Source organism: Holophagales bacterium (assembly GCA_016719485.1).
Taxonomy (GTDB): Bacteria; Acidobacteriota; Thermoanaerobaculia; order UBA5066; family UBA5066; genus UBA5066.
Map to the genome: position 1 here is coordinate 114265 of JADJZB010000008.1, position 171890 is coordinate 286154.

Below are 171890 nucleotides of genomic sequence, written 5' to 3' on the forward strand. Positions count from 1 at the left end.
GCGCCGCTTGTCGGCGAGGCGTCCGTCGAGGTCGAAGGCGTCGGCGAGGGAGTGGGCCGCGTCGACCGACATGACGAGCGTCCTCAGGCCGCGGGCCGCCAGGGTCAGGCCCGTGGCGGCGGCGACGGTCGTCTTGCCGACCCCGCCCTTGCCCGTGTAGAGGAGGATTCGCATCAGTGGAAGAGCGCCATCTTAGCGTGCGCCAACGCGGACCCCGGGGGAAGGACGCGGAACGCGACCTCCCCGCCTCGGGGGCGCCCAGCGCCTGTACGTCTCAGTAGCCGCGCAGGCGGCCCCGGTCTTCCCGCTCCCGCCGCGAGAGCTTTCCGGCGCTGGCGTCCCGCTTCGGCGCCAGGAGGCGCTCCAGCCGGCGGGCCTCGGCCTGATCGGGTGTCAGCTCGGGCGTCGTCTCCTCGTAGAGCGTCCGGGCCTGGGCCTTCGGGACGTGGTGCTCCGCGACCGCCTTGATGACGAGGGTCCGCCGCCGGCCCGGAACGGTGACCTGGAGCGTGTCGCCCGGCTTCACCGTCCGGTGGGGCTTTGCCGCCGAGCCGTTCAGGTCGACCTTGCCTCCCTCGCACGCCTCCTTGGCCTGCGAGCGCGTCGGGTAGATGCAGGCGACGTCGAGAAACACATCGAGGCGGACGCCCCCGGCGTCCGCCTCCTCCTCGCGCTTCTTCTCGCGCGCCATCCTCAGAAGACCCCTCGGAGAAGGGGAGAGAGGAGGCTTCCCCGCCCCGGCGCCATTTCAGAAGACGGGCTTCTGGACGGTCTTGTCGAACGCGTAGGTGTACTGGTAGCCGAGGACCGAGACCTTCTGGATGTACTTCGCCTCGACGATGACGTCGTTCCCGTGCCGGCGGATCTTGATGTCCTGGAGAAGGAGTGGCGTCCCCGCCTCCTGCGCGGTGACGAAGATCTCGTACTGGATCTTGTCGGGCTGCTTCACGCCGGCAAAGTTCGCCTGCTCGCTCATCACGTCGAGAACCGTGTTCCCGGCGATGTGCAGCGGGACGATCTTGAAGAGCGCGATTCCCACGAGAATGACGACGGCGATCCCGACGATCGTGCCGAAAGCCCCTTCGCCGCGAACCCGGTTCCGGACGGACATGTTCTGCCTCCTGTTTCCTTCACCCCGTCGGGTCTACCGGACGACGTGCATCGTCCGCTCCCAGCGGGTCCTCGAGAAAAAGTGTATCGCGCCGTCGAGCACCCGGCGTACGGCGGCTCCCCGGCCGGCGAACGGCTCCGGCGGGGGCCGCACCGACCAGTAGACCAGGAGCGCCCGTCCCTTGACGAGGTGCCGCGAAACGGGCCCCCAGGACCGGGAATCCCTCGATTCGTCCCGGTTGTCGCCGAGAGCGAAGAACGTTCCGGCGGGGAGGGTCCGGGGGGCCAGCTCGTCGCGCCCCCGAAGGGACGCAGGGACGACGCGGCCGGTCAGGAGCGCCGGGTCCCGGTGGACGACGTAGGGCTCGTCCCTCTCGACCCCGTTCACCCGGAGCCGCTTGGCACGGATCTCGACCGACTCCCCGCCGAAGGCGACCGCTCTCTTGACGAAATCGCGGTCCGGGTCCTCGGGACCACGGAACACGACGACGTCGCCGCGGAGGATCTCCCGGCGCGGCAGGATCGGCCCCCAGGGCAGCCCGCGGGGCGCCCAGACGAGCTTGTCGACGACGACGTGGTCGCCGACGAGGAGGTTCTGCTCCATCGAGCCGCTGGGGATCTGGTACGCCTCGAAGAGGAACGCCTTGACGAAGAGCGCGAAGATGACCGCGACGAGGACCGCCTCGACGTACTCGCGGAGCAGGACGAGGCCGCGCGACCGCCGGACTGCCGGACGCAACCCGCCGACGCCGTCTTCGGGAGTCACGTCCTGCGGCTCCTCAGTCGACCTTCAGGACCGCCAGGAAGGCCTCCTGCGGGAGGTCGACGCGCCCGACCTTCTTCATCCGCTTCTTCCCTTCCTTCTGCTTCTCGAGGAGCTTGCGCTTGCGGGTGATGTCGCCGCCGTAGCACTTGGCCAGGACGTTCTTGCGCAGCGCCCTCACCGTCGACCGGGCCAGGATCTTCGCCCCGATCGCCGCCTGGATGATCACCTCGAACATCTGGGGAGGGATCATCTCCTTCATCTTCTCGACGAGGGAGCGCGCCTTGGGCGCCGACTTGTCGCGGTGGACGATGAAGGCGAGCGCGTCGACGGGCTCCCCGTTGATGAGGACGTCGAGCTTCACGAGGTCGGCCGCGGCGTAGCCGGTCAGGTGGTAGTCGAACGAGGCGTAGCCTCGGGAGACCGACTTGAGCTTGTCGTAGAAGTCGAGGATGACCTCGTTCAGCGGGAGGTCGTACTTCAGGACGGCGCGCTGCGTGCCGGCGTACTCGAGCGAGACCTGCCGGCCGCGGCGCTCCTCGCAGAGCGCGAGGATTCCCCCGAGGTACTCGTCCTTCGTGATGATCGTCGCCAGGATCCGCGGCTCCTCGATCACCTCGATGAGCTGCGTCTCGGGGAGCTTCACGGGGTTCGAGATCTCGACGACCTCGCCGCGTGTCGTCGTGATCCGGTAGGGGACCGACGGGGCGGTCGTGATGAGCGACAGGTCGAACTCGCGCTCCAGCCGCTCCTGGATGATCTCGAGGTGGAGGAGCCCGAGGTAGCCGCAGCGGAAGCCGAAGCCCAGGGCGGTCGACGACTCCGGCTCGAACGTGAAGGAGGCGTCGTTCAGCCGGAGCTTCTCCATCGCGTCGCGCAGGTCCTCGTAGTCGTCCGACTCGGTCGGGAAGACCGACGCGAAGACCATCGGCTTGACGTCGAGGAAGCCGGGGAGCGCCTGCGTCGCGGGGCGCTCGGACTCCGTCATCGTGTCGCCGATCTTCGTGGAGTGGAGGTCCTTGATGCCGGCGATGACGTAGCCGACCATGCCGACCGTCAGCTCGGGGACGACCTGCTGTTTCGGCGTGAAGATGCCGACCTCCTGGACCTCCGAGACGAGGTCCATACCGAGCATCTTCACCTTCATCCCCGCCCGGATCGCCCCGTCCTTGACGCGCACGAGGCAGGTGACGCCGCGGTAGACGTCGAACCAGGAGTCGAAGAGGAGCGCGCGCAGCGGCCCCTCGGGGCTGCCCTCCGGTGCCGGGATGTCGTGGACGATCTGCTCGAGGAGCTCGCGGACGCCGGTGCCGGCCTTTCCGGACGTGAGGACGGCGTGCTGCGCCGGGATCCCGATGACCTCCTCGATCTGCTCGCGGGCCATCTCGGGGACCGCGCTCGGGAGGTCGACCTTGTTGATGCAGGGGATGATCGTCAGGTTGCCGTGGATCGCGAGGTAGGCGTTTGCGAGGGTCTGCGCCTCGACTCCCTGCGTCGCGTCGACGACGAGGACCGCCCCCTCGCACGCCGCCAGCGACCGGGAGACCTCGTAGGTGAAGTCGACGTGGCCGGGCGTGTCGATCAGGTTGAGGACCCAGGCCTGCCCGTCCTCGCTCTTGTAGTTGAGCGAGACCGCGCGGGCCTTGATCGTGATGCCGCGCTCCTTCTCGATCGGGTTGTCGTCGAGGACCTGCTCGCGCATTTCCCGCGCGGTCAGCGCGCCGGTGATCTCGAGGATCCGGTCGGAGAGGGTCGTCTTCCCATGGTCGATGTGGGCGACGATCGAGAAGTTGCGGATGCGGGAGGGGTCGGGCATGGCGTTTGCGGGCAGGGGCGCCCGAACCCTTGATTCTAGAGGCCCGGGGGGGGGGGGGCCCCCCCGGGGGGGGGGGGGGGGGGGGGGGGGGGCCGGGCGGCGAGCCTAGTCGATCGGGCGCGGCGCCCCGGGGAGCGCCCACGGCAGGCTCTCCAGCGGCCAGCGCGAGCGTGCGGGACCGGAAGACCCCTCGTGCGGCACGCCCGCCCGGTGACGCAGGAGACCGGCGAAGGCGACCATCGCGGCGTTGTCTCCGGTGAGGGCGCGCGGGGCGAGGAGGACCTCGACGCCGCGCCGCGGACCCCAGGCGGCGAGCCGCTCGCGCAGGAGCTCGTTCGCCGCGACGCCACCGGACACGGTCAGGAGCGCGAAGGGCGCCGCCGCGAGGAGGCGGTCGAGGCGGTCCTCGAGCTGGGCGACGACGACCTCCTGGAATGCGGCGAGGAGGTCCCGGAGGGCCGGCGGTGCGTCCTCCTCGGCGAGGGCCGGGCCCCTGAGGGCGACGCCCGTGTTCGGGGCGTAGCCGAGCGCGGCGAGGCGGTCCCGAACGGCCGTCTTCAGGCCCGAGAAGGAGAGGTCGACGGAGCCCCCCTTGAACCGCGGCACGGCGAACGGCTCGACGACCCGGCCGGTCCTCGCGAGCCGGTCGACCACGGGCCCGCCGGGGTAGCCGAGCCCCGCCATCTTCGCCACCTTGTCGTAGGCCTCGCCCGCGGCGTCGTCCCGCGTCCGGGCGAGAAGGGAGATTCCCTCGGGGGCGAACGAGAAGACGTGGGAGTGCCCTCCCGAGACGACGAGCGCCGCGAAGCGGGACGGGATCGCCCTCGCCGGGGCCCCTCCGCGGTCCAGGAACGGGGAGAGCGCGTGCCCTTCGATGTGGTGGCCCGGGACGAACGGGACGCCGAGACCGAGCGCGATTCCCCTCCCCTCGGCGAGCCCGACGAGGAGTGCGCCGACGAGGCCGGGGCCGGCCGTCGCGACGACGAGGCCGACGTCCTCGAGCCGGGCGCCGGCCCGTTCGAACGCCTCGTCCAGGAGCAGCGGGAGGTTCGTCAGGTGGGCCCGGGCCGCGATCTCCGGAACGACGCCGCCGTAGCGGTGGTGCATGTCGATCTGGGAGGAGACGACGGACGCGGCGATCGCCCCGTCCTCCCCGAGGAGAGCGACGGAGGTCTCGTCGCAGGAGGTCTCGAGGCCGAGGACGAGGCTCACGGCAGGGCCAGGAGGCGGGCGAGCTCCTCGGCGTGCGGCGGTACGGACACCCCGGCTTCCGTCACGATGGCGTCGACGAGAGACGCCGGGGTGACGTCGAAGGCGGGGTAGAGGGCCGGTACGCCCGCCGGGGCGACCGAGAACGGGCTGTCTCCGGTGGGATCGAGGAGGAGGACCTCGGTCCCGTCCCGCCATTCGATCGGGATCTTCGCGCCCGACGGACATCCGGGGTCCAGCGTCGTCCGGGGCGCGACGACGACGAACGGGACGCCGTGCGCGCGGCAGGCGAGGGCGACGCCGTAGGTCCCGACCTTGTTCGCGACGTCCCCGTTCGCGGCGATCCGGTCGGCGCCGACGATCGCGGCCGAGATGCGCCCGGAAGCGATCATCGACGCGGCCGCGACGTCGGGCAGGATCGTGACGGCGATTCCGTCCTGCGCCAGCTCCCAGGCCGTGAGCCGCGCCCCCTGCCAGAAGGGGCGGGTCTCGTCGGCGAAGACGGCCACGGGCCGCTCGGCGGCAAGGGCCCGGACGACGCCGAGCGCCGTCCCGACGCCCGTCGTGGCGAGAGCGCCGGCATTGCAATGGGTGAGAAGCGTCAGGGGTGCGCCCGGCTCTCCACCGAGGCGCTGCGCGAGCCAGTCGGCGCCGTGCCGGGCCATCGCCTCGCAGGCGGCGCGGTCCTCGGCCTCGAAGCGTTCCGCCTCGGCTTCGAGGAGTGCGACGCGGGCTGCGGGGGGGGCTCCTGCAGAGGCCCGGAAGGCCATCCGCATCCGGCCGACGGCGGCCGCCAGGTTCACCGCCGTCGGCCGGGCCGCGGCGAGGCGCTCGGCGGCCTCCTCCCACGCGGCCTCGAACCCGGCGCTGCGCGCGAGCCGGCGCACCTCGAGCGCCAGGCCCCAGGCCGCCGCCACGCCGATGAGGGGTGCCCCCCGTACGGCGAGGCTCCGGATCGCCCCGGCGGCGTCGTCGGCCGAGCGGCAGTCGATCCACGACTCCTCGCGGGGGAGGCGGCGCTGGTCCAGGAGGCGGAGGCGGCCGGGCCCGGCGGAGATGGGGACGACCCGGGTCCCGAGCGGAGAGTTCTTCACTCCCCGACTATAGAATCGATCCTCGCCACGAGGTGCCGGTCCGTCCCGGTTCGATTCTCATGCGACGGACCCGAGGAGTCTTCCGATGGCCGTTCTTCCCCGCAGCATCCGCGATCTGACGCTCTCCGGCCGCCGCGTCTTCCTCCGCGTCGACTTCAACGTCCCGATCAAGGACGGCGTCGTGAAGGACGACACGCGGATCACGGAGGCCCTCCCGACGATTCGGCTCGCCCGCGAGAAGGGGGCGCGCCTCGTCCTCGCGTCGCATCTCGGGAAGGCGAAGGGGTCGCCCGACCCGAAGTACTCGCTCGCCCCCGTTGCCAGGAAGCTCGAAGAGCTCCTCGGCGCGCCCGTCGCCTTCGCCGCGGACTGCGTCGGAGAGATCGCGGAGACGGCGGCGAAGTCGCTCGCCGACGGCGGCGTCCTCCTCCTCGAGAACACCCGCTTCCACGCCGGCGAGGAGGCGAACGACCCCGCCTTCGCCAGGAGCCTCGCCGCGCTCGCCGAGGTCTACGTGAACGACGCTTTCGGCACGGCGCACCGCGCGCACGCCTCGACGGCCGGGATGGCGGTCCACTTCGCCCCCGACGCCCGCGGCGTCGGCCTCCTGATGGAGAAGGAGCTGACGGCGCTCGACAAGGTCGTCGATGCGATCGACCGCCCCTTCGTCGGGATCCTCGGCGGCGCCAAGATCCTCGGCAAGATCGCAGCGCTGGAGGCGCTCGTGGAGCGGGCGGACACGCTCCTCGTCGGCGGCGGCATGGCGAACCACTTCGTCGTCGCCCTCGGGCTCGGCATCGGCAAGTCGCTGCTGGAACCCGAAGGCGTTCCGATCGCCCGGAAGGTGATGGACCGGTGCAAGGAGCGGGGCGTGAACCTCGTCCTCCCGTCCGACTTCCTCGTCGCCCCTTCTCTGGCGGACGCCGCGAAGGCCCGCGTCGTCGCCATGAACGAGATCCCGGCCGACCAGGCGGCCTTCGACATCGGACCGAAGACGCTCGAGATGTTCGCCCGGATGACGAAGGGAGCGAAGACGATCTTCTGGAACGGCCCGATGGGCGTCTTCGAGACGAAGCCGTTCGACGCCGGGACGCGCGGGGTCGCGCAGCTCATGGCCGATTCCGGCGCCTTCACCGTCGTCGGCGGCGGCGAGAGCGTCGAGGCGATCAACGAGGCCGGGCTCGGCCCGAAGATCTCCCACGTCTCCACCGGCGGGGGCGCCTCCCTCGACCTCATCAGCGGCAAGAAGCTGCCGGGCGTCGAGGTCCTCCTCTAGGCGTTCTCCCCGCCGCTCGCAACCGCCCGGGCCGGCACTCGCCGGCCCCTCGCCACGGAGGCCTTCGATGACATCCATCCGCACGCCCCTCGTCGTCGCGAACTGGAAGATGAACAAGACCCCGGCCGAGGCCGCCGCGTTCTGCGACGACTTCCTCTCGCGGCTCGGCGGCCTGCCGGAGTCGGTCGACCTCGCGATCGCGCCCGCCTTCCCGGCGCTCGAGCGGGTCGGGCGTCACCTCGCCCCGACGCGCGTGAAGCTGGCCGCACAGGACGTCCATGTCGAGCCGAAGGGGGCGTTCACCGGCGAGGTCTCCGTCGGGATGCTCGCCGACCTCGGCGTGGCGATGGCGCTCGTCGGGCACAGCGAGCGCCGGCGCGACCGGAGGGAGACCGAGGCGGACTTCTCCCGCAAGATGAAGCGCCTCGCCGACGCCGGCCTCGTGGCGGTCTACTGCGTCGGCGAAACCCTCGAGGAGAGGGACGGCGGGCAGACGGAAGTCGTTCTGGCCGCGCAGATGAAGGCGCTCGACCTCTTTGGCGACAGCCTGCCGCCCGGGTTCGTCCTCGCCTACGAGCCGGTCTGGGCGATCGGAACCGGCCGCGCCGCAACCCCCGACATGGCCGTCGCGGCGCACGCCTTCCTCAGGGCCCGGCTCGCGGACCGGTTCGGCCCGGCGGCGGCGGGCGTGCGGATCCTCTACGGCGGCTCGGTGACGCCGGCGAATGCCCGGGAGCTCTTCTCGCGCGACGAGATCGACGGCGGGCTCGTCGGCGGCGCCTCCCTCGTTCCCGCCGACTTCGCCGCCCTCGCGGTTGCCGCGGGAGGCTGACGCTCCTCTTTCCCCCCGGTCTTGGGCTTTTCAGGCCGGTGGGGTATTCTCGTCGGCCCGTTTCGCCTCCGGGCGGCGGGCCGGAGCTCGTGCATGATTTACGTCCTCGTCCCGATCTACATCATCGTCTGCGTGTTCCTCATCCTGGTGGTCCTCCTCCAGCAGGGGAAGGGAGCAGACGTCGCGAGCGCCTTCGGCGCCTCCTCGTCGCAGACGACGTTCGGCGCGCGCGGTGCGACGACGGTCCTCGAGAAGGTGACGACGTGGTCGTTCGTCGCGTTCTCCGTCCTGGCCGTCGCGATCTCGCTGCTGCAGGCGCGACCGAAGTCTTCGGTCCTCCAGCAGCTCGGCACCCAGCCGCCGGCCAAGAGCGCCCCGGCCGTCCCGGCCGCTCCGGCCCCGGCGAACGCGGTCCCCGTGGCTCCGGCTGCCGAGACCGGCGCTCCGGCCGCGGCCCCCGCGACCGACGCTGCAGCCCCCGCGACCGCCGCCCCGGCTCCCGCAGGTCCGGCACAGAAGTAGTTACGTTCCGATCCGCATCGAGGCTTGATTCCTCGCGGCGGATCGGTATCATCTCCCTCCCTCACCACCGTGCCCTGGTGGCGGAATTGGTAGACGCGCACGTTTGAGGGGCGTGTGGAGCAATCCGTGCCAGTTCGAGTCTGGCCCAGGGCACCACTCATCAGATCCGAGAAGGCCCGCCGAAAGGCGGGCCTTCGATCGTTCCGGGGGCCGGGCGACTTCAGATCTTCTCGGCCAGCTCCGAGATCCCCGGGATGACGAACCGCTTCCCGCTCGTCGCGTTCGTGATGCAGAGGATCATCACGACGAGATAGCCGAGCCAGAGCGGGATCTGGAGCATCCCGAGAATGCCGATGACGAAGCTCGCCACGAAGAGCCCGACCGTCAGGATCAGGTAGGCGACGAGCAGGACGAGGCCGTGCCGGGCGTGCCACTGCACCTCGCGATCGTTCTTCTCCGTGAGGAGGGGGATCAGGGCCAGGATCCCGAGGTACGACAGGACGAGCATCACGGTGCGGTTCGAGCTCACCTGTGCCGGAGGCGGAGGAGGCGGCGGAGGGGGGGGCAGCGGTGGAACGGGAGCTCCGAGATCATCCGGCATCGCGTTCTCCTTTCGGTGCGAACCGGAGTCTACGGGGAGAATGCCGCTTCAGCGCCCGGCGGCCTCGATCGCCACGATCCGGACCTCGCCGTTGACGGTTTCGACCGCCAGGCGGCCCTTGCCGTCCGCGATCGCCCCGCGCGCTTCCTTCGGGCCCCACTTTCCCTCGACCGACACCTCGGAGAAGTCGGACCGGATCTTTCCGTTGACCGTCTGCAGGTCGAATCGGAAGGACGCGTCGCGGGCGCAGGCCACCGTCACCGAGCCGTTCACGGTTTCGAGGTCGGCCGCCTGGAGGGGCCCGGCGAAGGCGACCTCGACGGACCCGTTCACGGTGTTCACCTGGAGGGGGCCGTCGTGCGACTCGACCCGGACGGAGCCGTTCACGGTGTTGAGGGTCAGCGAGCCGAGCCGCCCTTCGGCCGACACCCGGCCGTTGACGGTCTCGACGTCGACCGTCAGGCCGGCGGGAAGCGAGAGCTCGTAGGCGACCTCGGCCCCGGCCTGGTTCCCCCAGCTGAAGATTCCCCAGCTCCGGGTGGGCTTGGGCAGGATCGTCTCGACATCCAGCGTCGAGCCCTGCTTCGTCACCCGGATCTGCGTCTCCTGGAGGGCTTCCTCGGCGCGCGAGCCCTTGGCCCGCTTCACGGCCGACACCCGGATGTGGGCCTTCTCCCACGTGCCGACCCGGACGGGGCCGTTCACGTTCTGGAGCCTCAGGCTGTCGATTCCCGTGCCGTCGTAGGTCTTCTCGAACTTTTCCTCGAGGGCCTGACCGGCCAGGGCGGCGCCCGAGAGGGCCGCCGCGAGGAGCGAAAGAGCGGCGAGGGGCGCGAAGAGACGGGGAAGACGGCGGGATCGGTCCATGGGCGGCCTCCACCAGCAGAAACGAACGAGGAGCTCCGAAAGTTTCGCCACGGTCACGATTCGCCCACCGTCGTCCCGGCCAGGCGGTCTCCCAGCCTCCTGGAGTCGGGCCTCCGGGCGACCGCGACCGCCTCGAGGAGATTCAGACCCGGCACGAGGAGGGGAAGGTTCCGGAGCACCGAATCGAGCGGTCTCACGGGGCCCCCGTTCGCCCGGGCGACGGAGAGCCCGAGGAGGACCTTGCCGGGGCTCGCCCCCCGCGCGTCCCGCAGGAGAAAGAGCACCACGAAAAGGACCTGGGCCGCCCGGAAGACCCGCGGCAGGCCCGCGGGAGGCTCTGCCGCGAGAAGGACGACGAGAAAGACCACGACCGTGGCGACGAGAAGGGGCCCCCCGGCGAGACAGATCAGGTCGAGGCCCAGTGCCGCGGCGCGCAGCCAGAGGCGCTCGGAGGGAACGGCGGTGAAGACCTCCCGCCTCGGCGTCCCGTAGGATGGGCCGGCGTGAACGTCGTCGAGGCCCTCCGGGCCCTCCGCCTCCGGCCGAAGGCCGAGCTCCACCTCCACCTCGAGGGGTCCGTCCGGCCCGCCACGCTCGTCCGGCTCGCGCACCGCGCCGGCTCGCCCCTCTTCCCCGGCCTGGCGTCCGTCCGCGCCCGGCAGCCGTTCGACGGCCTGCCCGGCTTCCTCGCCCTCTACCGCGACGTCTGCCGCCTGCTGCGGGGACCCGAAGACTTCGCCCTCGTCGCCGGGGACCTGACGGCCCGGCTCCGCCGGGAGCAGATCACCTACGCCGAGGTCTACGTCTCTCCCGCCATCGTCGACCGGCTCGGGTTCGACTGGCCGTCCGTGCGGGACGCGGTCGAGACCGTCTTCGCCGGGCACGAGCGCCGGGGACATGGACGGATCCGGGTCCTGCTCGACGCCGTCCGCCACTTCGGCCCCGACGCGGCGCACCGCGTCCTCGACCTGCACGCCCGGCATCCCTGGCCCCGGGCCGTCGGCTTCGGCCTCGGCGGAGACGAGCTGTCCCTTCCCGCGCGCGACTTCTCCACGGTCTATCGCCGGCTGCAGGGGCTCGGCCTGGGGTCCGTCGTGCACGCCGGGGAGGTGGGGGGCCCCGAGTCGGTCGCCGAGGCGTTGCGCTGGCTGAAGCCCCGGCGGATCGCCCACGGCATCGGCGCCGCCGGCGACCCGGCCCTCGTCCGGCGGCTGGCCCGCTCGGGTGTCGCGCTCGACGTCTGCCTCACGTCGAACGACGCCACCGGCGCCGTCCCGCTCGCGCGGCACCCGGTCCTCGCGCTGCTGCGCGCCGGGGTGACCGTCACCCTGTCGACCGACGACCCCGGCCTCTTCGGGACGACCCTCCTCGGCGAGTACCGGAAGCTGGCCCGTCTCGGGGCGACTCCCCGGGAGCTCGCCGCCGTGGCCGGCGCCGGGTTTCGGGCGGCGCTTGCGCCCCCCGGCCGCCATCAGCCCCCCGCGCCCGCCGCCGGTTCCGCCAGGACCCGCTCGTAGATCGCGAGGTAGCGGCCGACGATGGCGTCGGCGGCGAAGCGGGAAACGGCGCGTTCCCGCGCGGCGCGAGAGGCCGCGGCCCAGGCCTCGTCGTCCCTCAGGAGGCCGACGCCGTCGGCCGCGAGGCCGTCGATGTCTCCGACCTCCCTGAGGTACCCGGTCGTCCCGCTCTCGATGACCTCGGGAAGCCCGCCAGCGCGGTACCCGAGGACGGGAACACCGCACGCCTGCGCCTCGAGGGCCGAGAGGCCGAACGATTCCATGTCGGTCGTCAGGACGTAGAGGTCGGCCGCCGGCATCACTTCCTGTACGGCGGGCGTGTTTCCGAGGAAATGGACGAGCCCCGCGATCCCCTTCTCCCGGCAGAGCGCCTCGGCCGCGGGCCGGTCCGGCCCGTCGCCGATCATCAGGAGGCGGCTCGGGACCTCCCGCCGGACGCGGTCGAAGACCTCGACGACGTCGAGGACCCGCTTGACGGGCCGGAAGTTCGAAACGTGGAGGAGGAGCCGCTCGCCGCCCCGCGCGAAGCAGGTCGTCCCCCGCTGGCCGCCGTCGGGCTTCCACCTCTCGGGGTCGACGAAGTTCGGGACGACGTCGAGCTCCTTGGCGGGGTCGAAGACCTCGCGCGTCACGCGCGCGAGGTATTCGGAGACGGCGGTGACGGCGTCGGACCGCTCGATGCCGAAGCGGGTGATCGGCAGGTAGGAGCGGTCCTGCCCGACGATCGTCACGTCGGTCCCGTGGAGCGTCGTGACGACGGCGAGGCGCCGCGGCAGGAGCATCTCCTGCGCGAGGTGGGCCGAGATCGCGTGCGGGAGGGCGTAGTGCGCGTGGATGATGTCGAGCCCCTCGTGGAGGGCGACGTCGACGATGCGCGTGGCGAGGGCGAGGTCGTAGGGCGGGTAGTTGAAGAGCGGGTAGGTCGGGACCGTGACCTCGTGGTAGGAAACCCTCTCGGCGAAGAGGTTCAGGCGCGACGGGAGGGCGTAGCTGATGAAGTGGACGTCGTGCCCGCGGACGGCGAGCTCGTGCCCGAGCTCTGTGGCGACGACGCCCGAGCCCCCGAACGTCGGGTAGCAGGCGATGCCGATCTTCATCGGCTCAGTACCCCGTCTCGAAGCCGTCGAAGGCGGCGAGCGGGTCGGCGAGGAGCGGGGGCCTCGGTGACACGAACCCCTCCGCCGCGCCCGCGTTGGCGAGGCGCCCGAAGGCGCGCGCCCGGGCGGTGACGCCCTCCAGGAACTCGGGCGAGGAGATGAAGGTCGCGGGCTCCATCGACGCGGGGTCGAAGAACTGGCTCTTGAAGGCGCGGATGGCGGCGAGCTTGACCTGGAGGACTTCCGTCACGTCGACGAGGAAGGTCGGCTCGGCGAGGAACGTGGAGGGGTAGTAGACGACCTGCTGGGGCCGGTGCGGCGCGCGGCCCGTCTCGAGGGTGCGAAGGCCCGCGTAGAAGGCGGCGTCCGTGACGAGGCGGGACGCGCGCACGTGGTCGGGGTGCCGGTCGACGGCGAGCGGGGCGAAGACGAGGCGCGGGCGCCGGCGGCGGATGACGTCGATGACCTCCAGCTCGGCGCACCGGTCCGTGCGGAGATTGCCGTCGCCGAGGTCGAGGCCGTCGCGGAAGAGCGCCCCGAGGATGCGGGCCGACTCGGCCGCCTCGGCGGCGCGGGTCTGAGGGGTTCCCCGGGTTCCCGCCTCGCCGCGCGTCAGGTCGAGGATGCCGACGCTCCGGCCGCGGCGGGAAAGGAGGGCGAGCGTGCCGCCGCAGCCCAGCTCGACGTCGTCGGGGTGCGCCCCGACGGCCAGGATCTCGACCGTTTCCCGCTCGTTCACAGCACGATCTCCTGCAGGCCCGCCACGTCCCAGCGGAGCTGCTCCCTCAGGGGCCCGACGAGGCCCGCGCGTCCGTACCTCAGGAGCCACGGGAGCGGGCCGTAGACGCGTTCGGCGGGACGGCCGCCCGGGGCGAGCGCGGAGGCGAGGCGGCGAAGCTGCCGGGCCTCGGTCTCGTTCGCGCGGCCCGCCGCCGCGCGGGTCCGCTCGAGGAGCTTGTCGAGGCTGAAGCGGAGGTTCTCGCGCGTCGTCTCGAGCGGCTTGCCCAGCCCGGGTTCCACGGCCGCGAGGCGCGGAGCCAGGTCCGCGAGGGCTGCGAGCGCGGCGTCACGGACTCCCGCGAGGTCCGCGAGGAGGGCTCCCTCGCGGGCGGCGCCCCGCGCCGCGAGGAGGGCGTCGGTCCCGGCGAAGAGGTCCCCGAGCCCGAGGCCGAGCTTCTCGAGGGATCGACGCTCGGAGGCGGTCACGAGCGCGGCCATCGGCCGCGCCACGAGCACCGGCGGGACGATCCCGGCCCATTCGAAGAGGGGAAGCATCTGCGCCCAGTACGCGAGCTCGGCCGGGCCGAGGACCGTGGCCGCCACGGGATAGAGCGTCGAGGCCGCCAGCGGCCTCGTGAGCGCCGAGAACGACGGGAGCCACTCTCCCGACTCGAATCGCGCGACGACGTCCTCCGCGTCGAACCGCTCTCCGTCGCGCCCCTTGAGCTCCAGCCGGCCGTCCCTCTCGCGCAGGAGGAGGCGCTCGCCGTCGACGAGGGCGAAGAGCGGGAGGGACTCCGACTCCGAGACGACCTGCGGCGCGTGACCAGCCGCCGCGAGCTGGGCGGCGCGCCCGGCGAGGAGCCGGCGCACTTCGGCTCTTTCACGGACGAGGCGGACGGCGAGCGGCACGAGGATGGGCTTCTCTTCCGGCCGCGCTGCGTCGGCGAAGAGGAGCGAGGGCTCGTCGAGGAGCCAGGAGAGGGAGGCGACGAAGGCTTCGCGGTAGGACGCCCCCTCGTGCGCTGCCCGCAGCGCAGCGAGGCTCTCCTCGTCGGCAAGGGCGCCCGTTCCGGAGCGCGCCCGCTCGAGGAGGGCCGCGACGTCGACCTCGATCGGGAGCGCCCCGACCGGCCGCCTGTTCCTCGAGAGGGGCTCCGGATCGGGCCCCTCTTCCTGGGCGCCGTCGGGTCCCGGAAGTGGGACCCGCGTCACCTCGACGAGGTCGTGGTCCTCCGTGGCGCACCAGAAGACGGGCGAGAGGTCCGTTCCCAGCGGCGTCAGGGCTTCGGCGATCTTCACCGCCGCGAGGGCCTTGACCGTCGTCAGGAGCGGCCCCGTCAGGAGGCCGGCCTGCTGACCCGTGAAGACCCCGGCACGGCGGCCGGCGGCGAGCTCCGCGAGGGCCGGGTCGGCGCCGCCGCGGGGAGAGAACGCTTCGAGGACGGCCGCGGCGCGCGCCGCGATCGCGGGCGCCGTGGCCCTCTCGCCGAGGAACCGCGTCACGTCGGGCTCGCCGGTGGCGTGGCCGAGCGCGAGGCGCGGGATTCCAGGGAGACGCTCGAGCGCGACCGTCACCGCGCAGCTCCGGACACGGCGAGGAGGATGAGCCGGGGCGACCGGCGCGCGTCGAAGGGAGAGCCGTCGAAGTCGCCGAAGGCGGCCGTGACGCGCAGCCCCGCCTCCCCGTGGAGCGCCTCGAGCTCGTCGCGCATGTAGACGCGCACCCTCTCGCGGAACGTGCGCGCCTGCGGGCCGGTTCCCATCGTGATCTCCTTCTCGATCCTCCGCGTCGCCGCGTCGTACCGGCGCCGGATGGAGACGCGCTCCCCCGCGACCGTCTTCTCCTCGCGCGAGACGAGTGTCGAGAGGACGCGCGAGGCGTTGAAGACGTCGGAGAGGAACGCGCCGCCGGGCGCGAGGACCCGGCCGATCTCGCCGACGACGCGGAGGTCGTCGGCCGCGTCGTCGAAGTAGCCGAACGAGGTGAAGAAGTTGACGACCGCCCCGAAGGAGCGGCGCACGAACGGGAGCCGCAGCATGTTGGCGCGGACGAATCCGGGGGCGGGATCGGCCCGGCGGGCCTTCGCTCTCGCCAGGAGCGTCGCCGAGAGGTCGACGCCGGTCACCAGCGTCCCGTGCCGGGAGAGGACCACGGCGTGCCGGCCCGTACCGCAGGCGAGGTCGAGGATCCCGCCGCGCCCCTTCGCCGCGTAGGGGCCGAGGAGGCCGTATACGAACTGGGCCTGCCGCTCGGCCTCGAGGTCGTCGCGGTCCGGGTAGAGGGCGAGGTATTCCTCTCCGAACCAGCTCGCGTACCAGGGGTCTCGGTCCGTCTCGGTGCTCAAGCCAGAGGATGATACGAGGTCGGCCCCGGGCCGGCCCCCGCGCGGCTCAGAAGCCCCAGAGCGCCAGCTCGTCGATGATCGTCGCGAGGCTCGGGTGCTTCACGAGCTCCTCGTGGAGCCAGCCGTGGCGTTCCTTGACGGACGCCATCTCCTCGCGCGCGCGGGCGGCGTCGCCGCCCGCCGCGGCGTCGCGGAGGCGCTCGACGGCGGCCTGCTCCTCGACGTCGAGGCGGCCGTCCAGATCGCGGCGGACCGCGTCGAACGCCTCGTGGACCCGCGCGCCGTCCCTCGCGTCTTCCCGATCGTCCGCCATGGCCTCAGCCTCCCTGCACGACGGCGATCTTCGCCTCGGCGAAGGCGACGTCGGCGTTGACGGCGTCGAGCTCTTCCTGCCCGACCACGCCGAGCCGCCGGACCTCCCCTTCGCTCTGCGCCTCGCGCGCCGCGGTGGCGTCGATGCCGTCCTTCTCGGCGGCGAGATCCGCAAGGACGCGGACGGCGTCCCCCGCCACCTCGACGAACCCGCCGCGGACGGCGACGGCCGTCTTCTTCCCGCCGTCGGTCCAGGTGACGCGCCCCACGCCGAGAAGCGCGACGAGCGGCGTGTGACCCGGGAGGATCCCGAGCTCGCCGAGCTCGCCCGGCAGCGACACGGAGTCGCACGCGACACGCTCCACGACGGAGCGCTCCGGCGTGACGACCGTCAGCGTGAGGTGGCCGGGCTCCGCCACGGCCTCAGGCCTCGCCCGCCTTCTTCATCCTCTCGTAGCGCTCGAGGACGTCCTCGATCGTCCCCTGCAGGAGGAACGCCTGCTCGGGCACCTCGTCGTGCTTGCCCTCGACGATCTCCTTGAACGAGCGGATGGTGTCGGCGATCTTGACGTACTTGCCGGGCAGGCCGGTGAACTGCTCGGCGACGTGGAAGGGCTGCGAGAGGAACCGCTGGATCTTCCGGGCCCGCGCGACGACGAGCTTGTCGTCCTCCGAGAGCTCGTCGATGCCGAGGATCGCGATGATGTCCTGCAGGTCCTTGTACTTCTGGAGGATCTGCTGGACCTGCCGGGCCACGGCGTAGTGCTCCTCGCCGACGGTCATCGGCGAGAGGATCTTCGACGTCGAGGCGAGCGGGTCGACGGCCGGGTAGATGCCGAGCTCGGCGATCTGCCGCGAGAGGACCGTCGTCGCGTCGAGGTGGGCGAACGCGGTGGCCGGGGCCGGGTCGGTCAGGTCGTCGGCCGGGACGTAGATCGCCTGGACCGACGTGATCGAGCCCTTCTTCGTCGAGGTGATCCGCTCCTGCAGCTCGCCCATCTCGGTCGCGAGGTTCGGCTGGTAGCCGACGGCGGAGGGCATGCGCCCGAGGAGGGCCGAGACCTCCGAGCCCGCCTGCGTGAAGCGGAAGATGTTGTCGATGAAGAGGAGGACGTCCTTCCCCTCGGTGTCGCGAAACCACTCGGCGACGGTGAGGCCCGTCAGGCCGACGCGCAGGCGCGCCCCCGGCGGCTCGGTCATCTGCCCGTAGATGAGCGAGCACTTGGACTTCTTCCAGTCGTGCGGGTCGATGACGCCCGACTCGGTCATCTCGAGCCAGAGGTCGTTGCCCTCGCGGGTCCGCTCGCCGACGCCGGCGAAGACGGAGTAGCCGCCCGCCGCCTTGGCGACGTTGTTGATCAGCTCCTGGATGAGGACGGTCTTGCCGACGCCCGCGCCGCCGAAGAGGCCCGTCTTGCCCCCCTTCGTGTACGGCTCGAGGAGGTCGATGACCTTGATGCCCGTCTCGAACATCTCGACGGAGGTCTTCTGCTCGTCGTAGGCGGGCGCGTGGCGGTGGATCGGCCAGCGCTCCTTCGTGTTCACGGGCCCGAGCCCGTCGACCGGCTCGCCGATGACGTTCAGGATCCGCCCGAGCGTCTCGGGTCCGACCGGGACCGTGATCGGCTGCCCGAGGTCGAGGGCCCTCATCCCGCGGACGAGGCCGTCCGCCGGCTTCATCGAGATGCAGCGGACCCGGTTCTCGCCGAGGTGCTGGGCGACCTCGGTCATCAGGTCGATCGGGATCGTGGAGAGGCCGTCCGGGTCGGTGATGTGGACGGCGTTCAGGATGGACGGCAGGTGCCCGCCCGGGAACTCCACGTCGACGGTGGCGCCGATGACCTGGACGACTTTGCCTTCGATGGCCATGTTCTACCTCTGCGGCCGGCGGGGCCGGGAGCACTCGTGGGACGGGAACGTGGAGCGAGATCTCATTTCAGCGCTTCTGCCCCGGAGACGATCTCGATGAGCTCCTTCGTGATCTTCGCCTGGCGCGCCCGGTTGTAGGTGAGGGTGAGCGAGTCGATCATCTCGCCCGCGTTCTTCGTCGCCGACTCCATCGCCGTCATCCGCGCGGCGTTCTCGGCCGCGTTCGACTCGAGCAGGACCCGGAACAGCTGGAACTCGACGTGCCGCGGGAGGAGCCGCCCGAGGATGACGTCCGGCCCCGGCTCGAAGATGTAGTCGGTTCCGCCTTCGTTCGCCCCGAGCTCGCCGAGCTCGATCGGGAGGAGGCGCTTCACGCCGACGATCTGCGAGATGACGCTCTTGAACTCGTTGAAGACGACGTAGACCGCGTCGACCTCGCCCTGGGTGAAGCGGGCGGCGAGGGAGCGGGCGACCTCGGCGGCCGTGTCGTAGCCGAACCGCTGGAAGAGGCCGGGTCGGGCTTCGAGGATGGGCACCGTCCTGCGCTTCCAGAAGTCGGTCCCCTTGCGGCCCAGCGTCACGAGAGAGACCTCGACACCGGCCTTCTTCTTCTCGCGGACGAAGGCTCCGGCCGCCCTGTTCACGTTCGTGTTGAATGCGCCGCAGAGCCCCTTGTCGCCCGTGACGACGACGAGGACGACCTTCTTCTCCTCGCGCTGGGCCAGGAGCGGATGGGCCGGGGCGCCGTCCTCGCGGGGCGGGATGCGCCCCGTCACGGAGGCGAGGGTCGCTCCGAGCGTCGCGGCGTAGGGGCGCGCGGCGATGACCCGCTCCTGGGACCGGCGGAGCTTCGACGCGGCGACCATCTTCATCGCCTTCGTGATCTGCTGCGTCGACTTGACGCTGCGGATCCGCCGCCGGATGTCGATCAGGTTCGGCATGGCGTTTCCGGCGTCAGGCCTTCGCGCTCGGGTTGTCGGCGAGGAAGAGCTTCTTGGCCTCCGAGACGGCGGCCGCCAGCCCTTCCTCGAGCTCCTTCGTCATCTTCTTGGCGACGCGGACCTCGTCGAGGAGGGCGGTGCGCTCGGAGGTGAGGTACCGGTGGAGGACCTTCTCGAAGGGGAGGACCGCCTCGACGCGCAGGTCGTCGAGGAAGCCCTTCGTTCCGGCGAAGACCGAGGCGACCTGGAGCGCGACGTCCATCGGGACGAAGACGTTCTGCTTGAGGATCTCGGTGAGGCGCTTGCCGCGGTTCAGCTGGCTCTGGGTCGCCTTGTCGAGGTCGGAGCCGAACTGCGCGAAGGCGGCGAGCTCGCGGTACTGGGCGAGGTCGAGGCGGAGCGTGCCGGAGACCGTCCGCATCGCGCGGACCTGCGCCGAGCCGCCGACGCGGGAGACCGAGATGCCGACGTTGATGGCCGGCCGCTGGCCCGCGTAGAAGAGGTCCGACTCGAGGAAGATCTGGCCGTCGGTGATCGAGATGACGTTCGTCGGGATGTAGGCCGAGACGTCGTTCGCCTGCGTCTCGATGATCGGGAGCGCCGTCAGCGACCCGCCGCCGAGCTCGTCGTTCAGCTTCGAGGCGCGCTCGAGCAGGCGGCTGTGGAGGTAGAAGACGTCGCCGGGATACGCCTCGCGGCCCGGCGGGCGGCGCAGGAGGAGCGAAATCTCGCGGTACGAGGCCGCCTGCTTGGAGAGGTCGTCGTAGATCACGAGGACGTGTCCGCCGGGGTTGTCCTTGCTGGCGGGCTTGCCGTCCTTGCCGGTGAACTGGAAGTACTCGCCCATCGCGCAGCCGGCGTAGGGGGCGATGTACTGGAGCGGGGCCGGGTCGGAGGCGCTCGCGGCGACGATGATCGTGTGCTCCATCGCGCCGTTGGCCTCGAGCGTCTGGACGACCTGCGCGACGGTCGAGCTCTTCTGCCCGATCGCGACGTAGATGCAGACGACGCCCTTGCCCTTCTGGTTGATGATCGCGTCGAGCGCGACGGAGGTCTTGCCCGTCTGGCGGTCGCCGATGATCAGCTCGCGCTGGCCGCGGCCGATCGGGATCATCGCGTCGATCGCCTTGAGCCCCGTCTGCATCGGCTCCTTGACGGGCTGCCGGTCGACGACGCCCGGTGCGATCCGCTCGTTCGGGTAGTACGCCGCCGCCTCGATCGGCCCCTTGCCGTCGAGCGGCTGGCCGAGCGGGTCGACGACGCGGCCGATGACCGCCGGGCCGACCGGGACGGAGATGATCCGCTTCGTCCGGCGGACCTCGTGCCCCTCGCGGATCTTCGACGTGTCGCCCATGAGGACGCAGCCGACGTCTTCCTCCTCGAGGTTCAGGGCGAGACCGAAGACGTCGTTGGGAAACTCCAGGAGCTCGCCCGCCATGACCTTGTCGAGGCCGTAGACGCGGGCGATGCCGTCGCCGACGGAGAGGACGGTCCCGACCTCGGCGGTGTCGATGCCGCGGTCGAGCCCGGCGAGCTGCGCCTTGATGAGCTGCGTGATTTCGCGTGCGCTGATGTCGGTCATTGCGGCGTCTCTTTCCTCGTCCTGTGGTGGATCACGCGGCCCCGGAGGCGCCCTCCAGGGCCTTTCGCGCCCGCGTGAGCCGGTGCGAAAGGGAGGCGTCGAAGACCTCGCTCCCGAGACGGACGACGAAGCCCGACAGGAGCGAGGGGTCGAGTTCGGTGCGGAGCCTCACGCGCGTCCCTGTGCGCGCCTCGAGGGCCTCGCGGATCCCCTTCTCGGCATCCTCGCCGAGCGGTGCGACGGACCGGACCGTCGCCTGGACGACGCCCCGCTCCACGTCGAGCTGCTCGCGGATCGCCTCGAGGACGTTCGCGAGCTTCAGGATGCGCCCACGATCCAGGAGCGCTCGCAGAAGGCGCCCCGCGACCTCGGGCGCCTTTGCGGTTTCCGCGAGGGCCGCGACGAGGCCCCGCTTCTGGGTCCGGCCGTACCCGGGATTCGCGAGGAAGTCGCGGAGCTCCTCGGAGCCCTGGAGCGCCCGGGCGACCGTGTCGAGGGACGGGAGGAGCGCTTCGACGGCGTCGGGCGACCCGGCGACCGCGAAGAGGGCGTCGACGTAGGGCCTCGCGAAGGCGGAACCGGCGGCCTTCATCGGGCGTCTCCGGCGAGGTTCTTGACGCCTTCGGCGACGAGTCTCGTCTGGTCGTCGGGCGTCACGTTCTTCACGACGAGCTCCCGGGCGAGCTCGACGGCGAGGTCCGCAGCGTAGGCCGTGAGCTCGTTTCGCGCCGACCGCACCCTGGCGTCGAGCTCTGCGCGCGTGCGCGCGACGACCCGCTCGCTCTCCTCGACGGCCCGGGCGGCGATCTCCTTCTCCTCCGCCACGGCCTGCTCCCGCGCGTGGAGCCTGAGCGCCTCGATCTCGGCTTCGATCTTCACGAGGCGCTCGCCGACCTCCCGGGCCAGAGTCTGGGCCCGGTCGCGGTCTTCTTCCGCCTTGCGCAGCGTTTCGGCGACGTCGAGGCGCCGCTTCTCGAAGAACTGCCCCAGCGGCTTGCGGAGGAGCCAGACGAGGAGCGCGATGAACGCGAGGAAGTTCAGCGTCTGCCAGAAGGGGTAGGGAAGGCCGAGGAAGGTGGCCGGGCCCTCCGCTCCGCCGGCAAGGAGACGCGCGAGCAGCGAGGCCGGCATCAGGCCACCTTTCGTCCGAGGGCGTAGCTCGCGATCTCGCCGGCGATCGCCTTCGTCTCCGCGCCGAGCTGCTGGCGCGCGGCGAGCACCTCGCGTTCGAGATTCGCCTGCGCCTCTCGCGCCACGACCCGCGACTTCTCCCGGGCCTCTTCGAGGAGCGCCTGTCGGCGTTCACCGGCGGCCGCCCGGGCGGCCTCCCGGTGCGCGAGCGCCTCGCGCCTGGCCTCCGTGAGGCGGCGGTCGAGGTCGACGGCGACCTCTCGCTGCCTCTCGAGGGCCGCTTCCGAGGCCGCGCGCGCGGCATCGACGCGTTGCTCCCGCGCGGCCAGGACGGCGCCGAGCGGCGACAACAGGAATTTCCTCAGGACCAGGTAGGTGGCCCAGAAGATGATGACGACGAGAAAAAGGGAGAGGTCGGGCAGTTGCATCGCTCGTTCCGCTCTCAGGGGCCGCTGCGGGGTCCGCCCCCGGGCGCACCGCGATCCGGAACTCCGCACGGGGGCCGTGTTTATGCCACAGGGAGGCCGTGCCGGTCAACGCAAGGGCCCCGGGGCGGAGCTACCATGCGCCGCTGGAGCGGCCGGCGGATGGCGAACCAAGAACAGATCGATCGATTGAAAAAGGCGTTTCGGGTCGCCAGCGCGGCCTGGGACCGGGCGGCGGAACGGACGGTCCCAGGCGAGATCGCCTGTCGCGCGGGCTGCTTCGGGTGTTGCGTCGGTCTCTTCGACATCTCCCTTTCTGAAGCGGTGCTCGTGCGAGAGGGCGTCGCCCGGCTCACCGTCGGAGACCGGGAGGACGTCATCGGCCGGGCTCGGCGCATCGTCGAGGAGTCCGCGACGGCCTTTCCCGGGGACCCGCGCACCGGTTTGCTCGACCCCGATCGCAGCGAGGACGCCGACGACGACTACTTCGCCGTCGTGGCCGATCGCGCCTGCCCGATGCTGGAGCTTCCTTCGGGACGCTGCCGCATCTACGAAGAGCGGCCGATCACCTGCCGCACCTACGGGTTCGCCTGGTCGCGGGACGGCGCCGTCTTTCACCCGCCGTGCGGCCTGAACCTCCCCGGAGCCTCCGGGGAGCGCCAGCTGGAGACGTCTGTCGACATCGACGTCCTCGACCAGGCCGAGGACGTCGCCGCTGAGCTCGCCACCGGGCTTGGGATCGAGCCGGGTTGCGAGACGACGATTCCGCACGCCGTCCTCGGGACCGCGTTCGGGCCGGCGCCCGGCTGATCAGCTTTTCTTCGGCGCGGGGGAGACCGAGATCGCGGGGATGGCCGGGTCCGAAGCGGTACCGGGCGCCCGGCCGACCTGCGGTCCGGTCTCGACCGGCCCCTGGATCACGGCACCGTCCTCGACGAGGAGCGAGGGCGTGTGAATCTCGGCCTGGAGGCGCGCCCCCGCGTGGACCTCGACCCGCTCGCGGGCGTAGATCACGCCGCGGACGTTTCCGGAGACCGAGAGGCGACCGACGTGGATCTCGGCGTCGATCGCGGCGCCGTCCCCGATGATCAGTTCGTTCTTCGTGACGACCTTCCCTTTCAGGACGCCGTCGATCCGGAACGTGTCTTCGAACGTGAGGGTCCCCTCGAAGCGGGCTCCCCTGTCGAGAAAGCCGTTGAGGGTGCCGCCCCCCTTCCGCCCGCCGATCACCCGCCCCCTCCGACGAGTCGCTCGAAGAGGCCGATGAGCTGCTCCTCGGAGTAGAAGGAGAGGCGGACCTCGCCCCCCTTCTTCCGGCGCCGGATTTCGACCTTGGTCCCGAGGGACCGCTGGAGCCTCTGCTCGGCATCCCGGGTGTCGGGGTCGTTGTCGGGACCGCTCGCCTTCTTCTTCGGCGCACCCTCGAGGACCTCCTGGACCCGCGCTTCGGCCGCCCGGACCGAAAGACCCCTGCGAATGAACTCCCTCGCGAGGGTTTCCTGGTCGGCGGCCGACGGGAGCGAGAGGAGAGTGCGGGCATGACCGGCCGACAGGAGCCCGTCCTCGACCTGGGCGCGGACCTCCGCCGGGAGCTTGAGAAGCCGCATGGCGTTCGAGACCGTGGTCCGGTCCTTCCCCACCCGCTCGGCGATCTCGTCCTGGGTCATCCCGAACTTGTCCTTCAGGTGCCAGTACGACTCCGCCTCTTCCATCGCGGTCAGGTCGCGGCGCTGGATGTTCTCGATGAGCGCGACGAGGAGATGGTCTCGATCCTCGAGCCCCTCCTTGACGAGGACCGGGACGCGGGTGAGGCCCGCGAGGCGGGCGGCCCGGACCCGGCGCTCTCCTGCCAGGATCCGGAAGCGGTCGGCATCGCGGGTGACGAGGATCGGCTGGAGGATCCCGGTCTCCTTGATCGAGCGGGCCAGCTCCTCGAGACCGTCGTCGTCGAACCTCCGGCGCGGCTGCTGGCGATTCGCCTCGAGGTGATCGAGGTCGACCATCTGGACCGAGACACCTGGCCGGGATTCGGGGGTGCCGGGTCTCGCCGCCGGGATGAGGGCGGAGAGTCCTTTTCCGAGGGCGGGTCTCTTCGTCACGGCTTCCCTCCGTTCCCCCCGGCGAGGTCGCGCCGCAGGAGCTCTCGCGCGATGGCGAGATACGCCTCCGCCCCGCGGGATCGGATGTCGTAGAGAAAGATCGGCTTTCCGAACGACGGGGCCTCCCCGAGGCGCACGTTCCGGGGCACCGCGGGTTCGAGGAAGGCGGCGCCGAAGTACCGGCGGATCTCGTCCAGGACCTGGCGGGACAGGTTCAACCGCTCGTCCCACATGGTCGCGACGACCCCGGCGATTCCGAGGCGGGGATTCAGGTTCTCGCGAACCCTCTCGATCGTCGCGACGAGCTCTGAGACCCCCTCGAGCGCGTAGTACTCGCACTGGATCGGAACGATGACCCCGTCGACGGCCGTGAGGGCGTTCAGGGTCAGGAGCCCGAGGGACGGGGGACAGTCGACTATGACGTAGTCGAAGTCGTCCTCGAGGGCGTCGAGCCTCCCGGCGAGGAGGTACTCCCGGTTCTCGACGTTCACGAGCTCGATCTCGGCCCCGACGAGCTCGCGGGAGGCGGGAACGAGGGTCAGAAGCGGGAGCGCCGTCGTCCGCGCGACCTCGCTCCAGGACGCGTTGCCGAGAATCCAGTCGTAGACGGTCCTCTCGAGCTCCCCTTTGTCGATCCCGAGGCCGCCCGTCGTGTTCCCTTGCGGGTCGAAGTCGACCAGGAGGACCCGTTTCTCGAGGATCGCGAGGGCGGCGGCGAGACTGATCGCCGTCGTCGTCTTGCCCACCCCCCCCTTCTGGTTCGCCACCGCAAGACGTTTCACGTGAAACACTCCACCCGCGCGATGCCGCGTCGGTCCGCCCCCGGACTCTTCATAAAGCGGACGATCGCCCCGGGCAGCGCCCGCCGGACATCCTCGAGGAGGGGTTCGCTCGTCCAGAGAAGGGCAACGGCCCCTCGCGCGAGGGCCGGTCGGGCCGCGCGGACGATCTCCCCGGCGCTGGCGACGGCGCGACTCGTCAGGAGATGGCAGGGCGGGACGTGTCTCATCAACGCAAGCGCGGGACCGGGGAATCTAGCGTTCACCACCCGGGCCGTCAATCCAAGGGCCCCGACGGCCTCTTCCAGGAATCGCGCCTTCTTGCCGACCGACTCGACGAGAACCCCCTTCAGGTCCCGCCGGGCCAGGAGAAGCGGAATCGCCGGGAACCCCCCACCCGAACCGATGTCCAGGAGCACCAGCCCTGCGCTGGCAGCAGAGGGGAGAAGCGGGAGAGCCTCGAGTGCGTCGAGCAGGTGGCGCTCGACGAGCGTCTCGGGGCACGCCTCCTTTCTGGAGACGAGATTCATCTCTGCATTCACCCGGAGGAGGAGGGCAAGATACGCCGCGAACACGTCCGTCGCGGGGAGCGCGATCTCCAGCCCCCGCCGGATCAGCCCATCCCGGACCATCCCGTCCAGCTCCTTCACGGCCCCGCCCTTCGCTGGGCGGCTGCGAGCCGCGCCAAGAGGAGCGTCACCGCCGCCGGTGTCACGCCCGGAATCCGGCCGGCCTGGCCCAGCGTCCGGGGCCGGTGTCGCTCGAGCTTCTCGGCCGCCTCGGCCGACAACCCGGGGACCCCCGCGTACCGGAACCCGGGCGGAACGGTTCGTTCTCCGGAACGCCGCACCCTCTCGATCACTTCGACCTCCCGCTTCAGGAACCCCTCGTAGCGCACTTCGTTCACGAGCCGTTCCCATTCCTCGCCGTCCAGACCGCCGAGCGGCTCCGGGAGCCGTTCCTCGAGCCACGCCCGGATCGTCGCCGGCGCGTCCGGCCGCCGGAGGAGACCGGCGGCGGTCGTCTCTTCCGAGATTCCGATCCCGTGTACCTCGAGCTCGGCTTGCGTCCCGCGGTCCGGGAGAACTCTCGACTGGGCCAGCGCCGCCCGCGCCCGTCCCTGCCGCGCTTCCCGCTCCAGCACCGGCGCAGCCTCCTCCTCGGAGAGGAGTCCGCAGGCGACACCCTTCGCCGTGAGCCGGGCATACGCGGTGTCTCCACCCAGGAGGAGCCGGTGCTCGGCTCGCGAGGTCATCAGTCGGTAGGGCTCTTCGGCTCCGAGCGTCACGAGGTCGTCGATCATCACCCCGATGTAGGCCTCGTGCCGGCCGAGCGTGAACGGACCCCGCTCCCGCCGGCCGGCCTCGAGCCCCGCGTTCACGCCCGCCACGAGTCCCTGCCCGGCGGCCTCCTCGTAGCCGGACGTGCCGTTCACCTGTCCGGCCAGGAAGAGCCCCGGCAGGGCCCGCACCGCCAGTGTGTCCTCGAGCTGCTCCGGAAAGACGACGTCGTACTCGACGGCGTAGGCCGGCCGGAGGATCTCCGCGCGCTCCAGCCCCGGGATGCTCCGGACCACGGCCTCCTGTACGTCCGCGGGGAGCGACATGGAGAGTCCGCTCAGGTAGGTCCATTCCGTATCGAGCCCCTCGGGCTCGATGAAGATCTGGTGCCGGTCGCGTTCCGCAAATCGGATGACCTTGTCCTCGATTGACGGACAGTATCGGGGGCCCCTCCCGCGGATGACCCCGGAGTAGAGAGGGGACCGGCCCAGATTCGTCCGGATCAGGTCGTGGGTCCGCTCCGTCGTGTGTGTCAGGAAACAGTCGACCTGGCGAAGTCGCGGAAAGTGCTCCGCCCGGCTGCGGAACGAGAATGCCCGGGGAACGGCGTCACCACGCGACCGAACCGTTTTTGTGCGATCGATTGATTCCGCGGCAACGCGGGGCGGCGTCCCGGTCTTCATCCTGCCGAGCCGTAGACCGAGGTCCCGAAGAGCGTCCGAGAGCCCGGCGCACGGCGCCTCCCCCCACCGCCCCGCGTCCTGCCGCTCGGCCCCGACGTGAATCAGCCCTCGAAGAAACGTCCCGCTCGTCACGACCGCGGCGCGGCAGGAGATCTCCTCTCCGTCCTCGAGCCGCAGGCCCGCGAGACGCCCGCCCGCGACGAGAAATCCCGCGGCCGCACCTTCCCTCAGCTCCAGGTTCGGCTGCGTCGCGAGCCGGCCCGCCACCTCCCGCGAATAGGCGGCCTTGTCCGACTGGCAGCGCAGGCCCTGCACGGCCGGGCCGCGCGAGGCGTTCAGCACCTTGAACTGGATTCCCGTCCTGTCCGCGGCCCAGCCCATGAGCCCCCCGAGGGCGTCGACCTCCCGCACCGTCTGGCCCTTCGCGAGGCCGCCAACGGCCGGGTTACAGCTCATCCGCGCGATCGCCGACAGGTCCCGCGTCAGGAGGAGCGTCCGGCAGCCCAGCCGCGCAGCGGCCCACGCCGCTTCGGTCCCGGCGTGCCCCCCTCCGACCACGACGACCTCGTAGCGCGCTCTCATTTGCCGACGCAGAACGTGGAGAAGATCCGGTCGAGCAGCTCTTCGGTCGCCGTTTCGCCCGTGATCTCCCCCAGCGCGTGAAGCCCCGCCCGCACCGCCGCCGCCACCATCTCGGCCGGATCGGAAGGCGACACCCCCGCCAGCGCTCCGGCCGCCCGGAGCAGCGCTTCGCGCTGGCGCGGCAGCGCGCCGTGAACGCCCGTTTCGTCTCCGCGGCCGAGCCGGAGCCCGATCTCGCGCCGGAGCGCGGGCAATCCCTCGCCCGTCCTCGCGCTGACGCGCAGCTCACCGTCCCGAACGGACCCCGACAGGTCCGCCTTCGTCCCCAGGACGAGGACCGGCACTCCGTCCGGGAGCCCGTCCGGGCCGGGTCCCGCGTCTCCCGCCTCCCGGGCCAGGAGAAGAAGATCCGCGCCCGCGGCGGCCCTCACGGTCGCCTCGACCCCGAGCCGCTCGAGCCGCTCCACCGTCTCTCGGAGGCCCGCCGTGTCGACCAGCCGCACGCGCTCGCCGGCGATCTCGACGACCTCGGCAACCGCGTCCCGCGTCGTTCCCGCCACCTCCGTCACGAGGACCCGGTCCTCGCCGAGCAGCGCGTTGAAGAGCGTCGACTTCCCCGCGTTCGGGGCGCCCACGATCACGACCGTCGGAAGAGCCTCCCCGGGCCTGCCCACGCCGACCTCCGACGCCAGCACGAGCAGCGCCGCCCGCACCGCATCGACCCGCGAGAGCGCGGCCGCCTCGCCGTCGGGCTCGACGTCCTCGGCAAAATCCAGCCGGGCCTCGATCTCCACCAGGGCGGCCAGCAGCTCCTCCCGAAGGGAATCCACCCGCCTCGAAAGGTCGCCTCGAACCAGCCCGAGCGCGCGGCGCGCTTCTCCCCGGCTCGACGCGGCCGCGAGCTGCCCGACCCCTTCGGCTCTCGCCAGATCGAGCTTGCCGTTGACGACGGCGCGCCGCGTGAACTCGCCCGGCCGCGCCCGGCGCGCGCCCTGCCGCACGGCGGCGCACACGAGCGCCTCGACGATTGCAGGGGAGCCGTGCGCCTGGAGCTCGACGACCTCTTCGCCGGTCGCCGAAGCGGGCGCCTCGAACCAGATCACGAGCCCCTCGTCGACGACGCTCCCCTCCTCGTCCACGAACGGGGAGAGACAGGCCCGCCGAGATACCGGCTGCAGGGCAAGCCGCGGCGCCACCCGCCTCGCGATCGCCAGGGTGGGGCCGGGCGGGCCGCTCAGCCGGACGATCGCGAGCGCGCCCACCCCCGGGGGCGTCGCCCGGGCGACGAGGACGTCGCTCTCGCCTGCGGCATCTGCGACGAGCGGAGGCACCGTCTTGGACCCTCCGCCCGCGCGCCCCGCCGCTTCGTCACGCCTTCGTCGCCTTCGGCCTCATCCCGAGGTCCGTGTAGCGCTCGAGGAGGAGCTGCTGGGCGATGGAGAGGACGTTCTGGACGAGCCAGTAGAGAACGAGCCCCGACGGCATGTCCTTGAACATGAAGCCCATGACGAGCGGGAGGAAGCCCATGACCCGCTTCGTCATCGCGTCGCCCGTGGCCGGCATCATCTGCTGCTGCAGCCACATGGTCAGCGTCATCAGGATCGGCGTGACGTAGTAGGGGTCCTTCGCGGAAAGGTCCTGGATCCAGAGCGCGAACGGCGCGTGACGCAGGTCGATCGCGTGGCTGAGGAGGTTGTAGAACGCGATGAGGATCGGCATCTGCAGGAGGAGAGGGAGACACCCGCCCGCCGGGTTCACCTTCTCCGTCTTGTAGAGGGCCATCGTCTCCTCGTTCATCTTCACGCGCGCCTGCGGGTCCGACTTGAGCTTCGGCGTCCACTTCAGGCGGATCGCCTCGATCTTCGGCTGCAGAGAGCTCATCTTCTTCATCGAGACGAGCTGCTTCCACGTCAGCGGGAAGAGCAGGATCTTGATGACGATCGTCGCCAGGATGATCGCGACGCCCCAGTTCGGAATCGCGGCGTGGAACTGCTTCAGGAGCCAGAGCAGCGGCGCGACGACGACCGCGAACCACCCGTAGTCGATCAGCTTTTCCATCCCGGGCCGCACGTCGCGCAGGATGTCGATGTCCTTGGGTCCGAAATAGAGGCCGGCTTCGACCGTTCCGGCTCCGGAAAGCACGACCTCGGTCTCGGCCAGCGGCTCCACCGCGGCGCCCGGCACGCCCCCGGCCGCAGCGGCGGCCGCCACGACGAGCCCGACCGGGCGCAGCGTCACGCTCTCCGAGGCGCCGGGCAGGAACGCGGCGACGAAGTAGTTGTCCTCGAGCCCCGCCGCGATGAGACCGGAACCGACCGGGACGGGCTCTTTCAGCCCGTCCTTCGCCTTCCTCGTGACGGAGCGGCTCGCGGAGAGGGTGACGCTCGAGCCCGGCTTCGTGTACCGGTTCTCGAGCTCGGCCTGCGACGGGTTTCCGATGCCAGGACCGAGGACGACGCCCACGGGCCGCCCGGAACCGCCTTCCCTCTCGACCTTGAGCCCGAGGAGGTATCCGGTGCCGAAGGTGTAGGTCCGGGTCACGCCCTGTCCGTCCGCCTCGCGGTACCGGAAGCGGACGACGGTTCCCTTCGCCCCTTCCTCGACGGTCGTCTCGTGGAGAGCGGCCGCCGCGCGCGCGAGGAACGGATCGCTCGGGTCGTACACGACGGTCCGGCCCGCGAACGGCGCGTCCTTGCGGACCAGCTCCAGCGTTCCCTTCTCGTCCGCTCCGCGGAACCGCGACAGCTGGGCCGACACGACCTCCCCGCCGCGGTTCGAGAGCCGCAGCGCGAGGACCTCGTTCTTCAGCGTCACTTCCCGCGGCTCCGCCGCCACGACCGGCGCGACGGCGACCAGCGGCGCGGGCTCCGTGGCCGCGGCGACTCCCGCGGCCACGGGCGCCGCCGCCGGCACGCTCGTCGTCGCCACGGTGGGCCGCGGCGGCACCGCCGCCCGGGGCGCCGGCTTCGGCGCAGGGAAGACCAGGGTCCAGAGAATCAGGATTGCGGCGGAGAGGCCGAAAGCCACGGCGAGACGTTTCGAATCCAATGGAAGCTCCTCGAAGGCGGGTCAGGGAACCGGGTCGAACCCGCCCGGGTGGAACGGGTGGCAACGGGCAAGGCGCAGGACCGAGAGCCACGCCCCCTTCAGGAGGCCGTGGCGGAGGATCGACTCCCGAGCGTACTCCGAACAGGTCGGCTGGAACCGGCAGGCCGGAGGGAGAAGGGGCGAGATGAATCTCTTGTAGAGAGACAGGAGCGCAACAGCGCAACGCGCGGCGACGCCGGCCTGTGCGACACCGGGGTGCACGTCCGCGTCGCCGGTCACGGCGCTCCTCCCGCCCCCGCGCGGGCGACAAGCTTGTCGAAGTCCCGCGAGAGGTCCGGGAAGGAGATCTTCTCCGCTCCGGCCCGGACGTTCACGACCACGTCGGCCGCGCCGCTCAGGCCGGAGTGCCTCCGAAACAGCTCGCGGAGCCTCCGCCGAAGGCGGTTCCTCACGACGGCGGACCCGGTCTTCTTCGTGATCGTCACGCCGAGCCGCGCGCAGGGTCCGGCGGCGGGACGGACGAAAAAGACCAGCCACCGGCCGACGAAACGTCGGCCGGTGGCGTAAGTTTCCAGATAGTCCGCCCTGCGAAGCACGCGGCGGCCCCTCCCGAACGACTCGGAGCCCCGTGTCGCAAGGGCGTCGCGACCGGGCCCGCTGGGTTCGGAAAGCATGGGACGGGAAGGCCCGCCGGAAGCGGCGGAGTCCTCGGGCGCCTCAGACGGCGAGGCGCTTCCGACCCTTGGCCCGGCGCCGGGCGAGCACGGCCCGGCCGTTCTTCGTCCTCATCCGGACGAGGAAGCCGTGCGTCTTGTGACGGCGGCGGTTGTTGGGCTGAAAGGTTCTCTTCATGACACCACCTCTCCCGCTGCGGGGAGCGCAGGCGGCGGATTCTCCGGGACTCGCCGGCCGCTGTCAACCGCAGAGCCCGGCCGGCGCCCCCCGGCCCCCGGTTCCTCACCGCAGTACGGCCGGCCGACCAGGGGCGCGTGCTAGCATCCCCCCCCGCTCCGCCGAGCGGTTCTCCTTTCTCACATCGGTGGAGATGCCGTGGACAAATCGACCTCCTGGGAGAAAATTCTCGAGCACCTGAAGTCCCGGGTGGACGAGCGCGACTTCGACACCTGGTTCCGCGGAACCCGGCAGAAGCTCGAGACGACAGACGCCGTCTACGTCCTCATCGGCAGCCCCCTCTTCATCGACTACATCCCGCGTGAGTACGGGGACCAGATCGGTGACGCGGCCCGCCTCGCGGGGATCGGGAACCGCGAGATCCGCTTCGTTCTCGAGGGCCAGGACGACTATCGGGCCGCGGTCTCTCCCGTCCGTCCCCAGGCGGCGCCGAGGTCCAAGGTCGGGGACCTGAATCCCCTCTACACCTTCGAGCACTTCGTCATCGGCGCCTCCAACCAGCTCGCCCACGCCGCCGCCCTTCACGTCGCAGATCAGACCTCCCACCGGTACAACCCCCTCTTCATCTGCGGCCCGACGGGCCTGGGCAAGACCCACCTGATGCAGGCCATCGGCCACCGTCGCCTTTCCCGGCGGCCCGGAGAGCGGGTTCTCTACGTCTACTCGGAGACCTTCGTGAAGGAGGTCGTCACCGGCATCCGGTTCAACAGGATGGATCAGGTCCGGCAGCGCCTCCTGAACGCGGACGTCCTCCTCTTCGACGACGTCCAGTTCCTCGCCGGGAAGGCCACCACGGAAGACGAACTCTTCCAGACCTTCAACGCGCTCTATTCCGTCGGTAGCCAGATCGCCTTCACATCGGACGTCCTTCCCCGGGACATCCCCGGCCTCACCGACCGGATGAAGAGCCGGTTCGAGGGCGGCCTGGTCGTCGACATCCAGCCCCCGGACTTCGAGACGAAAGTCGCCATCCTCCGCCACAAGGCCGAGGTCGCCCAGGTCGAGCTCGACGACGACACCGCCTACTTCCTCGCCGCCAAGATCAAGACCCACGTCCGGGAGCTGGAGAGCTACTTCAACCGTGTCGTCCTCGTCTCCTCGATGCGGGGAGAGCCGATCACCCGGGATCTCGCCCATGAGGCGCTTCGCGGCATCCTCCCCGACGAGTCCCAGAAGACCGGTCCCGCCGAGATCCTCAAGGCCGTCGCCGGCCACTACGGCCTGAAGCCCGCCGAACTGAGGGCCCGGACGAAGCGTGAGGCGATCGTCTTCCCCCGGCAGGTCGCCATGTACGTCCTGAAGGAGTCGATCGGCCTCTCCCTGCCCGAGATCGGCCGGCTCTTCGGCGACAAGCACCACACGACGGCCCTGCACTCGATCCGGAAGATCACCGCCCGGAGGGAAGAGGACCCCGACTTCGATCGCGAAGTCGCGGCCCTCGTCGCGCAATTCCGGTGATCCGGGAGGTGTAACTCCTGTGCGATCCGTATCCCGGCCTTCCCGCTCTTCCGGACCCTGCCGCGATCTGCACAGCCCGGGGCTCGGATCTCCACACCTTCGACCAGCGGCCAAACCCTGTTCGAACGAGCCTTTCCGGGACCTTCCCACAGGTCAGGAGTCCCCCTTCTACTACTTCTGTAACTCTTACAGTGCTAGAATTTAAGAGAATGTTGGAGGGGATGTGGAGCTGACACTTCCGGCGGCCACGCTGTCCCGAGAGATGAGCCTCATGCAGGGTGTGGTGGAGCGGCGAACGCCCCATCAGATTCTCTCGAATGTTCTCCTCGAGGCACGTGACCAGACGCTGACCCTGACCGCGACGGACCTCGACACCACGTTCGTGTCGGAGATAGAGTCGCTCTCGCTCAAGACCGGTGGTGCCGTCACGGTGCCTGCGCGACGGCTCTTCGACGTCGTCCGAGACCTTCCGGCGACCGCTGAAGTGCGTCTGCGCGTTCTCGAGAACCACCACGTCCAGATCGACTGCAAGGAACCGAAGCTGAGGATTCGCCTCAACGGGCTCCCGGCGACCGATTTTCCGACGCGGCCCGAAGCGGCCGGCGGGCCGACGCTCTCCCTCAAGTTCGGCGCCCTCCGTCGCATGGTCGAGAAGGTCCGTTTCGCCGTCTCCACCGAGGAGATCCGCCTGCAGCTGCAGGGAGCCCTCCTCAAGCCCAAGGACGGCGGTCTCGAGATGGCCGCCACCGACGGCCACCGCCTCGCGCTCATCGAGGTCGAGGACGCCACGGCCGAGACCGGCTTCGAGGCGATCCTCGTCTCCAAGAAGGTCCTCGACGAGCTCTCCCGGCTCGACGCCGACGACGAGACCCCCGTCACGATCGTCCGCGGAACGAACCACATCGGCTTCACCGTCGGGCGCCGGCGCATCTACTCCAAGCTCGACGACCGCAGGTTCCCCGACTACGAAAAGGTCATCAGCAAGGACAACACGAAAAGAGCGACCGTCGTCCGCGAGGAGCTTCTCGGCGCGGTGCGGAGGATCTCGCTCCTCTCCGGAGATCGCCTGAAGGCGGTCAGCCTCACGTTCAAGGAAGGGGCGCTCGTCGTCTCCTCCGAGAGCCAGGACGTCGGCGACGGGGACCAGGAGATCGCCGCCGAATACGAGGCCGACACGATCACGCTCCGTCTGAACTCGCGGTACCTCGAGCAGTTCCTCGAGGCCTGCGAGACGGAGAAGGTCCACCTCTTCGTGAAGGACGAGGGCTCCCAGTGCCAGGGACGTCCGGCGGAGCCGGTCCCGGGTCTGAAGAGCTACCTCTACGTCGTGATGCCGATGCGCGTCTGAGGGGGTGCGCGGCGACACGTGGAGATCGAAGCCCTCACGGTCGAGGCCTTTCGTAACCTCACCCCGTCCCGTCACGGCTTTCACCCGCGCATGAATCTCCTCGTGGGCGCCAACGGACAGGGAAAGACCAACGTGCTCGAGAGTCTGGCTCTCGTTTCCGGACGCCCGTCCTTCCGTACGGCGGATCTGGCCGACGTCGTGCGCGCCGGCGAAGAGACGGCTGCCGTCTCCGTGCGCCTTTCGGGCGAGGCGGACGGCGCGCTCGGCGCGCTTCTCTCGCGGGGCCGCCGCGAGCACGCCTGGAACGGGAAGAAGGTCTCGCGCCTCGAAGCCAGCCGGAAGCTGCCGATCGTCTTCCTCACCGCCGCGGATCTCGGTCGCCTCGGGGGACCGCCCTCCGAGCGGCGGCGCGCGCTCGACCGGGTCGCCGTCGCGCTGGAGCCAGGACTCGCCGCCGCGTTTCGCCGGTACGAGAAGGCGCGCGCCGAAAGGGTCGCGCTCCTCGCCGCCCCGGGGAGACCCGACCGCGACGCCCTTTCCTCGTTCGAGGAGATCCTCTCCGACACGGGCGCCGCCATCGCGGCGGCCCGCCGCCGGCGCATCGGACCTCTCGGCAGGCGCCTCGCCGAAACCGCGCGACTCCTCGGCTCGCCGTGGAGCGACGTCTCCCTCCGCCTCGTCTCCGATCTTCCCGCCGAGGGGAGCCTCGAGGAGCTCGCCGACGCGCTCCGCCGCGGCCTGAGACAGCGCGAGGAAACGGACCGGCGCGCGGGACGGGCTCTCTTCGGACCTCACCGGGACGACGTACGCGTCGAGTCCGGGCCGACGCCCCTCTCGACGAGGGCGTCCTCCGGGGAGACCCGGACGCTCGTCCTGGCCTGGGCGCTGGCGGAGCGGGCGCTCCTCGCCGAGGCCTCCGGAGCGCTTCCGGTCTTCGCCTTCGACGATTTCGATTCCGAGTGGGACCCGGCTGTCCTGACGCGCTTCGCCGAAGCGCTTCCGGACGACGGCCAGGTCTTCCTCACCTCGGCGCGCGCCTCCGTCGCCCGCGCCCTGCCCCTCCCGGCGGGCGCCGTCTGGGCCGTGGACGCGGGAGACCTTTCCCCGTCAGGCCCGCTGGCCGGCCGTTCCCGCCTCGTCTCCCCCGCCGCCGCGGGGCCACAGGAAAGGTCCGAAGATGTCCTCGATTCCTGATCCGGACGCTCCTCCCGCCGAGGAGCGCGACACGAGCTACGGCACCGAGTCGATCAAGCTCCTCAAGGGGCTCGAGGCGGTGCGCAAGCGGCCCGGGATGTACATCGGCAACACCGACGACATCACGGGCCTCCACCACATGGTCACCGAGCTCGTCGACAACGCCATCGACGAGGCGCAGGCGGGCTACTGCGACCGGGTGACGGTGACCGTCCACCCCGACGAGACCGTGACCGTCGAGGACAACGGCCGCGGCATCCCGGTCGGGCTCCACCCGGTCCACAACCGCGAGACGCTCGAGATCATCCTCACGGACCTCCACTCCGGCGGGAAGTTCGACGACAACGCCTACAAGGTCTCCGGCGGTCTCCACGGCGTCGGCCTCTCCGTCGTGAACGCCCTCTCCTCCTCCCTCCTGGTCGAGGTCCGCCGGGAGGGGCGCGTCTGGCAGCAGCCCTACGCGAAGGGAAAGCCGCTGCAGCCGATCCGGGAAGTGGGCCGCACGAACAAGACGGGAACGAAGCTCACGTTCCAGGCGGACCCGGAGATCTTCTCGGTCCGCTCCTACAGCTTCGACGCCCTGTCCCAGCGCCTGCGCGAGCTCGCCTTCCTCAACCCCGGCGTCACGATCGAGGTCGTCGACGAGCGGGACGAGAAGGGAGAGCGCAAGCACCTCTTCCGCTACGAGGGAGGCATCTCCTCCTTCGTCGACCACCTGAACAAGAACCGCGAGAAGCTCCACGAGAGCGTCATCTTCTTCACGGACGTGAAGGACGCCACGGGGGACCCGAAGGTCGACGCCAAGGGCGAGCGTCTCGACGTGGCCCTCCAGTGGAACGACGGCTACCAGGAGCAGATCTTCTGCTTCACGAACACGATCTCGAACAAGGACGGCGGCACGCATCTCGAGGGGCTGAAGACGGCCCTGACCCGCGCGATCCAGAAGTACGCGGAAGCCAACAACCTCACGAAGAACCTCAAGGAGACGACGCTCTCCGGCGACGACTGCCGCGAGGGGCTCACGGCGGTCGTCTCCCTGAAGATCCGCGACCCGAAGTTCTCCTCCCAGACGAAGGAGAAGCTCGTCTCGCAGGAAGCCAAGACGTGGGTGCAGACCGTCACCTACGAGCGCCTCTCGACCTTCTTCGAGGAGAACCCGAAGGTCGCCCGCCGGATCGTCGACAAGATCATCGAGGCCGCCCGCGCCCGCGAGGCCGCCCGCCGCGCCCGCGAGCTCGTGCGGCGCAAGGGGGCCCTCGACGGCGCCGGGCTCCCGGGCAAGCTCGCCGACTGCCAGGAAGCGGACCCGGCCCTCTCCGAGATCTTCATCGTCGAGGGCGACTCGGCCGGCGGCTCGGCCAAGCAGGGGCGCGACCGGAAGACGCAGGCGATCCTGCCCCTCAAGGGGAAGATCCTGAACGTCGAGAAGGCGCGCTTCGACAAGATGCTCGCCTTCGCCGAGATCCGCACGCTCATCCTCGCCCTCGGGGCGGGCATCGGCGAGGAGTTCGACGTCGAGAAGATCCGCTACCACAAGATCGTCCTGATGACGGACGCCGACGTCGACGGCTCGCACATCCGGACGCTCCTCCTGACGTTCTTCTTCCGGCAGATGCGCGCCGCGATCGAGCGCGGATACCTCTACATCGCGCAGCCGCCGCTCTACAAGATCGTCGACGGCAAGCGCGAGTCGTTCCTCAAGGACGACAAGGAGTACGCCCGCTTCCTCCTCGCGCGGATCGGCGACGACCGCTCGCTCGTCACCGAGCCGACCGGGACCGCGGTGTCCGGCGCCGGTCTCGTGCGCCTCTTCTCCGACGCCCAGGAGTGGCTCTCCCTCGTGAAGCGACTCTCCCTGCGGGGGATCCCCGAGGAGCTTCTGCGTGCGCTCGTGAAGGCGGGTGCCGGCCCCGAGGCGGCGCGCGACCGCGCGGCCCTCGAGGCGATCGCGGCAGGCCTTCCGGCCGACCTGAAGACCGAGGTCGTCCCCGAGGAGGAGCACGGGGGCTTCGCCCTCCACGTCTCGCGCGAGACGAACGGCGTCACGCGCAAGGCCGTCGTCGACGCCACCTTCCTCGGGGGCTTCGACGTCCGCCGGGCCGGAGAGCTCGCCGCGCTCCTCGACGGCTTCCTCGACGGACCGTACGTGCTCCGCCGCAAGGACGACGAGAAACGCGTCGGGACCCTTGCCGAGGCGGCCGAAGCGATCCTCGACAGCGCCAAGAAGGGGCTCACGGCGAGCCGCTACAAGGGCCTCGGCGAGATGAACCCCGAGACCCTCTGGGAGACGACGATGAACCCCGCCTCGCGGCGCTTCCTGCAGGTCCGGGTCGAGGACGCCGTCGAGGCCGACGAGCTCTTCACCATCCTGATGGGGGACGCCGTCGAGCCCCGCCGCGCCTTCATCGAAGCCAACGCGCTCGCGGCGACGAACCTGGACATCTGACATGACCGACGATCCCGAAAAGCCCCCCGTCCCCGCCGAGCAGCGGTTCCCCGTCTCCATCGAGGAGGAGATCCGCCGCAGCTACCTCGACTACGCGATGTCGGTCATCGTGGGCCGGGCTCTCCCCGACGTCCGCGACGGCCTGAAGCCGGTCCACCGCCGCGTCCTCTACGGCATGTGGGAGCAGGGCAACCGGCACAACCGCGCCTACAAGAAATCGGCCCGCATCGTCGGCGACGTCATGGGCAAGTACCACCCGCACGGCGACGCGTCGATCTACGACACCGCCGTCCGGATGGCGCAGGACTTCTCGATGAGCGAGCCGCTCGTCGACGGGCAGGGCAACTTCGGCTCCGTCGACGGCGACAGCGCCGCCGCGATGCGCTACACGGAGATCCGCCTCACGGCGCTCGCCGAGGAGCTCGTCGGGGACGACATCGACAAGGAGACGGTCGACTGGACGCTGAACTACGACGGCTCGCTCCAGGAGCCGACCGTCCTGCCGGCGAAGTTCCCGAACCTCCTCGTGAACGGCGCCGAGGGCATCGCCGTCGGGATGGCGACGAAGATCCCCCCGCACAACCTCCGCGAGGCGTGCGACGCGGCGATCCTCCTCCTCGACAACCCCGAGGCGGGGCTCGACGAGCTCCTCCGCGTCCTGCCGGGCCCGGACTTCCCGACGGGCGGCATCCTCCTCGGGCGCCGCGGCGTCGTCGAGGCCTACCGCAACGGCCGCGGGATCATCCAGGTCCGCGGCCGCGCGGAGATCGAAGCCTCGACACGGGCGGACCGCGAGTCGATCGTCGTCACCGAGCTCCCCTTCCAGGTCAACAAGGCGCGGCTCATCGAGCTGATCGCCGACCTCGTGAACGAGAAGCGGCTCGAAGGGATCTCGGCGATCCGGGACGAGAGCGACCGGGACGGGATGCGCATCGCCATCGACCTGAAGAAGGGCGAGAACGCGAACGTCCTCCTGAACCGCCTCTACCAGCTCACGCCGCTCCAGAGCTCGTTCGGCATCATCTTCCTCGCGATCGTCGAGGGGCAGCCCCGCGTCCTCCCGCTGAAGGAGATGCTCCGGCACTTCCTCGACCACCGCCGTCAGGTCGTGGTGCGGCGGACGCGCTTCGACCTCGCGAAGGCCGAAGGCAGGGCCCACATCCTCCTCGGGCTCGCGATCGCGCTCTCGGGCCTCGACCGCGTCATCGCGATCATCCGCGCCTCGAAGGACCCCGAGGAGGCGAAGGCCCGTCTCACGACGGAGATCGAGGTCGACCTCGCCGCCCTGACCGCGTTCCTCGACCTGCCCGTGCTCGACCTTTCGCCCCGCGCGCGGCGCGAGGGGAATCTCGTCCGCCTCGACGAGGTCCAGGCGCAGGCGATCCTGGAGATGCGCCTGCAGCGGCTCACCGGCCTCGAGCGCGACAAGATCGTCGCCGAGTACAAGGACGTCCTCGCCCTCATCGCGGACCTGAAGGACATCCTCGCCCGCCCCGAGAGGGTCGCGGCGATCATCCGGGCCGAGCTCGCCGACATCCGGACGCGCTTCGGCTGCGACCGGCGGACGGAGATCTCGACCCTCGAGAAGGACCTCAACGACGAGGACCTCATCAAGGACGAGGTCGTCGTCCTCACGGTCACGCGGGGCGGCTACGCCAAGAGCACGCCGCTCTCCGTCTACCGCGAGCAGAAGCGGGGGGGCAAGGGGCGCACGGGCGCCGCCGCGACCGAGGAGGACGTCGTCGAGCACCTCTTCGTCGCCTCGACGCACGACTCCCTCCTCGTCTTCACGGACCACGGGCGGGTCCACTGCGTCCGCGTCTGGGACGTCCCGTCGGCCGGGCCGGCGGCGCGCGGCAAGGCCCTCGTGAACCTCATCCAGGTCGAGCCGGGAGACAAGGTCGCCGCGATGACGACGACCCGCGGATTCCCGGAGGACCGCTTCCTCCTCTTCTCGACGAAGAGGGGGCTCGTGAAGAAGACGGTCCTGTCGGCCTACGGCAACGTCCGCGCGGCGGGGATCATCGCGATCAACCTCGAGGACGAGGACGAGCTCCTCTCCGTCCAGGTCACGGACGGCAGCCGCCAGGTCTTCCTCGGGACGCGCAACGGCATGGGGATCAAGTTCACGGAGACCGACGTGCGGCCCATCGGCCGCGACACGACGGGCGTCAAGGGGATCGAGCTGCGGGAAGGGGACGAGGTCGTCGAGATGGACCTCGTCGACGAGGCCGCGACCCTCCTCGCCGTGACCGAGCTCGGCTACGGAAAGCGGACCGACGTCTCCGAGTACCGCCACCAGACACGCGGCGGCTCGGGGGTCATCAACGTCCGCGTGACCGAAAAGAACGGGCCCGTCGTCGGGATCAAGTCCGTCGGCGAGGGCGACCAGCTCCTCCTCATCACGAGGATGGGGATGATGATCCGATTCGCGGCCGCCGGCGTGCGCGAGACGGGGCGCGCGGCGCAGGGGGTCAAGGTGATCGACCTCGACGAGGGGGATGCCGTCGTCGCCGTGGCCAAGCTTCCTTCGCTCGGCGAACGGGACGAAGTGCCCGACGAGCCCGAGGACCCCGACGCCCCGCCCACGGCCGTCCCGGCCGGGGACGAAACGGAAAGCGAGTAGAGTTAAAGAATGAGGTTCTTCCTCGACACCCTCGACGCCGACGAAGCCCGCCGCGTGAAGGAGTGGGGGCTTCTGGACGGCGCCGTCGTCCGCCCCGAGGCCGTCCTCGCCGCGGGGCGCGACTACCGGAAGGTCGTCTCGGAGCTCTCCCAGGTCAGCGACGGCCCCGTCTTCGCCGCGGTCGCCGCGGGCGAGCCGAAGGCGATGTACAAGGAAGCGCGGGAGCTGGCCAAGCTCGGCAAGGCGATCGTCGTCCGGCTGCCGATGACGCGCGAGGGTCTCCGGGTCGTGCGCCTCCTCAACGACGAGCAGATCGCCGCCGACGTCCACCTCGTCTTCACGCCGCTCCAGGCGCTCCTGGCGGCCCGGGCCGGGGCGGCCTACGCCTCGACGCCGGTCGGGAGCCTCGACGCCGCGGGGCAGGTCGGGATGGACGTCGTCGACGCCGTCGTCCGGGTCTACGACAACTACGGCCTGCAGACCCAGATCGTCGTCGACGCCGTCCAGAACCCCGTCCACGCGCTCGACGCGGCCGCGATGGGAGCGGACGCGGCCGCGATTCCCTTCGCCGTCCTCGACCGCCTCTTCGACCACCCGCTCACGGCGCAGGGCGTCGCGGCGATCCGGACGCACGCGGGCGAAGGCCCCCGGCGAGTACATTAGTGTCCCTCTCCCACGAGCGGGCCATCGACCTCTCCCGCCGGATCCTCGACGGGCTCCGGAAGGCCCCGGGCGTCGAGCTCACGGCGGAGGCGGAGTACGTGACGAAGGGGATCTCCTCGGCCCTCCAGGGCTGGGAGAAGGAGAACGAGGCCCTCGCCGCCGAGGCGCGCAAGAGGGTCCTCGCGCGGGGGCGGCGGGTCGCCGAGGGGTCCCGCGAGTTCGACCAGCTCTTCTCCGAGGAGCTGCGCCGGCTCTGGGACGAGAGGTCCACCCGGGGGGAGTGACCGGACGGGCCGTCGGGCCCGGATGGTTGGCCCCGTGGCCGGGAAAGCTTGCGGTTGGTCTAGGCCAAGGATCATCCTTGCGTCGGTGACGACGCCCGTTCTCCCCGACCCGAACCCGGAAGAGGCGGGCGGCCGCGTGCCGCTCTACCGGACGATCGCGGACGGAGTCATCCGCGACATCCGGAGGGGCCGCTTCCAGGAAGGGTCCCGGCTCCCCGCGTCGCGGGCCCTGGCCAGGACTCACGAGGTGAACCGGGCCACCGTCCACCAGGCGCTGCAGGTGCTGAAGCGCGAGGGGTGGATCGAGACGAACAAGGGAGGCGGGACGCGCATCGCCCGAAGGTCGCTCGCCGGCCCGATGGTCGGCCCCGCCCCGTCGTGGGACCGGATCTCCTCGGCCCTCCTCGGCCGGATCCTCGCCGAAACGGGCGCGCAGGACGGGACTCCCGCCCTGGCGCAGGACCTCGCCCGCCTCGCCCCGGACGAGCGGGAGTTCCCGGCCGAGGCCTTCGCGAAGGTCCTGGCAGAAGTGGCGCGCGACGGGGCCCTCCTGGCCTACGGCTCCCCGTTCGGCTACAGGCCCCTGCGCGAAACGCTCGCCTCCCGCCTCCAGCGGCGCGGCATCCCGGCCGATGCCGACGCGCTCCTGATCGTCAACGGTGCCCAGCAGGGGCTGGACCTCATCACGCGCGCCCTCGTGGACGCGGGGGACGCCGTCGCCGTCGAGAACCCGAGCTACTCGGGAGCGCTCTCCCTGCTGCGGGCCCACGGAGCCCGGCTTCTGGGCGTCCCGCTCGACGCCGAGGGACCGGAGCCAGAAGCGCTCGCCGCCGCGCTGGCCGAACGCCCGAAGTTCCTCTACACGATCCCCGATTTCCAGAACCCGACCGGGCTCCTGGCCAGCGCGGGCCGCCGTCGCGGGCTCGTCGCCGCGGCCGCGGCGGCGGGCGTCCTCGTCGTCGAGGACGCTTTCGACGCCGACCTCTCGGTCGAGGGCGAGCTCCCGCCCCCGCTCGCCGCCCTCGCGCCGGGCCACGTCGTCCACCTCGGGACGATCTCCAAGGCGCTCTTCCCGGGCGTGCGCGTCGGGTGGATCTCGGGCCCGCGCGAGTTCGTCCACCGCCTCGCGGCGCTGAAGCGGATCGGCGAGCTCACCTCCCCGCCGGTGCTCCAGGCGGCGCTGAACGTCTTTCTCTCGCGCGGCGACTACGACCGGCATCTCCTGCGCGTGAAGGCGCGCCTCCGCACGCGGCTCGCCCTCGCGCACAAGACCGTCCTCAGGAGCTTCCCCGTCGGCACCCGCTGCGACCGGCCGCTCGGCGGCTGGGTCCTCTGGGTCGAGCTTCCGGCCGGGGTCTCCGGGCGGGAGCTGGTCGAGGCGGCGCGCGCCGAGGGGGTCCTCGTCTCCCCGGGCGGCGACTACGCGCCCGACCGTGCCGACACGTCCGCCCTCCGCATCTCCGTCTCCCGCAGCTCGGGCGCCGACCTCGAGAAAGCCCTCGAGAGCGTCGGCGTACTGGCCCGGGCCGCCGTCCGAAAGGCTCAGCGAAGAGCCCCCCGCGCCGAGGAGCGGCGCGAGGAAGCCCTCATCCAGATCTGAAAAGGAAAAGAGCCATGAGCAGCAGCCCCGTCTTCTCCTCCCCGTTCACGTCCGATGCGTTCCGCGTCAAGGTCGGTCTCGCCGAGATGCTCAAGGGGGGCGTCATCATGGACGTCGTCAACGCCGAGCAGGCGAAGGTCGCCGAGGACGCCGGCGCCTGCGCGGTCATGGCGCTCGAACGCGTCCCGTCCGACATCCGCCGCGACGGCGGCGTGGCGCGGATGTCCCCCGTCGCCAAGATCCGCGAGATCCAGGAGGCGGTCTCGATCCCGGTCATGGCGAAGTGCCGCATCGGCCACCTCGCCGAGGCGCGGGTGCTCGAGTCGCTCGAGGTCGACTTCATCGACGAGAGCGAGGTCCTGACGCCTGCGGACGAAGAGAACCACGTCTACAAGCACGACTACAAGGTCCCGTTCGTCTGCGGCTGCCGGAACCTCGGCGAAGCGCTCCGGCGGATCGGCGAAGGCGCCGCGATGATCCGGACGAAGGGCGAGGCGGGAACCGGCGACATCGTGCACGCCGTGAAGCACCTGCGCGAGGTGACACGGCAGATGAAGTCGCTGACGCTCCTCTCCCGCGACGAGTGGATGGCCGCGGCCAAGCAGCTCGGGGCGCCGTTCGAGCTCGTCGTCTGGGTCGCCGCCAACGGCCGCCTCCCGGTCCCGAACTTCGCCGCAGGCGGCATCGCGACGCCGGCCGACGCGGCCCTCTGCCGGATCCTCGGTGCGGAGGCGGTCTTCGTCGGGTCCGGCATCTTCAAGTCGGACGACCCGGCCCTGCGCGCGCGCGCCATCGTCGAGGCGACGACCCACTGGGACGATCCGGCCCGCGTCGCCAAGGCGTCCGAGAACCTCGGCGAGGGGATGAAGGGGATCGAGGCGGCCAAGCTCGTCGAGGCGGAGCTCCTGCAGACGCGGGGCTGGTGACGATGATCGTCGGCGTCCTCGCCCTTCAGGGCGACTTCGAGGCGCACGCGGCGGCGCTCGCGCGCCTCGGCGTGCCGGCCCGCCCGGTCCGGACGGCGGACGAGGTCCGGGGCAGCGCGGGCCTCGTCCTGCCGGGGGGCGAGTCGACGACGATGTGGAAGCTGATGGAGGGGACGGGCGTCGCAGCGGCGATCGTCGAGGTCGCGCAGCGGGGCGATCCTGTCTTCGCCACCTGCGCCGGAGTGATCCTCGCGGCGCGCCGGATCGAAGGTCCGGCCCGCGACGGGCTCGGCCTCCTCGACGCGACGGCCGTGCGGAATGCCTACGGGCGACAGCTCGACTCGGCCGTCGTGACGCTCACCGACCTGGACCGGGAGGCGTTCGGCACCGAACCGCTGGAGGCCGTCTTCATCCGCGCGCCGAGGCTCGCCGACCTCGGGCCGCACGTCGAGGTTCTCGCGCGCCGCGGCGGCGACCCGGTTCTCGTCCGGCAGGGGAACGTCGTCGCGGCGACCTTTCACCCCGAGCTCGGGGCCGACCCGCGCGTCCACCGCCTGGCTTTCGCCTCCACTTTCGCCTCCACTCTCGCGACGGCGCTGCCCCCCCGCGCCGCCTGAGAGCGCCGACGTGAGCGCCGTCGAGGATGCGCTGGAAGCGCTCGGCCACCCGCACGGCACGCTCCCCGAGCCGCGTCTCCTCGCAGACCTCTTCGTGAGGTTCCAGGCCCAGGTCCCGCTGCGCCGGGCGCAGCCGGACCTGGGGCCCGCCGGAATCCTCACCTCGTGGCTCGAGGACGGGGCGGGCTGCTGCGGCGGGTCCCGCGTTCGGGTCTTCGCGGCCCTCGCCTCGGCGGCGGGCTTCTCCGTCGAGGAGGCTCTGGCTCGCGGTCCGGCGGGCGAGCGCCACACGGTTCTCCTCGCGCACGCCCGCCGGGTCCTCCTCGATCCGGCGTTTCCCCTCCCGGCACCGCTTTCTCTCGATTCGCGCGACGAGCCCGTGTCGACCGGCTACGGGGCCCTCTCTGTACGGGCCGGCGGCAACGAGCGCCTGGAGGTGTCGCTCGAGACGCGCGGGGACGAACGGAGCCTCTACCAGATCGAGCCGGGCGAGGGGCCGGCCAGCGGCGACCGCGGCCGGGAGCCGGTCCGAGAGGCCGGGCCCGGACAGCTCTTCCGCCTGCTGGAGGATCGCCTGCTCCGCTGGCGGAGCGGTGCACTGGAGGTCTCCGACGCCTGGAGCCGGCTCCGGATACCGTTTCCCGCTTCGGCCGGCGAGGGCCTCGAGGCGCTCTTCGGTCCTCCGATTCCGGAGCTCGCGCGGTCAGGCCCGGCGGAACCGTCGGTCCCCGAGCCGACGCTTTCGGTCTACCACGCGTCGACGGCGGCGCTGCCGCGCCTGCAGACCCTGCTCGCCGATCCCGCGATCCACGCGGCCCTCCTTCCGGAGGGCTGGACCGTGACGGACCTTTCGGTTCGGAGGGACGGCTTCGACCGGACGCTCGTCGAAGGGGGGACGCTCCTGCGCAGGGAGCGGATCACGCTCCTCCCGGAAGGAGTCGCCGTCGAGGCCGAAGGGCCTCTCGCACTCTTCCGGTTGCGAAGGTGGAGGCTGGAGCCGCGTCCCTCCGGAACGCGCCTGCGGATCCAGGCCACCCTGCGCGACCCGGTCCCGCCGCACGGCCTCTCCGAAGGGACCCGCCGCCGCCTCGTCTTCGAGCTCGCGAGCGAGCTCCTCGCGCTGGACGGTCGCGCCACCCAAGGCTGAGCCGGCCACAGGCCCGCAGGGCCAGTGAGGTGGAGACCGAAAAGGGAGAGCCGGCGCGGAGGGGGTTCGGGGGGACCGGCCGCTGGCCCGCAGGGCGAATCAGGTGGAGACCGAAAAAGGAGAACCGGCGCGGAGGGGGTTCGGGGGGACCGGCCGCTGGCCCGCAGGGCCGCGGTCCCCCCGATCCATTACGCCGTCAGAACTCCAGCTCGTCCCCGTCGTCCAGCAGCCGGATGCGCGGGTCCGAGAGCGCCGCCACGTCGGCCCGCAGCTGCGGGAGCGTCGGCGGCTTCATGTGGTAGAGGTGCACCGGGACCCCCGCGGGGAACTTCCGCATTTCCTGGTGGAGCGTGGCAGGGGTCAGGTGCTTGGCGACCTCGGCGATCTCGGACATCGAGTCGGGGAAGGAGCACTCGACGAAGATCGCCTTCAGGTCCGCCCGGCGGCGCACCTCGGCCCAGATGGCCTCGGTGGGGCCGGTGTCGCTCGAGAAGACGACGCAGGCGTGGTCGTCCCAGAGGAGGTAGCCGTAGGTCGGAACGACGTGCGACACGGGGACGGCGAGCGCCTGGAGACCGTTCACGCGGAACGGCACCCCGGCCTCGATGACCCGGAACGTCACGGCGGGGAGGAAGTGCGTCGGAATCCGTGTGAAGTCGGGCCAGATGGCGTCGTTGAAGAGGTGGTCCTGGAGGAGCGCGGTGACGTCTTTCGGGCCGATCACCTCGATCGGCCCCGCGGTCCGCCCGAAGACGTTCTCGACGAGGAACGGAAGCGAGGCGATGTGGTCGAGGTGCGAGTGCGTCACGATGATGGACCGCACCCGCGACTGCTCCTCGAGCGTCAGCGACTGCGTCAGGGCGCCCGCATCGAGAGACACCGTCCCGTCGAGGAGGAACGAGGTCTGCCGATGCCACGGCGTGGAGCCGCCGTACGCTCCGAGAACGCGGACTCTCACGCTGGGATTCTAGGCCGCGGCGGGCCGGTCCGGGGTGACTTCCGTCACCCCTTTTCCGGCCGCAGCGCTCAGAAGGAAGCGGGTCCGATGTAGAAGGTCGTCTGCCAGCCCGAGAGCGACTTCTTCAGGTCCGTCGGGCGGGCGAAGTCGACGTTCCAGGGGATCCCGAGGAAGTAGGTCGTGAATCCGGCTCCGTAGGAGGCCCGCGCATCCACGAGGCGCCCGCTCTCGGCCCACGTGAAGTCCTGGCCCTCGAGCCAGGCGCCGCCGATGTCGAAGAAGAGCCGCCCCCGCACGCCGCCGAAGTTGAGGCCGAAGCCGGTCATCAGGACGTCGATGAGCGGGAAGCGGAACTCGGTGTTGAGATAGGCGATGCGATTGCCGATGAGCGTCCGGTAGTCGTACCCACGCAGCGTGTCGAGGCCGCCGAACGCGTAGACCGTGGGAACCGCGCCGGTGGACCTGGCGCCGAAGAAGCGGAACGCGAAGTTCGTCCGGCGTGAGATCGGGACGTAGGCCCTCGCCGTGACGGCGAGGTCCGACGTGAGCGTTCCCCCGTCCTGGAAGTCCGGCAGGTACCGGTAGTCGGCCGAGAGCGCCTGTCCGCCGTGCGGGCCGAACGACTTGAAACGGGTGCCGTCGTAGCCGAAGCCGACGCCGGCCTGGATCGTGTTGTCCTCGCGGGGCAGGAAGACCTGTCCCTGCGTGCCGTCGTCGTTCGTGATGATGTAGGCCGCGTCGATCGAGCGCGAGATGAAGCCGAACGTCCCCTCGACGCGGGCGTAGCGCGAGAAGGGGTAGACGCCCAGGACGCTGGCGCCGGTCTCCCGGCTGAACCGGCGGTCCGACACGACCTCGCCGGCCGAGTTCAGGCCGAGGAAGTAGGTCCGCTGGTCGTAGAGCTGGACGCCCCACTGGTGGCGCCGTTTGAGGTTGAAGTAGAGGGCGTTGATGTTCGAGTAGCCGGCCAGCGTGTCCCAGATGAGGACGGCGCGCCGGTCACCGAGGTAATCGGAGAAGCTGAACCGGGCGGAGGAGACGAAGGTTCCGTCGGTGTTGATCCCGGCGTAGGCGCCGACGTCGTCGATGAAGAGCTTGAACTTGCTCTTCTCGATCTTCTCGGGGTCGATCGAGACCTCGATGGCCGGGATGAACTCGGCCGCCGCGTCCCTCACGATCGGCGCGGGCGGGAGGGCCTTCTCCTCGAGCCGCCGGAACGGCTTCTTCGCGTCGGCCACGTAGAGCTGGAACCGGCCGGCCTGGTAGCCGGAGAAGATGACCTTCTCCTGCCCGTCGGGCCCCGTGTAGGCGGCCGGCCCGAGGGCCGCTCCGATGACGTCCGTGTACTGGACGAGGTCGCCGGTGGCGAGGTCCTGGCCGTAGACGTTGAAGACGCCGCCACGGGACGAGGCGAAGTAGAGGCGCGAGCCGTCGGGCGAGAAGGCCGCGTCGTCGTCGTTCCCTTCGCCCCACGTGATCTGCTCGATCCGCGAGGGGTCCTCCAGCGGGAAGCGGACGATCTTGTGGAGGCCGGCGACGACCTTCGTGTGGTAGATGAACTTGCCGTCGGGAGAGAAGACGGGCGCGGTGTCGTACCCATCGTCGGCCGTCAGGTTGCGCGCTTCCTTCGACGCGAGGTCGAGGAGGAAGATGTCGCGCGAGGTCCCGGAGATGCCCGTGAAGACGACCGAACGGCCGTCGGGCGAGAAGGCCGGCGACAGGGGCATGTCGGGCGCCACGGGGATCCTCTCGATGATGCCGCCGCCGCGGGCCGAGAAGATGAAGAGCTGGCGGCCTCGCTCGCGCCGGGCGAAGACGGCGATCCTGTCGCCGTCGGGGGCGAAGGAGAGGTCGCGACCGCCCTCGGGCCCCTGCGTCAGGAACTGGGCCGAGATGTACTCGTACTTCGTCGTCCGCCCGGGAGAGAGGTTCTTCCAGAGCTTGCGGGTCTTCGTCGAGAGGAGGGCGATGTCGACGTCCTCCTTGTAGGTCGTGAGTGTCGCGACGAAGTCGCCCGACGGGGAGGGCGCGGCCCCGACCTCGTAGGAGGGGCGCTCCCAGGCCCCGACGCGGAACCGCTCGCCGTACTCGGAGGCCTCTCCCTTCACGGCCAGCAGAGGGAGGTACTTGCGCCGCAGGTAGCGCCGGAACTTGAGGTCGAAGTCGTCGGGATCGATCTCGAAGGTCCTCTTCAGGGCCACGGCGATGTCCTTCCCGAGGAAGGAGCGGAACTCGAAGACGAGCTCGCGGACGGCGTCCTTGCCCCACTCGGCCTCGATGAAGTCGAAGAAGGCGTGGCCGAAGCGGTAGGCGGGGTAGCCGTTGATGTTGACGCGCGTGATCGGTGGGATCTGGTCGGAGTTCACCGCGTCGCGGATGAACATCCGGTCCTTCTCGTCCTCGTCGTCCGCGAAGTAGGAGGCCATCCCCTCCATGAACCACGTCGGGATGTTCGACGTGATCGCCCGGGAGAGCCGCCCTCCGAACAGGATCTCGTACTGGAAGATGTGCGTCAGCTCGTGGGCGATGAGGTTCTGGAGCTTCTCGTCGGGGAGGTCGATCGGCAGCACCATCCGGTTGCGCGCCGGCTCGGCGAACGCGCCGACGCCTTCCGGGATGAAGTTCATGATGATGTTGTTCTGCTCGAACTCGGCGTGCGTGACGTAGAAGAGAAGGGGAATCGGCTTCGGGACCTGGTAGTTGAGGCGGCGCGACAGGTCGTCGTAGGCCGACTCGGCCATCGAGGTGACCTTCTGCAGGGAGGCCTCGCCCCGGCCGTAGTGGTAGATCCGGAAGTGGGTCGAGGAGTAGATCTTCCAGTCGAACTTGTCGTAGACGACCTTGTTCTGCCCCTGGGCGCGGAGCGGCGCCGGGACGAGGGACAGGGCCGCGAGGGCGGCGGGAAGAGCGAGCCGGAAGGCGCGCCGCCTAATCGAAGACATAGCGGTTGGCCTCCCTTTCCCTGACGACGAAGAGGCCGAGCAGCTGGTTCTCGAGCGAGAAGAGGTTCTCGAAGAGACCCACCATCTCGTCTGCGGCGCGCCGCGACTTCTCCTTCTGGTCCTTGAACGTCTCCTGGTAGAGCTTCGCCCCGGTCCGCCCGTCGAAGGCCAGGACGGTCACCTCGAAGGTGAAGCCGGTCGACTCGACGAAGACCTGCCGGTAGTAGGTCCTCCCGTCGAGGTTGCTCGTGTACTCCTCGGACTTGTAGCCCGACTTGTCCTCCACCCGGAAGTCGACGATCCCCGAGAGGAGGACCTCGGCGCCGACACGCGAGCCGAGCTCCCGCCAGAACTCCGTCGCCTCGCCGAGGGCTTTCAGCTCGGTCGAGGGGAGCTTCACGTCGGCGGGCATCGTGACGACGGCCATCTTCGTCCGCCGGCCGATCTGCTTGCCGAGGTAGCGGCGGAACTCGGCGTCGAGGTCGAGGTCCTTGACCCGCGTCGACTCCTTGCGCTCCGAGAGCTTCGAGGCGACGAGGAAGGGAGCGAGCGAGATCCGCTCGCGCCCCGTCACGGCGAGCTTCGGGCGCAGGGGCAGCTTCAGCTTCACTTCTTCGCCGCCGGCCAGGAGCGGGCGGCCGGGGGCCGAGAGGAGGACGAGGGCGGCGAGGAAAGCGGCGGGGCGTCTCACTTCGGTGTCGTCGTGGGGCCGGAGGCCCGCTGCAGGGAGGTGTAGTACTCGGCGAAGCGCGCGTAATTGCGCTTGATGCGGGAGTCGTCGGGACGGAGCTCGAGAGCCTTCTTGTAGGCGGCGAGCGCCCGGGCCGTCTCGCCCGTCGCCTCGCAGGCGACCGCGAGGTTGTTCAGGATCTCGGGGTCGTCCGGCGCGAGCCGGGCCGCCCGTTCGAACCGGAAGAGGGCCTCCCTCCAGAAGCCTCGCTGCGCCATCCTGGCGCCGTAGGTCTTCTGGTCGGCGGCCTGGGTGGTGGCCTCCGGGCTGGAGGCGCAGCCGGAAAACGACACGGCGATCGAGAGGACGAAGCCCAGGGCGGGGGCGCGGCGACGGTGTCTCACGGAGGGCGGCATTATAGTCAGCGCTCCCTACGCAAGATGCGATCCCAGCGGATGCCCTCCGACATCGTCCTCTCGTGGAGCCTCCGCGTCCGCGGAGCGCAGGCCCGCGTCCTCTCGAGGCTCCTCGTCGCCGCGGGCTCGCCGGAATCGGCGCTCGAGCGTCCTCCCGGGGAGGCGGCCGCGCTCGCGGGGGCCGACGTCGTGGAGGTCGTGCCGCTCCTCGACCGCTCGCCGGCTCCGGGGCTCGACGCGCACCGCGGGCGCCTCGAGAGATGCGGCGCGCGCGTCGTCACGATCTGCGATCCCGAGTACCCGGCTCTTCTCAGGGAGGCGCCCGATCCGCCTCCGTTCCTCTTCGCGCGAGGCCGGCCGCTCGGCGACCGGCCCGCAGTCGGCCTCGTCGGGTCCCGGCGCGCGACCCGCAACGGGCTCGAGGCGGCCCGGCTCGTCGCTGCGGGCCTGGCGCGGGCCGGGGTCACGGTCGTATCGGGATTCGCCCACGGGATCGACGCGGCCGCCCACGCCGCGGCGCTCGACGAAGGTGGGGAGACGTGGGGCGTTCTCGGCTGCGGGGTCGACGTTTCCTACCCCGCCGCCCACGACAGGCTCCGGGCGCGGATGCTCGAGGGGGGAGCCCTGCTCTCGGAGCTGCCCCCCGGAACGCCCCCCGAGGCGTGGCACTTCCCGGTCCGCAACCGGATCATCGCCGGCTGCGTCCGGATCGTCGTCGTCGTCGAAGCGGCGCTCAAGAGCGGCTCGCTCATCACGGCGCGGTGCGCAGCCGAGGCGGGCCGCGACGTCGCGGCGGTTCCGGGGCCCGTGATCGGGGACCACGCCTCCGGGTCGAACGCCCTCCTGAAAGACGGAGCGATCCTCGTCCGCGACGCGGACGACGTCCTCCGGGAGCTCCCCGACGAGGACCTCCTCCGCCTCCGCCCGGGCGGGCCGTCCCAGGACGGGGTCGGCCTCGGGACGCCCGACGACCCCGACGCGGCGCGCGTCCTTCTCGCCCTCGACGCGGCCGAGCCGCGCGACGCCGACGCGCTCTCCGCGGCGACCGGCCTCTCCGCCGCGCGCCTCTCGGCCGCCCTCGTCCTTCTCGAGCTGGAGGGGCTCGCCGAGGCGCTCCCGGGCGCCCATTTCGCCAGGAGGGGGGCCCGGACTTGACAACCGTGGCATCGTAACCGGCCGCATGTCGAAGTCTCTCGTCATCGTCGAATCCCCGGCGAAAGCCGCCACCCTCGGGAAGTTCCTCGGGAAGGACTTCTCCGTCCTCGCCTGCTACGGGCACGTCCGCGACCTCCCGCGCAAGGGAATCTCGGTCGACCGGGAAGCCGGCTACGAGCCGACGTACGAGGTCCTTCCCGGCAAGCAGAAGACGATCGCCGACCTGAAGAGGCACGCGAAGGCCGCCGACGACATCTACCTCGCGGGCGACCCCGACCGCGAGGGAGAGGCGATCTGCTGGCACCTCGAGGAGCTCCTGCGCCCCTCGGCGCCCGCGGCGAGATTCCACCGCGCCGAGTTCCACGAGATCACGAAGACCGCGATCCAGAAGGCGATCGCGAGCCCGGGGACGATCGACACGAACCGGGTCGCCGCGCAGCAGGCGCGCCGGATCATCGACCGGCTCGTCGGCTACGAGGTCTCCGACCTCCTCTGGAAGAAGGTCTGGCGGGGCCTCTCGGCGGGGCGCGTCCAGACGGTGGCGCTGCGGATCGTCGTGGAGCGCGAGGCGGAGCGGGAGCGCTTCCGCCCCGTGCCGTACTTCTCCGTGCCGGTGCAGCTCGCGAAGGGAGACGCCCTCTTCCCTGCCCGCACCGTCACCTGGCGCGGCGAGAAGCTGAAGTTCGACGGCACCGATCCGCGCCTTGCGACCCACGCGGCGGCCGAGGAGGTCCTCGAGCACCTGCGGGCCTCCGCGCTGACGGTCGTCTCCGTCGAGGCGCGCGAGAAGCGGACGAACCCGGTCCCGCCCTTCACGACCTCCAAGCTCCAGCAGGGGGCGGCGCGTTCGCTCGGCTACACGGTCCGCCGGACGATGCAGGTGGCCCAGCGGCTCTACGAGGGCAAGACGATCTCGGGGCGCGGCTCGGTCGGTCTCATCACCTACATGAGGACCGACTCGACGCGGGTCTCCGAGGAGGCGCTCGGCGCGGTGCGCTCCTACATCGGCGCGACCTTCGGGGCCGAGGCCCTCCCCGCAGAGCCCCGCCGCTTCAAGCAGAAGAAGGACGCCCAGGACGCCCACGAGGCGATCCGCCCGACGATGATGGACCTGCCGCCCGAGGCGGTCGCAGGCGACGTCTCGGCCGACGAGCTGAAGCTCTACCGGCTCATCTGGAACCGCTTCGTCGCCTCCCAGATGGCGCCGTCCGTCTCCGACGTGACGACCGTCGAGATCGAGGCCGTCCGCGACGGGCGCGCCGACGTCGCCGGCCTGCGCGCCAGCGGCTCCGTCCTGAAGGACGCGGGCTGGCTCCGCGTCTACGGCCAGGTCTCCGAGACCGAGGACGCCGAAGGGACGGCAACGGAAACGGCGACGCCGACGAAGGGAAGGTCCGCCTCCCGCAGCTCGCGGAGGGGAACGTCCTGCGGCTCGCCGAGGCCGCGGTCGAGGACCACGAGACGCAGCCCCCGCCGCGGTTCAACGAAGCGTCGCTCGTGAAGTTCCTCGAGGAGAACGGCATCGGCCGCCCGTCCACCTACGCCGAGATCATCCGGAAGATCGAGGACCGCGAGTACGTGAGGAAGAAGGACCGCCGCTTCCTCCCCACGCTCCTCGGGCGCCTCGTCGTCGACCTGATGAAGGAGGGCTTCGACGACTTCTTCCAGACCGAGTACACGGCCCGGATGGAGGAGGAGCTCGACGAGGTCGAGGAAGGAAAGCTCGACTGGCGCAAGGCGGTCTCGGAGTTCGACACCCGCTTCCGGAAGGACCGCGACCTGGCGCTGAAGAAGATGGTGTCGGTGAAGGCCGGCCTTCCGTTCGCCGACGTGAAGAAGCACCTGCCCGACGTCCCGCTCCCGGAGGGACTCGGGGAGACGTGTCCGAAGAGCGGCCACGAGCTGCGCCTGCGGATGGGCAAGAACGGCCTCTTCGTGGCCTGCGCCGGCTATCCCGAGTGCGACTTCACCGTCGACATGCCGGAGCCCGAGGAGGACGCGGTCGACGCCACCGAGCTGGAAGGGCAGACGTGCGAGGAGTGCGGGAGCCCGATGAAGCTGCGGTCGGGGCGCGACGGATCGTCCTTCCTCGGCTGCACGGCCTACCCGAACTGCCGCAGCACGGTCGCCGTCAAGGTGGCGAACGGGAAGGCCGAGGCGCGCCCCGACCGCCCGACCGGCGAGAAGTGCCCGCTCTGCGACCACGACCTCGCCACGAAGCACGGCCGCTTCGGCGACTACGTCGGCTGCACGAACTACCCCGCCTGCCGCTACCGGCCGGCCAAGCCGGTCATCTCCACGACCGTCGCCTGCCCGGAGTGCCGGACCGGGGAGATCCTCGTTCGCAAGGGACGGTTCGGGCCGTTCTACGGCTGCTCGAACTACCCTTCCTGCCCGAAGAACTTCCGCGCGCGCCCGGTGCCGAAGGCCTGCCCGCTGTGCGCGGCTCCCTACCTCCTCGTGCGGGACCGGAAGGCGGGAGCCTTCTACGTCTGCGAGAAGGAGGGGTGCGAATTCGACGCGCCGGCCGCCGACCTCGACGCGTACGCCTTCGTTTCGAAGGTGCCGGACGCCGCAGCGGCTGCGGCGACGGCGGCCACGGAGAAGAAGAAGCCCGCCGCGAAGCGGGCCCGGAAGAGCTGACAGAGGGGGGCCCGGTCGGGCCCCCTTCTCCTCCCGTGGCCGGATCAGGCCGGGCGAAGGGCGCGCAGGACGGTCCGGAAGCGGCAGAACCCGGCCTGCGGAAAGCGCCGGTCGACGGCGCCGAGGAACGGGTAAGGGCTCGCGGAGAAGAAGAGATCCTCGACGGCGAAGCCCGCCCCCGAGACGAGCCGGACGACTTCGGCGGACGGGCGGACCGCGATGTGGTCCTCCTGCTGCAGGCCGGGGACGGCGGCCTTGATCCGTTCGGCCCAGTGGTCGCGGTTCGGGGTGTAGATGCCGAGGGCGCCCCCGGGACGAAGGACGCGCCACGCCTCGGCGAGGCAGGGGCGGAGGACCTCGTCGGTGACGTGCTCGACGAAGTCGGCGAGGAGGACGGCGTCGAACGACCGGTCGCCGAACGGGGAGAGGTCCCGGGCGTCGGCCGCCTCGAAGCGGACGTTCGCGAGTCCCCGGGCTTCGGCGGCGGCCCGCGCGACCGCGACGGCGGTCCCGGCCGCGTCGATGCCGACGACCTCGGCGACGAGGGGCGCGAAGAAGAACGCCGTGTCGCCGCGGGCCGATCCGACCTCGAGGAGGCGCAGGCCGGCGTGGGGCCGCACGGCCCGCAGGAGCGCCGCGTCGCGCTCGCGGTACTTGCGGGCGTTGCGCAGGAGCCAGTGCGGCCGGTACATGGCGGTGTAGTAGGCCTCGTCGTAGACCTCGGCATTCGGGGCGAAATCGGGACGGGGCGGCATCGGCGGCATGGTACGTCCCGGGCGTGGGGTGCGACTCAGGAGGGCTCCCCGCGGCGGACGGCCCGGATCAGGATCCGGTAGCGGAACGTCGGCCCGACGAGCGGCAGGGGCGAGAGCGCCTTCTCGATCCAGCGCACGACCGGAAAGGGCGAGACGCTCCAGGTCTCGAGGTCGACGGCGAAGCCGGCCTCGGCGAGGAAACGGCGGTACGCGGCGACGCGCCGGACGGCGATGTGCTGCGGAAACTGCTTCAGGACGAAGTCGTGCGCCTTCATCCGCTCCACGTAGTGGGCCCGGTCGGGGGTGTAGATCCCGAGGCGCCCGCCCGGCCGCAGGACCCGCCGGCACTCGCACAGCATCGCCGCGAGCGTCGGGTCGTCGATGTGCTCGACGAGATCGATCGCGGCCACCGCGTCGACGCTCCCGTCGGCGACCGGTGCCAGGTCGGCGACGTCGGCTTCGAGCCAGCGCACGTTCGCGATCCCGAGCCGCGCGCGCGCCGCCTCGGCCATCGCGATCGCCTCGGGGGCGGCGTCGACGCCGACGACCTCCCGTGCGTGCCGGGCGAGAAGGAACGTGACGTCGCCGCGGGCCGACCCGAGCTCGAGGACGAGGTCCGCCGGGAGGGGCGCGACGACGCGCAGGACGTCCCGGTCGCGCTCGGCGTACTTGCGCGGCGGGTTCTTGAACCAGTGGTGCGGGTGAAGGCCCTTCCAGTACTCGGCGTCGTAGAGATCCCGCTCGAACGTCACGGGGCGAGTCTACCGGCCGCAGGGAAGGCGCCCGGCCGGTGCCCGGCGTCACGGACGCGCGGGAGGGGGTGTTCCCTACAATCAGCGTCCCATGACGGCTCCGAGGGTGACGGTGATCGGAGGCGGCTTCGCCGGCGTCGAGTGCGCGAACGCCCTCGCGCGCCGGGGGCACCGCGTCCGCCTCGTCGAGATGCGGCCCGCGAGGACGACCGACGCCCACGAGACGGACCGGCTCGCCGAGATGGTCTGCTCGAACTCCTTCCGGTCGGACAACCCCGGGAACGCCGTCGGCCTCCTCAAGCGCGAGATGGAGCTCCTCGGGTCGCTCGTCATGGAGGAGGCGCGGCGCACCGCCGTCCCGGCCGGCGACGCCCTCGCGGTGGACCGCGAGCTCTTCGCCCGCGCCGTCACCGCGCGGATCTCCGCAGAGCCGCTCGTCGAGCTGGTCCGCGAGGAGGTCGAGACGTTGCCCGACCCGGGAGACGGCTACACCGTCGTCGCGACCGGCCCGCTCACGTCGCCCGCCCTGTCGGCGTCGCTCCTCGCGGCCCTCGGCGGCAGCCAGCTCTACTTCTACGACGCGGTCGCCCCGATCGTGGAGGCCTCCTCGGTCGACATGTCGGTCCTCTACGCGGCGAGCCGCTGGGGAAAGGGGGGCGGGGCCGACTACCTGAACGTCCCCCTCACGCGCGAGGAGTACGAGGCGTTCGTGCGGGAGCTGCTCGCGGGAGAGAAAGTCCCGTTCCACGATTTCGAGAAGGCCGTCTTCTTCGAGGGGTGCCTCCCCATCGAGGCGATGGCCGAGCGGGGCATCGAGACTCTCCGGCACGGGCCGATGAAGCCGTTCGGCCTGCCCGACCCGCGCACCGGGCGGGACCCGTACGCCGCGGTCCAGCTGCGCCAGGACAACCTCGCGCGGAGCCACTTCAACCTCGTGGGCTTCCAGACGAAGCTGAAGGTGGGGGAGCAGAGAAGGATGTTCCGGATGCTCCCGGGCCTCGGCAGCGCCGAGTTCGTCCGCTACGGGATGCTCCACCGCAACACCTTCCTCAACGGCCCGGCACACCTCGACCGGTTCTTCCGGTGGAAGAAGGACCCGCGCGTCTTCTTCGCCGGGCAGATCACGGGCGTCGAGGGATACCTCGAGTCGGCCGCCACGGGGCTCATGGTGGGCGCGACGCTCGCGCAGCTCCTCGAGGGGCGCGAGCCGCAGCCCCTGGCCTTCTCGACGGCGCTGGGCGCGCTGTCCCGCCACGTCTCCCAGAGCGACGAGGCGCACTACGCCCCGATGAACGTCACGTTCGGCCTGATCGACGACGCGGACGTCCCTCCGATCCGGGACAGGTCCAAACGCCGGGAGGAGATCGTCCGTCGTGCCGTCGCGTCGGTGACGGCCTGGCGCGAGGAGGCGCTCGGCGTCGCGGAGCCGGAAAGCGCGGGAAAGAGGTAGCAGCATGGGCGACTCCGAAGACGAAAAGCAGCAGCCCCCGACCATTCCCGAGCCGAGCCCGTGGATCTCGCGGGAAGGCGACGTCGTCCACCCGGACGCACCCGCCGGAAGCGGAGGTCTCGGGAGGTTCCGGACGGCCGGCAGCCTGGGGAGCGAGGGAAGCGAGCCGGGGTCCGCCCGGCACCCGAAATCGCCGTCCATCCGGTTCGAGCCCCTCTCGGAGGACGAGAAGGCCGAGGTCCTGGACGGTGGCGTGAAGGTCACCGAGCCCGTGCGAAACCCGCCGCCGGTGACGGTGCCCGAGGAGCTCGCGCTGAAGGCCTCGACGAAGGCCAGGATCAAGATCAACGCCAAGGCGAGGGTCGACGCCGACGGAAAGAAGCCGAACCCGGCGGGTGATGCCGGGGCCCGGACCTTCCTCGACCCGTCGAACGTGACGGCGGAGATGCCCCGGTTCGCGCTCCCGGCGAACGCGCCGGAGCCCCCGCCCGACTCGCAGGCCATCACCGGGGTCGTCGGAGACATCGTCGTGACGGGGACGGCCACGATCCAGGTGCAGTACGGCGACGACGCGAAGCCGTCGGCTCCGGCGGCGTGGGGTCGCGGCACGACGGTCGACGACGTGACGAAAAAGGACACGACGGTGGGGTTCCACGAGTCGTGCCACCTCGCCGACTACAAGAGCTACCTCGTCACGACGCCGATCCCGATCCCGGACGACATCTTCAAGGCGAAGACGGTCGGGCAGTGGAAGGCGGCCGCCGCCGCGATCGACGCCGCCATCGAGAGTCACTTCGAGGCCTGCGAGGCCGCGTCCCGGGCGAAGACCGACGAGATCGGCACCAAGATGTCCGACTACGTGAGCACGCACGCCGGGGTCTCCGGCCATTGACGAGACCAGGAAAGGCCGCATGAAAAGACTCCTCCTCGCCGCCGCCCTCTTCACCGTTCCCGTCGCCGCCCAGGAGCCCCCGAAGCGCTCCGCCGCCTGGGATGCCAACTGCACCGTCTGCCATGGAGACGACGGCCGGGGCCAGACGGAGGAAGGGAAGAGGAAGAAGGCCCGGAACCTCGCCGACCCGAAGTGGCTCGCGAGCGTCTCCGACGGCCGGCTCGCCTCCTCGATCAAGCGAGGGCACGACAGGATGCCGGCCTTCGGCCGCAAGCTCTCCGACGAGCAGGTGAAGGCGCTCGTGGCGGAGATCCGGGCCCTTCCGAAGCAGGGTTCCTGACGGCGCGGGCGGGGGCGTGAGCCTCGCGGGAGGTCTCGCGGAGTTCGAGCGGCACCTGGCCGACGAGCGGGCGGTCTCGCCCCACACGCGGAAGGCCTATCTCGACGACGTCGGCCGGTTCCTCGCGTTCCTCGGGCGCTTCTCGGGGACGGACGCCGCCGGAATCGAGGCCTCGGACGTCGACGCCCTCGCCGTCCGCTCGTGGCTCGCGTCCCTGCGGGCGGACGGCCTGGCCCGCAGCTCGATCGTGCGGCGCCTCTCGGCGCTGCGCAGCTTCTTCACGTTCCTCGAGCGGGAAGGGCTCGTCGAAGGCAACCCGGCGCGGGGCGTGGCCACCCCGAGGACCGACAAGCCCCTCCCGGTCACGCTCTCCGTCGCCGAGGCGGCGGCCGTCGTGGAGGCTCCGTCGGCGGCGACCGATCTCGGCCTCAGGGACCGGGCGCTCCTCGAGCTCCTCTACGCCACGGGCCTGCGCGTCTCCGAGCTCGTCGGCCTCTCCATGACGGACGTCGATCTGCCGGCGCGGCAGGTGCGGACGATCGGCAAGGGGCGCAAGGAGCGGATCGTCCCGTTCGGCGAGAAGGCGGCGGAGGCGCTCTCGGCCTGGCTCCCGGCGCGGCTCGCCCTCCTCGCGGGGCGGCGCGTGAGGGGCGAGCCGCTCTTCCTGAACGCCCGCGGCGGACGGCTCACCGACCGGAGCGTGCGGCGGATCCTCCTCTCGGCCCTCGCGGCCGCAGAGGTCTCGCGCCACGCCTCGCCCCACGCCCTCCGGCACTCCTTCGCCACGCACCTCCTCGGCGCCGGAGCCGACCTGAGGACGATCCAGGAGCTCCTCGGGCACGCCTCTCTCGCGACGACCCAGAAGTACACGCACCTCGACGTCGAGAGGCTGATGGAGGTTTACCGGAAAGCCCACCCGAAGGCGGAGGAGAAGGGCTGAGGGCGATGGGATGGGCGGCGGCGCGAGCGCGACGGGCCCCGCGCCGGCAGCCTCACGGCGGCGAGAGGCTGATCCTCCAGAGGTGCTCTTTCCCCTGGGAACTCAACCGGGTTTCGAAGCTGCCCTCCACCGGGATCTGGGGGGCGAAGCCCGCCCCGGACGGCGCGAGGCCCACGATGAAATCGCGGATCCCGAAGCGCAGCCCGACCGGGTCGAAGGTGACCGTTCCCCGGTAGTTCACGTCCTGAAACCCGGGAGCGAGCGACGGGAGGGTGAACTGAAAGGGCTGGCCGAGCAGAACGTCCCGCTCGCCCGAGGAAACGACTCCGGCCGGGGAGCGGACCTCGATCCGCAGCCGCAGCCTTCCCGGGAAGCGCCCGGTCGGGTCGCTGCCGAGCCACTGGCCCAGCAGGAGCTTCACACCGAGCGGGGTCTCCCGTGCGTTCTCCCAGGCGCGCATCGCCCGCGGGCCGAGGTGCGCCCGAAAGGCGGCCAGCATCTGATCGGCCGCACCCGGGATGGAATCCCAGTACGAAGAGGCCCGTGGCGCGGCGGGGCCGTACAGGCCTTGCACCGAGCCGAAGCCATAGCGGTGCCCGGCCGCCTCGGTGAGCAGGCGGCCGAGCTGGACCAGCTGTCGTTCCTGGTCGAGCCGCAGGAAGAGGTTCTGGACCAGGCAGGCCCTCCTCGACGGGGTGGTGTCGAAGACGTGCAGCCAGAACGGGACGTCCAGGGCGGCGTCCGGTTTCTGACCGGAGAGGGTCACGGAACAGAGTTGCCCGAAGGCCTTCCCGGCCGGGATGCGCCCGTCCTGAACCAGCCGGATCAGCGCGTCGTATCTCCACGCGCTCCGCCCGTTCTCGCCGGACCCCTGCTCGAGCAGGTGGAGCAGGAACTCCGGGTCGGACTCGCGGGCGAGCAGGGTCTCGAGGCTCTTCTGAAACGCGCCGGGAGAACAGTTGCGCCTGCAGACGCCGAGAGCGGCGGCGCGGACCCGAAAGACCGGATCGGAGAGCGCTCGATCCAGGACGGCGTTCGGACACAGCGGCGGGTCGACGCGCAGCGCGAGATTCAGGACGGTCTCCTTCTTCGCGGCGTCCAGCTCGCCGAAGCCGTCCAGAAGCGCCTGCAGGGCGGGCACCCCGAAGGCGGCGACGAAATCCTCCACGTCCGGCAAGGTCAGTCCGTCGCGGCACCCGCGCGGGCCGCAGGAGAGCAGGAGCGACTTCAGGCGCCCGGGAACCCGGGAGGCCTCCTCCTGCGAAACGACCCCGAGGAAGGCGCGCCACGCGCTCTGGCGCCGCGTCGCCTCTTCGAGGACGTTCCGCCGGAGAGCCTCCGGGTCGATGGCCCAGGGCCCCGGACCCGGGGTCGGAAGCTCTCCTCCCTTCCCCGGAAAAGCACGCAGCTCGTCGATGCGCTTCTGGTCGTCCCGTATGCCGGCCTGAAGCTTTTCGACGAGCCGTGTCTTGCCCGTATGCAGCGCCCCTGACCCGGGATTCGCCTGAGCGGGACCGGAAACCGCGAGCGCGAAGAAGGCGATCGGCACCCCAAGCACGGGGCACATCGTCTCACTTCCCGGTGGCGCCCGAGGCCGGTCGAGGGCGCGGGTAGACTTCCCGCCGTGAGCGAAACGCCCGTATTCCGGCACACGACCGTCCTCGCCGTCCGCAGGGACGGCGCCGTCGCCCTCGGCAGCGACGGCCAGGTGACGCTCGGGACGACGATCCTCAAGCAGGGGGCCTCGAAGATCCGCCGGCTGGCCGGCGGGACGGTCCTCGCCGGCTTCGCCGGGTCGACGGCCGACGCCTTCACCCTCTTCACCCGCTTCGAGCGCAAGCTCGAGGAGTTCAGCGGGCAGCTGGAGCGCGCCGCCATCGAGCTCGCCACCGACTGGCGGACCGAGAAGATGCTCCGGACCCTCGAGGCGCTCCTCGTCGTCGCCGATCGCGAGAAGACGCTCCTCCTGTCGGGGACGGGCGACGTCATCGCTCCCGACGAGGGGATCCTCGCCGTAGGCTCGGGCGGCCCCTACGCCACCGCCGCGGCGCGGGCCCTCTACCGGAACACGTCGATGCCCGCCGCCGAGATCGTCCGGGCCGCGCTGAAGATCGCCTCCGAGATCGACATCTACACCAACGACGCGATCGTGGTGGAGACCCTCCCGTGAGCCGGCCCGCCTCCCCGCGCGACGCGCACCTCAGGGACCTCTCCCCGCGGCGGATCGTCGCCGAGCTCGACCGGCACGTCGTCGGCCAGGGGAAGGCCAAGAAGGCCGTCGCCGTCGCCCTGCGCGACCGGTGGCGGCGGCAGCAGCTCCCGCCGGAGGTCGCGCGCGAGATCACGCCCAAGAACATCCTGATGGTCGGACCGACGGGGGTCGGCAAGACCGAGATCGCGCGACGGATGGCCCGGCTCGTCGACGCGCCGTTCGTGAAGGTGGAGGCGTCGAAGTTCACCGAGGTCGGCTACGTGGGACGGGACGTCGAGTCGATCGCCCGCGACCTCGTCGAGGCGGCGATCCGCCTCGTGAAGGACGAGCGGCGCGAGCGCGTGCGGGACCGGGCGCAGGCCGCGGCCGAGGAGAAGCTCGTCGACCTCCTCGCGACCCAGGTCGACCCGGCGGGGTTCGTCCCCGGGCCCGACGGAAAGGAGCGCCTCCGCCGCGAGCTGCGCGAGGGAAAGCACGAGGGGCGGGAGGTGGAGGTCGAGGTCGTCGACGAGAGGACGCCCCAGATCTCCGTCATGACGCCGCAGGGGGTCGAGGAGATGGGGATCGACCTCCCCGGGATGCTCCCGAACCTCTTCGGCGGCCCGAAGAAGAAGAAGGCGCGGCTCCCGGTCTCCGAGGCGCGGGCGATCCTCGTCGACCGCGAGGCCGACCTCCTCTCCGACGAGGCGTCGGTCCCGCAGGAGGCGATCCGGCGCGCGGAGGAGACGGGGATCGTCTTCCTCGACGAGATCGACAAGATCGCGGGGCGCGAGGGAAAGACGGGTGGCCCCGACGTCTCGCGCGAGGGGGTCCAGCGCGACCTCCTCCCGCTCGTGGAGGGGACGACCGTCAAGACGAAGCACGGGAACGTCCGGACCGACCACGTCCTCTTCGTGGCGGCGGGGGCATTCCACGTCGCCCGGCCCTCGGACCTCATCCCCGAGCTGCAGGGGCGCTTCCCGATCCGCGTCGAGCTGGACGCGCTCACCGAGGCCGACTTCCTCCGGATCCTCACCGAGCCGGAGTACTCCCTCCCGAAACAGGCGCAGGCGCTCCTTTCGACGGAGGGGATCGAGCTCGTCTTCGCCGAGGACGGCCTCGCCGACATCGCGAAGGCGGCGGCCGAGACGAACCGGAGCCTGGAGAACATCGGCGCGCGCCGCCTCCACACGATCCTCGAGAGGGTCCTCTCGGAGGTCAGCTTCGCCGGCCCCGACGCCGCCGGCGCGCGGATCGTCGTCGACCACACGGCGGTGACGCGCGCCATGGCCGACCTCGTCGCGAGCCGCGACCTCTCTCGCTTCGTCCTCTGAGCCCTTGAGAGCCCGCCGCGCCGCCCCGCTCGTCCTGGCCGCCGTCCTTGCCGCGGGGTGCGGGAGGAAGATCGCCCCCGAGGCGCCCCTCCTCGTGATCCCCGCGCGCCCGGAACCGCTGCGGGTGTCGCAGGAGGGGGGCGACGTCGTCCTGCGCTTCCCCTTTCCGACGAAGACCGTCCAGGGCGCGCCGCTGACGAACCTGACGCGGGTCACGGTCCTCCGGGAGATCGTTCCGGCGCCGGCCGGGGCGCGAGCCCCGGAGCCTGCGAAGGAGACGGCCGACCGTGAGCGGGAGGAGAAGCTCTTCCGGCAACGCGCCGAGGTCGTCCGCGAGCTCGACCGCGCCGGCCTCGACGGTGTGACCGTCGGGAGCGAGATCGTCGTCCGGGACGCGATGCTGCCCCTGTTTCTCGAGAAGAGGATCGGGCGGGTGTTCCTCCGCTACGGCGTCACCGCGACGCGCGACCGAAAGCGGGAGTCGCCCCTCTCTCCCCTCGTCGCGATCGTTCCGCGCGTCCCGCCGGCGGAGCCGCTCGCCCTCGCGGCGACGGTGGAGGAGGGACGGGTCTGCCTCGAGTGGCTCCCGCCCGTAGCGATGCTCGACGGCACGAGCCCTCCGGGCGTCGCGGCCTACGCGATCTACCGCCGCGACGAGGCGGAGGAGGCCTACGACGCGTGGATCGGTGTCTCCGCGGTCTCCCCCTACGTGGACGAGTCGGTCGTGGCCGGGAAGAGGTACGTCTACACGGTCCGCGGTGCGCCGACGGCGGACCTGCCGCCGGTTCTCGGGCCCGCGGGCGACGAAGTCGTCGCCGACACGCGCGACGTCTTTCCCCCGGCCGCGCCGGACGGGCTGATCGTCCTCGCGGAAGAGGCCGGCAACCGCCTCGTCTGGAATCCGGTCGTTTCGGGCGACCTGACGGGATACCGGGTCTGGGCGCGGGACGCAGAGGGGGCCTGGAGGCGGCTCACCGACGGCCTGGCGGACCCGTCGTACTACGACGCGGGCGCGCCGCGCGGGCGGCGGTATGGCGTGACGGCGGTCGACGCCGCGGGAAACGAGAGTCCGAGGGAGGAGAAGTGACGATGGCCACGATCGGGGGACTCTCGAGGTCGTTCTGGAAGATGGCGGGTGCCGGAAACGACTTCCTCGTCTTCGCCGGACCCGCCACGGTCGGGGGACGGGAGGCCGAGACGATCCGGCGGCTCTGCCGCCGAGGGACCGGGGTCGGAGCCGACGGGGTCCTCTTCGTTTCCGAGAAGGAGACCCCGACCGGGGCGCGGCCCGAGGTCCGGGTCGAATACTTCAACGCGGACGGCGGCCCGGCCCGGTTCTGCGCGAACGGGACACGGTGCGCAGCCCGATTCGCGGTCCTGACGGGCCTCGCCGAACAGGAGCTCGTGGCGCACACGGGCTGGGGGGCGATCGGTGCGACGGTGCGGCCGGACGGGAACGTGACCCTCCGCCTGCCGGAGCCGATCGCTCTCGGCGCGTCCGTTCCGACCTTCGACCCCGGGGGGCGGGAGGTCGAGCCCCGCGCGGCGCGCCTCGCGGTCGGCGTGCCGCACCTCGTCGTCTTCTGCGCGGGGGGCGTGGAGGTCGAGACGCTCGACGTGGCGACCCTCGGGCCGCCGCTCCGCCGCCACCCCGACCTGCCCGAAGGGGCGAACGTCAACTTCGTTTCCGTGCGGGGCGGTTCGCGCCTCTCCGTGAGGAGCTACGAGCGGGGCGTCGAGGCCGAGACGCTTTCGTGCGGCTCGGGCGTCGTGGCGTCCGCCGTCGTCGCCGGCGCCGAGCGCGGCCAGCTCCCGCCCGTCTCCGTCGCGACGCGCTCCGGGAGCGCCCTCGTCGTCGGGTTCCGCCTCGAGGGAAGCCTCGCGCACGACGTCACCCTGACCGGCGACGCCCGCGTCGTCTTCGAGGGCCTGCTGAAAGAGGAGGCGCTGTGAGGTTTCTGCGCTTCGACGACGAGGGCCTTCCCCGCTTCGGGCGGCTCGAAGCGGGCATGGTCACCCCGCTCGACGACGCCCCGTGGGCGGGCGGCGAGGACGCGGGCAGGCCGCGGCCGTTCGAGACGGTCACCCTCCTCCCGCCCGTCCCGCCGGGGGGAAAGATCCTCTGCATCGGGAGAAACTACTTCGCTCACGCGAAGGAGCTGGGCAACGAGGTCCCCGCGGAGCCGCTCGTCTTCCTGAAACCGGCGACCTCCCTCCTCCCCCACGGCGGGACCGTCCTCCTGCCGCCCGAGTCGGAGCGGGTCGACTTCGAGGGGGAGCTCGCCCTCGTGATCGGCCGGCGCGCCCGCCGGGTGGGGCCGGAGGCGTACGGGGACGTCGTCTTCGGAGTCACCCCGGCGCTCGACATCACGGCGCGGGACCTCCAGAAGAAGGACGGCCAGTGGTGGCGGGCGAAGGGCTTCGACACGTTCTGCCCCTGCGGCCCCGTCGTCGAGAGCGGCCTGGACGCCTCGGACCTCTCGCTCAGGACGATTCTGGACGGCGAGGTGAAGCAGGACGGCCGGACGTCGCGGATGATCTTCGACCTCCCGGCGCTCGTCTCGTGGGTCTCGCAGGCGATGACGCTCGAGCCGGGCGACCTCCTCCTGACCGGGACGCCCGAGGGGGTGGGGCCCCTCGCCGACGGACAGCTCCTGGAAGTCGAGATCGAAGGGCTCCCGCGCCTCTCGGTGCGTGTCGCGCGGGAATCCTAGGCCGACGCCGACTCGCGGGTCGAGAGCTCCTGAACGAGCCGTCCGCAGAGGCCGCCGAACGCGCCCGACGACATGACGATGACGACGTCGCCCTCCGCGAGGCGCGGCAGCAGGGCCTCGGCGAGAGCGGCCGGGTCGGGAGCCGAAAAGGCCTCGCGGCCTTCGGCCGCGAGGCGGTCGACGAGCACCGGGACGTCGAGGGCGCCGGGGGCGCCGGGGCGCGAGAGACGCGCCGCGTGGTATGGCGCCGCGATCGCGACGGCGTCCGCCTCGCCCAGCGCGGCGAAGTAAGGCTCGAGGAAGTCGGCCCGGCCCGCCGTCAGGGAGCGGGGCTCGAAGACGCCCCAGATACGCCGTCCCGGCCAGCGCTTGCGCGCCCCCGCAAGCGTGGTGGCGACGGCGGTCGGGTGGTGGGCGAAGTCGTCGACGACGGTGACGCCCGCCGCGGTGGCCCGCACCTCGAGGCGGCGCTTCACGCCGAGGAAGCTCGGAAGGCCTGTGGCGAGCCGCTCCGCCGAGAGGCCGAGGCTCTCCCCGGCCGCGAGCGCCGCGAGGGTGTTGGCGACGTTGTGCCGTCCCGCGAGCGGCGACAGGACCGGGAACGGGGCGCGCCCGCGCGGGTGGACGGTGAAGCGCGTTCCCTCCGGCCCCTCCTCGATCCCGTCGGCGAAGAAGTCCAGGTCGCCACCGGCCCCGAGGCCGTAGAGGACGACGCGCGCGCGCGCCGGCGAGAGGACGTCCCTCACGTTCGGGTCGTCGCCGCAGGCGACGACCCGTCCACCCGGCGGGACGAGGGCGACGCCGGCGCGGAAGGCCGCCTTCACCGCGTCGAGATCGGCATAGAGGTCGGCGTGATCGAACTCGACCGACGTCACGACGAACGTCTCGGGGGCGTAGTGGAGGAACTTCGGTCCCTTGTCCTCCCAGGAGGTTGAATACTCGTCCCCTTCGATGACGAACGCCGGCCCGGAGCCGCCGGCCGAGGGGGACGGGAAGTTCCGCGGCTCGCCGGCGACGAGGTATCCGGGGGCCTGGCCGGCCGCAGCCAGGAGCCAGGCCGTCAGGGCGGTCGTCGTCGTCTTGCCGTGGGTCCCGGCGATGACGACCGGGTGCCTCCCCGCGAGGAACTCCGTCCGAAGGGTCTGGGGCATCGAGGCGACCGGAAGCCCGAGCGAGAGGGCCGCGAGGAGCTCGGGGTTGTCTTTCCCGGCGAGGTTTCCGACGACGACCCGGTCGACACCGCCAGGGAGATTCCGGGCGTCGAACCCGGGAAGGACCTCGATCCCGAGAGCGGCCAGGCGATCGGACATCGGGGGATAGAGTGGGAGGTCCGAGCCGAGAACCCGGTCTCCCTTCTCGACCAGGAGCGCGGCCAGGGGGGTCATGGCGGTCCCGCCGATGGCGATCAGGTAGAAGGTTCGCGACATCGGCGCGGAGTTTGCTTCTGGGCTCCTGCCAGCGTCAACCGCGCCGGGATGGCTTCGGCAGCGGTAGCTATAATCAGAGGTTCGTGTGGCGGCGCTTCGCCGCCACGACAGGAGGTCCTTTCGATGACGTTCCCCGCGTTCCAGGCCCGGCTCGGCCGGACGGGCGCCGCTCTCGCGGCGGCCCTCCTCGTGATCGCCCCTTCCGTCGCCCTCGCCCAGGCCCCGAAGGCGGCTTCGTCGGCGCCTGCTCCCAAGCTCGTCCTCGTGGACGAGAAGAAGGACGCCGGAACGGTCCCGAAGGGGGAGGTCGTCCACGCGACGTTCATCCTCAGGAACGAAGGGAAGGCCGACCTCCACATCACGGACGTGAAGCCCTCCTGCGGCTGCACCGCCCCCGAGTACGACAAGACCATCAAGCCGGGCGCAGAGGGCAAGATCGTCCTCAACGTCGACACGAAGACCTTCCAGGGCCCGATCTCCAAGTCCGCGCTCATCCTGACGGACGACCCCGAGAAGCCCCAGGTCACGGTTTTCGTCCTGGCGAACGTGAAGCCGTACGTCGAGACCCATCCGGTCGGCTTCTTCCGCCTCCAGGCGCTCACCGGCGAGATCGCGACGTCGGAGATCATCCTGTCGTCCGGCGAGGCCGACTTCAAGCCGACGAAGGTGGAGCCGCCGAACAGCTACATCAAGGCGACTCTCGCCCCCGCCACCGAAGCCGAGAAGGTCGCCGGCAAGGGCGCCAACCAGTGGAAGGTCACGGTCACGACGACCCCCGATGCCCCGGAGGGTCTCCTCGGCGGGTACGTGAAGGTGACGACCGGCGCCGCCAAGCAGCCCGATCTCAGCCTCGCGGTCTCCGGCTACGTCAAGCCCACCCTCTCGATCACTCCCCTCTCGGTCAACTTCGGCAACTTCGAGCCGAAGGCCGATCCCGTCAAGCGGACGGTCACGATCATCAACAACAACCTCAAGAACGAGGCCTTCCAGGTGACGAAGGCCGAGTCGAGCGTCCCGGGAGTGAAGGCCGAGGTCGTCATGGCCGACAAGAGCCGCGCGCAGGTCATCATCTCGGTCGACGACAAGGTGAAGAAGGGGGTCTTCGACGGGTTCGTCACGGTGTCGACGACCGACCCCGCGAAGAAGGAGATCAGGATCCCGCTCAAGGGCGTCATCCTCTAGCCCGCTTTCAGGAGCAGACCTCGCGGGCCGGGCGGACGAGAGTCCCCCGGCCCGCTTCCGGGGGGCGCGTTTCCTTGCGCCCCCCGGACCCCCCGGTGCCCGCGTCGCATACCGGCGGGGGTCTCCGGGCGGTCCGCTACGGTTGCTTCGACACCTCGCCGCCCAGCGGGAGGATCTCGACCCAGTCGAACGCGGCGGCGAGCGTCCTGGTATCGGCGGCGTCGGGGATGCGGTCCTTCGGGGCCTCGGCCCAGGCGAACTCGAACCGCAGGACGTTCACGCCGCTCTTCCACGCCGGTCCGGGCGAGGCCGTCTCGTAGACCCGCGGGCCCGCCAGGACGGTCAGAGTCTCGAGGCGCACGTCGTTCACCCAGACCGTCACCGACTGCCCGGGCGCCCCCGCCCACCCGAACGGCCATGCGCGAAAACGGATGAGGCGGTCGGCCGGGCCGTCGGCCGTGACGGCCAGCGCCGCCTCGCGGGCCTGTGCCCAGACGAACGTGTCCCCGGAGGCGGTCTTCTCATAGCCGGACCAGCCGGAGGTCAGGGCGCGGGACGAGCTTTCGGCGTCGAAGTTGAGGAAGAGGGTCCGGGGTTCCGGGCGGCTGCAGGCCGCGGCGGCGAGCGCCAGGGCGAGTACGGTCGCAGAGCACAGGGGCGGCAAAGTCCTCAAGGCGTCCCTCCGAAATCGAAGGCCTTCCTGCCGGCGAATGCGTAGGACCGCGTCACGGAGGAACAGCGGGCCGAGGCGAGGGTCGTGAAGGTCACCGACCCGTAGACGGTGCCGTCCACCCAGGGGAGGACCGTTCCCGCCCAGGCCCCGGATTCAGGGGCGCTCCCCTCGAAGCCCCAGCCTCCCCCGGCCAGCGGCGTGAACGCCGTGTTCGGCGTGACCCCGGAATCGGCCCCGTAGGCGAGGACGGTGAAGATGAACGAGCCGGCCTGGCAGTCGACGACCAGCAGGCCGCTCAGGAAGTTCGGGACGCCGTCGAAGACGTCGAGCCGCCCGGCCGAGGCCAGGGCCGCGTCTCCCTGCGTGACGACCCATCCGTAGGCGCCGTCGTCGGGCGCGTCGACCTTCGCGGACGGGACGTAAGCGATGGAGGAGATCGCGTTGTCGATGAGCGAGGCGCCGACCAGGAGCGGACCGCCGCGCTTCACCGTGACGACGACCCGGAGGTTGCTCTCGGGCCCCGTGACGCCGAACGATGCGCCGAGGTCGGTCTGCTGGGCCGCCGAGGCGCGGCCGAGCGTGTAATCGCGGGTGGCGGCGGCCGGCGTTCCGTCGCCCCGCAGGAGCGCGACGCTCGCGACCGTCGTCGCCGTCCCGGCGTTGAGAAGCATGAGGTTCGTCCGGAAACCGCTCGAGGCGGACGGCGCGGACGAGGCGTAGGTCAGCCACGCCGTCTCGCCGGCCGAGACCGTCTGCCCCGTCCCCTGCGCGGGAATCGAGAAACCGAAGGTCCCGGGGACCCCGCTGGCGCTTCGGGCGTTCGCGACGAACGTGCGGGACACGACCGAGACGGGGTGGTCGGAGTCGATCCGGATGCCGCCGGCCGGGACGCCGAAAGGAGAGGCCTGCCCGGCGAACGTCGTACCGAGGACGTCCTCGATCGCGAGCGTTTCCCCCGGGCCCACCGTCACGCGCACCTTCGGGGCGGCGCCGTTGTCGCCGGTTGCCGAGAACGTCTCGTCGATCGGGCTCTGTGCGAGGTAGGTGAGGTCGACGTGCGCCGCCTCGGCGAGGGGATTCGCGATCCGGAGAGAGCTGACGAATTCCTCTCCGCCGCGTCCCGTGGCCTTCGCCGTGGCGAGGATCCACTGCGTCGTGGCTGGCGGGTCTGCAGGGGCCGGACCTCGCAGGAGGAGGAGGGCGAGGCCGGCCAGGTGAACGCGTCTCATCTCGGGGCTCCTTTCCGGGGGGAGCGGGAATATTAGCTCCCGGAAAGGAAGAGCCTGGAACCTGGAATCCGAATGCCGATACGCTGCGGAAAGCGAACGATGGAAAAGAAGGGCGTCGGTCGGCCACGAGACGGTAACCCCGAGGAGACCCGGCAGGAGATCCTGCGGGCGGCTGCAGAGGCGTTCGCCGCGTGCGGCTTCGTCGGCGCCACGACCCGGGCCGTGGCCGCCCGGGCGAGCGTGAACGTCGCGACCCTCCACTATCACTTCGGCAGCAAGGAAGGGCTCTACCGGGCCGTCATCGGGAACGCGTGCCGGGGAACGCTTCCCGACATTCCCTCCGGAACGGGGGCCGAGACGGTCGCGGGCCTCGTCGGGGGGCTCTTCGAGTTCGGCGCCCAGCGCCCGACCCTCGCGCGCCTCGCGCTTCTCGACAGGCTCGCCGGGCCCGCAGGAGGGGGAGAGCCCGACGAAAGGGTCCGCTGGTTCGCCTCGACCCTGCGTCCACTGCTGACGCCGTCCAATGGGAGGCCGGCGCCGGACGCGGGGGAGGTCGCGCAGTCGGTCGTCGCCCTCGTCGACGCGACCTTCGTCGCCGCTCCCCGGCCGGTGCAGGGGCTTCCGGACGAGGCGGCCCGCGCCGCCGTCGTCGCGGCGGCGCTGCGCCTCAGCGGTCTCGTCTGAGCGCGGGCGCCCGGCCCGGGCCCCAGGCGAGACCGGCGAGGAGGACCAGTGCGTTCACGGCGGTTCCCGTGAGGACCGGGTCCGGGCCCCAGCCCGAGACCCTGGCGGCCACTGCGGCGCCCCCCCCGAGGAGCATCGACGCCCCGGCGACACCGGACCGCACGGAGAGACGGGGGACGAAGGCGAGAAGCGTGGGGAGGATGAGTCCCGACGCGAAGATGGTGTAGCCGAGGCGGAACGTCTCCAGGACGTCGCGCATCGCCAGCGCGACGGCGAGTCCGAGCACCCCGTAGGCGACGACGAGGAGCCGGGCCGTGCGGGGAGGGGCTCCGCCGAGCAGGTCGTGAGAGGTCGCCGCCGCGGCAGAGAGGAGAACCGAGTCGGCGGACGACTGCATCGTCGCCACGAGCGCGACGAGGAGAAGCGGCGAGAGGAGCGGCCCCGCCAGCTCGCGGACCGTGGCCGGGAAGAGGGCCTGGGGCTCACCGCCGACCCCGAGTGCGACGCCGGCGAGCGCCACGACCGTCACGGCGGCCCCGAATCCGAGCTTGCCCGCCGCAGCACCGAAGGCGGCGCGGCGAGCCGTCGCCGCGTCCCGGGCCGACAGGAGCTTGGCCCACACGTCGCTCCCGACCGCGTGGGGCAGGCCGACGAGGACGAGGAGCGCGCCCGCGTCGGACCAGCCGAAGCGGGGGCCGACGGGGAAGACGAGGAGTTCCTGCGGCCAGCCTGTCCGCGCCAGCGATGAGAGCGCGAGAGGAAGAGCGACGCCGACGATGCCGACGAGCATCAGGCCGAGCTGCAGGATGTCGGTCCTCACGACGGCCCGCTGCCCCCCGAGGCTCGTGTAGGCGACGAAGAGCGCGGCGGTGGCGACGAGGACCGTGGTGGCGTTCCAGTCGGTCAGGGCGGTGACGACCGTCTCGGTCGCCTGGGCGAGGAGGGCGAACCAGACGATCTCGGCGAGCACGACGAGGAGCGCGGCGATCTTCCGCACCCTCTCGCCGTAGAACCTTCCGACGACGGCGGCGAGCGTCACCTCTCCCGTCTCGCGGATCTTGCGGGCGAGGAAGAGGCCGAGGGCCAGGAGCCCGAGCGCCCCGGAGAGGTCGAGCCAGAGGCCGGGAAGGCCGCGAGCGGCAACGAGGGCTGCCAGGACCAGGGTGGTCGAGCCGCCGATCGTCGTGGAGGTGAGGGCGGCCCAGGTCGCGAGGAGGCCGAACGAACGATCTCCGAGGAGAAACGCCTCGGACGAGCGGGAGGCGCGGCGCGCGGCGAAGAGCCCCACCAGGAATACGGCGGCGCCGTAAGCCAGGAGCGCCGGGATCAACGCGCCCACCTCCGGGTTACGATCCTGGAGTGAAGAGGACGTTCACGTTCGAGGAGGCCCGCAAGCTCCTTCCCGCGGTAAGGGAGAGAACGCGGCGCGCCCTCTCGAAGATCGAAGGCCTCGCCGGGGGCGGAGCGGAGGCGGACGGGCCCGAGGCGCGGGAGGTCCTGGTGGCGTGGGCACGCGAGATGAACGAGCTCGGGATCGAGGTCAAGGGGCCGTGGCTCGTCGATTTCGACTCCGGCGACGGATACTGGTGCTGGCGGTGGCCCGAGGAGGCGCTCGACTACTACCACGGGTACGACGAGGGGTTCTCGGGGCGCGTCAGGATCCAGTAGGAGGGTGGCCAAGGCGCGGGAAGCTCTTGGGCGGAGCCGCCTGGAACGCCTCGATCCGCGACCGCAGGTCCGCCGACAGCGGGGACTTCTTTCCCGCGGCCCAGTCCCAGGTCACCTGGATCGTACGACCCGAAGCGACGATGCGGACCTCGCCGTCGACCGCGCCCCCGGCCGCGACGATCCGGTAGTCGAACGCGAACGAGGAGGTCCCGAAATCACCGGCGCGGCACCCGACGAGGAGCCGCTCCCCGAGACGCACCGGCGAGACGTAATCGCACTCGGCCCTGGCCAGGACGAAGCCGATCCGCGCCGGGTCGATCGCTTCGTCCGGAACGCCGCCGGGGTGGATCGCCCGCCAGAACGCGAGGCGGGCCTGCTCGAAGTACGTCAGGTAGACCGCGTTGTTCACGTGACCCATCGCGTCGAGGTCCCGGAAGCGGACCTCCACCCCGACGACGCACGGGAACTCGGGAAGACGGACATCACGCATCCGGATCGACTCTAGCACTGCAGTTCGGGTGAGAATACGGTCGCGGTGGCACGCACCCCGAATCTCGACGACGACCTCGACTCCCTCCTCGACCGTGCGTTGCGCGGCGAGGGGGACGTGACCGACGAAAAGCTGCGCGCACGGCTCTCCCAGGCTTTTCCGGCGCTGCGCCCGCCCGCCGGCTCCCCCGTCAGCCGGCCCGCGTCGCCCGCCGCCACGACGCCCGGCTCGCCCACCCGGCCGATCGCGGGCGCCCCGCCCGCGGAGTCGACGGGACCGATCGAGGCGCCGACGCCCCTCCCGCCTGGAGTCTCGGGACCGAGCCTGGCCGAGGCTCTCCCGCTCGGCATCGTCCTCTCCGACGCCTCCGGACTCGTCAGGAGCGCGAACGCCATGGCGAGGAGGCTCTTCGGGGCCGAAGGGAAGGCCCTCGAGGGACGCCGGGTCATCGAGCTCTTCGAGGCGGTCGAGCGGGGCCAGCTCGCGGGCCTCCTGGAGGATGCGTTCCGGGCACGGCCGAGCCGGGAAGTCGCCCTCAACGCCGCGAACCCGGCTGGCGCCGTGGCGGTCCGTGTGTCGGCCGCGGGCCGGTTCGGTCCGGACAGGAAGCTGGTGCAGGTCGTCTGGACGGTCCGCGAGGCGGGGGTGAACCCGGCAGCCCTCGAGGTCCAGGTCCACAGCGGCAAGCAGGAGGCGATCGCCGAGCTCGGGGTCGAGCTCGGGCGCGAGGTGAGCCCGCTCCTGGTCCGTCTCACGGAGGCGCTCGTCGCCGTGCAGAGGGTCCTCTCTTCCGGTGGCGAGGAGACCCCGGCGGAGCGGGATGCGATCCGGATCAAGATCGCCGACGCCCTGTCGGGACTCCTGCGCCTCTCCGAGGTCGTCGCCGAGCTGGAGCGCTTCGCAGCGTCCGCGCCTCTCAAGCTCGAGCCCGTCGACCCCTCCGAGGTCCTCGAGCGGTCGCAGAAGCTCCTCGGAAGGGTGCTGAAGGGGGCGAAGGTCAGGGTCCGGAACGACATGGACGAGCCCGCGCCCCGGGTGGTCGCCGACGCGCCACGGATGACCGAGATCTTCGTGAACCTGCTGCGGAACGCGCGCAAGGCGATCGTCCGCCGGTTCGAAGAGGGCGACCCCGACGCGAGCGTGGGAACGAAGCGCCTCGTCGTCGTCGAGGCCTTCGTGAAGGACCCCTACGTCGCCCTCGTCTTCACGAACAACGGGCTGCCGGTTCCCGCTGCCGACCAGGAGAAGATCTTCCTTCCGTCGTTCCAGGCGCGAGACCCGGAAAAGAACGGCCTCGGGCTGCCGGAGACCGCAGCGCTCCTGAAGCAGATGGGTGGCGCGATCCGCTGCGAGTCGCTCGGCGACAAGGGAACGCGCTTCATCCTGACGCTCCCGAAAGCGCCCTGAGGAGGGGTTACATCCCCAGGACGCGGCGTCCCTCGGGCGTCGCCATGTCCGCGCTCCAGGGCGGATCCCAGACGAGCACGACGTCCGCCGATGCGACCCCGGGCACGGCGAGGACCCGTCCGCGAGCGTCGGCCGCGATCGCCGGGCCCATGCCGCAGCCGGGAGCCGTGAGCGTCATCTTCACGCTGACGTGGACCGGTTCAGGCTGCGCAGGCGACCCGCCCCGCGACCCGCCCCGCAGGGGAGACCCGCCCCGCAGGGGAGACCCGCCCCGCAGGGGAGACAAAGTCAGGTCGTAGACGAGGCCCAGGTCGACGATGTTCACGGGGATCTCCGGGTCGTAACACTGCTTCAAGGCCCGCCAGACGTCCTCCTCGCTCGCGGGCCCCTTCGCAGCGGCCCTGGGCGCGGCGGGAAGTGCGGGAGCGTCGAGGCCGAGGGCGTCGGCGTCGTCGGCGGCGATCCGGAAGAGGCCGCCTACGGTCGGAGCCTGCACCGTGAACGAGCCGCCGAGGGACTGGACGAGGTAGACGGGGATTCCCTCGGGGAGCACGGTGCTCTCTCCGCTCGGGACCCTCACCGCGGGACTGTCGCGGTGGAGGAGGATCGCAGGGGTTCGCGTCACGACGCGTTCCGCGCCGGCGAGGCCACGGCGCGCAGGCCGACGAGGACGACGACGACGGCCGCGACCTCGAGGAGCGCGCCGGTCCCATACGGGCCCGCGGCGCCCCACTTGAACCAGACGTGCTCGCCCCAGAACGGTCCGATGATCCGCCCGAGCGAGGAGAGGGACTGGGCGGCGCCGAGGACCTCCCCCTGCTCGGCGGCGTCCGTCGAGCGGGAGAGAAGCCCGGCGAGGGCGGGGTTCGTCAGGCCGCTCCCGGCCGCCGTCATCACCACGAGGGCGATCAGCGCGCCGTTCCCCGGAACGAGGACGAGCCCGGCGAAGGAAAGAGCGAGGAGCGACGTCCCGATGCCGATGAGCCGCGCCTCGCCGAGGAGCGGAACGAGGCGCCGGATGAGCCCCCCCTGGACGATGGCCGCGGTCACGCCGATCAGGACGAAGAGCCAGGAGACCGTCGACGGGTCGTGCCCGAAGCGGCTCCGTGCGAACTGCGCGAACGTCGCCTCGAAGTTCGAGAACGCCGTCGTGTTCAGGAGCGTGACGATGAGGAGCGCTCCGACGACCGGGCGGCGCAGGCCGGCGAGCGCGGCGCGCAGGGGGAAGTAGCGCCGGGTCTGCCGGGCAGCGGCACTCGCGGGGCGCGTCTCGGGCAGGCCGAAGAAGGCCCACACGAAGGCGACGAGCGAGAGTCCCGCGGCGACGAGGCCGGGAAGAGCGGGGCTCACCTTCACGGCGAAACCGCCGATGGCCGGGCCGAAGACGAAGCCGAGGCCGAAGGCCATGCCGACGAGGCCCATGCCGCGCGCGCGGTCGCCCTGCGGCGTCACGTCGGCGATGACCGCCTGCGCCGTGCCGATGTTGGCGCCCATGATGCCGGCCAGCGTGCGCGACGCGAGGAGCCCGGCGAAGGAACCCGAGAACGCGAAGAGGAGGTAGCTGAGGAAGCTCCCGAAGAGGGAGAAGAGGAGGACGGGGCGCCGCCCGATCCGGTCCGAGAGCCTTCCGAGGAGCGGGGCGAAGAGGAACTGCATCGCCGAGAAGCTCGCCATCAGCACCCCGAAGGCGAGCGGCGACGGGTCGTAGGCCTCGGCGTAGAGCGGGACGAGCGGGATGACGATGCCGAAGCCGACGAGGTCGATGAAGACCGTCAGGAAGACGACGGCGAGGGGGGAGAGGCGCCGGCTCACTCTGTGGGTTTCGCTGGGGCCCCGGAGACGGAGACGGCCCCCGGACGGGGGCCGTCGTCCTCTCGCGGGGCGATCCGGCTCAGGCGAAGCTCTTGCCGCAGCCGCAGCCGCCGCCGGCGTTCGGGTTCTCCACGGAGAAGCCCGCGCCGCGGAAGTCCTCGATCCAGTCGACGGTGGAGCCGTTGAGCTTCATCGCGCTCGTCTTGTCGACGAGGACCTGGATCCCGCTGACGGCCAGGACGTGGTCCGTCTCCTTCGCGTCGTCGAAGGTGAACCCGTACTGGAAGCCGGAGCAGCCGCCGGCCTGGACGAAGACCCGGAGCGCCTTGCCGCCCGCGTCGGGCATCTTGGCGGCGAAGTCCTTGACCTTGTCGACGGCACGGTCCGTGAGGCTGAGAGCGAACGTCTCCTGGACGGAGACGGTGGCGGTGTTGAGTGTCGTGGACGCCATCGGTTCCTCCTCGCGGCCCCGCCAGGCGGACGGCATGGAGCCACGAACCTTTCATTGTCGCTCCGAGTCGCGATCGGCGTCAACGCGCCTGTCAAACCCCGGACAGCAAGATCCGGACCAGATCTTCGGCGTCCGCACAAAATCTAGTGGTCCTTACTACAACACCCACGACATGTTGCGTTCGCTCCCCCCGTTCTCATAGAATTCCTCATCCCACATAACGGAATTCCACAAGGGAGTCTGCCGTGACCGCTTCTGCCGATCGCTCCGCCGCCCAGACCGCCACCCACACCGGATCGGAGCCCGCCGCCGCCCGTTCCGGGCTGCGCGGCCTCACGTTCCGCCGCCTCTTCAGCGACGGCGTCACGCACCCCTTCGACGCCATCGACTGGGAGCTGCGGACCGCCGCGATCACGAACGACAAGGGCGAGGTCTTCTTCGAGCAGAAGGACGTGGAGGTTCCGAAGTTCTGGTCGATGACCGCGACGAACATCGTCACGCAGAAGTACTTTCACGGCAGGGCCGGGACGCCCGAGCGGGAGCGCTCCGTGCGGCAGCTCATCGGGCGGGTCGTCGAGACCATCACGGGCTACGGCTCGAAAGGGGGCTACTTCCGGACCGCGGCGGACCGGGACGCCTTCCGCGACGAGCTGACGGCGATCCTCGTGAACCAGGCGGCGAGCTTCAACTCCCCCGTCTGGTTCAACGTCGGCGTCGAGGTCAAGCCCCAGGCTTCCGCGTGCTTCATCAACGCCGTCGGCGACTCGATGGGCTCGATCCTCGACCTCGCCAAGACGGAGGGGATGCTCTTCAAGTTCGGCTCCGGCACCGGCTCGAACCTCTCCTCCCTGCGCTCTTCGACCGAGTGCCTCTCCTCGGGCGGCATTGCCTCCGGCCCCGTCTCGTTCATGAAGGGCTTCGACAGCTTCGCGGGGGCCATCAAGTCGGGCGGCAAGACGCGCCGCGCCGCGAAGATGGTCATCCTGAACGTCGACCACCCCGACGTCCTCGAGTTCATCGACTGCAAGGCGAAGGAGGAGCGCAAGGCGTGGGACCTCATCGAGGCGGGCTGGGACGGCTCCTTCGGCGGCGAGGTCTACAACAACGTCCTGTTCCAGAACGCGAACCACACCGTCCGGGTGACGGACGAGTTCATGCAGGCCGTGGAGGCGGGGCGGGAGTACGCGTGCCACGCCGTGACGACCGGTGAGCCGCTCACCACCCACGAGGCCCGCGCGGTCCTGCGCCGCATGGCCGAAGCCGCCTGGATCTGCGGCGACCCGGGGATCCAGTACGACACGACGATCAACCGCTGGAACCCCTGCAAGGCCACGCACCGGATCAACGCGTCGAACCCCTGCTCGGAGTACATGTTCGTCGACGACTCCGCGTGCAACCTCGCGTCCCTGAACCTGATGAAGTTCGCGAAGGAGGACGGGGGCTTCGACGTGGAGAGGTTCCGCCACGCCGTCGACGTCGTCTTCGCCGCGCAGGAGATGCTCGTCGACGAGGCCTCCTACCCGACGCCCGCCATCGAGAAGAACTCGCACGACTTCCGGCCGATCGGGCTCGGCTACGCCAACCTCGGCGCGCTTCTCATGTACAACGGTCTCCCGTACGACGGCGACGCGGGCCGCGCGTGGGCGGCGGCCGTCACGAGCCTCATGCACGGGCAGGCCTGCCTCACGTCCTCGCGCATCGCGTCGGAGGTCGGGACGTTCCGGGTGTACGAGCCGAACCGCGACGCCTACCTCGCCGTGATGGGGATGCACCGCGACGCAGCGGCCCGGATCTCCCGCGCGGGCGTCCCGAAGGAGCTCTACGAGGCGCAGCTCGGCGTGTGGGACCTGACGCTCGAGTCGGGCCGGCAGCACGGCTTCCGCAACGCGCAGGCGACCGTCCTCGCCCCGACCGGGACCATCGGCTTCATGATGGACTGCGACACGACGGGCGTGGAGCCCGACCTCGCGCTCGTCAAGTACAAGAAGCTCGTCGGCGGCGGGACGATCAAGATCGTCAACAACACCGTCCCGCACGCGCTCCAGCGCCTCGGGTACACGGACGCGCAGGTGCACGCGATCGTGGCCTGGGTCGACGAGAAGGGGACGATCGAGGGGGCGCCGGACCTCGAGCCGGACCACCTCCCCGTCTTCGACTGCGCCTTCAAGGCCGTCGGCGGCACGCGCTCCATCGGCGCGATGGGGCACGTGCGGATGATGGCGGCCGTCCAGCCGTTCCTCTCCGGGGCGATCTCCAAGACGGTGAACCTCCCGCCCGACGCGACCGTCGAGGACATCACGAACGTCTACCTCGAGGGCTGGAAGCTCGGCCTCAAGGCGATCGCCGTCTACCGGGACGGCTGCAAGAAGACCCAGCCGCTCAACACGGCGGCGAGCAAGAGCGACGACGCGGTGAAGGGGACGAGGGGCGTGGCCTCGACGACGGCCGTCCCGGTCGCGGCCCCCGCGCAGGGGCCCCGCCGCAAGAAGCTGCCCGACGAGCGCCGCGCCCTGACCCACAAGTTCTCCGTCGGCGGCCACGAGGGGTACATCACCGTCGGCCTCTACGAGGACGGCAACCCGGGCGAGATCTTCCTGACGATGGCGAAGGAGGGATCGACGATCTCGGGCCTCATGGACGCCTTCGCCACGGCCATCTCGCTGACGCTCCAGTACGGCGTGCCGCTCGAGGCCCTCGTGGAGAAGTTCAGCCACATGCGCTTCGAGCCGGCGGGCTACACGAAGAACCCCGAGATCCCGATCGCCAAGAGCCTCGTCGACTACATCTTCCGCTACCTCGCGTCCCGGTTCCTGACCGCGGACCTGAGGGCGAAGGCGGGGGTCATCGCGCGCGAGGAGAACGGCAACGGCAACGGCGGGCCGTGGGCCCAGATCCAGGTCGCGCCGCCGCAGCGCCCCGCGGGGACGGGGGCCCAGGTGCAGACCTTCGAGAACAGCGCCGACGCCCCGAGCTGTCACCAGTGCGGGCACCTCATGGTGCGCAACGGGGCCTGCTACAAGTGCCTGAACTGCGGCGAGACGAGCGGCTGCAGCTGAAATGATCCCGGGGGACCCGTTTCCACGCGGGTCCCCCGGACCCCTCCGCCGCGGTGAGGAGGCGGCCTGCGGCCGCTACAGCTGTTGTCGGGATGGGCGGCAGCTCGCGGCCGCTGCGCGCAGCGCCCGCGCAGCCGCTACGGTTTCTTGCCGAAGAGCTGGTCGAAGGCGGAGCGGGCCTGGTCCGGCGTGTCGGTCGCCTTCCGGCCCGTGAGGTCGAGCGTGACGGCGGGCTCGTAGAACGTGCACGCGTTCGCGCGCGACTTCGCGGAGATGGGGGCCGGGATCGGCTGCCGGCACTGGAACTGGGCTCCGCCGTCGAAATGCCGGCACTGCGCGCAGGCGTGGAGAGGCGTCCCGCACTTGGCACAGACGGCCGCCGGGGCCACCGCCGGGTCGTTCTTCTCGCCGCAGCCCCGGCAGCGGAAGACCTCCACGCTCGGGCGCCCCGCGCTCCTGCCGCGCGGAGCCCCCTCGAGGCGCGCCGGGCGATCGTCGGAAGGACCCTGCGGACCGCGGGGCTCGGAAGGGCCTTTGTCCTGGTAGCCGCGCTGGCGGTATCTGCGGTCCATGGGCGTCTCCTCGCCCGGGAGCGTGCCGCAGCGGGGCGCGGCGAGTCAACGCGGCGTTACGCCGCGGCGCGGGGTATCGTTGCCGGCCTGTAAGGAGACCGCGCCGATGAAGCTGGTCCTGCGCATCCTCATCAACGCCGTCGCCCTCGGGGCCGCGGCCTACATCGTTCCCGGGATCCACGCCGGAAGCGTCACGTCGCTGCTCCTCACGGCGCTCGTCTTCGGCGTCCTGAACGCGCTCGTGAGGCCGTTCCTCAAGCTCCTCTCCTGCCCGCTCCTCGTCCTGACGCTCGGCCTCTTCACCTTCGTCCTGAACGCCGTCATGCTCCTGCTGACCGCGCGGCTCGGGCAGCTCTTCGGAATCGACTTCAGCGTCGCCGACTTCTGGACGGCGTTCCTCGGCGCCCTCGTCGTGTCGGTCGTCTCGGTCCTCCTCTCGTGGGTCCTCATCGACGACGGGAAGCGCGACCGGCCTTGACAGCCGGGTTATCGTTCCCTTCGTCGTGACCGTGCCGGCGTCCTTCCCCTCGTTTACGGCTTTCGGCGGCGTCTATACGCCGTCCGGCGGAGGGGTGGGCGTGTAGCTCACGGCGGACGAACCGGACCATCCGGAAGCCCCCCTCCCCGAGACGGTGGAGGGGGGCTTTTGGTTTTCGACGAGATCCCGAGGAGGACCCGATGACGAACCGGAACGAGACGAACGAACCCCTGGAACGATGCGAACGGCGCGTCCTGTGCGCCGGCTACCAGGGCCGGGAGGGCTCCTTCGGGGCCCGGGCGGCGGCGATGAGCGGCCGACCGGTGGCGCTGCCGACGTTCCCGGCCCTCCTTTCGGCCCTCGTCTCCGGAGAGGTCGACGAGGCGCTCCTCCCCGCGATCGACCGGGTCATCGGCCCGGTCGTCGAGGCCCTCTTCCCGCTCGGCCAGACCGTCGACGCCGGGGCCCGCCTCGTCGTCCTGGGCGAGGTGGAGATCCCCATGCGCCTCGTCCTGGCCGTGCCCCGCGGCCTCGACCTCGAGGCCGTCACGGAGGTTCACTCGCAGCCTCCGGTCCTCAGGCAGTGCACGGCCCTCCTGGCGCGCCTGGGAGCGCGTGCCGTGGAGGAGGCCGACACCGCCGACGCGGCCGTGCGCGTGGCGCGCCTCGGGGGACCGCGCGCCGCCGTCTGCTCGGAGGAGGCGGCGCTCGCGGCGGAGCTCGTCCCGCTCCTCGAGGACGTCTCGGACCTGCGGCCCAACGGCACGGTGTTCTGGCGGCTGGCGAGGGAGAACGCGTCCGGCGGCGAGACGGCCCCGTTGCGCGTCCTTCGCGTCACGACGGAGCGCCTCGCGGCGCACCTGCGGCAGGCGGGGCTCGAGGTCGTCTCCTCCGGCCCGGGAGCCGGCTTCGCGGTCGTCCCGGAGTCGTTTCTGCCGGCGGTGGCCGCCGCCCTCGGCGAGTCGAAGGCCAGGGGCGCGGTCTGGCTCGGGCCCTCGCCCGAGGTCGCGCGCCGGCCGCGGATCGAGAGCCTCCCGCGCGCGACCGACCTCCTCCCGCCGACGGTCGTCTCCGTCGGCGGGTTCCGTGTCGGCGGAGGGGCCCGCGCGGTGATCGCCGGGCCGTGCGCCGTGGAGTCGGAAGAGCAGGTGCAGAGGCTCGCGCGGGCCGTGGCGCGGGCGGGGGCGACGGCCCTGCGGGGGGGCGTCTTCAAGCCGAGGACCTCCCCGTACGCGTTCCAGGGCCACGGCCTGCAGGCGCTGCACTGGCTGAAGGCGGCGGGCGAAAGCGTCGGGCTTCCCGTCGTCACCGAGGTGATGGCCCCCGCGCAGGTCGGACCGGTCGCCGAGCTCGCGGACGTCCTCCAGATCGGGGCGCGCAACTGCCAGAACTACGACCTCCTGAAGGAGGCCGGCGGGGCGGGACGCCCGGTCCTCCTCAAGCGCGGATTCGGGACGACCGTCGCCGAGTGGCTCTCGTCGGCCGAGTACCTCCTCGACGCGGGGTGCGAGGGCGTGATGCTGTGCGAGCGGGGAATCCGGACGTTCGAGAGCTCGACGCGCGGGACGCTCGACCTCGGGGGGCTCCTCGCGGCCCGCCACCTGACGCACCTGCCGCTGCTGGCCGACCCGTCCCACGCGTCCGGCCGCAAGGAGCTCGTGCCGGGCCTGGCCCGCGCCGCCTGGGGCGCGGGGGTCGACGGCCTGATCATCGAGGTCCACGACGCCCCCGAGTCGGCGTGGTGCGACGGCCCCCAGGCTCTCCTGCCGGAGGAGCTCGAGCGGCTCTGCGACGACTTCGGCCTCCTGCCGGGAGCGACACCGTCCATCGAGAGGGTGAGAACGGCGATCGATGCGGTCGACCGGGAGATCGGCCGCCTCGTCGTCCGGCGTCTCGAGCTCTGCCGGAGGGTCGCCGGTGCCAAGCGCGCCGCCGGCGTGCCGCTTCGCGACGCGGTGCGCGAGGAGAGCGTCACGGCGCGCTACCTCGAGACGCCGGGGATGGACGAGACCTCGGCCCGGCGCCTCGCGGATTCGCTCATCGCGATGGGGCTCACGGCGGAAGGGTGGACGCCGGACGTCGCCGCCCCCCAGCCGCTCACTCCCCGATGATCTTGATGAGGACCCTCTTGGACCGCCGCCCGTCCCACTCGCCGTAGAAGACCTGCTCCCAGGGCCCGAGGTCGAGCCGCCCCGCGGTGATCGCGAGGACGGCCTCGCGCCCCATGAGCTGTCTCTTCACGTGGGCGTCGGCGTTCTCCTCGCCGGTGTCGTTGTGCCGCCACGAACGGACGGGCTCGTGCGGCACGAGCGCCTCGAAGAAGCGCTCGAAGTCGGCGAGGAGGCCCCTCTCGTCGTCGTTGACGAAGACCGAGGCGGTGATGTGCATCGGGTTGACGAGGCAGAGACCCTCGGCGACGCCGCTCTCGCGGATGGCGGCCTCGACCTCGGGGGTCACGTTCACGAAACCGATCCGCTTCGGAACGTGGAAGGTGAGCTCTTTGCGGTACGACTTCACGGTCCCCGCCCTCCCGGTCGGGGCCGGGTTGCGATATCGTCTCCGTCATGACGGAAACCGTCGAGGAACGCCGACTTTTCGCCGATTTCCTGAGGCGACGCGGGCTCAAGACCACCCGCGAGAGGACCGCCCTCTTCGAGGAGATCTTCGCCACCCACCACCACTTCGACGCCGACGACCTCGTCGTGCGGCTGCGGGGAAAGGGAAAGAAGGTCAGCCGGGCGACGGTCTACCGGACGCTCGACCTCCTCTACGACTGCGGCCTCGTCTCGCGCGTTCGTCTGAACGACGAGAAGTACCGCTACGAGAGGCTCCTCGTCGGCGAGCACCACGACCACCTCGTCTGCACCTCCTGCGGCGGCGTCATCGAGTTCGTCGATTCGCGCATCGAGGAGCTGCAGGATGCGGTCTGCCGGAAGTACGGCTTCGCGGCGACGACGCACTCGCACCAGATCCGCGGGGTCTGCGCCGAATGCCAGGTGCGCGATGGGAAGTCCCGCGGGTCCACGCCCGCGTAAAGGGGGCGGATGGCCCCCGCGATCGTCTGGTTCCGGAGGAACCTGCGCCTCGACGACAACCTCCCGCTCGACGCGGCCATTCGGGCGCACGACGGGCTGGTTCCGGTCTTCGTTCTCGACGACCACTACCTGACCGAGGACTATTCCCCTCCCCGGCTCCGGTTCCTCGCCCAGAGCCTCCGCGAGCTGGAATCGGACCTCGCGGCGAGGGGTTCCCGGCTTCTCTTCCGGAGAGGGCCCACGGGCGAGGCTCTCGCGGCCCTCGCCCGAGAGACGGGCGCCGATGCCGTCTACTCGCACCTCGACCACGAGCCGCACGGGACCGCGCTCACGAGCGAGGTCCGGACGGCCCTCTCCGCTCAGGGAACGAAGCTGAGCCTTCTCCCCGACCTCCACCTCGTCCCGCCCGGGTCGCTGCGGACCGAGGCGGGGAAGCCGTTCGCCGTCTACACCCCGTTCTCGCGCCGCTGGCGCGAGGCGGACAAGACGGCCCCCGTTCCCGCGCCGTCGCGGGTGGCCACGCCGCCCGCCGTTCTCGATCCCCGCTTCCCGTCGATCCCGATGTCTCGACCCCGCGGCTTTCGCGCCGAGGGTGCGCCCGCGAACCCGGCCGGCGGCTCCCGCGAGGGCAGGAGGCTCTGGGACGCGTTCCGCGCGAGCGCGCTGTTGTGTTACGCCGGGGCGCGGGACCTCCCCGGCGTCGAGGGCACGTCCCGGCTCTCGCCGCACCTGCGCTTCGGGACGGTCGGCATCCGCCGCCTCCTCGCCGAGGCGCGGGCCGGGTGGAAGGACGCCGGCGCGGCCGGCCGCGGGTCGATCGACGTCTTCGTCGGCGAGCTGGCGTGGCGCGAGTTCTACGCGTCGATCCTCGCGGCGTTTCCGAGGCTTCTGACCGAGAGCTTCCGGAGGGAGTTCGAGGCCTTTCCCTGGGTCACGGGAGACGAAGAGGAGGAACGTTTCGCGGCGTGGTGCGGCGGGCGCACCGGCTACCCGATCGTCGACGCGGGAATGCGGCAGCTCGCGCACGAGGGGTGGATGCACAACCGCGTCCGGATGGTCGTGGCCTCCTTCCTGACGAAGCACCTCCTCGTCGACTGGCGGCGCGGCGAGGCGCTCTTCCGGGCGCGCCTCGCCGACGGCGACCCCGCCTCCAACAACGGCGGCTGGCAGTGGTCCGCCGGCTGCGGCACCGACGCGCAGCCCTTCTTCCGGATCTTCAACCCCGTCCTGCAGGGAGAGCGGTTCGACCCGGACGGGACGTACGTGAAGCGCTGGGTCCCCGAGCTCGCCGACTGGAAGCGCGCGGGGAAGGACCTCCACGCGCCGTGGCGGTCCTCTTCCCCACCTCCGGGCTACCCCGCCCCCATCGTCGACCACGCCCAGGCCCGGGCGAAGGCGCTCGCGGCCTTCGCGACGATCAGGGCCGTGCGCTGACCGCGTTCCCGGCGAGCGGGAGCGCATCCACGGGGACGCCGTGGAGGACGGCGTATGCCGCCTCGAAGAAGAGAACCCGTTTCACGTAGTCGCGGGGCTCGAAGAGCGGCATCGCTTCGAGGAACTCGTCGGCGGCGAGGCCGGGGGCCTGCCTGCGCCAGCGCTTCGGCCGCCCGGGTCCGGCGTTGTAGCCGGCGAGCGCCGCGATCCGGTCGCCGTCGAAATCGCGCAGCATCATCGCGAGGTAGCGCGCCCCGAGCTTCACGTTCACCTCGGGGTCCTTCAGGTCGGGCCGGCCGCGCCTTTTCTCCTGGCGAAGGAGGTAGCGCCCCGTGCCCGGCATCACCTGCATCAGGCCGGTGGCGCCCGCGCCGGACCGGGCCGCGGTCTGGAAGAGGCTCTCCTGGCGGATGACGCCGTAGACGAGCGCGGGCGGCAGGCCGTTCGCCGCGGCCTCCCGGACGATCAGCGCCTCCTGCCGGAAGGGGTAGTAGGCGCGGCGGACCGCGAGAGGCACGGCTCCTTCGTCCGGTGTCCCGAGCTCGGGCCAGCGGGACTTCAGGAACGCCGTCGCCCGACGGAATTCGTCCCGCTCGGCCGCGCAGGCGGCGAGGAAGAACGGGTCGGACGAGCCCTCCGACTCGGCGGCGTCCTCGGCCAGGGAGGCGAGCCCCAGGCCGAGGAGCTCCCGCGACGGCAGCGACGGAGCGTCGGGGCGGAGGAGGTGGAGGGAGGCCGGCCGCGAGGTCTCGACGAGGAGCGCGGCGGAGACGGGAACGCCGATGCGCGCTCCCGCCCAGCGGGCGTAGAGGTCGGGAACGGCGGTCGTGACGAGGGAGGCGTAGAGGGATCGCGCGGGGACTTCCCGCCCGGCCGCTTCGAGGGAGCGGGCCGCCCAGTAGGTCGCCCGCCGGCGGACCGCGACGTCGCGGTAGAGGGCCGCCTGCCGCTGGAACGCAGCGGCTGAAGACCGGAGCGCCGCCGGGGCGCGCGAGAGGGTGGGAAGGAAGGCCGAGCGGAAGAGGTCCTCGGCACCGAGCGTCGTCGTCGGGTCGATCGCGAGCAGCGCCGGCAGGTGGCGGAGAACCTCGTCGTAAGAGCCGAAACGGGCGGCAGCGCGAATCACCTCCGTCAGGACCCGGCGACGGTCCTGGAGCTCGAGGGAGCGGGCGAGCAGGCCGTCAGCCCGTGCCGCGAGGGCGCGATAGGCCGTGACGGTTTCCGCCGGAGGCCCGGCGCGCGGGGTCCCTGGAGCGGGAGGCGGGCGCGCCGGGGCCTTCTTGCCCTTCGCGCGTCGAGAGGAGGGCCGCGGAGACGGCTCGCCGAGAAGCCGAAGTTCGGCCGCCAGGAGGATCGACTCGATCCGAAGCCGCTCGGCGTCGCTGCGTCCGGAGACCGCTGGCGGCTTTACGAGCGCGTCCCGCGCCGCCTTCGCGCGCCCCCCGGCCAGGAGCAGCGCTGCGGCGTCGAGACGGAAACCCGGGGTATTCGCGAGCGGGAGTGCCAGCTCCGCGGCAGCGGAAGGGAGACGGGTCGCGAGAGCTCCGGCCCGGAGGAGCCTCAGCTCAGGTCCTCCGCGCGTGACGGTCTCCCAGAGGAGCGTGCGATCCGCCGGCTCGAAGAGGTCGGGGGCCGACTCGGCGGCACCCGGAAGGTCGCGGACGAGAGCCGCCATCCGCGCCGTCGCCTCCGCGCGCGTCGCGGCCGCGCGGCTCCGGCCGAGCGCGGAGGCGATCCGCGCCCTCTCGGTTCCTGGGGAACGGTCTGCCCAGGCGTCCCAGGCGGTGCGGACGGCCTGCTTCTCGGCGGGCGTCCGGGCGATGCGGGAGGCGGAGAGCAGGGCGGCGCGGGCGAAGGTCTCGGAGCGGGCGTCCCGCGCGAAAGCCAGAAGGCGGGTCACGAGCCCGACGGCGGCGGCGCCGGGCCGCGTGCGCCGCGCCTCCACGTCGAGCCCGAGCCAGTGGCCCAGGTCGGGGAGGCCGAGAGGACCGGCGTCGAGGCCGGCGGAAGGTGGCGGAGCCTTCGAATCTTCCGCGGCGACGACCTCCCGGGCCAGGGAAGCGCGGAGGGTGAAGAGACCCGCGCCTGCGAAAGTGGCGAAGGGGTCGGCCATCCCCTCGCGCGCACCCCGCCGGGCCGCCGCGAGGGCCTCTTCCCGGGACGGCGCGACTCCCCCCGCAGCGCCGGCCAGAAAGGCCGCCGCGAGCAGGAGCGGGGCGTACCGAAAGGACGTCAGGAGGGGACCGGGCCGAGCGCTTCCGGCTTGCCCTCGGCGAGGATCCGGACGAGCTCCTCGTGGAAGAAGTCCGCCGTGGCGCGAACGTGCTCCGGGGTCCTCTCGGCGTAGACCTGCCGGCTCCGTTCGATGTCGTCCTTCAGCCGGACGTAGAGGTCGCCCGCCGCGCGTCCCTCGGCCACCTTGCGCTCGTTGTAGAGCTTGATCTCGGAGACGAGGAGGCGGGCGATGCGACGCGCGTCGTCGACGGCCCGCTGCGGGTCGTCGGTACCCCGCAGCGAGCGGGCCCGCGGAACGAAACCGGGCGGGGGCGCGACGGGCGCGGAGGGGGACGCCGCCCCGTCGAGGACGGAGGCGGTGGCCGGCGGCGCCACCGGGGCGGCCGGGGCGACGACCGGAGGAGGCGCCGGCGGCGGTACCGGCACGGCGGTCTTGATCTGGTCGAAGGCCATCGTCAGGTCGCCGCGGTTCGGGGGCGGCTCGGGCGACGGCTCGGGAGTCGGCTCGGGAAGGGGCGTCGGAACGATGCGGGAAACCGGGACGGGCGTCGGCGGTGCCGTGGCCGGCCGCGGGATCGCCTGGAGGCCGAGGGCCGCCGCGCTGCGGGCGCCGGAGGCCGTGAGAAGGTCGATCCCGGAAAAGCCCGACGGCTCCTTCTTCTTCGCGGTGGCCGATTCCTCGAGAGCGCGCAGCGCTTCGCCGGCGTCGGTGATCCGCCGGGTCCTTCTCGCGCCGCTCGGGTCGGTCTGCTCGAACAGCGAACGGCCGACCGGCTCGGGAGGAGCCTGGAGCGACGCCGAAAGGGGCGGGCGGTCCGGAGGCGGAACGGTCGGGGCGACGGCAACCGCCGGCGGGGGCATGGGCGGGACGGGAGGCATTGGCGGAGCCGAGGGCGCCGCGAACGGTTTGTCGTCGAGGGCGAACTCGGCCGGCGCGGCCGCGGGCTCGGGGGTGCGGAAGACGGCGATCTCCTCCCCGCGTGGCGTCAGCGCCGGGGAAGGGATCTTCTTGCGGGCCGCCAGGAGGTCGACCGAGAGGCCGGTGACGAACGTCAGGACCTCGAGCGCGGCCGCGTTCAGCCGCCCCTCCTCGCCGGGCAGCTCGTCGGCGCACAGGACGCCGGCGATCCGGTCGCGAATCACCATCGGGACGAGGAGGGTCCGGGCCGGTGGATGCCCGCCGAGGCCGCTGCGCAGCGGCGTCCCTTCGGGCGGCGGCACCGCGAGGATCGGCTTCTCGGCCTTCAGGCAGGCTTCCACGAACGGGTCGTCGCCCACGCCGAAGTCGAGCGACTTGACGGCGTCGTCGCGGCCGCCGGACGCGTCGAACCCGAGCGCCTTCCAGCCGCTCAGCTTCTCGTTCCTGAGGACGAGGAGGGCCGCGCGGGAGGAGTGGACCTGCGCCTCGGTCAGGAACCGCGTGAGGACATCGACCTGAGTTCGCGCCCCTTCGATCGACGAGATCGACCCCTTCACGAGCCCCCAGTCGGGCGCTGCGGCCGGGCCGGGAACCGTGACGGTCACCGTCTCGATGACCTTTTCGACGACCTTCTCGACGATGCGCTCCGCCGGGGGCGCCGGCGGAACGGCGTCCTCGAGGAGGGCCGCGACGAGGTCTTCCGGGAAGAGGTGCTTCGCCTGCGCGGGGATGCTCTCCGACGCCTTCGAGATCAGCTCGTTGATCTCGTTGCGGGTGTCGGCCAGCTGGGATTTCCAGCTTGCGAGGTGATCCTCGAGCAGGGTCGAGAGGGATTCGATGAACCGGCGGTTGGCGACGGGGTCGACAGGCATGACACGCCTCTCCTGGAAGCCTTACGGGGTCGCGAGCGGGCATTATAGTCGCCCTGCCCGCCCGGTGGACCGCATCTCCTGCCGGAGTTGACGGGGGGCGACATGGTCCGTAAACTCACAGGTCCGCCTCGGTCCGGCCCTCCCGGCCGGTCCACTCCGGGCCCGAAAGGGGTGATTCTCAGGTGCCGTTGATCCACGTCAAGGAGGACGAGTCCTTCGAGAACGCGCTGCGCCGCTTCAAGCGCAAGTGCGAGAAGTCGGGGATCCTGTCGGAGCTCAAGAAGCGCCAGCACTACGAGAAGCCGTCCACCAAGCGGAAACGGAAGGCAATCGCCGCACGCAAGAAAATGCTGCGGAAGCTGGCCGAGGAGCGCCGTACGGGAGTCTGATCCCGGGGTGTCCTTTCGATGATTCATACGGAAGTCGACTGGCCCGGCGTGCTACGGCTCGCCGGGCGTTTCTGTTCTTCGGAGCGGGGCCGCGAGCGGCTCCTGGCTGCGGCGCCGTCCGGGAATCCCGAAGAGGTACGCCGACGCGCCGGAGTCACCCGCGACCTCGTGGCACGCGCGGGGCTTCAGCCCCCCGTTCGCATCTTCAGCCTCGACGAGGCCGCTCCGCTCGTGTTCCGGCTCGGCGCCGCGGGCCAGGCCCTTCCTCCGGACGAGCTCCTCGATCTCTTCGGTCTCGTCGAGCGCTCCGAGGAGGCGCGCCACGCCGTTCCCGTCGAAGGGCTCGACCTTCCCGACCTGGCTGCCCTCCTCGGTCCGCTCGGCGACCTCGAGAGTCTCCTCGGCGAACGCGACGTCGTGTTCGAGCCCGACGGCCGGATCCGCGACACCGCCTCCGCCCGCCTCTCCTCGATCAGGGCCTCGATCGTCCGCCTGCGCCGTGAGGTCGTCAGAAGGCTCGAGGAGCTCGTCCGCGCGCGTCCCGACGTCCTCGCCGACGAGTACGTCACGGAGAAGGGGGGCCGCTACTGCCTCCCGGTCCGCTCCGACCGGCGCGAGAGCGTCGCCGGGATCGTCCACGAGAAGTCGGGCTCGGGACAGACCCTCTTCGTCGAGCCGCTCGCCGTCGTCGAGGCGAACAACGCCCTCTCCGAGGCCTTCGAGGAGGAGCGCGAGGAGATCCACCGGATTCTCGTCGCGCTCACCGCGCGCTTCTCGGCGAGAAAGACCGAGCTCCACGCCGCCGTGGAGATCCTCACCGAGCTCGACGGCTACCAGGCCCGCGCCGAGCTGGCCCGCCGCTCGGCGGGCGTCTTCCCCGACACGAGCGGCCCGCTCGTCCTGAAGAAGGCCCGGCACCCGCTCCTCGACCGGCGCCTCGCGCCGCTGCGCGAGGAGGTCTTCGGCGAACGGGCCGAGGAGCGCGGTTCCGACGCCGTGCCGCTCGACCTCGAGCTCGACGTGGGGCAGCGCCTCGTTCTGCTTTCCGGACCGAACGCCGGCGGCAAGACGGTCGCGATGAAGACGGTCGGCCTCTTCGCGCTCCTGGCGCAGTCGGGCTTCGCCGTCCCCGCCGACCCGGGAACGTCGCTCCCCGTCTTCGACCGCCTCCTCGTCGTCGCGGGAGACGCGCAGGACCTCCTCGGAGACCTCTCCTCCTTTGCGGGCGCGATGACCCGCACGGCCGCGGCGTTCGCCGCCGCGACGCCGCGGAGCCTCGTCCTTCTCGACGAGCTCGGAAGCGGCACCGACCCCGACGAGGGGGGGGCGATCGCCACGGCGGTTCTCGAGGAAGACCTGCGCCGGGGAGGGCTCACCATCGCCACGACGCACCTGGCCTCCGTGAAGGAGTGGGCGCACGGCCGCGCCGACGTCCTCTCGGCCGCGATGGAGTTCGACGAGAGCGTCGGGCGCCCGACGTTCCGCGTTCGCCCCGGCGCCACCGGGCGCTCGCGAGCCCTCGCGGTCGCCGAGCGCTCCGGCATTCCGCGCCGCGTCCTCGACGCGGCCCGTGCCCGGCTCGGCTCGGGCTGGGCCGCAGCCGACGCGGCGCTCGAGCGGCTGGAGACCGAGACCCGGAAGGCGCGGGAGGAATCGGAGAAGCTCCGGGCCGAGTCTGCCGCCCTGGCTTCCTCGCGCGACGCGCTCGAGAGAGAAGCGTCGGCGCTCGCCGTCGAGAAGCAGCGCCTCCGCGAGCGGGCGAAGACGGAGATCGACCGCGCCCTCGTGGCGCTGCGCGAGCGGACCCGCCGCGAGCTCGACCGGATCCGCGAGGAGGCACGCGCCGGGCGCGCCGTCTCCCGCGGCGCGCTCATGACCGTCGTCGGCGAGGCGCGCAAGGACGCCGAGGCGCTCTTCGAGATGGCGGCACCGCCCGAGCCCGCCGGGCCCGTCGTCGTCGGCGAACGGGTCAAGGTCATACCGTTCGGGACGACCGGAAAGCTCCTCGTCCTCGACGAGGCGAAGGGGCAGGCGGAGGTCGAGGTCGGAGGCAAGCGGATGAAGGTGGCCGCGGCAGACCTCCGCCCCGTGACCGGAGTCGCGGCGACGACGCCCGCGTCGAAGTGGGCCCCGTCCCCCCGCGCGAAGGACCCCGAGCCGACCGCAGCGAAGAGCACACCACCCACGAAGGACATGGCGCCGCGGGGAGAGATCGTCCTCGTCGGCCTGCGCGTCGACGCGGCTCTTCCCGAGGTCGAGCGGGCGATCAACGACGCGCTCCTCTCCGGAAAGGGGAGCCTGCGCGTCGTCCACGGCTTCGGGTCCGGCCGCCTCGCCGCCGCCGTCCGGGAGTTCCTCGGCGAGCATCCCGGCGTCGCGAGCCACCGACCCGGCGACGCGCAGGAAGGTGGCGACGCGGCCACCATCGCCGTTCTGGCGGACTAGCGGAATGAACGCCGCCCCGGTCTCGTTCCGAAGCTGAGAGCCACTTGGACGCCTCCTACGAGATCACCGACGACCTCAAGCACGACGTCCTCGCGGCGACCGACCTCGTCGCGCTCGTCGGCGCCGTCACCGGCCTGAAGAAGGCGGGCAACTCCTGGAAGGGGCTCTGCCCGTTCCACGGCGAGAAGACCCCCTCCTTCCACGTCCACCCCGACAAGGGCTTCTACTACTGCTTCGGCTGCGGGGCCAAGGGCGACGCGATCACGTTCGTCCGCGAGACCGAGAAGCTCGAGTTCCCCGAGGCGGTCGCCTACCTCGCCCGCCGTGCGGGGATCCCGCTCCCGACGCGTCGCTCCGGCTCCCGTGCCGACCGGGCGAAGGAGACGCGCGCCGCCGAGGCGCTCCTGGCCGCGGCGAGGTTCTTCCGGGAGGAGCTGCCCCGCAACGCCGCGGCGAAGGCGGTTCTCGAGGGACGCGGCGTTCCGCGCGAGGAGTGGGAGCCACTCGGCTTCGGGGCGGCCCCCGACGCGTGGGACGGCCTCCTGCGCGCCCTTTCGGGCACCTTCACCGAGGACGTCCTCGTCGAGGCCGGCCTCCTCCAGAAGAACCAGGACACGGGGCGCGTCTACGACCGCTTCCGCAACCGCCTGATCCTCGAGATCCGCGACGCGCGGGGCGAAGTCCTCGCGTTCGGCGGCCGGGCCCTCGGAGACGACCCGGCCAAGTACATCAACAGCCCCGAGACCGCGCGGTTCACGAAGGGGAAGGTCCTCTACGGCCTCGACCGCGCCCGCGAGGGGGCGAGGAAGAGCGAGAAGCTCGTCCTGTGCGAGGGGTATTTCGACCGGATCGCGTTCGAGAGGGCCGGCGTGCCGTGGGCCGTCGCGTCGATGGGGACGGCGCTGACGACGACGCAGGCCGACCTCCTCGCCCGCCAGGCCCCCGCCGTCGTCGTCGCCTACGACGGCGACCCGCCGGGTCTGGCGGCGGCCTGGAAGGCCTTCCCGCTCCTCGTCGAGCGGGGCGTGAAGGTCTTTCACGTCGCCTTCCCCGGGGGGCACGACCCCGATTCCTACCTTCGCGAGCACGGCGCCGAGGCCCTTCGCGAGACGGTCGAGAAGGCGCGTCCGCTTCTCGACGTCCTCGCCGCGGCGGTCCCGCCGGCTTCGAGCGACGCGTCGGAGCGGGCGGCGAGAATCAACGAGGCGAAGGGGATCCTGTCCGTCGCGCCCGACCGGGTCTACAGGCACGAGCTCCTCGCGGCGTTCTCCCGGGTCAGCGGGGTTCCGCTGGAGCTCCTTCACGACGGGAGCCGGAGAAAGCCGGTCCGCAGGCCCGAGGGCGAGACGTCGGACCGGCCACCGGTCGCCCGGGCCGTCCCGGAAGCCGAGGAGAGGGTCCTCGCCTTCCTTCTGGCCACCTGGCCAGCGGGGGTCGAGATCGCGACGAAGCTGCCGCCGGATCTCCTCTCCCACCCCGACGCCCGGGAGCTGGTTTCGTACCTCAAGTCATTGGGTTCGAAACCGGATGCCCTTGATTTTTCCGAACTTCAATCCCATCTTGGGGGCGGCGCGGGGGTGCTGGCGGCCCGGCTCCTCCTGTCGGATCCGCCTCAACTGGACCAGAAACCCGCTGCTCCCTACCTGGAGAAGCTACGCAAGCCACTCCTCCAGCTGAAGATAAGACGACTCGAGGAGCGCGGGGTCGAATTGCAGCCCATGATTGCCGCCGCCGAAGCCCGGGATGACCGGGACGGGCGGACTGCCCTTCTCGCCGAGAAGCAGAAGCTTTCCGAGGAGGTGCGTCGTATGAAGCAGGAGCTACGCCGCCCGGACGAAGGCCCGGGCTGACAGGGGTGAACGTGACGGTCGAAGAAAAGCATCCGGAGCTGCGCGGGCTGATCGCCCTGGGGAAAGAGCGGGGATACCTGCTCTACGACGAGATCTTCCACGCCCTGCCCGAGGACGTCGCCAACACTCCCGACGAGCTGGACGACGTCTACATCCGGCTGGGCGACTTCGGGATCGAGATCGTCGACGTCCCCGAGAAGGCGACGCCCAAGAAGGACGGGGCCGCCACCTCCGGGACGGCCCTTCCCGACCTGACGGCCGTCGAGAAGACGAACGACCCGGTCCGGATGTACCTGCGCGAGATGGGGACCGTGAAGCTCCTCGACCGCGAAGGCGAGGTCGAGATCGCCCGGCGGATCGAGAGGGGAGAGGCCCGGATCTACCAGGCCCTCTCCACGAACCGGATCGTCCTCGAGGAGATCCTCCGGATCGTCGAGGCCGCCAAGAAGGACAAGAACGTCGCGCGCGGGTTCCTCGAGTTCGCCGCGGCGGCCCTCGAGGACTCCGAGGAGGTCGACCCCCGGACCGCCAAGCGGATCGAGGAGGTCCTCTCCCACTTCAAGAAGATCGCCAAGCTGGACGGCGAGCTCCGCAAGCTCCAGGAGAAGAAGAGGGCGGCCAAGGCGGCCAAGAAGCCCGCGAAGGCCTCGGCGAAGAAGGCCGCGGCCAAGCCGCAGCCCGCCGTCGACCCGACGGTCGACCGGCGGATCTCCGAGATCGCGCGGCTCATCCACGCCATCGACTTCACCCCGGCGACGTTGCAGAGGATGATCAACATCCTCAAGGACATCGACCGGCAGTTCGCCATGCCGGAAGCCCAGATCCGTCAGGACCTCGCCAACCTCAAGAAGGAGAAGAACGAGGTCCGGATCGACTTCTACAAGCGCCGCGTCGCCAAGTACCGCGTGCTGCTGAAGGAGCACGAGGAGAAGTACGGCGTCGCGCACGACGAGATCCGCAAGACCCTCCGGCAGATCCGGGACGGGGAGGAGGAGGCCGACCGGGCCAAGCAGGAGCTCATCGTCGCGAACCTGCGCCTCGTCGTCTCCATCGCCAAGAAGTACACGAACCGCGGCCTCCAGTTCCTCGACCTGATCCAGGAGGGGAACATCGGCCTGATGAAGGCGGTCGAGAAGTTCGAGTACCGCCGCGGCTACAAGTTCTCGACGTACGCGACCTGGTGGATCCGCCAGGCGATCACCCGCGCCATCGCGGACCAGGCCCGGACGATCCGGATCCCGGTCCACATGATCGAGACGATCAACAAGCTCACGCGGACCCAGCGCTCGCTCGTCCAGGAGCTCGGGCGCGAGCCGACCGCCGAAGAGATCGCCAAGCGGATGGACATGCCGGCGTCGAAGGTCCGCAAGATCATGAAGATCGCCCAGGAGCCGATCTCCCTCGAGACCCCGATCGGGGAAGAGGAAGACAGCCACCTCGGCGACTTCATCGAGGACCGCAACGTCGTCTCGCCGATCGACGCGGTCATCGTCGCGAACCTGCGCGACCAGACGCGCCGGACGCTCAAGACCCTCACGCCGCGCGAGGAGCAGGTCCTGCGGATGCGCTTCGGCGTCGGAGACGGGGCCGAGCACACGCTCGAAGAGGTTGGCAAGAGCTTCAACGTGACGCGCGAGCGGATCCGGCAGATCGAGTCGAAGGCGCTCCGCAAGCTCCGCCACCCGTCGCGGGCCAAGAAGCTGCGGCCGTTCATCGACGTCAACGTCTGAGTCTTTGGACAGGGGAAACCCGGACCGCCGGGTTTCCCCCGTACCCCCTTCCGCGCGGTAGGGCTGCTCGCTTCGCTCGCACGGAATGGTTGGGACCGCCGAGCGGCACGGCCGCGAGGTGAAGTCGAAGCCAACCTGGACCGCCGGGTCCCCCCGGACTCAGCGGTCCCGCCGCGCGTGATATCCTGCGGATGCAAGTGGGTCCGTAGCTCAGCGGTTAGAGCCACCGGCTCATAACCGGCGGGTCCTCGGTTCGAATCCGAGCGGACCCACCGGTTCGGGAGATTCAAACGGGCGTGCCACGAGACTTTGAACCGTCCTCCGGCGCTTTGATTCGCCGGGGGTCTATCCGAATGACGAAACGGGCGCCGGTGGGCGCCCGTTCACTTTTTTGGGGGATCGTTCTTTGACCGACAAATCGCCGTCCGGCGCGCTCGAGCGCCTCTTCCGCCTTCAGGAGCTCCTCCTCGAAGCCCACACCAAGGCCGAGAGGCGAAACAGGACGCCCGAGCACCTCGTCCACGTCGAGGCGGCCTGGCAGGACTTCCGGCGGAAGCGGCAGGAGGTCGGGTCGCGGCGCGAGCAGGCCGAGCATCGCAAGAACGAGCTCGACGAGCAGGTCGCCGGCTACGCAGAGCAGCTCAAGAAGTCCGAGGCCAAGCGCAAGGCCGTGAAGGGGCAGCACGAGTACACGGCCCTTCTCACAGAGGTCGACCACGCCCAGCGCGAGATCCGGACGCGGGAGGACGAGCTCCTCCAGGTCGAGGAGACCCTCTCCCTGGCCCGTGCCGACGAAGCGGCCCTTGCCGCCACCTCCGGGGAGGAGGAGGCGGGATACGAGGCGCAGATGGCCGAGTGGCGCGCCGAGCAGGCGAAGCTCTCCGCCGAGATCGCGGTCGCCGAGAAGGCGGCCGCCGAGATCCGCGTCACGATCGACAAGCGCCTGATGGGGGTCTTCGACCGGATCGCGAAGATGCGCGCGGGCGTCGCCGTCGCGCGCGTGGCGATGGTCGCCAACCAGACGGCCGCGTGCTCCTCGTGCAACGTCCGGCTCCGGCCGCAGCTCCTCTCCGATCTCCGCCTCTCGCGCGAGATCCTCCAGTGCGAGAGCTGCAAGAGAATCCTCTTCTGGGACGGCAGCGGCCTGCCGTGACGGCGGGTCGCCTCGACGGAGCGAGAGGCTGAGCCGGGCCGGGGAGATCGCCGCGAACCTCGCGGCGGTGACGGCCCGCATCGAGGCTGCGGCGCGGCGCGCGGGGCGCGACCCGGCCGCGGTGATCCTCGTCGCCGTCACGAAGACCCGTCCGCTCGAAGACCTGCTCGCCGCCTACGCGGCAGGCGTACGGCACTTCGGCGAGAACCGCGTCCAGGAAGCCGAGGAGAAGTTCCCGCAGCTGCCTCGAGACGCCGTGAAACACCTCGTCGGCCCGATTCAGTCGAACAAGACGAACAGGGCGGCCCGGCTCGCGGATGTCCTCCACGCGGTCGACGCGGCGGACGTCGCCCGCCGCCTGGCCCGCGCCGCGGCGAACGAGGGGCGGCGCCTGGCGGTCTACGTCGAGGTGAACACGGGCGACGAGGAGACGAAGGCGGGCGTCTCCCCCGCCGGCGCGCCGGCGCTCGTCGAGGCGGTGCGCGGCCTGCCGGAGCTCGACCTCCTCGGCCTGATGGCGATTCCGCCCCCGGGCGACACCCGCCCCCATTTCGTGGCCCTCAGGAGCCTCGCGGCGAGCCTCGGCCTCTCGGGGCTGTCGATGGGTATGAGCGACGACTTCGAGGCCGCCATCGAGGAAGGGGCCACCGTCGTCCGGGTGGGGACGGCCCTCTTCGGCAGCCGCTCCTGACCCTCCTGACCCTGCTACCCTCCCCCCGATGAGCTGGAACACGCCCGAGCGGCGCGTCGTTTTCGCGGGTCCGCCCGGCTGGTCGCACCTGCCGAACGTCACGCGGGCCCTCCTCGTGCTGACGGCCGCGGGCTATCTCGCCGGCCTCTTCGCCCCCTCCCGGATGCGCCTCCTGGCCGTCTTTCCGGAGCTGGTCTGGCCGGCGCTCGAGCTCTGGCGCCTCGTGACCTATCCGATGGCGGTCATCGGCATCTTCAACGTCCTGTTCGGTCTTCTCATCCTCTGGATGTTCGGGTGGGAGCTCGAGAGCGTCTTCGGCTCGCGGCGGTTCGGCCTCTTCGTCCTGTCGTCGGTCGTCGCCTCGGCGGTTCTCGGCTGCGGCGTGGCGCTCCTCTTCCCGCGTGCGGGCGCCATGGCCGGTGCGGGGCTGTCCGGTCTCCTGACGGCGATGATCGTCGCGTGGGCGCTCCTCGGCCCGGGCCTGCCCGCGAACCTCTTCGGGATCCTCCCGATGACGCGGAAGGGCTTCGCCCTTCTCGCCCTCGTCCTCGTCGTCTTCGGCGAGCTGGAGTCGTCCCGCTCGCTCGCCCAGCTCGTCTTCCTTCTCGGCGGCCTCCCGGTCGCGTGGTTCTTCGCGAGGGCCCCGCGGCGCGGAGGCGGAGGAGGCGTCCGCCCCTTCCGCCGCCGCTGGAATCCCTTCCGACGACGCCGATTCACGGTGGTGGAAGATCGAAGCGGGCGGGTCCACTAGGCCGGAGCGGGTTCGTCGCGGACCGGAAAGCGTCTAGAATGAACGTGATGAGACCCAGCATCTCGCCCCTGGACATCCGCAAGCGGACGTTCCCCGTCCGGTTCCGCGGGCTCGACCGGAACGAGGTGACGCAGTACCTCGACGTCGTCGCCGACGACCTCGAGGAGCTGATGCGGACCCTCGACGAGCTCGAGCGCGAGAACGGCCACCTGAAGGACGAGGTGGCGCGTCACCGCGAGTCCGAGAACTCGCTGCGGGAGACGCTGATGATGGCGCAGCGCAACGCCGAGCTGCTGCGCACCGACTCCGAGCGCGAGGCCGACCGGATACTGGCCGAGGCCAACCGCCAGGGAGAGCGGCTCGTCCAGCAGTCCCTCGAGAAGGCGGCCGAGAAGGAGAAGCGGATCCGCGAGCTCCGGGTGGAGCGGAAGAACTTCCACCTCAAGCTCCAGGGGATGCTCGACATGTTCCAGCAGGTCCTCAACTTCGACAAGGAAGAGGAGGACCTCGACCACTCCGTCTCGGTCATGCGCCCGAAGCGAAAGGACGGGGAGGCGGTCTGAGCCGCCTCGTCGTCCGCCACCTCTCCCAGCTCGCCACACCCCTCGGAAGCGTCGCGCGGACGGGCGCCGACCAGGGGAGGATCCGCCGGATACAGGACGCCGCGCTGGTCGTGGAAGGCGAGGACGTCGCCTGGGTCGGCACGGACGAGGAGTACGTCCGGCTTCATGGGGAGGCGCCGCGACAGGGCGACGTCGTTCTCGACGGGCGCGGAAAGACGGCGCTCCCGGGATTCGTCGACCCGCACACGCACATCCCCTGGGCGGGCTACCGCGAGAGCGAGTTCAACGAGAGGCTGAAGGGGAAGAGCTACGCCGAGATCGCCGCCGCCGGAGGCGGGATCGTCTCGACCGTCGACGCGACGCGGCGCGCCGGGCTCGAGGAGCTGACGTGCCTCACGCGCGCGCGCCTCGACCGGATGCTCCTCCACGGCACGACCTTCTGCGAAGCGAAGACGGGATACGGTCTCGACCTCCCGACCGAGCGAAAGCAGCTCGCCGCGCTGAAAGCCGCCGCCGACGGGCACCCGGTCGGCGTCGTGGCGACGGCGTTGCCGGGGCACGAGGTGCCGCTCGAGCGGCGCGGCTCGGAGGCGCTGAAGGCGCGCTACGTCGCGGAGTGCTGCGACGAGATCCTCCCCGCCCTCGCGGCCGACGGGGCGCGCTTCGTCGACGTCTTCTGCGAGCACGGGGTCTTCGGCCTCGAGGAGTCGCGCCGGATCCTCGAGGCGGGCAAGGCCTGCGGCCTTCTCCCGCGTCTTCACGCCGACGAGCTGACGCCCCTCGGCGGGGCGCGCCTCGCGGCCGAGGTCGGCGCCCTTTCCGCCGACCACCTCCTCTTCGCCCAGCCCGACGGGATCCACGCCATGGCGAAGGCGGGCGTCGTCGCGACGCTCCTCCCCGGGACGTCGGTCTTCCTGCGGATGAACCGGTACGCTCCGGCGCGGGAGATGGTCGCCGCCGGCGTCGCGATCGCCCTCGGCACGGACTGCAATCCCGGCTCCTCGTACACCGAATCCCTCCCCGCCGTCGCGTTCTTCGCGACGATCGGGATGGGGCTGACGATCGAGGAGACGCTCACGGCGATGACGCTCAACGCCGCGGCCTCGGTCGGCGAGGCGGCCCGGCGCGGGTCGCTCGAGCCGGGGAAGGCCGCCGACGTCGTCCTCGTCGACGGACGCAGCCTCGAGCACCTCGTCTACCACTACGGCGTCAACCCGGTGACCGACGTCGTCGCCGGGGGCCGCCTCGTCGTCTCGGGCGCGCGCCCCGTGATCGCCTGAACCTTCCGCGCCGGCCCGGCGCCCCGGGGCCACACGCCCCGCCAAACGCAGCAGGAGGACTCCCGTGACCGATCTCGTCTCTCTCGCCGTCCGCGACTTCAGCGCCGCCCTCGCCTCCGACGCCCCCGCCCCCGGTGGAGGCTCCGCCTCGGCCGCGGCCGGTGCGATGGGGGCCGCACTCCTCGGGATGGTCTGCCGCCTCACGATCGGCAAGGAGAAGTACAAGGACGCGTGGGAGGAGCTCGAGCGGATCGCCTCCGCCATGGACGCGGGCCGCGACACGCTCCTCGGACTCGTCGACGAGGACACCCGCGCCTACGACGCGATCGTGGCGGCACGCAAGCTCCCGAAGGAGACGCCCGAGGAGAAGGCGGCGCGAAAGCGGGCGATCGACGACGCGACGATCCTCGCGACCACCGTCCCGATGCAGACGGCCTTCTTCTCGATGGAAGCGATCGTCAAGGCCCCCGTCGTCCTCGAGAAGGGAAACCCGAACTGCGCCTCCGACGCCTTCGTCGCGGCGCTTCTCCTCTCCTCGGCCGTCGAGGGGGCCCTCGCGAACGTGAGGATCAACCTGCCCGGCATCCCGGACGCCGGCCTCGCCGAGGGTTTCCGCTCCGACACGGCCCTGGCCGCGGCGAAGGCCGCCGAGGCGATGACGAAGGTGCGGGCGCTGGCGAAGGCGAAGGCGCTGACGGCCTAGGTCGGGAAACGACCCGGGGCGCGGGGCGCACTCCCGGGGCAGGGTGCCCGGGACGTGCGCCCCACTCCGGATGCGCCCCGGTCAGTCGGGAATGCGGAGCTTCTGCCCGGGCTTGATCTTGTCGGGGTCCGTCAGGATGTCCTTGTTGGCCTCGAAGATCTTCATGTAGGCGCCGGCCTTGCCGTAGTACTTCTTGGCGATCGCGCCGAGCGTGTCGCCCTTCTCCACGACGTGGACCTTGGCGGCTGCTGCCGCCGCGGACTGCGCGGGGGCGCCCCCGGTCAACACGGCGCCCGCGGCCGGCGTCGGCGCGACCGCGACCGGCGCCTTCGCGACGGCGATCTTGTTGATCGTGTTCTCGGTCTCGACGAGCTTGTTGAACTCGCCCATGGCCTTGCCCTTGGCTTCGATGCTGTCGGCCTCGCCCGTCAGCGTGACGGTCTTCCCCTCGACGACGGCGTCGAGGCTCTTCAGGCCCTTGATGGAGCCGCGCAGGCTCTTCACCGCCTCGGCGGTCTTCTCTTCGAGAGACTTACCGAAAAGACCCATTTCTTCCTCCTTGGTCGCGGATGCGAGGGGACGACGATATCAGCCCGCGCCAGGCGTGCGGACGAATCAGCCCAGGCGCCTCTCCTCGAGCCATTCCTCGAACCGGTCCCGCGGCCAGGCGTTGACGACGCGCTCCGCGGGGATGCCGGCGAGCCGCGCGATGGCGAGGGCGAAGAGCTGGAAGTCCAGGTGCCGGTGGGCGTGCGCGTCGCTCGAGAGGGCGAACAGGCACCCCGCCCCGAGCGCCGTACGGGCGAGCGAAGGAGGGAGGTCCTGCCGTTCGGGACAGCCGTTGATCTCGACGGCGACGCCCCGCTCGGCGGCGGCGGCAAAGACGCGGTCCCAGCTCGCCTTCACTCCGGTCCGCATGTTGTAGAGGCGCCCTTTCGGGTGGCCGAGGACGGCGACGCCGGGGGTCTCGACCGCCCGCACGAGCCGTGCCGTCTGGTCCTTCGCCGACCGCAGGTCCGTGTGGACCGAGGCGACGACGGCGTCGAGGACCGGGACGCTCGCGGGGGTGACGTCGATCGTCCCGTCCTCGGCGATGTTCGCCTCGGCGCCGAGCCGCATCGCGAACTCTCCCTCGGTCCGCGCGTTCAGGCGGACCAGCTCGCGATGCTGGACCGCGAAGTCCCCGGCGTGGAGGCCGCCGGCGACGGCGCAGTCGCGGGCGTGGTCGGTCAGGAGGGCGTAGCGGTCCCCCCTCGCCGCGAGGGCCCGGTGGAGGTCGGCGAGCGGGATCTTTCCGTCGGAGCGGTCGGTGTGGAGGTGGACGTCTCCCCTGAGAGTCGGCGATCGAGACGCCGTCGGGGCCGGCGAGGATCCGGTCGACGTCGGCCCGGGAGAGGTACTCCCGCTTGCGTTCGCTCGCGGGGTCCTCGCGGTCGAGGAGGGCCGAGAGCCGGTCGCCGACCGATTCGTCCGAGCCGCAGGAGAGGAACGAGGAGATGGCGTCGGCCGCGCGCGAGGAGACGTGCGGGAGGTTTCCGAGGTGGATCCGCCTCCCGTGGAGGTCCTCCGGAAGCTGCCGGAGCGTGGCCGCGGCCGAGCGGTACTCGGCGGCGGGACGAGTTCCCGGCGACTCGGCGTCGGCGAGCGCCAGGAGGGCGGCCGCGACCCGGGCGTTCGTGACGGGCGGGGCTGGGCGGATCGGGATGGACGACACGGGCGGGCCTCGACCGATCTTACGGTCGCCCGCGCCCGATAGACTCACCCCGACATGCCGCAGCAGAAGACTCTGGCGCTCCTCGACGCCTCGGGCTACCTCTACCGGGCGTTCCACGCGATCCGCCCGCTCACCGCCCCCGACGGGCGGCCGACGAACGCGACGTTCGGCTTCGCGACGATGCTGCGCAAGCTCCTCGTGCAGCGCCGGCCCGACGCCGTCGCCGTCTGCTTCGACCGCCCGGAGAAGACGTTCCGGCACGAGATGGACCCGGAGTACAAGGCGACCCGCGCGTCGATGCCCGACGACCTCGTCCCGCAGGTGGCCGACGTGAAGGCGCTCTGCCGGGCGATGGGGCTCGCCGTCGTCGAGGAGCCGGGCTTCGAGGCCGACGACCTCATCGGGACCCTGGCGGAAAGAGGCGCGCGGGCGGGGCTGAAGGTCGAGGTCGTCTCGGCCGACAAGGACCTCTTCCAGCTCGTTCGCGGGGACCAGATCGCCGTCTGGCACCCCGTCCAGGAGAGGCTTCTCGACGAAGCGGGAGTCGCCGGCCTGTTCGGTGCGCCGCCGGAGCGCGTCATCGACGTCCTCGGCCTGATGGGCGATGCGTCCGACAACATCCCCGGCGTGAAGGGGATCGGCGAGAAGGGGGCGAAGGAGCTCGTCGCGAGCTTCGGGGCGCTCGAGGAGATCTACGCGCGGATCGAAGAGCTGAAGGGAAAGCGGCGCGAGGCGCTCGAGGCGGGGAAGGGCGACGCCTTCCGCTCGCGGGAGCTCGCGACGGTGAGGCGCGACGCGCCGGTACCGGGAGGCGAGAACGGCGAGAGCCTTCTCGCGGCGTTCGGTCTCCCGGCGGAGGACCCCGGACGCCTCGCGACGTTCTACGAGGAGCTCGGGTTCTTCCGGCTGAAGAAGGAGCTGCTCGATGCCGCCGGTCTCGCGCCCGCGGCGACGACCGTCGAGACATCGACGGAGGTGGACACCGGCGGCCTCCCCGTCTGGGAAACGTCCGCGGACGCCCTCGACGCGTTCCTGGCACACGCGGCCGAGGCGGGGCTCGCCGGACTGCACGTCGAATGCGCCCCGGGGCGGCCGTTCCCTCCCGAGCCGATCGCCCTCGTGGCAGCCGTCCCGGGGGGCGGGCTCGTCGCCTCGCCGCTGGCGGGAGACGGGGCCGGAGCGGGGCGCGCGTTCCTGGCACGCCTCTTCTCGGAAGGCCGCGTCGAGATCGTGGCCCACGAGAGCAAGCGGCTCCACCTCGCGGCGGCGGCCCTCGCGATGGACCCTCCCCGGCGCGTTTTCGACACGATGCTCGCGGCGTACGTCGACGGTCCCGGCCTCCACGCCCACGACCTCGCCGGCGATGCCCGGGCCTTCCTCGGACGCGACCCGGCGACGGTCCCCTCGCCGAAGGACGTGGCGGGGAGCGATGCGTTCGAGACGGTGGCGGTGCTCTCGACGGAAGCGGGCCTCGCCTACCTCGCCCCGCGGGCCCTTCTCCCGCTCGCGCTCCGCGAGGTCCTGCTCGCGCGGCTCGCCGCGCGCCCCGCCTCGCTCCGCGTCTACGAGGAGATCGAGCTCCCGCTCGTACCCGTCCTGGCGCGGATGGAGCTCGAGGGGATCGCCGTCGATCCGGCGACGCTCTCGGCCCTCTCCGTCGACCTGGGATCCCGGCTCGCGGCGCTCGAGAAGGAGATCCACGCGGCCGCGGGAGAGGCGTTCAACGTCGGCTCCCCGCCGCAGCTCGGGCGGATCCTCTTCGAGAAGCTGCAGTACCCCGTCCTCAAGAAGACGGCGAAGACGAAGAGCTACGCGACCGGATCGGAGGTCCTCGAGGAGCTGGCCGTCCGGGGCGTCGGGCCGCTTCCCGGCCTCGTCCTCGAGTGGCGCGAGCTCTCGAAGCTGAAGGGGACCTACGTCGACGCCCTCCCGCGGCACGTCGCGCGGGACGGGCGGATCCACACGCGCTTCGACCAGGCGGTCGCGGCGACGGGGCGCCTCTCCTCGAACGACCCGAACCTCCAGAACATCCCCGTGAGGACCGAGGCGGGGCGCGCGATCCGCAAGGCCTTCGTCGCCCCGCCGGGGCGCCTCCTCGTCGCGGCCGACTACTCGCAGGTCGAGCTGCGCCTCCTCGCCCACCTCTCGGGCGACGCGGCGCTCATAGAGACCTTCCGCCGCGGCGAGGACATCCACCGCGCCACGGCGGCGAAGATCTTCGGCATCGACCCCGGCCTCGTCTCGGCCGACCAGAGGCGCGGGGCCAAGACGATCAACTTCGGGATCCTCTACGGCATGGGGCCGTTCGCCCTCGCGGGCCAGCTCGGCGTCCCGCAGGCAGCGGCGAAGTCCTTCATCGCCGCGTACTTCGAGCAGTTCCCGTCGATCCGCGCCTGCCTCGACGGGATCCTCGCGAAGGCCCGCGAGACGGGCGCGACGGAGACGATCCTCGGGCGCCTCCGGCCGATCCCGGGGATCGCCGACCGCAACCACGCCGTCCGCGCGAACGCGGAGCGGATGGCGATGAACGCCCCGTTCCAGGGCTCGGCGGCCGACCTCGTCAAGATGGCGATGGTGGCGCTCGACGAGCGGCTGAAGGCCACGTTCCCCTCGGCGCGGATGCTCCTGCAGGTCCACGACGAGCTCGTCCTCGAGTGCGACGCCGCCGACGCGCCGGGCGTCGCCGCGCTCGCGAGGGAAACGATGGAAGGAGTGGCCTCCCTCGCCGTTCCGCTCACGGTCGAAACCGCCAGCGGCGCGAACTGGGCGGCCGCGAAATAGCGGGCGCTACAATCCTGAAGATGGCCTCTGTCGGCCGCCGGTTCCCCCGGCCCTGTGTGTTCTCTCTGCCGGCCCTGCTCCTGGCGCCGGCTCTGTTCGCGCAGGCTCCGCCGCCGGAGACGATTCCCGATCCGGCACGGATCCCGCCGGCCGAGGTCCCGTTCGTCAACCCGCTCTGGCAGGAGCTCGAGGCTCCCGCGGCGCCGCAGGGCCCCCCGCCGAAGCTCAAGGACCTCGAGGCGGCCTCCACTCTCATCGTCGCCGTGAGGATCGACGAGACGGGAAAGGTCTCCGAGGCCGTGGCGCCCGAGCCCCCGATCCGCGCCCTCGGCGCCGCCGCACAGGCTCAGGCCCCCCGCTGGACTTTCAAGCCGGCGAAGAAGGACGGTCAGCCGGTGCGCTGCTGGGGAACCTACGGCGTCGACGTCGAGGTCGAGCTGGAGGACGCGGTCTGGTCGGCGTTCCAGCTCGCTCCGGTGGGCAGGGAAGAACCCCTTCCGGCCCTTGGCAGGGAGCTGCCGGGAGACACGTGGATCTCGCGGTACCCGCGGTCGCCCGAGCCGCCCGAGCCGGGGGTCCTCTCGGTGGAGGACATCGATTTCCTTCCGATGCCCGACAAGGCGCCGCTGAAGATCGAAACGACCCGCCTGAAGTCCCGAGTCCTGGCCCTCGTCGAGGTGTCGGGCCTCGGGTCGGTGAAGCGGGTCGTTCCGGTCGGGCCCTACGAACCGCTCATCCTCCGATGGATCCGCGAAAGCGCGAAGGGGTGGCTCCTGACCGCCGCGAAGAAGGGGGGCGCCCCCGTCTCCTCGTGGCTCGCGCTCGACGCGACCATCGAGTACTCCCTCGGCTCCGTGAAGGAGCGCGGGAAGCGCTCGATCAAGAAGAACATCAGGGGCGTGCCGCTCCCTTGAAGCTCTCCGCCTCGGACGCCGCGGAACTTTTCGACGTCGACGAATCGACCGTCTACCGCTGGATCGAGGAGCGGGGCCTGCCGGCCGAGCGGATCGCGGGGCGAACCCTCCTGAACCGCGCGGCGCTCCTCGAGTGGGCCACCGAGAACCAGGTCGCGATCTCCGCCCGGGTCTTCCGGCCGGCGGAGTCGGGTGCCGAGAAGCTCCCCTCCTTCGCGCAGGCGCTGGCGGCGGGGGGTGTCCACCACGCCGTCCCGGGGACGACGCGCGAGGACGTCCTGCGCGGAGCGGTCGACCGTCTTCCCCTCCCGGAAGGGAGCGATGCCGAGGACCTCCTGGCCGTCCTGCTGGCCCGCGAGACGTCGTTCTCCACGGCCATCGGCAACGGGATCGCGATCCCGCACGTGAGGATGCCGATCGTCTTCGACGTCGACGAGGCCATCGTCAGCCTCTCGTTCCTCGAGCGGCCGGTCGACTTCGGCGCTGCCGACGGCAAGCCGGTCACGACTCTCTTCACCATGGTCACGCCGACCGTGCACGGACACCTCCACCTTCTCGCCGCCCTCGCCTACCTTCTGCGCGACGAGGCCTTCCTGGCCGGTGTGAAGGCCGCAGCGCCGGCCGAGGTGATGCTCGCGCGTGCCACAGAGGTGGAGCTCAGGGGCGCCGGCCGCCCCGGCACCCGCGGGCCGGCCTGATGGAAGGTGCGAGTCCCGACGGGGCCGTCCTCCTCGGCGCCATCCTTCTCCTCGCCCTGAGCGGCGTTCCCGGGCTCTTCGCCCGGAAAGGGGGCTCCGGCGGCGAGCGGCTCGCGGCGGTTCTCGCCTGCGCGGGCTCGGTGGCCGGCCTCGTCCCGGTCGTGAGGATCCTCTTTTTCGGCGCCGGGCTGCGGATGGAGCTCCCGAGCCCCCTCCCGGGCGGGAAGATCCTCCTCGCCGCCGACCCGCTCTCGGCGCTCTTCCTCCTCCCGGTCTTCCTCGTCCCGGCGCTCGGAGCGGTCTACGGCCTCGGCTACTGGTCCGAGGCCGAGCACCTGCGCGACGGGCGAAAGCTGCGCTTCTTCATGGGCATCCTGGCCGCTTCGATGGCGGCCGTCCTCATCGCGCGGAGCGGGGTCGCCTTCCTCGTCGCGTGGGAGGTGATGGCGCTGGCGGCCTTCTTCGCCGCGACGACCGAGGACCGGCTGCCGGCGGTGCGGGAGGCGGGGTGGATCTACCTCGTGGCCACGCACGCGGGCACGCTCGGCCTCTTCGGCATGACGGCGCTCCTCCACGACACGACCGGCTCCTTCGCGTGGGAAGCCCCGGCGGCGGGCCTCGCCGTGACCGGCTCGGCGAGCGTCGTCTTCCTTCTCGCCCTCGTCGGTTTCGGCGCGAAGGCGGGTCTCTTCCCGTTCCACTTCTGGCTCCCGGGCGCACACGCCGGGGCGCCGAGCCACGTCTCGGCGGTGATGTCGGGCGTCATGCTCAAGGTCGGCCTCTACGGCATCCTGCGCATCACGTCGCTCTACGGCGCGCCGCCCGCGTGGTGGGGCGGCCTCCTCCTCGTCCTCGGCGTGGCGTCGGCGCTCTACGGGGCCGCGCTCGCCGCGGCGCAGAACGACCTCAAGCGCCTCCTCGCCTACTCGAGCATCGAGAACGTCGGGATCGTCTCCACGGGAATCGGCGTCGCCCTCCTCGGGCGGTCCGCGGCGCGGCCGGAGTGGATCGCGCTGGGTCTCGGAGGGGCGCTCCTGCACGTCCTCTTCCACTCCCTCTTCAAGCCGCTTCTCTTCCTGGGTGCCGGGGCGGTGATCCACGGGACGGGGACGCGGGAGATGGACCTCATGGGCGGCCTGCTGAGGAAGATGCCGAAGACGGGTGCCGCCTTCGCGGTCGGGTGCGCGGCCGTCGCGGCCCTGCCGCCCCTGAACGGCTTCTTCTCGGAGTTCCTCGTCTACCTCGGCCTCCTCAGGGCCTTCGCGGGGCCGGGCGAGGCGCTCCTCGCGGGCTTTGCGGCGCCGGCTCTCGCGCTGGCGGGGGGCATCGCGCTCGCCGCCTTCGTCAAGCTCTTCGGCATCGTCTTCCTCGGCAGTCCTCGCTCGGAGAAGGCGGAGCACGCCCACGAGCCGGGACTCGCGATGCGCGTCCCGATCCTCGCGCTCGCGGCCGCCTGCCTCCTGGCCGGGCTCTCGTCGCCGTTCCTCTGTCCCGGGCTCGACGCGGCGACGTCCGCGTGGGCGGCGAAGGCCCTCTCGCCGGTGCCGGCCCTCGCCACGGTGGCGCCCGTTGCAACCGTCGCGGCCTGGGGCGCCGCGTTCCTCGGCCTCCTCGCCCTCACCGCCGCCGTGGCCGGTTTCCTCATCCGCAGGCGCACGGTTTCGCGAGGCCCGACGTGGGACTGCGGCTACGCCCGACCGACGGCGCGGATGCAATACACGGGGAGCTCCTTCGGCGACTGGATCGCGGCCCGCCTGACGCCCCGCGTCGCCGCAACCCTCCTCGAGGAGCGCCTTCCGGAGGGGATCTTTCCGCGGGGCGCGCGCGTTTCCGCCGCGGCGCCCGCCCGCGACCCGGTTCTCCTCAGGTTCCTCGAGCCGTTCGCCCGGCGCTGGGCCCGCCGCTTCTACGATCTTCACGCCCTGCAGGAGGGGCGGCTGACCATCTACCTCGTCTACGTCCTCGGGACCCTCATCGCGCTCCTGGCGTGGAGCGTTCTCCGCGGGTGGTTCCCGCCCCCGTGAGCCTCCTCCTCGTCCTCGGCGGGGCGTTCCTCTGCGTGGCCGGAGGCGTGCCCGGGCTCTTCCTCCCGCCCGGCGCCACCGCGCGGCGCATCGCGACCGCGGGCTCCGTCGGCGGGTCCCTGCTCGGCCTCGTGGGGGCGGTGAGCGCCGCGGTGACGGGCCGGGTCGAGACGCTGACGCGCCCCTGGCCCCTTCCGGGGGCCGCGCTCCACGTCGAGCTCGACGCCCTCTCGGCGATCTTCCTCGTCCCGCTCTTCCTCGTCTCGGCGCTCGCGGCGATCAGCGGTAGCCGCTCGTTCGGCGATGAGGAGCACCCCTCCGACGCGCGCCGGACCCGCTTCTTCTTCGGCCTCGCGACCGGCGCGATCGCCCTCGTCCTCGTCGCGCGCAACGGGCTCTTCTTCCTCGCGTCGTGGGAGGTCATGGCTCTCTCGGCCTTCTTCCTCGTGACGGCCGACCGTTCCTCCCGCGAGGCGCGCGACGCCGGGCGCCTCTACCTCTTCGCGACGCACGCCGGGACCCTCACCCTCTTCGGCTTCTTCTCGCAGCTCAGGCACCTCACGGGCTCGACCGAGCTCGTGCCGCTCCCGCCCGGAGTCGCCGGGACGGACGCCGGCACCGCCCTCTTCGTCCTCGCGCTCTTCGGGTTCGGCTTCAAGGCCGGCGTTCTCCCGCTCCACTTCTGGCTCCCGCCGGCGCACGCCGCCGCTCCGGCGCACGTCTCCGCGCTGATGTCGGGAGTCCTGATCAAGACGGGGATCTACGGCATCCTTCGTTTCACCGCGCTCGTTCCCGACCCGCCGGCCGCCTGGGGCGACGTGCTCCTCGTCCTCGGCGTGGCCTCGGCCGTCCTGGGCGTGGCCTTCGCGCTCGGGCAGCACGACCTCAAGCGCCTCCTGGCGTGGCACAGCGTCGAGAACATCGGGATCATCGTCCTCGGCCTCGGGGCCGGCCTCGCGGGACGCGCCGCGGGCCGGCCGGAGTGGGCGCTGCTGGGCCTCGCGGGCGCGCTCTTCCACGTCGTCAACCACGGCCTCTTCAAGTCGCTCCTTTTCCTCGGGGCGGGCGAGGTCGTCCACGTCGCCGGGACGCGCGACATGGACCGGATGGGGGGCTTCGGCCGCGTCCTCCCGAAGACGGCGTTTTTCTTCCTCGCCGGGGCCGTGGCGATCTCGGGCCTCCCGCCGCTGAACGGCTTCGCGAGCGAGTGGCTCGTCTACCTCGGCCTCTTCGAGAGGGCCCGCGCCTCGGGCGCGGACGCCCTCCGGGCCGCCTTCGCCGCGCCGGCGCTCGCCCTCACCGGGGCGCTGGCGCTCGCCTGTTTCGTGAAGGCGCACGGATCCGTCTTCCTCGGGAGCCTGCGGGGCGATCCTCCGCACGCGCACGGCGAGCCCGCTCTGCACGTCGCGCCGATGGCGGTCCTCGCCGGGGCCTGCGCGCTCCTGGGTCTGTGGCCCGCGGGGATCGCGCCCGCCCTCGCGCGTGCCAGCGCGATCGCCGCGCCCGGCCCGGTTCCGGCCGTTCCCCTCGCCGAGCTCGCCTCCCTCGTCACGGTCGGCCTCTCGGCGTTCGCGCTCGTGCTCCTCCTCGGGGCCGTCGGCCTGCTGCTGAGGCGGCGCCTCGCCGCGGCCGCTCCGACGGCCGGGCCGACGTGGGACTGCGGGTATGCCCGGCCGACCGCCCGGATGCAGTACACGGCCTCATCGTTCGCACGAGGGCCCGTCGGCTACTTCGGGTGGGCGCTTCGTCCGCGCGCGAAGGGCGCGCCCGTCACGAAGCTGTTCCCCGTGACGGCCAGCTTCGAGAGCCACGTCCCCGACACCGTCCTGGACCGGGCCATCGTCCCGGCGTTCCGCGCCGGCGCGTGGGCCGCCCGACAGGGGCGGATCCTCCAGCAGGGAAGGATCCAGCTCTACCTCCTCTACGTCGTCGCGACGCTCGTCGCGCTGCTGCTGCGGGTCTGACCCGGGGAGATCCGATGATCGACACGCTCGTCCACGTCCTCCTCGTCCTCGCGCTCCCGCCCCTCCTGCCGGGGGTGATCGCGAGAACGAAGGCGGCCTTCGCCGGCCGGAACGGCCCGCCCCTGCTCCAGGGCTACTACGACCTGGCCAGGCTCCTCCGGAAGGGGAGCGTCCTTCCCGCGGGCTCGGGGTGGGTCTTCCTCGCCGGCCCGGTCGCGGGCGTGGCGGCGCCCCTGTTCGCCTCGCTCCTCCTGCCGTTCGGCGGGCACTCGGCGCCGGTCTCCTTCGCGGGCGACATGATCCTCTTCGCCTACGTCCTCGCCCTCTCGCGCTTCTTCACGGCGACCGCGGCGCTCGACACGGGCTCCGCCTTCGAGGGAATGGGAGCCGCGCGCGAGGTCGCCTTCTCCTGCCTCGCCGAGCCCGCGCTCTTCTTCGGATTCGTGGCGCTCGCCCGGATCTCCGGGTCGCTCTCGCTCTCGACGATGCTCGGGACGGGGCCGGGGTGGGTGACGGCCGGAGCGCCGCTCGTCCTCGTCGCGGCGAGCTGGGCCGTCGTCCTCCTCGCCGAGAACTGCCGGATCCCCTTCGACGACCCGAACACCCACCTCGAGCTGACGATGATCCACGAGGTGATGGTCCTCGACCACGGCGGTCCCGCGTTCGGCCTCGTCCTCTACGGGGCGGCGATGAAGCTCTTCGTCCTCTCGGCCCTGTTTCTCAGGGTCGTCTTCCCGTTCAACGTGACCGACCCCCGCCTCGACTGGATCGCGTTCGTCGCCGGCATCCTCCTCGTCGCCATCTCGATCGGCGTCGTCGAGTCGGTCATGGCCCGCCTGAGGCTCGTGAAGGTGCCGCAGCTCCTCGTCGGAGCCTGCGTCCTCTCGGCCTTCGGCATGCTCCTCCTGGCGCGGTGATGCGATGACGCACCCGGTCGACATCCTCCTCGTCGTCGTCATCCTCCTGAACTTCCTCGTCCTCGGGACGCCGTCCCTCAGGATGACGATCCGCGGCGCCGCCCTCCAGGGGGCTGTCCTGGCGGTCCTTCCGCTCCTCGTGCACCGCGGTTTCGGCTGGCGGGTCGCGGCGATCGCGATCGCGACGATGGCGATCAAGGGGGTCCTGATCCCGGGCCTTCTCGAGAAGGCGATGCGCGACATCCACATCCGGCACGAGGTGGAGCCCTACGTCGGGTTCGTCCCGTCGCTGTTCCTCTGCGCCGTCGGAACGGGTCTCGCCATCCTCTTCGCCGGGAACCTCCCGCTCGCGCCCGAGCACGTCGGGACCCTCATCGTCCCCGCCTCCCTCGCGACGCTCCTCTCCGGCTTCCTCGTCCTGACGACGCGGCGCAAGGCCATCTCGCAGGTCGTCGGCTACCTGATCCTGGAGAACGGCATCTTCATCTTCGGCCAGCTCCTCATCGAGGCGATGCCCTTCCTCGTCGAGGCCGGGGTCCTCCTCGACCTCTTCGTCGGCATCTTCATCATGGGGATCGTCATCAACCACATCCGGCAGGAGTTCTCGTCGCTCGACACGGACCTCCTCTCGGAGCTGAAGGACTGACCGGGAGGAAGACGACGTGGAGATCGGTCTCGTCCTCCTCCCGCTCGCCGCCGCCGTCGTGGCCGCGGTCGTCCCCTCGCAGAGGGTCCGGCCGCTCGTCGTCCCGGTGGCGGCGTGCCTCCACCTCGCCCTCTTCGCCGCCATCCTCGCCGGCGGCGTCAGCTCCGGCCGCGGTGTCTGGCTGAGGCTCGACCCGCTCGCCACCGTCATCCTCGGGACGGTCAGCGTCCTCTTCCTCCTCATCGCCTTCTACGTGCCCGGGTATCTCGAGCTGCGCCCCGACCGCGACAACCGGGTCTTCTGCGCGGTCCTCCTCTTCTTCCTGGCGATGACCTCCCTCCTCGCGCTCGCCCAGCACCTCGGGCTCCTCTGGGTCGCCATGGAGGCGACGACGCTCGCCACGGCGCCGCTCCTCTACTTCAACAGGACGGCCCGGTCGCTCGAGGCGACCTGGAAGTACCTGATGATCGGGTCGGTCGGCATCGCCATCGCGCTCCTCGGCTCGCTCTTCCTCGCGTACTCCGCCCACCTCGGCGGGGGCGAGCCGTCGCTCCTGTTCGAGGACCTGCTCGCCGGGGCGGGCGCGTTCTCGCGGCCGTGGCTGCGCGCCGCGTTCGTCCTCCTCCTCGTCGGCTACGGGACGAAGATGGGCCTGGCGCCGCTCCACACCTGGAAGCCCGACGCCTACGGCGAGGCGCCCGGGCTCGTCGGCGCGCTCCTGGCCGGCGGGATGACGAACTGCGCGTTCCTCGCGCTCCTGCGCGTCTACCGCGTCGTGAACGCGGCGGGAGAGGGCGCCTTCGCCCGCGAGCTCCTCGTCTTCATGGGGCTCCTCTCCATCGGCCTGGCGGCCGTCTTCGTCGTGAGGCAGCGCGACATCAAGCGGATGCTCGCCTACTCGAGCGTCGAGCACGTCGGCATCCTCGTCCTCGGCATCGGCCTCGGCGGGATCGGCGTCTTCGGCGCCCTCCTCCACGCGATCAACAACGGCCTGACGAAGGGGATCCTCTTCCTGGCGGCGGGGAACATCCAGCGGGCGTACGGGAGCAAGAGCACCGACGAGATCTCGGGGGCCATCTCGCGCCTCCCCATCTCGGGGAGCCTCTTCCTCGTCGGCTTCTTCGCGATCACGGGCTCCCCGCCGTTCGGCCCGTTCGTCAGCGAGTTCACCATCGTGAACGCCGCGATCGGGGGAGGACACCCGGTCGCCGGAACGCTCTTTCTCGTCCTCCTCGGGGTCATCTTCATCGGGATGGGCTCGACCGTCCTCTCCGCCGTCCAGGGCCGGCCGGGGACCTCCTCGGCGGGGACACCGTACAAGGACGACCTGGCCCGGACCGCTCCGATCCTCGTCGCGGCCGCGCTCGTCCTCTTCCTCGGTCTCTACCTTCCCGCTCCTCTCGTGAGCCTCCTCGAACGAGCGTCGGCGGGCCTGGAGGCGCTGCCGTGACGGAGGGCGTCTTCACCCGCACGCGAAACGGGGCGGCGCTCCCCCTCTCGCGCGTCCCCGTCTCCGATTTCGATGCGTTCCGCGGCGCACTCCTCGGCGATCTCGCGGCCGGCCGCCGGCTCGTCTCCTTCTTCGCCACGCCGGAGGCGGGCGCGGCCGCGGCGCTCTGGGCGGTCGTCGCCGACGACGGCCCCGGGACGCTCGCCGTCGCGCGCACCGTCCTCGAAGACGACGGCTTCCCGTCGCTGACACCGGCGGCCCCGCAGGTCCACCTCTTCGAGAGGGAGATGGCCGAGCAGCTCGGCCTGAAGCCCCAGGGCCACCCGTGGCTCAAGCCGGTCCGCTACCGGCCGTCCTGGCGGGCGGGCCACGACGCGTGGGGGAGGCCGGAGGGCGAGCCGATCCTGCCCGCCGTCGGCGACTTCTTCCGCGTCGAGGGAGACGAGGTCCACGAGGTGGCCGTCGGCCCGGTCCACGCGGGGGTCATCGAGCCGGGGCACTTCCGCTTCCAGTGTCACGGCGAGCGCGTCTTCCACCTCGAGATCGCCCTCGGCTTTCAGCACCGCGGCGTCGAGGAGTCCCTCCTCGGCGGGCCCCACCGGCAGACCGTCGCGCGCATCGAAACCCTCGCCGGCGACACGACGATCGGCCACGCGACGGCTTATGCGCAGGCGCTGGAAGCGCTCTCGGGAACCTCCGTCCCGCCGCGGGCGCAGGCGATCCGCGGCATCGCGCTCGAGCTGGAGCGCCTCGCGAACCACACGGGCGACCTCGGCGCCCTCGCGGGAGACGTCGGGTTCCTGCCGACGGCCTCCTTCTGCGGGCGGCTCCGCGGCGACTTCCTCAACATGACCGCGCTCCTTTGCGGCAACCGTTTCGGCCGCGGCCTCGTCCGTCCCGGCGGGACGCTCGTCGACCTCGACGACGCGCTGGCCGCCGAGCTCGGGCGCCGGCTGGAAGAGACCATGAAGGACCTGCGCGGGGCGGCCGAGCTCCTCTTCGGGGCCGCGACCGTCCTGGCGCGGTTCGAAGGCACGGGCCGCGTCGATCCGGCGACGGCCGAATCGCTCGGCCTCGTCGGCCCCGCGGCGCGGGCGTGCGGCATCGACCAGGACGTCCGGCGCGACCACCCGACCGGGATCTACCGGTTCACGCACGTTCCCGTGATGACGGCCCACGACGGCGACGTGAACGCGCGCGCCTTCGTGCGCTGGCTCGAGGCGCAGCGCTCCCACGATTTCGTGAAGGCGCAGCTCGCCGCCCTCCCGAAGGGAACGATTCGCGCGCCGGAAAAGCCGATCCGGCCAGAGCACGTCGCCATCTCGCTCGTCGAGGGGTGGCGCGGCGAGATCGCGCACGTCGCCGTCACCGACGCCGAAGGGCGCTTCGCGCGCTACAAGGTCGTCGACCCGTCGTTTCACAACTGGATGGGCCTGGCGATGGCGCTGCGCAACGAAGAGATCTCCGACTTCCCTCTCTCCAACAAGAGCTTCAACCTCTCCTACTGCGGGCACGACCTGTGAGGAGGCCGGGATGATCAGGACCCTCCTCGCGCGGATGTCCCAGAAGCACCGGACGATCCTCTGGCCGGACGGCCCCGCTCCGGCGCTCGCCCAGCGTTACCGCGGCCTTCCGGCGATCGACACGGCCCGCTGCCCCGAGGGGTGCCGCGACTGCGCCAGCGTCTGCCCCACGGAGGCGATCTCGTTCGCCGGAGGAAAGCCGCAGCTCGACCTCGGCCGCTGCCTCTTCTGTCCCGAGTGCGAGGCGGCGTGCCCCGAGAAGGCGATCTCGTTCACGAGCGACTACCGGCTCTCGGTCCGCGCGCGCGACGACCTCCGCCTCGAGGGGGCGGCGCTGCCGCTCGCGAAGGCGCTCGATGCGAAGCTCCTCTCGCTCTTCGGCCGGTCGCTGAAGCTCCGGCAGGTGAGCGCGGGGGGGTGCAACGCCTGCGAGGCCGACGTGAACGTCCTCGGGACGATCGGCTGGGACCTCGGGCGCTTCGGCATCCAGGTCGTCGCCTCGCCGCGGCACGCGGACGGACTCCTGATCACCGGCCCCGTCACGAAGAACATGGAGCTCGCGCTGAAGAAGACGTGGGACGCCGTTCCGCCGCCGAAGATCGTCATCGCCGTCGGCGCCTGCGCGATCTCGGGCGGGCCCTACCACGACCGCCCCGAGCAGCTCGGAGGGGCCGCGGCCGTCGTTCCCGTCGACCTCTTCGTCCCGGGTTGTCCGCCCCACCCGCTCACGATCCTCGACGGTCTCCTCAGGCTCCTCGGAAGGCTCGAGGACGAGGGCCGGGTCCCGCCACGCTGATGCGAGGGACGTCCTGATGCACGAGCTCTCCCTCGTCGCCGACATCTACCGCACGGCCCGCAAGGCGGTCGACGACACCGGCGCCGGCCCGCACCGGATCGAGGTCGTCCGCCTCGCCGTCGGCGAGCTGGCCGCCGTGGAGCCCGATCTCCTCGTATTCGCCTGGGAAGCGGTGACGGCGGGGACGCCCGACGCAGGCTCCCGCCTCGACGTCGACTTCCGGCCCGCGAAGCAGACCTGCGCCGCCTGCGGCGTCATCCCCGAGCGCGCGGCCGGAACCTGGCTGCGCCTCTGCCCGCGCTGCCAGGGGCCGCTCGGGATCGAAGGGGGTGACGAGCTCGACGTTTTGAACGTGACGTTCGAGGAGCCGGACGCGCCGGGCTGACCCGCCCGGGGCGCGGCAGACGCCCGGTTCTGCTGCAGCCGCGCTTCGTCCGGTGACGCCACTCGGGTAGGCTCGGTCGCACCATGAGCGAGCCCGGCGGAGACGACAGCCCGTTCAGCAGAGCCGCGACCATGGACGCCGACGGCGTCCCCCCGCCCGCCGCGCCGGAGAAGCTCCCCGCGCAGATCGGCGGCTTCCCGATCCTGAGAAAGCTCGGCGAGGGCGGGATGGGGATCGTCTACGAGGCCGAGCAGCAGAGCCCGCGTCGCCGCGTCGCCTTGAAGGTGGTCCGCGGCGGCCAGTTCGTCGACGAGACCTACCTCCGGATGTTCCGCCGCGAGGCGGAGACGCTCGCGCGGCTCGTCCACCCGAACATCGCGGCGATCTACGAGGCGGGACGGACCGAGGACGGCCAGCACTTCTTCACGATGGAGCTCGTCGCCGGCGAGACGCTCGGTGCCCATGCGCGGAGCCGTCTCGGCGGCGAGAGCCCGGGACCCGACGCGCTCCGGGAACGGATGAGGCTCTTCGGGACGATCTGCCGCGCGGTGAACCACGCGCACCAGCGCGGAGTCATCCACCGCGACCTGAAGCCCTCGAACATCGTCGTGACCGAGTCGGGCGAGGTGAAGATCCTCGACTTCGGCCTCGCGCGGATCACCGACGCGGACGTCGCCGTCGGGACGGTGATGACCGAGCTCGGGAAGATCTGGGGGACGCTGCCGTACATGAGCCCGGAGCAGACACGGGGCGACAGCCGCGACATCGACTTCCGGTCGGACGTCTACTCCCTCGGCGTCGTCCTCTACGAGCTCCTGACGGGCAGCAAGCCCTACGACACGCAGACGGGCTCCCTCGTGCAGGCCATCCAGACGATCTGCGAGGCGCCGCCCCGGCCGCTGAAGGAAGCGGCGGGAGGGACGGCGATCGACGCCGACCTCCAGACGATCGTGGCCAAGGCGCTCGAGAAGGAACCGGACCAGAGGTACCAGACCGCGATGGCCCTCGCGGAGGACGTGGAGCGCTGGCTCGCGCGGCGGCCCATCCTCGCCCATCCGCCGAGCACCTTCTACCAGCTCCGCAAGCTCGCGGCCCGGCACAGGGGGAGCGTCGCGGCGGCCGGCGCGATCGCCGGGCTGCTCGTGGCCCTGGCCACGACGATGGTCGTGCAGGCCCAGCGCGTGAGGAAGGAGCGCGACCGCGCCACGGCCGAGGCGGCGAGGGCGGGCGCGATCAACGCCTTCCTCCAGGATGCGCTCGGCGCGGCCGACCCGTGGGGAAAGGGCTCGCGCAACGTGGCGCTGCTCGACGCCCTCAGGCAGGCGCAGGCGAAGGCGGAGACGGCGTTCCGGGGCCAGCCCCTCGTCCAGGCCGAGGTGCTCCAGACGATCGGCACCACGCTTTCGAACCTCGCGGAGTTCCCCGAGGCCGAGAAAGCGCTCCGGGCCTCGCTCGAACTGCGTGCGGCGGCGGCCGGGAGGAGGAGCGCGGAAGCCGGGGCGTCGTACAGCGGACTCGCGGGCCTCTACGAGGCGTGGCGAAAGTTCGACGAATCCGAGGCGAACGGTCGAGAGGCCGTCGCGATCACGCGCGACGTCTACGGGGCGGACAGCCTCGACGCGGCCGCCGCTCTCGGCGACCTCGCGACGGCCCTGCGCCGCAAGGGGAAGCTCCCGGAAGCCAAGGCGCTCGCCGAGGAGATGCTGCGTATCGCACGGGCGAACGGCGGCGCGAGGGGAAAGGCGAACGGACGGGGCGTCGAGCCCGGGCGGGTCGAGACGAACGCGCTCCGGAACCTCGGGAGCATCGCGGTCGAGAAGCGGGACGGGAAGACCGCCGAGACCCTCGCGCGCGAGCTGCTGTCGCTGCTCCGGGCGCGGCACCCGGCGGGGCACCCGGAGGTCGCGAACGCGCTGAACGATCTCGCCGCGGCGCAGGTCCTGAACGAGGACTTCGCGGGCGCGGAGAAGAACTACCTGGAAGCCGTGGAGATGGCGACCGCGCTCCTCGGGGCGGAGCACCCCGAGGTCGCCAGCATGCGCGAGAACCTCGGGGGCGTCTACCTGCGCAACGGCCGCCTCGACGAGACCGCGCGCATCCTCGAGGAGGTGCTCGCCATCCGGCGCAAGGCGCTCGGGGACGACTCGGAGCCGGTGGCGCGGACGCTCACGAACACGGCGTTCGTCTACATGAAGGCCGGCAACGACGGGGCCGCCGAGCGGACGTACCGGGAAGCCGTGGAGCGGCTGGGCAGGAAGCTCGGGCCCGAGCATGCCGACGTCGGCCTCGCGCTCGCGTGCATGGGAGACGTCCTGCGCAAGCGGGGCAAGTTCGGCGAGTCCGAGGCCACGCTGCGCCGCGCGCTCGACGTCCTCGTGAAGACGGGCGGCGAGGACGGCGGGATGACGCAGTGGACGCTCAAGGCGTTCGTCAACCTCTACACCGCGTGGGGCCGGCCGGCCCAGGCGGCGGCGTACACCGCGAGGCTGGCGCCCGCGAAGTAGAATAGAAAATCAAGACCTGACCCCCTACGGGGCCCGGAGAATCCGGACCTGGTCGCCCACGATCTCGAGGGCGGAGGACGGGCCTCCGTAGTGGCGCGACAAGCCGACGTCGATGCGCCAGACGCGCTCCGCGCAACCGGACGTGACCTGGTCCTTCTGCACGGTGTGGCCCACCACCATCCGCGACGCGCCGAGCTTCTCGAGAGCCTCTGCGAGGAGGCGGCAGTCGGCCTCGTCGGTGTCCTTCGAGTAGTGGCGGCTCCAGACGGGGCCGTCCGGGCCGAGAAGGAGATCCGGCGGGCAGGGTCGCTCCCCGCGAAGCCATTCCCTCGACTCCTGGTTGAGCCTTTCGACGCCGTACTCCGCCACCTGTGGCAGCACGCCCCCGTGGACGAAGACCGTGTTCCCGACGACGGCCACCACGTTCCGCGTGGCCAGGCGAAGGGCCTGGGGCCCCCCGGGCTTGAATGCCTTGATCCGCGCGAGTACCGCGGCAATGACGGTTTCCGGCGGGGCTCCAGCGAGACCCGGAACGGGCTTGTCGAGAAAATCCGCGAAGCCGTCCGGGGAGACGGAGCGGACGTCGCCCTTCACGTTCATGAACTCGTGGTTCCCGTTCAGCACGTGGACGGCGCCCCCGGCAGCCGCGGCCTCCCTCGCGAGGCGGTCGAAGAGGTCGAGGATCTCCGGCTCGTCGTCTCCGCGGTCGAGCTGGTCGCCCGTCTGCACGAGCACCAGGTCCCCGCCGATCCACCCGTCCCGCTCGTCGATCGCCCCGGCGAGACGCAGCACCCTCCGGGTCGCCTCGAGGTCGCCGTGGAGATCGCCGACCGCCACCAGGCGCCGCGGAGCCGGAAACCGCGTGGAGACGTCGAGCGCGCCCCGCACCGCAGGCCGCTCGACGGCCCCGCCGGCGCAGGCCGTCGCCAGGCAGACGACCCCCACGAGAACACCGAACCGTACAGATCTCATGACATCGATTCTAGATCCCTCCCTCCCCGATTCCCTTCAATCCCCCATTCCGTGCCAGGCATGAAGTCGTGTATTTCGAATGCCCCCGCTTGGTGCCACCCCCGCTTGGTGCCAGGCGTGAACTCGTGTATTACGGTTGCCGATGGGATCGGTCAGCCTCCGGCTGAGATGCGCGCCGCGGCGACCAGCACCTGCCCCAGCGCGATGCCGCCGTCGTTCGGCGGGACGAGGCGGTGTGCGAAGAGCTGGAAGCCGTCCGCGGCGAGACGCGCGCTCGCGCGCCCGAAGAGGAGGCGGTTCTGGAAGCAGCCCCCCGAGAGCGCCACGCGCGGCGCGCCGGCAAGGCGTGCCACGGCGGCGATGCCGTCGACGAGCGCGTTGTGGAAGCGGGCGGAACGGATCGCGACCCCGACGCCGCGTGCGCCGTCCTCGAGCAGGGCGAAGGCGAGCGGGCCCCAGTCGAGGGTCGCCGGGGCGCCGGAGACCGCGCTCGCGACGAGAGGGAACGGGTAGGCGCCCCGTTCCGAAGGGTCCGCGAGCGCCTCGAGCGCCATCGCGGCCTGCCCCTCGAAGCCGGCTCTCGGGTGGAGGCCGACGAGCGCCGCGACGGCGTCGAAGAGGCGGCCGGCGCTCGTCGTCATGGGACTGCGCGTGCCGGTGGCGAGCATCCGCGCCAGGAGCGTGCGCTCGGCGCCGGAGAACGACGCGACGGGGGAGAGATCGTCGCGGCCGAGAGCCGCCTCCCCGAAGAGCTCGAACAGGAGCGCGAGCGCGGCCCGGCGCGGCTCCTTCACGGCGGCGTCTCCTCCGGGGAGGCGGAAGGGGCGCAGGTGCGCGACGCGGGTGTAGCCCGCCGCATCGCCGAGGAGGAACTCGCCGCCCCACACCGTCCCGTCGGTCCCGTAGCCGGTCCCGTCCCACGTCACGCCGAGCGCCGGGCCCTCGACCCCGTTCTCCGCGAGGCAGGAGGCGAGGTGCGCGTGGTGGTGCTGGACGGGCACGAGGCGGAGGCGCCCCTCGCGCGCAGCCGCGAGGATCGCCGGCGGGAGCGGCCCCTCCGACTCGTCCCCCCGCCGCCGCGCGGCGCGCCCAGCGCGTCGAGAGGTAGTCGGGGTGGAGATCGTGTGCGATCGCGACGGGGGCTGCCTCCCAGAGGCGCAGGAGGTCGGCGACGACCCGCTCGAACGCGGCGAGCGCCTCGGGGGTCTCGAGGTCGCCGACGTGCTGCGAGAGGACGACCTCGCTTCCGATCCCGAGGCCGACGACGTTCTTCAGGTGCGCTCCGACGGCGAGGATCGGCGGCAGGTGCACGCGGACCGGGACGGGGAGGGGAGCGAACCCCCGCGCCCTGCGCAGGAGCTGCAGCGCGTCGCCGTGGAGCCATCCGACGCTGTCGTCCACGTGCCGCTCCACGGGGCGGTCGTGAACGAGAAAGAGGTCGGCGATCGAGCCGAGCCGCGCCACCGCCTCGCGTTCGTCCGTCGCGATCGGCTCGTCGGAAAGGTTGCCGCTCGTGGCGACGAGCGGGGCGTCGACCGCCGCGAGGAGGAGGTGGTGGAGCGGCGTGGAGGGGAGCATCACGCCGAGACGGGTCGACTCGGGCGCGACGTTCGGGGCGACGAGCGCGGTCGCGCCGTCCGGGCCGAGCCGCGGCAGGAGAAGGATCGGCGCCTCGGGCGAGAGGAGCCAGCGTTCGACGGCGCCCGAGACCTCGCAGAGGGCCCGGGCCGCCGCGACATCCCGCACCATGACTGCCAGCGGCTTCTCGCGCCGCACCTTCCCGGCGCGCAGTCGTGCGACGGCGTCTTCGTTGCGCGCGTCGCAGCAGAGGTGAAAGCCCCCGAGGCCCTTCACCGCGACGACGCGCCCGTCCAGGAGCGCGGCCGCCGCGCCCCGCAGCGCCTCGTCGTCGCGCGCGACGCCCTGGCCGATCCGGTTCCAGAGCGCGAGCCGCGGCCCGCAGGCGGGACACGCCGTCGGCTGCGCGTGGAAGCGCCGGTCGCGCGGCTCCTCGTACTCGCGGCGACAGGCGGCGCAGAGGGTGAAGCCGCGCATCGTCGTGTTCCGCCGGTCGTAAGGGAGCGCGCGGACGATGGTGAACCGCGGGCCGCAGTTCGTGCAGTTCAGGAACGGGTAGCGGTACCTGCGGTCGGCCGGGTCGTCCAGCTCGGCGAGGCAGTCGTCGCACGTCGCGAGGTCGGGGAGAACCGAGACGCTCTTCTCGCCCTCACCCGTGCTCATCCGTATCTCGAACGCCGTGAACCCCGCGGGCGCCAGCCACGTGACGGAGACGCTCCTCACCACGGCCCGTGGCGGCGCCTCGGCCGCGAGCCGGGTGCGGAACGCGTCGAGCGAGGCGGCATCGCCCTCCACCTCGACCTCCACGCCCCGCACGTCGTTGAGGACCCAGCCAGAGAGACCCAGCTGGGTCGCGAGACGGTAGACGAAGGGGCGGAAGCCGACCCCCTGGACCGCGCCTCTCACCTCGACGCGCAGCCGCCGGACTTCGCTCAGGCTCTCCCTCCTCCGGGCCTCGCTCCTCCGGGCCTCACTCCACGATCCGCGCGTCGCCGACGCGCCGCGTCCGGCGCTTGCGATCGAGGTACTCGAGGAGCGGGATGAGGTATTTCCGCGAGAGGCCGAGGAGGTCGCGGAAATCACCGACGCTCATCGTCCTGCCCTTCTCTGCCGCGACCTTCTCCTCGATCCCGGCCAGGAAGGCGGAGTGGGCGATGATCTCGGGCGAGAGGCGCACGAGCGCCCCGCTCTTGATGAGGTGCTGCACGAGGCCGGCGACGACCTGCGTCTTCGTCCCGAGCGCTTTGGCCAGGTCGAGGTTCCCGGGCGCCTCGAACCCCGCCGCGCGCCACGCCTCGTCGATCCGCTGCGCGAAGCCCCCCGCCTCGTCGGCGACACCCGTTGCGGCCGACCCGGGCGGCCCCGCCTGGTCGCCGGTGACGACGAGCCTCTTCGCGGCGGCCAGCGTCGCGAGCCACGCCTCCCCCGTCGCCTCGGGCAGCTCCCGGGCGATCTTGCCGAGGAGCTCGCGGCGGCCGACCAGGAGCGTCGGCACGCCCGCCTTGCGCCGCTCGGCGAAGAAGGCGTCGGCGCGCGTGGCCATCTCGATGGAGGCCGACGCGGCGACGGCGAGGAGCGGCGAGAGCCGCATCGCAGCGCCGTCGGAAACGAGCGCGTCCACGTGGGCGGCGGCGGCATCTTCGGAGATCCCGAGGCGCCGGCCGAGCGCAGCCACCTCGAGCCCCGCGGGCCCGGCCTCGGAGAGGAAGAGGGCGGCCACCGCGTGGTCGTCGTCTCCGCAGAGGACGGCCACGGAAGAGCCGCGCAGGGGCGCACGACGGCGGACCCGCGGGCGCGCGGTGTCGAGGACGCGTCCCCCTCCGATCGTCTCCTGCGGCGACGGCCGCCGGAGAACGAAGCGGTCTCCCCGGCGCGCGGCGACCGGCTCGCGGCAGGAGAGCTGCGCGACGGCGCGGCTCCCCTGCGGCATGGCTTCGGGCGGGGCGTCTCCCTGCGCGATGAGGTGGAGCCTCGCCGGGACGTCGGCCGTCCCGGTGTGGAACCGGACGGCGAGCCCGTCCTCGAACGGCTCCTCGAGTCCGCCGAGGGACGTGAGGTCGACGGTCAGGAGCGTCGCGGGATCGACGGTACCGGGGGCGACGAGGCACATCCCGCGCGCCAGGTCGGCGGTCTCGACCCCGGCGAGGTTCAGGCTCGTCCGCTCGCCCGCCTCGGCGACGGGGCGCTCCCCGCCGTGGACCTCCACGCGTCGCACGCGCAGCTCGCGCCCCTCGGGGAGGAGCAGCAGCCGGTCTTCCGGCCGGACGCGACCGGAGTCCAGCGTCCCGGTGACGACCGGGCCGAAGCCCTTCATCGAGAAGGCCCGGTCGACCCAGAGGCGCGCCGGACGTGCTGCGGGATCGCGGAGTACCGCCCTCGCCGCCGCGGCCGAGAGGGCGGCCTTCAGGTCGTCGAGGCCCTGTCCGGTGACGGCCGAGACGGCGACGAGCTCGGCGTCCTCGAGGAACGTCTCGCTGACCAGCTCGCGCATCTCGGCCTCGACGACGGCGCCCGTCTCCTCGTCCACGAGGTCCGCCTTCGTCCGCACGAGGACGCCGCACTTCACGTCGAGGAGCGTGAGGATGGCGAGGTGCTCGCGCGTCTGCGGCATGACCGAGTCGTCGGAGGCGACGACGAGGAGCGCGACGTCGATGCCCGCCGCGCCGGCGACCATCGTCCTCACGAACTTCTCGTGCCCCGGGACGTCCACGAAGGAGAAGACCGTTCCGCCCCACTCCGCGTGGGCGAAGCCGAGGTCGATCGTGATCCCGCGCGCCTTCTCCTCCGGGAGGCGGTCCGGGTCGGTCCCGGTCAGCGCCCTCACGAGCGCGCTCTTGCCGTGGTCGATGTGCCCTGCGGTGCCGACGAGAACGCGCGCCATACCCGGAGTATCCGGGATCGCGGCCCGGGTGGCATCATTCGCCGTTCATGAAGACGACGACGACCCGGCCGATGTCGACCGAAGAGCGGACCGCGCTCGAAGGCCACCTGAACCCCGCCCCTGCCGGGTCGCCCAGCCGCGTCATGGGCCTCTTCATGGGCGTGCCGATCGGCTTCACGGCCCTGATCGTCCTGAACCTCGCCCTCCCGGGCCCGGCCTTCCTCCGCGTCCTTCTCGCGGTGGCGGTCGGCGCCGGGGCGGCCTGGCTCTTCGGCCGGTGGATGGCCCAGAGGCACAGGGAGATGTTCCGGCCCGTTCCCGAGGTCGAGGACGTCCTCCGCCGGGACCTCGCCGACGGGCAGGTGGAAGTCCGGCGCTACGAGGCGGAAGCCGTCGTGAAAGCGACCGCGGACCGGTCGCGCTTCGTCTCCGCGACCTACTTCGTCAAGCTCGCGGACGGCTCCGTCGCCCTCCTCGTCGGCCCGCACCTCGAGGAGGCCGAGTTCCGGGGAGAGTTTCCCGCCACCGCTTTCGAGATCGCCTCCGGCGCGTCGAGCCACTACGTTCTCTCGGTGAAGAAGACGGGTGACAGGCTCGCTCCCGTGAAGACCCGCGCGCCGCTCTCGGACGCGGAGTGGGAGGAGATCGGAGACGACGACGACGAGAGCGTCCCTCTCGGGTGGGCCGAGATCGTCGAGCGGGCCGACCGCAATCCGCTCACCCGCGAGACGCTCCAGAAGCAGGCGGAGGAGCGCGCCGCCGTCGACAAGGAGCTGGACGAGATCCTCGCCGCCCAGACCCCGCCCCCGGCCGACCCGATCCGGCCGAAGTAGTCCCCCTCAGTACTCGGGTCCCGACACCGGCCGCGCGTCGGAAGCGGGCGGCGTCTCTCCGGCCAGCCGGGACCTCACGGCGCGCGCCACGCGCAGGCCGTCGAGGGAGGCCGAGACGATCCCCCCGCGAAGCCGGCGCCTTCCCCGGCGGGGAAGAGGCCCGGCAGCGACGGCGACTCGCACGCCTCGTTCCGCTCGATCCGGATCGGCGACGACGTCCGCGACTCCGGGGCGATCAGGACCGCCTCCTCCGAGACGAAGCCGCGCATCTTCCTGTCGAAGAAGCGGAGCGCCTCGGCGAGCGCTTCCAGGTACGCGGCGGGGTAGACCGCGTCGAGGCGGCTCGGGACGCAGGCCGGCGTGTAGGTCCCGCGCGGGAGCGCCCGCGGCGCGCGGCCCGAGAGGAAGTCGGTGACGCGGATCGCCGGGGCCGCGTACGTCCCGCCGCCGGCTGCGAAGGCGGCCCGCTCGACGCGCCGCTGGAACGCGACGCCGCGGAAGACCTCGGGCCCCTCCTCCGCCGCGAAGTCGGCGGGGTGCGTCTGGACGACCAGCCCCGCGTTCGCGAAGCCCGAGCCGCGCTTGTAGCGCGACATCCCGTTCGTCACGACGCCGCCCGCCTCCGACGAGCAGGCGATCACCTCGCCGCCGGGGCACATGCAGAACGTGTAGACGCCGCGGCCTCCGGAGGTCTGCGCCGTCATCTTGTAGTCGGCCGGCATCACGCCGCAGGAGGAGGCGAGGCGCCCGTACTGGATCAGGTCGACCTCGTCCTGCGGGTGCTCGATCCTCACGCCCATCGCGAACGCCTTCGCCGACATGGCGAGGCCTCGGGCGTGGAGGCGTTCCACCGTGTCGCGGGCCGAGTGGCCCAGAGCGAAGATCGCCGCGTCGCACGGGATCTCCTCGCCGCCCGCGAGGACGAGGGCCCGGAGCGGACCGGACGCGCCGTCGCGGAGGACGTCGACCACCTTCGCCCGGTAGCGCATCTCGGCGCCGTGGTCGAGGAGGTGCCTGCGGATGTTGCGCAGGACGACGACGAGCCGGTCCGTCCCGATGTGCGGCTTGCCGTCGTAGAGGATCGTGTCGGGCGCGCCGAAGCGGTGGAGCGTCTCGAGGACGACGGCGATCTTGTCGTGCCGCTTTCCGCACGTCAGCTTGCCGTCGCTGAAGGTTCCCGCGCCCCCCTCGCCGAACTGGACGTTCGACTCCGGGTCGAAGTCGCCGGACTTCCAGAAGCGCATCACCGACCGGTAGCGCTCCTCCGCGGCGTCCCCCCTCTCGAGAACGACCAGGGAGATGCCCGCGTCGGCGAGGGCGAGCGCCGCGAAGAGCCCTGCCGGGCCCGTTCCGACGACGGCCACGCGCGCCGTCCTCTCGAGCGGCGGCAGGAGCAGTTCCGGGGCGCGCGGCGGTGGCGCGGGCTCGAGGGAGAGCGGCGGCTCGGGCGGTGCGGCGGGCGCGCCGGCGAGCGTCAGCTCGACCGCGTACTCGTAGACGAGGTCGGGTCGCTTTCGCGCGTCGAGCGAGCGGCGTACGACCGTCAGGTCGGCGATCGCGTCGGGCCCAAGGCCGAGGAGGCGGGCGACGAGGGCCTCGTCCGGCGCCTTCGGGGCGCGGACCCTCACCCCGGAAAGGCGGTAGCGCGGCACAGTGGGTATTCTAGGGAGATGACGGACGGCCCTCTGGAGATCGAGGCGAAGTTCCGGGTCGAAGGGCGCGAGGCCCTGGAAGAGCGGCTCCGCGCGCTCGGCGCCACGCACGGCGAGCGCGAGGACGAGGTGAACCTCCTCCTCGACGACGACGACATGTCCCTGCGCGTCGGCGGGCGGGCTCTGCGGGTCCGCACGGTAGACGGCCTCGGCCTCCTCACCTTCAAGGGGCCGGCGTCGTTCGAAGGGGGAGTCAAGTCGCGGCTCGAGGTGGAGAGCGGCGTCGACGACCCGGGCGCCGTCCTCGCCATCCTCGACGCCCTCGGCTACCGGCCCCGCTTCCGCTACGAGAAGCGGCGGACGACGTGGCGTTTCGACGACCCGGCGCGGCCGCTCGTCGTCCTCGACGAGACGCCGCTCGGCCTCTTCGCCGAGATCGAGGGCGAGGCCGACACCGTCCGCGGCCTCGCGGGCGAGCTGGGCGTGCCCGAGAGCACCTTCCTCTGCGCCTCGTACTGGGGCCTCTGGCAGGCCGCCCGCGAGGCCGACCCCGCGCTGCCCCACGACATGCTCTTTCCCCGATGAGGGCGCTGGTCCCGGCGGCCGGGTTCGGCACGCGCTTCCGGCCCGCCACGCTCAGCACGCCGAAGCCGCTCCTCCCGCTCCTCGGCGTCCCGATCCTCGTCCGCCTCTTCCGGCACCTGCGCTCGGAAGGCGTCACGTCGGCCGTCGTGAACGCCCACCACCTCGCCGAGACGCTCATGGCGGCTGTCGGCGATGCGTGCGAGGGGATTCCCGTCGCCTGGTCGCCCGAGGACCCGATCCTCGGGACGGCGGGCGCGATCCGCTGCGCGGCCGAGCGAGGCCTCCTCGGCGACGAGCCGTTCCTCGTCGTCAACGGCGACCTCTTCACCACGCTCTCCTTCGCCCCGCTCCGGGCCGCCTTCGGTGCGCCCGGCGTCGTCTCCGCCCTCGGCGTCCTCCCCCACGAGGTGCCGGGCGAAACGGCGCTCTGGGGCGATGCGTCGGGCCGCCTCGTCTCGCTCGGAAACGAGCGGCCGTTCCCGGGGGCGACCGGCCCGTGGCTCTTCACCGGCCTCCAGCTCGCCGCGCCGGCGCTCGTCGGGAGGATCCCGCCCGGCGTCTCGGAGCTGGCGCGCGACGTCCTGCGCCCCTCGACCCAGAAAAGGGACGGCGCCTTCGCGCTCGTCCCGTACCGGGTTCCCGGGGACGGCCTCTGGTTCGACCTCGGCTCGCCGGCGAAGCTCGCGGCGGCCGAGAAGGCGATCGCCGCGGCGGGTCTCGCCTGACGCCGGTCACCAGATCCGGGTCCAGGTCTGCCGCGAGCCGACCCACTCGTAGATCCCGATCGTCGCGCTGCCCGGCGTGAGGCGGACGAGCGCCTGGCGGCTCTTGCCGTCGCCGAGCCAGACCGAGCCGGGCGAGCAGTCTCCGACCGGCGAGAAGCTCGCGATGTCGGAGCGGCCGAAGCGGATCGGGTCGGAGAGGTCGCCGACCGGGTTCCCCTTCGGGTCCCGGGCGAGGAAGCCTGGGATGAAGGCGACGGTCACCTTCGGCCACCGGCGCTTCACGGTGATGGGGCCGAAGACGAGCGGGTCTGCTCCGCTGTCGATGTCGTCGTTGCGCACGCCGTCACCGTCGCCGTCGTCGTGGATCTGGAGTGTCAGGTCGCCGTCCCGCGCGATCCACTTCACGCCCGAGTAGGCGTTGCGGAAGAGCGCGCGGCTGCGCGCCTGCGAGAAGACCGAGGCGATCTCGTGCGAAGCGGCGCGCAGCGAGGACATCCCGGCGTAGGCGTGGGCCGCCGCGGCCGTGAGGCCGGCGGTGAGCGAGAGGATGGCGAGCGTCGTCAGGAGCTCGAGGAGGGTGATTCCGCGGGCGGGGCGGCGAGGGCGGCGCACGTCGTCACCTGTCGGCGGGTCGCGAGGTCGGCGAAGCGGGCGCGGGCCGGGAGATCGCTCTCCCGGCCCGCGCGGCGCGTCACTTGCCGGTCTTCTCCGCGGGGGCGGGCGCCTTCGTCTTCGGCGCGGCCTTGGCGGTGGTCCCCTTCGACGAGACCTTCTCGGTCAGGGTCGTCGGGCCGGAGACGGCGACGTACGGCTTGAGCGTCGTGAACATCTTCTCGCCGATCCCAGCCACCTCCATCAGGTCCTCGGCGCGCTTGAAGGGGCCGTTCTTCTCGCGGTGGGCGATGATCTTCCCGGCCAGCGAAGGGCCGACGCGCGGCAGGCGGGCGAGCTCGTCGGCGGAGGCCTGGTTCACGTTGACGGTCTTCTTCGCCGGCGCGGGGGCGGCGGTGTCCGTGGCGTTCGCCGGAGAGGCGGCGGCGAGGAGGGCGACGACGCCGAGGGCGAGTGCGAACGTGCGGGCAGCGTTGCGAATGAACATGGTGTTCTCCTTCTTTCACTTCGGTGGGACTGCCCCGGGTCGGGGCGGTGGACGTTCGTGGCTTCGGTCGGTTTGTCTCTGCTTCGCTCGGGCGCTGGTGGCCGGCTAAGGTCTCTTCTGCATCCCGGCTCTCCCTTCGTTCTGGCTTTCGTTCGGTGATGCCGGGTCCATCGCAACGCGGGTGCCCGCCGACGCTGGAACTCTCTAAACAACTGAGAATGAGCATGTTGCCGGAACGCCACGGCGACGCGTAGCCCGTGACCCGACAGGTTTACCTGGCGACCGCGGGCCGACTCCAGGTCCCGAGGCCGCATCCCGGGCGGATCGCGGGTTTCCAGACGATTCCGGGTGGCGGTGACAGGAACTCCTGTCGCCCTTGCGATCCATGCCGACCCGGCTCGTCTCCGCGCTAACATGAGACGGTCTCGTACGTGCGGAGGTTTGGAGTGCCGACCGGGTTCCGGCGAAAGGGTAGGGAAGTCGCTGCACGCCCAGGCGGCGCGGGGAGCGGTGCGTGATCCGGCGTGGCCGGCCAGCGCTGCTCCTCCTCGAGAGCGATCCCTGGCGGCGCGAGAGCCTCGTCACCTTCCTCGCGGCCGAGGGCTTCGACGTGACGACGGAGGACGCGGCCGCCGAGCCCGAGCCCGAGTTCGTCCTGGTCGGCCTGGGCGACGAGCCCGGTTCCCCGACCGCCCGCATCGAGAGGATTCGCGCCCGGCACCCGGAGGCCAAGGTCGTCGCCTTCGTCCGCGAGGTGAACGCGCGGACGACGTTTCCCTGCCTGATGGCCGGCGTGAAGGGAATCCTGCCGCAGTCGGCCGGGGCCGCCGAGCTGCGGCACGCGATCCGCTGCATCCGCGAGGGGTCGCTCTGGACGCCGCGCGCCGTCCTCTCCGAGTGGGTCGAACGCGTCGCCCGGCTCGGGCTCTCCGCCGGCAACGCCTTCACCCGATCCGAGCAGCGGGTCCTCGAAGCCGTGCGCGAGGAGCTCTCGAACAAGGACATCGCCCGGCGGCTCGGCGTGACCGAGGCGACGGTGAAGTTCCACGTGGGGAAGCTCCTGAAGAAGACGGGCGCCGCGGACCGCCGCGAGCTGGCCCGCTTCGCGAGCGAGACGCTACCGGCCCTCGCCGGCGACCTCGATACCTAGACCTCGGTCTAGTCAGAGCTCGACTTCGGGCGAAACTCTGTCTCGACTATTTTCCGTCTGCTCCTAGACCGGAAGATCGTGGCCCGGCCGCCAAGCCGGAAGCATATTTCCGTCAGTCCCAGAGGCCCGGAGCCTCGCACTCCTCCGAAGGGACTCTCACTCCTCCGCACGGGGCGGTTGCGCGGGCCGGTGCAACCGCCCCCCTCTTTTTTTCGGAGGGGTTCCCCGACGTGCCCCAATTCAGACCGCTTACACTCCCCCGCCGATGCCGTCCCCGCGGGATTTCCTCTCCCTCGTCGTCTTCGCGCACACCGTCTTCGCGCTCCCGTTCGCGCTCCTGTCGGCGGTCCTCGCGGCGAACGGCGTGCCCCACGGGCGCACGCTCCTCTGGATCCTCGTCGCCATGGTGGGCGCCCGCTCGGCGGCGATGTCGTTCAACCGGATCGTCGATCGCCACATCGACGCGAGGAACCCGCGCACCGCGCGCCGCGAGATTCCCGCCGGGGTCGTCTCGCCCGCCGCCGCCGCCCTCTTCTGCGCCGGCTCGGCCGCGCTCTTCGTCCTCGCCGCCGCGCAGCTGAACCGCCTCTGCCTGGTCCTGTCGCCCGTCGCCCTCGCGATCGTCCTCGGCTACTCGTACGCCAAGCGGGTCACTTCGTTCGCGCACCTCTTGCTCGGTCTCGCGCTCGCCATCGCCCCGGTCGGGGCGTGGGTGGCCGTCACCGGCGCCTTCGCCCTCCCTCCCGTCCTCCTCGGCTTCGCGGTCCTCTTCTGGGTCGCCGGCTTCGACGTCATCTACAGCCTCCAGGACGAGGAGTTCGACCGGGCCGAGGGCCTCCGCTCCATCCCGGCGCGCTTCGGCGCCGCGCGGGCGCTCCAGATCGCCCGCCTCTTCCACGGGACGACGCTCGTCCTCCTCTACGCCGTCTTTCTCGCGGTCTCGGGCGGCTGGCTCTTCGGGGCGGCGGTCGTCGTGGCCGGCCTGTTCCTCGTCCGGCAGCACCGGCTCGTCTCCCCGGGCGACCTCTCCCGCGTAAACGCCGCCTTCTTCACCGCGAACGGATGGCTCTCGGTCGCCGTGTTCGTTCTCGGCGCGGCGGACGTCCTCCTGCGGTAACCTTCCGGCTCCGTGGGAGCTCCGAGCGCCGAGAAGTTTCCTCTCAGGCACATTGCGATCGAAGGACCGATCGGCGTCGGGAAGACCTCGCTCGCCGGGCTCCTCGCCAAGCGCTTCTCCGGCACGCAGGTCCTCGAGGACGTCAAGAACCCGTTCCTCGCCGACTTCTACGACGGGCGCAAGGGCGCGGCCTTCCAGACGCAGATCTACTTCCTGCTCTCGCGCTACGGCCAGCAGCAGGAGATCGCGCAGATGGACCTCTTCAAGGAGCTGGTCATCGCCGACTACACGTTCGCCAAGGACAAGATCTTCGCGAACCTGACGCTCAGCGACGAGGAGATGCGGCTCTACGAGAAGGTCTGGGCGCCGCTCTCCGAGGCGCTGCCGAAACCCGACCTCGTCATCCACCTCACGGCGAGCGTCGACACCTGCCTCTCGCGCATCAAGCAGCGCGGCCGGTCGTTCGAGAAGTCGATCACGGCCGACTACCTGAAGCAGCTCACCGAGGCCTACAACTACTTCTTCCACCACTACCGCGAGACCCCGCTTCTCGTCGTGGACACGAACCAGATAGACTTCGTGAAACGGAAGGAGGATCTGGAGGACCTGATCCGCCAGATCACCCGGCCGTTCCGCGGTACCCAGTTCTACGTGCCGCGCGGATCCCGCTAGGGACCGCGACGGCGGACACGGAAGGCGCGAGAAGGGCAGGACCCGGCGAAGCGGACGATCCCGGAAGGGACGGCCGACCCCCGCCGAGAGAAACGCTCTCCCGTTTGCCGCACGCGCGGGCACCCGCCCCGCTCGTCGCCTCCCGTGCGGGAGGTTGCCATGACGAAGGAACGGATCGCAGCGCTGGCGACGGGAGCCTCGAGCCCCGAGACGCCGGAGCCTGTGAAGGCGCCACGGCTCACCGCCCCCGGTCTTCTCGCGCTCAAGGGGCGCCGGAAGATCGCGGCGCTCACCGCCTACGACGCTCCGACGGCCGCGCTCCTCGACGCCGCGGGGGTCGACGTCCTCCTCGTCGGCGACTCCATCGAGATGGTCGTCTACGGCGCCGCCGACACGCTCGGCGCCACGCTCGACCGGATGGTCGCCCACGCGAAGGCCGTGTCGGGAGCGGCGAAGCGGGCGCTCGTCGTCGGCGACCTGCCGTACCTCACGTACCACACGACCCCCGAGGAGGCCGTGCGCAACGCGGCGCGCTTCGTCGTCGAGGGGGGCTGCCGGGCCGTGAAGCTCGAGGGCGGCGTCCAGCGCCTGCCGATGATCAAGGCGATCCTCTCGGCCGAGATCCCCGTCATGGGGCACCTCGGCCTGACGCCCCAGTCGGTGAACGCCCTCGGCGGCTTCAAGGTCCAGGGGCGGCGGGCCACGGAGGCGCGGCGCCTCCTCGACGAGGCGAAGAAGCTCGTCGACGCCGGCATCTTCGCCCTCGTCCTCGAGTGCGTTCCCGCCGACGTCGCCGCGCGGATCACGGAGGCGATTCCCGTCCCGACGATCGGCATCGGCGCCGGCGCCGGATGCGACGGGCAGATCCTCGTCTTCCACGACCTCGTCGGCCTCACGGTGCCGGGCGCCCGCACGCCCCGCTTCGTCCGGCGCTACGCCGACCTCGGCGCGCTCGTCCAGAAGGCCGCCGCCGCGTACGTCGCCGACGTGAGAGCTGGGAGCTTTCCCTCGGAAGCGGAATCCTTCGCGTCCGACCCTGTCGACCCGGCCGATGCCGCCGGGGTCGTCCTCTACGCCGCGGGAGCCCAGCGCCGGTGAAGACCGTCGCGAACGTCTTCGACCTCCGGAGCGCCCTCGCCGCCTGGCGCGAGAAGGGGCAGCGCATCGCGTTCGTCCCGACGATGGGGGCGCTCCACGCCGGCCACCTCGCCCTCGTCGATCACGCCCGCAAGTCCGCCGGGAAGGTCGTCGTCTCCATCTTCGTGAACCCGACGCAGTTCGGGCCCGGAGAAGACTTCGAACGCTACCCGCGCGACCTCGACGCCGATTCGGAGAAGCTCCGCGAGGCCGGGGCCGACCTCCTCTTCGCGCCGCCCGTCGACGTGATCTACCCGCCCGGCTTCGCCACCACCATCCACGTCGCCGGCGTCTCGGAGGGAATGGAAGGCGCACGCCGCCCCGGGCACTTCGACGGCGTCGCCACGGTCGTCGCCCGCCTGCTCTGTCTCGTCCTCCCCGACGTCGCCGTCTTCGGCCAGAAGGACGCCCAGCAGTGCGCCGTCGTGATGCGCCTCGTCGCGGACCTCGGCCTCCCGGTGGAGGTCCGGGTCGCCCCGACCGTCCGCGAGAGCGACGGCCTCGCGATGTCGTCGCGCAACGCCTACCTGTCGCCGGCCGAACGGAAGGCCGCCCCGGCCCTCTTCCGCGCCCTCCTCGTCGCCCAGCTCGTCCACGAGCTGGGGGAAAAGAAGGCCGAGAAGGTCCTCAAGGCGTTCCGGCTCGCCCTCGAGACCGAGCCCCTCGTCACCCTCGACTCCGCCGACCTCGTCGACGCCGCCACGATGCGGCCCGTCGAGAGGATCGACCGTTCCGTCCTCCTCGCCGTGGCCGTGAAGCTCGGCCGGACCCGTCTCATCGACAACGTCGTCTTCGGGGGGTGAACCATGAAGCTCACGATGCTCAAGGCCAAGATCCACCGTGCCACCGTCACCTGCGCCCACCTCGACTACGAGGGCTCGGTGACGATCGACAAGACGCTCCTGACGGCCGCCGGGATCCTCCCCTACGAACGTGTCGAGATTTACAACGTGACGCGGGGGACGCGCCTCGCGACCTACGCCATCGAGGGGGAGGCCGGCTCGGGCGCGATCGAGATCAACGGCGCCGCGGCCCACCTCGCCGGGCGGGGAGACCTCGTCATCCTGGCCGCCTACTGCGAGATGACCCCCGAAGAGGCCCCATTCCACCGTCCGCGCCTGGTTTTCGTCGACGAAAGGAACCGGATCGCCGAGCTGAAAGCCTCCGAGACACCCCATACCCTGCCGGCCGAGGTCTGAGGCGGATCGTCACTTTCCGCTTGAATTGGCTCTCGGAAGGGGATTAGAGTCTCGCGCAGCCCGTGGTCTTCCTTGGTCCTACCCCAGGAATCCTCGATCGGCTCCAGGATTTCTCGCGTTTGAGGAGGGTTCAGTCCATTCCCAGTTTCCGGGGTCCCGTAGGGGAAACGACCCCACCGCAGCCTCCTGAAGTCCCGGAGCCGGTAAACAGTTCCCCGCGTCCCTCGTACGCGGGCTCTTTTGGTGTGCGCCAGGGAGTCCCGCTCCACGTGAGCTCGATCTCCTGAGACCAGGAGACCACGGAGTTAAGAAAAGTCATGTATACCGACAAGTCCATCCCCTGTATCGACTGCGGCGCCCCCTTCACCTTCACGGCGAACGAGCAGGAGTTCTACGCCCAGAAGGGCTTCTCCAACGAGCCCAAGCGCTGCAAGATCTGCCGCGACAAGCGGAAGAACTCCGGCATGGGCGACGGCGGCTCCCGCCAGCTGTTCAGCGTCACCTGCGACGCGTGCGGCAAGGCGACCCAGGTTCCGTTCAACCCGACGAACGGCAAGCCGGTCTACTGCCGCGATTGCTACCGCGATCGCCGCACGGGCATGGGCCGCTGAGCGTCGAGTAGATAAAACACGGGCTAGGGTGAGGGCGGGCTTCGTGCCCGCCCTTGCTTTTTCTTCCGGGCCCGCCCGCGAGGCTCGACGCGGCCCGGCCGCCGGGCGGACACTCCCGCCGGAGGCGCCGGCATGAACGAGACGAGAGTCCCCGGGTTCCCAACGCTCTGCATCCACGCGGGGCAGGAGCCGGAGCCTGTCACCGGAGCCGTCTCGGTCCCCATCTTCCAGACCTCCACCTACGCGCAGGACGCCCTCGGCGCCCCCCGCGGCTGCTTCGAGTACGCGCGCTCGAAGAACCCGACCCGCGCCGCCCTCGAGGAGCTGCTCGCCGCCCTCGAGGGGGGCGCCGCCGCCCACGCCTTCGCCTCGGGCCAGGCCGCGCTCTCCGGTCTCGCGACGGCGCACCTTCAGAGCGGCGACCACGTCGTCGTCAGCCGCGGCAGCTACGGCGGCACGTGGCGCTACTTCACGAAGGTCCTCGCGAACTTCGGCGTCTCCTTCTCGTGGGTCGACACGACCGACCTCGACGCCGTCCGCGCCGCGCTCACCCCGTCCACCCGGATGCTCTTCGTCGAGACCCCCGCGAACCCGACGATGGAGCTCTCCGACCTCGCCGCCCTCGCCGAGGTCGCCCGCGAGGCGACCGCCCGAAACGGCGCGAAGGTCCGCCTCGCCGTCGACAACACCTTCGCGACCCCCTTCTTCCAGCGTCCCCTCGCCCTCGGGGCCGACGCCGTCGTCCACTCCACGACGAAGTACCTCAACGGCCACTCCGACTCCGTCGGCGGCGCCGTCGTCTCGGCGACGGCCGAGGACGCCGCCCGCGTCGGCTTCGTCCAGAACGCGGCCGGGGCGATCCTCTCCCCGTTCGACTCCTTCCTCGTCACCCGCGGCATCAAGACGCTCGCCGTCCGCATGCGCGCCCACGACGACAACGGCCGCGCCGTCGCCGCCTTCCTCGCCGTCCACCCGGACGTGAAAGCGGTCTTCTACCCGGGTCTTCCCTCCCACCCGCAGCACGCCCTCGCCTCGCGCCAGCTGTCGGGCTTCGGCGGCATGGTCTCGTTCGACCTCGGCTCCCGCGAGGCCGCGAAGAGCTTCCTCGACCGCCTCCGCCTCTTCACGCTCGCCGAGTCGCTCGGCGGCGTCGAGAGCCTCGCCGGCCACCCCGCCTCCATGTCCCACGGCAGCCTCTCCCCCGAGGAGCGCGCCGCCCGCGGCATCACCGAGGGCCTCGTCCGCCTCTCGGTCGGGATCGAGGACGTGGACGACCTGCTCGCGGACCTGGCGCGGGGGCTGGAGGGGGAGTAGCGGAGCAGAGAGCTGGCGCAGCGATGCACCGTTCGTAGTACGATACTTTTGTGATATTACGAAGTACACTTCGATCGGTCCTGCAGAGCCCTTCTTTCCCGGAGGCGCCGCATCCCGAGGTCGCGCGAAGTCTCGCGTCGCGGATCGACCTTCGGCCGGGCCGGGCCACCGTTCTCACCGGCGTCAGGCGTTCGGGGAAGAGCACCCTCCAGGCGCAGCTCATGCGGCGCGAAGGTGCCTCCTTCTCCTGCAACCTCGAAGATACGCGCCTCTTCGGCCTGGGGCCGGACGACTTCGCGGCGTTCCTCTCGGTCCTCGACGAGCTGGCCGGCGCCGGGCAGCCGGTCTTTCTCGACGAGGTCCAGGAGGTCGACGAATGGCAGAAGCTCGTGCGCGCGCTCCTCGACCGCGGGCGGGCCGTCTGCATCACCGGCTCGAACGCCTCCCTCCTCGGGCGCGAGCTCGGCACGAAGCTCACCGGACGGCACCTCTCCTTCGAGGTCTTTCCCTTCAGCTACCCCGAGTACCGCGCCTTCACGGGGACGGAGCCCGGCGCCGCGTCCCTGCGAGCCTGGCTCGAAGACGGCGGCTTCCCGGGATTCCTCGCCGAGAGGAACGATCTCGTCCTGCAGGAGCTGCTGCGCGACGTCGTGCAGCGTGACGTCGCGGGCCGCCACGGCCTGCGCGGGTCCCGGCACGTCATGACGCTCCTCCTCTTTCTCTACGCGAACACGGGGCAGCCCTTCTCGTTCCAGCGCCTCACGAAGAACCTCGCCATTCCAACCGTCGGCCAGACCTCGCGCTACGTCGAGCTGCTCGAAGACGCCTACCTGATCTTCCCCGTGCCGAAGCACGCCACCTCCTATCGCCAGCGCGTCGTCGCCCCCGCGCGCTACTACGCCATAGACAACGGTCTCCGTCGCGCGAACTCGCCCCAGCTCCAGCCCGATGTCGGCCATCGCCTGGAGAACGCGGTCGCGCTCCACCTCCGCCGCCAGGACCGCGATCTCGCCTGGGCCGGTGAGAAGGACGCCTGGGAGTGCGACTTCGTCACCAAAGACGCCGCGATCCAGGTCTGCCTCGAGCTGACCCCGCAGAACCTCGCCCGCGAGCTGCGCGGCGTCGTCGCCGCCGCGCGCCTGCCCGGACGTCGCCGGGCCGTCGTCGTGACCCTCGACCAGACCGATCACCTGCGCGAAGACGGAGTCGACGTCGAGATCGTTCCGGCGTGGCGGTTCCTGGACTGACGGCGCGCCGGCCGGCCGGGAGCCCGGAGCGGGCTTTCCCTGGCCTTCTCGAACGGCGAGTCGCGTCGTCATCCTGACGACAGGATCAGCTCCATTGCGAGCCTGTCGACGAAACCGAGGTCCACGTCCGCCGGCAGCGCGGTTCTCGCAGCAGCGCTCTCGATCCGTCCCTGGAGCTCCGAAGCGAGAGTGATGAGCTCATCGAAGGTGAGTCTTCCGTCGCGGATGGCGTTCAGGTCGTCCGCGTCCGGGCGCCGGACCCGGAGCTCTCCGGTCTCGAGGACTTCGAGGCCGGTCCGCATGAGCCGGACGAGGTGCATCGCGTGCTTCGTGTCGTACCCGTGCCGGCGCTCCAATTCGGCACGGGCGGGGTTTCGGGAAGCCTCCCAGGTGCGGTACGCGTCCCAGTGTTTCATTGCCGCCCGGTACTTCCGCTCGGCGTCGAGGGCTGCCTCGACCTCGCGCGGGAGGTGGAGAGCCTGGGTCGCCACCGCGCGGAGGCGACCGTCGAAGTCCTCCTCGCTGGAATGGAGAAGGTCCCGCCAGAGGCTGGCGAGACGATCCTGAACCTCGAGGCGGGCGGCCTTCGGCATCTCGACTGTGTCGATCCCGTAGCTCCGGTCCTGTCGGCGATGCTCCTCTCGATCCGGTCACGGTCGTCGGGGCTCAGCGTCGCGGCGTCCGGAAGCCCGAATGCCTCTCGCGTCGGCTTCTCCTTCGGTGGCCGGAGGAGCCACGACCGGTGGGTACCGATCCTCTTCAGCTGCGCCATCGCATATCCCAGGTACGTCTGCTGGACCTTCTGCGAGAGGAATCGGTAGCGTTCGCGGTGGAGGCGGCGCCAGGTCGGGGTCTCGTACATCCAATCCCGTTCGTCGGCGAAGAGAATCTCCAGCGCGTTCGGGTTGGCAGCGGCGCAGAGAGAGGAACTTCGCGACGTCGTAGAGGACGCACTCGGTCCTCACGGAAACACCGCGGGAGGCGGAGGAATGTGCCAGAAGGCGTCCGTGCACTGCCGCGCCGACGCCCCCGCGGAGCGGTCCCTCGAGCTGCCCGACGGATTGAAAGAGCGACAGGCGCAGAGCAACCGGCGCGACGAAGACGCCTCGCAGGTCTACGTCCGACCCCTCGCGGTCCGTCCCGTGCGCCTGGCTGCCGGCGAGCGCGACGAAAACGGTGTCCCGGTCGAGGTCGACCATCCTGACGTCATCCGAGGCGAACGGAAGCCGCGAATCCCCGGTCGCGCTCACGTCGCCTTCTTCGCCACGAGCGCCTCGAACTCTTCGGAGAGCCTTCGGCCGCGAGAGAAGCCGCGCTCCTCGATCAGCCGGACGGCGCCGCGGGCCTCGTCCACGTCGTCGATCGTGGCTTCGCGAAGAAGGGCGCGGATGTCGTCGAGGTCCTGGGGGCGATCGCGGTCGTTTCGAGCGAGCGCCTTCAGCGCGAGCAGATGTCCGATTCGAGCGACGGGAACGGAAAGACCCGGAACGATCTCGATCTCCTCGGCGCGCTCGACCAGCTCGGACTCGATGCCGGAGGAAGCGAAGAGGATGTCGACCAGGATCCCGCGGATCCGCTGATCGGAGGATCGGAGCCGAGCGGTGGCGAGCCGGTGCAGGGCGGCCTGCTCGACGACCGAGACGACCGCGAAACCGTGGTTCTGGAGCCGATAGAGAGCGGCCTCGGCCTGGGTGTCACCGTCGACCGCGACGGCAAGGTCGACGTCGCGCGTCGTGCGTGGCTCGGCCCGGGCGCTGACCGCCAGCCCCCCGACGACGGCCCACCTGAGCCGCGCCTCGCGCAGGCCCTCTGCAGCGAGGCGCAGGGCCGTCTCGAGCCTGGTCATCCGTTCCGGGGCCACGGGACGAGCTTGCCGTCACAGTCCCCGTGATCGGCGCCGGGGCGCCTGGCGAGCCAGGCGGAGACGGCGGCCTCGACCTCCTCCGCGCCCGCGCCGGGATGACGCCGTACCCAGCCCTGGCGCAGCATCGCCTCGGCGAGCTCGTGAAGCTCGAAGGCGATCCGCATCCGCTCGGCGGGGCTCTCGGCGGGTGCGTCGTCCACGACCGAATTGTAGTGTCGGCGGCGACCCGGGCGGCTCGCCGGGCGGAAAGCCGAGGCGCGCGTCTCTACGGCGCCGCGCGACGGACGCCAGGCGCGGAGTCGGCTCCCGCCAGCCGCAGCCGGACGACGAGGTCCTCCAGCGCCGCCGCCGTGGTCGGCACATCGGGGAGCGAGCTCCTCTCGTGCGCGGCGCACAGCTCCTCGTCGAGCGCGTCGAGGCGCTTCTCGTGCTCCTCAAGCTCGCCCTCGGCGAGGGCCATCGTTTCGGCCCCGGCCCGCTTCCGCTCCATCAGCGTGAGAAGGCCCTCGACGGAGAAGATCCTCTCGAGCGAAGCGAGGTTCGCGACGACCTCCCCCGTCCGCATCATGTGAATGCCAGTCAGAAGGACCCGGTAGGCATAGAGAAGGTGCTTGACCGTCGGGGCGGGCTCGCGAAGCCGCTGGCGTCGCCCGCGGGCGAAACCGAGGTAGTGCCGCACGGTGGGCCGCGTCACGCAGCCGCGGCCGAGGTCGCGGAGTTCCTCGAAAGCGGGGGTCGACACGACGACGAGCGGAGAAAAGAGCTGCTCGAGGACGTACCCGTTGTGGCTCGTCAGGAGCCTCGCGAACTTCCGCAGGTCGTGTGCGACCCAGTCGAGGTCGACCGGGCTCTTCTCGGCGACCGTGGACGTCTCGGGAGAGGGGTGAAGCCCGAGGACGTCGCGCAGGGGAAGAAGGAACGCCCCGCGGAGGTCGACATCGCTGTCGGGCGAGGCGAAGCCATAGAGATGCGCGCCGCTGACGGTTGCAAAGACGGGGGCCGGACCGCGACGGGCGACAGCTGCCAGGTACTCGCGATCGAGAAGGGTCCACGCCTCCTCGAGCTCAGCGGGATCCACGAGACCGCCTCCGATCAGGAGAGACTCTCATCCTCGGCATTCTGCGGGATGCGGCCCTCTCCCTCACGCCCCCCCGCTTCCCTCCGCAACCCACTTCGCGTACGCCTCGTCGGCATAGCTCGCCGGGAAGGCGAGGAACTCCGGGACCTCGTAGGGGTGAACGGCGCGGAGGAGGTCGCGCACCTCCCCGGCCGGCCGCGACGTCTTGATCAGGAGGAGCCACTCCCTCTCGTCCTGGAACACGCCCTTCCAGACGTAGAACGACCGGACGGGCGCGACGATCGAGACGCAGGCGGCGGCCTTCGTCTCGACGAGGTGGCGGGCGATGCGGGCGGCGTCCTCCTCGGAGCCGACGGTCGTCAGGGCGAGCGTCACGGGCGTGCTCATGGCGGGACGTTACGCCAGAATGCAGACGCACCAGGGAACGGGCGGGATGGGGGGGGCGGACGTGCAGCGCGCCTGGAAGCGGATCAAGAAGTACTCGTACCTCATCGTCTTCGTCCTGCCGGGTCTCGTCGTCCTCGGCGTGCAGTTCGGCGGCGTGGCAGCGTACCTGACGCCTTTCGTCGCGTTCGTCCTCATCCCGCTCCTCGACCTCCTCGTCGGCGAGGACCGCGTCAACACCACGCCGGAAGAGGAAAAGGCCCTCGACGCCGAGCGCTACTACCGCCTCGTCACCTACGCCTTCGTCCCGGTCTACTGGGGCGTCCTCGCGGTCGTCGTCCACGGCGCCATCGCCGGGGGCTGGACCCTCTCCGAGTACGCCGGCAACACCTGGTCGATGGGGATCCTCTCCGGCATCGGCATCGTCGTCGCGCACGAGCTGGGCCACAAGGCGAGCCGGCTCGAGAAGCGGCTCGCGAAGGCGCTCCTCCACCCGACCTTCTACGGGCACTTCACCCAGGAGCACAACCTCGGCCACCACCTCATGGTCTCGACGCCCGAAGACCCCGCCTCGTCGCGCTTCGGCGAGTCGTTCTGGCGGTTCTACCCGCGGACGGTCGTCGGCACCTTCCGCAAGAACCTCGAGCTCGAGCGGCAGCGCCTCGCCCGCGTGGGGAAGAGCGCCTGGAGCCTGCGCAACGAGACGTGGCGCAACGTCCTCTTCCCCGTCGCCCTCACCGCCGCCGCGTACGCCGTGGGCCAGCTCCTCGCGCCCGAGGCGCCCGGCCTCCTCGGCCTCGGCGCCGGCGCGACGGCGGCCCTCGTCGTCGTCGTCCAGGCCGTCCTCGGCTTCTCGCTCCTCGAGATCGTCAACTACCTCGAGCACTACGGCCTCGAGAGGCGCAGGCTCCCGAACGGCAAGTACGAGCGGGTCACGCCGCTCCACTCCTGGAACAGCAACCACCTCGTGACGAACGGCTTCCTCTACCACCTGCAGCGCCACTCCGACCACCACGCGTGGCCGGCGCGCCGCTACCAGGTTCTCCGCAACTTCCCCGAGGCGCCGCAGCTCCCCACGGGCTACGCCGGGATGATCCTCCTCGCCGCCGTCCCGCCCCTCTGGTTCCGGGTCATGGACCGCCGCGTCCTCGACTTCCGCGAGCGCCAGGCCCGCTCGGAGGCCGTGGAGGGGCAGGGGATCGTCGCGTAGAGAAGTCCGCCTTGACCCGGGCGGTACAATCGGAGCTGATCCTGGGGGCGACCCGGTTTCGACGGGGCATCTCACGATCGAGGAGCACGCCGAGCATGCCGTCTGACTCGTAAAAACAACGGCAAAATTTAGCTGCCAACGACAGCGAACTCGCACTCGCGGCTTAAGCCGTGACGGGACCCGGAGAGCCTGCCTGGAGCGCTTCGGAATCCTGTTGAGAAAGCCAGGCTGGGACCAAAACCCGCCATCTGAAGGTGAGGTCCGAGACGTTTCAGGTTGGTCGTCGCGCCTGGCTGTTCCGACCTGGAAGCGCGGCGACGAGATAACAAGTCGGGACTGAGCGTGGAGAATCTCGACGTACGGTCGCTTCGGACGGGGGTTCGACTCCCCCCGCCTCCACCATTTCGGGGGAGACTCGGAAACGGGTCTCCCCCGAACCTTTTTGGCGAGGGCGTCAGGTCTCCTGCTGCCCCGTGCCCAGGCCGAGGAACAGCCGGAGGCCCTCGTCTATCGCTTCCATCACGGCGGGGTCGAGCGGACGATAGGCCGCGACGATGCGGCGCTTGTCGATGGACCGAACCTGGTCGGTCAGCGCCCACGAGTCCTTTCGCAGCCCGCCGGAGCCGGCCGATACCTTCGGGTAGAGCGCGCCGCGTCCCTCCGTCCCCGTGAGGGGCACGACGCCGACGAGGGCGTAGCGCTGGTCTGCGGCAATGACGGGGTCACTGACGATGACGCAGGGCCGGACGTTCTTCTGTTCGTGCCCGATGGTCGGGTCGAGGTCGACGAGGACGACGGTGCCGCGTTCGAGCCGCACGGCTAGACCTCGCGCCATCCCTTGCCCTCCACCCACTTCACGCGACGGCCGTGCTCGGGCTCGAGGAGCCCCTCGGCGTCCTCGGCGGGCAGGGCGCGTCCCCACTCTCCGACCCCGGCCTCGGCAATCGCGCTGCTCTCGGGATGCGGCGCGGAGAGGGAGACGCGAAGCGCAGCCCGGCGCCGGCGGGCCAGCTCTCGCGTGACGGCGTCGAGAACGAACCGGCTCCTGTTGGAGGCCAGCCGGTCCATCTCGGCGAGGACGCCTTCCGGGAGCGTGACGGTGACCCTGGAAAGGCTCATACGAGGCTCCTTCGTATGATCATATCAATGCTCATACTCAGTGGATGTGGAGCGCGGCCGCCGAGCCCTAAGGCAGCTACGGGAACGGGTCGGGCATGAGGGCGAGCCCGGTCGGCTGGGCCTCTCAGACCCTCGACGACGTGCTCGCCGAGGCCCGCCGCAGCGCCGAGGTGACCCACGACCACCCCGAGGGAATCAAGGGCGCGCAGGCCGTCGCGGCGGCCGTCTTCCTTGCCCGCACCGGGTCGTCGAAGGACGACATCCGCTCGGCCATCGCGACCCGCTTCGGCTACGACCTCTCCCGGCGCCTCGACGACATCCGGCCGCACTACACCTTCGACGTCACCTGCCAGGGCTCGGTCCCCGAGGCGCTCATCACCTTCCTCGAGTCCTCGGGCTGGGAAGACGCGGTCCGGAAGGCGGTCTCCCTCGGTGGAGACGCGGACACCCTCGCCTGCATGGCCGGCGCCGTCGCGGAAGCGTTCTACGGCGAAGTTCCGCCCGCCATCGCAGCGGAGGTCGTGGCGCGCCTCGACCACCGGATCCGGGCCTCGATGAGCCGGTTCGCCGAACGCTTCGTCGTCTGACGCAGTCCGGGGGCGCCTCCAGGAGGAGACCCAGGGCGCAGGCGCCGAAGACGTTCGCGACCTTCCTGTTCCCTCCCTGGACCAGGGCACCCGCGTATCCTGAGCCATGCCGCCCCTCACGCGACGAAACTTCGCCGGCGCCTGCGTGGCGGCCGGCGCCCTCGGCCCCCTCGAGGCGCTCGCCCGCGCCGTCTCGTCCACGGCGGCCGAGGCCTCCGCCCCCCGCCCGCCCGTCGTCGACCTCGTGGGCGACGGCATCCCGCTTTCCCCCGCCGAGTACGCGACGCTTCTCGCGCGCCTCACCCAGGAGGGCCTCGCCGCTGACGAGTACTCGCGCGGCGGCGCCGTCGAGGCGCTGGAAGCGCAGTTCGCGAAGCTCCTCGGCACCGAGGCCGCCGTCTTCATGCCGACCGGCACCCTCGCGAACCATCTCGCCGTCCGGACGCTCGCAGGGCCGCGCCGCAGGGTGGCGGTGCAGGAGACGAGCCACTTCTACAACGACTCGGGCGACTGCGCGCAGACGCTCTCGACCCTCAACCTCGTGCCGCTCGCCCCGGGCGAGGCGACGTTCAAGTGGGAGGACGTCGACCGGCTCCTCTCGCGCACCGCGTCGGGGCGCGTCGCCACCTCCGTCGGAGCCATCTCCATCGAGTCGCCCGTGAGGCGGCTCCGAAACCAGGCCTTCGACGTCGCGGAGATGGAGCGGATCTCGAAGGAGGCGCGCGCCCGCGGAATCGGCCTCCACCTCGACGGCGCCCGCCTCTTCGCCGCCGCCGCCGTCTCCGGGCGCGCCCCGGCGGAGTACGCCGCCCTCTTCGACACCGTCTACGTCTCCCTCTGGAAGTGCTTCAACGCCGCCGGCGGCGCCGTGCTCGCGGGACGCAAGGCCCTCCTCGCCGACATGTACCACGCGCGGCGCATGTTCGGCGGCGCCCTCTGGAACGCCTGGCCGTACGCGGCCGTCGCCTCCCACTACGCAGAGGGTTACCTCGAGCGCCTCCGCCGCGCGTTCGCGGTGGCGGACGACCTCGTCGCCCGCCTCGCTTCCGACCCAGAACTCGAGGCGAAGAAGATCCCCGGCGGCACCAGCGTCTTCCTCCTCCGCCCCCGTCGCGCCGACCCCGAGCGGATGCGCAAGCGCCTCGCGCAGGAGGGAATCGTCCTCCCGCCGCCCCAGGACGGGGCCTTCTGGCCCCGCGTCAACGAGACGCTCGCGGGGGCCTCGGCGGCGGAGCTCGCCGCGTCGATTCAACGGGCGGCCGTGGTGGCCGGGCCAGCGCCCGGGTGACGGCCACCAGGAGCCGCGGGCTTCTGGCGCGCCGTCGCGAGCCTCGAGGCTCGCGCCCCGCGGCTGCCGTCCTTCGCCTAGGTCTCCCCCTTGCGGATCCACTTCTCGACCGCCGGCGGGCGATACCCCGCGAAGCGGTCGAGGAGGTCGGAAGGGTCGTCGCTCACGATCAGCATCGAGCGGTTCGCTTCCTTCACGAACCTCTCCGCCACCGTGTGGTCGAGGAGCGAGCCGCGGGCCGGGGGGGCGGGGGGGGGGCCCACCGAGGAAGGCGTCCGACAGCTCGGCCATCAGCATCTTCCGCTCGTGCATCGAGGAGGTGACGTGCAGCTCGGTGAGGCCCCGGTGCGCGACCTCCTTCCGTACGATCGACTCGGGCATCACGCCCGTCACGCGGCCGCCGAGGGAGAGCACCGTGTCGGCGAGCACCCCCATGATCCCGACGCTCGCCCCGCCGTAGACGAGCCCGAGCCCCCGCTCCACGAGAGCCTTGCCGAGCGCTCTCGCCGCCTCGGCGTACACGGGCAACCTGCCCTCGTTCGACCCGCAGTAGACGCAGACGGATTTCATCGCGCTATTCCACGTCCATCGTGCGCCCTTCCGTACGTCCTGGCGAGACACGGTCGAGGAGGACTTTGGCGACGAGGGGCTGAGCCTGTTCCTGGGTCGCTCAGCTCTCGAAGCGGCCGCCCCCCTCAGCCCTTCAGCTCGTGCACCCGGAGAACGTCCGGGGCGAGGTGGGCCTTCGCGAGGTCGACGACGTGGCGGTGGTGGGTGAAGAGAATCACCTGCACCTCCCTTCCGAACTCCGCGAGCGTCCGCAGCGCCGCCGCGGCCCTCTCGTCGTCGAAGGAGACGAGGAGGTCGTCGGCGACGAAGGGGAGCGGCTCGGCGTCCTTCGCCCAGCGCCTCACGGAGGCGAGCCGGAGGGCGAGGAAGAGCTGGTCGCGCGTGCCGTCGCTCAGGCCGGACATCGGGACGCGGCGCCCCTCGGCCCGCTCGGCGACGATCACCGGGTTCCCGTCGTCGTCGACCTCCGCGAGAAGCGAGACGAAGCGCCCTCCCGTCAGCGAGGAGAAAAGCTGCGTCGCCTCGACGAGGAGCGGGTCCTGGTTCTCCTTCCTCCAGCCGTCGATCGCGCGCCGGAGGAGGAACGCACAGGCCCGGAGCCGCAGCCAGCGCCGGGCGTCCTCCTCGATCCGCGCGCGGACGCCCGCGGCCTCCTGCCCGCGCGTGGCGGCCGCATCCCCGCCGTTGGCGGCCTCGAGGCTCTGCCCCAGCTCGCCCTCGCGCCTGTGTTGTGTGCCGATCTTCCCGTCGAGCTCCTTCCGCTCGTCCCCCGCCTTCTCGAGGAGCGCCGGGAGGGCGTCGCCGTCCACGCCGGCGCACTCGGCTGCGAGGTCGGCGGGAGAGCGGCCGGCGCCGACCGACACCAGCTCGTTCTCCGCCTGCTCGAGCTCCTTCAGAACGCCGCGCTTCTCGGCGAGCTGCTCGAGGCGGGCCGACAGCTCCGCCTCGCCCGCGCATCCGGCCTCGCGGCAAATGGCCTCCACCTTCCGGCGCGCGGCCTCGCCCTTCCCGCGCTCCTCCGCGAGCTTCACGCGGCCCTTCGCGAGGCTCTCGCGGTCCCGCGCGCGCTTTCCCTCGGCCTCCCGCTCGGCGGCGAAACGCTCGAAGAGCGCCGTGGCGGCCACGACGGCTTCGGACTGCCGAAGGTCGGGCGCGACCTCCGCGCAGAGCGTGCCGACCGACGCGGCGAACTCCTCGAGGCGGCTCTGCATCTTCTGCACGCGGTCCCGAAGCCCCGGCACCCGGCCCGCCAGGGCGTCGAACTCGTCGCAGGCTTCCAGAATGCCCTCCACCTCCTCGGTCGAGACGGTCGCGGGGCGCCAGAGGACCCGGACCTCCTCGCCCCACGAGGCCTTCCACTCCTCGAGGGCGGCGCGGGCCTGCGCGGCCGCCGCCTCGAGCGACGCGGCCTTCGCCGTCGCCGTCTCGATCGCCGCTTCCAGCTTTCCCCTCTCGACGGAGGCCTTCTCGAGCCCCCGCCTCATCTCCTCGACGAACGCTTCCGCCGCCAGGTACGCGGCGGGCGGCGGCGGGCCGCCGGGGCGGACGAGCGCCGCGGCCGCGACGAGCGCTCCGCGCGCCCGGTCGAGCGCCGAGCGCGCGACGTCGACCTCGGCCGCGGCGGCGCGGTGCGCCTCCAGGTGCTCCAGCGCCCGGCTCCTCGCCCGCAGCCACTCCTTCATCGCGGCCGGTGGGCCGGGCGGGATGCCGTCGGCGGGCCAGGCGGCGCGCCACTCGCTCTCGAGAGCGGAGCGGCGCGCGCCGAGCTCCTCGCCCCGGCGGCCGCACTCCGCGAGCGCCTCGTCGATCTTCCGCAGCTGCCGGACCAGCTCCGCGTCCTCCGCGGCGATCGCTGCTGAGTCCACCAGCCGGTCGGCGGCGACGTCCGCCGTCTCCACCGAACGCTCGAACGCCTCGACGAGCGGGCGCTCCGGGTCGAAGAGACGTGCTTCGTCCTCGGCCCCCGGCTCCCGATCGACGTAGACGCGGCGGACGAGCCTCCAGCCCTTCGTCCGCCTCTCCCGGGCGCCGCCCACGGCCTCCCGCGTCGGCAGCGCGCCGCGGGCGGCGAGCCTCCCTCTCTCGGACTCCAGGTCCGCCCGCTGCGCGGCGAGCGAAGAGCGCGCGCTCGCGAGGTCGCCCTCGTCCTTCTCGAGCGCGGCGAACCGCTTCTGGAACGCGTCGATCAGCGCCTCTGGCGCAGCGGCGAGCGCCGCGAGCGCGTCCGCCCCGCGCGGCGCCCAGCCCGGGAGCGACGCGAGCGACTCGTCCAGCGCCTTCCGCGCCTTCCTCTCCGCTCTCTCCGCCTTCTCGAGGCCCTCCACGGGGTCGCCGCCCCGCCGGCAGTCCTGCAGGGCCTTCGCCAGGGGCGCCGGGTCGACGGCCGGCCCGAGCGACGAGAGCTTCTCCTTCGCCGCGCGGATCGACTCGCGGGCGGCGGCGAGCTCACGCTCCTCGCGGGCGAGGCTGTCCCTGAGGCCCCGAGCCCTGCCGGCGCTCGCCCGGAGCGCCTTGCGCGCGGGCCGGGACGGAGGCGCCTCGAGGAGGGCGTCGAGCCCGAGCGCGGGCGCGATCTCCGCGGCGAGGCGCGCCGCCTGCGCGGTCGCCTCCCGCAGCTCCGCGTCGCGCTTCGGCAGGTCCTTCAGGAACTCGCGCATCGTCCCGCACTCCAGGTGCAGCTCCTCGATCCGCGCCGCGCGCTCGAGGATCTTTCCGGCCGCGGGGAACCGCGAGACCTCCTTCTCGAGGCTCTCCACGTCGCGCGCGAGGCCCTCCTCGGCCGTCGCGGCCCGGAGCAGCTCCTCGCGGGCCAGCTGCCCCGTCCGGTCGAACTCGGCGGAGAGGACGGGGACCCCGGCGAGCCGTTCCAGCGCCGACTGCGCCCGGGCCCGGCGCGCGAGGAGCGGGAGCGCCCGCTGGATGCGCGAGAGCCTCTGCCATTCCACCTCGTTCGCCGTCCGCAGCTCGAGGAGCCGCGCCACCTCGAGCCGGACCTTCGCGAGCTCCTCGTCGAGGCTCCTCCACGACTCCGCGCTCTGGCTCTGCTCCTTCGTCTCCCGCTCCAGCTCCTTCAGCCGGGCGAGGGAGGCGTTGATCGCCTGCGTCTTGCCCCTCTCCCTGAAGAGGTTCCCCGCCTCCGCCTCGATCGCGTCCAGCCGCGCCGAGAGCCCCGAGAGGCCGGACGTGGCCTGCAGCACCGCCCGGCCGACGTCCCCTCCGCTCCGGAGGAGGTCCATCGCCCCCTCGGCGAGCCGCCCGGGGTCGAGGCCGAAGCTCCGCTCGAAGAAGTCCCGCTCGGCGCCCCCGAGGAACGGAACGAGGACGTCGCGCGCCAGCGCGTGCCCGGCCGCGTCGAGGAGGTCGCTCCCGCTCCGCCCCTTGCGGCGGACGAGCTCGAGCGTCCGGCCGTCGCGCGCGGAGATCGAGGCGCGGATCCGGAGGGCGTCGTAGGGGTGCAGGAAGTTGTCGGCCGTCTGCGCGGGGACTCCGAAGAGGAGGTCGCCGACGGCCCGGAGCGCCGACGACTTGCCGGCCTCGTTCGGCCCGAAGACGACGTGCAGGCCCGCCGCCCGGTCGAAGTCGATCGAGACGTTCGTGAAGGGGCCGTAGGCGACGAGGTCGAGGCGGTCGAGCCTCACGGCCGCTCCTCCCCCTCGACGAGCATCGGCACCAGCGTCGCCTCCACCTCGGCGAGGAACGCCTCCACCTTTCCCGGCTCCGCCGCGTCGAACAGCCGCCCGTCCTCCCCGAGGCCGGCCGGGAGCTTCTCGAGGAGCGGGCGCAGCTCCTCCGCGAGGGCCTTCAGCGTCTCCGGGTCGCCGGCGGCGTCGTGGACGGTGCGGGCCACGTGCCCGAGCGCGTCCTTCCGCTCCCGCGCCTTCGCGAGGTCGACCTCGGGAAGCGTCCGGACGACGACCTTCTCCACCCAGACCTCCCCGCTCACGTCCGCGGCGGCGGCCCTCACGCTCGCCTCCGTCGCCGCCAGGTCGCGCACCAGCGCCACGTGCACCGGCCCGCGCCCCGTCAGCCGCACCCGCGCGGCGACGAGCCGCCCCGCGCTCGCGCCCGCGGCCGCCTCGAGCGCGCGCTGGACGAGCGTCGCCGCGTCGTCGGGGCTGCGGGCGGGGGAGACGTCCACGGAGAGGTCGTGCCAGCGGGCCACGTCGGCGGCGACCGGCTCGACCGACCTCACCTCCGTCCCTTCCGCGGTGACGACGACGAACCCCTTCTCGCCCGTCTCGCGGACGCTGCGCCCCTGGAGGTTCCCGGGGAAGACGATCCACGGGTCGCGCGAGACGACCTCGGCGCGGTGCACGTGGCCGAGCGCCCAGTACGCGTACCCCTTCGAGGCGAGGCGGTCCGCCGTCGTCGGGGCGTAGGGGGCGTGCTCGGGCCGGCCGGCGAGCGCCGTGTGGAGGAGGCCGACGTTCAGGAGGCCCGGGAGGGCCCGCGGGTAGGCCGCGGCGAGGTCCTCGCCGACGTCCCTCTTCGCGAAGCTCTGGCCGTGCACCGCGAGGCCGAGCCGCTCGTCGACGGAGGTCTGGGGCGCGTCGTGGGAGAGGAGCGTGACATTCTCGGGCAGCTTCAGCCGGCGCGTGATGACGCTCGCGGCGTCGTGGTTGCCGAGGACGGCCCAGACCCGGATCCCCGCCTCGCGGAGCCGCGCGAGCTGCTTGACGAAGAAGAGGCCGGTGTTGAAGTCCTGCCAGTCGCCGTCGTACACGTCGCCCGCGAGGAGCAGCGCGTCGACGCGCTCCTCGAGGCAGTGGTCGACGAGGTTCACGAACGCCCGCCGCGTCGCGACGCGCAGGTCCGCGCTCGGCGCGCCGTCGTACCGGTCGAGCCCCCGGAGCGGGCTGTCGAGGTGGATGTCCGCCGCGTGGACGAGCTTCATCCTGCGTCTCCTCCAGGGTCGTCGTCCGTGGCGCGCGGCTCCGGCGAGTTACCCGGAGCCGCCCGCCACGCGAGGGCGATCGTACGGGGAACGGTCCGACAGATGGCGTCTCACGTAGACGATCGAGGTCGGCATCCTCCTCGCCGAGCTGATCAAGCGGGGGAAGGGGCGGCGCATCCTCGTCGTCTGCGGACGCAGCATGATGGGCCAGCTCCAGAAGGAGCTCTGGTCGCGCTTCACCATCCCGCTCGTCAGCCTCGACTCGAGCGTCATCCAGCGCGTCAACCGCGACCTCCCGACGAACGCGAACCCCTTCCACTACTACGACAAGACGATCATCTCGATCGATACCCTCAAACAGGGACTCCGTCTACCGTGTCTCCCTCGAGAACGCCTGGTGGGACGTCATCGTCATCGACGAGGCGCACCCGCGTCGCCCCTCCGGGGCGACACGGACAAAGCTCAACTACAAGCTCGCGCGCCTCCTCTCCACCCGGTCCAAGACGCTGATCGTGACTTCAGCCACCCCCGCACGACGGCCGCGGGTCGTTCGCGAGCCTCATGAACATGCTCGACCCGACAGCCATCGCGAACCCCCGCGACTACACGAAGGACGACATCAGGGGCTCCACGTCCGCCACTTCAAGAAGACGTCACGACCCAGCTCGGTGCAGCCGTCAAGCCGCGGAAGCTCATCAAGGCGAAGGCCGCCGCCACCCCGGAGGAAGAGGCCGCCTTCGACGTCCTCGCCGGCCTCACCTTCGAATCGTTCGACCGCCGGCGCCGCCCCGGCCAGCACCTCTTCCGCACCGTCCTCGAAAGGCCTCTCCCCGAGCCGGCCGAGTGCCTCCAGACCGTCCGAGAGGCTCCGCAAGCTCGGGTCCGTCACGACCGAAAGAGGCGACTCGCGACAGGGACGGGCTCGAGAAGCTCGAGGCCGCCCTCCTCCCCGTCACCCCCGCCCGGTTCAGCCGCTACCAGCGCCTCCTCCAGCTCCTCCGGAGCCCCGCCGAGCTCGCCTGGACGGGCACCGACACGAAAGACCGTCTCGTCGTCTTCACCGAGCGCATCGAAACGCTGAAGCTCCTCCGAGAACAGCTTCAGCGCGACTTCGGCGCCCCCGCGACGAGCAGGTCGCCGTCCTCCACGGGCAGGACGGCTCCGACCTCGACCAGCAGCGCATCGTCGAGGACTTCGGCCGCGAAGTCACCCGTCCGGCTCCTCTCGCGACCGACATGGCCTCCGGGGGCATCAACCTCCTTCCTCTGCCGGAAGATGGTCCACTTCGACACTCCCTGGTCGTTCATCGTCTTCCAGCAGAGGAACGGCCGCATCGACCGCTACGGCCAGGACCGCCAGCCCCTCATCGCCTACCTCTTCGTCGGAATCGAAGACGGCCCGAGCAAAGGCGACACCCGCATCCTCGAGCTCCTCGCCGAGAAGGACGACGCCGCCCAGAAGAACCTCGGCGACCCCACCGCCCTCTACGGCGTCAACGAGGAACTGGAGGAGGAGCGGATCACAGCCAGGCGATGGAGTCGGGCGTGACCCCGAAGGTTCGACGGCTGGGTGGAGGAGAAACGCGAAAGCGGATGGCGGCCGCCCCCGTCAACCTCCTCGACGTCCTCTTCGGCTCCCACGCCGGCCGCCCCGGGAGCCGAGATCACGGCCCACCGCTCCCTCGAGCCTCTTCCCCGACGACCTCGCCTACGCCCGCCGGGCCCTCGAGTCCCTGAAGGGGGAGAGCAAGCTCGAGTGGAGCCCCGACCCCGAGCACAGCGCCCTCGAGGTGACCCTCAGCCCCGACCTGAGGCGCGCCTTCCGCGCCCTCCCGCCCGACGCCCTCCCGAGCAACGGCCGGCTCGTCTTCACGACCGACCGCGAGCGGGTGAAGAAGGCCATCCGCGACTGTCGGGCCGAGGAGCAGCGCTGGCCCGGCGTCCACCTCCTCTGGGACCTCCACCCCTTCCTCAAATAGCTAAACGGCCACCTCCTCGTCGCCTTCCAGCGGCGCGAGGCCCCCAGTCGTCACCACTCCGGGGCACGCTCGCGGCAGGGGAGTCGCTCTTCCTCATCGGGGCGAGATCCCAACCTCAAGGCAGCCCGCCGTCCGCCTGGTTCGGGGTGCGTTACGAGAAGGAGCGTCTTCCGCGAGACGCTCGACCTCGACCAGCTCCTCGCGAAGACCCGCCTCGCGACGGCCGTTCACGCCAACCCCGGCACGACGCCTGACCTCATCCCGTCTCAGTCGCTCGTTCCCGACGTCGTCGCCCGCGCCCGGGCCTTCCTCTCCGATCGCCGCGCGTCGTTCAACACCTGCTACGGCCCCGCCCTCGCCACCCATCTCGAGAACCTGAAGCGACTCGAGGGGCGTCAGACCGAGCAGCTCGAGCTCGACCTCCCCGATGGGGCCCTCAACCGCCGGGGCGCGAGAGAAGAGGGCCGCCGCGGGCGAGTCCGCCGCGCTTCGACAGGCACGTCGGCTGGGTGCGCGAGACGATGACCGTCGAAGACAAGCCGTACCTCCGCATCGCGGCGCTCTTCGTGGGGAGGCGCGCTGATGGCCCTCGACCTCACCGGCATCTCGAACGAGAACGGTTCTACACGAGCCACTACCTCGCGGCGATCCTCGAGGACGACCTCAAGGGCCTCTTCGCCACCTGGGCGAAGGCCGAGGAGGAGGGAAGGGCAAGCCTCCGGCCGACCTCCTCCTCTCCCTCTCCTCGCGCGACTACGCCGCCTCCCGGAGCGACCTCGCCCGCTGGCGCGACGCCGCCTCCGTCTCGACCTCCAGCGTCCGTTCCTCGCCTCCTTCCTCGCCGCCCTCGGCTACACCCTCCCCCCCACCCTTGCCCACACGGTCAAGGAGCTGGGCGACGGCAGCGCCATCCCGGTCCTCGCCGAGGTGAGGAAGAAGAACGGCGCCCCCGACCTCTGGGTCGTCGAGACGATCGAGACCGCCGGCCGACGCCGGCGCCGCCGACCCCCTCTCGCAGCCCTTCCTCCCCGAGCAGCTGCCGCCCTCCAGGCGGGCGCCGAGCCCCTCCGGCTCCCTTCCGACGGCGGCGAGCCGCTCGCTCAGACGTCCTCACCGCCGCCGTCTTCGCGCCTCCCCCAACCGCCCCGCTGGTCATCGCCCTCAACCACGGCCTCGTCGTCCCCGCCGACCGGACGAAGTGGACCCAGAAGCGCTACCTCCGCTTCGACCTCGCCGAGATCTACGGCCGGAGGAGCCCCGGCACCTTCCGCGCCCTCGCGGCGCTCCTCCACCCGACAGCCTCGCCCCCGAAGGCGGCCTCTCCCCTCCTCGACACCCTCGACGAAAGCTCGCACAAGCACGCCTTCGCCGTCTCCGACGACCTCAAGTACAGCGTCCGCGAAGCGGTGGGGCTCCTCGGCAACAGGCCCTCTACGACCTCCGCGAGCGCCTCCGCGAGGGGAGTCTACGGCCGGGAGATGGCCAAGCCCCCTCACCGAGGAGTGCCTCCACTACCTCTACCGCCTCCTCTTCTGCTTCTACGTCGAGGCCCGCCCCGAAAGCTCGGCTACGCCCCGATGAAGAACGAGGAGTACCGCACGGCTACAACCTCGAGGCCCTCCGCGACCTCGAGCTTCAGGACCTGACGACCGAGGTCGAAGAACGGCTTCTTCCTCAGCGACTCCGTCGCCACCCTCTTCCGCCTCGTCTACGAGGGCTTCAGCCACGAGGGAAAAGCAGACCGTTCTCGGGGCGGACCAGGGCACCGACCATCACACCTTCCGGATGGAGCCGCTCCGGAGCCCTCTTCGATCCAGAACGGACGCCGCTTCTGAACCGCGTCCGCTTTCGCAACCACGTTCTCAGAGGGGTCCTCGGTGCCTCTCCCTCTCGAGGCGAAAGAGGCGGCCGGGGCGGGGCGAAGAACCGAGGCCGCATCAGCTACGCCCAGCTCGGCATCAACCAGCTCGGCGCCGTGTACGAGGGGCTGCTCTCCTACACCGGCTTCTTCGCCGAGGAAGACCTCTACGAGGTCCACCGGGCAGGCGAGACTCCCGACGAGCTGCAGAACGCCTGGTTCGTGAAGGCGGCCGACCTCGCGAAGTACACCAACGAGGAGAAGCTCTTCGACGAGCGCCTCGGAAGCACGCGAAGGGCACCTTCATCTACCGCCTCTCGGGCCGCAACCGCGAGAAGTCGGCCTCGTACTACACCCCCGAGGTCCTCACCCGCTGCGTCGTCAAGTACGCCCTCAAGGAACTGCTGAAGGACCGGACGGCCGACGACCTCCTCTCCCTCACCATCTGCGAGCCCGCCCTCGGGAGCGGCGCGTTCGCGAACGAGGCCGTCAACCAGCTCGCCGACGCCTACCTCGAACGGAAGCAGGCGGAGCTGAAGCGCTCCATCCGCACGACGCCCTTCTCCTCGAGAAGCAGAAGACCAAGGCCTACCTCGCCGACAACAACGTTCACGGCGTCGACCTCAACCCCACGGCCGTCGAGCTGGCCGAGATTTCCCTCTGGCTCAACACCATCTACGCCGGCCACACCATCCCCTGGTTCGGGAACCAGCTCGTCGCCGGCAACAGCCTTGTCGGCGCCCGGCGGCAGGTCTTCACGCCAAAGGATGCGCCGAGGAGGGGCGGGCACTTCGTCTTCGAGGGGTTCCCGATCAGGTGAAGCTCGGCGAGGCTCGCCCCGCGGGCGCCGTCTACCACTTCCTCGCCCCCGACCCGGGATGTGCGCCTACGACGACGCGGTCATCCGCGGGCTCGCTCCCGACGAGATCAAGGCGATCAAGGAGTGGAAGAGGGAGTTCGGGCAGCCCTTCAGCGCCTCGGAGCTGAAGACCCTCCAGAAGCTCTCCTCCGCCATCGACCGCCTCTGGCAGAAGCACGTCGAGGAGCGTCGAAAGCTCCGGGTCGACACCGGAACACCTTCCCGCTCTTCGGCCACGAGAGCGACCCCGCCTTCGCGGCTCCAGAGTCGGGCAAGCGGCTTTCGACCCGCGACAAAGACCGCCTCTACCGCCAGCGCTTCCTCGCGGAGGGGGTCCGCGCTTCGAGCCCCTACCGTCGCCTCAGGACGGCGATGGACTACTGGTGCGCCCTCTGGTTCTGGCCGATCGAGAAGGCGAGCCTCCTCCCGAGCCGGGAGGAGTTTCTCCTCGACCTCGCCGTCCTCCTCGAGGGACGTCCCAGGGCGTCGCCCTCGTCGGCGGCGCCGACCAGACGACCCTCTTCCCGGAAGACACCCCGAAACAGGAGGCGTTGAAGCTCGTCGACGAGTTCGGGTTCGTGGACGTCGACAAGCTGGCGCGAGAGATGCCACGGCTGGCGGCGGTGAAGGAGCTGGCCGAGAGGCATCGGTTCCTGCACTGGGAGCTGGAGTTCGCGGAGGTCTTCGCGGACAGGGGAGGATTCGACCTGATCGTCGGGAATCCGCCGTGGATCAAGGTCGAATGGGACGAGGGCGGGGTCATGGGGGACTTCGAGCCGCTCTTCGTCCTTCGGGGACACTCGGGGCCAAGGCTCTCTGAGCTGAGACGCGAGGCGATCGGTGCTTCGGGCGGACTCATCGAATCCTATCTTGGCGAGTTTGTTGAGTCCTCCGGCATGCAGGCGTTCCTGAACGCGGGAACAGAACTTCTCTCTGCTACGCGGTTGGTGGAAATCTCTACAAGTGCTTCTGCCTCAAGCGTGGATGACCACAAATGGCCGGGGGATGACAGGATTCCTACATCCTGAAGGCGATTACGATGACCCCAATGGCGGTGCGCTGCGAAGGGCCGTCTATTCGCGACTTCGCTACCACTTCCAGTATCAGAATGAGCTCCTTCTGTTTCCCGAGATTAACCATCCGAAGCTCTACAGTGTGAACATATCCGGCGGCGCTTCCAGCGAACCGTCCTTCGTTCATATGTCGAATCTCTTTGCGCCGCACACGGTCGATACGTCTCTCGGCGAGATGGCTGTCGCGAGACGGAGCATCCAGGCGTTGCAGCCGAAGGGCGGGAGCGGGTCTGCCCCGGTCCCGGGCATCAAGGACGACGACGGAAGCTGGTGCGTACGCGCCCATCCGTCAAGAGCCATTAGCATCCGCCGAGCAGAGCTGGACCTCTTCGCCCGGTTGTATGACGAACCAGGGACTGCTGCCCTCGAAGCGCGACTTCCCGCCCTTCATGCGCGGGAGCTCCTCGGAGTTCTCGAGAAGTTCGCGGCCTTTCCGCGGCGCCTCGCCGACATTTCCGATGAAACGTTCTCGACCGACATGTGGGACGAATCAAGTTCTCAACGTAACGGCACGATTCGTCGCGAGACGAGGTTTCCGACGGAGCTGACGAGTCTAGTCGTTCAAGGACCTCATCTCTACGTCGGGAACCCGCTCTTCAAGACGCCTCGTGCGATCTGTGACACGGACCTCGCGCACGATCCCATTGACCTTATGGAGTTGTCCGGAAGATTACTTGCCACGGACCAACTTCGTCCCGTCGTGCGACCACAAGACCTACATAGACAGGATGCCTCATGTGCCATGGGGGTCGCCGTCCGAATACACGCCGGCTACCGTCTCTGTCATCGCGAGATGCTCTCCCAGGCCGGGAACGCACGTTGCTCTGCGCCGTTGCGCCGCCGAAGCAGGGCATGTGCATGCCGTCGTGGGGGCACCGATTCCGCGACGACAGGACGATGCTGGAGGCCGCGGCTTCTTCTTCTCCCTGCCGGTGGACTTCAGGGTGAAAAGCACCGGGATGGGCCATGCATACAGTGGATTCCTCGGCCAACTCCCCATCCCCCTCCCTACGGGACCTGAAACGGAGCAGCTCGTAGCGCGGGTGCTACTCTTTTCGTGCCTTACATCGCACTACTCCGCCCTATGGTCATCGTCCTGGTCGACGGGGTTTGTCGTCGATCGCTGGACTAAAGTCGATCCCCGTCTCGGGACACTCAGCTACTCCGCAGCCACGAACACATGGCTCTGGGCGACTCCGCTTCCGCTCAGACTATGAACGACGTCAGGCGCTAGTCGAGATCGATGTTCTCGTCGCCAGAGCCCTGGGCCTGACGCTTAATGAACTCCTCGCCATCTATCGGATTCAGTTCCCCGTTCTTCAGCAGAACGAGCGCGAAACCTGGTACGACCGGAACGGCCGAATCGTCTTCACGGTCAACAGGGGCCTGCCTGGCGTCGGCCTCGATCGACCCCAGTGGAACGAGGTCAAAGAGATGCAGTCGGGGACCGTTACCAGGACGATCCTCAACGACACGCTCCCTGGCGGTCCCAGGGACCGGACGATTACTTACATTGCGCCATTCGACAGGTGCGACAGAGAACGCGATTACAGCTCAGCGTGGGCCGCGTTCGAAGAACGGTGCCTCAACGCCGAATCAGGCCCGCAGGGGCCGTGCCTCCACCAGAATGGAAGGAGAACGTAGACGACCATGCCCGATGAAGCTGCAGCGACGCCGTTCCATCCACGAGTGAAAGGTGCCACCACGGCATTCTCGACGAACGTCGCATCCCTCCTCGGCGAGCTGGACGACGACGCCTACCACGTCCCCGACTATCAGCGGGACTCGTCCCAATGGGACCTCTCGAAGAAGTCGCTCTTTATCGATTCGCTGATCAACAACGACCGTGCCGCCCCTGATCCTCTATCCGGAGACGAATAGCGAAGGGTCCGAGAGGCATCAGATCATCGATGGGCAGCAACGCCTGGCGACGATCCGGGACTTCATAAAGGGTGGCTTCGCGCTCGCTCCGGAGTCAGAGACCGAGTATGCGGAGAACATCGGTCCACTGGTTCAGGGGAGAAGGTTTGCCGAGCTGCCCGAGACGATCAAGCAACAGATCCAGCGGTACAAGCTGAACTTCATCGTTCTGCCGAAGGATCCTGGGCTGAGCCTTCGCCTCGAGATCTTCCGCCGCATCAACGGGCCGGCGTTCCGCTCAGTGCCCACGATTTGAGGTTGGCGGTATTCGGGCGATCCGACCGCGTCTATTTTATCCGGCTCGCCGGCGTCTTCGACTCGCACCGTGACGGAGCGAGCCGGATGATCAAGGCGGCTAAGGAGAACTTCGGACTCGAGTACCCATGGAGCAACGCGGCAGCCTGGAATGACTGGTGGAGCGACACGACCCAGTCCGCCGGGCAGGCACCGTCGCAGATGTTCCTCTACTACGTCATCGCACGGGACATCGCGAACGTGGAGACCCTGCTCGGGAGCACGAAGGCGCAGGACGGAGCCGGTGTCCGCTATGACAGGACGACGATTTCGGTCCTCGACCTCTACATGGCGCAGCTCCAGAACGAGAGCCATGGTGGGTCTGAGGGTGCCGGGATTCTCGCGGGCCTGAAGACGATGAAGGGGTGGTTCGTCGAGTTCGAAACGTGGTTCAACGCGATCAAGATGGCTAAGGTACCGCGCATCAGCACGAACTCTTCGACGAAGGTCGCGCTGTTCATCGCCGCGGCCATCGAAGTCTGGGGAACTCCGGACAAGGTGACCGAGCCGCAATGGGAGCTCATCCAGGTGCTTCTCACTCCAGGGACCGCGGGCGATCGAGGACGCGATTGGCCTCCGCGTACCCGATCCCGAAGGGAAAGTGGCCAGGACAGCGGACACAGATCGCGAAGACGGTGGAGGCATGTCAGGCAATCGCAAGAAGTAGGTCCCGCCCCGGCCTACATCACGTGCAGCCCGCTGGCGAGGACCTTCCCGCCCGGATGGAAGGACGTCTGGTTTCGACGCTGGGCAAAGGCGGACGAGGCGGGAAGCGTCTCGTATGCCTGTCCCATCTGCCAGCGACTGTTCGACCACCGGATGATGAGCTATCTGCACGGAGATCACGTTTGGCCCTATTCGCTGTTCGGCGAGACGACGTGGGACAACTATCAGCTCATCTGTGGCGACTGCAACCTCGACAAGAGCAACACGCTCGATGTCGATGTGCGAAAGGCGCTGGGAGCTGATGAGTTCCGGCAGCGGGTGAGGGACTTCCTCCGGGAGCAGGTCGAGCGCGGCACCCTCGCAGAGGACGTCGTCGTCAGGAGTCTTCTGGGGCATGTCGTATAGGGCGCGGTTGGTCGAGGTGGGGGGACAGTACTGCGCCGACGAAGTCGGCGTGGGTCTTCCCGGCGATTCAGAAGCGGGCGACTGAGTCTGGACGGGGAGCGGAGAGCGGAATGAGAGCAGTCACCGAGAACGACCTTCGAGACGCTTGGAATCGCCACCACGATTCCCACCGCGGCAAGCGCGAGGACTTCTTCGGCCCCGTCTACCTCGCGAAGGAGTTCAGCGGGTCCGTCGAAGACTTCCTGGCGCAGTGCGCGTTCGGGTCGAACGACTACGGCCTCGACGCGTACCACGTCGACGAGAGCCGGCGGAACCTCTACCTCTACCAGTTCAAGTGGTCGGAGGACCACAACCTCTTCAAGGGCTCACTGAAGCGGCTCGTCGAGTCGGGAATGGGGCGGGTCTTCGGGAACCCGCAGGCCTCCCGGAACGAGAACGACTTCCTGGGGCGCCTCAGGGCCGAGATCCACGAGAAGCAGGCGAGCATCGACCGGGTCGTCATCCTCTTCGTCTTCAAGGGGGACCCGGAACGGGCGGACCAGAGCAGCGGCCTCGAGGCGCTGCGAGAGGAACGGAGTCGAAGAAGCACTTCATCAACGGCTTCTTCGGCGAGGACCGATCCGTCGACCTGACGTTCGAGTTCCGGTCGAACGAGACGCGCGGCAAGTCGGCGACGCACGTCAAGAAGACTCACCAGTACGACCTCCGGCTCGAGGCGCCTCACGAGAGGCAGCTCGAGTCGGGCGAGAGGCTCCACGTCGGCTTCGTCCGGCTGATGGACCTCTACCGGATTCACCAGGCCATGGGGCCGCGCCTCTTCGAGCGGAACATCCGGTTCGGCCTCGGGGAGGAGGAGGGGGCGAACCGCTCCCTCCGGAGGGCCTTCGAGAAGATCGTCATCGACGGGGCCGACCCGGCCGGCCTCTTCGCCTTCACCCACAATGGCGTGACGCTCTCGGTGGAGAAGCTCGTCGTGGAGGACGGGACGGCGAGGGTGACCGAGCCGCGGGTCCTGAACGGCGCGCAGACGCTGACGACGCTGGCCCGGTTCATCGAGAGGAACCGGGAGCACCCGGAGTTCCGGAAGCGGGTGCAGCGGCCCGACCTCGAGGAGATGGAGGTCGACGGGAACCAGAAGCCGATCCAGATCCGGCCGCTGGCGCAGACGTTTCTCGCCGTGCAGGGCGAGCTCGACCGGATGTCGCGCCTCGGCGACGTCTTCGAGGACGAGAAGGCCTTCCGCCGGACGTTCCCCGAGTCGTATCTCCGGGTCGATCCGAGGAAGATCGTCCTCGTCTACAAGGTCCACCTCCGCCGGCGGGCCCTCCTGCGGCACCTGGCAGAGCACAAGGGGCCGTCGTTCGAGTTCATCCAGAGGGGCTGGAACCTCGTTCAGGCGCTCCTCGTCCAGGCGCTCTTCAACAACAAGGACCTGTCGTCCTGGCTGGAGCGCTTCGGAACGACGACCTCGATGGAGACTGACTACACAGAGGTCCTGCGGAGCCTCCTTCTCTCGAAGGTGGTCCCGGTCATCAAGAGGGCGGCCTCCGAGAGCCCGTACGCCGAGTCGCTCGCGGAAGGGAAGTACGCCTTCCTCCGGACGAAGGCGTTCTTCGGGAAGTGCATGGACCAGGCCGAGAACGACTATGGGTGGGAGAAGCGGTCGTTCTGATGAGGAATCGGGGCACCCCGCCAGGTCCGCGGGCTACGGGCGTCGATCGACGGTGCCATCCCGCAGGCGAGAGATAGTGCCCGTGCAGGGGGAGAGGATCCGGTCGACGTCGGGGACGAGGCCCATCGTGCGGATCAGGGCGAAGGCGCGAATGCGTGCGTTCGGGAACGCCTTCGACAGCACGGTCGCCGAAGCGAGGAGCGTCGCTCCCTTCGTAACGACGTCGTCCACGAGAACGATGTCTTCTGGCGAGCCGAGCGGTGGCGTGGGTGCCACGTCCAGAGACGCGACGTGGTCCTCGAGAGACGGCCGATTCCCGGGAGTCGACCAGGCGGACTTCCGGACCGCCGACGTCCGGATCAGGAGGGGCTCTACGGCGGCGCCGATGCCGCACGACACGAGTCCGTCCGCGATGCGACGAGGGACCCACAGGGCGTGCGGGTCCTTGATCGGCGCGCTCCTCGGAACTGGCACGATGGTCGCTCCCGCTGGAAAGAGCGAGGCGAGAGGTGAACCGGGCAGCTCCTCAGCGAGTCGTCGAACGGCGAAGTCGATCATCCTCTCGGGAGGGAAGGGGCCGGGGCCGTCGTTCTTGATGCGGCCGACGATCTCCCTGGATCGGACCGAGGTCTCGCCCGTCCCCCGGGGTGAGTAGATGAGGAGCGAGCCGAAGTCGACGCTAGAAGGCAAGGCGCTCGCGAACGATCTCGCCGGCAGGCGGGAGGAGCTCGAAGAGCTCGTCCTCGTGACCGGAGGCGAGCGTCCGCGCGCCGTAGTGGAGCATCTCCTTCGCCCACTTCAGCCGTTCGTCATCGACGATCGACTTCATAAGGAAGAGCGGGCGTCCGAGCCGGAGCGCCTCCCAGCCCTGCGAGAGCGAGCCGCTCGGAGTCGGGCCGCCTCGACGATGACCGTCGCGTGCGAGAGGAGGGCCATGGTCCGGTTGCGGCGGGGAAAGTTGGACCGGAGGACCGGGTGGCCGGAGGGGAACTGGCTCACGACGAGGTGGTTCTCCTCCATCGAGCGCCGAAGAGCCGCGTCGGAGCCGCCGAGGACGACGTCGAGGGGGTTCCCGAGGACGCCGATCGTCCGGCCGCCGGCCTTGACGGCACCCCAGAGGGCGGCGGTGTCGATCCCCGCCGCGAGACCGCTCACAACGAGCGCGCCGTGGCCGACGAGGAGGCGCGCGAGCTTCTCGGCTCGCTTGAGGCCGAGGTGGCTCGCCTCGCGAGCACCGACGACGGAGACCCGCGGGCCGACCGACAGGAGACGGATGTCGCCTCGGGCCCAGAGCGTCTCCGGGGCGTTCTTTCGCTCGACGTCGTTGAGCGGCCCGAGCACCTCGTCCAGCGAGAACGAGAGGGGAAACTTCGTCCTGTCCTCCATCCGTGCCAATTATCAACCCGCGGCACCCACTTCGGAATGCCTGGTTCGGCCATGCGCGTATCTCGCTGCCTTCGTCGTCGTGTCGAGGGCAAACTAACGCAGCAAGGCAGATACGTGCCGGCCGTCAGAGCCACGCCGGCGGAGGGCCCCCGATGATCCCGTCCGTCCTCTCCACGCAGGTCCGGAAGGGGATCGAGGAGTTCCTCCTCACGACGTTCCCGGTCACGACGCCGCTCTTCCAGCAGAGCCTCCCGGACCTGCTCCGCAGGGATGGGTCGGTCTTTCGAGGGCCGTATCTTTCATTGAAGCTGCCGTTCCGGACGGGAGAGAAGGGTGTCCGGTACTTTCCTGAGGTGCTTCCCGAGGGCTTCCGGCCGCACCGGCACCAGGAGCGGGCCTTCGAGCGGCTGGCCGGGCCTGACCGGCTCTCGACGATCCTCGCGACGGGGACCGGGTCGGGCAAGACGGAGTGCTTCCTCTACCCCATCCTCGACCACTGCGCCCGGCGAGGTGGGAGGCCAGGGGGTAAAGGCGGTCGTCGTCTACCCGATGAACGCCCTCGCGACCGACCAGGCGAAGCGCTTCGCGCGGGCCATCGAGGCGAACCCGGCCCTGAAGGGAAAGGTGACCGCGGGGCTCTACGTGGGGGGGATCGGACACGAGACGCGGAAGGTGATGGGGCCCGACGACGTCATCACCGACCGCGAGACGATGCGGACCTCGCCGCCCGACATCCTCCTGACGAACTACAAGATGCTCGACTACCTGCTCATCCGCCCGGAAGACGCGCGGCTCTGGCAGGGGAACGGGCCGGAGACCCTCCGGTTCCTCGTCGTCGACGAGCTGCACACGTTCGACGGGGCGCAAGGCGCCGACCTCGCCTGCCTCATCCGGCGGCTGAAGGCGCGGCTCAGGACGCCGGAGAGGCACCTCTGCGGCATCGGCACGTCGGCGACGCTCGGCGAAGGGCCCGAAGGGATGAACGCCGAGGCGCTGAGCGACTACGCGGCGAAGCTCTTCGGCGAGCCGTTCGGGACGGACTCGATCGTCGGCGAGACGGTGGAGACGACCGAGGAGTTCCTGAAGGGGACCTCGTGACGCGGTTCGGGTGCCGGGGCCGGAGAAGCGCGAGGCGCTCGACCCGCTGGTACGCGGGCCAGGCCGAGTACCTCGAGGCGCAGCACCGGCTCTGGTTCGACGAGGCCTGGACGCGGCGGGGGAGACGACTCCCTCGTGGGTCTCGGTGAGCGGCTCAAGGGGCACGCCTTCCTTCGGAATCTCCTCGTCATCCTGGACGGGAAGGCGCGCGAGCTGCGGGCCGTGAAGGACGAGCTGGCCCGCCAGGTGCCGGGTTTCGCGGGGGCGGACGTCGAGACGTTCGACCGGCTCCTCGGGAGCTTCCTTGCGCTCGTCTCGGCGGCGCGGGTGAAGGGGCCCGACGGGAAGCCCCGCCCGCTGGTGCAGGTGAGGCTGCAGCTCTGGCTGCGCGAGCTGAGCCGGCTGGTGGCGATGGTGGAGATCCCGCCGCCGGGAGGCTCGCCCCGCCTTGCCTTCGCCGACGACCTCGCTGCCGAGGAGGCAAAGAAGGCGCTGCCGATCGTCCACTGCCGGGAGTGCGGCGTCACCGGCTGGGGCGCTGTCTACAAGGCCCAGGACCAGCGGCTCGAGGCGGGGCTCAAGGGGTTCTACGACGCGTTCTTCCGCTTCAGCCCCACGGTGGCGTTCGTCTACCCGGAGGAGGACGGAGCCACGTGCGACCAGCGCGGCTTCGCGTGGTGGCTCTGCACCGAGTGCCTGAGACTCGCGCAGGCGAACGAGGCGGGCGAGTGCCCGGGCTGCGGGACGGGGCCGGAGGCGGCGCTGAGGGTGCGCGTCGGCGAGAACACGTACCGCGACCGGGAGGGGAAGACGCACGGGCACCACAGCTGCTCGTCGTGCGGCGGCCACAACAGCCTCACCATCGTCGGCTCGCGCGCGGCGAGCCTGACGAGCGTCGCCCTCTCGCAGCTCTTCGCCTCGCGCTTCAACGACGACAAGAAGCTCCTCGCCTTCTCCGACTCGGTGCAGGACGCCTCGCATCGCGCCGGCTTCTTCGGGGCGCGAACGTACGCCTTCAACTTCCGGACGGCGGTGCAGAAGGTGGTGGCCTCGCTCGGGGGGCCGGTTCCTCTCGCCGAGCTTCCGCGGAGGGTCGCGGAGTTCTGGCGGGAGAAGCTGACCGACGGGCCGTTCGTGGCGACCTTCCTGCCGCCCGACATGGAGTGGCTGCACGACTGGGAGGCGCTGCGAACCGACGGGAAGGTCCCCGAGGGCTCGGACCTCGTGAGCTGGTCGAGAAGCGTATCGCCTGGGAGGTCTGGAGCGAGTACACGTTCAAGAGCCGCATCGGCCGGACGCTCGAGAAGTCGGGCAGCTCGGTGCTCGTGCCGCGCCCGGAGGTCATCGAGGCGGCCGTGGCGAAGCTCCTGCCGGTGCTTCGGGAGGAGATCGGCGTCCTCCGCGACCTCGACGGCGCAACTCTCCGCAAGCTGATTGAGGGCTACCTTGTGACTCTGAAGAACAAGGGCGCCGTGCAGCAGGCGGACCTCGGGCCGTACGTCGAGTCGGGCGGGAACGTCTACCTCCTCAACAGGACGAAGCACCTGCCGGGCTTCTCGAAGCACACCCGGGCACCGGCCTTCCTCGCGAGCCAGGGCTTCTCGCGCTTCAACACCTGCTCCGGTCGACAGCGCAGCAGGCGCCGACCTGGTTCGAAGACTGGCTCGCCCGGTCTCTCGCGTCGGTTGACGGGCGAGCGGGGCCTACGCGGCCGAGATCTGGAAGCTCGTCGTCGGGGGGCTCATCGACGCCGGGGTCCTCTTCCAGCGGACGGGCCCGCACGGTGCTTCCGTCTGGGGCCTCCGGGAGGACCTCTTCCTCGTCGTCGACACGGTCGCCCAGATGCGATGCGGGCGCTGCGGCTCGAACGTCTCGGTGGCGGCCTCGGAAGCCGAGGCGTGGGTCGGCGCCTCCTGCCTGCGCTACCGGTGCGCCGGCGTTCTCGCGCCGGAGCCTCCGCGCGAGGACTACTACCGGAGCCTCTATGCGACGGGGGACGTGAGCCGCCTCTTCGCCGAGGAGCACACGGGGCTCCTCGAGCGCGCCGAACGGGAGGAGATCGAGATCGCCTTCAAGGCGAAGCCGGAGGACCGGAAGCCAGGCGACCCGAACCTCCTCTCCTGCACGCCGACGCTCGAGATGGGGATCGACATCGGCGACCTGTCGTCGCTCGCGCTCTGCTCGGTGCCGCCGAAGTCGAGCAACTACCTCCAGCGGGCCGGGCGGGCCGGACGGCGCGACGGAAACGCCTTCATCCTCGCCGTGGCGAACGGCCGCCCGCACGACCTCTTCTTCTACTTCGAGCCGGAGGAGATGATCCAGGGCCTCGTCGAGCCGCCGGGCTGCTTCCTCAACGCCTCGGCCGTCCTCGAGCGGCAGCTCACGGGCTACGTCTTCGACCGCTGGGTCGAAACGGGCCTCACGAAAGGGGCGATCCCCGAGAAGCTTGGCCCGGTTCTCGACGCGGTGGAGAAGGGAACGGCCGCCCGCGACGCCTTCCCGAACAACCTCATCCAGTTCTTCGACCTGAACCGGACCTCGCTCGAAGAGGACTTCCTGGCGCTCTTCGCGGGAGAGGTGACGGAACACTCGCGCGAGCGGCTCCGGACGTTCGTTCGCGGGACGGACCCCGAGGTCCCCGCGCTCCCCGTTATCCTGGTCGAGGAGCTGCAGGAGGTGGTGAAGGAGAGGAAGAGCCTACGGAACGCCGTGCGGCGCCTCGCGGAGCGAGTCGAGAAGGTGGAAGCCGAACCGGCGGGCGGGGACGAGCGCGAGAAGGAGCTCTCGGAGCTGCGCCAGGAGAAGCACGCGCTGACACGCCTCGTAGCCGACATCAACGGCAAGCACGTGCTGAACTTCCTCACCGATGCGGGGCTTCTCCCCAACTACGCCTTCCCCGAGAACGGGGTCCAGCTCAAGTCGGTGATCTACCGGCGGAACGACAAGGCGAAGGACGCCGAGAAGAAGTACGAGACGAAACAGTACGTCTACGAGCGGCCGGCGGCGTCGGCCATCATCGAGCTGGCCCCCGCGAGCAGCTTCTACGCGCAGGGGCGGAAGCTCCTCGTCGACCAGGTGAACGTCGACCTCTCGAGGCCCGAGCCGTGGCGCTTCTGCGCCGAGTGCTCGTACATGGAGAAGGAGGGGGAGAAGGAGCTTTCGGCCGCCTGCCCCCGATGCGAGAGCCCCCTCTGGCCCGACGCGGGGCAGAAGCGATCGATGCTCCGGATGAAGCAGGTGCTCTCCACGGAGAACGACAAGGAGAGCCGCTCGTACGACGAAAGCGACGACCGCGAGCCGCAGTTCTTCCAGCGGAACATGTTCGTGGTGACGAGTCCGGCCGACGTGAAGGCGGCCTATTCGCTGCCGGTCGACGGGGTGCCCTTCGGCTTCGAGTTCTTCGGGAAGCTCACGCTCCGCGAGGTGAACTTCGGGAAGCGCGATACGGGCCAGGCGACGCTCAGGATCGCCGGGGAGGACTTCGAGGACACGGGGTTCGTCGTCTGCCAGTCGTGCGGGAAGGTGAAGGGGATCGGAAGGGGTGGTCGAACGGCCAGCCCGTCTCCATCGACCACGCGCTCCACTGCCGCTTCCGGCCGACGCCGAGCGCGACGCCGCCCCCGACGCCCTGACGGCCTTCCAGACGGAGTTCCTCTACCGGCAGTTCGACTCGGAGGGAATCCGAATCCTCCTCCCCGTCGCCAAGTTCGACGTGGAGCAGAAGGTGGAGTCGTTCGTGGCGGCGCTCGACCTCGGGCTGAAGAAGCGCTTCCGGGGCGACCCGGGGCACCTCCTGACGACGGTCACGAGCGAGCCGGTGAAGGGCTCGGGGTGAGGAAGCGGTTCCTCGTTCTCTACGACGGGGTGCCCGGGGGAACGGGCTACCTCGACGAGCTGATGCGGGACGAGAACGGCATTCTCGACGTCCTGCAGAAGGCGCTGGACGTCCTGACGGCCTGCTCGTGCCAGCACCACCCTGCGAAGGACGGCTGCTACCGCTGCCTCCTCGCGTACCGAGGCCGGCACGACAAGCTCCGGACGTCGCGGCGGGAGGCGATCGACATCCTCGGGTCGATCCTCCGGGAGCGGGGGCGAATCGAGCGGGTGGAGCAGATCTCGACGATCCCGCTCGGGTCGCTCCTCGAGAGCGAGCTGGAAGCGCGGTTCGTGGAGGCGCTCCGGCGGAGCCGGATCGGCGACCAGCCTGTGCAGCTCCTCCAGACCGTGGTGAAGGGGAAGACGGGCTGGTTCCTGAAATGCGCCGCCGGGAGCTGGCTCGTCGAGCCGCAGGTGGACCTGGGCCCCGAGGAGGGCGTCGAGGTCCCGTCGCGGGCCGACTTCGTCCTGCACCCGGAAGGGGGCGGCTCGGCGCTGCCGATCGCCGTCTTCACCGACGGCTTCGAGTACCACGCCGACCCCGCGTCGGGGAACCAGCGGCTCGGCCTCGACACGGCTCAGCGCCTCGCCATCGTTCGCTCGGGGCGGTACCGGGTCTGGTCGCTCACCTGGGACGACGTGATGGAGCGCTTCGACCCGAAGACGCCGAAGCTGACGCCTCTCGGCGCCGACCGGCGGCCACTGTTCCAGGTTCTCGCCGGGAGATTGGCCGCGGGCGCCGCGCCGGACTGGATGGCGCTGGCGGAAGCGTCGACCTTCGAGATGCTCCTCGAGCGCCTCGACCGGTCGCGGGAGCGCGACTGGAGTGGCTTCGCGTGCGCGTGGGCGCTCTCGTTCCTGGAGCAGGGGCGTGGGACGACGCTCGGCGGGGCCGAGAGGCTGCGAGACGACCTCCTCGCTCGCGGAGCAGCGCGGCTCGCTCGAGCACGGACCGGAGCGTTGCCGGATCCGGTGGCAGACGGGGCGCGTCGAGCACCTCCTCCTCGGGACGTCGCCCGGTCATCCAGGGCCTCGTCTTCGGAAAGGCCGAGGCGCTTGGGCGGGGGAGTTTCGAGGGGACGGCCGTCTCGCTGCGCCTCAACGAGATCTATGGCGTCAACTCCCCGGTCGAGTGGAAGGACGCCTGGCGGAAGTACCTCTGGGCGACGAACGTCGCCCAGTTCGTCGGGCGAAGCGAGTTCGTGACGGCGGAGGGGTTAGCCGCTGGGCGGTATGCGGACCTCCTGGGTGACCTGCTGGGCGCCGTTCCGCCGAAGAAGGCCCTCGCACCGGCGACCGAGAACCTCCTCCTGCAGGCGGACGTGGCCGTCCGCGACCTCCTCCTCGCCCTCCTCGAAGCCGGGGCCAGGGCGCCCGAGATGGGCTACGAGCTGACCGGGGCAGGCGGGGAGATCGTCGCGATGGCGGAGCTGGGGTGGGAGAAGCAGCGGTCGCCGTCCTCCTGCCGCGCGAGGAGCCGTTCCGGGCCGCCTTCGACGGAGCCGGATGGGTGGTCTTCCTCGCCGGGGAGACGGACACGAACCCGGAGGCGGTCCTCGAGGCGCTCGGGGGCGGGAAGAGAGCGGAGGAACGGGAATGAAGGTCGCGATCTCGGACGACTTCCTGCTGGCGTTCTCGAACGTCCAGAAGACTCACCAGAAGAAGGTCCGGGAGTTCATCGAGCTCTTCCGGGAGAACCCGGAAGCCGGGGGCATCCAGTACCACCCGGTGAAGAAAGCCCGCGACCCGAACCTCTACTCCGTTCGGATCGACCAGGCTTACCGGGCGATCGTCTTCCACCCTGCCGACACGGATCTCTACCTCCTGACCTGGGTCGACCACCACGACGAGGCCTACGCGTGGGCCGAGAGGAAGGTCTTCCGCGTCAACCCGATGACGGGTGCGCTCCAGGTGCTCGCCGCCGACGCCGTCGAAGCGGCGGAGGTGGCGCCGAAGAAGGCTGCCGCCGCCCCGAAGGCCGGCCTCTTTCGGAAGGTGAAGGACGAAGCTCTTCTGCGCTTCGGCGTTCCGGCCGAGCTCGTTCCGACGGTGCGGGCGATCGGGGACAGGCGGGGCTGGAGGAGCCGCGGCGACCCTGCCGCAGGAGGCCTACGAGGCGCTCTTCCTCCTCGCGGCGGGGTACGACGCCGACGCGGTGCTGCGCGAGCTGGAGAAGCCGCTCGAGCCCGTGGCGGCCGACCCGACCGACTTCGCGGCGGCTCTCGCGAACGACGACTCGAAGCGACGTTTTGTCGTCGTCTCCGATGCCAAGGAGCTGGCCGAGCTGCTCAACGCACCGCTGGAGCAGTGGAGGGTCTTCCTCCACCCGAAGCAGCGCAAGCTCGTCTCCATGACGGCGAGCGGCCCCTACCGCGTGCTCGGAGGGGCGGGAACGGGGAAGACCGTCGTCGCGATGCACCGGGCGAAGCACCTCGTCGAAACGGTGTTCCCCGGGCGGAACGACCGGATCCTCTTCACCACCTTCACCCGAAACCTCGCGACGGACATTCACGAGAACCTGAAGACGCTCTGCGGCCCCGACCTTCTCTCGCGGATCGAGGTTGTGAATCTCGACGCATGGGTGTCGAACTTCCTGAAAGGTCGCGGCTATCGGTTCGAACCGGTCTTCGACGGAGAGAACAACGAACTCTGGGAGAACGCCCTCGCGCTCGCGCCACCCGAGACGGGACTCTCGGGCGAGTTCTACCGTCAGGAGTGGGACGAGGTCATCCAGCCGCAGGGGATCGACACTCTGGCCGAGTACCTTCGCGCCCCCCGTCTCGGCCGCGGGACGAAGATCGGCCGGGCCACTCGCGAGGCCATCTGGCCCGTCTTCCGCGAGTACCGCTCCCAGCTCAACGAGCACGGGAAGCGCGAGTACATCGACATGGTCCGCGACGCCCGACAGCTCATCGAGAAGCAGGGGATCCGCCTCCCGTACCGGGCCGTCGTCGTCGACGAGGCCCAGGACATGCACGCCGAAGCCTACCGGCTCATCCGGGCGCTCGTGCCAACCGGCCCGAACGACCTCTTCATCGTCGGCGACGCCCACCAGCGCATCTACCGCCACCGGGCCACTCTCGGGAAGTGCGGCATCGACATCCGGGGGCGCGCGGAAGCTCCGGCTCAACTACCGCACCACCGACGAGATCCGCCGCTTCGCCGTCGCCCTTCTCGAAGGGCGCGACATCGACGATCTCGACGGCGGCCTCGATGACCAGAAGGGCTACATGTCGCTGACGCACGGCCCGAAAGTCGAGGTCCACGGTCTGAAGACCGCCGCTGCCGAAGCAGCCTTCATCGGAAAGCACGTCAAGGAGCTCATCGACTCCGGCGCGGCGTCGGAGTCGATCTGCATCGTCGGGCGTACGAAGACCGTGATCGAGCACGCAAGGACGCGCTCCGTTCCGCCTCCCTCGACCTCTACGAGATCAAGCGCGAGGCCACAGACAACCGCGCCCGCCCTGGCATTCGCGTCGCGACCATGCACCGGGTCAAGGGCCTCGAGTTCGACCATGTCGTCGTCGCCTCGGTTAATGACAAGGTCATTCCGCTCGACAAGGCCCTCAAAGCCGGCGCGGACCAGGTGGCCGCCCGAAACGCGGAGACCGGGGAACGCGCATTGCTCTACGTTGCACTGACCAGGGCGAAGAAGTCGGCGGCGGTCA

159 protein-coding genes, 2 tRNA genes, 1 other RNA gene and 4 pseudogenes (1 of these 166 running past the window's edge) are annotated in these 171890 nt (G+C 71.0%); 90 read left to right on the forward strand and 76 right to left on the reverse strand.

Annotated elements, in window-relative coordinates:
- The 7 genes from IPN03_06900 to mtnA form a co-directional block, all read right to left on the reverse strand.
- Positions 1 to 174: the 5' end (the start) of an ArsA family ATPase gene (locus tag IPN03_06900; GenBank protein ID MBK9373454.1), read on the reverse strand. The gene continues 1032 nt to the left of window position 1, outside the view; 174 of the gene's 1206 nt are visible here — the first part of the coding sequence; it begins with the start codon at positions 172 to 174; the stop codon falls past the left edge of the window.
- 100 nt (positions 175 to 274) lie between these two features.
- Entirely contained in the window at positions 275 to 691 is a 417-nt protein-coding gene (locus IPN03_06905; protein ID MBK9373455.1) for an RNA-binding S4 domain-containing protein, read from the reverse strand.
- Positions 692 to 748: 57 nt separating this feature from the next.
- Positions 749 to 1111, reverse strand: coding sequence for a hypothetical protein (locus tag IPN03_06910; protein MBK9373456.1), 363 nt, complete (start codon positions 1109 to 1111; stop codon positions 749 to 751).
- Positions 1112 to 1144: 33 nt separating this feature from the next.
- Positions 1145 to 1876, reverse strand: a complete 732-nt coding sequence (gene lepB, locus IPN03_06915; protein MBK9373457.1) for a signal peptidase I — start codon at positions 1874 to 1876, stop codon at positions 1145 to 1147.
- Positions 1877 to 1889: 13 nt separating this feature from the next.
- On the reverse strand, positions 1890 to 3689 hold the full coding sequence (lepA, locus tag IPN03_06920) for an elongation factor 4 (GenBank protein ID MBK9373458.1): 1800 nt from the start codon (positions 3687 to 3689) through the stop codon (positions 1890 to 1892).
- A gap of 105 nt (positions 3690 to 3794) precedes the next feature.
- Positions 3795 to 4901, reverse strand: coding sequence for a tRNA (adenosine(37)-N6)-threonylcarbamoyltransferase complex transferase subunit TsaD (gene tsaD, locus IPN03_06925; protein ID MBK9373459.1), 1107 nt, complete (start codon positions 4899 to 4901; stop codon positions 3795 to 3797).
- A complete protein-coding gene (gene mtnA, locus IPN03_06930; GenBank protein MBK9373460.1) occupies positions 4898 to 5956 on the reverse strand; it encodes an S-methyl-5-thioribose-1-phosphate isomerase in 1059 nt (352 codons plus the stop codon). The genes tsaD and mtnA overlap by 4 nt, the downstream gene beginning before the upstream one ends.
- Positions 5957 to 6077: 121 nt before the next feature.
- Here mtnA and IPN03_06935 point away from each other — a divergent pair, with 121 nt between their 5' ends.
- The 4 genes from IPN03_06935 (at position 6078) to IPN03_06950 (ending at position 8778) form a co-directional block, all read left to right on the forward strand.
- On the forward strand, positions 6078 to 7268 hold the full coding sequence (locus IPN03_06935) for a phosphoglycerate kinase (protein MBK9373461.1): 1191 nt from the start codon (positions 6078 to 6080) through the stop codon (positions 7266 to 7268).
- Positions 7269 to 7344: 76 nt separating this feature from the next.
- Positions 7345 to 8100, forward strand: a complete 756-nt coding sequence (locus IPN03_06940; protein MBK9373462.1) for a triose-phosphate isomerase — start codon at positions 7345 to 7347, stop codon at positions 8098 to 8100.
- A 93-nt stretch (positions 8101 to 8193) separates the two neighbouring features.
- Positions 8194 to 8622, forward strand: coding sequence for a preprotein translocase subunit SecG (gene secG, locus IPN03_06945; protein MBK9373463.1), 429 nt, complete (start codon positions 8194 to 8196; stop codon positions 8620 to 8622).
- A 71-nt stretch (positions 8623 to 8693) separates the two neighbouring features.
- Positions 8694 to 8778, forward strand: a tRNA-Leu gene (locus tag IPN03_06950).
- Positions 8779 to 8842: 64 nt separating this feature from the next.
- On the opposite strand, the gene IPN03_06955 is transcribed toward IPN03_06950, so the two are convergent.
- The 3 genes from IPN03_06955 to IPN03_06965 all read right to left on the reverse strand — a co-directional run bounded on the left by IPN03_06955 (position 8843) and on the right by IPN03_06965 (position 10650).
- Positions 8843 to 9151 carry a DUF4870 domain-containing protein gene (locus IPN03_06955; GenBank protein MBK9373464.1) on the reverse strand — a complete coding sequence of 103 codons (309 nt, stop codon included), beginning with the start codon at positions 9149 to 9151 and terminating at the stop codon, positions 8843 to 8845.
- A 120-nt stretch (positions 9152 to 9271) separates the two neighbouring features.
- Positions 9272 to 10090 (reverse strand): DUF4097 family beta strand repeat protein, encoded by an 819-nt coding sequence (locus tag IPN03_06960; GenBank protein MBK9373465.1) that lies wholly within the window; start codon positions 10088 to 10090, stop codon positions 9272 to 9274.
- Positions 10091 to 10143: 53 nt separating this feature from the next.
- Positions 10144 to 10650, reverse strand: a complete 507-nt coding sequence (locus IPN03_06965; protein MBK9373466.1) for an RDD family protein — start codon at positions 10648 to 10650, stop codon at positions 10144 to 10146.
- Between IPN03_06965 and add the strand changes: the two genes are divergently transcribed.
- On the forward strand, positions 10594 to 11607 hold the full coding sequence (gene add, locus IPN03_06970) for an adenosine deaminase (protein MBK9373467.1): 1014 nt from the start codon (positions 10594 to 10596) through the stop codon (positions 11605 to 11607). The genes IPN03_06965 and add overlap by 57 nt on opposite strands.
- Here add and bshA read toward each other — a convergent pair.
- The 12 genes from bshA to IPN03_07030 form a co-directional block, all read right to left on the reverse strand.
- On the reverse strand, positions 11562 to 12704 hold the full coding sequence (gene bshA, locus IPN03_06975) for an N-acetyl-alpha-D-glucosaminyl L-malate synthase BshA (protein ID MBK9373468.1): 1143 nt from the start codon (positions 12702 to 12704) through the stop codon (positions 11562 to 11564). The genes add and bshA overlap by 46 nt on opposite strands.
- A 4-nt stretch (positions 12705 to 12708) precedes the next feature.
- Positions 12709 to 13443, reverse strand: coding sequence for a bacillithiol biosynthesis deacetylase BshB1 (gene bshB1 / locus IPN03_06980; GenBank protein MBK9373469.1), 735 nt, complete (start codon positions 13441 to 13443; stop codon positions 12709 to 12711).
- Complete coding sequence (gene bshC, locus IPN03_06985) at positions 13440 to 15002, reverse strand: bacillithiol biosynthesis BshC (protein ID MBK9373470.1); 1563 nt, start codon at positions 15000 to 15002, stop codon at positions 13440 to 13442. The genes bshB1 and bshC overlap by 4 nt, the downstream gene beginning before the upstream one ends.
- Positions 14999 to 15772: a class I SAM-dependent methyltransferase gene (locus IPN03_06990; GenBank protein MBK9373471.1), complete on the reverse strand. Its 774-nt coding sequence runs from the start codon at positions 15770 to 15772 to the stop codon at positions 14999 to 15001. The genes bshC and IPN03_06990 overlap by 4 nt, the downstream gene beginning before the upstream one ends.
- Before the next feature lie 46 nt (positions 15773 to 15818).
- A complete protein-coding gene (locus tag IPN03_06995) occupies positions 15819 to 16085 on the reverse strand; it encodes a hypothetical protein (protein ID MBK9373472.1) in 267 nt (88 codons plus the stop codon).
- A gap of 4 nt (positions 16086 to 16089) precedes the next feature.
- On the reverse strand, positions 16090 to 16503 hold the full coding sequence (gene atpC / locus IPN03_07000) for an ATP synthase F1 subunit epsilon (protein ID MBK9373473.1): 414 nt from the start codon (positions 16501 to 16503) through the stop codon (positions 16090 to 16092).
- A gap of 4 nt (positions 16504 to 16507) precedes the next feature.
- Positions 16508 to 17953, reverse strand: coding sequence for a F0F1 ATP synthase subunit beta (atpD, locus tag IPN03_07005; protein MBK9373474.1), 1446 nt, complete (start codon positions 17951 to 17953; stop codon positions 16508 to 16510).
- Positions 17954 to 18015: 62 nt separating this feature from the next.
- On the reverse strand, positions 18016 to 18894 hold the full coding sequence (atpG, locus tag IPN03_07010; protein ID MBK9373475.1) for an ATP synthase F1 subunit gamma: 879 nt from the start codon (positions 18892 to 18894) through the stop codon (positions 18016 to 18018).
- A gap of 13 nt (positions 18895 to 18907) precedes the next feature.
- Positions 18908 to 20476: a F0F1 ATP synthase subunit alpha gene (locus tag IPN03_07015; protein ID MBK9373476.1), complete on the reverse strand. Its 1569-nt coding sequence runs from the start codon at positions 20474 to 20476 to the stop codon at positions 18908 to 18910.
- A gap of 31 nt (positions 20477 to 20507) precedes the next feature.
- Entirely contained in the window at positions 20508 to 21068 is a 561-nt protein-coding gene (gene atpH / locus IPN03_07020) for an ATP synthase F1 subunit delta (GenBank protein ID MBK9373477.1), read from the reverse strand.
- Positions 21065 to 21607 carry a F0F1 ATP synthase subunit B gene (gene atpF, locus IPN03_07025; protein MBK9373478.1) on the reverse strand — a complete coding sequence of 181 codons (543 nt, stop codon included), beginning with the start codon at positions 21605 to 21607 and terminating at the stop codon, positions 21065 to 21067. Before atpF ends, atpH begins: the two co-directional genes overlap by 4 nt.
- The gene (locus IPN03_07030; protein MBK9373479.1) at positions 21607 to 22035 is read right to left on the reverse strand and encodes a hypothetical protein; all 429 of its coding nucleotides are present in this window, start codon (positions 22033 to 22035) and stop codon (positions 21607 to 21609) included. Before IPN03_07030 ends, atpF begins: the two co-directional genes overlap by 1 nt.
- 186 nt (positions 22036 to 22221) lie before the next feature.
- On the opposite strand from IPN03_07030, the gene IPN03_07035 reads away from it, so the two are divergent.
- Entirely contained in the window at positions 22222 to 22842 is a 621-nt protein-coding gene (locus IPN03_07035; GenBank protein ID MBK9373480.1) for a YkgJ family cysteine cluster protein, read from the forward strand.
- On the opposite strand, the gene IPN03_07040 is transcribed toward IPN03_07035, so the two are convergent.
- The 10 genes from IPN03_07040 to rpmH form a co-directional block, all read right to left on the reverse strand.
- Complete coding sequence (locus IPN03_07040) at positions 22843 to 23262, reverse strand: polymer-forming cytoskeletal protein (GenBank protein MBK9373481.1); 420 nt, start codon at positions 23260 to 23262, stop codon at positions 22843 to 22845. It lies immediately after the preceding gene.
- A complete protein-coding gene (locus tag IPN03_07045) occupies positions 23259 to 24131 on the reverse strand; it encodes a ParB/RepB/Spo0J family partition protein (GenBank protein ID MBK9373482.1) in 873 nt (290 codons plus the stop codon). The genes IPN03_07040 and IPN03_07045 overlap by 4 nt, the downstream gene beginning before the upstream one ends.
- On the reverse strand, positions 24128 to 24913 hold the full coding sequence (locus IPN03_07050; GenBank protein MBK9373483.1) for a ParA family protein: 786 nt from the start codon (positions 24911 to 24913) through the stop codon (positions 24128 to 24130). Before IPN03_07050 ends, IPN03_07045 begins: the two co-directional genes overlap by 4 nt.
- Entirely contained in the window at positions 24910 to 25560 is a 651-nt protein-coding gene (locus tag IPN03_07055; protein MBK9373484.1) for a class I SAM-dependent methyltransferase, read from the reverse strand. Before IPN03_07055 ends, IPN03_07050 begins: the two co-directional genes overlap by 4 nt.
- Positions 25557 to 27455 carry a tRNA uridine-5-carboxymethylaminomethyl(34) synthesis enzyme MnmG gene (mnmG, locus tag IPN03_07060; GenBank protein ID MBK9373485.1) on the reverse strand — a complete coding sequence of 633 codons (1899 nt, stop codon included), beginning with the start codon at positions 27453 to 27455 and terminating at the stop codon, positions 25557 to 25559. Before mnmG ends, IPN03_07055 begins: the two co-directional genes overlap by 4 nt.
- Positions 27452 to 28483, reverse strand: a complete 1032-nt coding sequence (locus tag IPN03_07065) for a GTP-binding protein (protein MBK9373486.1) — start codon at positions 28481 to 28483, stop codon at positions 27452 to 27454. The genes mnmG and IPN03_07065 overlap by 4 nt, the downstream gene beginning before the upstream one ends.
- 340 nt (positions 28484 to 28823) lie before the next feature.
- Complete coding sequence (gene yidC, locus IPN03_07070) at positions 28824 to 30503, reverse strand: membrane protein insertase YidC (protein ID MBK9373487.1); 1680 nt, start codon at positions 30501 to 30503, stop codon at positions 28824 to 28826.
- 21 nt (positions 30504 to 30524) lie between these two features.
- Positions 30525 to 30764 carry a membrane protein insertion efficiency factor YidD gene (gene yidD / locus IPN03_07075; GenBank protein ID MBK9373488.1) on the reverse strand — a complete coding sequence of 80 codons (240 nt, stop codon included), beginning with the start codon at positions 30762 to 30764 and terminating at the stop codon, positions 30525 to 30527.
- Between the two features lie 14 nt (positions 30765 to 30778).
- Positions 30779 to 31099, reverse strand: coding sequence for a ribonuclease P protein component (gene rnpA, locus IPN03_07080; GenBank protein ID MBK9373489.1), 321 nt, complete (start codon positions 31097 to 31099; stop codon positions 30779 to 30781).
- A 121-nt stretch (positions 31100 to 31220) separates the two neighbouring features.
- Entirely contained in the window at positions 31221 to 31355 is a 135-nt protein-coding gene (gene rpmH, locus IPN03_07085; GenBank protein ID MBK9373490.1) for a 50S ribosomal protein L34, read from the reverse strand.
- Positions 31356 to 31553: 198 nt separating this feature from the next.
- On the opposite strand from rpmH, the gene dnaA reads away from it, so the two are divergent.
- The 11 genes from dnaA (at position 31554) to IPN03_07140 (ending at position 45724) form a co-directional block, all read left to right on the forward strand.
- Complete coding sequence (gene dnaA, locus IPN03_07090; GenBank protein MBK9373491.1) at positions 31554 to 32873, forward strand: chromosomal replication initiator protein DnaA; 1320 nt, start codon at positions 31554 to 31556, stop codon at positions 32871 to 32873.
- A gap of 223 nt (positions 32874 to 33096) precedes the next feature.
- On the forward strand, positions 33097 to 34221 hold the full coding sequence (gene dnaN, locus IPN03_07095) for a DNA polymerase III subunit beta (protein ID MBK9373492.1): 1125 nt from the start codon (positions 33097 to 33099) through the stop codon (positions 34219 to 34221).
- 18 nt (positions 34222 to 34239) lie between these two features.
- The gene (recF, locus tag IPN03_07100; protein MBK9373493.1) at positions 34240 to 35415 is read left to right on the forward strand and encodes a DNA replication and repair protein RecF; all 1176 of its coding nucleotides are present in this window, start codon (positions 34240 to 34242) and stop codon (positions 35413 to 35415) included.
- Positions 35399 to 37861, forward strand: a complete 2463-nt coding sequence (gene gyrB, locus IPN03_07105; protein MBK9373494.1) for a DNA topoisomerase (ATP-hydrolyzing) subunit B — start codon at positions 35399 to 35401, stop codon at positions 37859 to 37861. Before recF ends, gyrB begins: the two co-directional genes overlap by 17 nt.
- A gap of 1 nt (position 37862) precedes the next feature.
- Positions 37863 to 40487, forward strand: coding sequence for a DNA gyrase subunit A (gene gyrA / locus IPN03_07110; protein ID MBK9373495.1), 2625 nt, complete (start codon positions 37863 to 37865; stop codon positions 40485 to 40487).
- 9 nt (positions 40488 to 40496) lie between these two features.
- On the forward strand, positions 40497 to 41150 hold the full coding sequence (locus IPN03_07115; protein MBK9373496.1) for a fructose-6-phosphate aldolase: 654 nt from the start codon (positions 40497 to 40499) through the stop codon (positions 41148 to 41150).
- Positions 41150 to 41434, forward strand: a complete 285-nt coding sequence (locus tag IPN03_07120; GenBank protein ID MBK9373497.1) for a DUF507 family protein — start codon at positions 41150 to 41152, stop codon at positions 41432 to 41434. The genes IPN03_07115 and IPN03_07120 overlap by 1 nt, the downstream gene beginning before the upstream one ends.
- A gap of 85 nt (positions 41435 to 41519) precedes the next feature.
- Positions 41520 to 43034 carry a PLP-dependent aminotransferase family protein gene (locus IPN03_07125; GenBank protein MBK9373498.1) on the forward strand — a complete coding sequence of 505 codons (1515 nt, stop codon included), beginning with the start codon at positions 41520 to 41522 and terminating at the stop codon, positions 43032 to 43034.
- 14 nt (positions 43035 to 43048) lie between these two features.
- The gene (gene pdxS / locus IPN03_07130; protein ID MBK9373499.1) at positions 43049 to 43960 is read left to right on the forward strand and encodes a pyridoxal 5'-phosphate synthase lyase subunit PdxS; all 912 of its coding nucleotides are present in this window, start codon (positions 43049 to 43051) and stop codon (positions 43958 to 43960) included.
- A 2-nt stretch (positions 43961 to 43962) separates the two neighbouring features.
- Positions 43963 to 44577 carry a pyridoxal 5'-phosphate synthase glutaminase subunit PdxT gene (pdxT, locus tag IPN03_07135; protein ID MBK9373500.1) on the forward strand — a complete coding sequence of 205 codons (615 nt, stop codon included), beginning with the start codon at positions 43963 to 43965 and terminating at the stop codon, positions 44575 to 44577.
- A gap of 10 nt (positions 44578 to 44587) precedes the next feature.
- Complete coding sequence (locus IPN03_07140) at positions 44588 to 45724, forward strand: hypothetical protein (GenBank protein ID MBK9373501.1); 1137 nt, start codon at positions 44588 to 44590, stop codon at positions 45722 to 45724.
- Positions 45725 to 45920: 196 nt separating this feature from the next.
- Here IPN03_07140 and IPN03_07145 read toward each other — a convergent pair whose 3' ends face one another.
- From IPN03_07145 to IPN03_07160, 4 genes are all read right to left on the reverse strand, one after another.
- The gene (locus IPN03_07145; GenBank protein MBK9373502.1) at positions 45921 to 46682 is read right to left on the reverse strand and encodes a 3',5'-cyclic-nucleotide phosphodiesterase; all 762 of its coding nucleotides are present in this window, start codon (positions 46680 to 46682) and stop codon (positions 45921 to 45923) included.
- 68 nt (positions 46683 to 46750) lie between these two features.
- Positions 46751 to 49624 (reverse strand): PD40 domain-containing protein, encoded by a 2874-nt coding sequence (locus IPN03_07150; protein MBK9373503.1) that lies wholly within the window; start codon positions 49622 to 49624, stop codon positions 46751 to 46753.
- On the reverse strand, positions 49611 to 50315 hold the full coding sequence (locus IPN03_07155) for a hypothetical protein (GenBank protein ID MBK9373504.1): 705 nt from the start codon (positions 50313 to 50315) through the stop codon (positions 49611 to 49613). Before IPN03_07155 ends, IPN03_07150 begins: the two co-directional genes overlap by 14 nt.
- The gene (locus tag IPN03_07160; protein ID MBK9373505.1) at positions 50312 to 50698 is read right to left on the reverse strand and encodes a tetratricopeptide repeat protein; all 387 of its coding nucleotides are present in this window, start codon (positions 50696 to 50698) and stop codon (positions 50312 to 50314) included. The genes IPN03_07155 and IPN03_07160 overlap by 4 nt, the downstream gene beginning before the upstream one ends.
- 51 nt (positions 50699 to 50749) lie before the next feature.
- Here IPN03_07160 and dprA point away from each other — a divergent pair, with 51 nt between their 5' ends.
- Genes dprA through IPN03_07175 form a run of 3 tightly spaced genes read left to right on the forward strand, consistent with a single transcriptional unit; the run spans position 50750 to position 54508 of the window.
- A complete protein-coding gene (gene dprA / locus IPN03_07165; protein ID MBK9373506.1) occupies positions 50750 to 51865 on the forward strand; it encodes a DNA-protecting protein DprA in 1116 nt (371 codons plus the stop codon).
- Positions 51866 to 51890: 25 nt separating this feature from the next.
- On the forward strand, positions 51891 to 53366 hold the full coding sequence (topA, locus tag IPN03_07170) for a type I DNA topoisomerase (GenBank protein MBK9373507.1): 1476 nt from the start codon (positions 51891 to 51893) through the stop codon (positions 53364 to 53366).
- Positions 53363 to 54508, forward strand: coding sequence for a topoisomerase DNA-binding C4 zinc finger domain-containing protein (locus tag IPN03_07175; protein ID MBK9373508.1), 1146 nt, complete (start codon positions 53363 to 53365; stop codon positions 54506 to 54508). Before topA ends, IPN03_07175 begins: the two co-directional genes overlap by 4 nt.
- A gap of 44 nt (positions 54509 to 54552) precedes the next feature.
- Here the strand turns inward: IPN03_07175 and IPN03_07180 are convergent, their stop codons facing one another.
- Together IPN03_07180 and IPN03_07185 are read right to left on the reverse strand one after the other, a co-directional pair.
- Positions 54553 to 55263 (reverse strand): class I SAM-dependent methyltransferase, encoded by a 711-nt coding sequence (locus tag IPN03_07180; protein ID MBK9373509.1) that lies wholly within the window; start codon positions 55261 to 55263, stop codon positions 54553 to 54555.
- A 35-nt stretch (positions 55264 to 55298) separates the two neighbouring features.
- Entirely contained in the window at positions 55299 to 56015 is a 717-nt protein-coding gene (locus tag IPN03_07185) for a methyltransferase domain-containing protein (GenBank protein ID MBK9373510.1), read from the reverse strand.
- Between the two features lie 91 nt (positions 56016 to 56106).
- On the opposite strand from IPN03_07185, the gene trmFO reads away from it, so the two are divergent.
- From trmFO to xerC, 4 genes are read left to right on the forward strand one after another with little or no spacing between them, the layout of a single operon-like run.
- Positions 56107 to 57465 (forward strand): methylenetetrahydrofolate--tRNA-(uracil(54)-C(5))-methyltransferase (FADH(2)-oxidizing) TrmFO, encoded by a 1359-nt coding sequence (trmFO, locus tag IPN03_07190; protein ID MBK9373511.1) that lies wholly within the window; start codon positions 56107 to 56109, stop codon positions 57463 to 57465.
- 4 nt (positions 57466 to 57469) lie between these two features.
- Complete coding sequence (locus IPN03_07195) at positions 57470 to 58357, forward strand: hypothetical protein (protein ID MBK9373512.1); 888 nt, start codon at positions 57470 to 57472, stop codon at positions 58355 to 58357.
- Positions 58358 to 58376: 19 nt separating this feature from the next.
- A complete protein-coding gene (locus IPN03_07200) occupies positions 58377 to 58697 on the forward strand; it encodes a c-type cytochrome (GenBank protein MBK9373513.1) in 321 nt (106 codons plus the stop codon).
- A gap of 16 nt (positions 58698 to 58713) precedes the next feature.
- The gene (gene xerC, locus IPN03_07205) at positions 58714 to 59637 is read left to right on the forward strand and encodes a tyrosine recombinase XerC (protein ID MBK9373514.1); all 924 of its coding nucleotides are present in this window, start codon (positions 58714 to 58716) and stop codon (positions 59635 to 59637) included.
- A 52-nt stretch (positions 59638 to 59689) separates the two neighbouring features.
- Here the strand turns inward: xerC and IPN03_07210 are convergent, their stop codons facing one another.
- Positions 59690 to 61204, reverse strand: a complete 1515-nt coding sequence (locus tag IPN03_07210; protein MBK9373515.1) for a hypothetical protein — start codon at positions 61202 to 61204, stop codon at positions 59690 to 59692.
- A gap of 57 nt (positions 61205 to 61261) precedes the next feature.
- On the opposite strand from IPN03_07210, the gene hslV reads away from it, so the two are divergent.
- The 5 genes from hslV to IPN03_07235 are packed head-to-tail and all read left to right on the forward strand — an operon-like array spanning position 61262 to position 65876.
- Entirely contained in the window at positions 61262 to 61807 is a 546-nt protein-coding gene (gene hslV, locus IPN03_07215; protein MBK9373516.1) for an ATP-dependent protease subunit HslV, read from the forward strand.
- Complete coding sequence (hslU, locus tag IPN03_07220) at positions 61804 to 63162, forward strand: ATP-dependent protease ATPase subunit HslU (GenBank protein MBK9373517.1); 1359 nt, start codon at positions 61804 to 61806, stop codon at positions 63160 to 63162. The genes hslV and hslU overlap by 4 nt, the downstream gene beginning before the upstream one ends.
- A 4-nt stretch (positions 63163 to 63166) precedes the next feature.
- Positions 63167 to 64249, forward strand: a complete 1083-nt coding sequence (locus IPN03_07225) for a hypothetical protein (GenBank protein ID MBK9373518.1) — start codon at positions 63167 to 63169, stop codon at positions 64247 to 64249.
- Between the two features lie 2 nt (positions 64250 to 64251).
- Positions 64252 to 65115 (forward strand): diaminopimelate epimerase, encoded by an 864-nt coding sequence (gene dapF, locus IPN03_07230; GenBank protein MBK9373519.1) that lies wholly within the window; start codon positions 64252 to 64254, stop codon positions 65113 to 65115.
- Positions 65112 to 65876 carry a fumarylacetoacetate hydrolase family protein gene (locus tag IPN03_07235; protein ID MBK9373520.1) on the forward strand — a complete coding sequence of 255 codons (765 nt, stop codon included), beginning with the start codon at positions 65112 to 65114 and terminating at the stop codon, positions 65874 to 65876. The genes dapF and IPN03_07235 overlap by 4 nt, the downstream gene beginning before the upstream one ends.
- Here IPN03_07235 and IPN03_07240 read toward each other — a convergent pair.
- Complete coding sequence (locus tag IPN03_07240; protein MBK9373521.1) at positions 65873 to 67303, reverse strand: UDP-N-acetylmuramate:L-alanyl-gamma-D-glutamyl-meso-diaminopimelate ligase; 1431 nt, start codon at positions 67301 to 67303, stop codon at positions 65873 to 65875. The two genes, IPN03_07235 and IPN03_07240, sit on opposite strands and share 4 nt — an antisense overlap.
- A gap of 123 nt (positions 67304 to 67426) precedes the next feature.
- On the opposite strand from IPN03_07240, the gene IPN03_07245 reads away from it, so the two are divergent.
- Positions 67427 to 68485, forward strand: coding sequence for a DUF1573 domain-containing protein (locus tag IPN03_07245; GenBank protein MBK9373522.1), 1059 nt, complete (start codon positions 67427 to 67429; stop codon positions 68483 to 68485).
- Between the two features lie 136 nt (positions 68486 to 68621).
- Here the strand turns inward: IPN03_07245 and IPN03_07250 are convergent, their stop codons facing one another.
- Positions 68622 to 69158 (reverse strand): hypothetical protein, encoded by a 537-nt coding sequence (locus IPN03_07250; protein ID MBK9373523.1) that lies wholly within the window; start codon positions 69156 to 69158, stop codon positions 68622 to 68624.
- Entirely contained in the window at positions 69155 to 70387 is a 1233-nt protein-coding gene (locus tag IPN03_07255) for a hypothetical protein (GenBank protein ID MBK9373524.1), read from the reverse strand. The genes IPN03_07250 and IPN03_07255 overlap by 4 nt, the downstream gene beginning before the upstream one ends.
- Before the next feature lie 99 nt (positions 70388 to 70486).
- On the opposite strand from IPN03_07255, the gene IPN03_07260 reads away from it, so the two are divergent.
- Entirely contained in the window at positions 70487 to 71071 is a 585-nt protein-coding gene (locus IPN03_07260) for a TetR/AcrR family transcriptional regulator (protein ID MBK9373525.1), read from the forward strand.
- Here the strand turns inward: IPN03_07260 and IPN03_07265 are convergent.
- Positions 71055 to 72410, reverse strand: coding sequence for a hypothetical protein (locus tag IPN03_07265; protein MBK9373526.1), 1356 nt, complete (start codon positions 72408 to 72410; stop codon positions 71055 to 71057). The two genes, IPN03_07260 and IPN03_07265, sit on opposite strands and share 17 nt — an antisense overlap.
- Positions 72411 to 72430: 20 nt before the next feature.
- On the opposite strand from IPN03_07265, the gene IPN03_07270 reads away from it, so the two are divergent.
- Complete coding sequence (locus IPN03_07270) at positions 72431 to 72739, forward strand: DUF2203 domain-containing protein (GenBank protein MBK9373527.1); 309 nt, start codon at positions 72431 to 72433, stop codon at positions 72737 to 72739.
- Here the strand turns inward: IPN03_07270 and IPN03_07275 are convergent.
- Positions 72726 to 73229, reverse strand: a complete 504-nt coding sequence (locus tag IPN03_07275) for an acyl-CoA thioesterase (protein MBK9373528.1) — start codon at positions 73227 to 73229, stop codon at positions 72726 to 72728. The genes IPN03_07270 and IPN03_07275 overlap by 14 nt on opposite strands.
- A gap of 45 nt (positions 73230 to 73274) precedes the next feature.
- Here IPN03_07275 and IPN03_07280 point away from each other — a divergent pair, with 45 nt between their 5' ends.
- Positions 73275 to 74636, forward strand: a complete 1362-nt coding sequence (locus IPN03_07280; protein MBK9373529.1) for a hypothetical protein — start codon at positions 73275 to 73277, stop codon at positions 74634 to 74636.
- A 7-nt stretch (positions 74637 to 74643) separates the two neighbouring features.
- Here the strand turns inward: IPN03_07280 and IPN03_07285 are convergent, their stop codons facing one another.
- The 3 genes from IPN03_07285 to IPN03_07295 form a co-directional block, all read right to left on the reverse strand.
- Entirely contained in the window at positions 74644 to 75261 is a 618-nt protein-coding gene (locus IPN03_07285) for a DUF59 domain-containing protein (protein MBK9373530.1), read from the reverse strand.
- The gene (locus IPN03_07290; protein MBK9373531.1) at positions 75258 to 76448 is read right to left on the reverse strand and encodes an MFS transporter; all 1191 of its coding nucleotides are present in this window, start codon (positions 76446 to 76448) and stop codon (positions 75258 to 75260) included. The genes IPN03_07285 and IPN03_07290 overlap by 4 nt, the downstream gene beginning before the upstream one ends.
- 79 nt (positions 76449 to 76527) lie before the next feature.
- On the reverse strand, positions 76528 to 76899 hold the full coding sequence (locus tag IPN03_07295; protein MBK9373532.1) for an iron-sulfur cluster assembly accessory protein: 372 nt from the start codon (positions 76897 to 76899) through the stop codon (positions 76528 to 76530).
- 245 nt (positions 76900 to 77144) lie between these two features.
- Between IPN03_07295 and IPN03_07300 the strand changes: the two genes are divergently transcribed.
- Entirely contained in the window at positions 77145 to 79955 is a 2811-nt protein-coding gene (locus IPN03_07300) for a vitamin B12-dependent ribonucleotide reductase (GenBank protein ID MBK9373533.1), read from the forward strand.
- A gap of 137 nt (positions 79956 to 80092) precedes the next feature.
- On the opposite strand, the gene IPN03_07305 is transcribed toward IPN03_07300, so the two are convergent.
- Entirely contained in the window at positions 80093 to 80527 is a 435-nt protein-coding gene (locus tag IPN03_07305) for a hypothetical protein (GenBank protein MBK9373534.1), read from the reverse strand.
- A 106-nt stretch (positions 80528 to 80633) separates the two neighbouring features.
- Here IPN03_07305 and IPN03_07310 point away from each other — a divergent pair, with 106 nt between their 5' ends.
- Both IPN03_07310 and aroF read left to right on the forward strand, forming a co-directional pair.
- Positions 80634 to 81005: a phage holin family protein gene (locus IPN03_07310; protein MBK9373535.1), complete on the forward strand. Its 372-nt coding sequence runs from the start codon at positions 80634 to 80636 to the stop codon at positions 81003 to 81005.
- A 200-nt stretch (positions 81006 to 81205) separates the two neighbouring features.
- The gene (gene aroF, locus IPN03_07315; protein ID MBK9373536.1) at positions 81206 to 83116 is read left to right on the forward strand and encodes a 3-deoxy-7-phosphoheptulonate synthase; all 1911 of its coding nucleotides are present in this window, start codon (positions 81206 to 81208) and stop codon (positions 83114 to 83116) included.
- On the opposite strand, the gene IPN03_07320 is transcribed toward aroF, so the two are convergent.
- The gene (locus IPN03_07320; protein MBK9373537.1) at positions 83103 to 83522 is read right to left on the reverse strand and encodes a YjbQ family protein; all 420 of its coding nucleotides are present in this window, start codon (positions 83520 to 83522) and stop codon (positions 83103 to 83105) included. The two genes, aroF and IPN03_07320, sit on opposite strands and share 14 nt — an antisense overlap.
- Before the next feature lie 47 nt (positions 83523 to 83569).
- Here IPN03_07320 and IPN03_07325 point away from each other — a divergent pair, with 47 nt between their 5' ends.
- Both IPN03_07325 and IPN03_07330 read left to right on the forward strand, forming a co-directional pair.
- Entirely contained in the window at positions 83570 to 84040 is a 471-nt protein-coding gene (locus tag IPN03_07325; protein ID MBK9373538.1) for a transcriptional repressor, read from the forward strand.
- Between the two features lie 9 nt (positions 84041 to 84049).
- Positions 84050 to 85474, forward strand: coding sequence for a deoxyribodipyrimidine photo-lyase (locus tag IPN03_07330; GenBank protein MBK9373539.1), 1425 nt, complete (start codon positions 84050 to 84052; stop codon positions 85472 to 85474).
- Here IPN03_07330 and IPN03_07335 read toward each other — a convergent pair.
- Positions 85458 to 87587, reverse strand: a complete 2130-nt coding sequence (locus tag IPN03_07335; protein MBK9373540.1) for a lytic transglycosylase domain-containing protein — start codon at positions 87585 to 87587, stop codon at positions 85458 to 85460. The genes IPN03_07330 and IPN03_07335 overlap by 17 nt on opposite strands.
- A gap of 119 nt (positions 87588 to 87706) precedes the next feature.
- On the reverse strand, positions 87707 to 89500 hold the full coding sequence (locus IPN03_07340; GenBank protein MBK9373541.1) for a GAF domain-containing protein: 1794 nt from the start codon (positions 89498 to 89500) through the stop codon (positions 87707 to 87709).
- A gap of 182 nt (positions 89501 to 89682) precedes the next feature.
- On the opposite strand from IPN03_07340, the gene IPN03_07345 reads away from it, so the two are divergent.
- The 11 genes from IPN03_07345 to IPN03_07395 all read left to right on the forward strand — a co-directional run bounded on the left by IPN03_07345 (position 89683) and on the right by IPN03_07395 (position 101055).
- Entirely contained in the window at positions 89683 to 89889 is a 207-nt protein-coding gene (locus IPN03_07345; protein ID MBK9373542.1) for a 30S ribosomal protein S21, read from the forward strand.
- A gap of 18 nt (positions 89890 to 89907) precedes the next feature.
- A complete protein-coding gene (locus IPN03_07350; GenBank protein ID MBK9373543.1) occupies positions 89908 to 92334 on the forward strand; it encodes a Smr/MutS family protein in 2427 nt (808 codons plus the stop codon).
- A gap of 44 nt (positions 92335 to 92378) precedes the next feature.
- On the forward strand, positions 92379 to 94184 hold the full coding sequence (locus IPN03_07355; protein ID MBK9373544.1) for a DNA primase: 1806 nt from the start codon (positions 92379 to 92381) through the stop codon (positions 94182 to 94184).
- A gap of 5 nt (positions 94185 to 94189) precedes the next feature.
- Positions 94190 to 95914: an RNA polymerase sigma factor RpoD gene (gene rpoD / locus IPN03_07360; protein ID MBK9373545.1), complete on the forward strand. Its 1725-nt coding sequence runs from the start codon at positions 94190 to 94192 to the stop codon at positions 95912 to 95914.
- A gap of 199 nt (positions 95915 to 96113) precedes the next feature.
- Positions 96114 to 96186: transfer RNA gene (locus IPN03_07365), tRNA-Ile, on the forward strand.
- Positions 96187 to 96320: 134 nt separating this feature from the next.
- Positions 96321 to 97067, forward strand: coding sequence for a hypothetical protein (locus tag IPN03_07370; GenBank protein MBK9373546.1), 747 nt, complete (start codon positions 96321 to 96323; stop codon positions 97065 to 97067).
- Between the two features lie 28 nt (positions 97068 to 97095).
- Positions 97096 to 97758, forward strand: a complete 663-nt coding sequence (locus IPN03_07375; GenBank protein ID MBK9373547.1) for a YggS family pyridoxal phosphate-dependent enzyme — start codon at positions 97096 to 97098, stop codon at positions 97756 to 97758.
- Positions 97759 to 97786: 28 nt separating this feature from the next.
- Positions 97787 to 98509 carry a rhomboid family intramembrane serine protease gene (locus tag IPN03_07380; GenBank protein MBK9373548.1) on the forward strand — a complete coding sequence of 241 codons (723 nt, stop codon included), beginning with the start codon at positions 97787 to 97789 and terminating at the stop codon, positions 98507 to 98509.
- A gap of 47 nt (positions 98510 to 98556) precedes the next feature.
- On the forward strand, positions 98557 to 99072 hold the full coding sequence (locus tag IPN03_07385) for a DivIVA domain-containing protein (GenBank protein MBK9373549.1): 516 nt from the start codon (positions 98557 to 98559) through the stop codon (positions 99070 to 99072).
- Positions 99069 to 100352 (forward strand): imidazolonepropionase, encoded by a 1284-nt coding sequence (locus IPN03_07390; protein MBK9373550.1) that lies wholly within the window; start codon positions 99069 to 99071, stop codon positions 100350 to 100352. Before IPN03_07385 ends, IPN03_07390 begins: the two co-directional genes overlap by 4 nt.
- 64 nt (positions 100353 to 100416) lie before the next feature.
- Positions 100417 to 101055, forward strand: coding sequence for a cyclodeaminase/cyclohydrolase family protein (locus IPN03_07395; GenBank protein ID MBK9373551.1), 639 nt, complete (start codon positions 100417 to 100419; stop codon positions 101053 to 101055).
- Positions 101056 to 101136: 81 nt separating this feature from the next.
- Here the strand turns inward: IPN03_07395 and IPN03_07400 are convergent, their stop codons facing one another.
- Entirely contained in the window at positions 101137 to 101445 is a 309-nt protein-coding gene (locus tag IPN03_07400) for a LysM peptidoglycan-binding domain-containing protein (GenBank protein ID MBK9373552.1), read from the reverse strand.
- Positions 101446 to 101670: 225 nt separating this feature from the next.
- A complete protein-coding gene (locus IPN03_07405; GenBank protein MBK9373553.1) occupies positions 101671 to 102174 on the reverse strand; it encodes a hypothetical protein in 504 nt (167 codons plus the stop codon).
- Positions 102175 to 102823: 649 nt separating this feature from the next.
- Here IPN03_07405 and polA point away from each other — a divergent pair.
- The 11 genes from polA (at position 102824) to IPN03_07460 (ending at position 119371) form a co-directional block, all read left to right on the forward strand.
- The gene (polA, locus tag IPN03_07410; GenBank protein MBK9373554.1) at positions 102824 to 105550 is read left to right on the forward strand and encodes a DNA polymerase I; all 2727 of its coding nucleotides are present in this window, start codon (positions 102824 to 102826) and stop codon (positions 105548 to 105550) included.
- Between the two features lie 742 nt (positions 105551 to 106292).
- Positions 106293 to 107162 carry a PTS sugar transporter subunit IIA gene (locus tag IPN03_07415; GenBank protein MBK9373555.1) on the forward strand — a complete coding sequence of 290 codons (870 nt, stop codon included), beginning with the start codon at positions 106293 to 106295 and terminating at the stop codon, positions 107160 to 107162.
- A complete protein-coding gene (locus IPN03_07420) occupies positions 107162 to 109186 on the forward strand; it encodes a hydrogenase (protein MBK9373556.1) in 2025 nt (674 codons plus the stop codon). The genes IPN03_07415 and IPN03_07420 overlap by 1 nt, the downstream gene beginning before the upstream one ends.
- On the forward strand, positions 109150 to 111150 hold the full coding sequence (locus IPN03_07425) for a hypothetical protein (GenBank protein MBK9373557.1): 2001 nt from the start codon (positions 109150 to 109152) through the stop codon (positions 111148 to 111150). The genes IPN03_07420 and IPN03_07425 overlap by 37 nt, the downstream gene beginning before the upstream one ends.
- 14 nt (positions 111151 to 111164) lie before the next feature.
- Positions 111165 to 112067: an NADH-quinone oxidoreductase subunit H gene (locus IPN03_07430; GenBank protein MBK9373558.1), complete on the forward strand. Its 903-nt coding sequence runs from the start codon at positions 111165 to 111167 to the stop codon at positions 112065 to 112067.
- A gap of 4 nt (positions 112068 to 112071) precedes the next feature.
- Positions 112072 to 112713, forward strand: coding sequence for a hydrogenase (locus IPN03_07435; protein MBK9373559.1), 642 nt, complete (start codon positions 112072 to 112074; stop codon positions 112711 to 112713).
- 16 nt (positions 112714 to 112729) lie between these two features.
- Positions 112730 to 114163 (forward strand): hydrogenase, encoded by a 1434-nt coding sequence (locus IPN03_07440; GenBank protein ID MBK9373560.1) that lies wholly within the window; start codon positions 112730 to 112732, stop codon positions 114161 to 114163.
- Positions 114160 to 115686, forward strand: coding sequence for an NADH-quinone oxidoreductase subunit C (locus tag IPN03_07445; GenBank protein MBK9373561.1), 1527 nt, complete (start codon positions 114160 to 114162; stop codon positions 115684 to 115686). The genes IPN03_07440 and IPN03_07445 overlap by 4 nt, the downstream gene beginning before the upstream one ends.
- Positions 115687 to 115696: 10 nt before the next feature.
- Positions 115697 to 116482, forward strand: coding sequence for a hydrogenase (locus IPN03_07450; protein MBK9373562.1), 786 nt, complete (start codon positions 115697 to 115699; stop codon positions 116480 to 116482).
- A gap of 16 nt (positions 116483 to 116498) precedes the next feature.
- Positions 116499 to 116867, forward strand: a complete 369-nt coding sequence (locus IPN03_07455; protein ID MBK9373563.1) for a hydrogenase maturation nickel metallochaperone HypA — start codon at positions 116499 to 116501, stop codon at positions 116865 to 116867.
- Positions 116868 to 116950: 83 nt separating this feature from the next.
- A complete protein-coding gene (locus IPN03_07460) occupies positions 116951 to 119371 on the forward strand; it encodes a serine/threonine protein kinase (protein MBK9373564.1) in 2421 nt (806 codons plus the stop codon).
- A 24-nt stretch (positions 119372 to 119395) separates the two neighbouring features.
- Here the strand turns inward: IPN03_07460 and IPN03_07465 are convergent, their stop codons facing one another.
- The 3 genes and pseudogenes from IPN03_07465 to selB all read right to left on the reverse strand — a co-directional run bounded on the left by IPN03_07465 (position 119396) and on the right by selB (position 124802).
- Entirely contained in the window at positions 119396 to 120343 is a 948-nt protein-coding gene (locus tag IPN03_07465) for a metallophosphoesterase (protein ID MBK9373565.1), read from the reverse strand.
- Between the two features lie 152 nt (positions 120344 to 120495).
- Positions 120496 to 122857 (reverse strand): annotated as a pseudogene (gene hypF, locus IPN03_07470) (carbamoyltransferase HypF).
- A gap of 34 nt (positions 122858 to 122891) precedes the next feature.
- Positions 122892 to 124802 carry a selenocysteine-specific translation elongation factor gene (selB, locus tag IPN03_07475; GenBank protein ID MBK9373566.1) on the reverse strand — a complete coding sequence of 637 codons (1911 nt, stop codon included), beginning with the start codon at positions 124800 to 124802 and terminating at the stop codon, positions 122892 to 122894.
- 47 nt (positions 124803 to 124849) lie between these two features.
- On the opposite strand from selB, the gene IPN03_07480 reads away from it, so the two are divergent.
- Positions 124850 to 125635, forward strand: coding sequence for a hypothetical protein (locus IPN03_07480; GenBank protein MBK9373567.1), 786 nt, complete (start codon positions 124850 to 124852; stop codon positions 125633 to 125635).
- Positions 125636 to 125709: 74 nt separating this feature from the next.
- Here IPN03_07480 and IPN03_07485 read toward each other — a convergent pair whose 3' ends face one another.
- Positions 125710 to 127287, reverse strand: coding sequence for an FAD-dependent monooxygenase (locus IPN03_07485; protein MBK9373568.1), 1578 nt, complete (start codon positions 127285 to 127287; stop codon positions 125710 to 125712).
- A gap of 18 nt (positions 127288 to 127305) precedes the next feature.
- Here IPN03_07485 and IPN03_07490 point away from each other — a divergent pair, with 18 nt between their 5' ends.
- Both IPN03_07490 and IPN03_07495 read left to right on the forward strand, forming a co-directional pair.
- Positions 127306 to 127872, forward strand: a complete 567-nt coding sequence (locus IPN03_07490) for a class IV adenylate cyclase (GenBank protein ID MBK9373569.1) — start codon at positions 127306 to 127308, stop codon at positions 127870 to 127872.
- A complete protein-coding gene (locus tag IPN03_07495; protein ID MBK9373570.1) occupies positions 127869 to 128597 on the forward strand; it encodes an NTP transferase domain-containing protein in 729 nt (242 codons plus the stop codon). The genes IPN03_07490 and IPN03_07495 overlap by 4 nt, the downstream gene beginning before the upstream one ends.
- Before the next feature lie 6 nt (positions 128598 to 128603).
- Here IPN03_07495 and IPN03_07500 read toward each other — a convergent pair whose 3' ends face one another.
- Complete coding sequence (locus IPN03_07500) at positions 128604 to 129209, reverse strand: prepilin-type N-terminal cleavage/methylation domain-containing protein (GenBank protein ID MBK9373571.1); 606 nt, start codon at positions 129207 to 129209, stop codon at positions 128604 to 128606.
- 79 nt (positions 129210 to 129288) lie between these two features.
- Positions 129289 to 129696: a helix-hairpin-helix domain-containing protein gene (locus IPN03_07505; GenBank protein MBK9373572.1), complete on the reverse strand. Its 408-nt coding sequence runs from the start codon at positions 129694 to 129696 to the stop codon at positions 129289 to 129291.
- Positions 129697 to 130210: 514 nt separating this feature from the next.
- On the opposite strand from IPN03_07505, the gene IPN03_07510 reads away from it, so the two are divergent.
- The 9 genes from IPN03_07510 to IPN03_07550 all read left to right on the forward strand — a co-directional run bounded on the left by IPN03_07510 (position 130211) and on the right by IPN03_07550 (position 138143).
- On the forward strand, positions 130211 to 130846 hold the full coding sequence (locus IPN03_07510; GenBank protein MBK9373573.1) for a response regulator transcription factor: 636 nt from the start codon (positions 130211 to 130213) through the stop codon (positions 130844 to 130846).
- A 265-nt stretch (positions 130847 to 131111) separates the two neighbouring features.
- Positions 131112 to 131963, forward strand: a complete 852-nt coding sequence (locus tag IPN03_07515; protein MBK9373574.1) for a UbiA family prenyltransferase — start codon at positions 131112 to 131114, stop codon at positions 131961 to 131963.
- A gap of 12 nt (positions 131964 to 131975) precedes the next feature.
- Positions 131976 to 132635 (forward strand): deoxynucleoside kinase, encoded by a 660-nt coding sequence (locus tag IPN03_07520; protein ID MBK9373575.1) that lies wholly within the window; start codon positions 131976 to 131978, stop codon positions 132633 to 132635.
- 159 nt (positions 132636 to 132794) lie between these two features.
- The gene (gene panB / locus IPN03_07525) at positions 132795 to 133733 is read left to right on the forward strand and encodes a 3-methyl-2-oxobutanoate hydroxymethyltransferase (GenBank protein ID MBK9373576.1); all 939 of its coding nucleotides are present in this window, start codon (positions 132795 to 132797) and stop codon (positions 133731 to 133733) included.
- Positions 133730 to 134575 (forward strand): pantoate--beta-alanine ligase, encoded by an 846-nt coding sequence (locus IPN03_07530; protein ID MBK9373577.1) that lies wholly within the window; start codon positions 133730 to 133732, stop codon positions 134573 to 134575. Before panB ends, IPN03_07530 begins: the two co-directional genes overlap by 4 nt.
- Before the next feature lie 3 nt (positions 134576 to 134578).
- On the forward strand, positions 134579 to 134971 hold the full coding sequence (locus tag IPN03_07535; GenBank protein ID MBK9373578.1) for an aspartate 1-decarboxylase: 393 nt from the start codon (positions 134579 to 134581) through the stop codon (positions 134969 to 134971).
- Positions 134972 to 135288: 317 nt separating this feature from the next.
- Positions 135289 to 135582, forward strand: coding sequence for a zinc-ribbon domain containing protein (locus tag IPN03_07540; protein ID MBK9373579.1), 294 nt, complete (start codon positions 135289 to 135291; stop codon positions 135580 to 135582).
- A 132-nt stretch (positions 135583 to 135714) separates the two neighbouring features.
- Positions 135715 to 136896, forward strand: a complete 1182-nt coding sequence (locus tag IPN03_07545) for a PLP-dependent transferase (protein MBK9373580.1) — start codon at positions 135715 to 135717, stop codon at positions 136894 to 136896.
- A gap of 50 nt (positions 136897 to 136946) precedes the next feature.
- Positions 136947 to 138143 carry an ATP-binding protein gene (locus tag IPN03_07550; protein ID MBK9373581.1) on the forward strand — a complete coding sequence of 399 codons (1197 nt, stop codon included), beginning with the start codon at positions 136947 to 136949 and terminating at the stop codon, positions 138141 to 138143.
- A 68-nt stretch (positions 138144 to 138211) separates the two neighbouring features.
- On the opposite strand, the gene IPN03_07555 is transcribed toward IPN03_07550, so the two are convergent.
- The 6 genes from IPN03_07555 to IPN03_07580 all read right to left on the reverse strand — a co-directional run bounded on the left by IPN03_07555 (position 138212) and on the right by IPN03_07580 (position 141472).
- Positions 138212 to 138736, reverse strand: a complete 525-nt coding sequence (locus tag IPN03_07555; GenBank protein MBK9373582.1) for a hypothetical protein — start codon at positions 138734 to 138736, stop codon at positions 138212 to 138214.
- Positions 138737 to 138793: 57 nt separating this feature from the next.
- Complete coding sequence (locus tag IPN03_07560) at positions 138794 to 139342, reverse strand: nucleotidyltransferase domain-containing protein (GenBank protein ID MBK9373583.1); 549 nt, start codon at positions 139340 to 139342, stop codon at positions 138794 to 138796.
- A gap of 47 nt (positions 139343 to 139389) precedes the next feature.
- Positions 139390 to 139989: a nucleotidyl transferase AbiEii/AbiGii toxin family protein gene (locus IPN03_07565; protein MBK9373584.1), complete on the reverse strand. Its 600-nt coding sequence runs from the start codon at positions 139987 to 139989 to the stop codon at positions 139390 to 139392.
- The gene (locus IPN03_07570) at positions 139986 to 140207 is read right to left on the reverse strand and encodes a hypothetical protein (protein ID MBK9373585.1); all 222 of its coding nucleotides are present in this window, start codon (positions 140205 to 140207) and stop codon (positions 139986 to 139988) included. The genes IPN03_07565 and IPN03_07570 overlap by 4 nt, the downstream gene beginning before the upstream one ends.
- A gap of 65 nt (positions 140208 to 140272) precedes the next feature.
- Positions 140273 to 141034, reverse strand: a complete 762-nt coding sequence (locus IPN03_07575) for a nucleotidyltransferase domain-containing protein (protein ID MBK9373586.1) — start codon at positions 141032 to 141034, stop codon at positions 140273 to 140275.
- Between the two features lie 114 nt (positions 141035 to 141148).
- On the reverse strand, positions 141149 to 141472 hold the full coding sequence (locus IPN03_07580) for a divalent-cation tolerance protein CutA (protein ID MBK9373587.1): 324 nt from the start codon (positions 141470 to 141472) through the stop codon (positions 141149 to 141151).
- Between the two features lie 19 nt (positions 141473 to 141491).
- Here IPN03_07580 and IPN03_07585 point away from each other — a divergent pair, with 19 nt between their 5' ends.
- Positions 141492 to 142679 carry an alkane 1-monooxygenase gene (locus tag IPN03_07585; GenBank protein MBK9373588.1) on the forward strand — a complete coding sequence of 396 codons (1188 nt, stop codon included), beginning with the start codon at positions 141492 to 141494 and terminating at the stop codon, positions 142677 to 142679.
- A 43-nt stretch (positions 142680 to 142722) separates the two neighbouring features.
- Positions 142723 to 143081, forward strand: a transfer-messenger RNA (tmRNA) gene (ssrA, locus tag IPN03_07590).
- 52 nt (positions 143082 to 143133) lie between these two features.
- Here ssrA and IPN03_07595 read toward each other — a convergent pair.
- The gene (locus IPN03_07595) at positions 143134 to 143496 is read right to left on the reverse strand and encodes a type II toxin-antitoxin system PemK/MazF family toxin (GenBank protein MBK9373589.1); all 363 of its coding nucleotides are present in this window, start codon (positions 143494 to 143496) and stop codon (positions 143134 to 143136) included.
- 2 nt (positions 143497 to 143498) lie between these two features.
- Positions 143499 to 143798 (reverse strand): hypothetical protein, encoded by a 300-nt coding sequence (locus tag IPN03_07600; GenBank protein MBK9373590.1) that lies wholly within the window; start codon positions 143796 to 143798, stop codon positions 143499 to 143501.
- A gap of 44 nt (positions 143799 to 143842) precedes the next feature.
- Here IPN03_07600 and IPN03_07605 point away from each other — a divergent pair.
- Positions 143843 to 144385 (forward strand): annotated as a pseudogene (locus IPN03_07605) (ADP-ribosylglycohydrolase family protein).
- Positions 144386 to 144491: 106 nt separating this feature from the next.
- Positions 144492 to 145673, forward strand: a complete 1182-nt coding sequence (locus IPN03_07610) for an amino acid lyase (protein MBK9373591.1) — start codon at positions 144492 to 144494, stop codon at positions 145671 to 145673.
- A gap of 77 nt (positions 145674 to 145750) precedes the next feature.
- Here IPN03_07610 and IPN03_07615 read toward each other — a convergent pair.
- The 4 genes and pseudogenes from IPN03_07615 to IPN03_07630 form a co-directional block, all read right to left on the reverse strand.
- A pseudogene (locus tag IPN03_07615) lies at positions 145751 to 146243 on the reverse strand (TIGR00730 family Rossman fold protein).
- A 125-nt stretch (positions 146244 to 146368) separates the two neighbouring features.
- The gene (locus IPN03_07620) at positions 146369 to 149881 is read right to left on the reverse strand and encodes an AAA family ATPase (protein MBK9373592.1); all 3513 of its coding nucleotides are present in this window, start codon (positions 149879 to 149881) and stop codon (positions 146369 to 146371) included.
- The gene (locus IPN03_07625; protein ID MBK9373593.1) at positions 149878 to 151137 is read right to left on the reverse strand and encodes a DNA repair exonuclease; all 1260 of its coding nucleotides are present in this window, start codon (positions 151135 to 151137) and stop codon (positions 149878 to 149880) included. Before IPN03_07625 ends, IPN03_07620 begins: the two co-directional genes overlap by 4 nt.
- 619 nt (positions 151138 to 151756) lie before the next feature.
- Positions 151757 to 152011 carry a hypothetical protein gene (locus IPN03_07630; protein MBK9373594.1) on the reverse strand — a complete coding sequence of 85 codons (255 nt, stop codon included), beginning with the start codon at positions 152009 to 152011 and terminating at the stop codon, positions 151757 to 151759.
- On the opposite strand from IPN03_07630, the gene IPN03_07635 reads away from it, so the two are divergent.
- From IPN03_07635 to IPN03_07645, 3 genes are all read left to right on the forward strand, one after another.
- The gene (locus IPN03_07635; GenBank protein ID MBK9373595.1) at positions 151981 to 152685 is read left to right on the forward strand and encodes a hypothetical protein; all 705 of its coding nucleotides are present in this window, start codon (positions 151981 to 151983) and stop codon (positions 152683 to 152685) included. The genes IPN03_07630 and IPN03_07635 overlap by 31 nt on opposite strands.
- 241 nt (positions 152686 to 152926) lie before the next feature.
- Positions 152927 to 153115 (forward strand): hypothetical protein, encoded by a 189-nt coding sequence (locus IPN03_07640; protein ID MBK9373596.1) that lies wholly within the window; start codon positions 152927 to 152929, stop codon positions 153113 to 153115.
- Between the two features lie 1975 nt (positions 153116 to 155090).
- A complete protein-coding gene (locus tag IPN03_07645) occupies positions 155091 to 155381 on the forward strand; it encodes a hypothetical protein (GenBank protein ID MBK9373597.1) in 291 nt (96 codons plus the stop codon).
- A gap of 100 nt (positions 155382 to 155481) precedes the next feature.
- On the opposite strand, the gene IPN03_07650 is transcribed toward IPN03_07645, so the two are convergent.
- Positions 155482 to 155763 (reverse strand): hypothetical protein, encoded by a 282-nt coding sequence (locus IPN03_07650; GenBank protein ID MBK9373598.1) that lies wholly within the window; start codon positions 155761 to 155763, stop codon positions 155482 to 155484.
- A gap of 96 nt (positions 155764 to 155859) precedes the next feature.
- Entirely contained in the window at positions 155860 to 156042 is a 183-nt protein-coding gene (locus tag IPN03_07655) for a hypothetical protein (protein ID MBK9373599.1), read from the reverse strand.
- A gap of 341 nt (positions 156043 to 156383) precedes the next feature.
- On the opposite strand from IPN03_07655, the gene IPN03_07660 reads away from it, so the two are divergent.
- The 6 genes from IPN03_07660 to IPN03_07685 all read left to right on the forward strand — a co-directional run bounded on the left by IPN03_07660 (position 156384) and on the right by IPN03_07685 (position 161862).
- The gene (locus IPN03_07660) at positions 156384 to 156860 is read left to right on the forward strand and encodes a hypothetical protein (GenBank protein ID MBK9373600.1); all 477 of its coding nucleotides are present in this window, start codon (positions 156384 to 156386) and stop codon (positions 156858 to 156860) included.
- A 1734-nt stretch (positions 156861 to 158594) separates the two neighbouring features.
- On the forward strand, positions 158595 to 158786 hold the full coding sequence (locus IPN03_07665; GenBank protein ID MBK9373601.1) for a hypothetical protein: 192 nt from the start codon (positions 158595 to 158597) through the stop codon (positions 158784 to 158786).
- Complete coding sequence (locus tag IPN03_07670) at positions 158752 to 159081, forward strand: hypothetical protein (protein ID MBK9373602.1); 330 nt, start codon at positions 158752 to 158754, stop codon at positions 159079 to 159081. Before IPN03_07665 ends, IPN03_07670 begins: the two co-directional genes overlap by 35 nt.
- An 86-nt stretch (positions 159082 to 159167) precedes the next feature.
- A complete protein-coding gene (locus IPN03_07675; GenBank protein MBK9373603.1) occupies positions 159168 to 160190 on the forward strand; it encodes an HNH endonuclease in 1023 nt (340 codons plus the stop codon).
- Positions 160191 to 160300: 110 nt separating this feature from the next.
- Positions 160301 to 160822, forward strand: coding sequence for a hypothetical protein (locus IPN03_07680; GenBank protein MBK9373604.1), 522 nt, complete (start codon positions 160301 to 160303; stop codon positions 160820 to 160822).
- A gap of 170 nt (positions 160823 to 160992) precedes the next feature.
- Positions 160993 to 161862 carry an AIPR family protein gene (locus IPN03_07685; GenBank protein MBK9373605.1) on the forward strand — a complete coding sequence of 290 codons (870 nt, stop codon included), beginning with the start codon at positions 160993 to 160995 and terminating at the stop codon, positions 161860 to 161862.
- A 33-nt stretch (positions 161863 to 161895) separates the two neighbouring features.
- Here the strand turns inward: IPN03_07685 and IPN03_07690 are convergent, their stop codons facing one another.
- From IPN03_07690 to IPN03_07700, 3 genes are read right to left on the reverse strand one after another with little or no spacing between them, the layout of a single operon-like run.
- Positions 161896 to 162552 carry a hypothetical protein gene (locus IPN03_07690; protein ID MBK9373606.1) on the reverse strand — a complete coding sequence of 219 codons (657 nt, stop codon included), beginning with the start codon at positions 162550 to 162552 and terminating at the stop codon, positions 161896 to 161898.
- Positions 162542 to 162691, reverse strand: a complete 150-nt coding sequence (locus IPN03_07695) for a hypothetical protein (GenBank protein ID MBK9373607.1) — start codon at positions 162689 to 162691, stop codon at positions 162542 to 162544. The genes IPN03_07690 and IPN03_07695 overlap by 11 nt, the downstream gene beginning before the upstream one ends.
- The gene (locus IPN03_07700) at positions 162688 to 163248 is read right to left on the reverse strand and encodes a DNA-processing protein DprA (protein ID MBK9373608.1); all 561 of its coding nucleotides are present in this window, start codon (positions 163246 to 163248) and stop codon (positions 162688 to 162690) included. Before IPN03_07700 ends, IPN03_07695 begins: the two co-directional genes overlap by 4 nt.
- Before the next feature lie 510 nt (positions 163249 to 163758).
- Here IPN03_07700 and IPN03_07705 point away from each other — a divergent pair.
- From IPN03_07705 to IPN03_07725, 5 genes and pseudogenes are all read left to right on the forward strand, one after another.
- Positions 163759 to 164346, forward strand: coding sequence for a DEAD/DEAH box helicase (locus tag IPN03_07705; protein MBK9373609.1), 588 nt, complete (start codon positions 163759 to 163761; stop codon positions 164344 to 164346).
- A gap of 135 nt (positions 164347 to 164481) precedes the next feature.
- Positions 164482 to 165780 (forward strand): hypothetical protein, encoded by a 1299-nt coding sequence (locus tag IPN03_07710; GenBank protein MBK9373610.1) that lies wholly within the window; start codon positions 164482 to 164484, stop codon positions 165778 to 165780.
- A gap of 408 nt (positions 165781 to 166188) precedes the next feature.
- On the forward strand, positions 166189 to 169428 hold the full coding sequence (locus tag IPN03_07715) for a DUF1998 domain-containing protein (GenBank protein MBK9373611.1): 3240 nt from the start codon (positions 166189 to 166191) through the stop codon (positions 169426 to 169428).
- 229 nt (positions 169429 to 169657) lie between these two features.
- A complete protein-coding gene (locus IPN03_07720; protein ID MBK9373612.1) occupies positions 169658 to 169822 on the forward strand; it encodes a hypothetical protein in 165 nt (54 codons plus the stop codon).
- Positions 169819 to 171890 (forward strand): annotated as a pseudogene (locus IPN03_07725) (UvrD-helicase domain-containing protein). Before IPN03_07720 ends, IPN03_07725 begins: the two are co-directional and overlap by 4 nt.

Coding starts and splice junctions, on each gene's coding strand:
- IPN03_06905 (MBK9373455.1), bottom strand. CDS start 691: ATGGCGCGCGAGAAGAAGCGCGAGGAGGAGGCGGACGCCGGGGGCGTC.
- IPN03_06910 (MBK9373456.1), bottom strand. CDS start 1,111: ATGTCCGTCCGGAACCGGGTTCGCGGCGAAGGGGCTTTCGGCACGATC.
- lepA (MBK9373458.1), bottom strand. CDS start 3,689: ATGCCCGACCCCTCCCGCATCCGCAACTTCTCGATCGTCGCCCACATC.
- IPN03_06935 (MBK9373461.1), top strand. CDS start 6,078: ATGGCCGTTCTTCCCCGCAGCATCCGCGATCTGACGCTCTCCGGCCGC.
- secG (MBK9373463.1), top strand. CDS start 8,194: ATGATTTACGTCCTCGTCCCGATCTACATCATCGTCTGCGTGTTCCTC.
- IPN03_06960 (MBK9373465.1), bottom strand. CDS start 10,090: ATGGACCGATCCCGCCGTCTTCCCCGTCTCTTCGCGCCCCTCGCCGCT.
- bshA (MBK9373468.1), bottom strand. CDS start 12,704: ATGAAGATCGGCATCGCCTGCTACCCGACGTTCGGGGGCTCGGGCGTC.
- IPN03_06995 (MBK9373472.1), bottom strand. CDS start 16,085: ATGGCGGACGATCGGGAAGACGCGAGGGACGGCGCGCGGGTCCACGAG.
- atpD (MBK9373474.1), bottom strand. CDS start 17,953: ATGGCCATCGAAGGCAAAGTCGTCCAGGTCATCGGCGCCACCGTCGAC.
- atpG (MBK9373475.1), bottom strand. CDS start 18,894: ATGCCGAACCTGATCGACATCCGGCGGCGGATCCGCAGCGTCAAGTCG.
- IPN03_07015 (MBK9373476.1), bottom strand. CDS start 20,476: ATGACCGACATCAGCGCACGCGAAATCACGCAGCTCATCAAGGCGCAG.
- atpH (MBK9373477.1), bottom strand. CDS start 21,068: ATGAAGGCCGCCGGTTCCGCCTTCGCGAGGCCCTACGTCGACGCCCTC.
- atpF (MBK9373478.1), bottom strand. CDS start 21,607: ATGCCGGCCTCGCTGCTCGCGCGTCTCCTTGCCGGCGGAGCGGAGGGC.
- IPN03_07030 (MBK9373479.1), bottom strand. CDS start 22,035: ATGCAACTGCCCGACCTCTCCCTTTTTCTCGTCGTCATCATCTTCTGG.
- mnmG (MBK9373485.1), bottom strand. CDS start 27,455: ATGAGAGCGCGCTACGAGGTCGTCGTGGTCGGAGGGGGGCACGCCGGG.
- rpmH (MBK9373490.1), bottom strand. CDS start 31,355: ATGAAGAGAACCTTTCAGCCCAACAACCGCCGCCGTCACAAGACGCAC.
- gyrB (MBK9373494.1), top strand. CDS start 35,399: ATGTCCTCGATTCCTGATCCGGACGCTCCTCCCGCCGAGGAGCGCGAC.
- gyrA (MBK9373495.1), top strand. CDS start 37,863: ATGACCGACGATCCCGAAAAGCCCCCCGTCCCCGCCGAGCAGCGGTTC.
- IPN03_07115 (MBK9373496.1), top strand. CDS start 40,497: ATGAGGTTCTTCCTCGACACCCTCGACGCCGACGAAGCCCGCCGCGTG.
- pdxS (MBK9373499.1), top strand. CDS start 43,049: ATGAGCAGCAGCCCCGTCTTCTCCTCCCCGTTCACGTCCGATGCGTTC.
- pdxT (MBK9373500.1), top strand. CDS start 43,963: ATGATCGTCGGCGTCCTCGCCCTTCAGGGCGACTTCGAGGCGCACGCG.
- IPN03_07150 (MBK9373503.1), bottom strand. CDS start 49,624: ATGTCTTCGATTAGGCGGCGCGCCTTCCGGCTCGCTCTTCCCGCCGCC.
- dprA (MBK9373506.1), top strand. CDS start 50,750: ATGCCCTCCGACATCGTCCTCTCGTGGAGCCTCCGCGTCCGCGGAGCG.
- topA (MBK9373507.1), top strand. CDS start 51,891: ATGTCGAAGTCTCTCGTCATCGTCGAATCCCCGGCGAAAGCCGCCACC.
- IPN03_07180 (MBK9373509.1), bottom strand. CDS start 55,263: ATGCCGCCCCGTCCCGATTTCGCCCCGAATGCCGAGGTCTACGACGAG.
- trmFO (MBK9373511.1), top strand. CDS start 56,107: ATGACGGCTCCGAGGGTGACGGTGATCGGAGGCGGCTTCGCCGGCGTC.
- IPN03_07195 (MBK9373512.1), top strand. CDS start 57,470: ATGGGCGACTCCGAAGACGAAAAGCAGCAGCCCCCGACCATTCCCGAG.
- IPN03_07200 (MBK9373513.1), top strand. CDS start 58,377: ATGAAAAGACTCCTCCTCGCCGCCGCCCTCTTCACCGTTCCCGTCGCC.
- IPN03_07210 (MBK9373515.1), bottom strand. CDS start 61,204: ATGTGCCCCGTGCTTGGGGTGCCGATCGCCTTCTTCGCGCTCGCGGTT.
- dapF (MBK9373519.1), top strand. CDS start 64,252: ATGGCCACGATCGGGGGACTCTCGAGGTCGTTCTGGAAGATGGCGGGT.
- IPN03_07240 (MBK9373521.1), bottom strand. CDS start 67,303: ATGTCGCGAACCTTCTACCTGATCGCCATCGGCGGGACCGCCATGACC.
- IPN03_07245 (MBK9373522.1), top strand. CDS start 67,427: ATGACGTTCCCCGCGTTCCAGGCCCGGCTCGGCCGGACGGGCGCCGCT.
- IPN03_07255 (MBK9373524.1), bottom strand. CDS start 70,387: ATGAGACGCGTTCACCTGGCCGGCCTCGCCCTCCTCCTCCTGCGAGGT.
- IPN03_07260 (MBK9373525.1), top strand. CDS start 70,487: ATGGAAAAGAAGGGCGTCGGTCGGCCACGAGACGGTAACCCCGAGGAG.
- IPN03_07275 (MBK9373528.1), bottom strand. CDS start 73,229: ATGCGTGATGTCCGTCTTCCCGAGTTCCCGTGCGTCGTCGGGGTGGAG.
- IPN03_07295 (MBK9373532.1), bottom strand. CDS start 76,899: ATGGCGTCCACGACACTCAACACCGCCACCGTCTCCGTCCAGGAGACG.
- IPN03_07305 (MBK9373534.1), bottom strand. CDS start 80,527: ATGGACCGCAGATACCGCCAGCGCGGCTACCAGGACAAAGGCCCTTCC.
- IPN03_07310 (MBK9373535.1), top strand. CDS start 80,634: ATGAAGCTGGTCCTGCGCATCCTCATCAACGCCGTCGCCCTCGGGGCC.
- aroF (MBK9373536.1), top strand. CDS start 81,206: ATGACGAACCGGAACGAGACGAACGAACCCCTGGAACGATGCGAACGG.
- IPN03_07325 (MBK9373538.1), top strand. CDS start 83,570: ATGACGGAAACCGTCGAGGAACGCCGACTTTTCGCCGATTTCCTGAGG.
- IPN03_07330 (MBK9373539.1), top strand. CDS start 84,050: ATGGCCCCCGCGATCGTCTGGTTCCGGAGGAACCTGCGCCTCGACGAC.
- IPN03_07335 (MBK9373540.1), bottom strand. CDS start 87,587: ATGGCCGACCCCTTCGCCACTTTCGCAGGCGCGGGTCTCTTCACCCTC.
- IPN03_07340 (MBK9373541.1), bottom strand. CDS start 89,500: ATGCCTGTCGACCCCGTCGCCAACCGCCGGTTCATCGAATCCCTCTCG.
- IPN03_07350 (MBK9373543.1), top strand. CDS start 89,908: ATGATTCATACGGAAGTCGACTGGCCCGGCGTGCTACGGCTCGCCGGG.
- IPN03_07380 (MBK9373548.1), top strand. CDS start 97,787: ATGAGCTGGAACACGCCCGAGCGGCGCGTCGTTTTCGCGGGTCCGCCC.
- IPN03_07385 (MBK9373549.1), top strand. CDS start 98,557: ATGAGACCCAGCATCTCGCCCCTGGACATCCGCAAGCGGACGTTCCCC.
- IPN03_07400 (MBK9373552.1), bottom strand. CDS start 101,445: ATGGGCGAGTTCAACAAGCTCGTCGAGACCGAGAACACGATCAACAAG.
- IPN03_07405 (MBK9373553.1), bottom strand. CDS start 102,174: ATGCGGCTCGGCGCCGAGGCGAACATCGCCGAGGACGGGACGATCGAC.
- polA (MBK9373554.1), top strand. CDS start 102,824: ATGCCGCAGCAGAAGACTCTGGCGCTCCTCGACGCCTCGGGCTACCTC.
- IPN03_07415 (MBK9373555.1), top strand. CDS start 106,293: ATGGATCCGCGAAAGCGCGAAGGGGTGGCTCCTGACCGCCGCGAAGAA.
- IPN03_07420 (MBK9373556.1), top strand. CDS start 107,162: ATGGAAGGTGCGAGTCCCGACGGGGCCGTCCTCCTCGGCGCCATCCTT.
- IPN03_07430 (MBK9373558.1), top strand. CDS start 111,165: ATGATCGACACGCTCGTCCACGTCCTCCTCGTCCTCGCGCTCCCGCCC.
- IPN03_07435 (MBK9373559.1), top strand. CDS start 112,072: ATGACGCACCCGGTCGACATCCTCCTCGTCGTCGTCATCCTCCTGAAC.
- IPN03_07450 (MBK9373562.1), top strand. CDS start 115,697: ATGATCAGGACCCTCCTCGCGCGGATGTCCCAGAAGCACCGGACGATC.
- IPN03_07455 (MBK9373563.1), top strand. CDS start 116,499: ATGCACGAGCTCTCCCTCGTCGCCGACATCTACCGCACGGCCCGCAAG.
- IPN03_07460 (MBK9373564.1), top strand. CDS start 116,951: ATGAGCGAGCCCGGCGGAGACGACAGCCCGTTCAGCAGAGCCGCGACC.
- IPN03_07465 (MBK9373565.1), bottom strand. CDS start 120,343: ATGAGATCTGTACGGTTCGGTGTTCTCGTGGGGGTCGTCTGCCTGGCG.
- selB (MBK9373566.1), bottom strand. CDS start 124,802: ATGGCGCGCGTTCTCGTCGGCACCGCAGGGCACATCGACCACGGCAAG.
- IPN03_07480 (MBK9373567.1), top strand. CDS start 124,850: ATGAAGACGACGACGACCCGGCCGATGTCGACCGAAGAGCGGACCGCG.
- IPN03_07490 (MBK9373569.1), top strand. CDS start 127,306: ATGACGGACGGCCCTCTGGAGATCGAGGCGAAGTTCCGGGTCGAAGGG.
- IPN03_07495 (MBK9373570.1), top strand. CDS start 127,869: ATGAGGGCGCTGGTCCCGGCGGCCGGGTTCGGCACGCGCTTCCGGCCC.
- IPN03_07505 (MBK9373572.1), bottom strand. CDS start 129,696: ATGTTCATTCGCAACGCTGCCCGCACGTTCGCACTCGCCCTCGGCGTC.
- IPN03_07515 (MBK9373574.1), top strand. CDS start 131,112: ATGCCGTCCCCGCGGGATTTCCTCTCCCTCGTCGTCTTCGCGCACACC.
- panB (MBK9373576.1), top strand. CDS start 132,795: ATGACGAAGGAACGGATCGCAGCGCTGGCGACGGGAGCCTCGAGCCCC.
- IPN03_07535 (MBK9373578.1), top strand. CDS start 134,579: ATGAAGCTCACGATGCTCAAGGCCAAGATCCACCGTGCCACCGTCACC.
- IPN03_07540 (MBK9373579.1), top strand. CDS start 135,289: ATGTATACCGACAAGTCCATCCCCTGTATCGACTGCGGCGCCCCCTTC.
- IPN03_07545 (MBK9373580.1), top strand. CDS start 135,715: ATGAACGAGACGAGAGTCCCCGGGTTCCCAACGCTCTGCATCCACGCG.
- IPN03_07555 (MBK9373582.1), bottom strand. CDS start 138,736: ATGCCGAAGGCCGCCCGCCTCGAGGTTCAGGATCGTCTCGCCAGCCTC.
- IPN03_07560 (MBK9373583.1), bottom strand. CDS start 139,342: ATGGTCGACCTCGACCGGGACACCGTTTTCGTCGCGCTCGCCGGCAGC.
- IPN03_07565 (MBK9373584.1), bottom strand. CDS start 139,989: ATGACCAGGCTCGAGACGGCCCTGCGCCTCGCTGCAGAGGGCCTGCGC.
- IPN03_07580 (MBK9373587.1), bottom strand. CDS start 141,472: ATGAGCACGCCCGTGACGCTCGCCCTGACGACCGTCGGCTCCGAGGAG.
- IPN03_07585 (MBK9373588.1), top strand. CDS start 141,492: ATGCAGACGCACCAGGGAACGGGCGGGATGGGGGGGGCGGACGTGCAG.
- IPN03_07600 (MBK9373590.1), bottom strand. CDS start 143,798: ATGAGCCTTTCCAGGGTCACCGTCACGCTCCCGGAAGGCGTCCTCGCC.
- IPN03_07610 (MBK9373591.1), top strand. CDS start 144,492: ATGCCGCCCCTCACGCGACGAAACTTCGCCGGCGCCTGCGTGGCGGCC.
- IPN03_07625 (MBK9373593.1), bottom strand. CDS start 151,137: ATGAAGCTCGTCCACGCGGCGGACATCCACCTCGACAGCCCGCTCCGG.
- IPN03_07675 (MBK9373603.1), top strand. CDS start 159,168: ATGATCAAGGCGGCTAAGGAGAACTTCGGACTCGAGTACCCATGGAGC.
- IPN03_07680 (MBK9373604.1), top strand. CDS start 160,301: ATGAGAGCAGTCACCGAGAACGACCTTCGAGACGCTTGGAATCGCCAC.
- IPN03_07685 (MBK9373605.1), top strand. CDS start 160,993: ATGGGGCCGCGCCTCTTCGAGCGGAACATCCGGTTCGGCCTCGGGGAG.
- IPN03_07695 (MBK9373607.1), bottom strand. CDS start 162,691: ATGAAGTCGATCGTCGATGACGAACGGCTGAAGTGGGCGAAGGAGATG.
- IPN03_07700 (MBK9373608.1), bottom strand. CDS start 163,248: ATGGAGGACAGGACGAAGTTTCCCCTCTCGTTCTCGCTGGACGAGGTG.
- IPN03_07715 (MBK9373611.1), top strand. CDS start 166,189: ATGCGATGCGGGCGCTGCGGCTCGAACGTCTCGGTGGCGGCCTCGGAA.